Genomic DNA, 230,686 nt, shown 5'->3' with positions numbered 1-230,686 from the left:
CTTAGAAAACTCAAATATTCTGCGTGCATCTGTACTGGCTGATCCTGCATTTGGTCGTAAGAACACTAAAGACAACACCCCTGCTGTGATCTATCACAAACTTGTTCCAGGTAACAAAGTTGATATTACAGTTGCTGCAAAAGGTGGTGGTTCAGAAAATAAATCTAAACTTGCGATGTTAAATCCATCTGATTCAATCGTAGATTGGGTATTAAAAACTGTACCAACAATGGGTGCAGGCTGGTGTCCGCCTGGTATGCTCGGTATCGGTATTGGTGGTACAGCTGAAAAAGCCATGATGCTTGCGAAAGAAGCATTGATGGAAGAATTGGACATGGATGAATTGCTTCGTCGTGGTCCACAAAGCAAACTTGAAGAACTGCGTATCGAAATCTTCGAAAAAGTAAATGCTTTGGGTATTGGTGCACAAGGTCTTGGTGGTTTAACCACAGTGCTTGATATCAAAATCAAAGATTACCCATGTCATGCTGCGGGCAAACCAGTTGGTATGATTCCAAACTGTGCTGCGACTCGTCACGCACACTTCACATTAGATGGTACAGGCGTTGCAAATATCATTGCGCCAAGCTTATCTGACTACCCTGAAGTGACTTGGGACTCATCATCATCTAAACGTGTTGATCTCGATAACATCACTCAAGAAGAAATGAACACTTGGCAACCAGGTGACACTTTGCTTCTGAACGGTACAATTTATACCGGTCGCGATGCTGCGCATAAACGTATGGTCGATATGTTGAATAAGGGCGAAGAACTCCCTGTCGATCTTAAAGGCAAGTTCATCTACTACGTTGGTCCTGTTGATCCAGTGGGTGACGAAGTTGTCGGTCCTGCAGGTCCAACGACTGCAACACGTATGGACAAGTTCACGCGTCAAGTGCTTGAAGCGACTGGCATGTTCGGTATGATTGGTAAAGCAGACCGTGGTCCTGCTGCTGTTGAAGCCATCAAAGACAATAAAGCGACTTACCTCATGGCTGTTGGTGGCGCTGCATACTTAGTATCAAAAGCAATCCGTGAAGCTGAAGTGGTTGCATTTGCTGACTTGGGTATGGAAGCGATCTACAAGTTTGTTGTAAAAGACATGCCTGTATCGGTTGCGGTTGATGTTAACGGTACATCAATTCACGCAACTGCACCAAAAATCTGGCAAGCGAAAATTGGTAAAATTCCAGTAGTTGACGCTGCTGCACAATAAGTGTTGTATCTGGCTTAATAAAAAAGCACCCTAAATGGGTGCTTTTTTATTAGCTCTTTAAAAATCTAAAATTACCACGTACGCGGATCCCACAATTTAAATGGTGTGGTCAATTGTACGTCTTGTTTTGGATCATAATCAGGCTCATGCAATTTCTGTGCTTTCTTACGAATTTTGCCAGTATTTTGATCTTCTGCGACAAAATTATAGCTATCTGATTTCTGTTCCGTAAAGGCAATTTCATTTACGCCCACCTCTTTTGGCATGATCTGCCAAGGACCTGAGGTGGTATGACGTGTACCAATATTTTCTTCATCATATTTAATAAAATACGACTCACCCGCTTGCACACTAAAATCAACATATTTTGGTTTTTGGAAATGCTGTGCGCCAAGTGGTCGACTGGTACTTAAACGATAGCTTCCCGCAGGAACTTCAATCCAATAATGATGATTATTCAATAAACTTGGAATACGATGCTGATTAATAAAAATGCTTGCTGCCACAATTTCTTGGCGATTCCATTTTGAATCTGGGCGATATAAATAGACGATTGCAGCTTGATCATGCTGAGGTTTGACCACTTGGAAGCGTTGACCTTGCTTTTGATTCACCCAGCTGCCAATAGTGAACATACCAATTTTATGTTGCTCAGCAAAGCCCGGTTTTTTGTCTAGATCAATTGCCTTTAATGTACTGGCTAATTCAGGTTGTTGAATCACGGTCTTTTTACCATGACAGCCTAGCAAAGCCAAACTACTGATGAGTACCATTGCGACTACACGCATGTCTTTCCCTCACTGCGTCTTTATTCTTGTATGCACTTAGTTTTCGATTTTATATTTTTACGTCTAGGCATCCACGCCATAATGATGAGATTAACACTGACACTTATTTTTGGAAATAAAAAAACGTGCGGAAACAGTTCATTTCCGCACGTTTCAGACGAATAGCGATTAAGCAGACTTGCTATTCACCACTTTTAAATCGACTTTTGATACAGCTTCTTTTTCAGCTTTCACCTGACGTTCAGATAAAAATGTAGGTGTTGCTTCACCCTTGATCACAGCTTCATTGACCACGACTGTACCAACATCCGAACGACTTGGAAGGTCGTACATCGTTTCAAGTAAAGAGTTTTCAAGAATTGAACGTAGACCACGTGCACCGGTATTGCGTTCAACTGCTTTTTGAGCGACTGCACGTAAAGCAGACTTTTCAAACACCAAATCCACATCTTCCATATCAAACAAATGTTGATACTGACGTGTAAGCGCATTTTTCGGTTCAGTCAGAATCTGCATCAATGCATCTTCATCAAGTTCATCTAAGGTTGCAATCACCGGCAAACGACCAATGAATTCTGGAATTAAACCAAATTTCACAAGGTCTGTTGCTTCAACTTGACGGAACAAGTCAGACAGCTTTTTGGTTTCATCTTTTTTACGCACTTCTGCGGTAAAGCCGATGCCACCTTTTTCCTGACGTTGTTGCACAATTTTCTCAAGACCTGAGAATGCACCACCACAAATAAACAGGATATTTGAAGTATCAATTTGAATGAATTCTTGCTGCGGGTGCTTACGACCACCTTGCGGTGGAATAGATGCAACCGTACCTTCGATCATTTTTAACAGCGCTTGCTGAACGCCTTCACCTGACACATCACGTGTAATCGATGGGTTTTCAGACTTACGGGTGATCTTGTCGATTTCATCGATATAGATAATCCCTTTTTGCGCTTTTTCAACATCGTAATCGGCTTTTTGTAGTAGCTTTTGTACAATGTTTTCAACGTCTTCACCGACATAACCTGCTTCAGTTAAGGTCGTTGCATCTGCCATCGCAAATGGCACATCTAAAAGACGTGCAAGAGTTTGCGCAAGTAAAGTTTTACCTGAACCTGTCGGACCCACAAGCATGATATTACTTTTAGAAATCTCGATGCCATCTTCGGCTTTTTTACCATTGGTTTGCACTTTTAAGCGCTTGTAATGGTTATAAACTGCAACCGATAAGGTCTTCTTCGCGACATCTTGACCAATGACATATTGATCCAACGCCGCACGAATTTCATGCGGTTTCGGCAAAGGACGATTCGCCCAGTCATTGGTTTCAACTTGTTGACTGGTTTGAACCAAATCTAAGCATACATCGACACATTCATTACAAATGTATGCGTCTTCGCCAGCAATCAGCTTGCCAACTTCAGACTGTGTTTTACCACAGAATGAACAATGCTTTTGTCCTTGAGGATGTTCGGACATAGTCACTCCAATATTACAATCTTAAAACTTATGGACGTTTAGATAAAACTTCGTCCACTAGACCGTATTCTTTTGCTTGCTGAGCAGTCATGAAGTTATCACGATCTGTATCGCGTGCAAGACGTTCGTAATCTTGACCACTATGTTCAGCCATCAAACGATTTAAACGTTCTTTAATAAATAAAATTTCACGTGCATGAATTTCAATGTCAGATGCCTGACCACGGAAACCACCAAGCGGTTGGTGAATCATGACACGGGCATTTTCCAAACAATAGCGTTTGCCTTTAGCGCCCGCATTGAGCAAAAATGCACCCATTGATGCTGCTTGACCCATACAATACGTCACAACATCAGGTTTAATAAATTGCATGGTATCGTAAATGGCCATACCTGCAGTTACAGAACCACCGGGTGAGTTAATATAAAGGTGAATATCTTTATCTGGATTTTCAGCTTCTAAGAACAACATTTGCGCGACAATTAAGTTCGCCATGTTGTCTTCAACTTCACCCGTCATAAAAATGACACGTTCACGTAAAAGACGTGAGTAAATATCAAAAGAACGTTCACCACGAGATGATTGTTCAACCACCATTGGAACTAAAGCGTTTTCAATTGTTGGAACATACATACGTTTATTTATTCCTAAATTTTTTGTGACTTAACCCATAATCACAATATGAGGGATAATTGCTTAAATTGCAAAATATTCGCCTGCCTTTCCATGCTTTTTTTTGCATAAGATTTGTGAAAATCTGCAATGGATTAGAATCTTATAGAGAAAAAAAAGGCGCTTAGCGCGCCTTTTTTCATGAGCTGTGAAGCTTAGCCTTGTTGACGCGCTTGTTGCGTTTTCAATAAGTCTTCATAGCTTACTTTAGTTTCAGTTACTTTAGCAGCAGCTAAGATGTAATCTACAACTTGGTCTTCAAGTACAACAGCTTCAATTTGTTGACGTTGTTTTTCATCGTTTTTGAAGTATTCGATCACTTCGTTTGGATCTTCGTAAGAAGAAGCCATGTCTTCGATGTACGCTTCTACACGTGCAGCATCAACTTCAATTTTCGCTTCAGCAAGAATACGGCTTACAAGTACGCCAAGTTTCACTGATTTTTCTGCTTGTTCTTTGAACAAGTCATCAGGAAGCATGCTTGAATCGAATGCTTTCGCGCCTTGCGCACCAAACTGTTGAGTGAACTGTTGGATCATTTGTTGACGTTGACGGTCAATTTCTTGAGCAAGCATTGCTTCAGGAAGTTCAACTTCGTTTGCAGCAACAAGCGCATCAAAAGTTGCACCTTTTACTTGGTTACGAAGACCGTTTTTCACTTCACGTTCCATATTTTTACGAACGTCAGCTTTAAGTTTTTCAACGCCTTCTTCTTCAGTTACACCGAAGATTTTAAGGAATTCAGCATCAATTTCTGGAAGTTTTTGTTTTTCAACAAGTTTCACAGTAATTTTAAATTGAGCAGCTTTACCAGCAAGGTTTTCAGCTTGGTAGTCTTCAGGGAAAGTAACATCGATTACTTTCTCTTCGCCTTTCTTCATACCAACGATGCCGTCTTCGAAGCCAGGGATCATACGACCAGAACCGAGTACAAGTTTGAAGTCTTCAGCAGCGCCGCCTTCAAATTTCTCGCCATCAACAGTACCTTCGAAGTCGAAAGTCACTTGCATGTCTTTTTTCGCCATGCCTTTAGTTTCAGTCCAACCAGCACGTTGTTTTTGAAGATTTTCAATCATCTTCTCAACGTCTTTGTCGTTTACGTCAGCAGCATTACGTTCAACTTCTAAACCTTCGAACTTAACGTCAACTTCTGGGTAAACTTCAACAGTCGCTTCGAAAACTAAAGCGTCTTCTTTCATTTCAGTTTTTTCGATGTTTGGCATACCAACAGCATTGATTTTTTCTTGTTGGATTGCTTCGAACACTGTGTCACGAATAGTATCGTTCACAACTTCTTGGTAAATACCCGCACCGTATTCACGACGAACAACGTTTACAGGTACTTTACCTGCGCGGAAGCCGTTGATTTTCACAGTTTTAGCAGTGCGCTTCAAACGAGCTTCAAACTGTTCGTTAATACGGCTCGTTGGTACAGATACAGTTAGACGACGGACTACGCCAGAAACTGCTTCAGAAGTTACTTGCATGGCTTCCTCAATATATTAGGTAATAACAGGTTTATAAAATTTGCCACATTATATGACAACATTTCAGGATATACAAAAAATACACGCCACATCGTGTTTTTAAATGGGAATTACTGCTAAAAAGTGTGTTTCTGTACACCTTGCACAACATTTCATTGTTTTATTTACGTGGGTTTGAGTTTTTGAAAGGATGAAGTACAACTTTTCATTTCCCAACTTCTTTTTGATCTTTGTCTTCAAATCATTTTTATAGGGTTATATTTGATGCGTAATCTCTTTCTTATTTAGAACGGATAACTCCAAAAGACATAAGCACCCTATCTTTCAAGACCTCACTTCAGTTTTGCTTATAAATGTGGAAGAAAATGCTTTAAAACTGAGCCTTCGATTCATGAAACCTTAAGCCAAAGACTGGCATCGCTATTCCCAATAAAAATCACACTATTTAATTTTTTTAAAAATATAAATAAAAAACAGAATGATAATTCAAAATAAGCCACTCCAATATCTAGTCATACACTTACAAATTTAAAGTTCATTCACAAAACCAATCATATCAACAAGAATATTTAAATAGGAATCATTATTATTCTCATACTATTTTGTCACCCTTCTTTCTAGGTTTTTTATGACCTTCATTAAAACACGTAAAAAGATCGTTTCATCGGCAATCGCGTCTTCCCTCTCAATCATGGCTGCAAATGCTATGGCTGAAGAAAATGTTGTGAAACTAGATACCATTCATTTAGATGTTGCAGCTGAACAACAAAGTCTTAAAGTAGATCAATCTGCCAATAAAAAATTTGTTGCTCCCCTGCTTGATACACCAAAATCAGTGTCGGTTATTTCAAAACAACTCATTGAAGATACGCAAGTTACAACATTAGCTGATGCTTTACGTACTGTACCTGGGATTACTTTAGGTGCGGGTGAAGGCGGTAATCCAAATGGTGACCGTCCATTTATTCGTGGTTATAACTCTGAAAGCTCAATGTATGTAGACGGCGTTCGTAGCGCAACTTCACAAAACCGTGAAATGTTTGCCATTGAACAAGTTGAAGTCACCAAAGGTTCTGCATCTGCGATGGGTGGTGCGGGTACTACTGGCGGTAGCATCAATATGGTGTCTAAAGTCGCTAAAGCAGGCGATGCTTTAGAAGGTTCTGTTGCGGGTGGTACAGATGCTTATGCACGTGTCACTTTGGATGCCAATAAAGACTTTGGAAATGGTATTGCAGCACGTGTTGCAGTCATGGGCCACACCAATGAAAAAGCTGGACAAAAAGATGGTGCTGAATATAAACGTGCGGGTATTGCACCAAGTATTACTTTCGGTTTAGACACTCCGACGCGCGCGACTTTAGGTTATTACTACTTAAAATCTGATGATATTCCTGATTCAGGCGTTCCTTACTGGAATGGTACAAAAGCTGAAGGTAAACCTTTAGATGTAAAACAAGGTATCTACTACGGTTGGAAAGAGCGTGATTTCCAAAAACAAGAAAATCAAATTGGCACAATCAAATTAGAGCATGATTTAAGCGACGATTTAACTTTAAGCAATGTTGCTCAATATTCTAAATCTAAAAATGATTATATTTGGACTCAACCTGATGACTCCAAAGGAAATATTGAAAATGGCAGTATTGCAAGACGTGCCAATACACGCATTACCGATACTGAAGTCTTCACAGATCAACTTTCTTTGTCAGGTAAATTTAATACAGGTGCGTTGAATCACAGTTTCAATACGGGCGTTGAATACTCACGTCAAGAGTCTGATAAAGGCAGCTATAACCTCACTGACTTAGGTGTAACTACAACTACACTTCCTAACGGCACACCCAATTTAAATGCTAATAATGGTTGTTCTGGTCTTGTTGGTTCAGCTTCTAATTTCTGGTGTACTGATGCCTATAATCCGAGTTCGAATGATCCTTGGTTAGGTTCTATTTCAGCAAATCGTGCTATTACGACCACCACAACTGAAAATACCTCTGTATATTTCTTAGATAATATTGAGATTAATCCTCAGTGGTTGTTAGATCTTGGCACTCGTTGGGATAAGTTTGATACAGAACAGGTTTATAACAAAAACTCAGGTTCAGGTAGCAGCATGATTGCTGCCGGTACGAAAATTAGCTCAGATACTGACTTCTTCTCTTATCAAGCAGGTTTAACTTTTAAGCCGACAGAAAGTAGTGCGATTTATACCAGCTTTGCGACCTCTGCCAACCCAGTCGGTGTAGATGCAGGTGATGGTTCTGAAGGCGTTGCGGAAAACTATAGTAATCTTGATCCTGAAGAAAGTCGTACATTTGAAATTGGTACAAAATGGGATTTACTCCAAGATAGCTTAAGTCTGACCGCTGCTGTATTCCGTACTGAAAAACAAAATGCCCGTGTACAATTAACCACAAACACCTATGCCAATGTAGGTGAAAGTAAAGTCGATGGCTTCGAGCTTGGTTTAAATGGTAATCTCACAGAAAAATGGGGAATTGCTGCCGGATATACTTATTTAGACAGTGAAGCTGTTGATAATGGTAAAAAATGTAGTGGTCGACCAACTGTATGTACAAATGAAGATAGTCCATACAATGGCAATCAAATGCCAAATGTACCAAAACAAAGTGCAACACTTTGGACGACTTATGCATTCACACCAGCTTTAACATTAGGTGCCGGTGCTATTGCGACTGACAAAGTCTATGGTGACCTTGCCAATACTAAATATGTTTCAGGTTATGTACGCTACGATGCAATGGCACGTTACAAAGTAAACAAAAATGTTGATTTACAACTGAATGTAAATAACTTATCGGACGAGCGTTACTTCACTAAAGCTTACTCATCTCACTATGCAACGGAAGCTGAAGGTCGCAATGCAGTATTATCTGTAAACTTTAAATACTAAGTTTAAAAGTTAAATGTCATATTTCAATGATGGCATTTAAACTAAAATAGCCTCTATCTAGGGGCTATTTTTATATAAGCTTAAAATATAGAAACAAACTACACTCAATAGGTATTGCTGTGATTCATCACATTCCAAATGTCTTAAGCAAAGAACAAGTACACTATTTTCGTCAAAAGATGGATGAAGTTGAATGGGTCAATGGCAAGGTGACTGCGGGCACACTTTCAGCAACAGTTAAACAGAACCAACAACTGCCTGAAGATCATCCCCTCACTCATCATTTAAGTACCATTATTTTAGAATCACTCGGTCAGCACCCTTTATTTTTATCTGCTGCCATTCCCCTCGATATCATTCCACCTTTGTTTAATCGTTACGAAAATAATGAAGCCTTTGGTTTTCATGTCGATAATTCAATTCGCCGCATTCGTGGCACTAACGAACGTTTAAGAACCGATTTATCCTGCACTGTTTTTTTGAGTGAACCTGACGAATATGAAGGCGGTGAACTCGTTGTTGAAGATACCTATGGCTATCACGAAGTCAAATTGCCTGCGGGTGATATGATTTTGTATCCATCCACCAGTTTGCATGAAGTGACACCCATTACCTCAGGTTGTCGTACGGCTTCATTCTTTTGGGTACAAAGTATGGTGCGTGATGATGCCGAACGTCATATGCTGTTTAATTTGGATCAAACTATTCAAAACTTACGTATGCAATTAGGCGATCAGCATGCAGAAGTCGTCAAACTGACCAATCTTTATCACAACCTCATGCGAAAGTGGGCTGAAATTTAAGAGCAATCATGCCTGAATTTATGGTTATTTAAGATGAATTCAGGCATTTCAAAGCCATTTAGTACTAAAATAAAATGATAGGTATTGAAAAAAATAAGTGTTTATTAAAATTCAAAGGGAACTTCATTTCACAAATATAAATTTTATGAAAATTTTTATCGTGATGTTCACTTTATAAGAAAATCTTTATTAACATACGACTAAAATCCATAGAAAAAGCAAAAACTTTTCGGTTTATCTGGATTAAACTTTAGGTTATAGGTTAAGCATATAGTGTAACTGGTATATCTAAAGTCCCAATATTTCAAAATATTTTAGATGATCTAATATCAATAATGCGCTATATGAAAACGATTATAGACAAAATCTATTTGTAGCCCAGTGACCGCTTCATCCAAGACCACGGTCAGTCTGGTTACACAAGGAGCTCTCTCATGATGTTGGCTGATCCAAGTAAAAAATACCGTCGCATGTATCAACGTGTGGACTTACCAGACCGTCAATGGCCGAATAATGAAATTAATAAAGCGCCTATCTGGATGAGTACCGACCTACGTGACGGTAACCAAGCGATCTTCGAGCCAATGAACATGGAGCAAAAATTTAAAATGTTCCAAATGTTGGTGAAAATTGGTTTCAAACATATTGAAATTGGTTTCCCATCAGCATCACAAATTGACTTCGACTTTACGCGTAAATTGATCGAAGAAAAACATATTCCAGATGACGTGTATATTGAAGTTTTGGTGCAAGCACGTGACCATTTAATTCAACGTACCTTTGAATCTTTACAAGGCGCAAAACGTGCCATTGTGCATATCTATAATTCGAACTCGCCCACCTTCCGCGAAAAAGTATTGAATGTAGACATTGAAGGTGCAAAACAACTCGCCATTAATGCAGCGACTAAAGTTAAAGAATACGCAGCGAAGCAGCCTGAAACAGAATTCATTTTCCAATATTCTCCAGAATGCTTTACCGCAACTGAGTTAGAAGTCGCAAAAGATGTCTGCGATGCGGTGACTGAAATTTGGGAAGCAAGCCCAACCAATAAAGTGATTTTGAACTTGCCAGCAACGGTTGAAGTTTCAGGTCCACATGTTTATGCCGATCAGATCGAATGGATGCACCGTAATATCGCACGTCGCGATGGTGTCTTGATTTCAGTACATTGTCATAATGACCGTGGTTGCGGTATTGCAGCCTCTGAGCTTGCCATTATGGCAGGCGCGGACCGCGTCGAAGGCTGTGTCTTTGGTAACGGTGAACGTACAGGTAATGTCGACGTTGCTGCAATTGCCTTAAACATGTATACCCAAGGTGTTGCACCAAACTTAGATTTCTCAAACATTAATGAGATTATTGCGACCGTTGAAGAATGCACAGGCTTACCTGTTCATCCACGTCATCCATATGCAGGTGATTTGGTGTTTACGGCATTCTCAGGCTCACACCAAGATGCAATTAAAAAAGGTTTTGAGTTCCAAAAAGATCAAGACATGTGGGATATGCCATATTTACCAATCGACCCGAAAGATTTAGGGCGTGACTATGATGCGGTCATTCGTGTCAATTCTCAGTCAGGTAAAGGTGGTATCGCCTACTTGTTAGAATCGAATTATAACGTCGTTTTACCACGTCGTTTGCAAATTGAATTCTCACAAATTGTGCAAAAACGTACCGATGAACAAGGTACTGAAATTTCTGCCACTGAAATTTGGAAATTGTTTAAAGAGACCTATGTGGACATCAAAGATGCCCATTACTCGAGCAAAAACTATAAACTTTCCGATGAAAATGGCAAGCAAGTGGTTGAGCTTGATATTGAAGTCAATGGAGAAACGCAACGTCTACATGGTGAAGGCAATGGTCCAATTTCAGCCATTTTAGATGCATTACAATTGCCAATTGATGTCTTGAACTATGAAGAACGCAGCATCAGTTCAGGTGCACATGCCAAAGCCTTGGCATTGGTTGAGCTACAAGTCAAAGGCAGCGGTAAATCTGTGTTTGGTGCAGGTGTTCACGACAACATTGTGACATCTTCTATCGAAGCGATTATTGCCTGTACCAACCGTTTGATCGAACAAGGTATTTTAAGTACCGAACAAGTGGTTGCTGCTGCAGTGTAAATTCACTATTAGAATTAGCAATAATTCATAGCATTAAAATGACTTTAGAAGGATACCCGCTAGTGGTATCCTTTTATTATTCATACTAAAGATTTAAGGCGAATCATTCCCGTGTCTTTTCCAGCTGACTCAGTGGGTTTAGTAACCCCACAAAAGTTCCAATTCGAACAGCCGTTAGAGCTTGAATGCGGTCGCATCCTCCCCCGTTATGACATCATGGTTGAAACTTATGGCACCTTAAATGCCGATAAGTCCAATGCAATTTTGATTTGTCACGCCCTTTCTGGTCATCACCATGCTGCAGGCTATCATCATGTCGATGATAAAAAACCCGGTTGGTGGGATTCATGTATTGGTCCCGGCAAAGCCATTGATACATCAAAATTCTTTGTTGTTTCGATTAATAATATTGGTGGTTGTAGCGGCTCAACTGGCCCAACATCACCAAACCCTGAAAATGAAAATCGCCCTTATGGACCTGATTTTCCACTCGTAACTGTACGTGACTGGGTCAAGACGCAAGCATTGCTGTCTGACCGTTTAGGCATTGAGACTTGGGATGCTATCATCGGTGGTTCACTTGGTGGGATGCAAGCTTTGCAATGGTCGGTGGATTATCCTGATCGTTTACGCAAGTGCGTGATCATTGCCAGTGCACCCAAACTTTCCGCACAAAACATTGCCTTTAACGAAGTGGCGCGTCAGTCGATTCTATCCGATCCTGATTTCCACAATGGTCGTTATCTAGAAAATGATAGTTATCCTAAACGTGGCTTAATTTTGGCGCGGATGGTAGGTCATATTACCTATCTGTCTGAGGAAGCCATGAAACAAAAATTTGGTCGTGACTTAAAGTCAGGCAAATTTATGTATGGTTTTGACGTTGAGTTCCAAGTTGAAAGCTATTTACGTTATCAAGGCGAACAATTTAGCCGTAACTTCGACGCCAATACGTATTTGATTATGACCAAAGCACTGGATTATTTCGATCCTTCACGTGAGTTTGACCAATCACTGAAAAAAGCGATGGCAAATACCCAGTGCAAATTCTTGGTGGTGTCATTTACCACCGATTGGCGTTTCACACCTGCACGTTCACAAGAAATTGTCGATGCGTTAATTAGCAGCCATAAACCTGTCAGCTATCTAGATATTGATGCGGAACAAGGACATGACTCGTTCTTATTCCCAATTCCATTGTATGTAAAATCTTTACGTGCATTCTTAGGTGGTGAACAACACCTGAAAGCAACACCGAAGGAGGTCGCATAATGCGTATCGACCAACAACTCGCTGAAAAGTGGATTAAACCCGGTTCGAGCGTACTTGACCTTGGCTGTGGCGATGGTGAACTGCTAGCACAAATGAGTAAAAAGCATGATATTCGTGCTTACGGACTCGAAATTGATCAAGAAAAGATTGCAATTGCGGTCAGTCGCGGGTTAAATATTATCCAACAAGACTTAAACCTCGGTTTAAGCCGCTTTGCCGACCAGTCCTTTGACAATGTGGTTATGGCACAAGCTTTGCAAGCTGTAGATGCGCCCGATGTTTTATTAAGAGATATGGTGCGTGTGGGGAAACAGGCAATCATTACCTTCCCAAACTTTGCCCATTGGAAGACACGTTCTTTCTTGGCATTAAAAGGAAGAATGCCTGTATCTGAAGCTTTGCCGTACATGTGGTATAACACACCGAATATCCACTTATGTACATTTCGGGATTTTGAAGCGCTTTGCGCCGAAAATAACATTAAAATTATTGATCGACTCGCAGTGAATGGGGATCAACAAGATAGTTTACTCAGTAAACATCTTCCAAATTTATTTGGTGAAGTCGCGATCTATCGAGTGAGTGCGCTATGAAAAAATTACTACTCAGTACGACGCTACTAGCGGGACTATTCAGCATGCAAAGTCATGCAGACTATGTGTCACCAAGCGCGTCTGTGTCGAGCCAAGCTGCTCAATATTCTGTTATGGACATCAACAGCCTGATTAAATCTGCCAAAGCGGGTCAACCGGGTGCACAGTTTTATTTAGCGACCAAATATCAATATGGTAAAGATGTCGCTAAAGATGATCGCCAGGCCTTTGCATGGTACAAAGCAGCAGCAGATCAAGGTTTAGCGGTTGCTCAGCTGAATGTCGGTCGTATGCTTGCAGATGGGATTGGCACAAAAAAGGATGAAGTCCTTGCACGTCGTTATTTAGAAAAAGCGGCAAGCCGTGGTGATAACCGTGCCAGCTTTAACCTTGCCATGATGGATGAAAAAAAGAAAAATTATATGAGCGCTTATCAGTGGTATGAACTCTCTACCCGTGATGGCATGCTCGATAATAAAGTCATTACACTGTCTGAAGGTAAGAAAACAGCATTGGCTGCAAACTTAACCCAAGATCAGATTCGTCAAGCGCGTGATCGTGCCGACAAATGGATTCAGGGACTTTAAGTTCTTCTTTCAAAAAAGCACCTTCGGGTGCTTTTTTTATTGCCTATTGGAGCGAAATGATCGTTAAAATAGCCCAATTGATATTAAGACAATGAGTTAAACATGGCGTCTACAGATTGGTTATCACAAGGAACATTGGTTCTAGCAAGCAATAACAAAGGGAAAATTGCGGAGTTTGAAAAGCTTTTTGCTGAATTAAATTTACCGGTAGATGTGGTTGCACAGGGTAAACTCAATATTGAAGACGCCATCGAAGATGGTTTAAGTTTCGTTGAAAATGCCATTATTAAAGCCCGTCACGCATCACGTATTTCAGGCAAACCCGCCATTGCCGATGACTCAGGCATTTGTGTTCCAGTTTTAGCGGGTGCACCCGGCATTTACTCTGCACGTTATGCTGGTGAACATGGTAACGATGCAGCCAACAATGAAAAATTACTTGCCGATTTGAAACCACTGCGTAAAGAAGGCGAAGCTATCGAAGGGATGTTCGTGTGTGTATTGGCTTTGGTTCAACATGCAGATGATCCACTTCCACAAATTTTCCAAGGCATTTGGAAAGGCGAGGTTTTAGAAGCTGCTCGTGGCGAAAATGGTTTTGGCTATGACCCATTGTTCTGGTTGCCTGAACTCGGTATTTCGAGTGCCGAAATGAGTAAAGAAGAGAAAAATAAGATCAGCCATCGTGGTCAAGCAATGAAGTTATTTAAAGCAAGTTTGGCGAAGTAAACATTTAACCCCTCCCTTTTTTAAAGGGAGATTGGGAGGGATTATTGACCTCTCCCTAGCCCTCTCCTAAAAGGAGAGGGAATCTATAATGTAGGCATCATCGTATGCACTAATACGCTATAAACCCCAATCAAAATCGTACTGGCAATCGTGCCTGAAGCGATATATTTTGCCGAGATGCCTGTCCCCTGATAATAGGTTTCAAGCGCAACGATATTGGCAGCAGGTGGCAGTAAAAAGTACATCATCATGACGCTATAGGTCAGTACGTGATGCGGAATAGGTAAAAATGCATAAGCACCAGCTGCTAACAGTAAAGCAAATATAAAACGCCCGCTGATGAGTAATAAACTACGTTTTAAATCGCTTAACTGAATACGGACTTGACTGAGCCACATGCCCAATATGCACATACCTGCAAAGGTCACTAAAAATTTGTTGGCAGCATAGGTCCACTGCACAATAGGCTCAAATTCAAACCGACTCAAATCCCAAAACGATAAAATTGCAGCAATACTCAGCGCAATAACGGGTGGAGATTGCAGCACATTTTTAAGAATAAATGTCCAATGTTGACGTGCTTGACTGACCGCAATCACCGCACTGATATTGCCAAATAATGACCCACCAATATATAGCGCAATAATGGTCGGCATCGCATCAGGACCAAATACCGCCAAAGCAAAAGGCAGGCCCAACCATACACCGTTCAGGTAGCTAAAGCATAGCGCACGCAGTTTATCTTTCGCGAAAAAATAAAATAGGCTAAACAGTACAATTGAACTCAGAATACTAAAACCAATGAGCCAGAGACTGCCCTCTTTATAGAACACCATGTTGTAAATGATGACTAAAGGAATGAGCAACCTTGCCAGAAGTGTAGCGAGCAAAGGACGAATAGATTTTAAATAGTGAACACCCCGATAACCGATTAAAAAGGAAATCAAGGGAAGTAACAGCGCCATAGTCGGACAGTCAGAATAGACAGTAAAGAAATCCTATCACATTCAAAGAGCGTCTTAATATGTCTCTAAATAGAAATATAATCGTCACCCTGCTGTCATATAAGCCTGTTGAGATAAAGCTATTTCAATAAGAGGATAACCACATGGCAGGACTATCAATTTGGCACGTACTGATTTTTGCAATCGTCGTCATTTTATTGTTTGGCACATCCAAACTTAAAAACCTCGGCAAGGATGTAGGTGGCGCGGTTAAAGACTTTAAAAAATCGATGAAAGAAGAAGAACAACAAGCGTCTCAAACTCAGGCAGCGCGCACCATCGATGCCGATGTCAACGTTGCTGAAAACACACTTAAGCACTAAGAGATTGCTATGCTCAATATTGGAATGACTGAGCTCCTGATCTTCGGGATCATTGCACTTTTGGTGCTTGGTCCCGAGAAACTGCCTGAAGCAGTACGCTTTATCGGTAAATGGTACGGCAAAATCAAGCGTACCGTGAGCAACATTCAAAATGATTTTGACCGTGAGCTACGTTTGTCTGAACTGCGTGAGCAAATGCAAACTGAGCTAAAACGCATTCAAGAACTTGAAATGAAAATGCAGATGCAAATGAACGAATTACAACAACCGATTCAATCTGGCGCAACTGAAAAAAAACCAACATTATCTCAGGCTCACTGTTGCTATCACCCGATGACACACCCTTTAAATAGCGTGTACTTGCCACAGTATTTTAATGTGAACGTGCCACAAAACAACCATGTTTATGCCGAACTGAAGGTGGCTATATGAATTCACTTCCCTCAAGCCCAAGTAAAGAACACACTGAACGCATTTCGCTTGAAGAAATGCCGATTACGAAACATTTAATAGTGTTACGCAAACACTTATTTAAAATCGTGGCAGTACTGATTGGCTTATTTTTTTGTTTGCTGCCTTTTGCCAATCATACTTATCAGATGTTATCAGCACCGCTGCGCATGCAGCTTCCTGCAAGTTCAACCATGATTGCGACAGATGTAACGGCAACCTTCATGGCACCCTTTAAGCTGAATTTTTTTATTGCACTGATGATGGCGATGCCCTTTATTTTATATCAACTGTGGGCATTCATTAAACCTGCCCTGCATGAAAAAGAAAAAAGTTTAGCAACGCCACTCCTCATAGGCAGTATTGCTTTATTTTATTTGGGCATAAGCTTTGCCTACTTTGTCGCACTGCCTTCCATTTTACATTTTTTTATCAGTGTTTCACCCGAAACTGTCGCGCCCATGACCGATATCAATAGCTATTTAAGTTTCTGCTTAAAGCTATTTTTGGTGTTTGGGTTTACCTTTGAGATTCCAATTATCACGTTGGTGCTGATTTTAATGGGTCTGGTATCGACACAAACGTTGGTCGAAAAAAGACGCTTTATTATTGTCGGCTGTTTCTTTGTCGCGATGTTCGTTACCCCACCCGATGCCTTATCGATGATCATGCTTGCTGTACCAATGTGGATGCTATTTGAACTTGGCTTATTCGCTGGAAAAATGCTAGAAAAAAGACGTCTTAAAACCCTTTAAAATAATGATAACGATCTAAAAATTATAAAATTTAAGCAGCTTCGGCTGCTTTTTTATGGCTTGGCTCATCCATCAATTCATCTGTCATGCGACTGACATATAAGCTTCACCGCGATGTCATATTACGCAGTTAATTTAGTGCTAACCCAATAACAATCCAGCACCAAGCTAGGAACCAACATGACTGATTTAGAAAACTTTAATGATGATTATGACAGTAACAACTCGGGGAATTCAGCGTTTTATGAATTGTTTAACCAACAGATCACACGCCGTGACTTAATTAAAAAAACTGCGGGTGGCGCAGCTGCTTTAGCTCTTGCTACATCATTAACAGGCTGTAGTGATGATGACAACAATGATGATCAACTAAGCCCAACTAATCCAGATACCCCAGATATCAACGCAAAACCAGAATCATTAGAATTTAAACCCGTTGAAAAACATACCCTTTCTAAATTCTCTGTTCCAGAAGGTTATGATTTTAAAATTTTGCATGCTGTGGGTGACCCACTCCATTCAAGCCTTCCTGTATGGAATGAAAATGATATTCCAAGTGGTATTTCTTATGAGCGCCGTGTCGGTGACAACCACGATGGTATGACCTTCTTTGGGCTTAACGTAGCGAAGCAAAACTACGATGCCAATGCATCGGAGCAAGGCTTATTGGTCATGAACCATGAATATATCCAACGTAGTGATTTACATCCACGTGGCCGTAGCTTTAATGCAGCGACAATCACTGAAGATGAAGCACTGCGAGAAATCCATGCGCATGGTGTCTCGATTATTCATTTACATAAAGATCCAAAAACGCAAGAAATCCGCGTTGATTTAAACTCGCCTTTTAACCGTCGTATTACTGCTGCGACTGAAATCGAGTTTCGCGGTCCTGTGCGTGGACATGCATTAGTGCAAACCGCATTTGATCCAACTTCTATTGTGACACGCGGCACCATCAATAACTGTGGTAATGGTTATACCCCTTGGGGAACCTATCTCACCACCGAAGAAAACTTTAACCAATATCTTGCTCGTCAAAAAGAAGGTGAAAATGCCGACTTACGCGACGAAATGACCGAACATGCGTTATCACGCTATAAAGTATCGAATAAAGCAAGCGGTTATAACTGGCAGAGCATTCAAAACCCATCGCTGGTACAAGCAGATATGTTCAGCCGCTGGAATACGGCAGCGGTGGCTGAAAGTGCAAGCCAAGACTATCGTAATACCATCAATACCTTTGGTTGGATTGTCGAAATCGATCCATTCGACAACCGGAGTAAACCGGTAAAACGTACCGCATTAGGTCGTTTTGCACACGAAGATTGCCGCGTAAGCCGTGCCATTTCTGGCAAGCCACTGGCGTTTTACATGGGTGATGATTCTCAAGGCGAATACATCTATAAATTTATCTCGAACGCGCTCTGGAATCCAAGTGATGTCAATGGTGGCTATGCAGCCGGCGATAAATACATGAACAATGGTCAATTGTATGTGGCGAAATTCGATTTCAACGATGCAACTGGTGAAGCGAAAGGCGAATGGTTAGAGTTATCGATGAATAACCCTAAAATCACAAGCTATGAAAAATACAAATTCCAAGACCAAGCCGATATTCTTGTACATGCGCGTATTGCAGCCGATGCTGCGGATGCAACCAAGATGGATCGACCTGAATGGGTTGCGGTGAATCCCGAAAATGGCGAAGTATATGTCACGCTCACCAATAACTCACAGCGTGGTACAGCTCATCAGATTGATGCCGCCAACCCTCGTCAATACGCAGATGATGACGACAAAAACAATCGTCTAGGCGGCAATATTAATGGACACATTATTCGTTTCCGTGAGGATCAAGATGATGTCACTGCAAAATCATTTACGTGGGATATTTTCTTGTTCGGTGCAGAGTCAGATTCATTGCCGGGCGTGAACTTATCAGGCTTAACAGATAACAATGATTTTTCAAGCCCAGATGGTATGTGGTTCGACCCACGCGGTGTGCTTTGGATTCAAACTGATGATGGTGCGTATACTGACACTACCAACTGTATGATGCTTGCTGCACTGCCTGGTAAGATTGGCGATGGTGGCGTTGCGGTAGCCACTGCAGGCACAGGTTCACAAAAGACACCTGTAGGCAGCAAACTCGATGACAGTCAATTACGTCGTTTCCTTGTCGGTCCAGCCGGTTGTGAAATTACAGGTGTGACCATGACGCCAGATTACAAAGCTATTTTTGTCAATGTGCAGCATCCCGGTGGCACTTGGCCGTCAAACCAATCTCAGCATTTAATCAGTACGGGTATTGGTTCTCGTCCACGTTCTGCAACAGTCGTCATTACCCGTAAAGATGGTGGTGTTATTGCAGGTGAAGCATTAGAAACAAAACAAGCTTAAAATAAAGCTTTAAAATGCCGGCTGCATGTCGGCATTTTTTATTGCTGAACAGGAATCTTCAATTCAATTGTCTGTCCTGCATGTTCACCCTGTTGGCTCTTTTCAAGCCAATGCCATTCATCCTTCGTTAAGCTTAAAAGATTAGAACAACGTGTGCCGTAAAGCGGACTTTGAATAAACGTCGATGACAATAAGTGCTCCATCTCTTTAGAAATTCCTGTATTGGGTAATAAAGTTGGAAGGATTTTGCGTTGATCTTCTAAAATATCCCATGCTGCATGGTGTATATCAGAGTTTGGTATCGTATGCTGCTGCAACATCGGCAGAAATTCTTGAGTAAAGCGTTTACGTAAATGTCGTGTTTTTTCCCAATGCTCGGTCATTAAACCATTCGATACCACATATACACCATGGGCAAGCACTTGTGGCGGCTCTCCGCGATTGCTCATGTATACCGCTTGTGCTTGATCGCCCACAAACAGATTAAAGCCAGCATAATCACATTGTTGTTTTTCTAATGTTTGTGCAAAACGAATGGGAGTTAAATCGGACAATAAGAAATCTTGGATAATATGCCCTCGTGAAGTTGGGTAGGTTTTCTGGTCATGACCATCACGGAAGTTGGTTAATACTGCCCAACGCCCTGTTTCAGTCACACCCATCCATGTACCACCCGATTGCAAATCTTGACCTGCCACAATGGGACTATTATTCCAATGATGTAAAGCAGTTGTCGGTCGATGATAAAACTCATCTCGATTTGAAATCAGACATAGAGGTGTCTGTTCTAACACTTGCCAAGCCAAGGCCACAATACACATATTGCTTGCTCATCCGTCAGGTTTTGATCTTTACACATTGAATGTACAACATTTTTCCACGCTTTCAGCTAAAATCTGTTCAAAACAGAATCACAAGGTACATGAATGCTCACCTATCCAAATATTGATCCCGTCGCAATTGCGCTCGGTCCACTGCAAGTTCATTGGTATGGACTGATGTATTTACTGGCATTTTTATTTGCTTGGGGACTCGCAAGCTATCGTGCGAAAGAGCGCGGTTGGACACCGGATATGGTCTCTGACCTGATTTTCTATGGGGCGTTGGGCGTCATTTTAGGTGGGCGCATTGGTTATGTGTTGTTCTATGGCTTTTCACAATTCCTTGCAGATCCACTTTGGTTATTCCAAATTTGGACAGGCGGCATGAGCTTCCATGGCGGATTCTTGGGTGTCATGGGGGCAATGCTATTCTGGTGTAAAAAATATAAGATGACATGGTTCCAAACCTTGGATTTTATTGCGCCTTGTGTACCAACAGGTCTGATGTTTGGTCGGATTGGTAACTTCATTGGTGGTGAACTTTATGGTCGCCAAGTGACCGATCCCAATTTTGCATTGGGTATGATCTTCCCTACTGATCCATTACAATTGGTGCGTCACCCATCGCAGCTTTATCAAGCACTGCTCGAAGGTTTGATTCTGTTTGTGGTGTTATGGTGGTTTAGTTCAAAACCGCGTCCACGTATGGCAGTTTCAGCAGTGTTCCTGACAGGTTATGGTTTGGCGCGCTTTATGGCCGAATTTTTCCGCGAACCCGACAATGGGCAGTTGTTTATTGGCTGGATGAGTAAAGGTCAATTCTTAAGTTTACCTATGATCTTGATTGGTCTTTGGATGCTTTGGTATGCGTACCAAAAGAAAACCTATGACTGGGGTCCACAAAAAACAAACTAAAATTTTGAAGTGATCGCGAGGCAATAGCCTCGCTTTTTTTCGCTTTAAAATATGCTAAAGTGCCTGATATTCACCTCATCAAAGAAACAAAAATGCTTGAGTTCTGGTTTAATCCACAGATATCGATTTTAAAAAAAATACTTATTTTTGTTGTGGCTGCCCTAGTCACGGCTGCTTTGTATTGGATGGAACCGCTTAAACTTGATGCGATTTTAATGTTTGCGGGTACAGGTATTATTTTTCTAATTTGTCGTTATTGCAAAGTGCATTTCGCAAGTCTACAGCCAACAAGTTTACTCTACCGCTTACTGACTTGGATTCCAATCGCACTGCTTTTGGCGCTTATCTTTATGAATATGAAAGATGGGGAAATTCTGTTGCCGGGTGTGCAAGGGGTTGGTTTTATGACCTTAGCAATTTGCCTATTTTCGCCTTTGTCTTTACTCAATCAAAACACGCAGAACTCAACTAATGCTTAATTTTTGGTATTCCGAGGCTTGTAGCCGTCAATTTAAGCTCATCGTCATTATTGTGACGTGCATGGCGACCTATATCGCATCAACTCAAATTCAATTAGATGTTGTATTGAGCTTGATCAGTATTGGACTCGGCATCTTGATTCATGTTATGCGTCACTTTAGGCTCAAGCTCAAAGCCAATCATCCTTATCGAAATGGTTTTCAATCTTTGAACAACATTATTCCAATTGTGGTTTTAATCACGATGATGGGATATTTTCCAGATGCAAAAAGCCCACTCGACACTTTCGCCTTAGTCATTCAACTAATCGGCTTTATGGCGGTGGGCTTATTTCTGGTCTCTATCTATGAAAAACGTGCCAAACGATTTGAAGCACCTAGAGATGAGGCTTAGTTGTCTGTATCTAAACGGTAGTAGCTATATTTAACATTTTGGTTGCGATATACCGCATAACCACTTTGCTTGAAGTCAGATACCCAAGCATTACCCGAATATGCAGCGATGTGCCCATAACGGTTTTTCTGAGTACGATCAATAATATAGATATCGCCTTTTTTAGGACGATCAAAAGAAAGATTAATTTTTTTATAGCCAATTTGCTGTAAGGTGCTGCCCCAATCTGCTGCTGCGACAGGGTGATTCACAATTTTCGCACCCGCAGACTGTAAGCCTACACGAATACTCTTGGCACATTTTTGTGTACTGGTACTGCGGTTAATACCCTGCAAGAAACTAGTGAATTTAGAGATATCAATACGTTGACCAGTTCCAGAACCAAAACTGGTGTGCGTCGATTTCACCGCATTTTTTTGCGAAGATTTTTTAGGCTTTTGCTCCGATTGGGAACGTACTATGATGTTTGCTTGGACAGGAGCATGAATTTCACTCGTGTTCACGGGTTGATCATAAACCATTCTTTACCAATCGCTCCTCGCCGAATCTTTACGGCATTTATCTATTTCACAGGCTGATCATACTAACTGGATCATTGTAAATATTCACCCTAGAAATGTAAAATTTCTTGTCAAAACTGAAACATATACCTGATATCATATTGTTTTGAATAATAATTCCCAAATCACTGCATTTACAATTTATGTTTTATTACGTAAATAATCGCTCAATTTAGCAGCTAAAAAGCATCCGTTTTGCTTATTTTTACATCAAATTTTAGCCCTTCTTGAGACAAATAAGCTCACCATTGAGCCTCAATTGACAACATTTCACTACATCTTTACATCATTTTTCAGGCCTTATTCTGTTTAGACTAATGCATCCCTTTTAACAACAACCGGCAATCGGAGAAAATAATGAGTCAAGATTTAACGACCGTTTCGAATTTCAACTTAGAACAATATTTAGGGACGTGGTACGAAATTGCACGTTTACCCATGAAACACCAACCTGAAGACAGCACCGATATTTCAGCAGTCTATTCACTGAATGAAAATGGCACAGTACGCGTGCAAAACCGCTGCTTAGATGAAAATAAGCAACTCGATGAATCTATTGGTGAAGCAACGATTGTTGATGCTGAAAATGGCAAGCTTGAAGTCAGTTTCCTACCTGAAGGCTTCCGTTGGATTCCATTCACTAAAGGTGATTATTGGGTGTTAAAAATTGATGCCAACTATCAAACTGTTTTAGTTGGTGAACCAAATCAAAAGTATTTATGGCTTTTGCATCGCTCGCCTAACCTCGATGAAGCAACCAAAGCTGAATATTTAGCATATGCACAATCTATCGGTTACGATCTTACAGATTTAATCCATAGCGTACATACAGGTCATAAAACAGCTTAAATATTTGTTTATTCAAAGCACCCAAATTGGGTGCTTTTTTATTTACGGATATAAGATTGAGTATCGCAAATTTCAGCGCTGCGAAGTCCGAAAAAAAAATGGTATGATGAGCTCAAATTGAAATGACTCAACTTTGTATTGAGCATTTTTAACATATTTTACAGAGAGAACTATGCGCCAATATCTTGACCTTTTACAACATATCCTCGACAACGGCGGTGACAAAGGCGACCGTACTGGGACTGGGACACGTTCGGTTTTTGGTCATCAAATGCGTTTTGATCTTTCAAAAGGTTTTCCTTTATTGACCACTAAAAAAGTGCATTTCCGTTCAATCGTGATTGAACTGTTGTGGTTTTTAAAAGGTGACACCAACGTTCAATATTTAAAAGACCATAAAGTTTCAATTTGGGATGAATGGTCTACTGCGGAACAAACTGCGCGCTTTGGTCGTCCTGAGGGCGAATTAGGGCCAGTTTACGGTCATCAATGGCGTAACTTTGGTGCGACTAAAAACCCAGATAACAGCTTTAACAAAGATGGCTTTGATCAAATTCAATGGCTCATCAATGAAATTAAAACCAATCCGAATTCACGTCGTTTAATCGTGTCAGGTTGGAACCCGAATGAAGCGGGTACGGTTGCTTTGCCACCTTGTCATACCTTGTTCCAATTCTTTGTACATAACGGCAAATTGTCTTGTCAGTTGTATCAACGCAGTGCTGACGTGTTCCTAGGTGTGCCATTTAATATTGCAAGCTATGCGCTATTGACCCACATGATCGCACAAGTCTGTGACTTAGATGTCGGTGACTTTGTCTGGACAGGTGGTGATACGCATTTATATAGCAACCATTTTGAACAAGCCAAATTACAGCTTAGCCGTGAACCCCTCGGTTTATGTCAGTTAAAGTTGAATCCTGAAGTCAAAGATTTATTCGATTTTAAATTTGAAGACATCGAAATTGTCGGCTATGAGTCACATCCGGGCATTAAAGCGCCTGTCGCGGTTTAATTTACCTATTTCTGTATTCTCTCTCCTTTAAGGAGAGGGTTAGGGAGAGGTCAAAACCTCACATTCCCCCGTCTAAAATTAAGAATGATTCAACCTCAATTGTTTAATCCCATGTTCATCCCTCTCAAAAAGCAAAAATTTGGATGAATTCAGGGATGCTTTCAAGGATTTTTCAAAATGGCATTTCAAAACTTAGAAGTGGTACACGTGGTTGCCATGGATCAACAGCGCTGTATTGGTAAAGGCAATGATTTACCGTGGCATATTTCGGCTGACCTGAAACATTTCAAAGAAATCACCCAAGGTGGTGTGGTGGTGATGGGACGTAAGACGTTAGAGTCGATGGGACGAACCTTGCCTAAACGCGTTAATTGGATCATTACCCGTGATCAGCATTGGGCATTTGAAGGTACTAAAGTGGCTTATAGTATTGAGGATGCTCTAACTCAAGCAGTAGCAGATGTTAAAGCCTCAGAAAAACCAGAAACCGTATTCATTATCGGTGGCGGTGAAATCTTTAAACAAACACTGAATATTGCAGACCGTTTAGAACTGACCCATGTTGAACTAGATGTGCAAGGTGATGCTTATTATCCTGCCATTCCTGCTGAGTTCAAAAAAATTGCCTCAGAACAACACATTGACGACAAAACTGGGATTGCTTTCGAGTTCGCAACCTACCGAAAATAAAGCATATAATTTCAAATAAGATCTCGGTATGCAAAACACCAGCAAGGCTTTACCCGCTTGGAGCAATTGGATTCTTACTGTCATTTTCAGCCTATTTGTGCTGATTTCAAGTATTTGGCTCGGTCTTGCTGTTTGGATACAACAGCCCTTAGGAAATATAGGAAGTATCGTCCTGATTGTACTGTGGGCACTATTTTCTTGCTGTGTCTTGGGGCTGTATTTTAGCCGTCATCTTATTTCAAAACCCGCTGATATTCTTCTGTATATTTTTGCATTTTTGTTGGGCTTATTTTGGTATTTTAGCCTAGAAGCTCGGCAAGATCGTGAGTGGAATCCTGAGGTTGCTAAAGTTTTAAGCTACGAAAAACAAGGCAATTTGGTCACCTTGCACAATGTTCGCAATTTTGATTGGAAGGCGAATGGCAGTTACATTGAACGTTGGGAAACGCGTCAGTTTGATCTTGATCAAATTAATGGGGTAAATATTGTGACCTCCTATTGGATGGGGCCACAAATTGCGCATACGTTGGTGAGTTTTGATTTTGCCAATCAAAAACCGCTGACCTTTTCTATTGAAATTCGCAAAGAGAAAACGGAAGATTTTTCTGCGATTGGTGGATTCTTCCGCAAGTTTGAGCTTAGCCTTGTCGCATCAGATGAAAAAGATATTATTTATACGCGCAGTAATACCCGTGGTGAGCAAGTTTATTTTTTCCCCGTCAATATGCCTAAAGCTGAAGCAAAGGCATTATTTGAAGAATATTTACTGAAAGTGGATGAATTAGCGAAGCAGCCAAAGTGGTACAACACCTTAACCAGTAACTGCACGACTTTGGTCTTTGATATGGTGCAAGCTGTGTCTAAACAGCCACTTCCCTTTGACTATCGTTTGATTGCTTCGGGCTATTTGCCTAATTATATGCACGACTTAAATGCCATTGATCCATCGTTAAACATGCAAACATGGTATGCACGTGCGCATGTCAATCCAAAGGTAAAATCATTTCAGCACATGAGCAGCGAGCAATATTCTGAAATAATTCGAAATGGCTTGCCCAAACCGAAGATAGATTAAGCCTAAATGACCGTTTTTATACGTCTATGCAGATACAAATTAAACTGGTCAGCATGCTGTTTTTTTGTTTATATACAAATAACAACAACATGAGAATGCGTGAATCCGATGTTAAAAAAATCAATGTCTATTGCGATCTTGAGTTCTGTAGTCATGCTTGCGGGCTGTGAAACCATGCCAAATAACCAACAATCTGCGCAAAATGCAGAACGTCTACAAAACCGTACTTGGATCGCCACTCAAATTGGCAATACCGAAATTAAAACCGCACCAACTGCACGCAATATTCCAAGCCTACAATTTGATTCAGCATCACAGCGTGTTTCAGGTGCAGATGGCTGTAATCGCATTATGGGCAGCTACCAAGTCGTAGGCGACACACTGACATTAAGTCAAATGGCGGGTACTCAAATGGCTTGCCTCAATAACAACAATATTGATCGAGACTTTAATGTAGCACTCAATAAAGTGACCCATTATCAAGTGTATGCAAAAACCTTAAAACTGCTCGACAAACATGGCAACTTATTGATTCAGCTTGAAACACCTATTCAACCACGTTAATTTCTTTCTATAAAAAAGCCTGATGATTCAGGTTTTTTATATCACTTGATTTCGGTATACAATCAAGAAAGAGACTTTTTAACTCCATAAAGGATAGAGGCATGCAACAAGCACTGTTAGGTGGTGGCTGCTTTTGGTGTACGGAAGCAGTATTTCTACAAATTCAAGGCATTGAGAAAGTCGTAAGCGGCTATGCAGGTGGACATACGACCAATCCCACCTATGACGATATCTGCCGTGGTGATACCAATCATGCAGAAGTGATTTTAATTGACTTCGATGACAGTCAAATCAGTTTTAAACAAATTCTGGATGTGTTCTTTGCCACACACGATCCAACGACATTGAACCGCCAAGGTAACGATGTCGGGACACAGTATCGCTCTGTCATTTATTACTTAAATGAAACTCAGCGCGATGAAGCACAAGTCATGATTGATGAACTCAAAGCAGAAGGCATTAATATTGTGACTGAACTGAGCCCTGCCCCAACGTTCTATCCAGCCGAAGACTATCATCAGAACTTCTTTGCAAAGAATCCCAATCAAGGCTACTGCAACTTTGCAATCCCGCCTAAATTAAATAAGCTACGTAGTAAGTTTGTCGACTTACTTAAATAAAGTCATGACATAAAAAAAGCGACCTCAAGGTCGCTTTTTTTGAAGGAACATCATTAGTCTTTACTAACAAAAGCAATGTCACTGAGTCCGGCTTCACTCGCATGTTTCATCACTTGTCCTACATTATCGTAACGTGTATCACCATCAGCTTGTAATTGAATAGAGGTCTTTTTATCTATTGCCGCTTTCTCTTGAAATATAACATGTAGTTCATCGAAAGTGACCGTGCGATTATCCACAACAATCTCACCACTTTCTTTAATATTTACAGTAACAGATTCAGGAGGCGGTGGATGAATTTCATCCGTCATTTCTGGTAAGTTTAATGGAATTGATGGGTTAGCAACGGTCGCTGTCACCAAAAAGATGATCATCAATACCAACATAATGTCGATCAAGGGAATGAGATTCATCTCATTCATGCCTGTATCGTTGTCTTCACCCAATTGAAAAGCCATTAAGCTTGACCTCCAACCAATTTGTCTTGTGCCACTGTTGCTTGCGCTTTCGGTGCAGATGAATCTTGTTGCAACATCGTGTCGATCAATAAGCTATGTGCATGATCTTGTAATTCGTTGCTTAAGCTACGGTTCACACGAACACAAATGTTATATGCCAATACCGCAGGAATTGCGACTGCTAGACCTAGACCTGTCATAATCAACGCTTCACCGACTGGGGTTGCCACTTGAGCAAGACCTGCTTGACCGCTTTTACCCACAGCAACAAGCGCGTGGAAAATCCCCCACACGGTACCGAATAAACCAACAAACGGCGCAATTGAAGCCAACGTACCTAAAACTGCAACGCCTTTTTCAGCATTGGCTTTTTCAACGGTAATTTGACGTAATAGCGCTTGTTCAGCGACTGCTTTTCGTTGTTCAAATGCCAACGGCGCAAATTTTGATTTCAACTTATTCAATGCATCGGACAACTGCGTGTATGCAATTTCTTTAAGTTGACGAGTGCCGAGTAGACGCAAAACAAAGATCGTCCACGTTGCAATCGACATCGCTAATAAGATGAAATACAGTGATTTACTGACTGCATCAGCGTGTTGCCAATAAACTGAAAAGTTCATCATCGAACTCCTAATGGGTTAGCCGTTATTTACTAATTTGAAAATCGAATGGTTGTTCCACACGTGTTGGATATGCCACGCCATTTTCTACATATTTGGTCAATTGTGCACGTCGAACTGCACCTTCAACCTTACGGTTTACGGCAGAACTACATGACGAGTTTCGTGCGGTTGCGGAAACAACCTTACCTTGTTCATTCGCTGAAATATCAACAGTCATTGAGCAGCTTGATCGAATCTCACCCGGTGCCATAGATACTTTTGGTGAACGCAACCAACTTACACCGCCACCTAATGACACACTTTTTGGTGCAGGAGGCGCTGGTGGAGATGGTGGCGCAACAGGTTCAGGGGGTGCAACTGGCGCTGGTTTTGGCGTCACTTTAGTTTCGGTCACCACCGTTGAAACCACAGGACTCGGGGTTGGTTTTGCTTCAACTTTAGGTGCAACTGGTTTTGGTGTTTCTGCTTTTTTCACCTGTTGAATTTTTTCAACTTTCTTCGGTGGTGGCGGTAATGGTTTATCTACAATTTTAACTTCTTTCGGCTTTGGCGGCTCTTTTTTAGGCTCTGGTGGCTTTGGCTTCGGTGGTAAAGGTTTTGGCGCTTCTTGTAGTTTTACAAAACGAACTTTCATCGGTTGCTTTTCAACAGGCGCAAGCTCAGGTGCTTTCATTTGGCTAACTGCCCATAGCACACCAACATGTCCAAGCAAAACTACCGCTACGATAGAGATGGTTTTCTTTTTCATCTGATTCGGCGGAGTAGGCATTTGGGGCACAGCAACTTGACTCATTAAATCTATTACCTCGATGACATAAACCACTCATTGATTTGAATGATCAATTATGCGCATCGGTTAGCACAATTAAAGTATGCCAATAATAAATGAGAAGTGTTTTCATTTGCAACTACTAATCCCATCTTTCATTGACTTTTTTGTGAATAAAAATTGATAAATAAAAAAAGGCATACTAAAAGTATGCCTTTTTTAAAAATCTTGAGCAAATCTTATTGGAAGACGACTGTTTTATTGCCATCCACAATAATACGGTCTTCTAAATGCCATTTTACTGCCCGTGCCAATACATTACGTTCAACGTCTTGACCCAATTCACGCAATTGCTCAACAGTAAAATCATGATTTACACGTTCAACATCTTGCTCAATAATCGGACCTTGGTCAAGATCAGCAGTCACATAATGCGCTGTTGCACCGATTAACTTCACGCCTTTCTCATGCGCCTGTTTATACGGATTTGCCCCTACAAATGCAGGCAAGAATGAATGGTGAATATTGATCACTTTCATTTGCCATTTTTCCACGAATTCTTCGTCCAAAATTTGCATGTAACGCGCAAGTACCAATAAATCGTTGCCTTGCATCAACTCATCAATTTGCGTGTAAGCTTCACGTTTATTGTCTTTATTTACAGGAACGACTTCAAACGGAATACCGAAGTTCTCTACCGATTCACGTAAAGTTTCATGGTTTGAGACCACTTTAGTGATTTCACAAGGTAAGCCACCACGCGCATGACGCCATAACAATTCAAGCAAAGCGTGATCGACTTTAGACACCAAAATACCAATTTTTTTCACATCACTAACTAAAGCTAAACGCCAGTGCATTTCATAACGCTCAGCCACATTTGCAGCAAATGTCTGTGTCAGGCTTTCTTTACGGCTTTGCAGGTTATCCAGTTCAAACTCAACACGCATGAAGTAACGCCCGCCCTGCGCTTCTGTCGCATATTGATCAAGTGCAGTAATGTTCGCACCTTGATGATATAAGAAGCTTGAAACGGCCTGTACGATGCCTGGCTTGTCTTCACAAGTAATCAATAAACGTGCGGTGTTGGCAGTCGTCATATTCATGTTGGTTAAAGTCACTAATCAGGTAAATGAAAAATTAAGCCGAGTATTCTAACGCGTTTCTGTCGGATTCTGAATAGCGCTTTCATCTTGCAAGTTTTTAATCGATGAAAGACTGGCAAATAATTCCGAACCACCCATACTATTAAGCAAACCTTCATAGGTCTGACGACTCTCACCGCGTAAGTATGCACCTTCCAAGAACACCATTTGACGTAGCGCCTGCCAAACCCATTTTTCTTCCAATGTATTGGAGTCGGTAATATGACCCGACATATACAAGAAGTTGGTCCAGTTTGTCAGCACAATCCACAAGTTAATGATCAATGCTTCAATTTCTGAATCGGTCATTTCCATCAGACCTGCAAGCACAAAAGCTTTGTAAATTTTTTGCCCTTGTTGCATGACTTGACCGGCAAAGCGCGGATACAACTTACGGAAATCCTCGTTATTTTCTACCAAATGATACACATCGCGATGTAAAAAACGATATGCCCATAACTGACTACTTAGGACTTGGAAATAATGAATTTTATCATTGGCATCAAGTTGACGGTCTTCAGGCAAAGCCAGCATATCCAAAGTTTGCTTTTGGTATTGCTCCATCAATTCTTTGATAATTTCATTTTTATTTCGAAAATGATAATACAAGTTGCCAGGGCTCATTCCCAATTCAGCGGCAATATGATTGGTCGTTACTGAACGCTCACCGCGCTCATTGAACAACTGCAAACTGAGCTGCAATATACGTTCTTTGGTTTTTAACGTTTTGGTTTGGGACATCCTAAAATAACCATCCAGTTCACGTATTCACACACATTATAGGCGCTAACACGTAAAGTAACTTGACTAATTAGAGTAATTACTCTAAAAATAATTCATCGATTTTATAAAACATGGTAGTGCTGCATGAACAGTCACACAAAAACAACATCAATGACACCGCATTTTTTCGATCACCAACATTTAACGGATGTACTGGCACATCAAAAACATGCTTATTCACGCTATCCATTGCCGACAGCAAAAGAACGTATTGATCGTTTAGCACGGCTCAAGCGTATCTTAGTTAAGTATCAAGATCAATTTGCCGATGCAATTAATCAAGACTATGGCAACCGTTCCATTGGTGAAACCAAGATTGGTGAATTACTGACGTGTCTTGAACAAATTAAATATTACAGTAAAAACCTCACCGCTTGGATGAAGCCCTCTAAACGTCATATTGGCATTATTCATCAACCTGCAAAAGCATGGGTGCAATATCAGCCTTTGGGCGTGATCGGCATTATGACGCCATGGAATTATCCATTGTTATTGTCTGTCGGACCTTTAATTTGTGCTTTGGCTGCGGGTAACCATGCCATGATTAAAATTTCCAGTGCATCCGCTGCATTTGGTGATGTGCTTGAAAAAGCCTTAGCTGAAGCTTTTCCGAAAGAATTGGTCGCAGTTATTAATGGTGGTGGTGCGGTTTCTGATGCATTCTGTCGTTTACCTTTCGATAAAATGATTTTCACAGGCTCAACCAATGTCGGTAAAACCGTCATGGCGGCTGCAGCTGAAAATCTCGTACCGGTTATTTTGGAATTGGGTGGTAAATCACCTGTACTGGTTCACCCATCAATTGATCTTCGTGATGTCGCAGAACGAATTGCCGTGGGCAAACTCTGGAATGCGGGTCAAACCTGTGTCGCACCTGACTATATGTTCCTACCACGGGGTAAAACCGCTGAATTTATCGGTCATTTTAAAACCTATATTGAAAGCATGTACCCACATTTAGCCCATAATCAGGACTACACTTCAATTGTAAATGACAAACAGTACAATCGCCTGCAAGGCTATTTAGATGATGCCCGTGAAAATGGTGCCAATATTATCGAGATTAATCCGCGCGGTGAAAATGTGGCAGATGTGCGTAAAATTGCGCCAACAGTTGTGACCAATGTGTCGCCTGATGCACAAATTATGCAAAATGAAATCTTTGGTCCGATATTACCGATCATGGAATATGATCAAATTGACGAAGTCATCGAGTTTATTAATAGCCGACCGCGTCCACTTGCTTTATACTATTTCGACTTTGATCAAGCGCGTGCCGATTATGTCGCACAGCGAACACATTCAGGGCACTTTGGGCAAAACACTGTTCTCACCCATGTCGCACAGGACGATTTACCATTTGGTGGCGTTGGTGCATCGGGGATGGGTAAGTATCATGGACCCGAGGGCTTTTTCAGCTTGTCGCATGAACGGTCAGTAATGTCTAATCCTAAGCTGTATAGCTTAAAATACATTCTCCCACCGTTTAATAAGCCGATTCATAAGCTGATTTCGAAGACTCTTCTTCGATAAATGATCAAGGCATGAGCTATCAAACGAGCTCATGTTTCGTTTTAACTGAAATCGCTTGTCTTTTAAGCGCATTTTTGGTATAAAACGCCCCTTGAATGAATTCAATCCGTTTATTTTTGACTGGCCATACAGATTTGCTGTTGGCTGAATCAATGGAGTTACACCATGTCTAAGGTTTGCCAAGTTACCGGCAAGCGTCCAGTCGTTGGTAACAACGTCTCACACGCCAACAACAAAACTAAACGCCGGTTCGAGCCGAACCTGCACCACCACCGTTTCTGGTTAGAAAGCGAAAAACGTTTTGTACGTCTTCGTCTAACTACTAAAGGTATGCGTATTATCGACAAATTGGGTATCGAGAAGGTTGTTGCTGACCTACGTGCTCAAGGTCAAAAGATCTAAGGAGTCTGAACCATGCGTGATAAAATTCGCTTAGTTTCTTCTGCTGGTACTGGTTATTTCTATACCACGACTAAGAACAAACGTACTATGCCGGAAAAAATGGAAATCAAAAAATTTGATCCAAAAATCCGTCAACACGTAATTTTTAAAGAAGCTAAAATTAAATAATTTTAGTTTTCTTGAAAGAACGACCCTCACAGGTCGTTTTTTTTTGCATTTTTTTTATTCAAGTTGCTAAACTTTCAAGACGTTTTGGCATTTTTTGTGCTTATTTCCCATATTCACGCGTTAAAAGGAGTGTTGAGTGCCGCATGATGTTGATCTAATCATATTACTGGCTGTTGGTTTTGGTCTGGCTTTAGTTTTTGGCTATATTGCAGCACGCCTACGTTTACCGCCATTGATCGGATATTTAATTGCCGGTGTCATTATTAGTCCCAATACCCCAGGGATTGTCGGTGATATTCATCTTGCCAATCAGTTAGCTGAACTCGGTGTCATGTTCTTGATGTTTGGCGTTGGCATGCATTTTTCCTTAAATGATTTAATGCAAGTCCGTCGTATTGCCCTGCCGGGTGCAATTTTACAAATTGCAGTTGCGACCTTACTCGGTATTGGTGTGTCCATGCTTTGGGGTTGGGAATTTGGCTCGGCATTGGTGTTCGGTTTAAGTCTTTCCTGTGCCAGTACCGTAGTATTGCTCAAAGCCTTGGCGGATCGGGGCTTACTAGAATCGGTTAACGGTAAAATTGCGGTAGGTTGGCTGCTTGTTGAAGACCTCGTCATGGTTTTGGCTTTAGTGCTTTTACCTGCAACCGCAGTGTTGCTTGGCGGTCAAGCCTTGGCAGGTGCAGCCGATGAAAATATTTGGACAACATTAGGCATTACCTTACTCAAAGTTGCTGGCTTTATTGCCTTTATGCTGATTATTGGTAAACGTCTCGTGCCGATGATCATGCAATTTGTCGCACGTTTAGGCTCTCGTGAACTCTTTACCTTGACTGTGGTCGCAGCAGCCATTTCAATTGCTTTTGGTGCCTATAAAGTCTTTGGCGTGTCGATGGCACTCGGTGCATTCTTCGCAGGTATGGTGGTGAAAGAATCTGATTTTAGTCACCGTGCTGAAGAAGAAACCCTGCCTTTACGTGAAATTTTCTCAATTTTATTCTTTGTTTCGGTCGGCATGCTCTTCGACCCACGTATTTTGGTCGAACAACCACTGCATGTATTGGCTGTCGTGGGCATTATTTTAGTAGGTAAAACCATTGCTGCAATGGCATTGGTGCTGTTCTTCCGTTACCCAATTAATACGGCTTTAACCGTGGGCGCATCACTTGCCCAAATTGGTGAATTCTCCTTTATTTTAGCAACACTCGGTGTGTCCTTACAGTTATTGTCAATTGAAGGACAAAATCTGATTTTAGCCGGCGCTTTAATTTCGATTACGTTAAACTCATTTGTGTTTTCTGCGATTGAACCCGTACAACATTGGATTCGTGAGCGCTCGTCTTTGGCACGTTTGTTAGAGCGTAGTGGTGACCCATTGGCAATGCTGCCAGATGAAGTCTCACAAGACTACCTACGCGATCAAGTGGTGATGATTGGTCATGGTGAAGTCGGTCGTCGTGTCACCAAATCACTCATGGATAAAAACATTAAAGTCGTCATTGCCGAAGAAAATCGTGAAATTGTAGAAAATTTACGAGCAAAAGGCATTGCTGCGGTGTCGGGTGTTGCAACTGAACCGAGTGTACTCATTCAGGCACATATTCAACACGCGCGCCTTTTGGTGATTTCACCGATGGATATTTTAGATATTCATAAAATCGTGGATATTGCGAAAACACTGAATCCCGAAATTCAGGTTTTGGTCTGTGCTGAAAGTAAGGAAGAAGCTGAAGTCATTCGCCGAGATAATATTGGTGCGGTCTACTATGCAAAAGAAGAAATGGCAAAAAATATGAGTCGTCATATTTTGCACCAAATTGAAATCGCACATCAGCATCCAAGCTCACATTAAGCAGCATAAAAAAAAGCGCACTTTACAGTGCGCTTTTTTTATATTTCTCAGGCTATTTAGATCTGAATAATTAACTTAAAAAGCGTGGCTTTTCTTCCACAACTTCAGCTTGCATTTCATTGACTTGTTTTTCAAATAAGCCACACAAAGCTGCCTGAATCATATGCTGTGCAATTACAGGTGCTTGATCGCCAAGCAATGCATTGACATCATCATTGAATTGAATCGTCACCAGTGGCTGTGTTTCTGAACCTGCATTACGTAATGCCAATTCACCACTTTCAAGTTGAACGAGTTCTAAAATCGCATCTTGATTACCAAATAATTCTTTCAACTGTTCAATAGACATAGATCCTCCATGTGAAGCATGGTTACGTAGGCAAGTACATTTAAAGCATTCAGACTGATTAATATCGGGGTAAATTTTTACAATTCAAGTGCAAGCAAAGCTTAGAACTCGACCATTTCATGGCGGAAGCCATCAATCAGGTCGGTAAGTTCACGATGCCACTCACGTAGAATAGCGCTATCGGGCAACCAAGCTTGTGGTGTTTGCGTGACTTTAATAATTAAGTTTGAAGATGTTTCATCTTCAGGCTCAGGTGCACTTGGTTCAGGAGCATACTGACACATGCGATAAGCACGTTTTAACTCAGCAATAAATCCGTCTTTGGCAAGCTGCTGCAAAATGACAATCTCAGGAGAAATCTGCCCTTTTGCCGCCATATGCTCTTCAATTGACTTTAAAGTCGGCTGACTGTCATTCAAACGATAGTAACGCACCAATTCTTGTAAAAACGCCATGACCGCGCCTTGTAAATGAAACACTGCCGCTTCACGATGTGCCTGTGCTTGTTGAATATGCTCAACCTGTTCGGCTTGTTGACATGATAAACGCGCAAAATAAAGTTTTTGATTGGTACGATCTGCATGGTAGCGCGCGACACGAGTCATTAAATTGTCCTAAGAATAAGCACGATGGATAATATCCAAATTAAAACTTGTACATTTTTTTAGCAATCTTGTTTTTAGATAAATTTTAAAAATAACGGAGAGATAGATCAATTAATCAGCAATTAACACACAATCAACCAAATAAGCAATCGCATACGTTGTTTTATTGAAAGAACAGCATGTTGATGATGATGTTCAGGTAAAAATGACCTAAAAAGGTTTTTTGAGCCACAAAAAAGGAGCTTTACGCTCCCTCTTGTATTTATTTTGCTTCAGATGGCGCTGCATCCGTCGGTTTTTCTTCTGCTTGTTTTACACGAATACCATGACCATGCAAACGTAAAGTATTTAAACCTTTAATTGCTTTAATCGCTTCACGACCATGTGGCATTTCAACAAAAGCAAAACCTTTTGATTTTTTTGTCACAGGGTCCATCACCAAAGTACATGAAGCAACTGTGCCATATGCTTGAAATAACTTAAGTAATTCCGCTTCAGGAACGGTACGATCTAAGTTACGAACTAAAATTTTCATCTATTAACCTTAAGAAGATAGGCAAAAAATATCAAAAAGCACACGCCTACTCTACTTTTTGCACAAAACAATTTGTCTCTAGTTTAATCGAGATCAATGCCAAAATCTAAATTAATCGACTTACTTTCAATTAAGGCACTTTTCACCGTCTGCTGACGCGTTTTGTAATGGGTTTCCAAAGTACATAAATTGCGGGTTAAATCATTCATAAAGTAGCTTTCCACTTTACGACCTTGTTCATCGACAGTTTCACGTGCCCAATGATTTAAATTTTGCTTGGTTAAAATCAATTCATTTTGTGCACGCGTCATCGCCACATACAGCACACGACGTTCTTCTTCGACTTCATTAAAGTCACCTTGAGCACGCGCATGTGGATATTGTCCGGGTGTCACATTCGCCACATAACACACTTTTTGCTCGGTCCCTTTGGCAGAGTGAATCGTAATCAGCGTCACCACATCGTTATCAGACTGACGTTCTATTTCTGAAATAGAAACAGGATCGAGCACATAGGCTTCCAAGAATTCACTGAGTTGACCATGCTTGGCAGCCAATTGTTTGACCAGTTCAAAGTCACCTTGGCGACGTGCCCAATCTTTTTTATAATTTTCTGCCAATTGGTTTTCAATGGCTTGTACCGCCAAACTCACGCAAGCTTTGACTTCTGAGCGCAGCACATCCATTTGTTTCATGATGAGCAAGGTTTCAGCCGGAATCCGTCCAAATTGTTCAAGCTTTTCAGCAATTTTATCCATACTCGGTTCAAGCAAAAGTTGCTGTGCCAGTTTACTTGCACCCACATCACCTACACCATTCCACAGTGTTAAGAAACGCATCCACGCAATATCATCGAGTGGATTGGCAATTACACGCAGTAAGCTCATTAAGTCTTTCACATGCGCGGTTTCAAGTAGTTTCATACCGCCAATAAAGCGATACGGCACATTGGCAGCAATACACGCGGCTTCTATATGACGCGCAGCGAAACTTGAACGCACCAAGACCATGTGATCACGCCAAGGACTACCCTCAATATAATGGCGTTCTTTGATATCAATCGCGATCCATTTGGCTTCATCAAATTCGTTCGGAAAAATATGCATTTTCGGTTTAATGCCTTCACCACGATGTGCATCTAAACGTTTGTCATATTTAATCTCGGATTGATCAAGTAACCAATTGGATAAATCTAAAATTTCTTGGGTAGAACGATAATTTTTCTCTAGCTTAAAAATTTCAGCATCAGGCACACGTTCTTTAAAGTGGTGGATATTTTCAAAATCCGCACCACGGAAACCGTAAATGGATTGTGCGTCATCGCCAACACAGAACAAATTAACTTTGTCTTTTAAAGGTTCGAGCAAGGCCCACTGCAGTGGGTTGGTATCCTGCATTTCATCAACGAGCATATGACGACAAATTGAAGCCACATAATCCACTAAGCCATCAGACTCAGCGAGTGCAGCTGCAACAATTGCCAAAATATCATCGTAATCTAAAAAACTACGCGCACGTTTTCGTGTTTCGTATTCTTTCATGATGTCGCCAATGATGTTGATAAATGCCAAATGCTCAGGCATCTGTTTTTCTAAAGCGACACTGAGTTTTTGACGTGTGTTGCGCGCATAGGAATATAGATCACATAGCTCTTTGGGCTTCGGCAAGCTATTCGGATTGTTCTTATCATCTTTACCGCGAATCAGGCGGAACATCATGAGTTGATCATCACGATCAATAATCGAGAATTGTTCTAAACCAAAAGCTTTTGGAATACGGCGCAGCAAATACATACAAAAAGTATGAAATGTTGATGCACGCAACCCTTTAGCTTGATCACCTAAAGCTAACTCCACACGCGCGACAATTTCACTGGCTGCACGGCGGGTAAAGGTCAAAATTTGGATTTGATTGGCAGGTACACCTTGCTCAATTAAGTAAGCGGCACGCGCTACGATGGTCTTGGTTTTGCCACACCCTGCTCCTGCTAAAACCAAGCTATGTTTTGTTTCAGTTGTGGCAGCTTGCTTTTGTTGAGGATTTAATTCATCAATCAGGTTGGCTAAACTCATATTCGATCATCGTGCTAGGGAGATAGACAGTTTAACAGATCAGCTTAAGAAGTCAGACTGTCAAATACGTCCTCTTACTTTTCTCTAGCAATACTATTGTGCATATCTGCTGTTCAAGATGTGGATAAATTTTGAGTTATCCACATCACGGTTTCCAACCGATTTCTGTTGCAGTCAGATCACTAATCAAGGTTTCATCGACTGATTCTGGCATTTTACTTTCATTGTGAGAGGTCGGAATATGTCCTGCCATGAGTTCCGCTTTGGCTTGAGGGAACAGTGGCAGTTGATTCGGATCTGCATAACCTATTGGATAAATTGGCTGTCCTGAGCTTAAATCATATTTATCAGATGCTCCAAATGCATGTAATAACTCATGCACTAAAACCACTTTATTGCGCTCTGAATTTTTCTTTGACGCGAATAAGTTCACTGAGCCAATCCGCCCCTTCTCTAGCGCGGTTGAGTGTTTGAGTACATTAAATTTAGCAGGATCATAAAAATTCAAATACAAAGTCACCGTCGGTGTCAGATCCAAGCTGCGCTGATGCTTCCATGCATAATAACGAAACTTTAAACTCCACAGCATGATGCTGATCACGTTTGCTTGTTCAGGTACTTTTGGAGGTGCTTCAAGCAGTTCACGTCCAAGCTTGAAATAGAAATGAACGGGTGTAGAAGTATATTTACTGGCTTGCAGTTTCAAATATTGCTCTACGCCCGCTAAATCTTGATGAGACAGTTGTTGGATATATTGTGCTGTGATATTTGATCCATCGGCATTGATTGGATGTAACTGCACGAAAATTGGTTTAGACCAATTTTGGTTTTGATCACGATAGGCATTTACAGCAACAATCAGCAAGATGACCAATAAAATGAGGATCCGGACTTTTTTCCACATAATTATTGAAGGCCTTGTTTCTTCATTTTTCTTAAATACATTTGGCTCATTTCTATTTTTGTTTCAAATAAATTTAATGTTTTAATCAAGCCAGACAGTTTCGCTCGACCATAGTTACGTGAATCAAAATCAGGTTTTACTGCACTAATATACTGCCCAACCATACTTAAATTTGCCCAACCATTTTCATCTGCGTTGTCTTTGACCGCTTTATAAATCAGATTGAGTGTTGCGCCATCTAAGCTATCAGGCAAAACGATATTATCTTTTGCAGAGGATGTGATTTTATTTTCAATGACTTTTTCTGAAGTTGCCGTTTTCTTTTGAGAACTGGTGCTGAGTTCTTCATCTTCTTGCTGTTTAATCTCAATATCACTCATTAAGTTTTCAACGTAAATAAACTTATCGCAGGCTTTTTTAAACGCCTCAGGTGTATTTTTACGACCAAAACCATACACAGCTAAGCCATTTTCGCGAATACGTGAGGCTAACGGGGTGAAATCACTATCGCTCGATACAATACAAAAGCCATCTAAAGCACCGGCATAAAGCAAATCCATCGCATCAATAATTAAAATCATATCGGTGGCATCTTTACCCTTGGTATAGGCAAATTGCTGTACAGGCGTAATGGCGTGCGGCAATAACACATCACGCCAACTCTTTAGCGTTTCGCTACTCCAATCGCCATAAATACGTTTCACACTGGCAATACCATATTTCGCAACTTCTTCTAAAACATGTGAAATCGCATTCACAGATGAATTATCTGCATCAATCAAGACTGCGAATTTTTTTGTTTGCATTCAAAGCATCCCCTAGATTTTTTTATTTTTAGATTCTTTTTTCAGGATTCATTTTGACATAAAAAATGCCGACCGAAGTCAGCATTTTTTGATTTTATCGAAGCTTAAGCTTCAACCCATTTCCCATCTTGGTAAACCAAAGACCATTTGGTTTGTTTACCTTCTGCATTTTCAGAACCAATATATTGTGATTGGTTTTTACGGCTGAATTTAACCAAAGTTGGATTACCTTCAGGGTCAACATCTGGCGCTTGCAAAATAAATTGATATTTCGGATCAATCTGTTCCGCCACAGAACGCAGTTCAGCAACCTTCGGTGCACGTGTTTCACGGACTTTCGGGAACTTGCTTGCTGCCAAGAACAGACCCGCTGCACCATCACGAAGAACAAAGAAGTCATCGTGTTTGGTTGAGCGTAAGTGTTCCATTTTAATTGGATCAACACGTGGCGGTGCTGGCTGACCGCTCTTCAATACTTTACGGGTATTGTCACAGCTGTTGCAGGCGAAGTAAGGACCGAAACGACCTGTTTTCAACTGCATTTCGCCATCACACTTGTCACATGGAATGGTTGGACCGTCATAACCTTTGATTTTGAACTCACCTTCTTCGAGTTCATAACCATCACAGTCTGGGTTGTTCCCACAGACATGCAATTTACGACCACCGTCAATCACATAGCTGTCCATTGCGGTTTCACAAATTGGACAACGTTTTTTCGACATCAGGTCAGCGGTTTCTGCTGCTTCATCATCAGACAGCGCAGCTAAAGACTCAACGGGGGTTAAATTAAATGTACCCTTACAACGCTCTTTCGGCGGTAAGTTATAACCAGAACAACCTAAGAATACACCCGTCGTACCCGTACGAATCTGCATTGGTCGGTCACATTCTTTACAATGTACCGCATCGACTTCGACAGGTTGATTACGGCGCATACCGTCTTCACCCTGCGCTTTAGTCAGGCGTTGTTTGAAGTCGCCATAGAAACTATTGAGTAATTCTTTCCAATTACGATCGCCATCTGCAACTTTATCAAGTTGACCTTCCAAATCTGCAGTAAATGCATAATTCATCAGGTTATTGAAGTTTTCATCGAGACGGTCTGTCACGATTTCACCCATCTTCTCGGCAAAGAGACGACGGTTGTCGAGCTTCACATAACCACGATCTTGAATGGTCGAGATAATCGCAGCATAAGTCGATGGACGACCAATGCCTTTCTTCTCAAGTTCTTTGACCAACGATGCTTCAGTGAAACGTGCAGGTGGCTTAGTAAAGTGTTGCGATGGATCAAGTTTCTCGAGTTTGAGTACTTCACCGACTTTTACCGCAGGCAGCAAAATATCGTCATCGGCTTTGTTGGCACCACGCACTTTAGTGAAACCATCAAAGACCAAAGTACGACCTTTGGCTTTCAGCTCAACACCATTGGCATCCACTAAAATCGTTGAAGATAAGTATTCGGCAGGCGTCATTTGACACGCGACAAACTGACGCCAAATCAGGTCATATAAACGCTGTGCATCGCGGTCTACACCTATCAATTGATCGCCTTTCAGACCCACTGTTGATGGACGAATCGCTTCATGGGCTTCTTGCGCACCCGCTTTGTTGCCATATTTATTTGGCTTTGCAGGTAAGTATTTTGTGCCAAATTCAGATTCAATATGACCGCGTACCATGCTGACTGCATCATCACTTAAGAAGGTCGAGTCAGTACGCATATAGGTAATGAAACCTGCTTCATATAAGCGCTGCGCCATGGTCATGGTTTTCTTGACAGAGAAACCGAGACGGGTACTTGCCGCTTGTTGCAAAGTCGATGTGATATATGGCGCGCTTGGATTAACCTTCGTCGGTTTATCTTCACGCACAGACACTTTATATTCAGCATCTTTAATCAGATTTAGAAGCGCATCCGTTTCGGCTTTATTATGCAGCTTAAGCGCTTTACCATTTTGCTTGACTGCTTCTAAACGAATGTCATCTTTTTTAGATTTAGTATCCGCAAACACTTGCCAGTATTCTTCTGGAATGAACTTACGAATTTCACGTTCGCGCTCAACCACCAGTTTTACTGCAACCGATTGCACACGACCTGCTGATAAACCACGGGCAATTTTTTCCCACAGTAAAGGCGAGATCATAAAGCCCACCACGCGGTCTAAGAAGCGACGGGCTTGCTGAGCATTCACTTTATCGATATCAAGGCGTGACGGCTGTTTAAAGGCTTCCTGAATGGCATTTTTAGTAATCTCATTGAAGACCACACGTTGATAACGTGAATCATCCCCGCCAATCACTTCTTTTAAATGCCAAGCAATCGCTTCCCCTTCCCTATCCATATCCGTTGCGAGATAGACTTCATCGACTTGCGATGCCAGTTTTTTCAGTTCAGCAACGACACCTTCTTTACCCGGTAAAACTTCGTATTTGGCTTTCCAGTCATGTTCTGGATCGACACCCATACGGTTAATCAATGCATTTTGCGATTTTTCTGCTTTTTGTTCATCGGTTAACTTGGTACGCGTTGCCGGCTTTTTCTCTGCCGTTTTGCTCGCGCCTGTCGGTAAATCACGTACGTGACCGACAGATGACTTCACGATGTAATCTGGACCTAAGTATTTGTTGATTGTTTTCGCTTTTGCAGGCGACTCCACAATCACTAAGGCACGCTTGCTCCCAGCTGTAGAAGTTTTCGCTGTGCTGCTTTTTGATGTGGATCGAGGAGCGTTCGCCATAATGAATCGTTAATCCTGTTTATCTTTAATATTAAAGTTCAGCCAAAGCGTGTAGGAGTGCTTTGATGTCTTCTAACTGGGTGGCTCTTAAATCGGCTTCTTCATCCCAAAACATTCCCACACAGTTCGCCTGCATATCAATAGCATAAATGCCTTTTAATGCAATGGGAAAATCTTTAAATTTGTCATCGCCGTGTACGATTTCGAACTTTTGGTCAACAATACGGGCACGCATCAGCGGCAAACGCGCCTCTGGAAGTAATACACTATAGTACGCCACCATACTGGCACGGTTTTCCGTTGCCATCGGAATTTTGGTCCAATCAGGGGCAACCACCAATCGTGGATGCAATCCCATTTTTCGTGCTTGATCACGCATCATGCCAATGGCTTTTTCTCTTGGACTTACACGTAAGCCTAAAATAGAGCCCATGACAAAAATCACAATGACAACAGCAACCCAAATTCCTGTATTTTCCATAGTTCAACCTTTATGTTCTATTATTAGAGTTGCATAAGCACAATGTAAAACGCAAGTTTGCGCGACAAAATTAATTTAAGAACATCTCATGACTGTATAAAATTTCGTGACCATTCCAATAAATATAGCCTTTTTCAATCAGCTCTTTCAGCAGCAATCGAATATCAGATTGAGGGAAGAGCTGCTCAAGCAAATCACGTAGCGCATAAATATCTTTCGGCTTATCTGATTTTAACTCACGTAATTTACGTGCCACTTCTAACTGAACCGGATCAATACGTGCAAAGTTTTTAAATAAATCATGCTGTACCGACTGAATCGTTTCAACGTCTTCATCTTTTTGATTTATTGTATTTTTAAGTTCTGTGATGACCTGATCTAGTAACGGTGAATGAGCTGGCGTAACCGCATTTAAATCTAAGCCAATCCATTGTTTCAGGACTTTCTTACGAAAATGAATATGGTTATCCTGACATTTTACCAGTCGCAAATTAATCAGCATGCCCACAAGATGCTGCGCTTGTTCAGGCGTTTGCTGCAAAATATTAGTAATCGAATTTTTTAAACCGTCAATTGTGCTCGGCTTACCACTCATGCTGTCTAAGGCATCACAATATTTTTTCACCAACAATAAATTTGGCTTAGATTTAATCGCTTCAATACTGGGCAGATGTGATTTAGTGGCTAAAGCTGCCCCCTGCTGTCCAGATTCAACTTGAATCAAACTACAACTAATATTGGATGCTTCGAGCATTTTTCTCAGCATTACACTGCTGTCCATGGCAGAAATCAACTCAACATGGGCAGGATGTTCAAGCAGCGCCAATAGTTGCCCCACAATCACGGCATATTCAAATTCTTTATGTGGTGAGGTCGGGGTATCTAAAATCACAATTTGACCACTGGTCACCCAAGCCGAAAATTCTGTTAAATCTGGCAATGAAAATTCAAATTTTCCCGAACAATTAAACACATAAAGCACAGGATAATGCTCAATAATGTCTCGTAAAAGTTTAATATTCGGCGAATTATTTTCGAGGTCGAGCAGAACGACTTTTTGATGCATAGGAAGTTTTGAAAAACCCTGTGAGAAATGAAGAGCGAGAAAAATCCGAGGAAAGGTTAAACAATTTTCGGGTGATCTAAAAGTATTAACGCATGTTATTTTGCAATTTGGTCTGAAATAGACACTGTATTGACTCAAATGCGTTTGGTTGTTTTTCGCGATTTACAAGACAAAAAATGCATAAAGCGGTTGTTTCAAGCAGCTTAATTTGGAAATAACAAGCTGCTTTTAGCACGATATAAAGAAAAGCTGACCGATATAAATCTTAAAAAGGGAGCAGCTTTCCTTTTTTATGTAAATTATTTTTAAATTAATAATGCGGTGGACGATTGGTCATTGGGTCAAATTCAGCAATCCCTTCTGACAAATCTGATGACTCAACACGTTGATATAAAAGCTTCATTTGCTTTTGTAGGTCGGCAATTTCCAAGTTTTGCTTCACCACCTGATCATTCAGCTGTTCAACTAAATCATCTAAAAATGCAATTCGGACTTGCAAATCTTCAATGGGTGCGGAAAATGACGCCTGATCATTTAAATTTTGTTGTTTAGTCATTTAAAGTCCTCATTTGGGATTTCAGGAAACATTATGGCCTATATTACCCTTAGGGATGTCCAACTTGCGTTTGGTGGACCCGCCCTGCTCGACGGCGCGAATTTCAACTTAGAACGTGGCGAGCGAGTGTGTTTGATCGGCCGTAATGGTGAGGGTAAGTCTACCTTACTTAAGCTTATCGAAGGAAGTTTAGTGGCCGATAGCGGTGAGATTTCACTGCAAAATGGCATCACCATTTCGATGCTTGCCCAAGATGTACCCATGGACTCAGGCAAAGTGGCTGATATTGTCGCAGATGGTGTTGGTGAAGCAGCTCAAGTCCTTCGCGATTACCACCTCGCAAGTGATGCATGCGTACTCGGTGATATGGATGCCTGTGAACGTATGGGTAACTTACAACATCAGATGGATCAACTTGATGGCTGGTCGCTTGAAACACGTGTGAACTCCATTTTAGGCAAAATGGGTCTTGACCCTGAAGCTGATCTTGCCGATTTATCAGGTGGTCGTAAGCGTCGTGTACTCCTTGCACGTGCATTGTTGATGCAACCTGATGTGTTACTACTTGATGAACCGACGAACCATTTGGACGTTGAAAGTATTGAATGGTTAGAAAAATTCTTACTCGATCAAAACAATCTGACGTTACTGTTTATTTCGCATGACCGTTCATTTGTGGACAGCATTGCTACGCGTATTGTCGAACTTGATCGTGGTCAATTGCGTAGTTTTGAAGGTAACTATTCACGTTACCTCGAACTTAAAACCATGCAAATGGAAGCTGAAGAAAAGCAAAATGCATTGTTTGATAAAAAACTTGCTGAAGAAGAAGTTTGGATTCGCCAAGGCATTAAAGCACGTCGTACCCGTAATGAAGGTCGTGTCCGCGACTTAAAAGCATTACGTGAAGAATCGAAAGCCCGTCGTGCCCAACAAGGCAAAGTAACGATGGCGACTCAAGATGCCAATCGCTCAGGCAAATTGGTCTTTGATATTGAAAATCTAAGCGTTACTTTTGGTGATAATGCACCGATTATCAAAGACTTCTCGGCACTTGTGTTACGTGGCGATCGTATTGGTTTAGTCGGTGACAACGGTGTCGGTAAAACCACGCTCATTAAAGCCATTTTGGGTGAACTTGAGCATGGCGGTACGGTAAAAACCGGGACTAAGCTTGAAGTCGCGTACTTTGACCAGTTGCGTAATGCACTTGATCTTGATAAATCTGTCAAAGATAACGTATCTGAAGGTTCGGACTTCGTCGATGTGAACGGTGGTCGTCGTCATATCTATAGCTATTTACAAGATTTCTTGTTCTCCCCTGAACGTGCGCGTACACCAGTCAAAGCATTATCTGGTGGTGAACGTAATCGTATTTTACTTGCGAAACTTTTACTTAAACCATCAAATTTAATCGTAATGGATGAGCCAACCAATGACTTGGATATGGTGACGCTTGAACTATTAGAGGAAATGTTGGGTGGCTATAAAGGTACTTTGCTCCTAATCTCGCATGACCGTGCATTTATGGACAACGTGGTGACATCGACTTGGGTCTTTGATGGTAAAGGTCATATCGATGAATACATCGGTGGTTATCAAGACTATCTTGAGCAACGCCCTGATCAAACCGCGGTCGATCAAAAAAGCGATGTAAAAAAAGCCTTGGCAAAAGCAGAAGCAAGCGCTGCTGCAGCTGCACCGAAAAAAGTAAAACTCAGCTATAAAGATCAACGTGCTTTAGAACAATTGCCTTTAGAGATGGAAGCTTTAGAGAAAGAGCAAGCCGAGATTAATGACATTTTGGCAGATGGCTCACTGTTCGTTAAAGACGCTGACAAAGCGATGAAACTTTCAGAACGCCTAGGTGAAATTGACGAGCTTTTACTTGAAAAGTTAGAACGCTGGGAAGAACTTGAAAACTTAACCAAAGACTAAGTTCTTAAGTCCTCTATCCTGTAAGCATCTGTATTCGTACAGGTGCTTTTTTTATTTCGAAATTTTCTCTGCTAAACTGCATAGAATCTTTTCTCCCCAATGTGCGCTATGAGTCATCAACCCGAATTTAAGCCCGGTGAATTTCAATGGTCTTTCCTGCTTCCTCAATACTGGGGAATTTGGATCGGCATTATTTGCTTAATGATGTTGGCGATTCTACCGTGGGCACTGCAATTTCGCTTAGGACAAGCTTTAGGAAATGTATGTTTCAAAGCCCTTAGATCTCGCCGTGAAACAACCTTACGTAATCTTGAGGTCTGTTTTCCAGAATGGTCTGCGGCTGAAGTTGAAGCGAATGCACGTCAGGTCTTTGTCGATCAGATGATTGGGGTATTTGAAACTCTAAACGCATGGTATAGCCCAAAATGGTTTCAAGGTCGTGTCACGATTGAAGGCTTAGAATATGTCGAGCATGCACAAGCACAGAACCAAGGCATTTTATTTCTAGGTACACACTCGACCCTACTTGATGCGGGCGGATATCTATGCGCACAGTACTTTGAACCTGACGTGGTCTATCGTCCGCAAAACAATCCGTTGCTAGATATGCTGATTTATCGTTGCCGAGCGACGATTTATGCCAATCAAATTGACCATGACGATATGCGTGGCTTGGTCCGCAAGCTTAAACAAGGTCATGCCATTTGGTATAGCCCAGATCAAGATTTTGGTCTAAAACAAGGAGTCATGGCACCGTTCTTTGGTGTGCCTGCGGCAACAGTGACCGCACATCGTCGTTTGCTCAAAATGACCAAAGCTGCTGCCATTCCACTTTATTTTTACCGCCATGGCGATATCAAAAATCCGCAATATCACGTTTTAATTGAAGCGCCCGTTGAGCATTTACCGAGTGAAGATGAAATCGATGATGCAACGCGAGTCAATCAAATTATTGAACGCCAGTTACGTATCGCACCGACTCAATATATGTGGTTCCATCGCCGTTTTAAAACGCGCCCTGATGGTTATGAGAATATTTATAAATAACAGAATAGATAGTGTGAATCGCGGATTCATCTCAAATGAATTCACCATAAAATTTAAGCTTAACGAGTAAAAATAGGCATCTAAAATAATTTAACCCGAGTTCTGCATCCTGCAAAACTCGGGTTAGTGAGGTTGTGCTTTCAAATCTTTTTATTCATTCTTTTGCTTTTTTGATGTCCATTTCAGCATCATATCCATGATGTCTCAATTCAGCGTCGTCTTCCTTATGCGAAATTCCCTTCGCGACTCCCTGTGCTGATAAAACAAGAATACGTTTATTCCGACACGCTGGCTATTCGACATCGGACGAAACTTGTGTAAGCATTTTCGTACACTTTTCTTGTTAATATTATGGTGTTTTCGTACCATCCTTATAATCTTGAGCAATTTCATCCGTCACGATTTTCTCTTCCTTCTCAGCCTTTTCAATGCCGTCTTGAATCGCTTCTTGTGCCTCTTTTTCATCTGCATCGGTTTGCTCAAGCTCTTGCTGCACTTGTTCAAACTCTGCGCCAGTTTGCAACACGACATAGACAGGGAAATGATCTGAACCAACATGCGGTAAGCGTTGCATTTTCACTAAAGCAAAATCGGTACTATGGAAGACGTGATCGAGTGACCAACGCAGTAAAGGATAATCCGCATGGAAGGTGTTGACATAATGTCTGCCCACCCGAGGGTCAAGTAAACCACTAATGCGTTGGAATAGTCGTGTGGTTCGCGACCAAGCGACATCATTCAAATCACCCATCACAATACAACTTTCATCCAAATCTTTAATTTGATCACCGACAATTAAAAGCTCGGCATCACGTAAAGTGGAATCTTTGGCTTCAGTTGGACTCGGTGGTTTCGGATGTAAACAATACAGCTGCACAGCATGCCCTGACCGCAGCGTGACTGTCGTGTGAATAGATGGAATTTCATCGCTTAAAATGAATTTCACCTCAGTATCTGTGAGTTCTAACTTGCTATACAGATGCATGCCATACAAATTATCTAAAGGGACAGGCACACGATATGGATAATCTTTTTCAATGACGACAAGTTCATTTTGCCAAGTTTGATCAGTTTCTAAAGTCAGCACCAAATCGGGTTGATGCTTCTCAATCTGTTCAATCAGCAAATGATATTTTTGATTTGGGGTGAGCACATTAGAGACAATCAAAGAAATTTGTTTATCAGGGTCTAACTGTTCTAGACGTACTTTTTTGACCTGCTTTTTCCAAATAAAGGTATAGGGCAAAACCATTTTCAGTTGATACGCCATCGCGGCTAATAATCCAACAAAAATCACTTGTGTAAAGCGATTCCATGGCGCGTCCCAAAAGATGAAAAACAGCAATGTCACAAAGCCAATTACCAAGATTTGTAGCCTTGGAAAGTCAGCGCCACGGAACCACCATTCATCTCGAGGAATCAAGGACCAGAAGCTGAGCCAAATTACCAAGATTGCAATAATCTCAATCCAAATCATAAAACCTCGCTGTTATATTCTAATTTTTTGTTTAATTCATAAATTAATATCAATTTTCCATGTAACATAAACAAGATATATTGCACAATATTAATCGTGTTTCGGTTGTGTAGCGCTTGCAGTTAGCGCACCTTTTGATACACTCAAACCCCCTTTTATTTTTAACGCACCGAGGCAAAATGACATGAAAGTAGGTCTGGTCGGTTGGCGCGGGATGGTTGGTTCCGTCCTTATGCAACGTATGGTTGAAGAGAATGATTTCGCTCATTTTGAGCCATTCTATTTCTCTACCAGTAATGCAGGTGGTCAAGCGCCTGCATTTGGTGGTAAGACTGCTCCAGCACTTATGGATGCATCAGACATTAACAGTCTGAAGCAAATGGATGTCATTATTACCTGTCAAGGTGGTGACTATACCACGGAAGTTTTCCCTAAACTGAAAGCTGAAGCGTGGAAAGGTTACTGGATTGATGCAGCATCGACTTTACGTATGGATGACGAGGCGATCATCGTTCTTGACCCAGTCAACATGCATGTCATTAAAGACGGTTTAGTGAAAGGCACGAAAACTTTCGTGGGCGGTAACTGTACTGTTTCTCTTATGCTCATGGGCTTAGGCGGTCTATTCCAAAACAATTTGGTGGAATGGGCAACTTCAATGACTTATCAAGCAGCATCTGGTGCTGGCGCGCAAAATATGCGTGAACTCATCAATGGTATGGGTTATTTATATAACAATACTAAAGATTTACTTGATGATCCGAAATCTCCAATCTTAGATATCGATTCTAAAATTGCGGCACTACAACGTAGTGAAGGTTTCCCATCTGCAAACTTCGGCGTGCCTTTAGCAGGTTCACTCATTCCGTACATCGATAAACAGCTTGAAAGCGGTCAGTCGAAAGAAGAATGGAAAGGTCAGGTTGAAACCAATAAAATCTTGGGTAATCAACAGATCGTGCCTATCGATGGTCACTGTGTCCGTATCGGTGCAATGCGTTGCCATTCACAAGCTTTGACATTAAAGCTTCGTAAAGATGTGCCTTTGAATGAAATTGAAGACATCATTGCAAGTGCAAATGATTGGTCTAAAGTCGTGCCGAACACACGTGAAGCATCAATGACCGATCTTACTCCTGTTGCAGTTACAGGTACTTTATCTGTACCAGTCGGTCGTCTACGTAAGCTCAACATGGGTAAAGAATACCTTGGCGCGTTCACTGTTGGTGACCAATTGCTTTGGGGTGCTGCTGAGCCATTGCGCCGTATGCTGCGTATCTTAATTGAGTATAAAAATGCTTAATATCAAGCGTTGATACAAAGTAAAAAAAGCCGATCTTTATTGATCGGCTTTTTTATGCCAAGATGGACGAAATATTTTACAAAACATAGACATCCCGATAATCTAGAATTTTCGCTTTGCGATCGTGATTGAGCTTTGACATTAAGATGACTGCATATAACAAATTAAAGATTGCCATTTTAGCCATCATGGCTGCGCCAACGACATTTGCCGTAAATGTTGATCCTGTGCAAGTCCAATCCGCACCGGGTGAACTACTTTATGCCGAAATGCATTTTCGCAAATCGAATGTAAATACTCCAATAGAAGTGAGCTTAGCATCGCTTGATGATCTTGCGTCCATTGGGGCGTCACATCAGCCACCCGGTCATTTAAATTTTTATACCCGTCGTAATAGTAACGGCAGTGGCGTGATTACGATTACCTCATCACGTCCTATCACTGACCGTGAACTCAATATTATTATTAAAATTAAAGAAGGCAATGCGGCACATTTACAGCATGTCCGCACCCCTTTAAAGTCTAAAATCGACTTATTAAAAGCCAGGTTAAGCCCAAATGAACGCCCATTGTCACCTGTTGTGGTGGTCAGTGAAAAAGACATTGCATTATCGTTGCCTGTTAGTACGCAATATAACGTAGCAAAATCAGCCAACACAGTCACTGAAAAACCATTGGCGATTCAACGTATTGCTCCCCCTACACTATCGAGTAGCTCAGTTGCGAGCATCGCTTCACCTCATATTCAGGCAGTTACTCAACCAGCGCCGAATGTGACACCGCCAGCTTTAGCAACACCAAAGCCTAATTCAGCATCACTTGCTGTGCCAATAACAGTTCAGCCAGTAGAACCGATCAAAGCCTTAAGCACAGCAGCTCCTTCAAGTGCTCAGCCGATCGTCCAAACAAAAAAACCAGAAAAATTAGCCGCTGAGCAACAAACAAAATTAGCAGCAAAGCCCGAAAAAACGACAGCTCCAACACCAGTTGCATCTTCTCAAGATGCACTTGTTTCAAAACCAAAACCTGCGATTCAACCGATAGAAAAATCAGAGAATATCGCAACAGAATCTCATGATCCTTTAGTGAAAAAATTTGCAGAAGAACGTGCTGCACAACAACAAAAGCCAGCGGTAGAGACTGCTAAAAAATTAGCGTCTCCCCCATCTATTCCACCTTTGTCAAAGGCTCAAGCAACTTATGTGGTTCAAGCAAATGAATCCCTATGGAAAATTGCAGAACGTGTTGCACAGGCACAAAATAAGCCGGTTAACGAAGTGATGCAAAATATTAAAAAGAACAATGAACATGCTTTTATTGCAGGAGATGCCAATCGCTTACGTAACGGTGCAGCTTTAAATCTTAATGCTGCTGTCCCAACAAAAGAAGCGATTAAAGTCCCTGCTACGGCACTTCATACACAAAAGATCAAACCGACCACAAAGACTAAATATCGTCTGAATCAGGCTGAAATGAGCCTTGTTGCAGAGAATGAACAAGATTCCAAATTACTTTCTGCAAATCAAAACACATTAAAGAATCAATCTTCGAAAGAGTTAGCATTAAAAGTTATGACAGCTCGAGAAAAAACCGTTAAATTACAGAGAAACGTGACTGAAATAGAGTTGGCACTTAATCCAAAGGATCACAGAATTCAATTACTCAATGCACGTTTAGCACGACTGGAACAACAGTTAAAAGCTCAACATGCAGATAAAAAGCCAACTCACTAATGTGACATACAATGATTTATTGGGATGCGTTTATATCATTCGCTGTCCTAAAGGGGTATTAAGATGCTGATTTATTTGATTCCACTGGTGATATTAATCATCGTTTTACTTGTATTAAAAAAACGACAAGATGCTCAAGGCGCAGCGAAAGCGAAACCAACAAGTCGAACAAAAACTACAGCGAGCTCAAGTAAAGCACCGCAAAAAACCAAAGTGGTGGAAGAACCAGTTGCAGTCAAACAAACAGCGACGCCTCTTAGTGCCGATCTGCGTCAAAAAATTGAAGGTCTAATTACAGCGGGTAATTATTTCGCGGCCGAAGCGCAAATTAACCAAGCGTTAAACCGCGATAATTCACAGCATGAATTGTATTTGCTCTTACTTGATATCCATACCAAGCAAAAAGATGATTTTGCGATTTCTCAGCTCATTAATCATATTCGTTCCTTGCAACTTGATGAGGTGTTGGAAAAAGCAAAAGCTCAAAAAGCCGAATATGAAAAATTTCTCCCTTCCAGTAACGATACGATTGGATTCCACTCTGTTGATAATACCACCACAGCGGACGCATTTGCTGAACTAGAAGCACCGCATGTTGCTGATGACACTGCATTTGATGCCCTTCAAGATGAAGCTAAACCCTCAACTAAATCTGTGTTTGAAGCAAAACCCACTCAAAATGATATTCAACCTTTAGAATTCAATTTTGAGCCGTTGTTGACGCAAACTGAAATCCCTGTCGAAAAGCCTGCAACGGAAGCGCTGCATTTTGACTCCAATTTCGACTTTACCCCAAGCTCACCGATTGTTGAATCAGTAGAATCTGCTACACCTGTTGTTGCACCGACCTTAGCATTTGATCTCGAATCTACAGCACCTGCCGAACCTGTTGCAGTCGATAAACCGGAAGAGATTCAGCCTTTAGATTTCTCATTCTCCTTAGACAGTGCGACAACCACTCCGGAAAAAACCGAAGAATCCATTGCGATTGATCTTGATCTAACCAATATCAAACCGATCACCAATGAAGTTGCTCCTACAGCTGCACTAGAAAGTTCAACATTTGATTTCAAACTCGATAGCATCGAGGAAAAAACGGAAACAGCTCCTTCCGCGCTGAGTATTGATGTACCTGAAACAACTGTAATTGCAGTAGATCGAAATGATCCACTCGTGCAATCATTCCCTGAATTGGTTGAGAACGATGAAATCAGCCTAAATCTTTCTCTTGCTGAGCAATATATTAAACTGGGTGCATACAATGCAGCACGTGAATTATTGGCAGAGAAAGAATCAGAATATTCTGCTCTGCAACATGAGCAAGCCAAGCAACTTTTAAATCAAATCGCTTCTTAACGCATTTGGCTTTACACTAAAGCAGTCATGATTTGGCTGCTTTTTTTATGAATACAGATATTGCTTTAATCTATATGGGTGGAACATTTGGCTGTGTCGGTGATCCGCTCGCACCTATGCCCGCTGATGCTTTTATTCCACAATTAAATCATCTACTTGAAAAAAAATATCAGGTTAAATGCTTTCAAGCACCTAAAATCAAGGACAGTAGTGCCTGTCAGGCACAAGATTGGCTTGAATTGGTTTATTTTATTCAAGACCTAATCAAAGAAAATTATCAATATTTTGTCATTATTCATGGTACCGATACGCTTAGTTATGCCAGTGCTGTGTTATCACATTGTCTAGCGCAATCTGCGCATGTCATTCTTACAGGCAGTCAATACCCATTACTCAATACCGGTGGCAATGAACTGCGTGAATTCAGTGATGCGATGGATAATTTAACTTTTGCATTAGAAAAAGTTATAACGTCAGATTCAGGCGTTTATCTAGCTTTTCATCAGCAAGTGATTCATGCACAAACAGCTCTTAAAATTCATACGACTGAACTTGCTGCTTTTGCAGGTCTTGATGCCCAAATCAATATTCAAAAACCGAAACAGGCAAAAAATATTACACTGAATGATATTGAAAAAGCGAAATCATTTAACTGCATGAGTCTGATGATTCAGCCGATAGACATTAATTTACAGATACAAAATTTACAGCAGCTTCTCATCCACCCACCGCATTTTTTATTCTTGCAAGGTTTTGGCACAGGTAATCTTGCAGTGAATGCTGATTTTATTCAGCTCATTGATGAACTTTATGAAAAAGGCTGCGCGACCGTCCTCACTACACAGGTCCCTTTTGGCGGTACAGATCAGCGTTATGCGATTGCGGATTGGGTTAAACACAGCAAAGTTTTGTTAAATGAAAGTCATGGTCATGCCGATCTTTATGCAAAAGCACTAAAAATGTATTTACAATACGATGCAGTTGAACAATGGCATCGTCATTGGTACGAATAATTCAGTTTTGAGGTAGATATGCAGCGTTTTGCAGTGGGTATTGAGTTTTGTGGCATGAACTATCGCGGTTGGCAAACACAACAACCGGGTGTCGCAAGCGTGCAAGAAACCATTGAAAAGGTGCTGTCTACTGTTGCTAACGAGACCATTGTTTTACACGGTGCAGGACGTACCGATGCGGGTGTACATGCGACCAATATGGTCGCGCATTTTGACACAACTGCGGTACGTTCCATTCATGGTTGGCTACGGGGTTGCAACAGTCAGTTACCAAAAGATATTTCGATTCAATGGATTAAAGCGATGGATGATGACTTCCATGCACGCTTTAAAGCCAAGGCACGTCGTTATCGTTATGTGGTTTACAATCACCCTGTTCGTCCTGCGTTACTGCATAAACAAGTTACCCATGCATATTACGACTTGAATGTAGATGCCATGATTGCAGCCGCGAAAAAATTCGAGGGTACACATAACTTTGAAAGTTTCCGCGCAGCATCGTGTCAGTCAAACCAACCTGTGCGCCATGTACGACATTGTCGTTTGATTCCACATGGGCAATATCTCGTATTAGACATTCAAGCAGATGGTTTCTTACACCATATGGTCAGAAACATCATGGGATGCTTGCTTGAAGTGGGTCAAGGTATGTATAGCATTGAATATATTGATGAAATTTTTGCGGCAGAAGATCGTAAAGCGGCAGGTATTACCGCACCGCCAGATGGTTTGTATTTCATTCATGCAGAGTATCCAACAGAATTCGATTTACCGAAAATGCCTTTAGGGCCGCATTGGCTAAATATGCCGGAATAAATTATTAAACAATCCCTCCCAACCTCCCTTTAAAAAAGGGAGGAGCTCCCCTACTTTGAAAAGTAAGATAATAAGAAGTCAAAAAATCCCCCTTTTATAAAGGTGAGAAGCACTGCTTCGCAAGGGAGGGATTCTAGCGCTGCTTCCTTTAACGATATTCCACAGGTGTTTCATTGGTCTAACGCTGCTTCCTTTTACGATATTCTACAGGCGTTTCATTGGTCCAACGCTTAAATGCGCGGTAGAAGGTACTTGGTTCAGAGAACCCAGTTAAATATACAATTCGCTCCACACTTTCCGCTGTACCTGCCAACAAACGCTTAGCTAAACGACAACGATAATCAGAAAGAATTTGTTGGAAACTGGTATTTGCCTCACTGAGCTGCGTTCTTAAACGACGCGGAGTAATATTCAGTTGTGCTGCCACGGTTTCCAATGTGGTTTCACCACTTTCCAAGGTTGAGCCAATGGCACGGCGGACTTCTCCAACCAAATCATAACGTGCGAGTTCCTGCAGTTTCTCAATCGCAAGTTGTTCATGTAATTGAAGTAATTCAGGTTCTGCTTGCCAAAGTGGAAAGTCTAAAATGTTTGGATCGAAATACAGACGTGTTTCTTTTTGCCCTAAACTCACCGGACATTCAAAGACACGAAAATACTCATCATCCGCTGCGCCTTTGGCAAAGTTAAAATCGATGTAAATTGGCTCAAAACGTCCTTCAGTAATAAACTTAAAGAAGCGCAGCACACCTGACATCGCACATTCGGTAAAATGACGATTGACGATATTTTCTGAATAGGGCTGCTCACCATTAGTCAGATAGCAACGATCATCTTCAATCACCAATGTGGCATGAAAAGCATCACTGATCAGACGTTGATAAGCCAAAGCGCGTTTCAGTCCTTCACCAAAATTTGCACTCGAAATAAATAAATGCTCGATCACCTGCCCGCGGTATAACGGCAAATGCTCGCCCAAATGCAATCCAATATCGGGGTCACGACTTACCTCTTCTGCAGCAACCCAAAATGCATACTGCGCGCTCAGTGGTGTACGATCATTCGCCTCCACTTGATTTAAAGCGACTCCTGCTTTAGTTAGTAATTCTTCGGTAGGCAAACCGGCACGACGAATCGCTTGGTAGCCTAAACGTAATACAACCGATGCATCCGTTAGCTGACTCACTCAAAAACCTTCCTTGTATGTGCTTCATTTATACCCAAAAAGATTAATTTTAGATTAACTGCGATTGACCAAACTGACAACAAAAGAAGATAACTATTTAGTTAATTTATTTAAACTGCTACTTCGCTTAATTTACTGACAGATGATCAGTCTAGCGCCCGTTTCGCCTTGTGTTAACCGAAAAAATTGACTATAATTTGCGCCTTTCCAATTTATTCATTCAGGTAGGCTATGGCCAATAAAGAGGAACTCATCGAGTTCGAAGGCGTTGTCACCGAGACGCTTCCTAATACTATGTTCCGTGTACGTTTAGAAAACGGTCATGAAGTGATTGCTCACATCTCTGGTAAAATGCGTAAACACTATATCCGCATTTTGACTGGCGACAGTGTTAAAGTAGAAATGACACCTTACGATTTGACAAAGGGTCGTATCACTTACCGTGCACGCTAAGTTTTAGCGCAAGCTCGTAAGCCACGCCCTTGTCGTGGCTTTTTTGTTTTTAATATTCATCAATGACCGTTTGTCATATTACAACAATCCATTGCACACCGACTCGCTAGAATAAACATAACGTTGTATTGCTTGGAGTCATCTTGTGCGTACTCAATTCTCCTCTTTTAGACTGTTCTTTCTTGTCGCTCTCTCGATTTTTCTTTATGCCTGTAGCACGATGCCGATTAGTCAATTTGACCGTGAGCAATATTTGCAGTCCTTCATCGGTCAAACGAGTCAATCTATTTATAGCAGTCTAGATTTAACTGCAATAGGCTACGAACAGAGCCAAGAACCCGTATTAACAGCGCATCAGCTGACCTATATCATTCAACGATCCGTCATGATTCCACTTTCTGTTGCGCAATCACCTGTCACAGGTACAGGCTCTATTCCGATTCCAAACACGGCTACAGCATCTCAACGTTATGATGTCGAGCTGCAATGTCGAATTGTCTTTCAATTAAAAGATAATATTGCGACCTCTGTTGCTTATACAGGTCGCACTTGCTAAGACCTTAAAAGCATCAAGCATAAAAAAACGCAGCTCATGGCTGCGTTTTTTTATACGGCTGAAATTAGTTTAAAGCAGCAACAACCGCCTGACCCATTTCAACTGTTCCTACTTTGTTCATGCCTTCAGACATAATGTCTGCAGTACGCAAGCCTTGATCAAGTACTTGACCCACTGCATCTTCAATCGCTTTTGCAGCGGCTTCTTCACGGAACGTATAACGTAGCATCATCGCTACTGATAAAATGGTTGCCAATGGATTTGCTAAGTTTTGACCCGCGATATCCGGTGCTGAACCATGGCAAGGCTCATACATCCCTTTACCATTTTCATCCAATGATGCTGAAGGCAACATCCCAATAGAACCCGTTAACATTGCTGCTTCATCAGACAAAATATCACCGAACAAGTTTGACGTTACAATGACATCAAACTGTTTAGGCGCACGTACCAATTGCATTGCCGCATTGTCGACATACATATGCGACAAGTTAATTTCAGGATATTCCGCTTCTTTTAATGCAGTAACCGTTTGTTTCCAAAGCTCAGTTACCTCTAAAACATTGGCTTTATCAACAGAACACACTTTACCGCCACGAAGATTTGCCATTTCAAACGCAACTTTCGCAATACGTTTAATTTCAGATTCTGAATAAACGTCAGTGTTGTAGCCTTGTTTTTCACCATTTTCTAACTCGCGAATACCACGTGGTTGACCGAAGTAAATACCACCCGTTAATTCACGCACGATTAAGATATCTAAACCGGCAACGATTTCAGGTTTTAAGCTTGATGCATCTGCCAATTGCGGATAAAGAATCGCAGGACGTAAGTTTGCAAAAAGGTTAAGTTCGCTACGTAATTTTAACAAACCACGTTCTGGACGAATTGAGCGTTCAATTGCATCCCATTTTGGACCACCCACAGCACCGAGTAAGATCGCATCGGCTTTTTTCGCTTGTTCAGAGGTCACATCTGGATACGGTGAACCATGTGCATCAATAGCCGCACCGCCCAATAAACCTTGTTCCCACGTTAAACCTAAATTAAATTTATCGTTAACAACAGTCAGTACCTGTTCTGCAGCTTTTACAATTTCAGGACCGATGCCGTCACCAGCCAAAATCAAAATTTGTTTAGACATGAGATATTCCATTTTTATGGGTCAGTGTATAAACCAACCGATTTAAATTTTCCGTTCTACAAATTCTGCAATGCCCGTTTGAACATTGTAAGGTTTGCAAAAACGACGAATTGTTTTCTTATTCTGCATAAGATCCACACACAGTGGCTCAGGCGCAGAGGTTTTTAATAAGCTATTCGCTTTGGTATTGCGCTGACGATACATTTTCAAGGTATACGCTTGATTGGCTTGAAAACGATGAAACAGATGCAATACTTCCGCTTTATCTCGACTAATCGGATAAAAACGTACCACCAACTCATGTGGACCCGGTGCTACAGATAAATAAAGTGCATTGGGCTGACTCAGGCTTTTCGCATTTAAACGTACGATATTTGCTTGCTTTGCCTGTTTGTTTAAGCGCCCTGACTTTGCATCAATAATGATGGTTTTATCGAGTCGCTCAAATTCACAATCGTGTGTGCCTGCACAATAAACCAAAGCATTTGACTGCGTTTTCGCATTCTCTTTAACTGCTTTGAGCCGCATGGTATCAACACTTTGACATGCACTCAGCACTAGCGTGATCCCGCTTAGAGCAAACAACGATTTCCAATATTTCGCCATGTTGAATGTTTAACCTAAGTTAAGATGTCCTCGTGCGATCTTATCAAGGGTCAGGTCATCAAGCTATGCCTAAATAATAAGATTTATCCACGAATCTCGTTGAAAACCCAAGGGCGTGATTGCTTGGTTTTTTCTTCATAAGCACGAATATCATCCGCAGCTTGCAAAGTTAAACCAATATCATCTAAACCATTCAATAAACAATGTTTGCGGAATGGATCAACTTCAAATTTGAAGCTTTCGCCACTTGGTGTACGTACTTCTTGTGCTTCCAAATCAATCGTGAGTTGATAGCCTTCCGTCGCGAAACATTCTTTAAAGAGTTGATCGACAATCTCTTCAGACAAGATCACGGGCAACATGCCATTTTTAAAGCTGTTATTAAAGAAAATATCGGCATAGCTTGGCGCGATCACGGTACGAAAACCGTATTCTTCAAGTGCCCATGGCGCATGCTCACGACTTGAACCACAACCAAAGTTGGCACGTGAAATTAGAATTGACGCACCTTGATAACGCGGTTGATTCAATGCGAAATCAGGATTTTTAGGACGTTTTGAGTTATCTAAACCCAAATAACCTTCGTCCAAATAACGCAATTCATCAAATAAGTTTTCGCCAAAACCTGTACGTTTAATGGATTTCAAAAACTGTTTTGGAATAATTAAATCTGTATCGACATTGGCACGGTCTAATGGTGCAACGATACCTTGTTCAACGGTATATTTTTTCATGTTTATTTCTCACTGAATCCGTGACCTCTCCCTAATCCTCTCCTATGAGGAGAGGGAATTTCCTTCTCCCTCTAGGAAAAGGCTAGGATGAGGGCTTAAACTAGAACGTGCGTACGTCAACAAAGTGACCCGCGATTGCAGCCGCTGCTGCCATCGCTGGGCTGACCAAATGGGTACGACCGCCATTGCCTTGACGACCTTCGAAGTTACGGTTTGAGGTCGAGGCACAATGCTCACCTGGTTGTAATTTATCAGCATTCATTGCCAAGCACATTGAACAACCCGGCTCACGCCATTCAAAACCAGCTTCTACTAAAATTTTATCCAAACCTTCAGCTTCAGCTTGCGCTTTCACTAAACCAGAACCCGGAACCACCATGGCTTGTTTAATACTTGGTGCGACTTTTTTGCCTTGTGCAACTTTTGCAGCTTCACGGATATCTTCAATACGTGAGTTCGTACAAGAACCAATAAAGACACGGTCGAGTTGAATATCAGCCAATGCTTGACCCGCATTTAAACCCATATATTGATACGCACGTGTCCAGTCATTACGCTGAACATCATCTTTGGCTTGTTCTAAAGTCGGCACAGCTTGCGTCACAGGAATCACCATCTCAGGCGATGTTCCCCAAGATACTTGTGGCTCAATCTCTTCACCTTGTAGTACAACCACTGTATCAAAGTGCGCGCCTTCATCAGAATGTAAGGTATTCCAATAAGCAACCGCTTGATCCCACTGCTCGCCTTTCGGTGCATATGGACGATCTTTTACATATTCAATGGTCTTCTCATCGACAGCCACCATACCCACACGGGCACCGCCTTCGATTGCCATGTTACAGACCGTCATGCGGCCTTCAATCGACATATCACGGAAGACTTGACCACCGAACTCAATTGCATGACCTGTACCACCAGCCGTACCGATTTTACCAATAATCGCTAAAACCACGTCTTTTGGTGTAACGCCTTGACCTAATTTGCCGTCAACACGTACCAACATGTTTTTCATTTTCTTTTGAACTAAGCATTGGGTTGCCAATACATGTTCAACTTCAGATGTACCAATACCATGTGCTAAACAACCGAATGCACCATGTGTTGCAGTATGTGAATCACCACACACCACCGTCATACCCGGCAACGTTAAACCTTGTTCAGGCCCAACCACATGGGCGATCCCTTGACGTACATCGTTAATGTCAAACTGAACCACATTAAAGGTTTTACAGTTGTCATCTAAGGTTTGTACTTGGATACGCGAGGTATCGTCTTCAATACCCGAAATACCCTCTGAACGTTCTTTTTTAGAGGTTGGAACATTATGGTCAGGTGTTGCCACGTTGGCACTTAAACGCCACGGCTGACGACCTGCCAATTGCAAGCCTTCAAACGCCTGCGGTGAGGTCACTTCATGCAATAAATGACGATCGATATACAGTAAGCTAGAGCCATCATCTCGTTGTTTTACTAGATGGTCATCCCACAATTTGTCATACAACGTTTTTTTTGTTGGGGTTTCTGCTTTTTGGGTTTCGCCTGCCATGTCGATGTACTCCACTGGACTGGGTAAATTCTTTCATTAACTTTGATTATAACCACGTAATCACATAAATCTAATTTATCATTTTTATTAGTTTATAAACTTTTTGGAATGTTGGTCTTCTCGATTTTCTATCGAATATATACGCTATATAGCCTAGAAAATAGCGCTGTTTATTCGTACTGAACATGCTCAATATTTAATTTAAATTAGTAATTTTTACGATAAAAAAGATCAATCCTGATAGGCTCATCGAATATATTGCGAAAACCAATGTATATGAAGCAATCAATTTCAGTGTAATCACGTGATTTGAGATTTACCCTATAAAGATCATTCAAAAAAACATTTAGACAATTTAAATGAGAATTATTATTATTTAATCAAGACAAAGCATCCGCTATTTATTTTTGAGGAAGATCAACATGGCACAAGTTCAAAAATTCGTTGTAAATAATCAACTTATGTTTAAAAAAACATTCAGCTATTACATCATGCACATCAGTATTGCGATGTTGGTCGGTTACTTTGTGACAGGCAGTTGGGCGATGGCGGTGGCATTAAGTTTATTAGAACCGACTGTTCAAGCTTTTGCTTTCTTCTTCCATGAGAAAGTGTGGGAACAAAAAACCAAATCTACCGATCAAAATATTGCAGTTTAATTTTTTGAGCGATGTCGATCTTCTATTAAAAGACCACGACCTTCCTCGGTGGTCTTTTTCGCCTTCTGCATCTCATGTCATGCGCTTTATCGAATGTTTTATTAAGTGGCTCTTTTACCCTTCTTATGATTAGACATTATTTTTAAGATAATCTTGCTTTAAAACCTCTACTTTTCACTATAAGTTTATATTTCATTCAAAAACACAACATTTCCTTTGATTTATTCTTCGAATATAACAACAATAGACTTACGCATAAAAATTCGTTATAGGTGATTAAGATGAATCTCGCAGCCTTTGAAGCTTTTGTAAAAGTCATGGAAACTGGATCGATTTCTTTGGCGGCAGATCAACTTTTTATTACCCAACCTGCCGTGACCAAACGTATTCATAGTTTAGAAGAATATTTTGGTGTGAAATTATTTGAATCTGCGGGACGTGGTGTCCAAGCCACCCATGCGGCACATTCACTTCTGCCAAAAGTTAAAAACTGGTTGAATGAATTGGGTGATATTCACCATACCTTGAGTCATCAACAAGGTCAGGTGCAAGGCAAATTAAAAGTGGGTACAAGCCATCATATTGGTTTACATCATTTACCGAGTCATTTGGCAACGTATGTACAAGACTTCCCCAATGTCACGCTTGACGTGCATTTTGTGGATTCTGAACAAGCGCATGAGCAAGTGATTGCAGGTGATTTAGAGCTCGCATTTTTGACTTTGCCACCGGTGGGTGATGAACGCTTAAACTATGTGACCATTTGGAATGATCCATTGGTATTCGTGGCAGCCCCATTCCATCCTTTGGCACAGCGTAAAAATTTAAAACTTGAAGATTTACTGGCTTATGCAAGCTTGTTACCTTCATCGCAAACCTATACCACGCAAATCACATTAGCTGAATTTGAAAAACAAGGTGTCAAACCGAAAGTGACCATGAGCAATAACCCACTCGAGTCGATTCGTATGTTGGTGTCAATTGGACTGGGTTGGTCGGTGCTGCCTAAAACTTTAGTCAATCAAGAGCTACAACAGCTAGATATTAACCTAGAAATGAGCCGTCAACTGGGCATGGTATGGCATCCAGGTCGTACTCAATCCAAAGCGGCAAAAGCGCTTGTCGAGTTAATGAGCATTCCTAAGCTTTAAATCAAGCATTCAGCGCAAATAAAAAGCCAATCTCTTGATTGGCTTTTAACGTCTATGATTTTGACGCGTTACTGCACTTGGCTTTCGCTGGTTGCATCTTCATGTAGCGCTTCATTCAGTTGATCAACTACAATTGCCCATTCTCCATCCGATGCAATTTTTTCGGCTAGGAATTGATGCTGCGCTTTTGTCCAATACGGCGCATCAAGCAATGCTAAATCTTGATGTAACTGATGCTCACTGATAAATTCTGCGATTGCTGCAGCCGTTGAATCTAAGCCTAATTGTTCAAATAAATGCGTCATACGCGGTCGAACCTGATTCATATTCAATCCCTCAGATTATTTTAGTGATTGGCATGTATTGAGTTTGAAAGCTTAGCATGTGAACTTCAGATACATTGTGAAATTACATTAATATTCACCCTGAAATAGCGCACATAAAAAAGCACAACATTCGTTGTGCTTAACAGTTTTTTCAGATTAGATCGACCAGTCCTGAATATCCCAACCCTGTTCTTTTGCCAAAGTTGCTAAGCGATCATCTGGATTCACCGCAATCGCATGATCGGAATATTCCAATAAGAAACGGTCATTGATTGAATCTGAATACGCCCATGACTCGGTCACGTCTCGACCTGCAAGCCATTGATCTAAACGCGTTAATTTTCCTTGTTGATAACACGGCACATTAATCACTTTACCCGTATATTTTCCATCTACCACTTCAGCATTGGTGGCAATAATTTCAGTGATACCAAATTCACGGAAAATTGGTGCAGTAATAAAGTCCGACGTTGCGGTAATACCCACCAAAGCATGACCTGCGTCTTTATGGCGTTGAATGGCTTTAAAGCCTTCAGGGCGCATTTGTGGACGAATGACTTTTTGCATAAATAATTGATGTAATTGTGTCAAATAATCAGACTCATGCTGCGTTAAAAATTCAAACACAAACTCATTATAGGCAATGGGGTCGAGTTGCCCTGCTTTATAGTCATCATAAAACTTGTTATTCATGGCACGATGACGAATTGGATCGACCAAACCTTCATTGACCAGAAATTCTCCCCATGAATGGTCAGAATCTGTATTTAATAGGGTGTGATCAAGGTCAAACAGTGCCAATTTCATGAAAATACTCGTAAAAACTGAAATTTAAGAAAAAAATTGTAAATCTATCTCCGCTAGTCGATAGAAATTCGTTAAGATCATAGCAATTTTAACATTTTTACACTTTGCTTTTCGTGTTGGATAAAGAAATAACAATCCCCGAGGGTAAAGCTATAAATTAAACAATATTTAGGTAGCCAAATGATCGACTCCGAAGGTTTCCGACCGAATGTCGGGATCATTTTGGCAAACGATGCTGGACAAGTTTTATGGGCAAAGCGCATTGGTCACAATGCATGGCAATTTCCACAAGGAGGCATCCAATATGGAGAAACCCCTGAACAGGCACTCTTTCGTGAGCTAAGAGAAGAAGTTGGCTTATTGCCCGAACATGTCCAAATTATTGCGCAAACCAAAGGGTGGTTGCGCTATCGTTTGCCACATCGATACATTCGTCCGGACTCAGATCCGGTGTGTATCGGACAAAAGCAAAAATGGTTTTTATTGAGGCTGACAGGTTCAGTTCAGAATATTCAATTGAATTTATCTGATCCGCCTGAATTTGATCAATGGCAATGGGTCAGTTATTGGTATCCATTGGGTCAAGTCGTCAACTTTAAACGCGACGTTTACCGTAAAGCGATGGTGGAGTTGTGTCAGCAGCTTCCTCGGCAAAAAAGCTAAAAAAATCGTATAAATATGCAGATTTTTTGGTCATCTATTGTTATAAATAAACTTGAGATTAGCACTTAAAAAACGGAGCAGACCTGATGTCGAATATGCAACTGGAGACTTTAAGACGCATTGTCCAAGAGATTAATGCATCGACCAGTTTGCATGAGTCACTCGATATCATGGTCAATCATGTGGCAGAAGCCATGCATGTGGATGTCTGCTCCATTTATTTGCTCGATGAACGCAATCATCGCTATTTGCTTATGGCATCTAAGGGATTAAACCCAGAAGCGGTGGGACATGTCTCACTGCAACTGGGTGAAGGTCTGGTCGGGCTAGTGGGACAGCGTGAAGAAATTGTCAATTTAGACAATGCGCCAAAGCACGAACGTTTCTTATATTTACCTGAAACAGGCGAAGAAATTTACAACTCCTTCCTTGGCGTTCCGGTCATGTACCGCCGTAAAGTCATGGGCGTTTTGGTTGTTCAAAATAAAGAATCACAAGACTTTAGTGAAGCGGCTGAATCCTTCCTTGTGACTTTATGCGCGCAGCTCTCAGGCGTAATTGCCCATGCACATGCTGTCGGTAACATTGATGTGTTTCGTAAACCCAACAATTTGCCTGCCTATAAGACGTTCCAAGGCGTTTCTGGTTCAGGTGGCATTGCACTCGGTCGTGCTGTCATTCTGTACCCACCTGCCGATTTAGGTGCAGTTCCTGATCGTGAAGCAGATGATATTAGTGAAGAGTTGCAACTCCTCGACACGGCCCTTGATTCTGTACGCGAAGAAATTAAACATTTAGACGATAAAATGCAGCATGCCTTAATGGCAGAAGAACGTGCATTGTTTAGCGTGTTCTTACGCATGTTGGACGAAAATGCCCTCCCCGCAGAAATCAAAGAACAGATTCGTGAAGGCAATTGGGCACAAGGTGCAGTACGTATTGTCATTGATAATCACGTCGCACGCTTCGCGCAAATGGAAGATGATTATCTCAGAGAACGTGTTGCCGATTTAAAAGACCTCGGTCGGCGTATTTTGGCGCGGTTGCAAGTTGAAGATGCCAACCACCGTGAACTCACCGACGAAAGCATTTTAATTGGTGAGGAAATTTCAACTGCCGCTTTAGTTGAACTGCCTGTCGATAAAATTGCAGCCATTGTCACCTCGGAAGGTGCAATGAACTCACACATGGTGATTGTCGCGCGTGCGCTCGGTATTCCAACCGTTGTCGGAGTGACAGAACTGCCGATCAATACGCTCGATGATGTGGAAATGATTGTCGATGCGCATCAAGGTCGCGTCTTTATTAATCCACCACGTCGCCTGCGTACCCGTTATAAAGAAATTCAAAAAGAAGAAGAGCAAATCGCGAAAGATTTACGCCAGTACGAAACCAAAGATGCGATTACCCCTGACGGTGTTGCAGTGCGTTTATTCGTAAATACAGGTTTAATGATTGATGTCGTGCGTGGTGTACAACGCGGTGCCAAAGGTGTGGGTCTGTATCGCTCAGAAATTCCATTTATGCTGCGCGACCGTTTCCCGGGTGAAGAGGAACAAAGGGCGATCTACCGTCAGCAGTTGAGCCACTTTGCCAATAAACCTGTAGTCATGCGTACTTTGGATATTGGTGCGGACAAAGATTTACCTTACTTCTCCATTGAAGAAGATAATTCAGCGCTTGGTTGGCGTGGTATTCGTTTTACCCTCGATCATCCTGAAATTTTCTCATCACAAATTCGCGCAATGCTGAAAGCCAGTATTGGTTTAAATAATCTGCATATTTTACTGCCGATGGTAACCAGTGTCAGTGAAGTCGAAGAAGCACTGTATTTGCTTGAACGCGATTGGGTTGCAGTTCAAGAAGAAGAACAGGTCAAAATTACCAAACCTAAAATCGGGATTATGGTTGAAGTCCCGAGTGTGCTGTATCAAATTGATGAATTTTCAGAATTGGTCGATTTCTTCTCGGTCGGTTCAAACGACTTGACCCAATATTTACTGGCGGTTGACCGTAATAATCCACGTGTCGCAAGTGTCTATTCGCATTTGCATCCTGCCATTTTACGTGCGTTATCGCGCTTGGTTCAGGATTGTCATCGTCATAATAAACCGATCAGCATTTGTGGCGAAATGGCGGGAGATCCTATTTCTGCTATCTTACTTATGGCAATGGGCTTCAATACCCTTTCCATGAGTTCAAGCAATATTTTGCGTGTGCGTAAAGCGATTTGCCATGTCCCGATGAGTGATGCCCAAGAATTACTCGCACATGTGCTCAAACTCGATAACCCGCTTGTGGTTAAAAGTTGGTTAGAGCGCTACTTTAGAACGCATGGTTTAGGCGATATGGTGAAATCTGCAACGCGGATTGTGAGTGCTTAAAAGGATAACGTCCAACACCATCATCATCAGGACATCGCATGGAATTTGTCATCTTCTTTATGGTGGTTGCGGTGGTGTGATATCTGCGTCAAGCAAAGTCTCGCCCATCAAAAAATGGAACATCAGCCCAAAAGTCTTCTTTTCATGCAAGCTCAAACCATTCAGGTATGACCAGTCATCGTTCATCTGAGCGATCTGTAACTCACCCCACACCGCTTATGGGTGTTGAGATCACACGTAAACAATAGCGCTTATTGGGTAAGATAGATCCTTCCGTCATAGCAACACAATATCAACAGATACTTCCAAATCAACAGATGCTTCCAAGCACTATACGCAATACGTCAATTTTTGCTGCAACAGGTTTCGGTGTAGGTACTTTATTTGGCACATCCTCATCGGATGATTTTGAACACTTGGATGCACTTGAACGCATGTCTGAGCATTCAGTATCAAAGCAAAAATTATTTGTTGAGTGATGATTGGAATTCTATGAATTCATCGTTAGAGCATTTTGAGATTAATCCTGCAACAGGATTACCGATGGTAGGAGCTACAGATACTGCTGGTCATACCTATGGAGCTAGTTTATCGAGCTTTGATTCTTTTAATTCGCTGAATTCATCAAGCCTCGATACTTTTTCAAGCTTGGATTCACATTCATCAAGCAGCTTGAATGAATGGTAATAATAAAAGATCAGACATTAAAAAAGAGCGATCTTCATTGGAATATCGCCCTTGTTTATGTTTGCTATAGCCCCGTTTCAGTGCCTTTTTACGGTCTGTAAACACTTGGCTTTGATTGACTTCATGCATATGTTTTGCCACAAAGTTATGCTCAACTAATTTTACGTTTGATTGTTTTTTTGCCATTAAATTTCACCTTTTACAAACAAGACCTGTTGTGATGAGTCCCTCGTTAGGGAAGCTGATCATACGCTTTTCGGTACAATATTCAAGCATATTTTTTAGCTTAAAAGTGCAGGGTCAATACAAAACTGAAACTTAGCAATAGAAACATGATTATTAAGATAATTTAATTTTTTTGTAATGGCATATTGCTTGTTAAATATTCATATTATTTTCCGATAAAAACGAACAAATATTCCCATCGGGAATTAAACAAATTGTCATTGTCATATTTTTATAAAAAGCTTTAATAGAACAAGATCTTGAAGAAATTTAAACACGGTTCATTTAATTTTGAATATTTTCTACAAGGTTGCATAAGTACAACAGGCGGATATGAAGCAAGTGTGATACTTCATGAGGCTAACTTGTACCGAGTTACACAATGTTTAAAGTCAACATCTACTTTGCATTAGATACCTTTTAAAAGAGCTTTGACTTTAGAAAACATCTATAACAATGAATGGAGAACCTCATGAGTAATGACACTAAGAAATGTCCTATGACTCACTTAACAACGGATGCGGGTGCGCCCGTAGTCGACAACCAAAACAGTATGACCGCAGGTGCACGTGGTCCTCTTTTGGCACAAGACTTGTGGCTGAATGAAAAATTAGCCAATTTTGTACGTGAAGTGATTCCTGAACGTCGTATGCATGCTAAAGGTTCAGGTGCGTTTGGCACATTTACCGTCACGCATGACATTACCCAATACACCCGTGCAAAGATCTTTTCGGAAATTGGTAAAAAAACAGAAATGTTTGCACGTTTCTCGACGGTTGCCGGTGAACGTGGTGCAGCTGATGCCGAACGTGATATCCGTGGCTTTGCTTTAAAGTTCTATACCGATGAAGGGGTTTGGGATTTAGTCGGTAATAATACCCCTGTATTCTTTTTACGTGATGCGCGTAAATTCCCTGATTTAAATAAAGCCGTTAAACGCGATCCCAAAACCAATTTACGTAGCGCCACCAATAACTGGGATTTTTGGACATTATTACCAGAAGCACTGCATCAAGTCACAATTGTCATGTCTGACCGTGGTATTCCAGATGGTTACCGTCATATGCATGGTTTTGGTAGCCATACTTTCAGTTTCATTAATGCCAACAACGAACGTTTCTGGGTGAAATTCCATATGCGTACGCAACAAGGCATTAAGAACTTAACTGATGCGGAAGCGGAAGCACTGATTGCTAAAGATCGTGAAAGCTCACAAACAGACTTGTTTGATGCGATTGAACGTGGTGATTTGCCGAAATGGAAAATGTACGTTCAAATCATGCCTGAAATGGATGCAGAAAAAGTACCTTATCACCCATTTGACCTGACGAAAGTATGGCCAAAAGGTGATTATCCACTGATTGAAGTGGGTGAGTTTGAGTTGAATCGTAACCCAGAAAATTACTTCCAAGATGTAGAGCAAGCAGCCTTTGCACCGAGCAATTTAGTTCCGGGTATCAGTTATTCACCTGACCGTATGTTGCAAGCGCGTTTGGTCAACTATGCAGATGCTGCGCGTTACCGTGTTGGTGTGAACCATTCACAAATCCCTGTCAATGCTGCACGCTGCCCTGTCAATTCAAACCGTCGTGATGGTCAAGGTCGAATGGATGGTAACTATGGCGGATTACCACACTATGAGCCGAACAGCTTTCACCAGTGGCAAGAACAGCCACAGTATCGTGAACCGCCTTTAAAAATTACCGGCAATGCTGATTTTTGGGATTTCCGTGAAGATGACAATGACTACTTTAGCCAGCCACGTGCGTTATTCAATCTGATGAATGATCAACAGAAACAAGCGTTATTTAATAACACAGCGGGCGCAATGGGTGATGCACTTGATTTCATCAAGTATCGTCATATCCGTAACTGCTATGCTTGTGAACCTGCCTATGGTGAAGGTGTTGCCAAGGCATTAGGATTAACCGTTCACGATGCGCAAGCTGCACGTGCAACTGACCCTGCACAAGGCAATCCGGGTTTACTTTAATCTTTAAAGTCAGCACATAAAAAACCGCCATGAGGCGGTTTTTTTTATCTTGGATTAAACACGACCTTGCGTTCGTTCCAACCAAATGGCTTTGGTCTGTGGCTTCACAAACAATGTCACAATTTCAGGATGCACCTGTCTAATTTCAGCTTCAATACGATTGACACAGGCTTCAATCTCGTCAGAGGTTAAGTTATCTTTAAACTCTAAACTTAACGATGCAATCACCTGATGCGCACCGATTTGTTCAGTCAAAACACCATTGGCACTAAATACCGCTGCGTCTTGTTGAGCGATCAATAAAACATTTTCCCGCAGTTTAGGGTCAGCTGTTTCACCAAGGAGAAGTCCTTTGGTTTCACGTGCCAATAACACTGCAGAAACAGCAAGCACAATACCGATGAGGACAGATGCAACACCATCGAGCTCAGGAATATTTAAGCGATGCGCAAGGAAAATACCAATCAAGGCAATAAATAAACCGAGCAAGGCTGCTGTATCTTCAAAAAGTACCGTAAATGTTGTGGGATCTTTACTACGGCGAAAAGCCTCGAAATAGCCCTGCTTACCCTTGGTACGTTTAAATGCTTTTAGGGCCACAAACCACGAGGTTCCTTCAACCAAAATCGCAATAACCAGCACAATGTAGTTAATGGTTGGATTCAGGATTTCCTCAGGTTTAATGATATGTTGAATCCCTTGATAAATAGATGCAATCGCACCCAATGCAAAGACCATCAACGCCACAATAAATGCCCAAAAATACAATTCACGCCCATAACCAAAAGGATGCGTTGCATCCGCAGGTTGTTGTGATTTCTTCATGCCGTACAGCAGCAGAATTTCGTTCAGTGTATCGACCACAGAGTGAATCGCTTCACTGAGCATCGCTGAACTATTGGTGATGTATGCCGCCACAAACTTAACCATGGCAATGGCTAAGTTACCAAAGAGCGCTGCATAGACCACGACTTTATTAGACTGAGAGTCAGACATGCTAAAACTGTCCTAAAAATGTGAGATCAATCTGTTTTGATCTTATGTATCAGCATCTTAAAACTTTCTGATTCGCCTTTGTTTTACAAATTGTTGCTCATGCTCATAAATAACCAAAAATGAAAGATAGCGTTCAAATCATTACCCACAAAAAAGAGCCTTTCGGCTCTATCTAGAAATCATGTTGTTATTGAGCAAAATATTGCTCTCGCCATTCTTTCCAAAAGTACATCACGATCCCGAACATCACGATCCCAATACCAAGTACCGCATGTGAGCTAATATGCTCATGATTGAGTGTCGCACCTAAAATCAAAGCAATGATCGGCGTCATAACATTACTCAAAGACACGGTCGATGCAGCAAGACGTCGGATAAGCCAGAAGTAGCAAAGCATGGCCACAATCGACGATAAAATCATAGTAAAACCAAAGCCAAACAGCGCCTGCATACTTGGCATTTGCGTTGGGAAAGATGACCAAATAAATGGAACTAACAGTAGTGAACCTAATGAAGAAATGATTAAAGAGCCTGTCGCTTGAGACATCGGTTTCAGTGGTGCATTAATGTGTTTGACCCAAAAAATAGAACTGATGTACGAGATCATACTAATGATCATCAATACCACACCCCATGGATTGACATTGCTTTCAGCAGAGTCTGCAAAGACAAATGTTAATCCACCAACAGCAACAGCCATCCCAAGCCATTGTAACCAGACCAATTTATGGGTTTTTAAGATCACATGACCAATCAATCCTGCAATCAGTGGTGATAAGCCGAAAATTAACGCCATTAAACCTGAAGTTAAGTAGTTGGCAGCAAGATAGATAAATAGCTGCGCGCCAATCAAGTTCAAGCTTCCCGCCACATAGCTTTTTAATGAAGTGTGATCAAAGGGCAAAGGATTACGCATGAGCGCTAAAATCGCGATAGCCAAAATGGACGCACCCAAGTAACGAATAATCAGCACCCACATCGAATGCACTTCCGCCACGCTCCATACAATTGCTAACGGTGTTGCTGCCCAAATCAGGACCAACAAGGCATAAATACTTGCAGTGACGATCATGGGAGAAGAGTTTGAATTCATAAAAGCTCAACAGTAATTCAAAGAGAGTAAAGACTAAAACGAATGTCCGCCCTGTCATCAACTATGCTGAGGGTGGCAAGGATGCCGCCTGTAATACTGGGGGATATGGACAGCCCCTCAGTATTACAGAAGATTTTTGCCTTGCGAAGCAGTGCTTCTCATCATCTTTGAAAAGTAAGATATACCTACGCAAAGTCGTGAAAACTCACAATGCCAATTGCGGTAATATCTCAGCTATAAAAAAACAGCCATAAAAAAGCAGACCTAAGTTACCCAAGGTCTGCTCTTTTATAAAACAAGATTATTTCACAAGCTTACGAAGATCTTGGCTTAAATCCAAATACTTCTCTGCTTCAAACACTGCTTGCTTACTGATCAATTTTTTCAAATGACGCATTTCTTTAGCGGCATTCACAGTGATACCGCCCACGATCACACTATCTGTCACACCAAACAATACGAATGAAGACTCTTGACGTAGTTCAGGTTTAATTTCACCACGAACATGCCACTCACTTGCTGCCATATCACCGACAAATTGGTAGTTGATATCAAGCTGATCTGTCCAGAACCATGCTGGATTTGGCGTTGGATGCTCAACACCCATCACGTGACGCGCAAAGATGCCTGCTTGAAGATTGGCATTTTCCCAAGTTTCAACACGGCGGTGGTGACCACATGCGCGAAGCTGAGTCGCAACATCACCTGCTGCATAAATGTCAGGGTTTGAAGTTTGGCAGTTTTCGTTCACTTTGATCGCAAGATCGACGTCAAGACCTGCGTCAACGGCAAGCTGTGCATTTGGCACGATACCGATACCGTAAACGACTGCATCAGCACGAAGCTCGATGCCATCACCTAAAGTCACAACAACTTCTTCGCCATCTAATGTGCAATTTTCAATTGATGTTGAAAGACGAACATCCACACCTGCCAATTTTTGCTGTTCAAGCAAGAATTCGCTCAAGATGCGTGGTGATGAACGACCCATCACCATTGGACCCATTTCAATCACAGTCACGTCACATTCTTTAAAACGTGCAGATGATGCAAGCTCAAGACCAATCACACCGCCACCAATCAGGATGATGCGTTGACCTTTTTGCAATACTGGGACAAGGGCTTGTGAATCTTCGAGGTTACGAAGCGTATAAACGTGTTTACCTAACGCATCGAAGTTCGGCAGACGACGTGCTGCACCGCCAGTCGCAAGCAGCAATTTGTCATAAGCAACAAAGTCACCATTTTGAAGTTCAACCGTTTTCGCATCAGCGTTAATTTTTTGTACGCCATTGCCACGGATGGTTTCAACACCAAGATCCGCCAGTTTTTCTTCCGACAGAATTTCGATTTTGGTGTCTTCAGGTTTTAAAATCACATCTTTAGACAGTGGTGGACGCTCATAAGGAAGATGCGTTTCATCACCAATCAGGATGATTTTACCTTCAAATTTGTTGCCACGAAGTTCTAGGATTGCACTTGCACCAGCTTGGCCAGCACCTACAATCACGATGGTTTCGATGTTGCTCATGTCAATTAACCTTTTAAATCTGCAGATACGATGCCGAAGCCTGCGATCCACTCGCTGATATCTTCATAGCAGTGTGTTGTCATGTCGTATTCGCCAATTTCATTTAAGGCAGCAAATGCCGCCATCCATGAGCGAACTTCTTGACCGCCACGACCACCTTCAACACGAATTTCAGCTTCTGTCATGGCTTCCATGGCAGCGAAATCAGCATTTTTAAATTTCTCAAGTAGGTCACGGTCCCATTCAGGATTCAGTGGTACAGCAACCGATTTGTCACCTGCAGCCAGTTTTTGACCCACAGCAATAATCTTCGACTGACGCGCGTTACGTGCTTCAGGTGTTGGGTAACGACCTGCAATCAAGAACTCTTCAACTTCAGGTGGTACTGAACCCATTTGTGGTGTCGGTGGATCATGTGAAAGACCACCTGTACCTAAAACAAGGACACGCTCATTTTCAAGATTTAAGGATTTGATAAATTGACCCACTGCACGTCCCAAAGCGATGGTACGCTTTGTTGTTGGCATCGGTGCAGCAGCGCCATTAATAAATACTGGAATCGTTGGGTAACGATCAAGCTGACCATCACATAAGAAATGTAATGGCTGAGTCACACCATGATCCGCTTGCATACGGTATGAATATGCAACGTCAACACCTTCGTCCAATATACGACGTATCATTGCCAACGCTTTGTCTTCAGGTACATTGATGTGGTCGTTGTCTTTACCGTAGTCCCAATCGCCTGCCGCTTTTGCACGGATACCCACGCAGAAACTTGGCATAAGATCATAGAAGAAACCATTGAAATGGTCAGGACCAAAAGTAATGATCAGGGTTGGGTCGTAAGCTTTTACTTCAGCAGACAAAGTTGCAAATGCATCACGAACTTTTTGTTCTTGCGCTTGGTCTTGCGGTGAAGCAAATTCCATTAAAGGACTGTGCGATGCACAAATGAGTTTAACGGCCATGAGAGACTCCTAAATAGGAAAGCTTTCTTCCTTGAAATAGTCGAAAGCTGAATCCCCCAACTCTCCTTAAAAAAGGAGAGCGTTATCCCCGCTTTGATAAAGACGGGTTTGGGGAGATTTTGAAAGCGGATTTTTATTCGTCAAAGAAACCAGCACGTGGTTGACGTAAACCACGAATGCCTAGACCGCATTCTGCATTGATCAGAACACCAGTCAGTGGACGGTTGTTTTGACGAGATGCCAAGAGTACATATGAACCTGCCATTTCCTCCGGTTCAGGTAAGAAATTCAGTGGCATACCACGGGCAATTTTCTCAGGATCACGTGCATCAAGTAGACCCACATTTTCTTGACCCAATGACGCAGCGCCTTTGATGTTCACGTTCATACCCGATGGTGCAACAGCGTTCACGCGTACTTTAGGCGCAAGTTCGTAAGCAAGTTCTTTCATGATGCCCACACCGGCATGCTTCGATGCTGTATAAACCGGACCGCCACCTGCCGAATAAAGTGCAGAGTTAGACAGCGTGAAAATGATCGAACCTTCAGATTTCACCAATTCATCAAGCGCAGCTTTCGCACCAAGAATTAAAGATTTGGTGTTAATACCCATGATCTCGTCAAAGGCTTTTTCAAGCTGTTCACCTGAGGTATTGACGATATCGGCATAGTGATCCCAAATCCCGGCATTACCCACAAAGCAATCAAGCTTACCAAAACGTTCAACGGTGGCTTGCACGGCACGAACATTGTCCGCATAGCTGGCTACATCACCTTCAATCGCAAGAACTTGACCACCGAAGTGTTCGTTCAAGGCTTCCACTTTTGCTTTTGAACGTTGAAGAACCGCAACTTGTGCACCTTCCTCAATAAAACGTTCAACCAAAGCCCAGCCTAAACCTGAACCACCACCCGTAATCAGTGCAACTTCGCCTTGTAGCCAACCCATGCTTATTCTCCTGCCATCTCTACGAACAATTGACCATCTTCAACAATCACAGGGAAAGTTTTGATTGGATCAGTTGCAGGTAGACATAATGCTTCACCTGTTTTTAAGCAAAAACGTGCTGAATGCAATGGACATTCAACGGTACCATCATCTTCAAGATAGCCTTCAGACATAGATGCATTACCGTGTGAACAACGGTCATTCATGGCAAAAAATTCACCGTTATTGTTAAACACGGCAAGTGCTTCAATACCATTCACACCGCAATCTACTTTTAACGCTTCGCCTTCGTCTAATTCGTCAACTTGGCAAACAAAAATCTTATTCATTAGAAGAACACACTCAAGTTGTGAGAATTGTAAGTCACTTGATCTAAAGTGATTTTACGGTTGAAGATTTGGAAGCCGAGACCACCTTCCACTTTACGAATTTTGTCGTGACGTTTACCGCAGTAAATGGTCACGTCTTTCTCTTTTTGGGTACGGTACAACAGATAAGTCACGTACACATCGTATTCGCCTTCGACTTCAGTCGGCTCAACAATCACGTTAGATACCATGTGCGTGGTACGTGATGGAGGCTCTTCAGCCCAAGCCATACCGGTTTCAAGACGTGCCACACGACGTTCTAACAAATCTTTGGTATCGTTAAACACCCAAGTTGTAGGCGGTTCTACTGAACGACGACGGTCACGCGTTTGCGCATTTGGCGTGGTACGTAGCGTGTAAGAAATATCTTCCGCCAACATATCGAGCCAATCACGGAATTTCCAATCATCAAGGGCTTTGCCTTCACGATATAAAAACTGACTAATTTGATGATGAAGTTCTAAACTGATCTGACTCATTTCATTAGCTCCTTTTCATATTCGTCAGCGGCTTTTTCCACATCTTCCCATTTTTCATGGATCAATAAATCTGCCCAACGGCGGTATAAGCCACGTGCTGCAGTTTCAGAGAAAATGTAATTGGTAATCCCTGGAATATCATCTTCGCGTTTTTTCTCGTTACCCAAGCCCATTTCCATAATGAGTTTGTTTTGACGCGCTTTATAACCACGAAGTACCTTTTGAATTTCAATCCAGTTCTCAGAGTCATCTTGCTCAAGGAAACCAGCAGGACCGAAGGCACGTGTTGCAGAACGTTCAAAGGCTTCTTTCACTTCTTGAGATGCTTCAGCATCCGCAATACAGAATGCCCATACTTCAGTTTTGTTTGGACCACGTGGGTGCCATACGCGAAGTGTTGCTGTACCGTTTAACCAAGACATGGTTGGGAACATATTGTTATGACCCGCAAGACGTAATGCGCGTGTTTCACCCAAACGTTCTTTCACTTCTTCATACGTTTCACGGAAGTAGTTTGCGACTTCACCATCCACCCAAACGTTTGCATCTGGTTTCTCAGTAAAGAAGAAACCTGAACCGTGACCACGTGAACCGTATTGGATCGCGTCTTTCGCTGTTTCCCATACAGGACGTGCTGTTTGTGCAGCACCTAATTTTTTAGATGATTCATCATCTGGTTTTGCACCCAAGACTTGGATGGCAGATGCATGAGAGAACAATGCGTGATATTGGTCAGAAGCAAACTGTTCAGCTGCAAATTTCCAGTTACACTCAATTTCCCATTTGTGTACACCACCGATGATTTCAGTACCACCCGGACGACGATCAACTACGCCATCTAAGTACCATGCGATATCACCCATGTATTCGATTAAATCCGGTGTAGATTCATCCCAGCAGCCGAAGATCAAGCCTTTATAAGACTCAACACGATTGACTTCAACCAGACCCCATTTTTCTTTGCATGCGCCATGTGGGAATGCACGTTCTTCAAGGGGAATGTCTTTCAATGAACCATCAATGCCGTAAGACCAGCCGTGGTATGGGCACGTAAATGCACGCGTATTACCACAGTCTGCAAAACTCACACGCATAGAGCGGTGACGACATTGATTTAAGAATGCTTTAATTGAGCCGTCTTTTTGGCGTGCCACGATAATTGGATCTTCACCCATGTAGGTATTGAAGAAATCGCCGGCTTTAGGAATTTGGCTTTCATGGCAAAGAAACAACCATGTACGACCGAAGACACGTTCAAGTTCTAATTCGTAAATGTCTGGATCAGTATAGATAGATGGCGTGATACGTCCATTTTGTGCATCAACTAAAGCGTCAATTTCGCGCACATCAATTTTTTCACTCATGAAAAGCTCTCCTGTGACCAAGCGGACACAAAGTAAATAGACTCAACTTTTCAACGATGATGGATTTGAAGGCAAATTTCGGGAAATATTTTTTTTGTTTTAATTAATAGATTTCATCAATTACTAACACGATTATTTTGACTATTAAAACATGGCTAAAATGATCTTTTTCATTTAGTTTATGAATACCAAAATAAGCTTCACCGCATACCATTTTATGCTCTATACTGCCAAAAAATCATAGTAATACATTTTTTGGATTACTCATTAGGCTGGTCATATGGAATTACGACATCTTCGCTACTTTATTACCGTCGCTGAAGAATTAAACTTCAGTAAAGCGGCGCTAAAGCTCTATACAGCGCAACCTTCTTTAAGCCAACAAATCAAAGACCTTGAGGAAGATGTAGGCGTCAGACTCCTGCATCGTACCAAACGCAAAGTAGAACTCACCGAAGAAGGTGCTGTATTCCTTGAACAAGCCCGTTTAACCCTCGCACAAGCTGATAAAGCCGTCGCGATGGCACGTCAGGTCTCACAAGCCAAACAACAGATGCTACGCATTGGTTTTGTACCTGTGGCGGAAATGAAAATTTTTCCCTATGTCATTCCAAATTTACGTGTGCAAAATCCTGAGCTTAAAATTGAATTACTCAGTTTAAACAACACTGAACAAATGAAATTACTGAAAAAAGGTGAGTTAGACCTCAGCTTTACTCGTCATAATTTCAACAGTGATGAAATTGAAAGTCAGTTTGTCATTCGTGAGCCATTGATCTTCTTGTTACCGAAAGATCACCCCTTAGCGAAATACGAAAGAATTCCAGTTAAGGCATTGAATGGTATTGATTTTATCATTCCTTCAAGTGAGCAATCACATACCTTACACCATGCCATTTTGGACTTCGCCAAAACCAATAATATTGAATTTAATATCGTGCAAAAAGCCGATAATATTCTCTTTAATATCAACTCAATTGGTATGGGTTTAGGCTGTACCATTTTGCCGGGCTATATTGCACCGCTGACCATGAATAACACGGTGATTCGTCCGCTCGACATCGAGCTGCCTTACCTTGATTTGTATGTGAGCTATCGTAAAGAGAGTACATCTATGGCAGTGAAGAAGTTTTTAGAGTTACTAACACGCGTGTTTTATCTTGATATTAATCGTGACTAAACATTTTGTAATAAATTTTTTATAAGAAAAACACTCAAATTGATCAAAAAATTTGAGTGTTTTTTCATTTTAACGATAAATCTGATTATTTTTTGAACAAACAGTTGTGTAATATTCGTAACCAAAATGGTATTTTTCACGATATTGAGGGTCGTAGAGCCCTACATGTAGTCCCCATATAGGGGTATTATTCATATAAATATATAGACCATTACAACTTAAGTCTAATAAAAATTAACCAATTTTGCGCGCTTATTTAGACATAAAACATCTTGCTATATGTTTGTTTAAACTTAATTTATTAAAGAAATGAGAACAACAATCATTCCTTTTGTTGGCGTTATGCTTTTCGCAAAAAAAGAAGGATGGCATGTGCCATCCTTCTTCAACGACTTCAGTCTTATTTTACGCCATGGACTGCAAGGTAGTTTTTAATCACTGTGTTGAATTCTTCTGATTTCTCCACTTGTGACCAGTGACCACATTGGCTAAAGATGTGCGCATCTGCATTTGGCACAACGTTTAAGATGTCCCATGAACGTGATACAGGAATCACCACATCTTGTGTACCGTGAATTAAAAGCACAGGTACGGTAATGTCTTTCATTTTTTCAAAGTCGAGTGGGAATTCGAAACGGTCACGGTCACGTGCGCCAACCACATCCATCAAACGGTTTGATGCATAGTCATTTGCCGCAGAAGCAAAACGTACTTTGACCAATTCATCCGTAATCAAGTCTTTGTTGACCACAAACATAGACAAGGTTTTCTTGATGCCTTCTTCAGTTAATACTGGGTTGGCATGCGCTTTTAGAGCTGCGGTTTGTTTCGCACCGCCCGTACCCATCGACACGATCCCCAAAATACGTTCTGGATAATCAAGCGCCATTTGGAAAGCAAGCCAACCACCGAGTGAGTTCCCCACTAACCATGTTTTTTCAATGCCTAATGCATCAAGGGTACGAACCGCATGATCGACCCACGCACGAATACCGTACGCAGTATTTGGTGCAACAACAGTTTGACCATAACCAATCGTATCAATCGCGATACAACGTGCTTGCTCACCAATTGAAGGTAGGTTTAACCACCAGTTTGCAGCTGCAGATACACCTGTACCTGAACCATGTAAAAATAGAATTGGGGTACCCTCACCAATTTCATGGTAATGGGTGAGTTCACCTTCTGCTGTTTCAATCCATTTGTCTTCTAAGCCAAAGAATGGATCTGTTTTATAGTCAGGGATTTGAACAGTGCTCATCATAAGTCCTCATACAATCTTTAGCTTGCGTGTCCATCTATCGCTAGAGTTCAACGTCAAGTAACGCAATAAAAATGATCGATTTACACACTTATATTAACGGTTCAAAGCACACTAACTGATACAAATTTGCGATTGCACACTACTTATTATCTATAAATTAAGTTAATGATTTTTATTAAATTTATTGTTTTTATCCAGCATTAATTTTCATCAAAATCATGACACCTAAAACAAAAGAGCGATGGCTCGGCATCGCTCTTTTTGTATAGCCAATTTTAGAATTTATAGGTATAGGTGGTCGCTACACGGTATTCTTGCAAATCAGATTTGTAGTCAAAGTTTGCATCGATATACATCGCTTGGAAACCTAAACCTTTCAGCTTGCCTTGAGGTACGGTGTAGTTCACGACTAAGTTAAGCTCATCTGAATCTTGGTTTTTATCACCTTTCACTTCAGCATCCCAACCTGTGAAGTAAACCGCAGTTGCATTTAAACCTTTTGCACCGAGCTCAGCAAAATCATAGTTATAGCTAATACCTACTGATTTTTCATCTTTTTGCGTGAAAGTTGCTACGCCCCAATTCGCTAAATATGCTGCTGGCACCCAACCGCCTAATGTTGGGAATGCACTATTACCCATCATTTGCTGGTAGTTCAAGCCCACAGTATGCGCGCCATAATTGACTTTGGCACTTGCAGAAATCGCTTGGTTATCAAGATGACCATATAAACGGCTACCCGAATCTGCTGTATCGAAGTAACGTAAATGGCTATCTAACTTGGCTTTTTCACCAAGTTTGGTTTTATAGGCAGTGCCCACATAATGTTGTTGGTAAATATCTTGTACATCTGCAAACCAATAGCCTGCTGAAAGTTCAGGGGTAAATTGATGATCAACACCCGCAATGATCATCCCGTCAGATTCAGCACCATCATCATAATGTGCAGGTGGCGTGAATAAAGTTAAGTCACGGAATTGATTGTCATAACGGTTGTTAATTTTATCGACATAAGCCAAAGTCAATTTGGTATCTTTTAAGTCTTTCGATTCTAACCATGCACCGCTAAAGGTTGTCACCAACTGACGGGTTGGATCGTAAGTGAGTACAGGCGAAATCGGGAGTAACTCACCCACACGAAGCTCAGTTTCAGATACTTTCGCTTTTAAAGTCGCACCAACTTTACCAAATTGATCTTTTGATTTTTTGCCATCGTGTGGCAAAACAAAATCTGGATTCTTGTCACGACCATTCAATTTAAAGGCATGTTGCACCAATAAGTCTGCACCGACTTGAATACCACCACCAATATCATGGTAGCCCGATTTTGCGTCTAAAGTGATACCTTGTGACCATGATCCCCAGTTATTTTGAGGTGCATCTTTAATCTGACGATCTAAATAGAAGTTCTTAAATTTAAGCTGAACCTGACTATCATCCACAAAATCTGCATACGTTGCAGTTGTCCCTGTTGCTGCAGTTGCAGCTAAAATTGCTATCCATAAATTCTGACGGATCATGTTCATCTTCCTTGATAATCAGATTGAGCTATCTCGCTATGATGCTGAATCTCACAGCGAATAGAAATCAGACTACAGTATTAAAAAAGGTCATCATTCCCACTATCTTTGGGGACTTAAGATAAGCCCTTCACATGGCTTTAAGAGTTTTATGTAATAACAAAAATTTGCAGACGTCTTAGGCAAGCGTCTACAAAGCATGAGATTCACACAGTATTTGTTATTTCATTGCAATTAAAAGCGGTGAAATGCGAATGACTTAGCTGTTTTATGTTTAACTCAAATACTCAAAAAAATAACTTGAATAATTAATTAATATATTAAACATATCACATCATACTTTCAACCTATCAAACATCACATTTAAAACTCATTTTTTTTGAATTAAGTATTTGTATTTTATATTTTTATAAAAAATTTAGTCTTTCAAACAAAAAAGACACCTAGATTAAGGTGCCTTTTTTGAGTTCACATAAGTTCACATGAAATTATGCATTCATTTCTTTCGCTTTAGACATGGTCAATGCCAAGTCTTCAATCATATCTTCTTGTCCGCCAACAGTACCACGACGACCAAGTTCCAATAAGATTTCACGCGCAGAAACACCATATTTCGCTTCAGCACGTTTAGCAAACAATAGGAATGACGAGTAAACACCAGCATAACCTAAAGTTGCCGCATCACGATCCGCACGAATTGGATTGTGCATCATTGGAATCACTAAATCTTCAGCAATATCTTGTACTTTAAATAGATCTACACCAGTTTCCATTTGCATACGGTTGGCAACAGCAACGAATAACTCAAGTGGTGTATTCCCTGCGCCTGCGCCTAAACCTGCGGATGCCAAGTCGACACGAATTGCACCTGCTTCGACAGCAGCAACCGTATTGGCAACACCCATACCTAAGTTATGGTGACCATGGAAACCGATTTCGATGTTTGAATCGAAGTGTTGACGTAAAGCACCCACGCGATCTTTCACATCTTGTGGCAACATGTAACCTGCTGAGTCCGTCACATAGATACAGTTAGCACCGTAAGAAACCATCTTTTTCGCTTCTTCAAGCAGACGTTCTGGTGAAGCCATATGTGCCATCATCAAGAAGCCCACAGTGTCCATACCGAGTTTATGTGCAGCAGTAATGTGCTGTTCAGAGCAGTCTGCTTCAGTTGAATGCGTCGCAACACGAATGGTTGATACACCAATTTCGTGTGCCATTTTTAAATGATCAACCGTACCAATGCCTGGGAGTAACAATGCAGTCACTTTGGCATTTTTCATACGTGGCACAACAGCAGACAAGTATTCTTCATCTGTTGCAGCAGCAAAACCGTAGTTCACTGAGTTACCGCCAAGACCATCACCATGTGTCACCTCAATTAAAGGCACACCTGCATCATCTAATGCAGTTGAAATGGCAATCATTTGCTCAACAGTCGTTTGATGGCGCTGCGGATGCATACCATCACGTAGTGTCATATCATTAATAATCACTTTAGACATGGTCTGCTCCTTAAGCTTCAGCAACTTGTGATGCGATTAAACGCTCTGCGAACATTTCTGCAGTACGTGCAGCGGCAGCCGTCATAATGTCGAGGTTACCGGCATATTTTGGTAGGTAGTCACCTAGACCTTCCACTTCAAGGAAGATTGATACACGGTTACCATCAAATACTGGACCGTTCACAAGCTTATAACCTGGTACGTATTTCTGAACTTGTTCAATCATCGCATGCACTGCTTTGGTGATAGCAGCTTGATCAGGCTCACCTTCAACAAGACAGTGAACAGTATCGCGCATGTACACTGGTGGCTCAGCTGGGTTAATGATGATGATGGCCTTACCTTGTTTCGCACCACCGACTTTTTCAATCGCACTCGCTGTGGTACGGGTAAATTCATCGATGTTTTTACGTGTACCAGGACCAATTGATTTCGTTGAAGCAGTCGCGATGATCTCACCATAGTTCACAGGTTGAACACTCGCAATTGCAGCAATCATTGGAATGGTTGCTTGACCACCACAGGTCACCATGTTGACGTTTTGCACTTCACCAGAATCTAGCAAGCTTGCTAAGTTTACTGGTGGTACACAGAATGGACCAATTGCAGCTGGTGTTAAGTCAATCATCAACACGCCAAGTTCGTTCAACTTACGGCTGTTTTCAGCATGTACATATGCAGACGTCGCATCGAATGCAATTTTGATGTCATCTTCAAGTACGTGAGGAAGAAGACCATCCACGCCTTCCGCGGTGGTTTTTAAACCCATTTTCGCAGCACGAGCAAGACCTTCAGATGTTGGGTCAATCCCCACCATCCATACTGGCTCTAGCCATTCGCTACGTTGTAATTTGTAAAGTAAATCTGTACCGATATTCCCTGGACCAATTAAGGCACATTTAATCTTTTTCATGATGTCTCTTCTCAATTATTCAGCAGCAAATACAGCAACTACAGAACCAAAGCCTTCGATTTCTACTTTGAATTCATCACCTGGATGTGCAACAACCATTGGACCTAACGCACCGGTCAATACGATGTCACCTGCAAGGAGTGGACGACCACGGCGAACCATTTCATCCGCCAACCACACCGCTGCATTGAGCGGGTTAGAAAGACATGCTCTACCAACACCTTGAGACACGACTTCATCACCACGCGTCATGACCATTTTGCAGTTTACAAGATCAAGATTTTCAAGTTTGACTGGCTTAGAACCCAAGACGAAACCTGCAGAAGATGCGTTATCAGCCACGGTATCAATCAATGAGATTTTCCAGTTTTCGATACGGCTATCGACCACTTCAATCGCAGGCAATGCATAGTCAGTTGCACTGATAATATCTGCGTAAGTGTGTTTTTCTTGGGTCAAATCTGCTTTAAGCACCAATGCAATTTCAGCTTCAACTTTCGGCTGAATCAAAAGACCTGCAGGGATTGCTTCACCATCGCCAAAAGCCATGTCTGCAAACAACATACCGAAGTCAGGCGAGTCCACACCCAATTGCTTTTGAACAGCAACAGAAGTTAAGCCAATTTTACGACCCACTAAACGACGACCTTCAGCAAGAGCACGTTTCGTATTGGCTTCTTGCACCGCATACGCGATATCTACATCGGCACTTTCACCACCAAGTTGTGGGCGAATGGGCGCAATCGCAGTTTGTGAGCGTTCAGCTTCTCGAAGTGCCAAAGCAACAGATTCAACAACAGCAGAATTCGACATCAATGTTTCCTTAAACTGCAAAAATAAGACGTATGCTGACGCTTTGAAGATGGCTGGAATCATGAAAATGATGCCCTGCGACAGTCCATGTGACTGCTTTTCTCAAAGCAAGCATATAAATAAACAGTCTAAGCATCGGAAAAATGGGAGGTTTATACCAATAGTTATTTTATTTTTATCAATAGCTATTATCTATTAATATTTTTGATTTATTTTAATTAAAAACAAAAGGTTAATAAAAAAATTCAGGCGGATTACACCTAATTCAAGCATAAAGCAGATAGATTAAAATCCATACGACTCAAATCTTAGACTAAAATCTTAGACCAAAGCCCTCAATGCCCAAGCGAATGAATACACCTTGAAGTAATTTCAGATGTATTCATAAAAGCTCAAACAAAATACTGAATTAAATGGCTTGTTTCCATTGAACTTTCGCCATAAGCAATTGATGTAATGCTTGCACATCATGTGCAATTGCTAAGGGTTCGAACTGTGCCAAGGTTTCAACTGTGTGTACACCATAGCTCACACCAATACGCGGCATGTCGATATTGCGCGCCATTTCTAGATCATAAGAGGTATCACCGACCATAATTGCTTCTGATGCCTTAACATGAGTTGCCGCCAAAATCTCAGCTAGCATCAACGGATCAGGTTTCGATTTGGTTTCACTTGCAGCTCGTGTAATCTCAAATATATCTTGGCTTTCTGTTTGCGCTAAAACACGGTCTAAACCTTTACGACTTTTACCCGTTGCCACGGCAAGTTTGACACCTTGCGCTTTTAATTCAGCCAACATCTCCGCAACGCCTGTAAACCACGCATTGTCAGTTGAATTCGCCACGTAGTGATCTGAATAACTTTGCAAAATACCCGCGTGTAACTCAGGTACGTTGGGGAATAAGCGCTTTGCGACTTCAGGCAAACCCAATCCAATAATGCTTTTGGCATCAGCATCGGTTAAAGGCTGATGAAATTGCTTAGCTGCGAACTGTAGACTTGCCACAATCTGACTGACTGAATCAAATAAAGTGCCATCCCAGTCGAAAATAACCAGTTTTACAGGTGAGTTCATCTCAGGTTTTCCTTTATTTGATTCGGTTTAAATCCACCCCAACCCTCCTTTAAAAAAGGAGGGAGAGTTCTATTACAAAATAACTTTTGTTGTGATATCACAACAACTATTAGCTACTCAATGGCGACAAGGATGTCGCCGTTGATCTGTGGCATAGGGACATGCCATCAGATCAACAAAAGGGTTTTGTTACTTTTGACCCGTCAAAAGTAAGACACCGCCTACACGATCAAATTTAGATTGAAAATTACAAAATGCGGCTGTGCTTTACTTTTACCTCTCCCCAGCCCTCTCCTATCAGGAGAGGGAGCTTCCATTATTTTTCAAATTCGGGATAGCAATAGCGATAATTAGATGAGCTTACTTGGACTAATCAACTCGATCATCTATCGCAACTTCCCCTCTCCTGAACGCGTTTAAAGCACTGCTTTAAACGACGTGCAAGAATAGAGACTTTCGCAGCTATGCTACCTAGGGAGAGAATTAATTAGAAATCACTCATCATCTTCTACAGACGTAATAACCTTATCCGCCTTTTGCGCACGAAGCTGCGCAACCAAGCTTTGCATATCTTCAGGCATCGGTGCTTCAATAGGTGCATAACCCGGAATTTCTAAACGCATCGCATGAAGGCACAGACGACGTGGCTTAGGCCCTTTATATGTCGTTTCATGACCGTATTTATCATCACCAATTAAAGGATGACCAATACTCAAACCATGGACACGAATTTGATGGGTACGGCCTGAAAGTGGTGATGCATGCACCAATGTGCCATGCATAAAGCGTTCTTGCACATTCCACTGTGTTTTCGATTCTTTACCATCTTTCGACACGCACACACGACGTTCGCCATTGGCTAATTCATAACGCAATAATGGAGCATTAATAAGTTGCTTGTCTAAACTTACCTGACCTTTAACCACAGCCACATAGGTCTTTTTAATCTTATGTTCGCGTAGTAAGTCTTGGAGTAATTTCAGCGTACTGCGTTTTTTAGAAATCATCACTAGACCTGACGTATCACGGTCAATACGATGAATCAGTTCTAAATACTTTTTGCCACTCGCTGCACGTAAGCCTTCAATTAAGCCATATGCCACACCGCTACCGCCATGCACTGCAATACCTGAAGGTTTATTGACGACCATCAAACCTTCATCTTCATAAACAATACGGCTCAGTAAGCTTTGTGCCACTTTGTCTGACACAGGCGCGTCCGTTTCTTCTTTTATTTCATAACGAATTGGAGCAACCCGAATTTGGTCGCCAATGGCAAGTTTGGTTTCCGCTTTAATACGTTTTTTATTAACACGAACTTGGCCTTCACGGATCAATCGGTAGATGCGGCTTTTTGGCACGCCTTTGAGACGGCTAAACAGAAAATTATCGATTCGCTGTCCATCTTGGTGCTCATCCACTTCAAACCAAGTGACGTTTTGCCATTGTTGCGTAGAATTCATACAGTTACTGAGACCTAAAAATTAACTAAATTTGATTAAAAACTGATCATTTAGGCTATGCTTTACACAAGAAACATAAGCTTAGCCCATAGGCAGATGATGCAAGGTTTGATATAGTCAGCGCACGGAAACCATCGTTTGTGAATAAAGATGGGATTGCTTCAGTTTTTGACTGAGCATGATCATTCAATAAAACATTCACATTTACGCAAAGGTCCCAAAAGAATTATGCCGACGCCGAAGGCTTATTATATCGGCAAAAAAGCAAACTGTTGCGTTTAATTGTACCTCAGGTACATAAATCAGTTTGTCTGAAAAATATGTCGCCAACTTTGTTGGTTTTTAAACGTAAACTGATACACATCAGACTAGTCGCACCCTGAAGACGCGTTCAGGCTACAGCGTTTGATGCATTGGATCTGCACAGTTTGTAAAGATACGACGATAATTCCGTATCAAGACGCTCTATCTATAAAGAAGAGAGGATCTTCGAGCAACGTGACAGTGAAAGTTACACACATCCAATGCACCGCTCGTCCGCCAGTGAAACGTTCAGGTGACTTTAATCGTTTAAGGATTGAAGCCGTATTGCCATCATCAATACGTGAATCAAAACACCGAAGCCCATCTATATAGAGTAGAGGCAGGTAATAAAAGACTCAGAGCACAATGAAGTTCATTGCCGATCTGGGCCATTGATCCGTACTGTATGATGTTCGCTACGTGAATAGCGATTTTTTGTTGTGTATCACTATAAGGTGTTACACCCATGAAACGTATGTTGATTAATGCAACACATGCTGAAGAAATTCGCGTTGCACTCGTCACTGGTCAGCGTCTTTACGATTTTGATTTAGAGAATCGTACCCGTGAACAAAAAAAATCGAACATCTATAAAGGTCACGTCACTCGCGTTGAACCTTCTTTAGAAGCTGTCTTTGTTGAATATGGTGCAGGTCGTCAAGGTTTCTTGTCGATGCGCGAAATTGCAAACAGCTACTACAAAGCAGACCCTCGCCAAACATCTAATATCCGTGAATTGATCACTGAAGGCACTGAGCTTTTGGTTCAAGTGGAAAAAGAAGAACGTGGTAACAAAGGCGCTGCCCTTTCAACGTTTATTTCACTTGCAGGTCGTTATTTGGTTCTTATGCCAAACAACCCAAAAGGTGGCGGTATTAGTCGTCAAATTTCAGGTTCAGTTCGTGAAGAATTGAAAGAAATGTTGGCGTCTTTAAATGTACCTCGCGCAATGAGCGTGATTGTACGTACTGCGGGTATCGGTCGTTCACAAGAAGAACTTCAACTTGACCTGCAACACTTGCTTGATCTTTGGGCGCAAATCCAAACGACTGCAAGTTCTGGTCCATCACCAATGTTGGTTCATCAAGAAGCAGGCGTGGTAACACGTGCGATTCGTGACTATCTACGTGATGATGTTGCAGAAATCTTAATTGATTCTGAGCAAGCCTATAACGAAGCATATAACTTTGTTAAAGCTGTGATGCCGCTTCAATTAGACAAACTCAAAACCTATACGTTGAATGAACCTTTGTTCGCGCATTTCGCGATTGAAAGCCAAATTCAAACTGCTTATGAACGTGAAGTGAAACTTCCTTCAGGCGGCTCAATTGTGATTGACCAAACTGAAGCTTTGGTTTCAATTGACATCAACTCAGCAAAATCAACCCGTGGTCATGACGTAGAAGAAACTGCGCTTAGCACCAACTTAGAAGCTGCTGAAGAAATTGCCCGCCAATTGCGTTTACGTGATATCGGTGGTTTAGTCGTGATCGACTTCATCGATATGACGAAAGATCGCAACCAACGTATGGTAGAAGCGAAACTTCGTGAAGCAACACAAAGCGATCGTGCCCGTATCCAATTCGGTCAATTATCACGCTTTGGCTTAATGGAAATGAGCCGTCAACGCTTACGTCCTTCTCTTGAAGAAGCAACAGGTTATGTCTGCCCACGCTGTCATGGCACAGGTATGGTACGTGACTTACGCTCATTGTCACTTTCGATTATGCGTAAAGTGGAAGAGATTGCACTTCGTGAACGTCATGGTGAAGTTCAAGTTCAAGTGCCTGTTGAAATTGCGGCATTCTTATTGAATGAAAAACGTCACAGCTTGGTTTACCTTGAGCAAACTTCAAGCACGCGTGTGACTGTACTTCCGCATCCACATTTAGAAACACCACATTACGAAATCTCGTATAACCCTGAAGGCTTTGCGCCAACTAGCTATGAACGTACTGAAGCAACACGTTCTAGCGAAAAAGAATTGGGTTATGAGTCTTCTGAGTGGCATTTAGAAGGTGAGCAAAATGTACAAATTGCTGCACCGGCTGCGCCTGCTCAGCAAAGCAATGCGAAACATAACAACAAACGTCGCAACAACAATCCAAATCAAAACCAAGCGCCACAACAGCAAGTCGTACAACAAGCACCTGCTCAAGCGCAAGTGGCTTCAAGCAGCCCATGTGCATGGTTAGAAAACTTGTTTGTACAAAAACAAGCGGCGACTGTAGACCAATCTCGCACTGCAAACAATGCAGCTGCTGCAATTGAGCAAATGGTGAATGGCGGTGCGGTGAGCCGTGGTCAGTTCGGTCAAGTAGCTGCACCTGTTGCACATACTGCTGTTCAACCTGTGGCAGCGCCTGTACAGCACCCTGTTGCTGCACCTGCAAACAATGCGTATCTTGCACCATCAACAGTTGCACATAAGCAAGAACGTGACTATGCAGAGAAATCTGTAGAGCGTGAAGAGAAATCACAGCGCAACAACAAAAAACCACGTAACAACAAGCACAAAGAACCACGTGAGCAACAAACGGTTCAAACTGAAACGGCTGCGCCACAGCATCAAGTTGTTGAAGAAGTGGTTCAGGTTTCTCGTCAAGAACAGCGTCAAGAAGCGCGTGAAAACAAACGTAACGGTCGCCGTCACAACAACGAGTCACAACAGCAACACCATGATGTTCAAAACAATGAACACCAAGCTGTGCCACGTCGTGATCGTCGTAATCAACAGCGTCCTGAACGCCCAACACGACATCGTGATCAAAGCGTGTTGAATGATCAAGCAGCGACTCAACCTGTACAGCAAAATGCTGCTCCAGTTGTTGCAGAAGCGCCTGCTGCAAACGAAAAACCAATTCGTGTTGAATTGGTGGATGTACCGCGTCAAGACGTGCTCAAAACTGCCATGATCATTGATATTGATCAAGCAAACAGTGAAATCGTTGCACTGAACACAGCACCTGCTGCCGTTGCTCCTGAAGTGAAAGCTGCTGCTCCAGCACCAGTGATTGCACCAGAAGTAAAACCTGAAGTTGCTGTGGCTACCCATGTAAAAACAGCTGCTCCTGTTGAACCAACAGCTGCAAAAGAAGACAAGGTGGTTCGTGCAAGTAACGATCCGCGTCAACGTCGTCGTGAACGTCGTGCTGCACAAGCATCACAGCCACAAGTTGTGCAAGTGCCACCATCACAAGTACCGACGTTAGCGCAGTACACAGTCGGTAGCTTGATTCGTCAGGTTTACGGTGAAGATTGTTCAGTACTCATTGAACAGTTTGGTTTACTCCCAACCTTCAACCGTGCATTGCTTAAATTTACTGAGCAATACAATGCAAGCTTGAAAGCAAATGCTGTACCTGCTGAAGAGAAAAAGCCGGTGACGCGTGATGTTCAAGTAACTGTTGCAAAAGTTGAAGCTGAACCTGCACCGGTTTTAGACTTAACACCGCCAAAACCAGTGTCAGACAAACGTGTTGCAAATGACCCGCGTGAGCGTCGTCGCCTAGCAAAATTAGCTGCTGAACAAGCACTTGAGCAAGCGAAACAAGCGCAAGCTGAAACTGCACCTACTGCACATGTAGAAGCGCCTGCTTCGGAAACTGCAGCAGAAGCGACAACATCTACGTCAACGGTTGCTGAATCAGCGCCTGCAAATGTAAGCGAAAATGTTGCACCTGTTGTTCAAGAAGCAGTCATTGAAGCAAACCTCGCTGCTGAAACACCAAAGAAAGCAGCCACAGAGCCTAAAAAGGCAACGGTTGCCGCAACTGATGAAGCTTCAGAAGTGACTGATAATTCAGTAGAAACTGAAGAATCAGATGCAGAGAAAGCAGAGAAATCCCCTGCTCGTCCACGTCGTCCACGTGGTCGTCCTCCGAAGAAAGCCAATACTGCAACCGAATCTTAATTCGCCAAATTGCAGTAATATAAAAAAACCTAGTCATTTCGGTGACTAGGTTTTTTTTGCTAAATTTGGTCAAAATAGGTTGATTGCACTAGCAAGAAACGATTAAAAGATAAATTGCCCATACTTTTAGACACCATGAGCATATTGGATACGAGAATATAAATAGGATTCCCATGAGCCAAAATACACAACATGATTTGATTGGTATTGCTGATGTTGCAGCCAAAATTCCTGCTTTTTTATCAAAAGTGCCGAATTTATTGAGTGGTTTAAAACAGGCTTATTTACGTACCCCCAATTCACCTGCAGGTTTAGGACTGGCTTTTGAAAAAGCTGCTGCACGTCATCCTGAGGGTGTAGCCTTACGTTTCGAAGATCAAAGCTACACCTACGCTGAACTGAATGCATGGGCCAATCAAATTGGGCATTTCTATTTATCACTTGGGGCAAAAAAAGGTGATGTGATTGCCGTCATGGTCGAAAACCGCCCTGAATTGGTTGCAAGTGTGTTGGGCTTAGCCAAAATTGGTGTGACCTCTGCATTAGTCAATACCTCACAGGTGGGTAAAGTCTTAGCCCACAGTATTAACTTGGTGAAACCAATTGCCGTCATCACAGGTGACGAATGCCATCATGCTGTCGATGAAATTCGTGATGATCTGAATGTTGCCGCTGACCGCCTGCATTGGTTTGCCGATCAAAATACGCAGCTTGACCCAGGTCAAGCACCAGAGGGTTTCATTAACCTTGCTGAAGCCTGTGATGCTTTTGCAAAATTCAATGTCGCAACCACGCAAACGGTACAAGGCAAAGATGGTCTGTTTTATATCTACACTTCAGGCACAACAGGCTTACCCAAAGCCGTCATCTTTACCAATAGCCGTTGGACGCTCGCCTATGGCACTTATGGGCATGTACTGAACCTGAATAAAGACGATGTCATGTATTGTACCCTACCGCTCTATCATGCCACAGGCATGGTCGTGTGTTGGTGTGGGGTGATTGCAGGTGCAGGTACACTCGCCATTCGTCGTAAGTTCTCTACATCTTCATTCTGGAAAGATGTGAAAAAATTTGATGCTTCCGCGATTGGTTATGTCGGTGAGCTATGTCGTTATTTGATGGATGCACCTGAATCTGAGCTTGAGAAAGGTCATCGCGTGACCAAAATGATTGGTAACGGCATGCGTCCGAATATCTGGGACAAATTCAAAGCACGTTTTGGTGTTCAGGAAGTGCTTGAACTGTATGCCTCAAGTGAAGGTAATGTCGGTTTTAGTAATGTATTCAACTTTGACAATACCGTTGGTTTTTCACCGACTCCTTATGCCATTATCGAATTTGATAAAGAAAGAAATGAAGTGGTGCGTGATGCCAAGGGTTGGTGTAAAAAAGTTAAAAAAGGTGAAACAGGTTTACTGATTGGTAAAATTACCCATCGCTCGCCTTTTGATGGCTATACCGACCCTGAAAAAAATAAATCGGTGATGATGAAAGATGTTTTTGCCAAAGGTGATGCATTCTTTAATACAGGGGATTTAGTTCGCGATATCGGTTTCCGTCATGCGCAATTTGTCGATCGTTTAGGCGACACTTTCCGTTGGAAAGGTGAAAATGTCTCAACAACTCAAGTTGAAAACATGCTCACGGAATACGATAAAATTGTAGAAGCGGTGGTGTATGGCGTTGAAATTCCAAATACCAATGGTCGTGCCGGTATGGCGGCCATTACTTTAAAGCCGGACACTCAGCTTGATGATACTGATTTGAAAAAAATGGTCGCTTGCTTCAAACAATGCCTACCCGCTTATGCTGTTCCGGTCTTTTTACGTGTACAACAGCAGGTTGAAACCACTGGAACCTTTAAATATCAGAAAAATAAGCTCAAAGAACAAGCCTTTGATCCAAGTCAAACGGATGAACGATTATTGGTGCTGCTCCCAGGTCAAGATGCCTATTGCGATGTCTCTGCTGAGGTTTTTGCCAACATTCATGCCTATGAATATCGTTTCTAAACACTAAAGTTGCCTATTTTTTGTGTACATAAACCCTATTTGTTGGATTTATAATCAAACATAGGCAACTTTGTTATTTTTCACTTGCGCTCGATTCATATCTTGCTACAATACGCTCCATCAAAACAAAGTGGTGTTAAGAAATATTTTATTTCCTTACACTGCACATTTAAGCCCTGCTTAGATGTTGGTTAAGGGCCGTTAGCTCAGTTGGTAGAGCAGTGGACTTTTAATCCATTGGTCCCGCGTTCGAGTCGCGGACGGCCCACCACTTATTTTGAAACCCTAAAGATGGGCCGTTAGCTCAGTTGGTAGAGCAGTGGACTTTTAATCCATTGGTCCCGCGTTCGAGTCGCGGACGGCCCACCATCTTTTAAAAAGCTTCTGACATGAAGCTTTTTTAGCTTTAGCATAAAGCGTTCTTTAGAATGGGCCGTTAGCTCAGTTGGTAGAGCAGTGGACTTTTAATCCATTGGTCCCGCGTTCGAGTCGCGGACGGCCCACCATTCTTTCTTAAGGCTTCTTTCTTCCGGCATGCGAAGAACACGAAACCTGCAAACATTCCGACCAAGACTAAACATCAACTTTGATGTCTTTTGCCATTCTCGAAATTTTGCGATAGCGATGCTGCGAAGTATTATTCTTGTCTTACTGGATTAAGTATTTGATCTGAAAAATTTTAGATGAAAATATTGCCTCGTATTCAAAACTACACGCTTCGCTTGTCTTGCAAAAATTTTAAAATGTTATTTTAAAATTTTCTCAGGGTTGTTAGCTCAGTTGGTAGAGCAGTAGACTCTTAATCTATTGGTCGTGGGTTCGAGCCCCACACAACCCACCATTTTCCTTTTTATATAGCTCTGGCTCTATATCCACACATCCCCTGCTCTTTTTTCAATTTTTAAAAATTACCCGTCTTTGTCGCTATCTTTCTTTAAAACATATGAAACCGTAGGTAGTTTTAAAAGTTTCTCTGCTGGATTTGAACGTCTGGTCTTTTCAACATTCATCACCAAATGCAAGTTATCTTGAATATCATAATAAATATCAACCCCTTCTTTACGATGAACGATGAGTTCCGTCCGCGCAGGATTGACTTCCCAATGATCTTTTCGATAAGTCGCTTTAGCATCCTGAATTTCATTTTTAAACGTGAAAACTTTACCATGCTGTATAATACTGCGATATACCGTACCATCTGCAAGTAGGGTTAAAACAAACTCAGCTGTCCCTGCTGAACAGGGTGCAAAACCATCATTACAGTTCACTTTGGCATAATAACGCCCGACAAAGTCGATCGCATAATCAGCAACAGGTGCAATCGCCATCTGTTCATCGACAGGGAAATTGGAATGCCCTGCCACTTCGGTTAATTTTTTGGAAGATGGCTCAACATTGGCATCCGAAATAGACACACCTTGATCATTCGTTGCGCTAGTGTCTTTCATAGGTTTTTCTACTTCATAATTACACGCCGTGATGCTTATAACACTGAGCCCGAACATGACCATATGAAGCGAATGTCTGATTCTGAAATATACGTTATTTAATTTCATTAATTTCAACCATTGAACACGCCGTTGAATGTTACTTTTATAAAGTTACAGTAAAATTTTTATGTAATTCAATATACTTAAGTCTATGGTAAAGATTCCGTGAATAATAATTAATCTTTACTTACATAAAGTAACGTTTTTTATTGAATGCACTCCTTTAAAAAATGAGGCTTATCTCCATTTAAGTTATATGAATCAAATGTCGATTCACTTATTTAAAGGAGACTTAGATGGCCAATGTTGGTCTGTATCGCTCAAAACGCTCGAACATGATTGCTGGTGTAATGGGTGGTATTGCTGAACGTTTTGGTTGGAATGCGAATTTACTCCGTATCATTTTTGTGGTGATCTCGATCATGAGTGCCGCATTTCCAGGAATTTTGGTGTATCTGGTTTTATGGTTAGTGATGCCTAAGCAACAACGCGTGCTTGAACATGCTGCACACACTTCAAATGCACATTACAACCCGATGCGTACTGTTAATAAAGACCCGTTATAAGGCTACGTACTCTACTTTTTTCCAGTTTATGCTGTGACTTTTCCCCTAAAGTTACAGCTTTTTTTTGCTTAATTTATACTTCCAATCATCTTAACGCGTATATGTAATGAGCGGTTCAATTTTCAGGAGTTCAATTTCGCCATAAAACGTCGCAAAGGCAACATCACTGGCATCTACACCTGTGGCAATACGCACTAAATTTTCAACGGGCGCTAAGCGTGTGGGATCGAATAAAACCCAACCGCCATCCAAATACACTTCAAAAATAGCATGAAAGTCAGGTAGGAATTTTTCAATATCCACGTAGCCCACCACCATACGTGCAGGAATACCAAGAGCACGACACAGCGCAATGCCTAAATGGGCAAAATCACGACACACGCCTGCGCGCTGTACCAACACATCAGTTGAGGTGGTCAACGGATTTGAGCTACCCGATACATAAAAAATATTATGATAAATCCATTCTTCAATCGCTTTAACACGCGCATAGCCCGCTGTCATCCAACCGAAAGAACGCTGCGCCATATCCATCAATGCGTCGGCATCACAATAGCGACTACTGAGTAAATACGGCAATACTTCATCAGGCAAGTCCGTAACATTGAGTTCATTAAAATGCTGCTGTAACTCACGACTCACTTGCGGATGCAATTGGACAATTGCGCTATAGTTCAGTTCAAATCGTTCGCAAGGTTCAACATGCATACGCGTATGTCGATTGTGGTGACATGCATCTTGAAATGCCCGAGAGGATAACGGCAAATTAAAGCTTAATGTTTCATTAATAATGGTTTGATCTGGATGATGTGCGGCGTGTACTAAGAAAATAAATTCGGTGGCTTGGACAATCTTGTAGTGTAATTGGCAATGAATTTTACACGTTGTCATGATAATCCTTGTTGTTATTCATCAATTAAAAATATCACCCAAGATTAAACGAATTTCGATGCAATACCGCATTCAAAATCATTTATCTTTTGTCTGATTTTGCTGAAGTCAGCACCTGATTGCAAAGTGCTTTATGTATCATCTTGGTTTTTATTTCGCTTATTATTTTCAGTAACGCATCCATCGTTTTCCTGATTTTTTAATGCTTTGAAGTGCTTAAAACTTCTGCTAATTTAAACCTTATAAAAATATCCAATAAAAAAAGAAGGCATATGTGTTTTTACGTCTCCATCAACCGATTATATTAAGCCGAAATAAACTTGCAGGATACTTAAGCCTTGCCCTAGTTGGCGGTCTCTGCGCAAAAACCATTGCTATTCTTTTACCAAGCTTCGATTTAGGGGGCGAGCATCAACGTCAATTGTTCGTTGAAATGACCGCAGATATCGTGGTTTATTCAGTATTTTATTTCATATTTATCTTTGTGCCTTTATATATATTCTTCAATATTATAAGAAAATTGAATCAATTTCATTTACTTAGTGTGATCATGACATGTTCGATGACAGGCTTTAGCTACATTTTATTGTTTGAATCACTTCAACATTCTGCAGAAAAATCATCGACATTAGATGTTGAAATTATTTGTTTTGGTTTTGGCGTCATCTTGAGTTTTATCTATTTGTGCGTGAGGAGTTTAGGCAAGCACGCCCCATCTAAACCAAGCATTTCGCGTTAAATCATCCCTGCTAAAATTAGCCCGATGTATTTTGTAGAGAAGCTTTGCCACTCCCCCACAAAATCCTTATAATTAAGCACAATTTTTCTCTAATTTTAAGTGGATGACCATGAGTCGCGCCATATCGCATATTGATACCTTCCAAGGCTTAATTCTTGCCTTACAAACTTACTGGGCTGAACAAGGCTGCGTGATTTTGCAGCCTTACGATATGGAAATGGGTGCAGGGACATTCCACACTGCAACTTTCCTTCGTGCGCTTGGTCCTGAAACTTGGAACGCCGCTTACGTTCAACCGTCACGTCGTCCGAAAGATGGTCGTTATGGTGAAAACCCAAACCGTTTGCAACATTACTACCAATTCCAAGTGGTATTAAAGCCAAACCCAGACAACATTCAACAGTTGTATCTTGACTCGCTAAAAGCAATTGGCATTGACCCACTTGTACACGACATTCGTTTTGTCGAAGACAACTGGGAATCGCCAACACTTGGCGCTTGGGGTCTTGGTTGGGAAGTATGGCTAAACGGTATGGAAGTGACTCAGTTCACTTACTTCCAGCAAGTGGGCGGTGTTGAATGCTACCCTGTGACAGGTGAAATCACGTATGGTCTAGAACGTCTTGCAATGTACTTACAAGGTGTCGACTCTGTTTACGATTTGGTTTGGACAAAAGGTCAGTTCGGTACTGTGACGTATGGCGATGTGTTCCATCAAAATGAAGTGGAACAATCGACCTATAACTTCGAATATGCCAACGTTGAAAAAATGTTTGAATTGTTCGACTTCTACGAAGCTGAAGCAACGCGTTTGATTGACGCTGAACTTCCACTGCCTGCGTATGAGCAAGTGATTAAAGCATCACACAGCTTTAACTTACTTGATGCGCGTGGTGCAATTTCGGTGACTGAACGTCAACGTTATATTCTACGTGTACGTACTTTGGCGCGTGCGATTGCGCAAAGTTATGTGGCTGCACGTGCGAAGCTTGGCTTCCCTATGGCAGAACCTGAGCTACGTGACGAAGTGTTAGCGCAATTAAAAGCACAAGTTGAAGCCGAAGCAAAAGTTGAATCTAAGGAGAGCAAATAATGTCTAAACATACAGTATTGTTCGAATTAGGCTGTGAAGAACTTCCACCAAAAAGCTTAAAAAAATTACGTGATGCTTTACATGCTGAAACAGCAAAAGGCTTAAAAGATGCAGGCTTAACTTTCGATAGCATCGAAGCCTATGCAGCACCACGTCGTCTTGCACTTAAAATTGTCAATGTAGATGGCGCACAAGCAGACACACAAAAACGTTTTGATGGTCCTGCTAAACAAGCTGCGTTTGATGCGGAAGGCAAACCAACACGCGCTCTTGAAGGTTTTATGCGTGGTCAAGGCATTACGGTTGATCAAGTTTCAACGTTCCAAGCGGGTAAAGTTGAAAAAGTTTGCTACTTAAAAGATGTCAAAGGTCAAAGCCTTGATGTGCTTTTACCGCAAATTTTACAAGCAGCTTTAGACAACCTGCCAATCGCTAAACGTATGCGTTCTGCGGCAAGCCGTACTGAATTCGTACGTCCTGTAAAATGGGTGGTATTGCTAAAAGACAATGCTGTCATTGATGCAACGATTCAAGATCATAAAGCAGGTAACGTGACTTATGGTCACCGTTTCCATGCACCTGAAGCGATTACGTTAACGCATGCAGACGAATACTTAAGCAAGCTTAAAGCAGCGCACGTTGTGGCATCTTTTGAAGAACGCCAAGCGATGATTGACCAACAAGTCAAAGCGCTTGCTGATGAAGTCAATGCCATTGCAATCGTGCCTGCGGATCTTCGTGATGAAGTATCTGCCTTGGTTGAATGGCCTGTTGCACTTCGTGCCAGCTTCGAAGAACGTTTCCTTGCTGTACCGCAAGAAGCGTTAATTACCACCATGCAGGACAACCAAAAGTACTTCTGCTTAGTGAACAGCGACAATAAACTTCAACCATACTTCATTACTGTGTCAAACATTGAGTCGAAAGATCCGACACAAATTATTGAAGGTAACGAGAAAGTGGTTCGTCCACGTTTGTCGGATGCTGAATTCTTCTTCCTACAAGATCAAAAGCAACCGCTTGCATCGCGTAAAGAGAAATTGGCAAACATGGTGTTCCAAGCACAATTGGGTACATTGTGGGATAAATCACAACGTATTGCGAAATTGGCTGTTGAACTTGCCAAAATCACAGGTGCTAAAGCGGAAGACGCTGAAAAAGCTGCCCTGCTTGCAAAATGTGACTTAACTTCTGAATTAGTGGGTGAATTCCCTGAACTTCAAGGGATTGCAGGTACTTACTACGCACGTCTTGAAGGCGAAAATGATGAAGTTTCTGAGGCTTTAGGTGAGCAGTATTTACCTAAATTCGCAGGTGACGTTTTACCAAAAACCAAAACAGGTACTGCGGTTGCCCTTGCGGATCGTTTAGATACGTTGACTGGTATTTTTGGTATTGGTCAAGCGCCTACAGGTTCGAAAGACCCGTTTGCACTTCGTCGTTCTGCCATTGGTATTTTGCGTCTTGTGACTGAAAACGAGCTTGATGTTTCAATCGAAGATTTGATCAAACTTGCACTTGCTGCTTATGGCGATGTAATTAAAGATCACGACAAGACTTTGGCGGATGCGGTTGCATTCCTTGAAGGTCGTTACCGTGCGAAATACGAAGACCAAGGCGTTGCAGTTGATGTGATTCAAGCGGTTCAAGCGTTGTCACCAAAATCTCCACTTGATTTTGATAAGCGTGTGAATGCGGTGAATCACTTCCGTGACTTACCTGAAGCTGCCGCTCTTGCTGCTGCCAACAAGCGTGTTGCGAATATTCTTGCCAAAGAAGCTGCACCTGAAGGTGATGTGGTTGAAGCAAACTTAGTTGAAGATGCTGAAAAAGCATTGTTCGCTGAACTTGCGAAAGTTACACCAGTGGTTGAGCCGTTATTTGCTGCGAAAGACTACACTGCTGCATTGTCTGCTTTAGCTGCGCTACGTGCGCCTGTTGATGCGTTCTTTGACAGTGTAATGGTCATGGCTGATGATGCTAACCTAAAAGCAAACCGTTTACGTATGCTTGCTCAGCTTCGTGATTTGTTTACGAAAGTGGCCGATATTTCAGTGTTACAGCACTAAGAAATTTAGCTGATAAAAAAACCCGCTTTAGAGCGGGTTTTTTATTCCACAATAATAAGAATTAAAAATAAATATTTAATTTACATTAATTTTTTCTCATACAAATACTATACAATTCATTTTTTTATTTTGTTTTATTTGGGTATTAGGGATATGAAAAAACTTCTTTTAGCTACAACTTTTTCTATTATTGCGTTAACTCAAGTGGGTTGTTCTGCTGTAATGGCAGCCAAACAACCACCTAAAAAAGATATCTCAGTTATGGCATCAGGCATGCCACGTAGTGCGATTCTTGCTGAAATTGGTGCTCCAATTTCAAGTGAAGTTAAAGCTGGAAAACGTATAGATGTGTTCTCATTCAATCAAGGTTATAGCACGGCTAATCGCGTGAGTCGTACTTTACTCCACGGTTTAGCGGATGTAGCTACCGTTGGTTTATGGGAAATTGTTGCAACCCCTGCTGAAGCTGCTTTCGATGGTAAAAAAACTGCGTTTGAAATCACTTATGATGATAGTGATCGTGTTGAAAAAGTAATTAAACTTCAATAATTTTCAGCATACATTAATAAAAAACCCGCTTTAAAGCGGGTTTTTTATTAATCAATATTGAATTAACCAAATACACCTGTTTTTATTTTATGTTCAGCTTCTGACATTGAATATTTGTATACGACTTCTCCGTCAAACATCACGACCAATTGTTTTTTTGTTCCTGAAGCAGAACTGCCAAACCAATTCACAACGGGAATATAACTGACCGCATCAGCCGAAACATCTACGAATTCATAAGTCCAAATTTCTTTACCATTATCTGTAAATGTCGTTTTATCTGGGGAACCGAAAATCTTTCTAATTTCAGCTTTTGTCGTCTTATTTTCAATAATTTTTTGCTGTACTGTGCTTTCCGTTTCTTTCTTTAACATATGATTACCAGTCGTCATACATCCTGATAAGACTAAAACGGATACAAGGGCTACAGATATTATTTTTTTCATGATTAACTCTTATTAGTTTTTAAGTTACAAATTATAGATTAAATTTAAACCAAATTTCTATATAACTGTGCTTATTTATTTCAATTTTTCTCTAATTAAAATTTCGCTCTTTTGAAATCTTGTTTAACTTGAGAACTCTAGCCATTCACCTAGCAATTCCCTATACTCACCCTAACAACACTCAACAAGAAAGAATCTTATGAAATTGAAAGCTCTACTATTGACGGGTCTTGCAGGTATCGCTCTGACAGCTTGTACATCTGCCCCAACCATTCCACAAGTTGAAGCAGGCGTAATTCAAGCCGTTCAAAACCTTGATGTCTACCCACAAACCACCAACAACAAAGCAAAATTGACCAAATTTGCAGACAAATGCGTGATTGAATTTAGTGGCACAATGCAAGACAGCCGCGTGGTTGAACAATGGGCATTTAAAGGCTTAACCATTATGGATGCAGGCTCTGCGACATTCCTACGTGATGGCACAAGCTCAGCACAAAAATTTGACCTTTACGATGCCGAAGTACAGAAAAACTTCGTTGCACTGCGTAATGCGTTTGCGAAAGAAGCCGTTGCACAATGTGACTAAAGATCTTGCCCTAAGTCTCTAAAAGCTTAGGGCTTTCTTTTACCTAAAATTAAACACTTTCTGTTTTTAAGCCGATTAAACCTTTTAAAACAACCCAAACCATCAGAAAACAGCTCAGCAAATCCTTTGTTTTTACATCATTGCTCGCTACACTCAAAGTCAAACAAGATGGATAAACATCCTTTGAGGTATAGCAATATGACCATTAAAAAAATACTCATTTTAAGCAGCGCCCTGCTTTTCGCTTTGCCAACTTTGGCGCAAAGTGCGGAAACACCATCGCAAACGAAAGCATCAACCCCAATTAAACCCTACGGCGATAATCCGAATATCTTCCATGTATTTGGCTATAAAGCGCAGCAAGGCGTGATCAACGGCGTGGAAAAAGTCGATGAATTGGCAGGAAAAGGCATTTCAAAAGTGAAACCGAGTGTCGATCGTGTTTGGGGCAATACAAAATCAGCGACGTCTGACACCATTCAACAAGTCGACCAAGGCATGCAAAATGTCACCAAGCAAGCCAATCAAAAAATTCAAGACACCAAAGAAGTGATCACAGGCAAATCGACCGAGTCTGCACCAATTGTCTCTCAACCGTTGAGTGAACCTTCAAGTGCAACGCAAAATGTAACACCGCAGCAAAATGCAGGACAAAGTTCTGGTGCAACCAGTTACGCGGTGACTGATTTATAAAAAAAGCCCATGACGGGCTTTTTCTTCTTTCAAATTTTAGTTCACCTGACGAATCGGCTGCCCTGCTTTAAATGCGTCTACATTTTCAAGCATCTGATTCACAATACGTTGCCGCGCATCGCTACTTCCCCATGCATTATGCGGTGTCACAATTAAGTTTGGAATGGATGCATCGAGTAAGACATTGCCTGCGGTTGGTGGTTCAACTGTTAAAACATCGGTGGCTGCACCGGCAATTTGCCCACTTCGTAGTGCATTGACTAAAGCGACTTCATCGACAATACCACCACGCGCGCAGTTAATTAAAAATGCACTCGGTTTCATAGCTTCGAATTCAGCCGTACTCATCAGATGTTTTGTGTCTTCAGTCAAAGGACAATGCAAACTTAAAAAATCAACTTGAGATAAAAGCTCAGCAAATGGCACACGCGAAGCATCACTAGGTCGATTCGGTAGATTGCCCACTAAAACCTTCATCCCAAACGCTTCAGCGAGTTTTGCCACGGCGCGCCCGAGTTCGCCATAGCCAACAATGCCCAAAGTCTTGCCGGCAAGTTCCACAATCGGGGCATCAAGCAAACAAAATTGCGTGGCGTTTTGCCATTTTCCTGCCTGAATGTCTTTTTGATACGACACAAATGAGGTCGCTAAATTCAGCATCAGCATTAAAGTATGCTGTGCGACTGCAGAGGTGCCATACGCCTGACAATTACATACCACAATGCCACGCGCTTTTGCCGCAGTAAGGTCAACATTATTGGTACCTGTAGCCGAGATCAAAATCAATTTAAGGTGTGGGCATTGTTGAATAGTGGCAGCGTCAATCACGACTTTATTGGTCATGATGACATCAACATCACAGACTCGAGCGAGCACGTCCTGAGGATGAGTCGTTGGATATAACTGTAATTGCTCAAAAGCAGCGTGAAGTGCTTTAAAATCTAAGTCATTTTGATTTAAAGACGCATAATCTAAATAAACGGCTTGCACGACTGTCCCCTCATACTTGTTCTCTGATGTGCCATCATTTAAGACAAGTGATGAAGGGTTTTCAATCATTTTTGATTAAATCATGCAGGAAACACTAATCGACAGGTTTATCTAAATCATTACTGAGTGAACGTCGAATTTTATAGACGACATAGACTGTTAAGAACATTAAAAAAATAATAGATGCACTTAAGAAAATCACGACGGGATCCGTACTTTCTGCATGTGCCATCGTCGGTATTGCTAGACTCAGCATCAGACATGCGGTCATCATCTGTATCTGTGTAACTTGCATAAAACATATCTCCTCACTCGCAAAGCCATGAACTACGATATGATTGAAATTTATACCGTTAAGTCCATCTTATGCCAGCAAGGATATATGTCAAGCTATTGTTTTTTAGATATATTTATCGTTAATTAAGTTCAGTCCGCGTCACAAAGTGCGAATTTTTGTCACTCGTCTCGACAAAACGAGCACCGCCAAATTCATCCGTTGTTAAGTTCAATTGTTTATAACTAAACATATAGTGCTGCTCATAGCGTTTCACTAAAATCGGATGCATTCCCACAGACAGCGCGTCCTGTTCTTTCATGAGTTTCATGATATGTCGATCATTCATGACCACTAAATAGCGCTCGTCATTCAGCATAATATTCAGCAAGCCATTGCCTTTGGCATAAATGGGAATTAGAAATTTATGATTGAGCGCAATTGCACCATCGGCATAACTTTCAAGCTTTTGACTAATCACATTAAAGACCAGTCCATGCCCGTGCGCATCAAGAAGTAATTGACGATTTTCTTGCGGTAAATTGACCTGAATACCCAGTTTCATCAAATCATGTTGATCGACTTGTTTATTACGCATTAGCTCACGCAAAATCAACTGCTTTTGGTTCGCATCAAAAAACTGTGCATCGAGTGAGAGATCATTGTGCTTTAAAATTTTTGCCAATGCTCCGCGATGTCTTGGCAATAAATTTTCAATCACTTTGCGATAGTAAAACTTACTGTTCTTTTTGACTCGACGCATTTTTTGGTAGAAATAAGTTGCGTCAAATTCGTGGGTTAAAAAGTCATTTACCAACTCCGAACTTGCCAATACAGCAATAGCATCATGTCCGGTAAAGGGTAAATTCAACACATGATGTTCAGGTAAGACCTGTTTTAACTGCACATAATGCGCATGGTCTTCCGCATAATGCGGATCATAGACAATAATATATTCACGTGCAGCACTCACATCCTCTGCGGTAATACGCATCTGTGTATTATGCTCTGCTTGATAGAACATATTGTAACGCGCGTCATATACGTCATTCGGGTCAATGGAATACTGCGGCACCATCGCCACCACACGTTGCACATCAAGCGCATTGGAGTATTTAATAGCAGCATAGCCACCCATCGAACCACCATAGGCAATACGCGCTTTAAATGGTGCAATCAAATCACGGACAGCAGCTAACATGTTCCACATGGAACCTTGCGGAAACCATGATTTTTGCTTGGGCATAATCCCCAACACATTAAAGTCAAACTTTTGTAGTGACTTCTCTGCATTAATATTCAGACCTTTCGCACGGGTAATTAAATCGCCAAAAGAGAAAATAAGCGCTGAAGATGATCCCGGCAAAAAAATTGCACGTATATGTTCATCTTCAAAAACAATGTGTTTGTCCATAATATACCCGTGTTTGTGAATCAACCCTTTCACAACAATTTTGTGAGTCAAGCATGCAAATTAAGATGTGCTATTTTATAGTTTAGAAAAATTTTAAACAGCATAAAATATGACACATTCCATCCATCCGTCTGCAAAACAGGGATTTAGCGCATCGGCTGAACTCTATCAATGTGTTCGACCGAATTATCCTGAGCAGATTGTGGCATATTTAAAATCGCGGCTAAATTTAAGCCCCAAAGCGCATCTGCTTGATTTGGGCACAGGAACAGGAAAATTCCTGCCCTATTTAAAACAGCTGAGCCATCATATCATTGCAGTAGATCCAATCGCTGAAATGTTAGCTCAACTTAAATTTGCCCATCCCGATATAGAAGCCGTACAAGGCAGTAGTGATCATCTGAGTCTGGCAAATGAAAGCGTTGATGCCGTTTTTTGCGCGCAGTCTTTTCATTGGTTTGCCAATATCAACAGTTTGCAAGAAATTGATCGTGTGCTCAAACCCGACGGCTGTTTGGTTCTTATTTGGAATCAACGCGATACTAATATTGATTGGGTCAAGGCGTTGGCGAATGAAATTGCACCCTTTGAAGGTGATACTCCACGCTACCATACTGGGTTATGGCGTAAAGCTTTTGATGGCCAAGATGTGTTCACACTCACACATGAAACGATCATGCCCTTTGTCCATTCAGGCACAGTTGAAAATGTGGTTGCCAAGCGACTCCTTTCGACCAGTTTTATCGCTAAAATGTCCACCTCAAAGCAACAAGAATTGAAACAACGATTCGAAGCTATTGTGCAAAATTACACAGCAAAAACACCGCAAGATTTGATTGATTTCCCCTATCAGACACATGTCTATATCTTTGCTAAGATGAATCATCTTTCTCACACAATGGACTGACACATGCACACACCTGAATATTTTAAACGTGGTTTACTGGTTGCACTGGTTTCAGGACTAATGGCATGTGACCAAAAAGTCCCGACCGAAAGCAAACCGAGTCAAGACAATGCCGCTGCCGAACAGATCATGAAAGAACTCAAAGGCGAAGGTATTCGTGAATTTGCGAAAACAGCAAACGATACTCATGACATTAATGTGCTGAGTGATTATGAAGATCGTTTTGAAATGATGAGCAGCGAGCTTGAAAACGAATTGGTTAAACTCCAACAAGACGGCGAACTCGATGATGCCTTTGTCCTGCAACGCCAAAAAGATCTGACGTTATCGGCTTTAAATATGCTGAAAGATCTTGAACTCAAAACTGAGCAAGGTCGTTATATTCAAGGGCTGTATTATCATTATTGGGAACAGCAACAACAGCTTTTAGCGAAGGATCAAACGCAAATGGATAAGAAAAGCCAAGCCAGTCAAAGCATGAAAGGTTTAGCACAGTATTTGCAGGCGCAAGAACAGTTAGAGCATTGGCGCACAGAATATCCTAAAGCCAAATAATCATGTTCTCATCAGTAAAAAAGGACGCTTTAGCGCCCTTTTTTATGAACTTAGATTAGCATTTGAATTGCAACACCATGTTGTTGCCATAATACCTGACTCGGACTTTTAAAGCCGAGTCTTTTTCTTGGACGATGATTGATACGGTCTGTTATTTCTGAGATATATTCATCGGTATACTGATTTAAGTCACTTCCTTTTCTAATGTATTGTCTGACTAAGCCGTTGGTATTTTCATTCGTACCTCGTTGCCAAGCGCTATAAGGATCTGCGAAATACCAATCTATTTCTAATGCTTGAGCAGCATATTCATGCAGACTAAATTCCTTACCATTATCTGCGGTAATTGTTTTGAGTTGATGCTTAATTGGCTCAAGTAAACTGATCGTTGTTTGGCAAACTTCTTCTGCTTTGCGTGAGCTACACTTCTTCAACCACAAATAACCTGTCTTGCGATCGACAATTGAGACCAATGATTGCTGATGATTTTTACCCACAATCGTATCTATATCTAGATCACCAAAACGATGACGCTGTTCAATCTCAATCGGTCTATCATGAATGCTTTTACGATTAGCCAGCTGACCACGAGTTTCAGGAGAGCCATATTTCCTCTTTCTTTGATTTCTGAAACGTAGATGATGAAAGAGAGTACCGCCCTTATTCTTATCCTGTCGTATTAAGCGATAAATTGAATGCAGGCTAACTGAAACACGAGATGCAATCTGTTCAGGACTCCATTGAAGTTCAAGATAAAAGATGACATGTGCCCATATTTCATCAGGGATTCTTTTAGGATTGGAGCAATGGCGTCTTCGAGCGAGTTTACTGGCATGCTTAGCGAAATAACCATTTCTAGCTCGATTACGATTGATTTCTCTAGAAATAGTAGAAGGTGAACGATTCAGTCTCCAAGCAATATAACGTTTAGAAAATCCTTCACGTAACAATGTAAAAATCTGATATCTTTCTTCTTGAGTAAGATGGGTATAGTTCATGATGCAACTTTGACTTTGGTCGGTCGGAAGCAAAATGCTAGCTCATCTTGCTTCTTTCCAATAATTTAATCTCTGTTGCACTTCATTTGAGAATCTAAGGAATATAAAAATCTTATTTTTGCTTTAAATAATCGTGTACACCTTGGCCTGCTGCACGTCCTGTAGCAAAACAAGCCGTTAGTAAATAGCCACCAGTGGGCGCATCCCAATCGAGCATTTCCCCACACATAAACACATAGGGATTGGTCTTTAATTGTAGTTGCGTGCTGAGCGCCATTTGTTTTACACCACCGGCACAGCTAATCGCTTCTTCAATTGGGCGAAAGCCTGTCAGGTTTAAACATAGGGCTTTCGCGCGTGCTGCTAAAGCTTGTGGTTGTTGCCATATGGACTTTGCCACCAATTCACGAATGAGCGCGGCTTTCGCGCCATCTAAACCGGCTTTACGCCAGACATTGCTGAGTGACTGCTTTTTACTGGGTTGCAGTTTTTTCGCAAGTTGTTCAACGGTTTGATCTGGAAATAAATCTAAAAACAACCGCATTGGCTGAGCACGTTTCACTTGCTCACGTAAGCCACGCCCTTGTTTATAAATCAAACCACTTTCAAGACCATAATGACTAATCACGATATCACCCATGGTTTTCTCGCCGCCCTCAACCCACGCATCTACACGTTTAAGCGGTTGACCAAACACAGGCTGCATAAACGTCGACCATGGATATTCCACACCGGCATTGCTCGCTTGAAACGGTTCAATCTCATTGGTATCAAGCCATGACTGCCATTTGCCATCACTACCGAGTTTTGACCACGATACCGCACCACATGCCAAGACAATGGCATCGAACGTTTCAGTTCGGGCAGTATTATTTTTAAGATCGCGTAATACCAGTTGATTTGTACTTAAATGCTCAACCTGATGACGATAATGAAACTGAATGCCCTGTGCTGCTAAGCGTGTGAGCCATGCGCGAAGCAACGGTGCTGCCTTCATTTCGGTCGGAAAGACACGACCCGATGATCCAATATACGGCTCAATGCCCAACTCTTGCATCCAATTTTGAACCCAAGTGGCATCCCATTGTTTAATCCAAGGCGCAAGCCAATCGACTTGATCATAACGCTGTACAAATTGCTCAATAGGCTCAGCATGCGAAATATTTAAGCCTGTTTTACCCGCCATTAAGAACTTACGTGCAGCTGAAGGTTTTTGCTCGTAAACATGCACTTCATAGGCAAATTGACTAAGGACTTCTGCAGCCATTAACCCCGCAGGTCCTGCACCGACAATCGCGATTCGTTTACTCATGACTTATTCCGAAGCCACACTATTTTGACCTTGCAAGGGCTGGAAATCATCAAAACGTGTCGCATAACCTTCAGGCTTGCGAATAATCAGCTGTTGACACAATTCGCCACGCTCTAAATACTTAATTTCAAAATGCGTGCGTGCTGAATCTTGCGCAATGACTTCTTTGACATAAGGCAAATTCCACAAATCTTTGACTTGTTGTTCTGCTTCATCAATATATTCAGGAATGTTACTGGCTAGAGTAATCGTGCCGCCCGTTTTTAAACGCGACAATAAAAACTCAAAGAACGGCATATTTGCCCAACGCTGCGCAGGATTATGCGGCTCAGGATTCGGATACAAAATAAAGAACTGCTCGACTTGGGCAGGATATAAGGCATGTACTACCCAAGGTAATGCATCAGCATGTACCGTTTGTAAATTGGTTTGACCTTCAATCGCATGCTGTTTTTGCATCGCGATAAATTTTTCGCGAGTACGTTCAACCGCAATTAATTTTTGCTCAGGGTTATTTTGGCTAAACAACAACGCGTGTTTACCCTTACCTGCTCCAATTTCAACACAAATCGGTTCAGGAGCAATGCTTTTAAAATCACGAGGGGCGTGCATACGCTGCGCTTGAAATTGACGAATCGGCATAATCAGATCAAACTAATGAAAAACCGCACAAGTCTAACAAGTGCGGCTATATTTGCCTAATTGAATCCTTAAATTTTCGTTGGAGTGCTGTCAATGTCGACCACCATCACTTGTCCACGTTGCGCTGAACTGACCACTTGGGAAAATAATCCTTTTCGTCCGTTTTGTTCAGAACGCTGCAAAATGCTCGACTTTGGCGCATGGGCGAATGAAGAATTTAAACTTCCAACCCAAGATGCACCGCAAGCCGATGGCGGTTCGGAAGAAGACCAATATTAATAGTCAACACAATGAAAAAAGGAATCCGAATGGATTCCTTTTTTCATACATTGAATAAGATTAGCCCGCTTTGCTCGCAACAAAGGGATTATGCTTTTTCTCAAAACCAATGGTGCTGATAGGACCGTGACCAGAAATAAACTGTGTTTCATCAGGCAAGCTAAAGCATTCACGTTGAATCGAATCTAACAGTTGTTGATGATCTCCACGCGGGAAATCGGTACGACCAATCGAACCTTTAAACAAAACATCGCCTGTCCACAACAAACCATATTTTTTGTTATAGAACATGACATGTCCTGGGGTATGTCCCGGTGCAAAGCGCACTTCAAATTCTTCATCGCCAAGCTTTAATACTTCCCCACCCTCAAGCCATTCGGTTACTTCAACCTTTTCAGGAATAGGAAAACCATAACGTGCAGAGGCTTCTTGAATCATGTCCAACCAAAATGCATCTTCTTTATGCGGACCAATGACTGGCACGTTCCACAGTTTAGTCAATGCACCCACTGCGCCTGCATGATCCAAATGCCCATGGGTCAGCCACAAAGCTTTGACATTTAAACCAAGCGCTTCAACTTCGGCTTGCAGTTTTTCAGGTTCACCACCCGCATCAATCAAAATCGCATCTTTACTGTCGTCATCCCATAAAATAGAACAGTTTTGCTGAAAAGCAGTCACAGGAACAATTTTGACTTGTAGCATGAGTGATTTAACCCTTAGGCAGAATGAGCCAATGTTTTGGTAAGTGCATCAAGATTAGCTTGAAGTAAATGATTGAGCAATTCTAAATGGTCATCACGGGTATTTAATGCCGGAATATAACTGTACTGTTCACCACCGAGCGATGTAAAAAGCTCAGCATTTTGCAGTGCTAATTCTTCAAGCGTTTCCAAACAATCCGCTGAGAATGCAGGACTCATGACTTGAATCGATTTCACCCCTTCTGCTGCCCATTCGCGAATAGTGGCTTCAGTGTACGGTTTCACCCATTCCTGCTTACCAAACCGTGATTGGAAACTTGTCGTGTATTGATCTTCAGTTAAACCTAAGGCTTCTGCCACTAGTTTTCCTGTGATGCGACAACGATCAGCATAAGGATCACCTTTGTCTGCATAAGGCTGCGGAATACCATGGAAGGACATCAATAACTTTTCAGGCTGACCATGAATGGCTTGATAATCACGCACACTTTGTGCCAAAGACTGAATATAAAGTGGATGCTGATAATAATCACGAATAAACGTTAAACCCGGCAAATTACGCTGTTTCAGCACCCATTTTGACATGGCATCGAAGAGTGGAGCAGTCGAGGTCGCTGAATACTGCGGGAACAATGGCAATAAAATCACATGATCGGCAGGTTGTTCAGACAACTGGTTGAGTACTTGTTGAATGTTCGGATTACCATAGGTCATGGCAGGCACGACATTCAGCTCTAAATGCGGATATTGCGAAGTGAGCTGCGTCTGAACAGATTGAACTTGCTGCAGTAAAATTTCACGCATGGGTGAGTCACTACCCCAGACTTGTGCATACGCATGCGCCACACGCTTCGGACGAAACGGTAAAACAAACAATCTTAAAATGATTTGCCACAAGGGTTTCGGCAGCTCAATGACCCGCTGATCAGAAAGAAATTGCTCCAAAAAGCGACGTACCGCAGGCACTGTAGGCTCATCTGGCGTGCCCAAGTTGGCTAAAACAATGGTGACTTTGGGTTTAGCGTGATTCAGCATTCAGCGTATCCGTTTGGGTATCAACTGCTTTACTTTAACAGCTTTCTTTGGGTACGTAATATGGATTAATACGCTGACTTAAATTGAGTAATACGATCTGCATCGAGTAAATTACTGTCCATCAGCTTTGAGGCTTTATTGGTAATCTGCCAAAGCATGCGCTGACGATCGTCTCGGCCACTTGGCATAATCCAGTCATTTTGACGCATTTGCATTTTCAGGCTATGCAGCGCACGAATATTCATTTGAGCACGCGCCACCGCATGCGCACGCGGCATCTGAATCCGTGCATCCTCTAAACCGACTTCATTCAAATATTCGTTCATACGTTTTGAGAAGAACTCTTCTGGCGTTGGATTAACAAAGGTTGAACCCAATACGCTCAACAACTGTGCCCATGTCAATTGTTTCTGAATTTTAAGCTCTTTGAAATTACCATCTTGATAGGCATGTAAACGGTATTCAAAAGAAAAAACTTCATGCATCGAGACTTTAGGCAAGCTCAAGAAAGGATCCACTTGTCGATTGCCGACTTCAGCTTCAAGCTGTCTATTTTTCGCTTTGAGTTGATCAATTTCATCGTGTAAAGACTGGGAATTTTGTGGACGTACCCAACCGGTTACAGGGTAACGCTCTAACATTTGTGGCATATTCAAACGAACCGCCATTTCTAAATCACGTAGCGTTCGATAGCTAAAGACTTGATCGACATCGGTTTGTAGGAGTTTACGGAATTCTTGGAATTTTTCGCGTAGCTGTGGTGTTGCATCATGCAAAGATGGATCACGCGCTTCAGGATCGCTATGCATAAAGACAATTACTGGTTTTTGCTTAGTCACTGCATAGATGTATTCGAGATGCATATAGCCAACACCCGACACCGATTGTTCACCATACTGGCTGCCAAGCAAAATTACCACATAATCACAGTCATCAATTTGACGACGCGCAAATGCCGTACTAAGTGGGGTTCGCTGTTCTAAGCCCCATGAGAAAAAGCCCATACCGACCAAAGTTTGTGACAGCACGATTCGTTCTGGCTGCATCTCGCTTCCAGAGGTCGTTATAAACACTTGATAACGTTTATCGAGCATGGTGATCCTCTTCTACTGCACACCCATAACCGCCCTAGGCTAGATCTAGCCTGCGCTGTATGTGATGCTTCCCCGATTTATAAGAAAAAATCTTACTATAAAATAATGTCTCTGATTTTTAGTCAGATGACTGATCAACTTCAATATTGGCAACAGACCATGTTAAATCACTCGGTATCATGCGTGATAAAACAGGCTGTAATTGTTCAGCATTTTGACCACTGACAAAGAGTCGAATTTTTAAATCATCCTGACGCTGATATTCAAATAATAACTCATTTTTGATCAAAATACGGGCTGTTTGTCTTGCAACCGCCAATCCTGAGTCAATTAATGTCAGCTTATGACCAAAAATATACTGAATTGACGTTTTTAGAAAGGGGTAATGTGTGCATCCTAAAACCAAGTAATCGGCACCCGCATCGACCACAGGCTGTAAAATCTCAGTTAAAGTCGCAAGGCAAGCCGGGCTCATTTGCTCGCCCGCTTCGACAAAAGGCACGAGATCAAGACAAGTGACTGGAATTACATTGACACTCGCAGGTTCTGCAAAGCGTGTCATCACATCTTTAATGAGTTTACCGCGAAATGTTGCAGGCGTTGCGAGTACAGCAACGGTTTTAGATTGAGTGTTCAATACCGCAGGTTTTAACGCGGGTACTAAGCCAATAATGGGGAAATCTGCGCCATAATGTTCACGCAAATAGTCCAAACTAAATGCAGATGCGGTATTACACGCCACCACTGCCACTTTACAGCCTTGACGGTATAACCATTCAATCGCATGAGCCGTTAAATGCCGAATCTCACGATCTTCACGTGGTCCATACGGCACGTGTTCAGTATCTGCATAATAAATAAAGCGTTCATTCGGTAAATATTTGGCAATTTCCAACGCCACAGATAAGCCACCAACACCCGAGTCAAAAATACCGATCGGCGCATCAATACTCGCCTTTGGCATTTGGTTGGTCATTTCGGAAATGGGATGAATAGCGCTCATAATTGTGCTTGGATTCAGTTGAAAATTATGTTCGACAAAGCTTAAACCTCAGGTGCCTAAATGCAAGTCTAAATCGCCACTTTTCAGGCTTAAAACGGTTTCACCTTGTGCATTTTCACTGAGCTCCCCCATCTCGACCAAATGCAAAAATGCAGCACGTTGAATCACGGCATTAATGCCAAAGCGTACATGGACATAAGGACGTAATTCATCCTTAAATGGACGCATGAAAATCGGATGCTCAGCATCAACAATAATTAAATCTTGCGTGGTGCTTTTCAGTTGTAAATAGGTTTTGCCTTCAATGTCGATCTGATCGACCTGATTCACAAACAACGGTTCGTCTTCAACCTCAATCTCGATCTGTTCAACAGGCGTTTTTAAATAAAATGTGTCGTCTTCTTTCCAAAGCACGGTTGCAAACAGATCAATCATGGCTTGTCGCTTGATCAATTGACCTTCGTGCCACCATTCTCCATTGGCTAAAACCTTTAAATCAATTGTGCCACAATGCTTTGGCTGCCATTGGTCCAAAGGTGGTATTGACCTTTTGTGACTGCCCTGTGCATCCTTTAAGTATTGTGCAATGCTGCTTAAATTTTTATGATCAGCACTCGCTACTTTTTTCGTCGGATTTTTACTGATTGTTGGCTTATCCATAGTAGAAGACCTTAATGACGGAAAAATAATATGTTTCAGCCAATTGGCTAAAACTGGGTTTAAAACTATACTAGCCCACATGACGAAAGACACTAGCATAATTGTGTCTAGGAATTAAGCATACTCATGGCAGCACCCAATCATCCGATTATGGTTGCCACCGAATAGAAATATGAGGAGTCCGACATGGAGCACATCGAACGTGAATCGATGGAGTTTGACGTAGTTATTGTAGGTGCAGGCCCTGCCGGTCTCTCTGCTGCGATTAAAATTCGTCAACTTGCAATTGAAAACAACTTAAATGATTTGTCGGTTTGTGTCGTAGAAAAAGGTTCCGAAGTCGGTGCGCATATTCTGTCGGGTGCAGTCTTAGAGCCTCGTGCAATCAATGAATTATTCCCTGACTGGAAAGAACAAGGTGCACCTTTAAATGTGCCTGTGACCGAAGACAAAACTTACTTCCTGCTTTCGGATGAAAAATCACAAGAAGCGCCACATTGGATGGTGCCAAAAACCATGCACAATGATGGCAACTATGTCATTTCACTCGGTAACGTGGTTCGTTGGTTAGGAACTAAAGCTGAAGAGCTTGAAGTATCCATTTTCCCAGGATTTGCTGCATCAGAAATTCTTTACCATGAAGATGGTTCAGTCAAAGGCATTCAAACTGGTGACATGGGCATTGGTAAAGATGGCGAACCAACCCATAACTTTACCCCAGGTTATGAACTCCATGCGAAATACACCATTTTCGCTGAAGGTTGTCGTGGTCACCTTGGTAAACGCCTGATTCAAAAATTCAATTTAGACAAAGATGCTGACCCACAGCACTACGGTATTGGCATCAAAGAGCTTTGGGAAATTGATCCTGCAAAACATAAACCAGGTTTGGTGATGCACGGTGCAGGTTGGCCTTTAAGTGAAACCGGTTCTTCAGGCGGTTGGTGGTTATACCACGCTGAAAACAACCAAGTGACCTTGGGGATGATTGTCGATTTATCGTATACCAATCCACACATGTATCCATTCATGGAAATGCAACGTTGGAAAACCCATCCTTTAATTAAGCAATACTTGGAAGGTGGTAAACGTATTTCTTATGGTGCGCGTGCAGTGACCAAAGGTGGTTTTAACTCATTGCCTAAATTCACCTTCCCAGGTGGCTCTTTAATTGGTGATGATGCAGGCTTCCTGAACTTCGCCAAAATCAAAGGCTCACACACAGCAATGAAATCGGGCATGCTTTGTGGTGAAGCCGTGTTTGAAGCGATTGCTGCTGGTGTTGAAAAAGGCGGTGATCTTGCTGTTGCGCGTGTGACTGAAGGCGAAGACTTCTTTGTAAAAGAATTGACAGCATATACAGACAAATTTAACAACAGCTGGCTGAAAGAAGAGTTATATAACTCACGTAACTTTGGTCCTGCAATGCACAAGTTTGGTCAATGGATGGGGGGTGCATTCAACTTTATCGATCAAAATGTCTTTAAAGTACCATTCACATTACATGACTTAGTGCCTGACTTTAGTGCACTTAAAACTGTAGATGCTGAAAGCTTCAAGCCAAACTATCCAAAACCAGATGGCAAACTGACCTTTGACCGTTTGTCTTCAGTGTTTGTATCGAATACGGTGCACGAAGAAAACCAACCTGCGCATTTGAAACTGACTGATCCTTCAATTCCAGTTAATGTAAACCTACCAAAATGGGATGAGCCTGCACAGCGCTACTGCCCTGCGGGTGTTTACGAGATCATGGAAGAGAATGACGGTTCAAAACGCTTCCAAATTAATGCTGCAAACTGCGTGCACTGTAAGACTTGTGATATTAAAGATCCATCACAGAACATCACCTGGGTCGTGCCTGAGGGTGCGGGTGGTCCTAATTACCCGAATATGTAATTTGAATTCAACTGAAGGTAATATTTGATTCTCTTCAGATTCAAATCAAAAAAATCCCTGCCAAGTGCAGGGATTTTTTATGAATTAATTCTAGGCTTAGCCTTTCTGCACCAAATAATGGAATTCTTTATTGCCACTGTCATCAAGGACTTCTTCTTGCAGCAATAATTCATGCCCCAAGTGCATACAAAATTTTGGAATATCCCAAGACGTAGAATTGTCCGTCGCAAAAATTTCAACGACATCACCTGACTTCGATTTACGAATGGCTTGATGTAACATCATGACGGGTTCAGGACAACGTAAACCACGTGTATTTAACTGAATGCTTGGCTTAATCTCTTGCTCAGACATGCCCTAACTCAAATGACTAAATCAGCCTTATTTTAACATAACTGACTCAATTTGGACTTTGCAATCCGAGCTTTACATATAGCGCTAAATGAAGCAGATCGCTTTGTTTAAAATTCAAGCATTATCGTTTTATTTAGGCTGAATGCATAAGTCATCGAAACTCCGACGTTAATCAGTGGACAAGCGTATTTTCTACGGTATGATTAAAATTAAATTTTTATGATCAAGAGTGTTTAGGAAACATCATGCACGAGGAATCAGGCCCGTCGTGGGGCATGCGCGGTTTACGAAAATGGTTAGGAACTGCACCAGAAACCCGCGATGAACTGCTAAAACTAGTACAAGATTCACGTCGTTTTTTAGAACCCGATACAGTTGCCATGCTAGAAGGCGTATTAGACCTTCCTGCGACCAAAATTCGTGAAGTGATGACGCCTCGCACGTCAATGATTAGCTTGCAAGAAGATGACCAATTACTGGATATTCTTCATGTTTTAGTTGAATCAGCACATTCACGTTTTCCCGTATTTTCATCAGACCAACCTGATACCGTTGTCGGTATTTTGCTTGCCAAAGACTTATTGCCGTTCTTAACTGAACCGACCAGCAAGGTCGATATTTGTCTGCTCATGCGTCAGCCGTTGTTTGTGCCAGAAAGTGCGCGCTCAGATCAAGTTTTACGTATGCTAAAAAATACGCAAACGCACATTGCAGTTGTGATTGATGAATACGGTTCAACCTCAGGTCTAGTGACACTCGAAGATATTTTGGAAGAAATTGTCGGCGAAATTGAAGATGAACACGACAATGCCGATGAAGAAGCTCAATTCATCGTTCCTGATGAAAATCCAAAAACAGCCAATACTTGGATCGTTCAAGCCTTAACACCGATTGAGCATTTCAATAGCTTACTTGAAACCAACTTCCCCGATGATGAAGTTGAAACCATGGGTGGCTTACTCATGCAAGAAATTGGTTTGGTGAATGATCTGGAAGGTCAAGTGATTGAATTAGAAGACTGGACCTTTACCATTCTCGAGGCAGATGCACGTTCAATCCATCTGATTCGAGCTGTGCGCCAATGAGAGCCTATTTCGATAAACTGCTCAATCCAGCCCAAGGACAAAAACCTGTCGCACTGATTTATCCGCTGCTGATTGCGTTATTTGCTGGGGCAGTGTTTAGTTTTAGCTTAGCGCCCTATCATTATTGGTGGCTCGCGATTTTATCACCGGCATTACTGTACGCATGTTTGCGTCAGCGTAGTCCAAAACAAGCCTTTGCCATTGGTTTGGCGTATGGCATTGGTTTATGGTTTGTCGGTGCATTTTGGCTATATACCTCAATCCATGTCTACGGTGATACCAATGCATTTTTAAGTGTGTTGATGATTCTGATCATGGCTGTGATTATGGGGCTGTTCAGCGCAGTTCAGACCTTTGTTTATCGTCGTTTTTTCCCAGAAACACCGCTCACATTTGCACCGCTTTGGGTATTGTTTGAATGGGCAAAAACGTGGGTATTTACCGGTTTCCCATGGCTCTTTGCAGGGTATGCCTTTACTGAACGCTTTTTAGATGGCTATGCCCCCTTATTTGGGGTATTTGGCGTTTCATTTGTCGTGATTGTATTGGCATGTGCTCTCGTTGAAGTCCTCAATAAACGTATTTTTTGGCTTATTCCATCCGCAGTGCTTGTGCTTGGTGCATGGGGTGCAGCGCAATTTGAATTCGTTGAGCAAAAATCTGAAAAGCCACTTCGTGTTTCCCTCATTCAAGGTAATATTCCGCAAGACCTGAAATGGTTGACCGAATATCAAATGAAAACCTTATTCATTTATGCCAATTTGAGCAAAACTGAATGGGGACGTGATCTGATTGTTTGGCCAGAATCTTCAATTCCGATGTTCCAAACCGACATTCAGCCTTTCCTTGATACGATGCGTGTGCAAGCCAAAAAATCGGGTACTGCTTGGGTTACAGGTATTCCCTATTGGGATCAGCAGGAATCTAAAGCCACAGGTCAAGCGATGTTTTATAACAGCATCATGGCGAGTGGTGATGAATCCAGTGGCTTGTATAAAAAACAACGTTTAGTACCGTTTGGGGAATATATTCCACTCTCTGGTTTATTGCGTTGGGTTTTACCTGCTTTGCAAAATGACCCATCCATGAGTGGATTCTCACGCGGTGATAGCGATCAAAAACCGCTGAACGTGAAAAATCATGCGTTAGGCTCTGCCATTTGTTATGAAGTCGCTTATCCAAATTTAACTCGTCGTAATGCTAGCCAAAGTGATTTCTTAGTGACCGTGTCAAATGATGCATGGTTTACAGGCACGGCTGGACCTTTACAACATTTACAGATGGTACAAATGCGTGCCAAAGAAAATGGACGTTGGTTCATTCGTGCAACCAATACGGGTGTGACCGCCTTTATTGATCATCATGGGCATATTGTGAAACAAGCCCCAATGGACAAAGAAGCAGTGCTACGTGGTGAACTCCCTGCTATGCAAGGACAAACCCTGTATATGCGCTTAAGCGATTGGCCAGTACTCATTGTGTCAGTGTTGTTGTTATTACTTGGTTGGCGCTTCCGTCCACGTAAAGTGAATGTAGCGTTTAAATCAAGACGGTAATATCTCTCAAAGTCCCCCTTTAATCAAAGGGGGATTTAGGGGGATTCAGTTCATCAATCCCTCCTAACCTCCCTTTCTTAAAGGGAGGAATAAAAAGAGGCAATAAAAAACCGAGGTCAATGCCTCGGCTTTTTTTCATCTAAATTTTAAAATTGTGTCGCGATATAAGACAGCATGGCTGCAAATGATAACATCGGCACATAACGATACATGCGTACTATGCTTTGCTCAAATGTAGATGCACCCTCTTGTTGAATATGCAGAATCGTGGCTTTCAGCGCAGACCAAAAACATAGAACAAATAAACTGCTCATCATAGTCAAGGCAAAAAATCCAACCATAATTTGGCTGCTACCTTCGGTGGTCTGCCACACATGCAAAATCGCTTGGCTCAAAGGTAAAATGCTTAACACCAAAAGAACAGATTTCAGCATTGACCAATGAAATTGATGAATTTCATCCGACAAAATCACTGCTTTCATATCTCTCTCCTTGGGTGTAGCACATACCATAAAGATCATTATGAGCAATTTATTTTAAATAGAAAGACTATATTCGTTCATCATTTACAAGAATTGTAATCAATACATATGGGAATAATTCTTATTATAAATCTCATATTGTTATTATTATTTGATATTTTTATTTTTCAGCTACTTAGATTATATTTGATAATTAAGATCTATTATCACTTCACTTCGTATTAAACCAATAAACTGAGTGAAGTGATATATGACTTTAATGTAAATAAATAATGATTCTCAATTAAGGTTTAAAATAAATATCAGCATCCGTACCTTCACCACCTGACTGTCCATCTGCGCCAAATGAATATAAATCAAATGCACGACCTTCAGTACCCGGCATTACATATTGAAGCTCATTATCCCAACTATCTTTCGGATAACCGCCTTTTACATAACCACCTGGCAACCAATTTTTCGCTGAAGCGGGTTGATTAACCAGCGCATCCAAACCGCCTTCTTGCATGGTTGGATATTTGCCGTTGTCGAGTTTATATTGATCCAATGAGCCAGCAATACTTTGCAATTTAATAACTGTCGTATCGACTTTGGCTTTTTCACCACGTCCCATCACATTCGGAACGATTAACGCAGCCAAGACCCCTAAGATGACAATTACGACCATCACTTCAATTAAGGTAAAGCCAGACTGTTTTTTTAATCGGTTGTGTTGCATTGCACATCTCTCATTCATATATGTCTATTGCGGGAGCCATTCCCATATTTCATTATTAGCAAGTTTCGCAGATTTAAATCAATGGTTTGACGACTTAAATCATATTATTCATATTTACAATCGGCAGCATGACCGCAATAACAATGACTAAAACAATGCTCGCCATCAACACCAACATTAACGGTTCAAGCAACGCCAATAAAGTCGAAATTAAGGTCGTCACTTCACGATCTTGCATATCTGATGAGCGTTGCAACATGCGATCCAACTCACCCGATGCCTCGCCACTTTTAATCATTTGTACCATCATCGGTGGAAAATAACCACTGCGCTCCAATTGGCTAGCAAGGTTGCCACCTTCCGTGACTTTTTCAGCAGCAATATTCACAGCATCACGGATGACCCAGTTATTACTCACTGCTGCACCAATTTTCAATGCATCCACCAAAGGCACGCCCGATTGCGTCAAAATGGACAAAGTACTGGCAAAACGAGCCGCATTAATACCGCGTGATAACTTACCAAACAAAGGCAACTTCAGAGTTAAACGGTCAAATGAATAATGCCCCGCTGTAGTTCTTAAAAACCGAACCAAGAGGAAAATACCCAAGCCCGTGCCAATCAGTAAAAATGGCCAAGCCACGCGAATAAAATCACTGGCTTTCATTAATGCAACGGTAATCCACGGCAAGGCATCTTTACTTTGATCAAAGGTTTTCACGATATCCGGTACAACATAGGTCATGAGCCCCATCACAATCGCAAATGCCATCAGCATTAAAATAATTGGATAGACCATCGCACCTTGAATCTTTTTCTGCATGGCAAAACGGTTTTCGGTGTAGTCTGCCAATTGATCTAAAATTAAATCTAAATGACCTGAACGCTCACCAGCTGCAATGGTTGCACCGTACAAATCAGGAAAACGTCCTGACTGTTGTAAGGCACTTGCCAAAGAATGCCCTTCCATGACACGTGAACGTACTGACATGAGTAGGTTCTGCACATGCACTTTTTCACTTTGTTTACCGACGGCACGAATGGCTTCTTCTAAAGGAATACCTGCAGCGACCAACACAGATAATTGACGGGTCATTAAAGCCAAATCATAGGCGGTCATGCTTTTTTTGAACCAACGCGGTTGGTCGTGTTTATCTTTTTTTTCGACAGGATCGACTGATACAGGAATCAGCGCTTTATCCCTTAACTGTTGACGTATTTGACGGGCGGAATCCCCTTCTAATACACCTTTTTGCTGCTTCCCTGAAGCATCAAGTGCAGTAAACTGATATGCAGGCATTGTAATGCTCTAATTTTCCAAAATTTCGCGAAACGCTGTTGCGTCTGACCACCGAAATCATTCATATTCTAAGATATAAAGATTCAAATCACTCTATCATAAGTGAACGTTTATCTCGACGAAATTTCATCAGGACAACTTTCTCGCTCTATGCCAAATTCTATCGACAGTTCAGCTCTCTTATACCGTGTTCGCGTTGCTGTTCCTGTTTATCTATTTGATTGTTTTGACTACCTACTCAGTCAGCAACAATATGAGCAAGCGGAAGTCGGTGCTCGGGTCGCCGTGTCTTTTGGTCGGCAAAATTTAGTCGGCATCATTATGCAAAAGTTGCCGCTTGATGAACCGCTAGACCCACGTTTTAAACTCAAAAATATTAGCGAACTGTTGGATGATCGCGCCATTATTGATGAGACAGTATTGAATTTACTGAAATGGTCAGCCCAATATTATCAATTCCCGATTGGTGAAGTGGTACATAGTGCATTACCGACCTTATTGCGCCAAGGAAAACCCTATAATTTACTGGCGCGTACATGGAAGCTTTTGGATATGAATGCCGAAAGCAAAGTACGCCGTTCGGAAAAACAACAAGATGCTTATAAAGTTTTAAAGCTGCATCCGGTCGGTACAGCGGAAAATATTTTAAATATGGCAGGCATTGAAACCGCGACCTTAAAAGCACTCGCTAAAAAAGAGATTTGTGAATGTGTACTTGAGCCGCAAGATTTTAGCCCGCAAGTGGTACAGATGGCACAAATGCCGCTCAGCGCCAATGAAGAACAAAAACGTGCCATTGCTCAAGTCCTTAAATTTAAAAATAAATATCAAGCTTTTCTGCTCGATGGCTTAACGGGTAGTGGTAAAACTGAAGTGTATTTACAGATCATGGAACAGGTGCTGAAACAAGGCAAGCAAGTCCTTGTTTTAGTCCCTGAAATTGGTCTGACACCGCAAACCATTAGTCGCTTCCAATCACGTTTCCACTGTCATATTGCACTGCTGCATTCAGGTTTAAATGACAGTAAACGCCTACAAGCATGGCAAGCAGCGGAAACAGGTAAAGCATCCATTGTTTTAGGTACGCGTTCTGCTATTTATACGCCAATGCCTCATCTTGGACTGATCATCCTCGATGAGGAACACGATTTGTCCTTTAAACAACAAGAAGGGTTCCGCTATCACGCACGTGATGTGGCATTGTATCGTGCGCATTTACAACAATGTCCTGTAGTGTTAGGTTCTGCCACGCCTAGCATCGATAGTTTTGCTTTGGTCGAAAATGGCAAAATGCAATCGCTTGAATTGAATCAACGTGCAGGTTCGGCACTCATGCCCAAGATCCATATTTTGGATTTGAAAGTTGCGCAAAAGCAGCATGGTATTAGTCTCTTGCTGATTCAAGAAATTCAAAAACGTTTAGAGCGTAAAGAACAAGTCTTAGTCTTTCTAAACCGTCGCGGTTATGCACCGGTACTTATTTGCGATAGTTGTGGTTGGCAAGCTCAGTGTCCACATTGCGATGCGAACTTTACCGTGCATCGTCAGCCTTATCAGCATTTGCATTGCCATCACTGCGGCACCATTCATCGGATGCCGGAGCATTGCCCAAGCTGCAATCACACCGAACTCAAACCACTGGGTATGGGCACAGCCAAAGTCGAAGAACATTTGAATGAACTATTCCCCGATCATGATGTGATTCGAGTCGATCGTGATTCGACCAGTCGGGTCGGCAGCTGGCAAAAAATTTATGACAAAATCCAAAAGAGCGAGCCGGCAATTTTACTGGGCACGCAGATGCTTGCAAAGGGTCACCATTTCCCGTATGTCACCTTGGTCGCAATTTTAGATATTGATTCAGGTTTACTCAGTGTCGACTTTCGAGCAACGGAACGCACCGCACAGTTGATTGTGCAGGTCTCAGGGCGTGCCGGTCGTGGTGAGCGTAAAGGCGATGTCTATTTACAAACCCTACGCCCCGATCATGCATTATTAAATACATTGGTTCAGGAAAATTATCGTACGTTTGCCAAACAAACTTTAAAAGAACGTCAAATTGCGATGATGCCACCGTTTCGATATGCAGCTTTAATTCGCTGTGAATCTAAGCAACAAAACTTAAATACCGACTTCCTGCAAAAACATGCAGCATTGCTACGTCAATATCCCGATTTAGCTTTGGATATTTGGGGACCCATTCCTGCCCCGATGGAACGTAAGGCAGGTCGCTACCAATCCCATATGGTGTTGCTATCTGCGAATCGTGCACGCTTACATTATTATTTAAAAGATTGGTGGCAAAACATGCTGAGCGATAAGCCCTCAACCATGAAATTAACCTTGGATATTGACCCACAAGAGTTAAGCTAATTTAGCAACCGCTTCGCTTATGTCATATTGGATATCTCAATTTTAAGGTAGAACAATGCCGATTTTGCTACAAATAACTTTAGTTTTAGCAATTGCACTGTTATTGGTGCCGCTATGTAAAAGGCTGAATATCCCGAGCACCTTGGGCTATATTTTAACGGGCATCATTGCGGGTTCGGGTTATTTTCAAATAACGAATATGCCTGAGCTACAACTGCAGTTTACCCAAATCAGTATTTTTCTCTTGCTGTTTTGGCTGGGGCTACAGTTACGTCCTGAACGTCTTACTCGCATGAGCCCAACCATCTGGATCATGACAGCGATTTTAAGCAGTGTCTCTACCCTTATTTTTGCAGGCATGATTCATTTTATTTTGGGGCAAAGTTTTCGCGCCAGTTTTGCGATTGGTTTAGCAGCGAGCTTTTCAGCCACGACCTTAGTCATTCAACATTTAAATAAACAAGATCAACTTGCGACCACACATGGACAAAATAGCTATTCCATACTGATGATTCAAGCGTTGCTGAGTATTCCATTTATTGCGCTGATTCCGCTGTTGTCGGGTATTCCATCGACTGAACATGGGGTGGCTTATTTTGCAGTCATATTGGCAACATTTACCGGATTGTTTTTATCAAATCGCTATGTGTTTCAGCCCTTGTATCAATGGATTGCAAAAAGTGGCAGCCATGAACTGCATATTATCGTGGCATTGTTTGTCACTTTAGGCTTATTGCTTTTAATGAGTGTGATTGGTGTGCATGTCTATCTTGCTGCATTATTTGCTGGCGTACTGTTGGCAGATTCTGATTTTAGACCTGCAATTGAGTCGAGCATCAAACCCTTTTTAGGGCTATTCATTGGTTTATGTTTTATTAGTCTTGGACTGTATATCGATCTAAAAGATGTGCTGCAAAACTCACTGTTCATTACGCTTGGCGTTTTGGCACTGTTTAGTGTGAAGTTTGCAATCAGTCTGGCGCTATCACGTTTTTATCAGCAAACATGGCGAAATAGCAGCTTATTGGCAGCGAGCCTTGCACAAGCAGGTGAATTAAGTTTTGTCTTGCTCATGATTGCGACATTTGAAGGCGTGATTGACCGTGCATTGCTTTCGCCTTTACTGCTCATTGTGGTTATTTCCATGTTACTTACGCCAATCATTTACTGGCTGTTAGATCGACAGATTTTGCCACGATTGGATCGCCATAATCATTTACTTGCCACCTTTGATACGGACAGTTCTGCGCATATCAGCACCCCTATTTTATTGATTGGTTTCGGTCGATTTGGGCAAATGATTGCGCGAATCTTACGTCAGCAGCAACAAAGCTTTAGCGTCATGGACAGTACGATTGAAGCAACACATTTACTTGCTCAGTACGATATTCCATTTTATCAAGCAGATGCCACCGAGCCAGATACACTCGTACAAGCAGGCATTCGTTCAACCGATACGGTCATTGTTGCGATTGATGATATTGAAGATTCCATGCTGATTGTGCGACATTTAACGTGGAATTATCCCGATATAAACATTTGGGTACGCGCTCGTGACCGTCATCATGCAGAGCTGTTACAAGATTTAGGTATTCAGCATATTTGGCGAGAAACGTATCATTCTGCTTTGAATCTCACTGAACATGTGCTGTCTCATTTAGGTCTTGAAACCGAACAAGCCAAAACCGCTATTCAACGCTTCCAAGCGCATGATAATGACTTATTAAAAGTACAGCAGTCTTCTTCATCTATAGATCAGGCGAGATCCGATCACAGTGTTTTGGCTGAACTTGCGCATTTATTTGAGCAAGACCAAGTGTTACATCCAATCAAGTCAGATACTCGCGCTTTAACAGATCGTGACCACAATCCTATTGATGTGATAAGAGATGATCTGTCATAACTTGTGTTTTACAATAGTGTCACCATTAAAGCAGGGTTATGGAGAATTTTATGTCTGATTTACGCCAACGTTTTTTTATTGAAGATAGCCCTGTCCGTGGTGAAGTGGTACATCTCGAAGAAGCGTTACAAACCATTATCACGCAACGTGACTACGCGCCTGCAGTTAAAGTACTGCTTGGTGAAATGTTATGTGCAACAGCACTCTTAGCAAGTACGCTTAAAATTAAAGGGCGTATTAGCCTGCAAATTCAGGCATCAGGCAGCTTTAAATGGGCAATGGCTGAATGTAACCACTTGGGCGAAGTGCGTGCCTTAGCGGACTATGAAACTGATCCACGTTTTGATGAAGCAGTTGATAGCAGCACAGTATTTAAAGCACTCGCTAATCCTGTCTTGTTTATTAACATTGAACCTGAGTTTGGTGAACGTTATCAAGGGATTGTGCCTTTAGATAAAGATAACCTTGCCAGCTGTTTAATGCAGTACTATGACTTATCTGCGCAAATTCCAACCCGCATTGTTCTTGCAAGTGATGAGCAACGTGCAGGTGGTTTACTGATTCAATTGTTACCTCGTAACAATGAAGAAGAACAACGCCGTGTCGATGAAGATCTCTGGCCACGTCTAACTGTGTTAACTGAAACGTTAAAAATTGATGAGTTAACCACTTTAGATGCCAACGAAATTTTGTATCGCTTGTACAATGAAGAAGAAGTACGTTTGCCTGAAGCGGAAGTACTGAAATTTGGTTGCACGTGTTCAAAAGAACGTTGTGCCGTTGCATTAGAGCAAGTCGGGATCGAATCGGTTCGTGAAACACTCGAATTTCAAAATCCAATCGAAATGGATTGCCAATTCTGCAACAGTAAATACACATTTACTGCGGAAGAAGCCTTAAGTTTATTTGGCAAACACTTAAGCTAAAATAAGGTTTATCTGTCATAAAAAGCACGCCATTGGGGGTGCTTTTTTTGTTAGCAAAACCGAATATCAGGCATCTAAATACACATTCAAGTCATACGTTATTTTCTAATTCGCAGAATGCTAAAAAATAAAAGCATAATTTTATTCACTTTTTTAAAGGCATCTTATCTTGTGTTTGAATCTGTCATTTTTTGAAACAATAAGGTACAAAACATTACTGTTTCAGTCTGATGAAAGCCTGAATAATAAAATCAAACAACATGATTCTTAAACAACTCCCTGTGATCAGAATCAAACTAGGAATTTTATATTTTAAATAGGCAGGATGCACATATCGAAATTGCATCCCATATTTGCGAAGAATGATTGATTACTTAAACCTGTATGTTTAAGGAGTAAGCCATGACAACCATCCAAATTAGAGAAAATGCATCCAGTTTCACCGCATCCGATGTGATGGATCAGCAATATTTAGATTTAAGCCATTTTGCTGAAGTTTGCGGACAAAGCCCTGAGTGGGTCTTGCAATTGATTGAGCACGGCATTTTACCCGAGCGCTCTGAACCTCAGGTGTCTATGTTTATGGATGAAGATATCTCGCGAGCTCAGCGGGCTTATCGTTTACAACGCGATTTTGATGCTTCTTTTAGCGCTGTCGCGATGATGATTGATCTCATTGATGAAGTACAACAACTCCGTCATCAAGTGAAACAATCGCATTTCAAATAAATATAAACCTCCTAAGTGACCTCATAGCGAGATATCACTTAGGTTTTTCTATTTTTTCATTTTTATAGCGAGAAAAACGGCACTCATGAAGACCAAAGATTGTAATAAAAAAATAAAACACATGTTCCCTGAATATCGGGATTTAATTGTCCAACTTCGCCAAGAAAATCCATATTTTGCGAACTTGTTTGAGGAACATGCCGTATTAGATAAGCAAATTGCACAGTTAGAACTTGATCCGATTAATCATGTTAATGATGATATAGAAGGGATTAAGCGCAAAAAACTGAAGCTTAAAGATGAAATTTATCGACTGTTAAAGAGTTCAGAAGCAGATCCGCTGAGTTAAATTGCAACCAGTATCTGATTCATCAAAAACGACATAGATCGACAGGACTGTTCAAAGCGAAACAGCTTACAGACCTTTGTAATTTAAAATCATAGTGTATTTTCTTGTTATACCATGATGCATAAAAAAGCCCCGTACCCGCTAAAATCTAAACATTAGCAAAGTACAGGGCTTTTCTTTTAGACCACGATTCATATGGAGAGTGCCATATGAATCTTCAAGCCAATATTATGCTTGTTCGATGTCTTTCATAGACAACTTGATACGACCACGGTTGTCAACGTCAGCCACTTGAACTTTAATTTCTTGGCCTTCTTTCAATACATCTGCAACGTTCGCAATGCGTTCGTTTGAGATTTGAGAGATGTGAAGTAAACCATCAGTACCTGGCAAGATGTTCACGAACGCACCAAACTCAACAATACGGATAACTTTACCCATATAGATTGTGCCTGGTTCGATTTCAGCAGTAAGTGCTTGGATTTTCGCAACCGCAGCAGCCGCAGCAGCTTTAGTTTCACCGAATACGCGAACTGTACCGTTATCTTCGATATCGATTGCAGCTTTGGTTTCTTCAGTGATTGCACGAATAGTCGCGCCGCCTTTACCGATCACATCACGGATTTTGTCCGGATTGATGTTAATCACTTGGAATGTCGGTGCGTGCATTGAAATTTCAGGACGAGCGCGTGAAATGACTTGGTTCATCTCATTAAGAATGTGCATACGACCAGCATAAGCTTGGTTCAATGCAGACTCCATGATCTCTTCGGTAATACCTTCGATCTTGATGTCCATTTGAAGCGCAGTAATACCGGTTGCAGAACCTGCTACTTTAAAGTCCATATCGCCCAAGTGATCTTCATCACCTAAGATGTCAGAAAGAACTGCGAAACGCTCGCCTTCTTTCACAAGACCCATCGCAATACCCGCAACTGGCGCTTTAAGTGGAACACCTGCATCCATAAGTGATAGTGAAGCACCACATACAGAAGCCATTGAAGATGAACCGTTTGATTCAGTAATATCAGATACGATACGAATTACGTACGGGAAGCGATCTGCTGGTGGAAGCACCGCTTGAACACCACGACGCGCCAAACGACCGTGACCAATTTCACGACGTTTAGGACCAGATTCACGACCTGTTTCACCTACAGAGTATGCAGGGAAGTTGTAGTGAAGCATGAAGTTATCAGTTTTAGTACCTGCAAGGGTATCAACCATCAACGCATCACGTGTATTACCCAAAGTTGTTGTTACCAACGCTTGAGTTTCACCACGTGTGAACAATGCAGAACCGTGAGCACGATCTAGAACGCCCACTTGTACGTCAATTGCACGTACAGTTTTTGTGTCACGACCATCAATACGTGGTTTACCAGACAAGATATTGTCACGTACGGTACGGTATTTTAAGTCTTCGAATAATTCGTTAACTTCGTCAGAAATGCCAGTTTCGTCATTTTCAGGAACGAATTGAGCCAATGCTTCTTCTTGGAGCGCATCAAGTGCTGCATAACGTTCATGCTTAATAGCAATAGTATATGCTTCAGAGATTTTCGCTTCGAATGCTTCTTTCAATTTACCAAGAAGTTCTTCATTTTTAACTGGAGCAACCCAAGTTGACTCAACTGCACCAGCAGCTGCAGCAAATTCTTTGATCGCTTGGATCGCGATTTGCATTTCGTCATGGCCGAACAATACAGCGCCAAGCATTTGATCTTCTGAAAGTTCTTTCGCTTCAGATTCAACCATCAATACTGCAGACTCTGTACCTGCCACAACAAGATCAAGATCTGACTCTTTCAATTGTTCGTGGTTCGGGTTCAGGATGTATTCACCGTTGATTAAACCAACACGTGCGCCACCGATTGGACCACGGAAAGGTGTACCAGCGATAGACAATGCAGCAGAAGTACCCAGCATTGCAGCAATATCAGCATCCATTGTTTTGTCAGATGAGATGACAGTCGCAGTCACTTGGATTTCGTTGTAGTAACCTTCTGGGAACAACGGACGGATTGGACGGTCAATCAGACGTGAAATTAAAGTTTCAGCTTCAGACTGACGACCTTCACGTTTACCATAACCACCCGGGATACGACCCGCAGCATATTGTTTTTCTTGGTAGTTAACAGTCAATGGGAAGAAGTCTTGACCTGCTTTTGCTTTTGGTTGAGCAACAACAGCAACAAGAACTTGTACGCCACCCATTGTAATCACAACAGTGTTCGCTTGACGTGCAACGCGACCTGTTTCTAATACAACTTGGTGTTGACCAAATTGGAATTCTTTACGAATAATATTAAACATAGACATGTATTTTTGTTTCCCGATTTTATTCTAGTGGAGACCCCTAAGGTTTGGCATTCATCACCCAGTACACTGAGTTTGATTATAAATGACAAAGCTTAGAAGCCGACCTCACCAGAAATAACATACTAATTTTAAACACAAAGAAGGAGCGAAACGTTCGCCCCTTCCACTGGTCTAGTCGACAACTAAACCGACTTTAGTTTTCAGTAATACAGCATTCAAAATGCAATAGTCCGAAAATAAAGTTTAATCGAATTAACGACGTAAACCTAAAGCACCGATCAATGCTACATAACGACCGTGGTCTTTACCATTTAGGTAGTCAAGTAACTTACGACGTTGGTTAACCATACGGATTAGACCGCGACGGCTATGATGGTCGTGTTTGTGCTCTTTAAAGTGAGCTTGCAAATCATTGATTTGAGCAGTCAAAAGCGCTACTTGAACTTCTGGTGAACCAGTGTCGTTTTCAGCGCGTGCGAATTTAGCAATGATCTCTGCGCGATCTGCGTTTGTTAAAGCCATTCGATTTCTCCGAGATGCTTAATATATCTTGATAAAAATCAAAGTAATGAGAATTCAAAACCTTGACTGCCGTGCATCACTACAGCAAGTCGAATATTTTACGTGAATCTCGCTCAAATTGCAAAAACAGATCATCTATTTTGATGTTCACCCATCAGATTTCAGCTTGGAAATAAAACCTCATAAGCACAAAGAATAGATAAAAAAATCCCGAGTCAAACTCGGGATTTTTAGGCGCTGTAGTTTCTTCTCTTATGGTTATATTTTTTTATTTATTATTATGGTTTATTACGCCTTTAGGCGCTTTGTTATGATCACATCATCCTTGTGATTGAACGTCTACTTCCCTATATGCAACAGTTTGACAGATTCGATCAGTACGAATAGAGGTTAATCCCCTCTTTCCGCGTAAGCCGTTTCGTACATAAACTCACGCAAAAATTGCATAACATTACACTTATCATTTTTTATTTACGTTGCAACAGTCTTATCAAGTGAGCACGTTTACATAACTGTTAATTAGAAAATACTGGATTAATCACATCACCAAATAAAAAGCCCTGTAGTCTCTCCCAAAACTACAAGGCTTAGCGGCTGTAAATTTCCTCTTTCACTTACGTCACTGTAAGTTCGCTGCCTTTCGACGTTATTAGAATAATTATGCGATTATGCTCAACATTCCGTGTTGAGTTGTTTATGGCAGTCATCTTCTCAGAAACGACACTAAAGCTCTATCGGCAAATTTCCTGAATCAGTGTAAGCATTTGCCTACAAAGAATTGGCATTAAATACATTCAAAATTGTGACACTGTTCAATAATTTTTTGGGTTAAGCCGCTTTGTCTGGCAGTTTTTACACAAAGTGACTGTGTAAATGCATCACGATTGACTAACAAACTCACTACCTTTTTTGCACGTGTAATAGCGGTATAGATGAGCTCTTTGCTCAGTAAGGTTTTGGCAGCCTGATCTAAAACCACAGCAGTGTGGACAAACTCAGAACCTTGCGATTTATGAATAGTAAGTGCAAATGCTGTTTCTATATTTTTAGGCAAGCGTGTTGCAAGTACCCATTTCTCTAAGCTTGGGAAATATACTTCAAATTGACGTACATCTCCGATTTCGCGCAAGAAGCAAATACCAATATCCCCATTCGACAACCCCAGTTGGTAATCGTTATAGGTCATCATCACAGGGCGACCTTCATACCAATCGCCTTGCTTGAGCTGACCTAAAAGGTTCAATAAGCGCTGTTCCATGTGCATATTGAGTTGAGTTAGACCCAATGCGCCATAGCGAATGGCAGTCAAAATACGATATTGGTCAAAGCATTGTGTAATGGCTTGAACATAGTCATCAAAATTATATTGTGCTCGTCCCTGCTTGAGCAAATGCGCATAATCTTGATAGCCATACATGAGCTTTGCATAATAATCATCAAGTTGTTCCGCACTCGGTTTTTCTTCGCCAAGATATTCAAGTTGTAATTGGTCGACTTTAACCTCTGCGAGATGAATGGGTTGGAGTTGCGTCGCAGAAACCACTTGATCTTCAAATTCAACCAAAACGCTTGCAGGAGTATTCGAACGCTGAATAAACCGCGCCATTGCGCCAATCTTTGCACCTTCGGCAAAGCGACGTGTTTTGAGCAAATTGACATGATTACTTTTAAGCTGTGGTACTTGCTGTAAATCTGCTAACACTGTTCCAACATCAACGGATGCCAACTGATCGGCATCGCCCAATAAAATTAAACGAGCATGTTTGGGTACAGCAGCCAAAAGCATTTGGGATAGATTCAAATCTAACATTGAAGCTTCATCAACCACAATCACATCATAAGGTAAGGGTTGTTTCACATGAAAACGTGGCTGCGCTGTAGTACCAAGCCCAAGTAAACGATGCAAAGTCACCGGCTGTAATTGTTTTAATGTATCTAAATTAAATTGTTGCAATGCCTCACTATGCAGCGCGTTTTGTAAGGCTTCTTTCATACGTTGTGCAGCTTTGCCAGTGGGCGCTGCCATGGCAATCCGAATATTGGGTAAGGCTTGATTCAAAACAGCAATAATATGCGCCAATGTATAGGTCTTGCCCGTCCCCGGTCCACCTGTAATCATGCTCAAACCTTGACTCGTGACCATATCTAAGGCTTGTTTTTGCTGTGGATCAGATAAGAGCTGTTGATGCGCTTCGGTTAATTCAATCGTTGCAATCTGATTGGCACGAATTCTAATAATATGTGTGGCAACTGATTTTTCTAGTGCCCAATAACGATATAGATACAGTAGATGACCATCAAAGATAAAGGGCGCAATCGTGCTGTCTTGCTTTGTATCGGTAACCAAATGATGTAAGCCTGCAATCTGACTCGATTTTGCAACAATGCAACTGTCTCCTTGTTGCATGGCATCTAGCACGTTTTGCATCAATGCCTTTGCAGCATCATCGAATGTTGCGCTACTAAAAGGTGGCTGACATAGATAATCAATCCACGACGCTAAGTGAGACATTGCTTGAAATTGATCATTTTCCACACAGTTATCCTCAAAGTTATCCACAGGATAATTTTTTGTTTCGTTTATATAAAATATTCAACTTAGCAAAATTAAGCTGGTTTAATAGGCGAAAAATAGCCCAAAATAGCATCAAGTTTTTCAATGAACTCAACACTCGGTTGCCAATGATGATTGCCCTGTCCAGCGCATCCATTCATACCACGCAAATACAGATAACTTGCACCGCCCAAATGCTGATGAATATCATAATCTTGCATATTGGCTGTTAAATAACGATGCATTGCCACCAAATACAGAGCCGCCTGTAACCAATAACTAGAATGACTCATATTGTCTTGAATGGCATGGCTAGCATAGTCTTGTTGGTCTTGACCAAGGAAGTTACTTTTATAATCGGCAATATGATATTGCTGACCATCAAAATAAACCAAGTCAATTGAACCCGTTAAGTATCGCGCGGATTTTGCTTCATTAAAATCGCCCATCACAATGCCATATTCAACAAAAAGTGCGTGAATTTGTTTAATTTGAATAGCAGCATCTTGCATGGATAAGAAGAAAGGAAACTCTGACAAATAACTGCCTTTACTCAGTTGTTGCAGACTAAAATCAGCTTGAATAGGTGTAGATACGATTTCACCTAACCAATCTTGCATTAAGTTAAGCAAGATATCTTCATGCATTTCTTCAATAAAAACCATCATCGCCTGTTGTAGCAATGCTTCTACAGAGATTGCTTTTGGTTCAGCATGTGCAATATTGGCAATCTCTTTTTCGAATAGCTGAATAAAGACATCGTCATCTAATTCTTCAAAGTAACGATTAAATTGGGTTAAAAATGCGATGAACTCTGCTTCAGAAAAATCATCAGGATCTTTAAAGAAAGACTGCCATTGCTGTCGGTAAGCGGCATCATGTTTATGCTGACGAATACCTGTCAGCAACTTATAGTTTAGACTCAACAATACTTTTTGAATGGCTAAAATAAGCGATTCACTGTTGAGATGCATGGTGTTGGCAATGCGTTTAAACAGGGTTTGTAAATTCACTGTCGCATCGGCATACACGCCTTTAAACGCACGCTGTAATAAAGATTCTACTTGAAAGGCTTTTTGGAACTTATCTTTGAGCTCTGTCCAAATTTGTGGCGCGGTATTTTTAAAACGGCGACGAATTTCTAAGTTCCAATACGCGCGGTCTTGAAAATCAATATGTTCAAAAATACTATGTAAGAACGTTCCTGCCACTGTGCCTTTCGGGAAATTGACTTTAATCCAATCCAGTGGCTCCACGGTGATGTCATTTTCTAATAGCGTAAGATGAGTCTCATCGGCTGCACTGTCATGATGTTCTGCAAGCGTCACTAAATCATCTTTTAAGGGCGTGGTATACGCCTGATGGTTCGACAGCGCGGTAAAACTGGTTTTAGTACGCGGATAAAATTGCTGATTGGGCAATGGCTGTGCTGAGATTGCATTCGGTACGATTTGTTCTTGCGCGATGATCGCAATAGGCTCACGCGCCAATTCATCCTCTAAACAACTTAAAGGATGTTCAAAAACATCGCTGCCTTGCCCACGCCAAAATGCTAAACCAGAGCTTGATTCGGCATTTTTCTGACTGAGCATGGCATATACACGGTGGCTTGCTCGGGTCAGTGCCACATACCATAAGCGATGGTTTTCCGCGGCATTACGTTCAGCATTTTGTAAAATGGCTTGCTCATGTAAGTCTTTATGATTGACCGCAATCACACGCGATTGCTCTAAAACACTTTCAGAGAGTGTGTCACTTAATGAAAAGTTTAAGTTGCCTTTATTCACATCAAATGCAGCGTCCGCACCCAACAAAAACACCACTTTAAACTCAAGCCCTTTTGAAGCATGAATCGTAAGGAGCTGCACCCCACGATCACCTGAGAGCTTGCGTTCTTTTTCGCTGTCTTTTCCAGAAGGTGCTTGCAACTGACGTAAATACCAGTGATATAGCTTCTGCGCACCCTGATAATATTCACTTTGATGGCTCAAAATTTCCGTTAAGTGCCGTAAATTTACCACCACCCGTTCGTTATCAATACTTTGATTGGCGACGATATTGGTCCAAACGCTAAATAAATTAAGCGCATAGTTCCATGCCGTTAAAAAGCCTTTATCGAACCACATTTCACGAATAGCATCGAAATCACGGATGAATCGGCTTAAGCCTTCCGTATGATTTTGCAACTCAAGTAAGGTTTGAAGATCAAATCCAAGTAATCGCGTAATTAAAGCACGTTTAATTTTCGCTTCATTAAAGGGATCCATAATGGCAGTCAAGACTGCGGCAACATCTTGAGCAACGTGACTTGCAAACACGCTTTGCTTAGACTCTTTAAAGCAGGGAATCTGCATCCGTTGTAAACGTTGTTTGACCTGCTCGAGCGCATAATGTCCAAAGCCAAGCACTGCAATATCATCTTCGCAAAATGCGCGAGTCACACCCTGTTGATCTTGAAAAAATAGTTGATTTTGTTGTGCTTGATTCAGTAAATCACGAATTTTCCATACCACTTGATCCACTTCACTGGCGTCTTCAGTTAATTGCATCCAGCGCAATGGATAAGGATTTGACTCAGAGCCATCCATCAAATTAGGATGTGGACGACTGCCTGCTTCAATCAAGCTATAACGCACGTTTTCCCCAAAGTCCATTTGGCGCTGAAACAGTGCATCCACCACCTCAACCAAAGGTTTCACCGAACGATGGTTCTGAGTCAGCGTATATTGTGTACCTTGTTTTAACAAAACATCTGCATGTGCTTTGTTATAGGTCAGCATATCGCCACCACGGAAACCATAAATCGCTTGTTTCGGGTCTCCGACCATGATCATACAACCCAAATTGACTCGCGCAGCATCACGCCAAATTTTAGCCAGCAAATCATCTTGATCTTGGTTTGTATCTTGGAATTCATCGACCAAAATTAAAGGATAGCGCGACTGTACAAACTGGGCAAAACGACGCCCTTGCTCACCTTGTAAAGCTTCTGCCAAGGTTCGAATTTGCTGAGAAAACGTTGTTTCACCTTGTTTTTGTAATGTTTGTGGCAAACGGTTTTGGACACTCCGAATCAAGTGATAATCCAAATGCTTTTTTAGTTGCTCAAACTTCGCATTTAATGCCACTTTCATTTCGCATAACGCATCAATGGCACGAATCAATCCATTGTTTAAAAAGCGCTGTTGTTCATCTTCAGGACAACTCTTATTAAAGACCTGTGTCGTCGGTTCAAAGTCTGTTTTCTTACGACGTAAATAGCACAGTTGCAGCAAGGTTTTACTACATGCTGCATCAAAGAAACTCATCCCCGCTTGTACTTTAAGCTGCGCAGACCAATGTGGATATTGCTCAGAAATATCCACCAATTTGGTCAAAAAGCTTTTATGAAAATATTTCGGGGTTTCGCTGCAATACTGTTGAATATCGAGCAACGCTTGCGCATCAATGTTCACCAAAGCATTGATGCAATGATTCAGTGGTTCTAAGTCCCAATCGACATGTTTGACTTGTTTAAAGTGAGCAGCACTGAAATTTAAAGCATCACGGACCAAACCAATATAGTGATCCGAAGATTTCAGCATATTTTGCAGATACAACTGATTAATCACATATTGCGGTTGCTGTTGAATCCATTCACGCAGTACATCATGAATCAGCTGCTGAATATACAAATCCTGATCTTCGGTCAGTTCAGCACGTTCAATTTTGCCACTTTCAAAGGCAAATTCACGCAGCAACTTTTGACTAAAGCTGTCTAACGTACCAACAAACAGTTCATCGAGTTGATTTAACACCAAACGTAAGCGACGGCGTGCGTAATCCATACGCGAGCCATAATCGAGCAATACTTTTTTAAATAAAGGATCGGATTCACGTTCAATCTGCGCTTGTATCTCAACAGAATTTAACTGTTGATGCTTTTCAATATACCCTAATGTGTCCTGAACACGTGCCCGTACACGGCTTTTTAGTTCCGCTGTTGCTTTACGGGTAAAGGTCGTCGCAATCACTTGATTTGGATAATAGCAATCCAAGAATATACGTACCATTAAGCTGGAAAGTGTATAGGTTTTGCCCGTTCCGGCAGATGCCTCAATCCAATGCAGACCCTTAAACTGCATGTCTTGAATGGGGTTGGTCGATATTTTTTTAGAAAGATGGGCTGACATATTCATCCTATTATTTCACCCACTCTAAATGATCTTGAATCGGGGCATATAAGCGATATGCAAAGCGAATACAGCTTTGTGTTAAAGCTTGATCGGCATCTTGATCTTGTAATATAAACTGCCAATCTTGATGACGCTGATTAGACTCATCGCTCGTCAAAGGACGTGAACTTTCAAAGCTGTTGTTCCAATCTTCTAGCAATTTAGGCATCTCAGCAATATGTATATTGCCTTGCTCATCTTCAACCCAAGTCCAGTCTTTTTTTAACATCAGTTCGGCCGGTAACACCAATGGCTGCTTCTGCCCCGCTTCCCATGCATTAAACCAATGCTGTAAATATTCTCGTGCTTTAGAGGAAGTCACGCCTGTATAACGCAAGGTTTTATTGCTAAAGATCACAATGCGCTCTAAATCAGCTGTTGATTCATCATTATTGAGGTATGCCAACCACAATAAATACTCAAGCCAGACTTGGGCACGACGACGCTCCGAAGCTGAAGCAGATTGCATACTCAGCCAATACATACTCGCGTTATCTTCAGGCACACTAATATTCAAGACCAAATCGGACTGATAATTCCATGTACGCTGCGTTATCGCAGTCACCGTTTTATCAAGCTGAATCAGTCGCTCGTTTAGCAGTTCTTGCTCTTGTTGGCTGCTGAGCCATGTCGCCTCTTGGGTTTTCCCAACAGGCAATAAATCCGACATCAGTTTTAGCTCAATTTCTTGGTCTTGTTGCATCAAGAAATCACGTACTTGGTATTGTTCTAACTTATTTAAAATGAGAGGTTCTTGCGCTGCGGGCAAATCTGCATAACGCACACTAGAAATACCGACACTTTTTAGGAACAAGCGCGCAGGGAATGTCATGTCACGAATCCATTCCTCGCCCTTCAAAATACGTAAGCTGTCATTTGCAGCAACAGCATAATCGGTATTAATCCAACTCTGACGCTGCGCTTGAGCAGAACGAATATTTTCAGCCACAGCAAACCATTGATCTTGTAAACGTGGTGTTTTGATTTCAGTAAATCCAATGGGGTCAAAAGGCTGCATCGGATGGATGTGGTAAATCTGTTGAATATGCTCAGCGACCTCAATTCCTTGTAGATTTACCAAAGGATCAACATCAGAATCTGGCGTTTTAGACGCACAAATCAGTGCAATATGTTGGACAAGTTCATGCAAAGATGTCGATGGATCACGTGCTTCGCCATCATCGAGATCAAAACCGTTATAGAACAACCAAAGATTCTCTTGTGCGAGTAATAGTGCATCTAAAAATGCACCTTGATCATCGTCTAAACGTGAGCGATCACCTAACTGAGGTTTCAACATACTCATCAAGTCAAACGGCACATTTTGATTCCGACTGGGAAATTTACCCGTATCCAAATTTAACATGACCACCAATTTATAAGGCACGGGGCGAATTTGACCAATTTGACTAAAGGTAATTTGTCCGGTTGGTTCTGCCTGATCAATCTGTACATCTAAGCTGTTTTGTAGTTCTTCAAGCACATATGGCAAAGGCAAACTCAGTTCAACCAGTTCTTGGGTTGCATTCGGGTCATCTTGATCGTGATAATCTGCCAATGTCAGCATACGCATTTGCTTATCGAGTAGTTCAGCAACCGTTTTCAGCGACTCCACACCTGCGGCACGGAATTCATTCAAATCACGATTTAAATATTCTAGCCACACCTTAACAGGTGTACGTACACCCTGTTCATGCGCACTTAGCCAAGTACGACGACTGTCTAAATCCCGATAAATTTCAATCAGTGTTCCAATGAGGGGGAAATCGCTCGGCTGTACTTTGGCAAAGCTTAAAGTCTCGCCAAACATTTGATGTTCAGGAATGGCAATTCCCAAGGCCAAACGGTCTAAGGCATACTTAAAACTAAAGCGATAATCTTGATCATCATCGGTCAGTGTCTGTTGCAAATGTTGCTGATCCAGCCCGCGTTTAAACCCTGCATTTGCTAAAAGCTGTAACATGCGTTCGACCTGCACATAGTCCAATGCGTAGCGCTGTTGCGTAGCATTTAAGCTGAGCCAATCAGTAAAATCTTCAATGCTAAAGCGTCCACGTACCCATTGAATACGCCCTAACACTGCACGCCATGCATTGCTGACATCGAGTCGGGACACGCCTGAAATTTGAATCGGCAAATAAATATTGTTTTTATTGAGACGATTTTGACCAAACTCGCGCTCGCGTGGTGGCGGGGCAAATACACTACGAATCGCAGGTTCTAAATCTTTGAGATTTGGGGTTAAGACCAAAATATCATGTGGATCACGTGGTGCATCTTCGGTACCTTGTGACAACCAAAAAGTAATTTGCTCACGCAGGACTTCAAGCTGTCTAAGCGATGAATGACAAACATGAATTTGTACCGAATGATCATCGGGTTGTAGCAGATATGCATGCCGTTCAGGCTCAACCAAATACAAAATATCCGATTGGATTTTGGCAAGTAAATGCGCTTGGTATTCGTCGACAAAGGCATCTGCCCATAAGCCTTCTTCACCCGAGGACAGTTTAGATAACAAGGAGAAATGATCCCGTGCCTGTTTGCCAAAACGAGTTAACAATGGATGGCGTGATTCGCGATCTTCAGCATCAAAATTCAGCTGACTGGCACGAAATTTATTAATTTCAGCATCATTCGGTTGACGTTTACGGGTCTTTTCAAAACGCTCAATAAAACGTTCTTCACGCTGAAGATCAAATTTTTCCTTCCAATCCGGGTCGACACTATCTGCCCAATATTCTTGGGAAGGGTTAAAGTGGAAAATATAAATATCAATGTATTGCCCAAGACGGCGCAAAAAATCGAGCTGATTGGGAGGAAGTTCAAGTAAAGTAAAGACCACCACTTGTGAGGGCAAATGTTTTAACGCCTCGGCTTGAGTCTCTACACTTTCAATTTTTTCCCAATACAGTTTCTCAATTTCTAAAATTTTGCTGTAGTCGTCTTGGAAAATATGTTGCCATAACCAGCGTTGCCAAGCTTCTAGCTCACGTGCTTGAATTTTTATAAAATCAGAAATTTGAATCTCTTGACCATTTTCATCTTTTGGCGTGTAAATCATTTGCTCGACATCGAGCGGCAGATCTTGTCCCCACGCATCGAGCCAATTGGTCGCGCAAGTACATTGTTTGGGTGGGCAATTGCGGGCACAGTAACCGCGATAATCCATATAATGGCTAAATAGACGCGATACTTGTTCACAGACCCAATACAACATGCTTTGTTTTTTCAGTTGTTTTTCTGCACCATGTTCCAAGCGATCAGCACTGTCATAAATGCGTTTCACAATCGAATACAGCGGATGTCCAGATTTCAGCGGAATTTCATCGGGAAGAATGGTTTTGCGCAACGCCTGAAAAGCCCGCCATTTAATAATAATGCGCGGAATATTGGCTTCACGTACCTGCTCAAGCTCTTTTTGCGTATTCAATACCCACTGATAAGAGGTCCATTGAAAGGCACGAATCCGATGATGAAATTGGGTATTGGCACTGATGCCTTTTTTCTCAGCAATTTTTTGCGTAAGCCATGCTTCGACTGCTGGAGATGGCACAATAAAATGTCGCGTCTGTAACACTGCCAAAGGATGCGTCGCCCTTTGGTTGACAATACGCAGCATGCTATCCAAAAGCACATCAATACGTTGACTTTGAATAACATGAATTGCCATTGCTTCTCCAATCAATAAAACAGCACAGATACTACAAAACAATAAAGATTATTTACTATACTTAAGCATCTGTCTATGCCACTTTTAAAAGACAGCTTAAGCTAAAAATATGCTTTGAAAAAAATAGCTTAAATCTCGACTGATTCAGCCAAATGACAAAATAAAGCCAAGCATCTTAGGTAAATATTTATGAAATTAGACAAAATTCCGGATCAAATTGATCCAAGTTTAGACCTTGAACGCGTTCGTGAAGAATGTCTGGAACTCATTAAAAAGCGTGCCTATTTTTCCGCAGGCGCCGCTGTTATTCCAGTGCCATTCTTAGATGTCGTGATTGATGTCGGCATTTTGTCTCAACTGATGCCCGAGATCAATGCACGCTTTGGGCTAGCACCCGAACAAATGAGTGTCTTTGACCCGAAAACCAAACAAGTACATTGGAATGAATTACGTAAACGCGGTGTCGAATTTTCAGGTTTAGTGGTGGCGCGCACTGCCGTCAAAAAATCGATTAACAATGTCGCCGCCAAAGTCATTACCAAACAAATTACCAAGTTTATTCCACTGGGTGGACAACTTATTGCGGCAAGCTTGGGTTATTTCGTAATGAAAAAAGTGGCTGAAGCACATGTAGAGGAATGCTACCGCACGGCAAAAAGCATTCAACAAAAACAAGTGGCTCAAACGATTTAAGCCACTTTGTTAAACGACATTTAAACTCATCACTTAACTTAAACAGCTCAACAACGCTTATCCGCCTTTGAGCTGTTTAAGAATAGTACGTAAAATTTCAATGCGTGCAGTGTATTTATCATCAGTTGCAATCACATGCCATGGTGCATTTTCAGTGTTGGTACGTGCAAACATGTCTGCCGCTGCTTTTAAATAATCATTCCAACGTTCACGATTGCGCCAATCATCATCGGTAATCTTAAAGCGTTTATGCGCGGTTTCTTCACGGGCTTTAAAACGTGCTGCTTGCTCATCTTTTGAAATCGCCAACCAAAACTTAATGACGACAGTTTCATTTTGGATTAAATCTTGTTCAAAACGATTGATCTCATCATAAGCACGTTGCCATTCAACTGGTGTTGCAAAGCCTTCGATTCGCTCAACCAAAACTCGACCATACCAAGAACGATCAAAGATACAGATATCTTCCGTATTCAGTTTGCTCCAAAAACGCCATAAATAGGGTCGGCGTAATTCATATTTTTCTGGTGCAGCGATGGTATGAATTTCGTATTCGCGAGGATCAAGTTTTTTGACAATGCGTTTAATTGCTCCACCCTTGCCTGCCGCATCCATGCCCTCAAATAAAATTACTACGCGACGTGGATCAGTTCGCAATGCATCTGCGACTTTACGACTGAGTTTTTTAAGTTCAGGCTTGTACTCTGCTTTTTCAAGCTGTTCCTGAGCAGGCTTTTGCAATACCAAAGGGACTTTTTCCTGCTTCCATCTGCCCGAGGCTTTAACAGGATGTACAGGGCAATGTGCCAATGCTTTTAAAATATGCTGCGCAAACTGTTGATCACGCTGTGCTTCATCTTCACCATCAATGATGTACCAATCATCGGTGAAGCGCTGCCTGAGTCGTTGGATTGCGTCGTATTGTTTTTGACTGCGCCAATTTAAACCATGTAACTTATGCCAATGGATTTCACTTGGTTCAATCTCATCAAGCCGTTTTTGCAAGGCTTTCCATGGCAGGTCAAACCAAATTTTAATCACATCGACATGGTTATTTTTCAGGTCTTGTTCAAAAGCCCGCATACGCGCGACATAATCATCGAATAGGCTGTCATCAATCGGATGTGAAGCATGCATAGCAGTGCTAAGTAAATCGCTATACCAACTACCAAACAGCACCTGTATTTGACCCTCAGCTGGAATAAAACGTGCATAAGGTTGCCAAAAGGGTTGCTTGCCATCGAGGACTTGCGGAGGATCAGCTTTCACCAATAAATAACGTGGATCGACCCATTCACGCAGTTGCTTCACTGCTTCGCCTTTACCTGCAAGCTCAATGCCATTGACCAATATCACTAAACTCTTGGCATTCTTTTGCCCACGCGTATCTTTAAGCGCATATTGAGCACTGATCAGGTCAACTGAAAGTTTTTGTTCGTCCATCAGTTTAAATTCTTGGTTTTGCGACTGCATATCCAACTCTTATGATTATTCTTCATGATCAGTATAGACAACATCTAGAACTGACTCATAGCCTGTGCTACGAATTCTAAACGAATGTTTTGCCCGTTTTTCGGACAAATTGACCGACAAATCTTATTCACCCTGTGTATTTGTCATGGCGAGATCGCTTCACAGCCATTAAGATTCAGTCATCCACACATAAGAATTGAAGTGCTCATGTCCAAACTTGCAGTTTTAGATGATTTGTTAGAGCGTTATTATCAGCTGCATTATCATCAGCAACCCGATCTGTTACGTCGTTTGCAAGATGTTCAAGCGTGGCAAAAAACGCGTATGCAGCGCACCCATGCCAAACAATTTGCTGAAAAACAAAATATCCTGATGTCAGAATATTTTTTAAATCGCTTGTATGGTGGACCTGACTTTGATGCTTTAGCAGATCAAATTGCGCGTCTGACCAAATATGCCCATAAAGCGGAAAAACTCATTCCGGACAATGCGATTAAAACGGGTACTTCAGGTGTTGAACTAGCCATTTTAGCGGTGCAACTGGATGAAGAAGTTGCCATGCAATTGCTGCAAGATTTTCATCCTTATGAAGCACTCACTGATGACATGATGCGAGATACCTATTTAAAATTGGATCAAGGTGAGGCACGCCTAAAACAATTGGCATTGCTCGATCAATTGGGTGTCAGTCTCGATAAATATATGCGTTCATTTATGGTGCAAGCCGCTTTTAAAATGTGTAAAGGTGCAGCCAACAAATATAACTTCAATGTGATGTATGATTTTATGCAAGATGGTTTCTTGGCCATGAAACCCTTAAAATCTGCGGAAAAATTTGTGCTTGATTTCACCAAGGTTGAACGTCAAATTATTGAAAAAGTACATTCAGGTGATCCGCAGCCATTTCAATAAATCGATAAGCGTGAAGTTAAATTTGCTTTACCGTATCGTTTGATATGCAATAGCAGACAAGGTGCCTAGTCACCCGCTCTGCTACATTTTATGTATATTATTAATAACAATTGCATCATGAATGCTGAATAAGATCTAAGAATCTGTCATTATGCTGACAATTCAGATTAAACCCATTGATATGTTAGGAGTGACTCCAATGTCGAATGAAAATCAAACGCCTACCCCTACAACTGAGTCGGCACAACATACAGACAAAGTGAGCCCATTCTTAACAGCCCCTCTGCCAACGGGTGCACCGCAAGGTCAGCAACAATCGCTTGAACAACGTATTACCGACACACCTGTTTCAGGTACAGTGCCGAAATACAACTTGCCACGTGGTGCCAATACAGGCAACGTGGGTGCAACCACGCATTTCGGTTATCAAACGGTTAGCAGTGAAGATAAAGCCCAAAAAGTGGCAGAAGTCTTCCATTCTGTTGCGGCAAAATACGACATCATGAATGACTTGATGTCATTTGGTATTCACCGTTTATGGAAACGTTTTGCGATCAATATGTCAGGCGTTCGTCGTGGTCAACACGTGCTTGATATTGCAGGCGGTACAGGTGACTTAGCCAAAGTCTTTAGCCGTGAAGTGGGTCCAACGGGTCATGTGGTGTTGTCTGACATTAACGAATCTATGCTCAATGTCGGTCGTGATCGTTTAATCGATGCAGGCTGTACCAATGTAGACTTTGTATTAGCCAATGCTGAAACATTAGAGCCATTTGCAGACAATAGTTTTGACCTACTGACCATTTCATTTGGTCTACGTAACGTCACAGATAAAGATGCAGCACTTGCTGCTATGTATCGCGTGTTAAAACCAGGCGGTCGTTTATTGGTACTCGAGTTCTCTAAACCTGTATTTGAGCCGTTCTCAAAACTATACGATTTGTACTCATTCACTGCGTTGCCAATTATGGGTAAACTCATTGCCAATGATGCTGAAAGCTATAAATACTTAGCTGAATCGATTCGTATGCACCCAGACCAACGTACTTTAAAAGGTATGATGGAAAATGCGGGCTTCCAAAACTGTGATTACCACAACTTAACTGGTGGGATCGTTGCCGTTCACCGCGGTTTCAAATTGTAAGGTTCTGACAGATGTGGTCAATTCTGGCACTTGGTGCAATTGAACGCGTTATTCATCATGTGATTGACTTGGATGCGATTACCCGCATTCAGCTCAATGCCTTAAGCGGTAAAATGCTCCGTGTGGTGATCGCGTCACCTCAGCTTTCAGTCGATGTGTTTTTTGATGACGGTAAAGTCCGCTTAGAACCAACAGCAACAGGTCATAGCGAGTCGGCATCTATCTTTGAGCAGCGTCCATTTGATGAACCAAGCGTCGATGTGATAGATGCAACGGCAACGCTGAAAGTCACAAATGTCGTTGAGCTGTTCAAATTATTGCTTGCTGATGAAGTGGGAAATATCCCCTTACAAGGCGATTATAAACTATTGCAAGAGATCCAACGGATTATGCAGCAGGCTGAACCTGATTTAGCCGCGCATTTAAGCCCGTGGATTGGTCCTAGCTTAGCGCATGAAATTGCCAAAGTTCAACTTGCACCCAAACATGTTAAGCAGAACTTGCAAAGCCATTTATTCTTTGCAGAAGATGCCTTGAAAGAAGACAGTGGTTTGTTTGCCCCGCGTTGGCAAATGGATGACCTGCATCAAGATACCCGTATTCTCAATCAAAATTTAGATCGTGTTGAAGCCAAAATTCGTCAGCTTCAAACACAGATCGATGCTTCTCACGACTCAACTCAAAACTAGGTAAGCCCCATTATGATTCCGCACGTTTCACGTTTACTCGAACTTTGGCGCATTGCCGCGCACTATAGACTCGACACGTTGTTTCCTGCGGATGAATTACCTGAAAAAGCGCGTCATGCATTAGCACTCATTCGCATGCATCCCGCGGCTTGGTCAAGTAAGGAGCGTAAAAATCCACTGAAGCTAAAAGAAGCTTTAGAGGAAATGGGACCCCTTGCCATTAAGCTCGGTCAGCTTTTATCGACACGTCGTGATTTGATTCCACCTGAAGTTTTACAACAATTGGTCTTATTACAAGATCGGGTAAAACCTTTTGATAATGATGTCGCGCGTATGCGTATTCAGGAATCATTAAAAGCTGATGTAAATACTTTATTTGCACGTTTTGATGCACAACCACTTGCTGCCGCATCCATTGCACAAGTGCATACCGCTGCACTGCATGATGGTCGCGAAGTGGTGGTTAAAGTCACCCGCCCGAATATTCGCAGCCAAATTTTACAAGATTTTGAAATTTTGGCGTGGCTTGGTCATGCGCTTGAAAAACGCATTGAAGCAGCACGTGCCTTACATCTGAATGAGATTATTCAAGACTATCGTCAGATTATTCTGAATGAACTTGATCTCACTCTGGAAGCTGAAAATACGCGTTTAATGCGCCACAATTTCACTGGCTCAAGTATGATGTATGTGCCTGAAATTTATATGGACAGCAAAGATGTCTTAGTTGCTGAACGCATTACGGGTGTACCCATTTCAGATGTGGAGACCTTTGACCGTTTAGGCATGGACCGTGCAGATTTGGCGAAGAAAGGTTTAACCATCTTCTTTACACAAGTCTTCCGCGACAACTTCTTCCATGCGGATATGCATCCTGGCAATGTCTTTGTCGAAACCATTAATCCAAGTAATCCACGTTTCATTGCGCTTGATTGTGCGATTATGGGTGAGCTGTCTAAACATGATCAGATGACTGTTGCACGTATGCTGCTTGCGGTCATGAACAGCGACTTTATGCAGCTGATTCAGATTGTGCATCAAGCGGGTTGGATTCCACCGGGAACAGACCAAGATGCCTTAGCACGTGAAATGCGTCGCACGGTCGGTCCAATGGTATCGAAACCGATGCATGAATTGGATTTTGCGGGCATCTTAATTCAGGTCATGGATATTGCACGTCGTTTCCATTTGGAAATTCCACCGCAACTCATGTTGTTGCTGAAAACATTGGTGCATGTAGAAGGTTTAGGGACAGATTTATATCCTGAACTGGATATTTGGAGTTTGGCAAAACCAATCCTTACCGATTGGATTAAAGCGCAAATGAATCCGCAGAAAAATTTAAAAGAACTCGGACAAAAAATCCCTGATTTACTTTTAGGTGCACAGGATTTACCAACTTTACTCATTGATAGCTTAAATGGCTTGAAAAACCAGTCTGCGTGGCATGCTAAACAATTGAACGAGCTGCAAAGCATGCGTCTACAAATGGAGCATCAGCAGAAACGTAGTTGGATGTTCGGCAGTATCATGGCGATTCTATTAGCGATTGCTGTGGTTGCACCTTGGTATGTGGCTACGTTACTGATTATATTGACCAGTATTCTCGCTATTTGGCGCGTTATGAAATAAATATCATGAATCAAAAAAAGCCTGAATATTCAGGCTTTTTTATATTTCGTCGTTTTGGTGCTTTTTCATATGACCTTGAAGTCACATTTGGATCTTTCCCGCCATTGGGTCTTGTCAAAAGCACTTTAAAATAGCCCTATCTTAAAAAAGCTTGATACCCAATGACTCAAATATTGCAACGACATCCACCTGCCTTGACCATTCGTGCAGGTCATCTTGCCCGCGATTTGATTTTGAAAGAAGGTTTGCAACCTGAACAGGTTGATATTGTGCCCGGTGCTGCTGGTGGCCCTAAAGGGATTGGGATTCAAGGCTTGGACCAAGCTATTTTCGCTGATTTTTTTGAACGTTGCCCGCAGCGACGTACGCTTATTGGCTCGTCTATCGGCAGTTGGCGTTTTGCCAGTATTGCAGCGCATGGTGCTAAACAAGGTACAGAACGCTTAGCCGAACTTTATACCCATTTATCATTTCACAAAAAAATGACACGCCAAGATGTGAGTGATGTCTGCCGCGACATGTTATTGGCTTTAATTGGCGATCGAGCGCCACATGTGGTTAATCACCCCAATTATCATCTTGCGGTTTTATCGGTCAAAGCTCAGCATATGTTCCAAAGTGATAAAGCCTTGCCTTTACTGGCATCCATTGCAGGGATTGTGGGTGCAACCGCTGTGGCACGTAAGCATAGCCGTCATTTTATGCAACGGGTCATTAGCCAGCCAAGTTTAGGTCAACAATTTAAAATACCAGACGATGCATTTCAAACCCATTATCAAGAATTGACTGAAACCAATGTCAGTGCTTGGCTCATGGCTTCAGCCTCCATTCCTGGTGTTATGTCTGCAGTACAGAATATTCCAGATGCCCCACAAGGCAGTTATCGCGATGGTGGCTTAATCGACTACCATATTGATCTACCCTTCCCAAGCAAAGGCATTGTGCTCTATCCACACTTCACCGATTCAATTACACCGGGTTGGTTCGACAAGTTATTTAAACGCACGGCACATCCAGATCATCAAACGCGCACTGTGTTACTTTCGCCATCTTCTGAATATTTACGTAGCTTGCCTTTAGGTCGTCTGCCCGATCGTAAGGACTTTACGTTAAAAGGTTTAGATCAACATCAAAGAATTAAGCTCTGGAAGCAAAGCATTGCGGAAAGTCAGCGCTTAGGTGATGAGTTTTTAGAATTAGTGGAAAAGCAACACTTTGCTGAGGTCATGCAAGCCTTGTAATTGCGTGTGTTGACCTAACTTATTTGTATAATGAAATGAATTATTTGAGCGATTGAAATTTATGCAGAAGTTGTTAGTTGCCCTGCAATATGCATGTTTAGCATTTGGGTTATATGTGGTGTATAGCGTGGCTATGGATTTATATACCCAACAATTCGAAATGATGGAATTGGTGGCAGATGTGGGTACGATTCTCATCTGTATCGACTTAGCAGTGTTCTTATACGTAAACCGTGGTAAGCAAGGCGTGAGCATGCAAGAATATGCTCAGCAACTTGAACAAAAACCGTCAAAGCTCGTTTATGTGACGCGTAAATTGGGTCATTTGGGTATTTTACTGATCATTACCAGTTGGATTGTGCCTAATCTCTAAGTTGAAAAAGATCAGCGTTCATTCGCTGATCTTTTTGATTGATTAGCTTTCACCTAAAAAATTGACTTGTCCGGTTTTGACATCATATACCGCACCAACAATCAGAATTTCGCCACGTTCGACCAAATCGCATAGCACGCTGCTTTGCTGCAAGATATAACGAATATTGTTATGCACATTCATTTGTGTCACTTGCTCAATAAATGCAGCTGTCATTTGCGCAGGTTGCATCATTTTCGCGACGCAATCCACTGATTCATTTAAGGGACCGAGTACATACTGAATATGAGGCATGGCTTTTAAACTTTGTACAGATTGTCCTGCTAAATGTAACTGGCAAGCACTGGTGACTGCACCGCAATCGGTATGTCCTAAGACAATAATGACTTTCGCACCTTTGGCTTGGCAAGCAAATTCAAGCGAACCCAACACTTTCTGCCCTGCAATATTGCCTGCAATACGTAAGCTAAACAAATCACCAATTCCCACATCAAAAATCATTTCTGTCGGTGCACGTGAGTCCATACAGCCCAGTACAGCGGCAATCGGATGCTGACCATCTTCAGCGGTTACACGTAGCTGACGGTAAATATCTCGCTGAAGGCGTTCATTTTTCATAAAACGCGCATTGCCTGCTTTTAACAGTGTCAAAATCTCTTGTGGGGTTAAGCGTTTTTGCAGCGCTGCGGTACTAATATCAATGTCTAAAATAGTTTCTTTGGCATCCATATAATGCGACTTAAATCCGACCAATTTCACCTCAATACCACGCTGCGGTGCGGTTTCTTGTTGAAATTCTTGAATGAGTTGGAAAATATCAGCATCCATATCATCGACTTGAGTCGCATCAATGACTACATGCTCACCACGATGAATATGTGCCAGTGCTGAAATCAATGCAGAACGATTTAAAAAACTCACTTGTGAAGGTAATTCCAAGCGCGTAATCACCCCATGCAAATGATGCTCTCGGTAAATTTTGATGCCTTTGTTAAAATTGCCATATAAAATAAAAGCAGCACTAACAGCTAATCCAATTAAAATACCGACCAATAAATCGGTCACTAAAATGGCAATAATGGTTACAATGAACGGTAAAAATTGTTTCCAACCTTTGGCATATAGCTGTGTGTATAGCTTCGGATGCGTCAGCTTAAAACCAGTTAAAATTAAAATGGCTGCCAAGGCTGCCAGTGGGATCATATTCATCAGCGGCACAAAAAGCAGTACAGCGAGCAATAACAATAGCCCATGAAAAATCGTTGAGTTTTTAGTTTTGGCACCGGCACTGGCATTCACAGAACTACGAACAATGACCGATGTTAATGGCATACCACCAATAGCACCTGAAACCATATTCCCCACCCCTTGCGCCCAAAGTTCACGATTGGGTGGTGATGAACGTTTAGCCGGATCTAATTTGTCCGCCGCTTCCAAATTCAGTAAGGTCTCTAAAGATGCAACAACGGCAAGTGTCATTGCACCCGTATAGATCGCGGGGTTGGTCAATTGCTGCCAATCTGGGAACATAAAGAATTGATTGGGATTCTGCCATATATCAGGAAGTTGAATGAGATGCTGCGCTCTAACCGCCCAATCGGGTGCCATATATTGCAAACCAATATTTAAAAGCACCGCCAACACTACCACGACCAAGGCCGAAGGCAGCAGCCCCGTTTTAAAGCGCGTCTGATCCCAAATCAGCATAAACAGTAAGCTAAATATCCCGATAATACTTGAACCTTTATCCCAAGTGATAGGTTCACCTACACCTTGCATTACATCTTGCCAAGTAAAATGATTGAGACCAAATAAGTACTGGATTTGCCCTAAAATCAAAATGAGACCAATCGCTGCCAAGAGTCCTAAGATGACATTACTTGGAATAAAGTTTGCGAAAAAACCCAGTCGAAATAAACCAAAGGCAATTTGTATCAGTCCAGCAAAAATCACACACAATAAAAAAGCGGCATAATTGCCGCCTAATAGATCCAATTGAACCAAAATGACCGCAGTTAATCCTGCGGCAGGTCCCGCCACACTAATGTGTGAGCCACTGAGAAATCCCACCAGTAGACCACCGACAATACCGGAAATAATGCCAGCGATAATCGGTGCGCCTGATGCTAATGCAATGCCTAAACAGAGTGGTAATGCAACCAGGAAGACCACCATGCCCGAGAGTAAATCTTTAAAATGAATTTTTTTTGAATCAAATGTAAAAGCCATAAGTAAACCGTTATCCAAGTGATAGATATAAAAATTTGTCGTTATGCTGCGTAGTTATAAATAAGAAGTTCAGCTCGCAAATATTGTCGGACAATCCATCTGATTGAAAGTGGGCTTTACTTGTGATTTTGTGTGACTTTTACACTATTTTTATATTTTTTTCGTAGGCAATGCTGTAGCTTTGCTAGGCTGCCGATGCTTCATATTTTAAGCTCAAATAAAAAAACCTCCCAATTGGGAGGTTTTTTTATTTGAGCTTAAAGATTACTTTGAACCTTTAATCCCTGCTTGAAGCAACAATGCACCTAAACCACCAATTTTTTGCTCTTGTGGTTTTTGGTTAGGTTTCTTGCCTTGAGGACGCTCACCTTGCGGACGTGCTTGCTGTGGACGTTTGCCTTGTGGCTTACGTTCACCGCGCGACTCAGTATTTTGCGCAGCAGCTTGGTCACGACGTGGTTGACGTGGCGCTTTTGCAGGTGCAACAGAACCTTCAGGACGCATCGACAAATTCACACGATTACGTTCAGCATCAACGTTCAATACACGCACTTGTACAATTTGACCGGGTTTCACGACTTTATGCGGATCAGAAACAAAGGTATTTGCAAGTTCAGAAATATGCACTAAACCATCTTGATGCACACCAACATCCACGAATGCACCAAAGTTAGTAACATTGGTGACAACGCCTTCTAATGTCAAACCTTCAGTCAATTGCGCTACTTCAGTGATGTCATCACGGAACTTAGCAGTACGGAATTCTGGACGTGGATCGCGACCCGGTTTTTCAAGTTCGCTTAATACATCTTGAATGGTTGGCAAACCGAATTGCTCATCGGCAAACTCTTCAGCTTTCACTTGACGAATAATTTCAGAATTACCAATGATGTCTTTCACAGTTGTTGCTTTTGCTTCAACAATTTTAGACACCAACGCATAAGATTCAGGATGCACAGCAGATGCATCAAGTGGCTCAGAACCGTCTTGAATACGCAAGAAGCCCGCTGCTTGTTCAAAAGTACGCTCGCCTAAACGTGGCACTTTCTTCAAAGATTGTCGGTTGTCGAAACGACCATGCTCTTTACGGAATTCAACAATTTGTTGCGCGATGGATTTGTTCAAACCCGCGATATAACCCAAAATTGCGGCTGATGCTGTATTGACATCCACACCGACTGAGTTCACACAGTCTTCAACCACAGCTTCAAGCGTTTGCGCTAAGCCAGCTTGGTTCACGTCATGTTGATATTGACCTACACCAATCGATTTCGGATCAATCTTCACAAGTTCAGCAAGTGGGTCTTGTAAACGACGGGCAATAGACACTGCACCACGAATGGAAACGTCTAAATCAGGCAATTCTTGAGATGCAAGTTCAGATGCTGAATAAACCGATGCACCTGCTTCTGAAACAGAAACACGGGTCAATTTAAGATCGCTATTCGCAGCCATCATTTCAGCCACTAAGCTTTCAGTTTCGCGGCTTGCTGTACCGTTACCAATCGCGATTAAATCGACGTTGAATTCACGGCATAAACGCGCAAGCTCAGTTAAAGAACCGGCTTTATCATCTTTCGGTGCAAATGGATAAATCGTGCTATGCGCTAAAACATCACCAGATGCATTTACAACAGCCAATTTCACGCCAGTACGGATGCCTGGGTCAACACCCAAAGTGGTACGCGCACCGGCAGGTGCAGAAAGCAACAAATGACGTAAGTTTTCAGCAAAGACTTGCATCGCTTCAGATTCAGCAGCCAAGCGTTTTTCAGTCAATAACGAATGTTCGATGCTTGGGCGAACTTTACCGAGCCAGAACAATTTCGCAGTTTGCTTTAAGAAATCTTGGCGGGCTTGTGGCTGTGCTTGATCTAAATTGTATTCCGTTTCAATACGTGCCAAAGGTGCATCATCTTCACCTTCAACTTTTAGACCCAATACATTTTCTTGACGACCACGAAGCATCGCAAGTAAACGATGTGAAGGTACTTTGTTTAAGCTTTCTGAAAAATCGAAGTAATCACGGAATTTTTTACCGACTTCTTTTTTCTCTTCGCTTGCAACAACGCTTTTTAACGTCGCAGTTTTTGCAAATGTCGCTTTTAATTCAGTGGTGAGTGCAATATTTTGCGCCCATTCATCAATTAAAATATGTTGAATCGCATCAAGTTGGCTTTCAAGATCAGGATAAGCTTCATGGCTAAAACCAGCTAAAGCTTCACTTGGCTCAATTGCTTCAGCAAAGATCTTGTCTGCAATTGGACCTAAGCCTGCTTCACGTGCTTTGAATGATTTACTGGTACGTTTTGGACGGTACGGCGCGTAAATTTCTTCTAAGGCATTTTTAGTTTCAGCTGCATTTACGCGAGCCAATAAATCATCTGATAATTTATCTTGTTCTTTGAGTGACTCAATCACTTTATCACGGCGTTCATACAAGTCACGCAAATACGCTAAACGTGTATCGAGCTGGCGAAGTTGCGTATCGTCTAAGCCCTGCGTTACTTCTTTACGGTAACGTGCAATAAAAGGAACACTGGCACCTTCATCAATAAGTTTGATGGCAGCTTCAACTTGATTTGGACGTACGGCAATCTCTTTTGCCAACTGCTGAACTAAGTCAGTCATCGTGTTTGATCCCACAAGGATAAGTACTGAAAGCCAAGATTATAAAGACCAAGTCCATAAAATCCACAATTGTTTTTATTAATTTAACGCCAGTTTCGTGAACATCGCGACAGATCGCATACAAATCCAGATTAAATCACAAAATCTCACTCAAATTGCGCCATTTTAAAAATGAGAAACTTTTATCGTCTGCATGTATATATTTGGTATCAATGTCTTGATTTTAACTGCAATATTTGTTGCTTTAGAGCATAGTCAATCGATATAAATGAATCGTATACTCAAAGGATCGTTTAGTTGTGTATATGACGACAATAAAGAATAAAGGAGCACCTCATGAGTTTAGTTGTACCAGCTGAAAAAACGGATGCCGTACATACCGAAACCGATCGGGTCGAACGCATTTTGGTTGTCGATGATGATGTTCGTCTGCGCACACTTCTGCAACGCTTTTTAGAAGATAAAGGCTTTGTGGTCAAAACCGCGCACGATGCAACGCAAATGGATCGACTTTTACAGCGGGAACTGTTTTCTCTGATCGTGCTCGACTTTATGTTACCTGTCGAAGATGGCTTGAGTATTTGCCGTCGTTTACGCCAATCCAATATTGATACACCCATCATTATGCTTACCGCGCGTGGTAGCGACTCGGATCGTATTGCAGGCTTAGAAGCAGGTGCCGACGATTACTTGCCAAAACCATTTAATCCGAATGAATTACTCGCTCGTATTCGCGCAGTACTGCGTCGTCAAGTCCGTGAAGTACCGGGTGCACCAAGTCAACAAATGGAAGTGGTCAGCTTTGGTCCATGGTCACTCGATTTATCGACTCGTACTTTGACCCGCGAAGGTCAAGTGGTGACTTTAACCACAGGTGAATTTGCGGTTTTGAAAGCCTTGGTACAACACCCTCGTGAACCATTAACACGTGACAAACTCATGAACCTTGCACGTGGTCGTGAATGGGGTGCGATGGAACGCTCAATTGACGTTCAAGTATCACGTTTACGTCGTCTTGTAGAAGAAAACCCTGCTCGTGCCCGTTATATTCAAACCGTATGGGGTGTTGGTTATGTCTTTGTTCCAGATGGTGCAGAATAAGAATACTCTTTAAGACAATAACTCACAACTTATTGTCCCTAAATGCCATTCGCTGCTGTTTGAGTCAGACTGCATTTTATAGGCTCGTATAAACCAATACGAGTTCAGCGAATGGCAAAGTTTTTGTGTTACTTTTTTAAAAAAGTAACAGAACGAGCTCCTTCAATTGAAGGTACATGCAGTAAGACTCCGCTAAGAAAAACACTGCTTATTTCAATGCGCCTACAGGAAGCTGGTGTGAAACTCGACCCTATCGATCCACAAGAATTTACTGATTTTGTCACCTATTCAGAGAAGAAACGCACACGTACCGAACGCTTCTTAGACAAAATCAAACCACGTTCTGCTGCCATGCGCACGACTGTTCTTGTGGTTTTTGTGGTGTTGTTTAGCCTCTTTATGTCTTTGTGGTTATTTTGGCGGACGCTTTACTTACCTGAAATTCAGCAACATGCGCGTTACTTAGCAGTCGAACTCGAGATCATTAATAATCCACATTTACGTATGTTTCATAATGATCAAGAAGTCGATATTGATCAATTCTTAAAGAACCGTGTGGGTATTGAATATGTGACCGACCCGAAGAAATTCCCGAACGTTAAAGACAAAGTCATTGCGGAATTCTTTACCAATCAAATTGAAGAAAAACTGGCAAAAGAGCTTCTGATTGATCAGGCAACAGTGTATTTCCAATTTAAGCCCAGCCCGCAAATTTGGATTCAAACCCCTGAAATGCATGGCAATTGGGTGCGTGAACCGTTAAAAACCTATGCGAACTATAGCCCTGAACTGATTTTGGCATGGTTACTCGGCACACCCATTATTGCTGGCATTATTATTCTAACCCTGGTACGTCAGCTCAATCGCCCTTTACGTCGTCTACAAGAAGCATCAAACAAATACAGTAAGATGGGTTCTGCACCTTATTTAGATACCAATCATGGTCCACTTGAGATTCGTCAGGTAAACCATGCATTTAATCATATGGTGTATACGCTTGAGCAAACCGAGCGTGAACGTCGCGTGATGCTCGCAGGCATTTCACATGACTTACGTACACCTTTGACCCGTATTCGTCTCAGTGCTGAAATGATGCCGGATGAAGACTTCTTAAAAGAAGGTCTGATTTACGATGTCGAAGATATGGATGCGATTTTGAATCAATTTATCTCGTTTATGCGTGATGGCTCAGATGAAGAACCACAAGACACCGATGTGAATACCTTACTGAAAGAATTGGTAAAACAGTTCCAACCACTTGATATTCGCTTCGATGCTCAACCGATTCCGAAGATCCAAGCGCGCAGCATGTCTTTAAAACGCCTTATTGGCAACTTAATCAATAATGCTAAGCGTTATGGGGCAGAACCCATTGAACTTGCGGCTTATGTACACGACGATCAATTACTGATTAGTGTTGCAGATCATGGTGAAGGCATCCCTGCCGATCAAATCGAAGGCTTGATGCAACCCTTCGTTCGCGGCGATGCGGCACGTACCATTCAAGGCAGCGGTTTAGGCTTAGCCATCGTCAAACGAATCGTAGATATTCATCAAGGTGAGCTGGTCATTCAGAATCGCGTAGAAGGTGGTTTAGAGGCGATTATTTCTCTACCCCTGCATATTGCACCAGAGATGGATCAAGCAGCACCTTCAAAGCTTGAGAAAATCCGCCAAACAATCACCGAGCGCTTTTAAGCATAGATTAATAAATAAACAATTGATTCTGTTGATTTATTATTCATTTTTTATAATTTCATTATATTTCATGTTGTTAAATTACATCACGAAAATTTATACTTTCATTTAGCTAAAAAATTAGACCTTAGCCTAACAGGTATGCAAAATGTTTTTTTTGATCGGTACAATCCGCATCAGTGTTTAAGAATTTAATGAGAATTGAAATGTCTTTAGATCGTATACGTTTGGCTTCCCTCCATGACAAAGTGATCAGTGCTGCAGAAGCTGCTGAGTTCATTAAAGATGGCATGACTGTAGGCATGAGTGGCTTTACGCGTGCAGGCGAGGCAAAGGCAGTTCCTTTAGCTTTAGTGCAACAAGCCAAAGCAAACCCATTAAAAATCACCTTAATTACAGGTGCATCTTTAGGTAACGACTTAGATAAACAGTTAACTGAAGCGGGTGTGTTGGCACGCCGTCTCCCATTCCAAGTAGACAACACACTACGTAAAGCCATTAACAAAGGCGAAGTAATGTTCATCGATCAGCATTTGTCTGAAACCGTTGAACAAATGCGTAACAAACAATTGAAAAAACCAGATGTTGCGATTATTGAAGCAGTTGCAATCACTGAAGATGGCGGCATTATTCCAACAACATCGGTTGGTAACTCTGCAAGCTTTGCAATTTTTGCAGAAAAAGTAATTGTTGAAATCAACACCAACTTAAGCCCTGCTTTTGAAGGCTTACACGATATTTATATCCCAACCTATCGTCCAACACGTCAAGCGATTCCGTTGACTCATGTTGATGAGCGTATTGGTACTCAAGCGATTAACATCGATCCTGCAAAAATCGTAGGCATCGTGTTTAACAATGAATACCATGACTCTCCATCAACTGTGACTGCGCCAGATGATGAAACTCAAGGCATTGCAAACCACTTGATCGCTTTCTTTGAAAAAGAAGTGGCTGAAGACCGTTTGCCTAAAAACTTAGGTCCATTACAAGCAGGTATTGGTTCAATTGCCAATGCGGTATTAACTGGCTTGAAAGATTCAAACTTTGAAGACTTGATCATGTACTCAGAAGTTCTTCAAGACTGTACGTTTGAATTAATTGATGCGGGTAAAATGAAATTTGCGTCAGGTTCTTCAATTACCCTTTCTGCTAAATATGGCGAAAAAGTATTTAACAACCTTGAACACTACAAAGATAAACTTGTACTACGTCCACAAGAAATCTCAAACCATCCTGAAATTGTCCGCCGTTTAGGGATTATCGGCATCAACACTGCGCTTGAATTCGATATCTACGGTAACGTGAACTCCACTCACGTCTGCGGTAGCAAAATGATGAACGGTATTGGTGGTTCAGGTGACTTTGCGCGTAATGCACATATTGCCATCTTCGTGACCAAATCAATTGCCAAAGGCGGTGATATCTCGTCTGTTGTTCCATTTGCGTCTCACGTTGACCATACAGGTCATGATGTCGATGTGTTGGTTACAGAACAAGGTCTTGCTGATTTACGTGGTTTAGCACCGCGTGAGCGTGCACGTGCGATCATTGATAACTGTGCGCACCCAATGTACCGTGATGCGTTAAATGATTACTTCACACGCGCTTGTGAGCGTGGTGGTCAAACGCCTCACCTGCTTCACGAAGCATTAGAATGGCATGCAAACTTTGAAGAAAAAGGTCATATGTTAGCGGGTTAATTCCCCTGATTGGCTTTCGCTTTGAAGTCCATAAAAAAACGCCTTTCGTGGCGTTTTTTTATGCTTTATCATTTTATTCATGATCATCATATTTCTTCTCTTGTCTAATTTACTTGTCATGTTGAGTCTGTTTTATACAAATACAGACTAATAAGCGCCCATCTTTTATACATCCACGACGATCCGTTAAACTTCATAAAACGTAATCTTTTATCTTAATTGTTTATAAATTCATATTTAAAAACATCATGCTATCACCATAAAAAGCATCCTTATTGAGGTATTTAAGTAGATTTCACAGATTTTAAAAATTCGCTAAACGACACTTATTTATGCCAGTTCTTTAATTTAAACTTTAAATTTGGAGTTCCTGCCCTCATTAATTTAAGCAACATAAAATTTCGAGACATCTATGCGCGTTGATATTTGGTCTGATGTGGTTTGCCCATTTTGCTATATTGGGAAAAAACGTTTAGAAGCTGCTGCGACTGAGGCAGGTATTGAACTTGAAGTACATTGGCACAGTTTCCAATTGGATCCTGAAGCACCCGTACGTCAAGAAATCTCTAACTCAGAACGCTTAGCCATTAAATATAATCGTACTGTAGCTGATGTTGAAGATATGCAACGTAATATTGCAGAAATGGCAAAAGCGGAAGGCATTGAATTTAATTGGGAAGGTGCAAACTCAGGCAATACCTTTAACGCACATCGCTTAATTCATTTGGCACAAAGTAAAGGCTTGGGCAATGAAGCAAAAGAAGCTTTATTCTTTAGCTATATGACCCAAGGTTTACCGATTGGTGAACGTGAAACACTTGAAGATGTTGCTGCACGTATTGGTTTAAATCCAGTTGAAGTGGATGATTTACTCGATTCAAATGAATATGCAGATTTCGTTGAATTCGATCAAGAAGTTGCTCGTGATCAACTAAAAGTAACAGGTGTTCCCTTCTTCGTATTTGATCAACGTATTGCACTTGCAGGTGCTCAACCGAAAGAAGTGTTCTTACAGGTTTTTGAAAAAGCAGCTGAAGCACCACAAACAGCAGCGGATGCAGATCAATGTCATGATACATCATGTGATATTGAGCAAAAGTAAAATTTTCGTGTGAAAAATCCTCATCCTCGATGGGGATTTTTTTTGGCTTTCTGTCTAAAAAAATCTAACCTACTTTCAACGTCTTCGGCTCAATATTTTTATTTTCTTCGTCATAACAATACAGCTAAACATGCACAATAAATTAGAGTTTTTATTCTAAGTTATTTATTTTATTAACAAAAAAATAGAATAAATTTTAAACGTTGCCGATTTGATCATTTTATAAAATACCAACTTTGCTATCCTTTTCACATTAAATAGATTGTTATCTCCCCTGTTCAATATATTGAACAATAGCTTTAGAAGGTCATCTTATGAACGCGATTAAATTTGCTTTAGCTGCAACTGTTATGGCTTTTTCTGTGACTGCGACAGCTCAAATTGTTTATATTCCAGAATTCCCTGCAACTAAATCACAAACTGTTCAAGCACCTGCTGTTGATACTGCAAGTACTGAAACTGTAGAAGCAGAGGCTAAAAAAGCGGCTTAATTTTCCGTTTCTCTCCCAAATAGGCTGATTTATTCAGCCTATTTTTTTTGCCAGTTATTTATCGACTAAGTATTCGGTTTTTTTTATGAGCTTATATCTAATCTAAGAGCACTCATCTTATAGTTTAAATGCCTCACTATTTTCATCAACATATTGCAATTTTAGCGATAAAAAATAGTCGCTTTTTATAAAATTTCTTGCCTATAATTCAATCAATAATAATCTTTTAATTATAGCTAATTGAGCATGAATGAACTTCAAGCATTAATCCAAGGCAAAATTCCGCCACATGCGATTCAGATTGAGCATTTAATTCAACTGGCAGAACAATATCCCGATCCCCATTCTGCTGAATATAAATTAATTAATCTTGCGACCAATATTATTTTAGCCTCGGCACTCGAAAAAGCCCTCAAATATTTATAAGAGCCTTTACATGATCAATGCTTTAAAAAAGGCAAAATTAATTCAAGAATTACGCGAGCTTGGTCAGCAACTTGAACAACGGAACTTAAGTTTGTATGACGTTGCACGATGTAAAAAACGTATCGGGGATATTTTTGAATCCTGCAATGAACCTATTTTTAAAAAACAAAATTTAGCGTTCAAAACGCTGACCCAACCCGAGGTCGCTGCTTATGAATTTGTTGCAGACAGCATCTATGCTTTAAGTTTTCGTGGTTTTTTCTTAGACGAATATGATTTAGAAAAAGCACTGTATTTATATCCTGATTCTGGTTGGGCATTTTTGTTCGATCAAAAACGTGGCTGGCAAATCTGGCTGATCCCTGCGCCAAACCGTACCGCTTTAATTAGTGAATGGACGGATATTGAGCAAAGTTATCATTGGCTATTACAAGAACAACGACAGGCATCGTGCTTAAAAACAGATGCAGCACTTAAAGCATCTGCTGTAGTTCTATCCTTAGATGATGCCGAAGTTGAAATATCGAGTGTTTCTCAGCTGAGTACAGATGTAAATATTGAAATATCCTCAGCAGATATTCTTCTTAATACAGAAATCGTTTCTACACAGCCTGACGAAGCAACAAAAGATAAAATCGATGATATTAAAGCTATATCTTTAGATCAAAACCAGAATACTGAAGAGCGGATTTCTAACGATGAAAAGCAGCACATTGTAAAACTATGCCCACCTCAAAATGTGCAATTTGGTACAATTAAAGGCATGATCTCTGAAGATATATGCTTTGAAAATGAAGAGACTTCTCTCTATCGCATTGATCTTGCCCATCTTGAAAACACAGCATTTCATGTAGATGTCTTTCTGAATTTCATTCACGAGGATGACTGGCAAACACGTCCTGTTTATCTGGCTGAACAGCTTAATGCTCGAGGGGAATTTAAGGGTTATATGGTGCTTATTGGGGCACTTGATGCCGAACATGCACAACACACGATTCATGCGTTGAGCCAACAACAAAATCAGTATGTGATCTCAATCAAGCATATTGCATGGGATAAACTAGAAAGCAAATTGAATAGTCTTACATCCTTATTTGAGTGCTATCAATATGACGCTGAACCGCTTTGGCAGCACGCTTCTTATTATCCTTATATGCCCGCGAGTTTATTGAGTACGCAAAAATATATGTTATTTGAGGAAGCAACTGCTAATCGATCAGCGCCAATTTTATTATTACAAGAACGACAAAAGTTACGTTTAATTCACGGTAAAAATCGCTTAGCTTTGCAACCCAATGAATCCTGTTATCCATATTTAATCGTGCAACGGGATAAAACCTTAAGCTGGCAAACAATACATTCTTTAATCAGCAACATGCCTAAACCGATTTCTGTTTATGATCTATATGATGCACTTACACGCCAAGCTACTGATTAATTAGTGTTCTTTTTGTAGCTTTTGCTTGATTTATTCACATGAATATTTAAATACTCCATGTAATCATCATAATAAATGAGACATCATTCGCCGTGAAACATCGACTTTTTATTCATGTCGCTTTGATCAGTGTAAGTAGTACGTGTTTAACGCCCACAGTATATGCTGACATAGCTGCGGATACTGAATCTGAAGTGCTTAGCGAGCATCACTCCAATGATTCAAATATACTTGATCACATTCCACGTTTGATCGATGCCACGCCGACCATCTTACCCGAACAATCTGATCACCCAATTGTACCGCCCACCCAAGAAACAGAAGATCGTTCGTGGACGGATCAGAAACAAAAAAATATTCGGGAATGGACGGATCGTACAGCGTATAAAATTGACAATTGGTTTGGTCAAGCAGACCCTGAGCAACCTGCAAGTGCGACATTGCGCGTCATTTTAGACAGTCGTTGGGATGAATATAATGGCTACGAGATCAAACCTCGCATCCGCGGTCGGATCAAACTGCCCACGCTAGAACAAAAGCTCAGCTTAGTGTTTGGTGATGACAGTCTCGATAATGAACTCGAAGGCAATATCGCGATTACAGATGAAAATCCAGCATCGAATAATGATAAACGGCTCGACACGAAACGTGCACGGGAAGATAACAGCTCCTTTGCCTTACGTTGGTCAGAGTGGTCAGACCGCATTCCTTTTGAAACTGACCTCGACTTAGGTTTACGCTCAGGCGATGATATTTATCTACGCCTAAAAGCCAGCAAAGACTGGGCTCTGCAAAATGACTATTTTTTCCGTGCTGAACAAATTTATCGTTACGGCATAGAAAGTGAACATTATTTGCGTACCAATTTAGAACTCACCCATGCACGTCCGAACCAAGCTTTCATTTCAAATCAACTCAGTTTGACCTATGCCGATCAGCAAACAGATGATTTAACTTGGGACAACTATAGCTTTAGACAGCATCAATTCTTTCAGAATAATCGGTTTAGCTATGGGCTGTATACTGGCGGCTATTTGAATGATGACAAACTGAAATTGAACCGTTGGGGACCTTATGTCTCGTGGCGACAACCTTTCTTAAGAGAGTGGTTCTTTGTTCAGACTGACCTGAATTATTTAAATGATGAACGCTTAGATCGCAGTCATTATGTCGGTGGCTTAGTACGTTTAGAAGCCCGATTCTAACGCCACACAAACTGTCAGCTCTATTTACTCTATGACGTAAAAAAGCTCTCCAATGAGGGCTTTTTTACGTAGCTTTGCTTATTTCAATAACAAACTATTAATGCGTTTGATATAAGCCGCAGGATCTTCTGGCAAACCACCCTCTGCAATCAAGGCTTGATCAAAAATGACATTCGCCAAATCATCAAACTGAGCCGAGCCCTCTAGTTTTTGTACCAAAGGATGTTCTGGATTGATTTCCAAAATTGGCTTCATATCAGGTACAGGTTGACCCGCATCTTTCAGCATACGAATCAATTGTGGCGAAAGCTCGCCCTCACCTGTCACTAAACATGCAGGTGAATCGACCAAACGTGTCGTTACACGCACCTCTTTGGTTTTCTCTTTCAATGCTTCAGAGAGTTGATCGACCACTGGCTTAAACTGTTCAGCAGCCACTTCTAAGGCTTTTTTCTCTTCAGCGTCTTGCAAATCACCTAAATCAACGGCACCCTTTGAGACATTTTGCAGTGGTGTACCATCAAACTCATGCACAAAATTCATTGCCCATTCGTCGACACGCTCACTCATTAACAAGACTTCGATGCCTTTTTTCTTAAAGACTTCAAGCTGAGGTGAGTTTTTCGCTGCATTTAGGCTGTCAGCAGTCACGAAATAAATCGCTTTCTGCCCTTCTTTCATACGTGCTTTGTAGTCAACCAATGATGTTGAGATCTCATCATTATTTGATGTCGCATAACGAAGCAGTTTTAAGATTCGTTCACGGTTGCCAAAGTCTTCACCTAAACCTTCTTTTAGAACTGAACCAAACTCGCTATAGAAGGTTTTAAATTTCTCTTGATCTGCAGCATCTTCCGATTTTGCCAAGCCATCAAGTACCGTTAAAATACGGCGCGTATTGCCTTCACGAATGGTTTTCACATCGCGGCTTTCTTGCAGCAATTCACGACTCACATTCAGTGGTAAATCGGCACTGTCCACGACGCCTTGTACGAAACGGAGATAATTTGGAATCAGATTATCTGCATCATCCATAATAAAGACACGTTTCACATACAGTTTAATGCCCGCTTTTGATTCGCGAGTAAATAAATCATGCGGTGCTTTACTTGGAATATAAAGCAGTTGTGTATATTCAGTGCTGCCCTCTACGCGGTTATGCGCCCAAGCGAGAGGTGCTGCAAAATCATGACTGAGGTTTTTATAAAACTCAGTATATTGCTCATCGGTAATTTCAGACTTGCTGCGGGTCCATAGTGCACTTGCAGAGTTGATCGCTTCCCACTCATCCGTTTTGACATATTGACCGCCTTTAGGCTCTTCGCCTTCAGCAGCTTCATCTTCTTGCCAAACTTCTTTTTGCATTTCAATCGGCAAGCTAATATGGTCTGAATATTTATTAATAATTTGCTTAACTTTATAGCTTTCTAAGTATTCAAGAGCATCTTCACGCAAATGCAAGATAATGTCCGTACCACGGCTTTCTTTGTTGATTTGCTCAACTTCAAATTCACCTGTTCCGGCACTGATCCAACGTACACCTTCGCTCTGCTCCGAACCTGCACGGCGTGATTCAACGGTAATTTTTTCAGCAACAATAAAACCTGAATAGAAACCTACACCAAATTGACCAATCAACTGGGCATCAGATTTTTGATCACCCGTCAGTTTTGACATAAAGTCTTTGGTACCCGATTTGGCAATCGTCCCTAAATTATCAATCGCCTCTTGCTGGCTTAAACCAATACCATTATCTGAAATGGTGAGTGTTTTATTGTCTTTATTAAAATGAACACGCACATGCAAATCTGGATCATTTTCGTAATATTCAGGATGGTTAATCCCTTCAAAACGAAGTTTATCGCAGGCATCCGAAGCATTCGAAATCAGTTCCCGAAGAAAAATTTCAGGGTTGGAATAAAGAGAATGGGTCACTAAATGTAATAACTGTGCCACTTCAGCTTGAAAACTATGTTTTTGTGCGCTTAACTCGCTCATTAATCACTCCTTTCATTTTTAAGAAACAGATGATGACTGTTGTCTATATGAATGGAGTGAGTTGGGCTATTTTCAATGCCTTTGTTTTATTTTTCTTTGATTTTGATCAAAAAATATCAATAGGGTCCATTGCGATAAACGCGATCCAAATGCAAATTCAATTTTTGCTGACGCATTTGATAAACCTGCTCTAGACATTCAAAAGAGTCATTACAGCGGTCTCTAAACTGTAACCATTTGACTTGTTCATCCTGAATCACTGAACGTGTCCCCATTGGTACTAATCGACGTAAAATATTATAAGTTGTCGTCATTTTCACATCAGCATCATTGAGACTGACGTTTTTGCATATAGCTTGTTCCGTCACACTTAGCTGCTTTTTACAATCAAAACTCGCTGCATAACTCTGTACACTAAACACACTCACGAAGATCAAGAGACTTTTGATAAGGTATTGCATTGTCGATCTTCCTGATTTTTTAATTAATGGTCAAATGAATACTACTCTAACCGATTCAATATATTTGAATATTGCTAAATAGCTCAATTTTTATTCGTTATAAATCGTTGTTCTTTTGCAAATAATAAAAAAGCCCCATCATTAGATGAGGCTTCTTCTTTGCTTATTCTTAGAATTTATAGCTATAACCTAGTGTATAAACCATTGGATCAATATCTAGATCAAATTTAGCGAATGTGCCATCTGCATCTGATAATTTCACTTCAGGACTGATTTGTGCATAACGTGCATCAAAATAAACACCCCAGTTCTTAGCATCCGCTGGTTGGAAATTAAAACCTATTTGACCTGCAAAACCATACGACTCACCCACATCTACATCAGTACCAGCCAATTCACCCTTGCTGCGTTCATCCCAAGCAACAAATGCTGTACCACCAACACCAATATATGGTGTAAAGCGTGATGCATTTTTGAAGTGATATTTCGCAGTAATCGTTGGTGGAAGATGCTTAATACGAACAACTTCACCTAAACCAGCTGCTGAAACATCATGGTTAATCGGTGCTGCTAATAAAACTTCAGCAGAGATATTGTCATTAAAGAAGTATTCAACAGATGGAGTAAACGCTAATTCATCTTCAGCTTCGACCTTCAGACCACCTAAATCACCTACTGATGTTGATCCTGTAGGTGATACAACAGAGCCACCGACTTTAACTTGCCATTGACCTGCCATTGCAGAAACTGAAAGCCCCATTAAACCGATAAGCGCGAATTGTTTTAACATTTTAATACCCCTCTGGAATGAATATATAAATAATAAACATGAGTATTTAAATTATGCAATATCATTATATGCATTGAATTGTTATTATTTTATAAGATATTAATATTAAATAATTTTTATTTTAACTTGAGTAATTTGGTGGGTTTTTAAAAACCCACCAAATTGATTAATATTTATTATTATATTTCCAACGATTTTAGTCTGAATTAATATTCACAATTTATTTTAAATGTGACTCAATTTACAATTAAAGTACCATTGCAGCAATCCAACCAAAGATCATTAATGGAATGTTATAGTGAATAAAGGTCGGAACGACACTGTCTTTCATATGATCATGTTGACCATCCATATTCAAACCAGATGTTGGACCCAAGGTTGAATCTGACGCTGGAGAACCTGCATCACCGAGTGCAGCTGCGGTACCAATTAATGCAATAGTTGCGGCAGGACTAAAGCCAAACTGCAAGCAAAGTGGCACATAAATGATGGCTAAAATCGGCACAGTTGAGAATGAAGAACCAATCCCTAAAGTAATCAGTAGACCGATCAACAACATCCAAAATGCAGCTAAACCTTGGCTATTACCAATCCATTCCACAGAGGCTTTGACCAACTCAGGCACTTGATTGGTCGCTTCAATGACAGAAGCAAAACCTTGCGCAGAAATCATGATAAAGCCAACCAATGCCATCATCCGCATACCGCTAATGATCACATCATCTGCTTCTTTCCATTTGAAAATGCCCGCAAAACTTAAGATTGCAACACCCACTAAACCAGCAAGAATCATTGAATCTGAAATGACTTGTACAGAAAGTGTCGCAACCACAGCGATCGCTGCCATAATCAAGGTAAAACGTGCAACTTCAGGCTTTCCGTTTACATCACTTTTAATGTCACCTGAGATACTATGTGCCGCTGCATTGACAGGCACTTCTGCATATTCACGCGGTTTACGATAGCTAATAAACATGGCCACCATTAAACCGATAAACATCCCAAATACAGGAATTGCCATTGCACGAGGAATCATGTCATAGGTAATACTAAAACCATAAGGCTTACCGAAAGTATTGATGTTCTGACCCAAAATATCATTCAGGAAAATAGCACCAAAACCAAAAGGTACCAACATGTATGTACCCACCAAACCGAATGTAAGCACACATGCCACTAAACGACGGTCGAGTTTTAAATGATTAAATACGCTCAATAATGGCGGAATAAGGACTGGAATAAACGCAATATGCACAGGAATCACGTTTTGCGAACATACTGCTGCAAGTGCGACAGTCGCAAAAATGACATATTTGACACGATTTTGGGCTTTAAGGTCGCTGTTGCCTTGAAGTTTATGGATCAGCTTATACGCCAATAAATCAGGTAATCCTGAACGGGCTAAAGCCAACGCAAACGCACCTAATACACCATAAGCCAAAGCAATCTGAGCACCATTCCCCAAACCACTATTAAAGGCTTCGATGGTGCCGTGGATGCCCAAGCCAGCCAATAAACCACCTACGACTGCACCAATAATCAATGCGAATACCACAGGAACACGAGCCAAGGACAGTCCAAACATGACTGCAATGGCGGCAAGAATAGCAAACATAAGAAAATGGCAAGTCTGAAAAAAAAGTTATTTTATCAGAGTTTGTTTTCTATTGAGCTGTTCTTATCTGTTCCTGTAGCGCTTTGATTGTAAACCCACAAAGGGGTATAAAAATTAAGACTGCTTTTGAATAAACTGATGAATCAAATCTGCCACTTTTTGAGGCTGACTTAAGACTGCCCAATGATTAGCATCAAGGGTCACTTGTGAAAAATCTTCCGCCCATTTCGGCACTTCATCAATCAGTTCAGGGCTGACAAAATTATCACGCTTTAACACAATGGCTTGTACTGGACAAATGGCATGGCGTTGACGCGGTTTAAGTAAGCGGGGAATAAAATTAGCACGATATAAATTGACACCATGTTGGCCATCTTGGGCAATCTCATGATTCAATGGCAAGTCTGGCTGTTGCTCAATTTTATTTAAAATTTGTCCCCAACGCTCAGCATTAAAGAAGCGCCATACGGTCGGTGCTAAAAAGGGCAATTGAAAGACCACAATGTACCAAGACTTGGTCAATTGCTTTAAAAATTTGGTTTTATTGTGATTAAACTGATTCCGCATCCAAAATGCTGCATGGTCTAAGCATGGACCTGAAATGGTGCTGTAAGAGAGAATTTTACCGCGAAATTTCGCTTCTGTGACCGATTCCCAAGATTGGATCGATCCCCAATCATGTGCTGCTAAATGAAAGCTTCGATCCCCTAATACCTGTTCAGTGACTTCTTCTAAATCTTGACTTAAGCGTGGCAAAGCATAATCACGAATACGCTTGGGAATAGAGGATTCTCCTGCACCACGGACATCATAGGTCAACACAAAATAATGCTGCGTCAAATGTTCTAGCATCGGTTCCCAAACGGCTTGATGATCGGGATAACCATGTACCAATACCAAAGCGGGATTTTTTTCATCACCAAAGGTTTTTACACATAAGCGTTGCTGATCGCTCGTGCTTACCCATCGTGTTTGTGTATCCATGTTGAGTTCCTTTGTTGTTATTGACGGTTTATTTTGCAATTCGGCAGGATTGATCAATGCCATAGTCATCTTGTTGCTCTAGTATGCATAGCAATACAAGAAAAAAGAATGTCAGTATGAGCCTATTACGTAAAATTCAAAGCCTTCCCTTCGTTTCAAAATTCATGCTGAATCGCTATGCGCCTTATCGTGGTGCGGGCATTGAAATTGATGAAATGAATCTATCCGGTTATCACATTCGTGTCAAAATGCCCTTAACTCGTAAGAACCAAAATATTGTCGGTGTGCATTTTGGCGGTAGTTTGTATTCGATGGTTGACCCATTTTATATGCTACTGCTCATGCATCATTTAGGGCCAAAGTACATTGTGTGGGACCGTGCTGCGACCATTCAATTTCTTGCCCCAGGTCGTGGAACTGTGTATGCCGATGTTCGCATCGATGCAGATGAAGTGAATACAATTATTTCTCTGGCAGCCAACCATGCCCCAGTTTACCGAAATTATTCACTGAATATTTATGATGATTCAGGCGCTCGAATTGCTGAAGTACAGAAAACAGTGTATATCCGACGCAAGCATGCACAAGGTCTCATTAAAAAGTTCGCTTTAGAGAAATAAACGCAAAAATAAAGCGCCCATATGGCGCTTTATTTTCATTTAAACTGTTCTAGACTTAGCGACGATTTTGCTCAACAGCAGCACCCGCACCGCCACCGATCGCACCACCAATGGCTGCACCGGCATTACCACCGAATACGCTTTTACCGACTGCTGAACCAATCGCACCACCAACACCGCTATAAGTCGCACTACGGTTTGAACCGCCTTGTGCTTTACTACCGACTGCAGCACCTGCACCGCCGCCAACAGCTGAACCTACACCACCACCGACACTGTTACCCACACCACCACCGACAGCACCACCAAGTGCAGCTGCACCGATACGTTGTTGGCTCGATGACATACTTTCACAACCGACCATACCCATGGTTGAAAGTGTAACCACTGCTGCCATACCCATTAATTTTTTCATGATTGTTGTCCCTAATATTGACTTTGATTTTAGCTTAAAGCATATCCATGAAAATATTATTGATAACGTGTTACTTCTTGGCGTATTGATGATGAATTTTGTAAAAATGATATCTATTTCAACATTTATCATTGTTGAGGTGATTGAATCTCAATGATATCTTTGGTTGTGGCACCATCTTCAGTCATTAAGGTATGAGTCACTTTTTCTTTATTGCTTTGTTCATGTTCTTGCAATAATAATGTGCGTTTTACCACCGTTTGATCTTTTTTAACTTCTATACCTTCTGCATCAATCGTTTTACTACTTTGCAGTAGTTGACCTTCTTGTTTTAAGGTTTTATTGATTTCAATTTTTGAAGTCGGCACAATCACCCCGCCTTTTTGTAATACAGGAATAGCGAGTTTCTTTTCAGAAAATTGATCGAGATGATCTTCAAACACGACTTCTTTAGCAACAATATCTTTGCCTTTATTGGTCATTTCTAAAATGGTCGCTTCGACATGTCGAATGGGTTTTTGACCCTCAACGCGACGGATCACTTCAGTTTTCAGTACAGGTACAACGGCTTTATCATCGACTACAATGGTATTAGGCATTGGTGCTGCAATAGCACTTAAAGAGATTGAACCGAAAAGTGAAAATGCTAAAACTTGTAATTTGAATGACATGATGACCCCACAGATTGCGCTTATAGAAATTTTGTTATGTTTTTAATATATGAAAAATAAATCATTTTACCTAGCACTTTTTATAACATTAAATATTGAGCTATAAAAAAAGCCACCCGAAGGTGGCTTTTTTAGACTGGTTTAAAGGACTAATTAAAGACCGTTAAACTCATCGCTGAACGCTTGGCTCAATGCTTGGTCAACATCAGAGAAGTCATTGTGAAGCTCAAGCTCTGCAGCTTCTGCTTCTTGACGACGACGCTCTAAGTGATATGCCAAACCTGTACCCGCTGGAATCAAGCGACCCACAACAACGTTCTCTTTCAGACCGCGTAAATCATCTTCTTTACCTGTTACAGCCGCTTCAGTTAACACACGCGTTGTTTCCTGGAACGATGCAGCAGAGATGAACGAGTCAGTAGAAAGCGATGCTTTCGTGATACCCATCAATAGACGTTCAAACTTCGCAGGGAATTTGTTTTGCGCTGCCACTGCTTGGTTTTCTTGAACAACACGGATGTAATCCACTTGTTCGCCTTTGATGAAGCTTGTATCACCACCGTCAGTGATATCAACTTTACGAAGCATTTGACGTACGATCACTTCAATATGCTTGTCGTTGATTTTTACACCTTGCAGACGGTAAACGTCCTGAACTTCGTTCACGATGTAGTTTGTAAGCGCAACTTCGCCTTTCAAACGTAAAATATCGTGTGGGTTCTGTGGACCATCAGAAATAGTTTCACCACGGTTCACATGCTCGCCTTCGAACACGTTAATGGTACGCCATTTCGGAATAAGCTCTTCGTAAATCTCAGAACCATCATCCGGAGTAATCACAAGACGGTTCTTACCTTTAGTTTCTTTACCGAAGCTTACAACACCTGAAATTTCAGCAAGAATTGCATGCTCTTTCGGTTTACGTGCTTCGAATAAATCCGCTACGCGTGGAAGACCACCGGTAATATCACGTGTACGTGAAGATTCTTGTGGTACACGACCGATAACATCACCGACACCAATTGTTTCGCCATTACGGACAGAAAGAATTGTGTTTTGTGGCAAGAAGTAGAACTGTTCACCACCATCAACGGTATCAAGTACAACAGCAGGACGTAAATCTTTACCTGACGCAGGACGTGAAGTCACTGGTAAGATTTCGATTGTAGTCATACCTGTTGCATCATCAGTTTTCGAAGTCACAGTCACGCCATCAGCAATTTGGCTGAAGCGTACTTTACCAGCAACTTCTGTTACCAATGGATGTGTATGCGGATCCCAAGTTGCCACAATACCGCCTGCTGCAACTTCTTCGCCATCTTTTAACAAGATAGACGCACCGTACGGGATTTTGTAGCGTTCGCGTTCGCGACCTAAATCATCCGCAATACCGATCTCGCCTGAACGAGAAGTCGATACCAAGTGACCTTTGGCGTGTTGTACAGTTTTCACATTGTGGAAACGTACAGTACCTTTGTTACGAACTTGGATGCTGTTTGCAGCAGAAGTTCGGCTCGCAGCACCACCAACGTGGAACGTACGCATGGTTAACTGAGTACCTGGCTCACCAATTGATTGAGCAGCCATGACACCAACAGATTCACCTGGGTTCACTTGGTGACCACGTGCAAGGTCACGACCATAACACTTCGCACATACGCCGAATGTAGACGCACAGTTTACAACTGAACGTACTTTAATTTCGTCAATACCGGCATTTTCAATAAATGTAGCAAGTTTCTCGTCAATAAGCGTGTTACGTGGAAGAAGAACTTCGTCCGTACCCACTTTCTTAACGTCTTCAGCAACAACACGACCAAGAACTCGTGCACCAAGGTTTTCGATTACATCGCCACCTTGAATGAACGGCGTCATCACTAGACCGTCAAACGTACCGCAATCTGGTTCAGTAATAACCAAATCTTGCGCAACGTCTACAAGACGACGAGTCAAGTAACCAGAGTTCGCAGTTTTCAATGCGGTATCGGCCAAACCTTTACGCGCACCGTGTGTCGAGATGAAGTACTGAAGTACTGTCAAACCTTCACGGAAGTTCGCTTTAATCGGCGTTTCAATGATCGAACCATCTGGTTTCGCCATCAAACCACGCATACCTGCAAGCTGACGAATCTGAGCTGCCGAACCACGGGCACCCGAGTCAGACATCATATAGATTGAGTTGAATGATTTTTGTTTCTCGTCTTCGCCCTGTTTGTTTTTAACAGTGGTGTAAGACAAGTTGTCCATCATTGCTTTCGCTACTTGGTCGTTTGTACGCGCCCAAATATCGACAACTTTGTTATAACGTTCGCCAGCAGTTACGAAACCTTGTTCGAACTGTTGTTCAATTTCACGTACTTCAGCTTCTGCTTTACCAATAATCGCTTGTTTTTGCGGTGGAATAAGCATGTCTTCCATACCAACCGATACGCCTGAACGTGTCGCTTGACGGAAACCTAAGTACATCAATTGGTCAGCGAAGATAACAGTATCTTTTAGACCTAATTTACGGTAGCAAGAGTTGATGATTTTAGAGATGTTCTTTTTAGTCATCTCAACGTTGATTTGTTGGAAATCCATACCTTCTGGCACAACTTCCCAAAGCAAACAACGACCCGGAGTCGTATCAACAATAATCGTTTGTTGTTCACGGTTTCCGTTTTCATCAATCACAGTTTGGTGTACACGTGCTTTAACGCGAGCGTGTAAATCAACTTGACCTGTTGCAAGTGCACGGTTTACTTCATCAGTATCCGCGAACACCATGCCTTCACCTTTGGCATTGATCGCATCACGAGTGATGTAATACAAGCCCAACACAACGTCCTGAGACGGTACGATGATTGGCTCACCGTTCGCTGGAGACAAGATGTTGTTGGTCGACATCATTAACGCACGAGCTTCTAACTGAGCTTCAAGTGTTAATGGTACGTGTACCGCCATTTGGTCACCGTCGAAGTCGGCGTTGAACGCAGCACATACGAGTGGGTGTAGACGGATCGCTTTACCTTCAATTAGAGTCGGTTCAAATGCTTGAAGACCCAAACGGTGAAGTGTTGGCGCACGGTTCAACATCACTGGATGTTGACGAATCACAGATGCTAGAACGTCCCAAACTTCTGGAGTCTCGCGCTCAACCATTTTCTTCGCAGCTTTAATGGTGGTTGCTTGACCAGATGCTTGTAGTTTCGCAAAGATGAACGGCTTGAATAGTTCAAGTGCCATTTTCTTCGGAAGACCACATTGGTGTAAACGTAAAGTAGGACCTACAGTAATTACTGAACGACCAGAATAATCGACACGTTTACCCAACAAGTTTTGACGGAAACGACCTTGTTTACCTTTGATCATATCTGCCAAAGATTTAAGCGGACGTTTGTTCGAACCTGTAATTGCGCGACCACGACGACCGTTGTCTAACAATGCATCTACAGACTCTTGAAGCATACGTTTTTCATTACGTACGATAATGTCTGGCGCTGCAAGGTCAAGAAGACGTTTTAAACGGTTGTTACGGTTGATCACACGACGGTAAAGGTCGTTCAAATCTGAAGTCGCGAAACGACCACCTTCTAGTGGTACAAGCGGACGAAGATCTGGTGGAAGTACTGGAAGTACAGTCAACACCATCCATTCTGGCTTGTTGTTCGAATCGTTGAATGCTTCCATCAACTTCAAACGTTTCGACGCTTTTTTAAGCTTCGTTTCTGAAGTTGTTACAGGAATTTCTTCACGAAGACGTGCAATTTCAGCTTCAAGATCGATGTCTTTCAACAAATCTTGAATCGCTTCTGCACCCATTTTCGCGCTGAATTCATCACCGTGTTCTTCTAACGCATTGAAGTATTCTTCATCGTTAAGAAGTTGGTATTTCTCAAATGGAGTCATACCAGGATCGGTTACAACGTAAGATTCGAAATACAATACACGTTCGATATCACGTAGCGTCATGTCTAATAATAGACCGATACGGCTAGGAAGTGATTTCAAGAACCAAATGTGCGCAACAGGTGAAGCAAGGTCAATATGACCCATACGCTCACGACGTACTTTCGCAGTTGTTACTTCAACGCCACATTTTTCACAAATGACGCCTTTGTATTTCATACGCTTGTATTTACCACACAAGCATTCGTAATCTTTTACTGGACCAAAGATTTTGGCACAGAATAAACCATCACGTTCAGGCTTGAACGTACGATAGTTAATTGTCTCAGGTTTTTTAACTTCACCATGAGACCATGACTTAATCATTTCTGGTGACGCAAGACCAATACGGATGCGATCAAACTCTACAGGAGCATGACCGTCTGAATCCGTCTTTTTGCGCATGATATCGAGCAAGTCTTTCAATTTTTTTCTCCGTGTGTTGTGGAGATTTTCACTCAACAACTGGGTCACAAATATTGTTTTTTAACTGAATCTAATCCCCCTCAGTCCCCCTTTGTTAAGGGGGAAGCCCCTCTTTTACAAAGAGGGGTTTGGGGAGATTTAATGGAGATTCTTAGTCACCATTTTTCAGTTCAATGTTGATACCTAAAGAACGGATCTCTTTGGTCAATACGTTGAACGATTCAGGCATACCCGGATCCATATAATGGTTTCCATCTACAATGTTTTTGTAGATACGAGTACGACCTTCAACGTCATCCGACTTAACAGTAAGCATTTCTTGAAGAGTATATGCTGCACCGTAAGCTTCAAGTGCCCAGACTTCCATCTCACCGAAACGCTGACCACCGAATTGAGCTTTACCGCCCAATGGCTGTTGCGTTACTAGAGAGTAAGAACCAGTCGAACGAGCATGCATTTTGTCATCAACCAAGTGGTTCAGTTTCAACATGTACATGTAACCTACAGTTACAGGACGGTCGAAACGTTCACCCGTACGGCCATCAAACAATACTGTTTGACCCGTACGTGAAATGCCACCAAGTTCAAGCAATTCTTTAATTTGTGATTCTTCTGCACCATCAAACACAGGCGTAGCAAGTGGAACACCTTTACGCAAGTTTTTAGAAAGTGCCAAGATTTCATCATCAGTTAAGCTATCAAGATCTTCTTGCTCGCCACCAACTTTGTTATAAATCTTGTCTAAGAATTCACGAAGCTCAATAACAGTACGTTGCTCTTGCATCATCTTGTCGATTTTATCGCCAAGACCTTTCGCCGCCATACCTAAGTGAGTTTCAAGAATCTGACCCACGTTCATACGCGATGGTACGCCTAGCGGGTTCAATACGATATCAACAGGTACACCGTTAGCATCATGTGGCATGTCTTCTACAGGTAGGATGTTTGATACAACACCTTTGTTACCGTGACGACCCGCCATTTTATCACCCGGTTGGATGCGACGTTTTACAGCCAAGTAAACTTTAACAACTTTCAATACGCCAGTTGTAAGCTCATCGCCTGTAGAAAGTTTGCGTTTTTTCTCTGCAAATTTCTCATCAATTTCAATGCCTTTCTCTTTTAAGAAGACTTGAATTTGAGTTAAACGTTCAGCAATCGCTTCATCAACAGGCTGGATATCCAACAAGTCAACAAGCTCTAAACCAGACAACACATCTTCTGAAAGTTTGTCACCGCGTTTAGTTGTACCACCACCGTTCGATTCTTGACCTTTCAACAGGCGAACAATACGTTCACGTGCTGCTTCTTCAAAGATTTTGTATTCTTCTTTCAAATCTTTACGGTAAGCATCAAGTTGTGCTTTCTCAATTGCTTGAGCACGTTCGTCTTTTTCAAGACCGTCACGTGTAAACACTTGTACGTCAATAACCGTACCTTTCACACCTGAAGATACACGTAAAGATGAATCTTTCACGTCAGCCGCTTTTTCACCGAAGATTGCGCGAAGCAATTTTTCTTCTGGTGTTAGCTGCGTTTCACCTTTAGGCGTTACTTTACCTACAAGGATGTCACCTGCTGTTACTTCAGCACCGATGTAAACAATACCTGATTCATCAAGTTTAGAAAGTGCAGCTTCACCCACGTTCGGGATATCGGCAGTAATTTCTTCAGCACCCAATTTCGTATCACGTGCAACACATGACAATTCTTGGATATGAATCGAAGTTAAACGATCTTCTTGAAGAACGCGTTCTGATAACAAGATCGAGTCTTCGTAGTTGTAACCATTCCACGTCATGAACGCAACGCGCATGTTTTGACCAAGGGCTAACTCACCGCCATCTGTTGATGGACCATCAGCCAATACATCGCCACGACCTACTTTATCACCCATGTTCACAAGAACTTTTTGGTTGATACACGTATTTTGGTTCGAACGTGTGTATTTGATTAGGTTATAGATATCTACACCTGCTTCACCCGCGATCATTTCTGCTTCGTCAACACGAATAACAACGCGAGATGCGTCTACATATTCAATACGACCACCACGTTTTGCGATCACACATACACCAGAGTCATGTGCTACGTTCGCTTCCATGCCTGTACCAACAAGCGGTTTATCAGCGATTAACGTAGGAACAGCCTGACGTTGCATGTTTGAACCCATCAATGCACGGTTGGCATCATCGTGTTCAAGGAACGGAATTAGTGACGCAGCTACAGACACAACCTGCTGAGCAGATACATCCATATGCGTTACTTTTTCAGGAGGCATACGTACGAAGTCACCTTGGTGACGAACAGATACGAATTCTTCTGTTAAGTTACCATCTTTATCCATTGCAGAATCGGCCTGTGCAATTACAGTACCTACTTCTTCAATTGCAGATAAATATTCAACGTCCATGCTTACGCGGCCGTCAACAACTTTACGATATGGTGTTTCCAAGAAACCGAAGTTGTTGGCTTTTGCATATACAGAAAGTGAGTTGATCAAACCAATGTTTGGACCCTCAGGCGTCTCAATTGGACATACACGACCGTAGTGAGTTTGATGTACGTCACGTACCTCAAAGCCTGCACGTTCACGTGTCAAACCGCCGGGACCAAGCGCCGAAACACGACGTTTATGCGTGATTTCAGATAACGGGTTATTTTGGTCCATGAACTGAGATAACTGGCTTGAACCAAAGAATTCTTTGATTGCAGCAGCAACAGGCTTCGCATTGATTAAATCTTGCGGAGACAAGTTATCAGTTTCAGCTTGTGACAAACGCTCTTTAACAGCACGTTCTACACGAACTAGACCAACACGGAATTGGTTTTCTGTCATTTCACCAACAGAACGAACACGACGGTTACCCAAGTGATCGATATCGTCGACTTCGCCTTTACCGTTACGGATTTCAACCAATGTTTTTAATACATCAGTGATGTCATCGTTCGATAAAATACCTTCAACTTCACGAGACTTCTGATCTGTACCGACTTCGTAAGGACGACCCAAACGACGGTTGAACTTCATACGACCCACTGGAGATAGGTCATAACGTTCTGTAGAGAAGAACAAGTTGTTGAATAGGTTTTCAGCAGCTTCTTTTGTTGGTGGCTCGCCCGGACGCATTACTTTGTAGATTTCTACAAGTGCTTCTTCACGACTAGTCGTTGTATCTGCACGTAGAGAATCTGCAATGAATGAACCACGGTCGATATCATTCGTGAACAGAATGTTAAATTGTTTAACACCGCCTTCTGCAATCTTCACCATGATCTCATGGCTCAATACTGTGTTTGCAGCAATCACATCACCATCTTTTAATGGAATGTCTTCAGCAGTGATACGTTCGTACAAGTACTCATCAGGAACAGGAAGTTTGGTTAAACCAGAAGCTTCCATTTGACGTACGTGACGCGCGTTAATACGTTTACCTTGTTCAACAATTGCTTTGCCATCTTTATCCAAGATGTCAAATTGTGCCATTTCGCCACGCAGACGTTCTGGTACAAGGTCAATTTGATAGCTACCCATATCAAGATATACAGGTACTTTCTCGTAGAACATGTTCAAGATGTTTTCGTTGCTTAAACCAAGCGCACGAAGTACCACAGTCGCTAATAATTTACGACGACGGTCAATACGTACATAGACAAGGTCTTTGGCATCGAATTCGAAATCTAACCATGAACCACGGTAAGGGATGATACGAGCAGAATAAAGGACTTTACCACTTGAGTGAGTTTTACCTTTATCGTGATCGAAGAATACGCCTGGTGAACGGTGTAATTGAGACACAATTACACGCTCAGTACCGTTAATAACGAAGGTACCGTTGTCTGTCATTAATGGCATTTCGCCCATATAGACTTCTTGTTCACGTACATCTTTGATCGATTTCGTTTCGCGATCTTTGAGGATCAAACGAATCTTCACACGCATTGGTGCTGCATAAGTTGAGCCACGAAGAATACATTCGCGAACATCAAACTCAGGCTTACCAAGACTATACTCAACAAATTCTAAAGCAGCATTGCCAGAATAACTTTCTATAGGAAAAACTGAACGAAATGCGGCTTGGAGACCGATATCTTCGCGGTTTTTTGGTGATTTGCCATCTTGCAAGAATGTTCTGTACGAGTCGACTTGAATCGCGAGCAAGTACGGAGCATCCATAATGCTAGGCAATTTACCAAAATTCTTACGGATCCGTTTCTTTTCGGTATATGAGTATGCCATCTGGAGTCCTCGGAAAGTGTAAACCAAGCCCGCCTGCAGAACGGGCTCAGAAGGAATTACGCTGGCCGGATATGGCCACCACTTTTACAAATGCTGCAATTTTTAGTGGTATTAAAACGCTTAACAATATTTTTTAATGAAAAATATTGGTAAGCGTTTGATCTTTATGTTTATTTTTAATTTGATGATTTTTCCATCAGCAAACAAAAATCGAGCCGATAATTGTAACGCAAAAAGGCTGATGACCCAAGAGCCATCAGCCAATTTTTGGAGTCAATTTTTAACAAATCGACTCCCGGCAAAATTACTTAACAGTAATTGTTGCACCAGTAGTTTCAAGTTTAGCTTTAAGTTCTTCAGCTTCTTCTTTAGAAACGCCTTCTTTAAGAATCGCTGGAGCACCTTCAACCATGTCTTTAGCTTCTTTCAAGCCAAGACCAGTTACTTCACGAACTGCTTTAATTACAGCAACTTTGTTCGCGCCGAATGAAGTCAACTCAACGTTGAATTCAGATTGTTCTTCAGCAGCAGCAGCAGCAGGACCAGCAGCAACAGCTACAGCAGCAGCAGAAACGTTGAATTTCTCTTCGAAAGCAGAGATAAGTTCAACAAGTTCAAGAACAGTTTTTTCAGCAACTGCGTTTAGGATTTCTTCGTTTGTTAAAGCCATGAGAGTAACTCCAAATGGGTATTGAATGATGTGTGTGTAAGTTTGAGCTTATGCAGCTTCTGAACCGTTTTTCTCTTGAAGCGCTGTAAGCAAGCGACCCAATTTCGAAATAGGTGCTTGAAGTACATTTGCAAGCATAGTAAGTGCTTTCTCTTGGTTCGGAAGGTTCGCGATAACGCTAACTTCAGCACCTTGATACACTTTGCCATCAAATGCAGCAGCTTTAAGTTCAAATGCTTTATTAGTTTTAGCAAATTCTTCGAACAAACGAGCTGCAGCGCCCATGTCGTCTTCAGAAGTTGAGAAAGCTAAGATTGTTGGGCCAACAAGGCTGTCATTCAAGATATTGAATTGAGTATCTTGAAGAGCGCGTTTCGCCAAAGTGTTACGCACGATACGTGTGTGAACACCTAGTTTACGAGCTTCAACACGTAGAGTAGTTAATTGCTCTACAGTTAAACCTTGGTAGTCAGCAACAACAGCAGCAAATGCAGTAGAAGCAACTTCAGTTACTTCAGCTACGATCTGTTTTTTGCCTTCGATAAGAAGAGCCATTGTAAAACCTCCTAACGGTGATTTATGTGCTTTACAAAGCACACTCCCAGTTCGTGAGTCTATTGCTAGACACACACGCGGAGGATGAACAAAATCACACCACCGCGTCTACGCAGGCTGGAATATTAAGAGCGAAGCATAAAACTCCCCTCGCCTGAGGTCTTTGACGCTGATAAACAAATATTTATCAATTCAAAGTTTGCCTAAGTTTGCAAAATACGACGGAGCGTTTCTTGCGTAACATTTGAAGCAGTGCTTCAAATGTTACTCAGGGCTTTAAAATTCTGTAATAAGTCGAAACTTATTTAGAAACGCTTGCTACATCAACGATCAAACCAGGACCCATAGTTGAGCTCAAAGTGATCTTTTGAATGTAGATACCTTTAGAAGTAGCAGGTTTTGCTTTCTTAAGGTCAGCGATAAGTGCTTCAACGTTTGAACGAACAGCTTCAGCAGTGAAACCTACTTGACCGATCGCAGCATGGATAATACCAGCTTTGTCTACGCGGTAACGTGCTTGACCAGCTTTTGCATTTTTAACTGCAGTTGCTACGTCAGGAGTAACCGTACCCACTTTAGGGTTAGGCATTAAGCCACGTGGACCAAGAATCGTACCCAATTTACCAACTACGCGCATTGCATCTGGAGCAGCAATTACTACGTCGAAGTCAAGGTTACCTGCTTGAATGCTTTCAGCAAGATCGTCAAAACCAACGATGTCCGCGCCTTCAGCTTTAGCAGCTTCAGCAGCAGCGCCTTGAGCGAATACAGCTACACGTACAGTTTTACCAGTACCTGCAGGAAGTGTAGTCGCGCCACGAACAACTTGATCAGATTTACGTGGATCAACACCAAGGTTTACAGCGATATCCAAAGATTCTTTGAATTTCGGCGCAGGAAGGCTTGCAATAACTGCTACAGCTTCTTCCAAAGTGTAAACTTTTTGTGCTTCAACAGCGGCAACAATCGCTTTTTGACGTTTAGTTAATTTAGCCATGTCTTAAAGCTCCACTTCCAAGCCCATAGAACGTGCAGAACCAGCGATGGTACGTACACGCGCGTCTAAATCAGCACCAGTTAAATCTGGTTCTTTAGTAGTCGCAATTTCTTCCAATTGAGCACGAGTCAACTTACCAACTTTAGTTTTGTTTGGTACAGCAGAACCCTTTTGGATACCAGCAGCTTTCTTAAGAAGAATCGCAGCAGGTGGAGTTTTCATGATGAATGTGAACGACTTGTCGTTGTACACAGTAATCACGACTGGAATTGGTAGACCAGCTTCAAGTTTTTGTGTAGCAGCATTGAATTCTTTACAGAAAGCCATGATGTTTACACCACGTTGACCTAGTGCAGGACCAATCGGTGGAGATGGATTCGCTTTACCAGCTGGAACTTGCAGCTTGATATAGCCGTCAATCTTCTTAGCCATTTCAAAATACCTCTGGGTGCAAACGCCGATTAAGGCTCCCCAATGATTCTAAGTAACGATTACCGTTACAACAACAATGCCTGACGCATAAATAAGTCAGGCGTTTTCAACCTACAGTGCTTAAACTGATTTTTCGACTTGACGAAATTCCAGTTCAACCTGAGTAGGTCGGTTAAATACATTAATTGTCAACGTTAAACGTGACTTCTCGTATAGAACTTCTTCCACCACGCCTTTAAAGTCGGTGAATGGACCATCTATAACAAGTAATTCTTCGCCTGGTTCAAACATCGTCTTAGGACGAGGTGCTTCACCAGTATTGCGTACACGTGCAAGAATCGCATCAGCTTCTTTTTGCGTAATTGGTGCCGGTTTTTCAGCCGTGCCACCAATAAAGCCTAAAACTTTTGGACATTCTTTAACAATGTGCCAGGTCTCATCATTCATTTCCATTTCGACTAATACATAGCCTGGAAAGAATTTGCGCTCTGATTTACGCTTTTTACCATCCTTCATTTCCACTACTTCTTCAGTAGGGACAAGGACTTCACCAAAGCTATCGGCTACAGCGCTGCGCTGGATTCGATCATTAAGTGAGCGTAACACCTGTTTTTCATAGCCTGAATAAGCATGAATAATGTACCAACGTTTCATAGCTCTCTTACCCGATAATAAACTTCATTAACCAGCCTAAAATATAATCAAAGCACCACAATAAAATTGCTGCAATGACTACGACTACAAGAACTTGCCAAGATGTGGTCACAGTTTCTTGTTTAGTCGGCCAGGTCACTCGACGTAACTCAGTTCGCGAATCCTTGAGAAGACGAACAAAGCCTTTGCCTTGATGGGTGGCGTATAATAAACCTAAAGCCACAACGATACAAGCCAAAATTACCCCAACGCGAACCCAGATATCATTCGCTGGTGCCCAATATGCTGGCAAATATCCATTCACCATCATGGCTCCAACGAGTAAAATCAAAGCGATAATCCATAGAACTATATCTAATGGAGAACCAGCGTTGACATCTTCAGCAGGATTATTTCTTTGAGGAATTGCCGCTTCGCTTAATGCGTCACGTGTTTTATCATTCGACATTTTTGTACTCGTCGTAGGTTTCGCGACTTATTATATGACCAGTTTTACCAACATCAAGCGTCTTTTATAAAAACTTGGCAGGTCAGGAAATACTCACTCACCCAACATTCGGTTTTAGACACCGACACGCCACCAACTAAACTACAAAAACAAGTTGAGGCCGAAGCCCCAACTTGTCATATTATTTTTTGCGATTATGCAGTAACTTTAGCTACAACACCAGCACCAACAGTACGACCACCTTCACGGATTGCGAAGCGTAAGCCTGCGTCCATTGCGATTGGGTGGATTAATTCTACTGACATTTCTACGTTGTCACCAGGCATAACCATTTCAACGCCTTCTTGAAGAGCGATTGCACCAGTTACGTCAGTTGTACGGAAGTAGAACTGTGGACGATAGCCGTTAAGGAACGGAGTATGACGACCACCTTCTTCTTTAGAAAGTACGTATACTTCTGCGTCGAATTTAGTATGCGGTTTGATCGCACCTGGTTTAGTCAATACTTGACCACGTTGAACGTCTTCACGTTTAGTACCACGTAGAAGAACACCACAGTTCTCGCCTGCACGACCTTCGTCAAGCAATTTACGGAACATTTCAACGCCAGTTACAGTTGTTTTAACTGTATCTTTAATACCAACGATTTCTACTTCTTCGCCTACTTTAACGATACCTGATTCAACACGACCAGTTACCACAGTACCACGACCAGAGATAGAGAATACATCTTCGATTGGCATCAAGAATGCTTTATCGATTGCACGTTCTGGTTCTGGAATGTAAGAGTCAAGTGCTTCAACTAGAGCAACTACTGCTGGCTCGCCGTATTGACCTTGGTCACCGTTAAGTGCAGCTAAAGCTGAACCACGGATGATTGGAGTGTCATCACCTGGGAAGTCATAAGTAGAAAGAAGTTCACGAACTTCCATTTCAACTAGTTCAAGAAGCTCTTCGTCGTCGCAAGTCGCATTTGTTTAAGAATACAACGATGTAAGGTACACCTACCTGACGAGAAAGAAGGATGTGTTCACGAGTCTGTGGCATAGGACCATCAGTCGCAGCACATACAAGGATCGCGCCGTCCATTTGAGCAGCACCAGTAATCATGTTTTTAACATAATCGGCGTGACCCGGGCAGTCTACGTGTGCGTAGTGACGAATAACTGAGTCATACTCAACGTGTGAAGTATTAATTGTAATACCACGTGCTTTTTCTTCAGGTGCAGAGTCAATTGCAGCGTAGTCTTTCGCTTCGCCACCAAAAGTTTTTGCACATACAGTTGCAATTGCAGCTGTTAAAGTTGTTTTACCATGGTCGACGTGACCAATTGTGCCCACGTTAACGTGTGGCTTATTACGTTCAAACTTAGCCTTAGCCATGTTAATACTCCTCGTTTACGTCGAACACAATTCTGAGTAAAACTCAGCTCCGACATGTCGTTAAAAAACCAAACTTCAGATACTTGAAAAGCAGACTAAATAGCCTGCTTTCGGAATCTTGTGCAATCAAAATTGCTAAACTGTAATCTGGAGCTCTTATCGAGATTTGAACTCGAGACCTCTCCCTTACCAAGGGAGTGCTCTACCACTGAGCTATAAGAGCATAATAAGTACTTCAATATGGAGCGGGAGACGAGGGTCGAACTCGCGACATGTAGCTTGGAAGGCTACCGCTCTACCAACTGAGCTACTCCCGCACGATGTTGGTACAATCCACTTCTTGAAGTCTTAAAATTGGTGGTGAGGGAAGGATTCGAACCTTCGAAACTTTCGTAGCGGAGTTACAGTCCGCCCCCTTTGACCGCTCGGGAACCTCACCATTTTACACTTACATCAGTGTCGTTCTTTCAACTCATCTTCAAAACTTCTAAGTGGTGCCGGCACACGGATTCGAACTGTGGACCTACTGATTACAAGTCAGTTGCTCTACCAACTGAGCTATGCCGGCGTTTCTTAGTGTTTCGTACGTTTCGTATCGGAACGGTGTGCAGTTTAGCAAAACTTTGAATCCGTGCAAGTGTTTTTTTCAAAAAAACCCGCAAAAACTCATAAAATCAAACCATTTGATGATAATTCAACCGCTTTGATCACTGCGCGAGCTTTTATTTGGGTTTCATTCCATTCAGATTCAGGATTTGAGTCCGCAACAAGCCCTGCGCCTGCCTGAACATAGACCTTATTTTCACGAATCACACAGGTTCGAATCGCAATCGACATGTCCATTTCACCATGCCAGCCTAAATAACCAACAGCACCACCAAAAATTCCGCGTTTAACTGGCTCAACTTCGTCAATAATTTCCATAGCACGGATTTTTGGCGCACCAGAAAGCGTGCCCGCAGGGAATGTTGCTTTAAATACATCTAGAGCATCGACATCATCGCGGACTTCAGCTTGTACATTTGACACAATATGCATGACATGTGAATAACGTTCGATCACCATACGATCTGTGACTTGCACTTTGCCTATTTTGGCAATACGCCCAACATCATTGCGACCCAAGTCAATCAGCATGAGATGTTCTGCGATCTCTTTTTCATCGGACAATAGATCTTGCTCAAGCGCCAAGTCTTCCTCTTTGGTCTTACCGCGTGGACGCGTCCCTGCAAGCGGACGCACAGTGGCAATACCATTTTCCAGACGCGATAAAATTTCAGGTGAAGAACCGACAATATGAAATGGGGTTTTATTCTCTAAAGTCTGCCCTTGTACTAAGAATAAATACGGCGATGGATTGAGATGGCGCAGTGCACGATAAACCTGTAAGGGCTCACCATCAAAATCAGACACCATACGATGCCCGGGCACGACTTGCATGACATCGCCTGCCCGGATGTATTCTTTGACTTTTTCAATGGAAGCCAAGAAATTATCATGCCCTGTTAAAGACTCAAAATGCGGTGCAGTGTGTTTTTCTGCTTTCAGACTAATCGGCGTGGCTAAGATATTTTCAATTTCATCTAATTGTTCATGTGCTTTTTCATATGCTACTGGATCATTCACATCGGCATGCACAATCAAGAACAAAGTATCTTTTAAGTTATCAAATACAATCACCGTCTTCGACAGCATCATCCATATATCGGGTAATCCCACTGGGTCAGCTTCAGGAACATTTTTAAGGCGTGGCTCGATATAGCGCACTGCATCATAACCAAAGTAACCCACCAAGCCGCCAGTAAAGCTTGGCAATGCAGGTAAGTCTTGTTGTGTGGGCACTTTAAACTGTGCTTGGAAGTCACGAATGTATTGAAATGGATCTGAGCAAGCTTGCTTTTCAATTGAGCCGTCAGCGTGCTGTACCGTTAATTCACCTGCATTGCAGGAAAAGACGGTCGATTCACCAAGTCCAATAATTGAATAACGTGCCCAGTTTTCCCCGCCTTCAACAGATTCAAATAAATAAGCTTGCTTGTGTTGTTTTAAACGGGCAAAAACAGACAGTGGCGTTTCAGTGTCTGCCAAACGTTGGCGATAGACAGGAATCAGGTTGTAGCCTTGTGCAGCAAGGTTTTGGAATTGTGCTTGTGTTGTCATTTCGGTTTCTCTTTAAATTAGGTTGACTCAGTGTGTACATCAAATCGGACTGAGCGACGCCATCGAAAAACCTTACGACTATTCATTTTATTTCCCTAACACCCTAAATTAAGCAAGCAGTTCTCGTAGATCATCCACAATCTGTTGTGGCTGACAGTCTGCTATATTTTCACCATGATTATAGCCATAGCTTACGACAATACAATCGATTCCCGCGCGACGTGCTGCTTCGACATCATTGGATGAATCGCCAATCATCAAGACTTGTTCTTTTGTGACCTGATAATGTTCAACACAATGCAATAACTGACGTGGATGCGGCTTACGTTCGCTAAAACGATCACCACCGATGATATCGGCAAAGTAATGGCTCAGCTTTAATGTCTCTAAAATACCGCGTGCAGGTGCTTCTGGCTTATTGGTCACACAGACCAAGATTTTATTGTGTGCTTTACCCCATTCTAAAAATTCAATAATGCCGTCAAAAGGCTGTGTATCGACACAAGGTTCAGCATTATAAATGTCCAAGAAGGTACTCAGCAGTTGTCGATGTTGCGATTGATCGACACCGCCTGTTAAATGCGTCAGAACACTTTCGCAAAACAGAGATGTCCCTTTGCCTACCCATGTCCGAACCTGAGCTTCAGTAACCAAGGGGAGCTGCAAGACATTCAAACTCATATTCATGGCACGATATAAATCGGAAGCAGAATCTACCAATGTTCCATCAAGATCAAACAGAATAACTTCACGCTGTGCTAACTGTGCAACTGACATCTTTACCCTCTTTATATTTCTGAGCAGCCATAAAAAAGGCATGCTTGAAACATGCCTTGATTGTAACCAATACGCAGCTTATTTAAATAAGACCCAAGCAATAATGGCTAGAATAATCAGCGTAATGAGTGAAACCAAACCGACAGATGCATTTTTTTGTGCTTCTTTGGTTTCTTCTACACGCGACACAGGTTGTTCCACAGCAATTGGCACTGGCTCTGGTTTTACCGCATGAATATCAATACCTTCAGCGATTGGTGCAGGTTTTGGAATACCCACAGCAGTTGGCATGCCGTCACGCGTCAATTGAACGTTTGTATCACGTTCTTTCAGCTCAGGTATACCTTGCTCATTCATTTGCTGTGCTGGGGTTTTATCCGCTTCTTCTACAATTTTCGCAGCCGTTTGTTCAAGCTCAGGCTCAATGTCCAATACTGGCGCAGGGGCAAGCAAACTAAATTTCAAACTGGCAAATTGAACAATATCGCCTTCTTTAAGCGCAACCTCATTCTCGACACGTACATCATTCACAAAGGTACCGTTCGATGAACTCAAATCTTGAATGTAAAGCTGCTGATCTTTAAGAACAAATGCCGCATGTTTACGCGAGATTTCAGCCGCTTTTAATACAACATCTGCATCTTGATGACGACCAATAAGCAGATCACGATCAATCACAATTTCTTGCCCAGTCAAGTCGCCGCTAATGGCCTGAATTTTCCAAGTCATGACTTTTATTTCTCTTCAATCTTTCCAATTATCATAGCATGCCGTAAAAAAATGCCGAATGCCTTAGTTGTTTGGTGTCAAAGTGGTTGTCGTCACCGTATTTCTTGTTTTTTCTACATGCTGCACCGGCTGAATCGGTTGCACTTGTGTCATCGGTTCTATGGCAACTGGTGTCGTGACGACTGTTTGTGAAATTGGCGCCGTCGGTACAGTTTGATAATTTGAACGTTGCGGCAATTTAGAGACAGGAATGCGCTGCTGATACACATCTTCAACATTTTCAGGCAGTTTGGCAAAATTGCCATCTGAATCTAACGCGAGTTGTAAACTATACAGTTGGCTATAACGCTGCTGCGATAATTTACGCACATCATTTTTATCCCCCACGATGGTTGGATGAATAAAAATAAGTAAATTACGTTTTTGACTTGATTTGCCTTCTGATCGGAATAATTTACCCAAGCCTGGAATTGCACCTAAACCGGGAATAGATTGCCGACCATAACTGACGTTATCGGAAATCAAGCCACCTAAAACCACGGTCTGACCATGCTCTGCCAAAATTGACGTCTTAATCGCACGTTTACTGGTCACCAAATCGGATGCTTGACCTTTATTGGCTTTGACATCTGAAACTTCTTGTTCGACCTCTAAACGTACCGTGCCATCTTCACCAATATGTGGAATGACTTTAAGGGTCACACCAACATCTTTACGCTCAATAGTCGTATAAGGATTGGCAACACCCGCTGCACCTGTGGATACCGAACCTGTCACAAAAGGCACATTTTCACCCACGACAATGTAGGCTTCCTCATTATCCATCGTGACGATTGACGGCGTAGACAGTAAATTAGATTTTGTATTTTCTTTTAAGGCTTGGATCATCGCGCCATAGAGTTTGCGTGAGCCGTCTGCACCTTCTTTATAATCCCCTAGAATTAACGATGCACCGCTCCCCACAGCACTTGCAGCGCCTGCGCCACCACCCAAAGCATAACCAGAGGCGATGCTTTTTAAACTCGCCCCAAAATTATCAAAATTGATCAGACCAATACCGCTACTGATGTCGCCTAAAGCCCATTGCACGCCGAGTTGATCTGCATCTGTGCCTTCAACTTCAATAATCGCCGCTTCAATGAGTACTTGCTGACGACGAATATCGAGTTGAGTAATCGCCGATTCAATCTCACGTATTAGCTGAGGATCAGCTTTCACCACAATCGAGTTTTGCGTGTGATCCGCGATAATACTCACGCCATTGCCATTAAAACTACTAATTGAGTTTTGTGTGCTATTGGAATTGCTATTGAGCTGAATACCACTCACGCCTGTACTCGTGCTTGTGTTTTCACTGCTATTATTTTGATTCGAGCTAAAGCTATTATTCAGATTTGAATTTGAACTCGTGCCATCTGAAGATGTCCTGACATTTTGCCCAGACACCAAACCTTGTAAGATTTCTGCTAAATTTTTCGCACTGGCGTATTTTAATCGAAAAACTTTTAAGCCCCCTAAACGATCTGCCGCAGGGACATCGAGCGTTTCAATCATCTGGCGAATACGTTTACGCGTGGCAGGATCACCTTTAATTAAAATGCGATTGGTACGTGTATCTGCAATCACACGCACACGAGCGCCTTTGTTGTCTTTCGCGGCCCCCGTTGAACTCATATTGTCGAGTAAACCGATAATCTCTTCTGCCTGACTCGATTGTAACGAAATGGCTTCAATATCATTTTGACCCGTACCATCCAAATTACGAATGATTGTTTCCAATTGATAAATATTACTGGCACGATCCGACACAATTAAAGAATTGGTTCCGGGTACTGCAGCCAAATGAGCGAACTGTGGCATGAGTGGACGAAGTGCAGGAATCAGGTCATTGGGATTGGTATTTTCAAGCCAAATGACGCGTGTCACAATTTGGTCGCCCGTTGCACGACTTCTGGCATCATAAGGAATGCCCGAACTTTTCACATTGCTATCCGGCACCAATTTCACGGTATTGCCTGATGGGATTGCCACCACGCCGTTGACATTTAACACCCCTAAAAATAAGTCATACACTTCATTTTTATTTAAAGGTTTGTTAGAAATGACCGTTACATTACCGCGTACACGTGGGTCAACTGCAAAATTTTTACCCGTGATATCAGCAACTTCATTAATAAAAGCTGCCAAGTCCGCATCTCTAAGATTGATCTTCCATGTTTGTGCATAGCTTTCCGTACTGACAACCGCCATTAAAGGTGCAGCAACACACAATGCCCAAGCTGATCGATTATTATTAAATAAACTCATAAACTTTGGTTTTTCCCAACCTTATAGGTGATAAGACATCACTTTAAATCCTGTTGTATGGTCATCACTTGATCACCACGTTTAATTTCGAGTTTGACCTGTCCATCACGGCGCGCTTGTTCTAATAACTGCGTTTCCGATTGTCCATTGCCCATCGTTTTACCGTTTAACGATAAAATTCGATCTCCGGGTCTTAAACCTAGACGATTCCTTAATATCGCAGGAGTTCGCGCTGAAACCTCATAACCATTTTCAGATGAACTCACCCCCATGTTTTGCATATATTGTTCACGGTTTTCATTCATTTGCTGAATCGCGCGACCAATTTCCTCTTGTGGTGAATTCGGCTGTTCAGTTTGAGGTGCTTGATTAGATGCTGAACTCGGCTGACTTGAGGGTTGATCTTTGATTGGATACGGCTGATTTAAACCATTTTCCAAGCCTTTAAAGTTCAACTTTTGCATTGCACCTGAAGGCTGTCGAATAATGACATGATCCCAATAGACTTCAGATAGCTCGTAACCTGTATCTCCCAAACGCTCCCCTACACGAAAACGATCCGATATCTCTTTTACTTTAATCACGGCTGATGAAAGACGACTCGGGTTTGAGATCATCACCCCTTGTAGAGTCAGATCTGCAATATCGGCTGTCGCTTGATTTTGTGTTTGTTCTTGAAACAGTGAGAATGAATGGATGTTCGGCACTTGGCTTTGTTGTGAACCGAGTTCCACACGTTCAAATTGCATCGCTTGTAAAGGCGCAACCACAATCCAAAACAGTGCAGCAAGCTTCCAACATAGATAGAGGATAAGTAAAAATAAAGCGATCGGTGCTGTACGATTGATACTATTGAGATCAAGGTTCTTGAGACGATCAAACTTAAGTGGCATTAGTTCATTGCCCCCATTAAGGGTTGACGCGTGCTAATCACGTAGGTATCAAGTCCTGCATTGCCGTCATAAGAAGGGACATTCAACAACATACGTTGAGTCAATTGCACATCGATCATCAAATCAGGATCAAGTTTGATGTTCATCATTCTTTGCTCGCGATTATCGCGTACATCAATAACCAACTGACCACTTTCATCGGTTAATTTTGCTGACAATACAGGGACATTCATTCGCTCTTGGCGCTGAGCAAAGGTATAAAGTAGTTCACCACCTGACCACAGTAAATTGCCATCAGCATGATTAAAACCTTGAGTCTTTTTATATTTGAATTGCATATCTTTAAATTGAATGGGATTGCTCGGCCACTGCCAATCAGCAACTTTCTTTAAGGTCTCAGGCGCGAATTGCCCCTGCATATCTCGCATATAAATTGTTTTATTCATGCTGTAACTTGCAGTACCGGAAAGTTTAGTATTACCACTATGTACATCAACATCAGCGGCTAAACGTAACAAAAGCAACTCTAGAGGTCTTAACTGCCAATTTAAACTACCTCTTAAATTCCCTTTTTGCCAATCCGCACTGCCTTGCCAAACATTGCCACTGACATTATGTAAAAATTGACCATTTTTATAAAATTTTGCAATCAGCCATGCTGCTGGCACTTGCAGTACAACAAAAATAAAAAAAGCAACAATAGCGAGCATCAACCATCTGAAATTTTTGGTTTTATTATTCATCGCATCAAGCCCGACATATTGAATACGCATCCCTTTTTATCGTATTTTCTTTATATCCACATTATGCACACTTTTTCGGCTACGCCAATTCATAGATATAAAAAAACCAAGCATGAATGCTTGGTTTATCAATCGTAGAGTAAATAGTACTCCGAGATGATCAAAATTGTATTAGATTAGAAAATCTTCTAATTTAGCGCCTTTTTCAAGTTCAGCCACTAACCAGCGGGGCTGCTTGCCACGACCTGTCCAAGTATCTGTCGGATTTGCTTTGCTACGGTAGCGTGGTTCAACCGACTTACGTGATGTTTTTTTACGTTTTGTCGCGCCATATTCCAAAAGCTGTTCGATACTTAAACCCACCTTTTCAGCAATGCTCAGTACTTGGGAATATGCGTCTTCAATCTCTTGATCTTTTTTCGAGGCAATCAGGATTTCAGCTTCGGCTTGTAAACGTTTTAACTCTTCAACTGATAAATTCGTAATATCCGGCATAACGCGCTCCAAAAATGACATTATTTGTTTTATACATAACCCAAACATAATATTTAGATTACAAATAATATTCAATCAATATCTTTTATTAAAATACAGGATTAAATACAACACCTACAAAAGATATAACGTTACTATTTAAAGTACATTATTGACCGACTGTTCAAGCTGCTTTATTTTATCTACGATATATTCAGGTATTTTTATTTTTTGCATTGAGGTTTTATCTACGCATACAATGACTGCTTCAGCATTGGCAACAATACTTTTTTGCTCTTCACTATACAGTGTGTACTTCATTCTAAATGCACTGTTTCGAATTTCCTCAACCTTGACCCCAACCTTTAACTGATCAGGGTAAACGACAGGCTTCAAATAATGACATTGATTACTTAAAACAACTGTCAATAAAGGCTCTGATAAAATATCCAATTGATCTAAATACGCTAAACGGGCGCTTTCAATATAACGATGAAATATGACGTTATTGACATGTCCAAAGGCATCCATATCACCCCATGCAATTTTTTGATCATAAACAATCGGATACTGTGTCAATTCAAACATATTTAATCCCTATATTTTAATGTCAATAAAATTCATATTTGATTCAAACACGACATTCAATTGCTGTAATAAAGCATCCTGTCCTTGTAATGCTGATTTCACCCTTAAATAACTCATGCGTACATCTTGTGGATATAAATCCAATAGTTGCTCAGCTTCTAAAGGACGCTGCGTCGCCTGAAGAATATGCCATTTTGCAAAGCTTAAAACAGGCATTGCGGGGTATTTATTTTCCCATTGTGCAATATGCTGTTCAACATCCATATAATCTGGATTTTGCTTGAGTAACTGTTGTTGAAACCACAAATAAAACACATCCTGATTAAACTGCTGTTCCAATAAATGCTCTGCTAATGCTTCATGCTCAGCACTCATTTCAGGGATTTTAAATAATAATTTCAACCACAAAATTTTAACGTCGTAGTCACTTTCTAAAATATGCTCACTTAAATCCCAATAGCGTTTTTTTAAATATTCCAAATCATCGTGAGTGGCTTGATCGAAGGCTGATAATAATTGTTCCAACCAATTCATTTTGGTTTGACGTTCTAAATGACCATATTTCGTCGAGCGTAAATACAACCATGGATAATGCAATGCAAAACTACCCCATAGAATATTTACCCGTTGCTCATAAGCAGTCTTCACCTGATATAACCAAGGCGATAATTCATGTTGATTTAAAAATTCAAGATGGGTGAGCGCTTGATCACCGTGACCTTGTGCTAAATAAATTTCGATACGCTGCACTTCAGCAAGCTCAAATGCCATCGGATTGGATGCATTTAAAGCTGATAAAGCAGTATCAAATTGTTGCTCACCAGTTTTTAGTCGCGCTTGAATCACATCTTTTAATAGCCCTGATTCGCTAAAGGCTTGTTGGATAAAATCGCGCTGATCATGGGCTGCATTGAGTAGCCATACAACGGCTAACTGTTCATAGGGATGTAAGCTAGAGAAACTTAAAACCGTCTCATTTTTACGCTGTTCACGGCTTAAATAACGTTTTAAAGCATACCAAAGCATATGAATGCAGAAACTGACCCAGAACAAGCCACAGCTCAAAAGCCAAATATTGGTTTGCAGTTGGTAATCGCGCCAATATAAGTAGACGTAGCCCATGCTATGTCCATAACTGAAGACACTTAACAGCGCCAGCCCCAACAACGCAACCAATAGATAAGCAACTAAAATGTGTTTCATACTCTATTCACCAATCAAGGTACGCGTGTTCAGCATAGGAAGAGGTGTTGCTGGGATCGCTTTAATACGGATCAGTTGATTGATCCATGTTTTGGTTTTTTGATCAGGCAATTGTTTCAAGACTTCTATAACGGAATCAATTGCTTTGGCAAACACCAAAGGCTGACCTGATTGCAAAGCACTCTGTGCCGTGAGCAAACGTAGCTGTGCTTCCTTCAAAATGACGCTACGCTGCATTAACAACGCACTTGGTTGCTTCACCGATTCCACCTGAATCAGACGCTGCCAAAATGAGCGCGTTTCATGTATTGTCTCTTGATAAGGATGCTGCATTTCCACTGCAATTTCTGCATCCAATTGCTGCATAAAGGCTTTGAGTTTATTGATTTGACCCAATTCATTCGCTATAAACTGCTTGAGCATATTGCGATCTTTGACCACCACGGCTTCCAGACTGTCTTTCAATGCCGCAGACAAATGATAATGGGCTAAGCTCTGTTCCAGTTGATTCAATTTTTCCAAAGCTGTGGCATATTGCTTTTGCTGCAAGGCAAATTCAATCAAATCGAGTTGTTGACGTACCAAAGCTGTATCATCAGCTGTAGAAGCTAAAGTTGTAGTTGTTAAATGATTGGCTGACTCACCATCTTTACTTGCTGTCTTCACCAACGTCATTTGCCGTTTTAAAGCAATCACTTGGTCATTGAGATTGGCATTTTCTTGTTGTAATTGACCGATCTTATTGGTGACATCAAGCTGCTGGGTATGAAGTTCATAAAAATCATAACTTAACTTAATAATCCATAGTAAAGCCAAGATAGAGATGATCCATACCAATTTTTTCATGATGTCCCTTGTATCCGATCTAGATGATGCAAAATCGTTTCTTTTTGCAGGTTTTCAATTTCAACCCAACCTAACGTCAATCCTTGCTCGCGTTGATATGTACTCACAAGTCTGGTCAAACGAGGACCAAGGGTTAAATAATACGCTTTTTCAACTATTTTTGGATATGCATTGACTAAGCTTAACCAATTCAGCCAACTTGCTTCACTGCTAATCAATACAGCAAAGCACTCTGCTTGATTGAGCTGACCCACATACTGCTGAAAAAGAGAAAGCGTATTATTTGGACACCGACGCTTGTATAAAACAAAATTGAGTACCTGAATACCCAACTGTCGAAAATGATCCATCATAAAAACACGCCCTCCCTCACCTCGCCAAAAAGCCAATGTAGATTCAGGCTTGAGTGTTGTAAGTATAGGTAATTCAAGCATGCCTTCAGAGGTTTCAACATCAGGCACAATGCTAGAAATGCCGTATTCAGCCAATGTACGCTGTGTGGCTTTACCGACAGCAATCCATTGTATCTTTGTCAACGCTTGTAAAGTCATTCCCGCTTGCACTAAATAACGCATCCCGACGTGTGCTGCTGTTGGACTCACCACCACAATGACATGTGCTTGTGGCAACTGTTGATATAAACCTTCAAGCATCAGTGAATAAGGTTCTTCAACCAATTCAAGCAAGGGTAATTCAAGTACCTTAATCTTTGCGGCTTTTAAATCATTGCTTAATAAAGCCGCACGATCAGGCGGTCGAGTGTTCAGAAATAACATGAATTTAGAAGCTTACTGATAGAGCGCTTTCAATAAGTCGCCTGCGCCTTGTGATAATAAATCTTGTGCCAAGATCACGCCTAAATGCTCAGCTTCTGCAATATCACCTTTTAAATTGGCTTTGAGTAAGGTCGTTCCATCTGTACTTCCGACACGACCTTCGATCGCAATTTTTCCATCCTGCAAGGTTGCATAACCTGCGATTGGAACTTGGCAACCACCTTCTAAATAAGCATTAAAGGCACGTTCGGCACGGACACATGCATCAGTTTCTGCATGTAATAATGGCAAGATTAAATCGAGTACAGCTTGATCATCGGCACGGCATTCCAGACCGAGTGCGCCTTGACCCACAGCAGGTAAGCTCACCGCAGCATCTAGTGTATGACGAATCCGTTCAGCAAGACCTAAACGTTTTAAGCCCGCACTAGCTAAAATAATCGCGTCATATTGACCTGCATCGAGTTTAGATAAACGTGTACCGACATTGCCACGTAAATCAATAATCTCTAAATCAGGACGTTGTTTTAAAATTTGGCTTTTACGACGTAAACTTGAGGTACCAACCTTTGCACCTTGTGGCAATTCATCAAAATGCGCATAAGTGTTTGATACAAAGGCATCTAAAGGATCTTCTCGCTCACAAATCACAGCAAGACTTAAGCCTGTTGGCAAAGCCATAGGCACATCTTTCATAGAATGTACGGCTAAATCAGCACGACCATCTAATAAAGCAGCTTCAAGCTCTTTTACAAATAGACCTTTGCCACCAATTTTTGCCAAGGGTGTATCTAGAATTTTATCGCCCTGCGTCACAAAAGTAACCAATTCGACCTTCAGATCTGCGTGTAGTGCTTCAAGACGTGCACGGATATGTTCCGCTTGCCAAAGCGCAAGTGGACTTTGTCGAGTCGCAATTTTCAGGGTCTTCATAAATTCAAGTAACAGCCAATTGAGAACAATAGTCTAAACTTAACCTGATCACTTTAAAATGCAAGTGAATTTATGCAAGTTTCCGCTATGCTGCATCGAGGTTAGCCTTATAGACTTAAAATTCGCTCACGTAGAACGGGCAAATGACGACGACTCACCGCTAAGCGTTCTTCAAGTTCACGGCAACGCACTTGATATTGACCAGAACTTACCACTTCTAGACCATCAAGATAACTGACCGCAACCAAAGCATTACGATGAATTCGAATAAATTGGGAACCAAATTCTCGCTCTAAATCTTTCAATGTTTCATCAATTAAAACGCTACCATTTTTATGACGCACCGTGACATATTTCTGATCTGCTAAAAAATAGTAAATATTTTCTACCGGAACCAGTTCCACCCCACGATACGTTTTTGCCGCAATCTGATGGCGGCTATTATTCAGTTCTTGCATATTTTCTTTTTGTTTTAATTGGCTCAGTTGAGCTTGAGTAAGTTTCGTAATATGTTCTAAAACCTGTTCTAAATCCTGTTGCATCACCGGTTTTAGCAAGTACCCTTCAGCATTGGATTTAAATGCATCAAGTGCATGTTGATCATAAGCCGTACAAAAAACGATGGCTGGCATGGGGTCAAGTTGACGCAAATGCTGTGCGCACACCAAGCCATCCATTTCAGGCATTTGAATATCAAGTAAAATAACATCGGGTTCATATTGATGTGCAAGATCAATTGCCTGTTGACCATGGGTTGCTTTTGCGACGACCTCATGCCCCAATTGCGTGACTAAACGTGCTAAACGTTCGATCGCCAAAGGCTCATCATCACAAATTAGGATGTCCATTTATCCTCCTTATGCAGTCAAACTCAGTGACCATTCTTATATTTTGCATGATTTATTTTTATTTATAGCGATATTGCACGACGGTGGTAAACATCCCTTCACCGGCAAATGTACGAAACGTCATGGTCGGACCATAATAAGCCTTTAGACGCTGCTTTACATTTTCAATTGCAATACCATGCCCCTTTTTAAACGTTTTATTATCCTTTGTATATGGGTTTGTTATGACAATATTGGTTTGATTTTGCAATATTTCGATGAGTACACTTATCGTACTCTTAGTTAGAATTTTTTCAACTCCATGGAAAATACTATTTTCGAGCAATGGTTGTAAAGTTAGCAATGGAATTTTAACTGTTGAATACAGTTCTTTGTTTTCCAGTTTCCATTCAACCTTTAAACGATCCCCTAAGCGCATCTGTTCAATATCTAGATAACGCTGACAAAGTTCAATCTCTTCTTTTAAACTGACCAGTTTAAGTTCTTGAAAACTTGCACGAAACAGCCGAGATAAATTCAATAACATTTGCTCTGCTTTATCGGGATCAATACTAATCAAACTGATGACACTATTTAAGCTATTAAATAAAAAATGCGGTTGAATCCGTGCTTGCATCGCTTGGATCCGTGCATTCAATTCACTCAATTGTTGTCTTGACCATTGCTCTCTCAAATAAAGATATCTGAAACAAAATGTGCCTAAAAGCATGCCAAAACTAAGATGCATGCCGACTCGATTAAAAATAAGTTCTGTAGTGAGCAGATGAAAATTAAAATTCACCCCAAAATGCAGCAAAATATTTAAACTGATGGTGGTAATTAAAACAATACTTTGTAGTAGTAAAAAGCCGCACAGCAATGCCCATTGAATGCGCATTTTTTCAAAGTACCTATTGAATATTTCAATAAATGCAGCAAAAGACAACAATACCCAATTGATATACAACATATATTGAATCAAATGCTTAACATCTAAATTTTGCCATGATTGCGCTTCAGCCAGACTTAAAATCAATGCCAAAATATTGCCAGCAACAAATAACTCGAGCAAATACTTCCAATTACCCAATTGACTAAAAAAATAAGAATGCACGGGCTGCCCCATCAGATGAGTAAAAGATTGATCGGATGAGACTTCGGCAATAGCCTTTGAATTTGTTATACTCTTTTTCGTTCTACTGCTTTTGATCTGATTGAGCCGACATGACCACATCTTCTAATTCCTCTCATCCAACACAAGCCCAAACTTCGGGTATGTGGGGCGGTCGTTTTTCTGAAGCGACTGATGCTTTTGTTGCTGAATTTACAGCATCTGTGCAATTTGACCAACGTTTTTATAAACAAGATATTGCAGGTTCAATTGCACATGCAACTATGCTTGCAAAAGTGGGCGTACTGACCACACAAGAACGCGATGACATCATCGCGGGTTTAACCGCAATTCAAGCGGATATTGAGGCAGGTAACTTTGAATGGCGCATTGATTTAGAAGATGTGCATATGAACATTGAGTCGCGTTTGACTCAACGTATTGGCATTACAGGTAAAAAACTGCATACCGGTCGTAGCCGTAATGACCAAGTGGCAACAGACATCCGTTTATATGTCCGCGATGAAATTGATGCTATTTTAAAATTATTAGAAAAATTGCAAAAAGGCATTTTGGGTCTAGCTGCTCAAAATACAGCAACCATTATGCCGGGCTTTACCCATCTTCAAACAGCTCAGCCTGTGACTTTTGGTCACCATTTAATGGCGTGGTTTGAAATGTTAGTACGTGATTCAGAACGTCTTATTGACTGCCGTAAACGTGCCAACCGCATGCCACTCGGTTCTGCTGCGCTTGCAGGTACAACATATCCGATCGACCGCGCATACACTGCTGAATTGCTAGGTTTTGAAGCGGTATGTGAAAACTCACTCGATGCTGTGTCTGACCGTGATTTTGGTATTGAGTTCAATGCTGCTGCATCGCTTATTATGATGCATTTGTCGCGTATGTCAGAAGAGCTGATTCTTTGGACATCTGCGCAGTTTAAATTCGTGAATATTCCGGATCGTTTCTGCACAGGCTCTTCAATCATGCCGCAGAAGAAAAATCCAGATGTACCTGAACTGGTTCGTGGTAAAACCGGTCGTGTTTATGGCGACTTAATGAGCTTATTAACGCTCATGAAAGGTCAACCGTTGGCATATAACAAAGACAACCAAGAAGATAAAGAACCACTCTTTGATGCTATTGATACCGTTCGTGGTTGTGTGATGGCATTTGCAGACATGATTCCTGCCTTGGTTCCAAATATTGAAGTAATGCGTGAAGCAGCACTTCGTGGCTTCTCAACTGCAACTGACCTTGCCGATTACTTGGTGAAAAATGGCGTTGCGTTCCGTGATGCACATGAAATTGTCGGTAAAGCAGTTGCACTTGGTGTGCAAGAATCGAAAGATTTATCTGAGCTTACGCTGGAACAACTTCAACAGTTCTCTGACTTAATTTCTGAAGATGTGTTTGAAAAAGCACTGACTTTAGAAGCATCGGTCAATGCACGTAACCATATTGGTGGTACTGCGCCTGCTCAAGTTGAAGCTGCGATTGCTCGTGCCTACACGCGTTTAGAGAAACTTTACGCTTAAATTTTTAAAGTTTAATTCGGAGTATTGATATGTCTCGACAAGTATTTTGCCGTAAGTATCAGGCTGAAATGGAAGGTTTAGACTTTGCCCCATTTCCGGGTGCAAAAGGTCAAGAATATTTTGACAATGTGTCTAAACAAGCTTGGGGTGAATGGTTAAAACACCAAACCACGTTAATCAATGAAAAACGTTTAAATGTGTTTGAAGCAGAAGCGAAAAAGTTCCTTGAAGAACAACGTGAGAAGTTCTTTAGCAACGATGCAAGCTTAGAAAAAGCCGAAGGTCTAAAGCCTGAGGCGTGATAAAGCGGAGCACTGCTCCGCCACGCCGCAAGAGCTAAAACTATGTTTTAGCTGCGTAAAACAAGCACAAAGTCCGCGTAGGCTTTAATCTAAAAGAATCTCCATTATTGGGGATTCTTTTTTATGCCCTACCTTCTTTTACTGCAAGACAAGCGAACGGCATGGTCGTTCGTTTTCGACCGCAGTATTTGTATCAAAACAAGTAAATGTAAATATTCTCTACATTGCTGCCAACAAAGAACAACATACCGCTACAAGAAGCCACATGACTGACGAAATGATTTGTCTATAATGAGAATCAAGAAGATGGAAACATCTTTGTATAATAGCGATAAATATCCCGATTTAATTCCCAGTTCTTCCCCCAAAGGCTGGGTATTTTTTTGCGTATAATTTTACGAAACACTTTCTATCAGACATAAAAAAAGCCCCTTTTAAGGAGCTTTTTTGCTTTAAGCCAAAATTAAGGCTGTTTTAAATACGGCCAAGCGGCTCTTAAATAAATCATCATTGACCATAACGTCAAAACAACTGCCGTATAAAGTAAAGCATATGCCAACATATCCAATGGTCGCCAGTTCAATAAGAACACGCTAATCGCAATCATTTGAAATGCAGTTTTATATTTACCGACAGTAGACACCGCAACATTCGTGCGCGCACCCAACTCTGCCATCCATTCACGTAATGCAGATACCGTAATTTCACGAGAAATAATCACAATTGCAGCAAATGCCATCGAAATGGTCGGTTGCCATTGCACCAACACAATCAGTGCCGCTGCAACCATTAACTTATCTGCCACAGGGTCAAGAAAACGACCAAATGCTGAGGTCTGATTTAATGATCGTGCCAAGTAGCCGTCAAACCAATCGGTAATTGCAGCCACTACAAAAATTGCAGTTAAAATTAAATGCCGCGTCACATTTGGTGCAGCATCATTGATTCCTACAGCAGGTGGCCAATATGCGACCAACAAAAATACTGGAATTAAGACAATACGCGCCAAGGTCAAGATATTTGGAATATTCAGGATACGACCTGTAGTCATAGACACCGCCAATTGTTCCCCTCATGAACGATGAAAATGCACACTTTTAATGCGCGAAGATCCATCATGAATAGGCTTCACTTTATACGAATTGGCATGTGGTGTCACTAGGCAAACACTGTCACTGTCTGTCTAGCAATCGCAATCAAACGATTTTCAGCATCCCATAGATGGGCATGTTCAGTCGCATAACCGTCTGCAGCATAGTCCGTAAATACTTTATATTTAAACCAATCATGTAAATTTTGTTGGATCGGATGAACATAGGTGACTGTCCAAGTCAAACTGCTTGCGGGTGCCAATTGTTTAAACATCGGTAAGACGCCGGGTGGCCAAATATCAAAAAGTGCCATCAAATCTGCGGTTTCAAAACACCGATTTTCTTGTTTTTCTATATGAAAACGACACCAACCGCCAAAGTCAGGATGATCACTCCCTGTACAAGGTAAGTTCATGTCCGACCATACCACTTCAAAATTGTTATAGCACTCTGGCATGCCATATTGGGCAGGAATCGTAAACATCGTTTCAGGCGCAGCATAATCAGGGGCTTGTGCTTCATGGTTCACGCGAATACTGGATTCACGCGCCACACCAAAACTTGCAATTAAAATACTTTGCACGGCATCGTTCTGCCATAACCGCACTTCAATTGTGGTCACAGACTTACCTTCACGCAGAATCTCAGCAGTTAATCGTGCTTTGCTTTGTTCTATAGGTCCGACAAAGGTGAGACTGGTACTCAGTAGCTGTTTATTTGGATCCGCAATAGCGTAAATCGCTTTTTGCATCATCATGGCTGCGGCTAAGCCACCATACAATGTGCGCCCTTGTAACCATCCTTCAGGAATATCGACCCATTCATTGTGTTCAATTTGTTGATATAACTGCATTAATGACATGAGACTTCTATCCGTATTTGTTATATCCCTATCATTCAACAAAATTGTGCTGCTGTGAATGCTCGGTGACTCACAGGTCATTGAGCATTTTGGCAAATCAATATGTGATGCGATTTTTTATTCATGCAGCACTTTATAGATGGTACGTGCCATGACATCGCCTAAACCCGGCACGACTTTCAAGTCATGTTCAGAAGCCTTAAGTACGCCTTGAATCCCTCCAAAATGAGTCAATAAATCGCGACGGCGTTTGGGACCTAAGCCCGGGATCACTTCTAAAATAGATGAACCACGTTTTTTATCCCGTTTAGCACGATGTTTGGTAATGGCAAAGCGATGCGCTTCATCTCGTACCTGCTGAATCAAATGCAGGGCTTTATGGTCTTCAGGCAATTGGATTTTTGTGCCATCGGTAAAATGCAAGGTCTCTAAGCCCGGTTTACGCCCTTCCCCTTTCGATACCCCGACCATAAAGGCGTCTTGTGCCAGTCCAAGCGCTTCCATCACTTCCATTGCCATGTGCAGCTGACCTTTACCACCATCAATCAGCAGTAAATCAGGTAACATCGCTTTTTTATAACGTCGCGTTAAAGCTTGACGCATCGCAGCATAATCATCGCCACCCGTAATGTCTTGAATAGAGAACTGACGATAATCACGTTTACGAATCCCACCACTGTCAAACACCACACAAGATGCAACTGTTTCTTCGCCCATGGTATGCGAAATATCAAAGCATTCAATCCGATCAATGGGACGCCCGACCACTTGCTCAAGTTGATGGAAACGTTCATTCAATTCAAAGTGATTGGCAAGTTTGCCTTTAATGGCATGTTGAACATTCATCTCTGCCAATTCAAGCCATTCTGCACGGGTTTCACGTACGTTGTTTTTAATTTGAATTTTCTTATCAAAATGCTGTGACAAGGCTTGTTCTAGTAATTTTTGGTCGATCACTGCGACATTGACAATCAATTCACTCGGTACTTCATCCGCCACTTGGAAGTAAAAGTTCGCCATAAAATCATGCAGCATTTGTCCTAAATCATCGCCTTGCATATCAGGAAAATAGCCTTTACCACCGAGCATTTTACCGTTCCGCACATGCATAATTTGTACACAAGTCACGCCTGCATAATGTGCAATCGCGAGAATATCTGCCTCACCTTTAACTTTATAAATGGCTTGTTGTGATTGAACATCACGCAATAGCGCCATCCGATCGCGATAAAACACCGCTTTTTCAAATTCGAGTGCTTCCGCAGCTTGTTCCATTTTTTGAATCAGTTCTTGATTCAGCTCTTTGGTATCACCTTGTAAAAAACGGATGGAATTATTGACATCTTCTTTATAGTCTTCAGGCGAAATTAATCCCACACACGGTGCGGAGCAACGCTTAATTTGATATTGCAAACAAGGGCGTTTACGCTGCGCAAAAAAACTATTTTCACATTGGCGAACGTTAAACAGTTTCTGCAGCACCACCAAGGTATCACGGGCATTGTATGCACTTGGATAGGGTCCAAAAAACTTACCCGCTTGATGTTGTTCTTTACCTCGGCCGGTGGCAATACGTGGATAAGGCTTATCACTCGAGATAAAAATATACACGTAAGATTTATCATCACGCAGCATAATGTTATACGGCGGACGATGCAGCTTAATCAGATTTTGCTCAAGCAATAATGCTTCGGTTTCAGAACGTACCACCAAAGTCTGAATATCATAAATACGTGCGACCAAAGCTTGGGTCTTAGGATGCTCAATGGTTTTGACAAAATAACTCGACACACGGTTTTTCAGGTTTTTGGCTTTGCCCACATACAGCAGTTCGCCGTCTTTGCCATACATACGATACACCCCCGGAAGAGTGGTCATATTGGCTAAGATTTTTTCAATATGGGGACGCGCGTTTTCGTTCACCTGAAGCCTATTCAAATACCGTTATATGCAGATAATGTGATGTTTTGGGGTGAGTTTTCAAGCAATGACACAAAATTACCTCGAAGTTCGTGTCATTGTTATCTTCGCTTTTGCTGTTTTGTACCACTTTAAGCTGCTGTTTAACGATAATTCGATTGTTAAAAGCTATAAATTTCAAGTTTTAACTTTGCTATGCTCAAAGCGTTCAATCTTGAGTTTGCCCCATGACATCATCAGCATCGGATATAAAACATGTTCAAGCACATCTTTCAATGCAACAGCCATCTGAGCGTGATTGCTTAATGGGCAAACCGCGTTTTCATTTTGAACCATGTGAGGTTATGGCATTATTACGTGAACGCATTATTGGGCAGGATGATGCACTGCTTGAGATTGAAAGAATGCTGCATGTGGTCAAAGCAGATTTTTCAAGTCCTGAACGACCGTTGTCTGTCACCCTTATGCTTGGACCAACAGGTGTGGGCAAAACTGAAACCGTGCGCCTGATTGCAGAAGCCATTTATGGTCGTCCCGATGCCTTTTGCCGCATTGATATGAATACTCTCGCGCAAGAACACTATGCGGCAGCCCTGACAGGTGCGCCTCCGGGCTATGTTGGCTCGAAGGAAGGTCATAGCCTGTTTGATGAAACTGCGATTACAGGTTCACATACTCGACCCGGCATTATGCTATTCGATGAGTTAGAAAAAGCCTCCAATGAAGTCATTCGTGGACTCATGAATGTGTTAGATACGGGACGTTTGACGTTAACCGCGGGCACCAAAACCATTGATTTTCGGAATTGCATGATCTTTATGACCAGTAATGTCGGTGCGCAAGCAGCGCAGCAATATTTGGAAAAATTACAATTTTTACCGCAAAAAATGCAAAGCCTGTGCTTAAAAAAGATGCCTACAGCACGAGTTATAGAAAAAGTCTTACAACGCAAATTTGACCCTGAATTTTTAAACCGAATTGATCGGACGCTACATTACCAAGCCGTTCAAGAAGATGCTCTACCTCGTTTAGTCGAGATTGAACTCAACAAACTTAATCAACGTTTAAAACATCAAAAGCGTAGCATTCAACTGACAGATGCTGCAAAAGCATTTTTTTATCAAGGTCATGATATTCGCTACGGCGCACGACATTTAGCCCGCAAAATCCGCACTGAACTTGAGCCGATTCTGGCGATACATTTTCTAAACCATCCTGAACAGCGGCATTTGCTTTTGGACTATATGAATCAACAATGGCAGATTCGATCCTAACTTCTGACCCAGTGACTCTGTCTAATGAGAAAACACCTCGTCTTAAAACATTACCGTTCTATGCTTCGATTTAAGGCTTGGCAAAATGCGTTTTGATCTTTAGGCGATACCAGAATAAATTTGGATTTCCCGTGTTCAATATAGTCGATTTTTAGGCGATCTAAAGATAATGCAGGAGATGCAATCGAGTTCTGCGTCTTACTCACTTTGCTGATATGTTCAAGCGGAATATGCCAGCTCAAAAATAGACTGCGAATATGTAGTTTTTGCTCATGCACGATATATTGAGTATTTAAAAGAGGCCACCAAATGACCGCGATGGTCACAATATAAACCAAGGTATGTACAGGATATTGGAGCAATGTACCTTTCACTTGCATGGTCAACAGTAACTGCAATAACAATCCGGTCATACAGATGATAAAAGCCCATACCCACCAATCTTTTTTAGAACGAAATCGCTGCATGACTTTCCCCTCTTTGTTTCAATGCATTGTAACCATAAATAAGCACATAAATAGTGAAATACATAAAAAATTTAAGGGATTTAAAAATCAACCAATAATAGAACGAAGAAGATGGTTTTTGAATAACTGAAAAGATCCGTTTAATGTTGTTCAGTTTGTTGCATTTTCAGGCTTTTTTTGACTGCATACATTTTACTATCTGCTGCTCGAATCAGACTCGAGCTGTCCATATAACCTGATTTGGCATCCACTTGATGAATACCTATACTTAAACTCACCTGTTGATGCGTCAGATGAAGCTGCTCTAAAATCCGTGGAATTAAACTATGCTCAGCACTGTGTTCAGTACAGTTAGGCAAAACCAATAAAAACTCATCACCCCCATAACGGAAGCAATAGTCTTCATCGCGCGCAAACTGTTTTAATGCTGTTGCCACGGCCTGAATGACTTGATCACCGAACAGATGCCCATATTCATCATTCATTTTTTTAAAGTCGTTAATATCAATAAAAACCAAGGTTAAGGGTTCACCTTTCTGTTCGGCACGATAAATGAGTTCGTTTAAAAGTGGGATCAAATCACGCACATTAAGTAGACCTGTCAATGGATCAATCCGTGACAAGGTTTCCATTTCCTGTGCATGCACCCCTAATGCACTGGCATAGGCTTGTAGTTTTTGTTTGGAGTGATTCACTTCATTAATCAAACTCCAGACATAGGTTTCAAACACCAATGTCATATCAAAGATAAATAGCTTTTCTAGACTCACCAAAATGGCATCTGCCCATGCCTGATCATCTAAACATGTGCGAATATGGTCAAATAAGCGTATTTTCAAATGATGTAAGGCTGCCAAATAAAAGCGCGGCTCTACCCCAATGCGCTTATGTACCAAACCAATGCGCAGACGGTTATTAATATAATTGCTGTCATAACAGCCTGAAAATAAGTCCAAAATATATTGATGTTGCGCCATTTTAAGACGTCTTAACGTATCGGCATCACCAATAATGCTATTAATTTCAGGAATACTGGTTTGAAAACTGTAGAACGCCTCAATCATTTGATCTAAATCCGCTTCAATCAAATACCGTACGCGCGCTAGTTCTTGCAGCTCTGGCGCTGTAAGTCCGAGAAGCTGTTTACGATATTCAATATCAATAATCGAGATCTGCATTTGTTGCATTAATGATTGATCAGTAGGATTCATAGCAAGACTTCTTATTGTTGTGAAAATGATCCAAGCACGTCTTTCAAGTTTTATATCTTAGAACGCTGTTTTCGCTGTTCACAGTAAAATACGATCAATGTCGTTAAATTCACCAAACTTATACAAAACATAAAAATTGAAGGTTCATGATCTAGGCAGCATGTTGGCTTAAAGGCATGAAAAATGAGACTCAATTGACTTATTTGACAGCATCAGCGCGTTTTTCTCACTTGAAAATCTGTCTATTTGCCCCATATAAAAACAGTAAATTGATCAAAAATAATGAATTGAAACAAAATCTTTAGTTCATTGTGCTTTATAAAAACGCGAGCAAAGCACATAACAGGCGAAATATTTTTGGCAAAAATAGATGACCCTTGCGTCACGGCTTGATACAACTTGTTATGTCCTTTTTCGCTATAGTTATCGTAAGATTGGCGAAGCATTCATATGCGCAGGAATCGCGCATAACGCTTCACAACATCAACTTAGAAGTCCTCCAAAATAAAGGAGATCAGGCATGATCCACGCTGGCAATGCCATTACCGTCCAAATGCTTTCGGACGGAATTGCAGAATTCCGCTTTGACTTACAAGGTGAGTCGGTCAACAAATTTAACCGTGCAACAATTGAAGACTTTAAAGCTGCAATTGATGCGGTCAAAAACAACGCTGACATTAAAGGTTTAATCGTCACCTCTGGCAAATCTACGTTTATCGTGGGTGCAGACATTACAGAATTCGGCGCGAACTTCGCACAAGGCGAACAAGCGATTGTAGATTGGGCATTGCCTGTTCACGATATCTTCAATGCGTTTGAAGATTTAGACATCCCTAAAGTTGCTGCAATCAATGGTCAAGCATTGGGTGGCGGTTTTGAAATGTGCCTCGTGTGTGACTATCGTGTGATGTCAGAAGCGGCTGCTGTTGGTCTGCCTGAAATCAAACTGGGTATCTTCCCGGGCTTCGGTGGTACAGTTCGTTTAAGTCGTGTGATCGGTATTGATAACGCGGTTGAATGGATGGCAATGGCAAATCCTAAAAAGCCTGCTGCTGCACTGAAAGACGGTGCTGTAGATGCTGTGGTTGCTGCGGACAAACTTCAAGACGCTGCAATTGACTTGGTGAAACAAGCAATCGCGGGTCGTTTAGATTGGAAAGCAAAACGCCAAGAAAAATTAGACCCTGTGAAGTTAAGCCCAATCGAACAAATGATGGCGTTTAACTCATCTAAAGGTGTGGTGCTTGCGAAAGCCAATCCTGCTCAATACCCTGCGCCAAAATTACTTCTAGACTCATTGCAAGCAGGTGCAAGCCTTCCACGTAATGAAGCATTGAAAGTTGAAGCACAAGGTTTCGCCAAAGCTGCGGTAACTCCACAAGCTGGCGCGTTGATTGGTCTATTCATCAACGATCAAATTGTGAAAAAAACCTCAAAGCGTTATGAAAAAGGTGCACACCCTGTTGAGCAAGCGGCTGTTCTAGGCGCGGGCATCATGGGTGGTGGTATTGCTTACCAAGCGGCAAGCAAAGGCACACCAATCATCATGAAAGATATTGGTAATGCGCAACTTGCTTTGGGTATGAAAGAAGCCAATGGCTTACTGACCAAACAAGTTGAACGTAAAAAAATGACCCCTGCAAAAATGGGTGAAACACTGGCGCGCATCCGTCCAACGTTAAGCTATGACGAATTCAAAGAAGTCGACATTGTCATTGAAGCAGTGACTGAAAATCCAAAAGTGAAAGGCATTGTACTGAAAGAGACTGAATCTAAAGTACGTGAAAACACGATCATTGCGTCTAACACCTCTACGATTTCAATCACGCGTTTGGCTGAAAACCTAGAGCGTCCTGAAAACTTCGTGGGTATGCACTTCTTTAACCCTGTTCACATGATGCCTTTGGTGGAAGTGATCCGTGGTGAGAAGACATCTGCTGAGGCAATCGCGACGACTGTTGTGCTTGCGCAAAAAATGGGTAAAACCCCAATCGTGGTGAACGACTGCCCGGGCTTCCTTGTAAACCGTGTGTTATTCCCTTACTTCGGTGCGTTCGATTTATTGCTTAAAGATGGTGCTGACTTCCAGCAAATCGATAAAGTGATGGAACGCTTCGGCTGGCCAATGGGTCCTGCTTACTTGATGGACGTTGTCGGTATTGATACTGGCGTTCATGGTGCAGAAGTCATGGCGGAAGGTTTCCCTGACCGTATGAAACCGGACTTCAAAGGTTCAATTCAAACCATGTATGAAAACAAACGTCTTGGTCAAAAGAATGACGTTGGTTTCTACAAATACGAATTGGACAAGAAAGGCAAAAAAGCCAAGAAAGTCGATCTAACTGCGTATGAGTTAATTTCATCTGTTGTGACAGGCGAAAAACGTGAATTTGATGCGCAAGAAATCATTGACCGTATGATGCTGGCATTCTGTAATGAAACGGTTCGTTGCCTAGAAGACAACATCGTGGCAACGCCATCTGAAGCAGATATGGCGATGATCATGGGTGTAGGTTTCCCTCCATTCCGTGGTGGTCCTGCACGTTACATCGACCAAACAGGTGTTGCTGAATACGTTGCGCTTTGCGACAAATATGCACATTTAGGTAAAGCTTATGAAGCGCCACAATTGTTGCGTGACATGGCTGCTAACAACAAAAAATTCTACGGTTAAGGAGCAACGTGAATGGCTACTTTAAATCCACGTGACGTTGTCATCGTTGATGGCGTACGTTCAGCAATGGGTAAAACCAAAAACGGTATGTTCCGCAATGTACGTGCTGACAGCTTATCTGCTGAACTTGTACGTGCTTTAGTTGCTCGTAACCAGTTTGATGTCAACGAAGTTGAAGACGTGATCTGGGGCTGTGTGAATCAAACCCTAGAACAAGGGATGAATATTGCGCGTAACATCGCATTGCTTGCTGACCTACCAAAAACGGTTGCAGGTCAAACGGTAAACCGTCTTTGTGGTTCATCTATGCAGTCTATTCATACTGCTGCGGCGCAAATCGCAACCAACCAAGGTGATATCTTCATCATTGGTGGTGTTGAGCATATGGGTCACGTGGGCATGATGCACGGCATCGACCTGAACCCTGAAGCATCTAAGCATTATGCAAAAGCGTCAAACATGATGGGCTTAACCGCTGAAATGCTCGGTCGTATGAACGGTATTACCCGTGAAGAACAAGATGCGTTTGGTGTAGAATCACACCGTCGTGCTTGGGCTGCAACACAAGAAGGTCGTTTCAAAAACGAAATCATTGGCATTGAAGGTCATGACGCAAATGGCTTTAAAATCCTATGCGACGTTGATGAAGTAATTCGTCCTGATTCTAATCTTGAAGCGTTTGCTGCGTTACGTCCTGTCTTCGATCCGAAAGGCGGTACTGTAACTGCGGGTACATCTTCAGCGTTGTCTGATGGTGCTTCTGCAATGTTGCTGATGTCTGCTGAACGTGCGCAAGCCCTAGGTCTTAAGCCACGTGCTGTGATTCGCTCTATGGCGGTTGCAGGTTGTGATGCTGCGATTATGGGTTACGGTCCTGTTCCTGCAACACAAAAAGCACTTAAACGTGCAGGTCTTTCAATTTCTGACATTCAAACGTTTGAGTTGAACGAAGCATTTGCTGCGCAAGGCTTGGCTGTTCTTAAAGGCTTAGGCATTTATGACAAACAAGACATTGTGAACCATAACGGTGGTGCAATTGCGCTTGGTCACCCATTGGGTTGTTCTGGTGCGCGTATCACCACGACGCTTCTGAACGTAATGGAACAACAAGATACACAAATTGGTCTTGCGACAATGTGTATTGGTTTGGGTCAAGGTATTGCAACAATCATCGAACGTGTTTAATTCTTAAATACGTCGATTAAAAAATCCTCGCTTTGTGCGGGGATTTTTTTTACTATGGATTAAAACAAATCCTTATAAAAACTCACCATGTATAAAAAAACTATTTTTCTTTGTTTGTCATTATTATGCTTAACAGGGTGTTCGCCTAACTCCAAAGTTGGAGGCAATGTCAGCGATTTAGTATCTCCGCAATATCGTTACGATTATGAACGAGTTACGCTCATTGAAGACAATGTTGTTGCTTTTGGGAAACTTGCACAGCCTTCTTCAGATCTACCCAGTGATGCTGTTGTTGTGGCAGGTGAAAAATATAGTTATGTCATCACCGAAGGTGCAATGGCATTTCAGTCTTTGTTTAGTCAGCTTGACCCCAAATATATTCGCTTTCACCATGATTTAAGCTTTTACCACCCTTATGGGATAAATAATCAATTCTCAGGCACGATTCGTTTCGACTATGCCCCACCCTCTGGTTTAAGTGCTCAGGAACAAGTACTTTTTAAAAGCTATGGGGTCGCACCGTGTGCATGTGGTACAGGCTCAAAATCATCGGCAAATTCCTTTGAACTTAAACTTTCAGGATTGATCTATCCTGTCGCCAATAATATTAAGCGCCTACAGCCGCTCAGTAAGGCTTATAAAGTCAGTGTTTACCAAACTGAGAAAGTGAAAAAGCGTTTGCCTGACACACCTTTAGCGGAAAAAATTGCATTATTCCCAATTGCACTTGCAGTCGATGTAATTGCTTTACCATTTCAAGGTTTAGGTATTGTTTATCAGCCTTAAATATTTGCGTTCTTATGGCTTGCTTAAAGAATATTCAGTAGAATTATAAGAGTGAGACAGTAATTGAACTGTATTTAATTCTTAAATACTTCTACAAAAAGAATTCCGCTTAATGTGGAGTTTATTTTATAAAACAATTGTTTGTGGTTTAAATCTTAATTTAACCCGAATCGCGGATAAGAAATTAACTTGAAAAATAGAAGGACTAGAGCCATCAGTTGAGTTACCACACAAAACTTAAAACTCTAGTCCCGATGTTTAATAGTACCGAATTATTTTGCTTAATTGATGATTTCTTTCTTAAATTTGAAGCAACCTACTGGAATTTTCTTAAGCAAAGTAATCGTTCCTTAAGAATCAGAACTGCTCATTTAACCATTTCAGAAATCTGTTTTATCGCTATTTGGTACAAATGTTCTCATTTCAATAATTTCAAAGCATTTTTCATTTGGTTAAAAGAAGATAAAAACCATTTATTTAAGTATTTGCCTTGCTATCAAAGGATGATTCATCTGATCAATATGCACCAATTGGCTCTACACGCTTTACATGTGGTGCTGATGAAAGACCAAGGTACACAATATTTATGGATTGATTCAACAACTCTGCCAGTTTGTAAAAATCAACGTATTCAACGCCATAAATCTTTAGCTAAAATTGCATCTCGTGGTAAAAGTTCAATGGGCTGGTTTTATGGCTGTAAATTGCACATTGCAATGAACCAATTTGGTGAAATTGCTTGTTCTGCTTTATCGAATGGACATGTTGCTGACATAAAAATGGTTGAGAGACTCGTTAAAGAGGTGGAAGCAAAGTTGTATGGAGATCGTGGCTATATTAGTCAAGAACTGAAGATTAGATTAAAAGAGCAAGGCATTGATTTAATTACCTATCATCGAAAAAATATGCAGGCTACACAACTTTCTGAGTCAGATAAATATCACTTAAAACAGCGTAATAAGATAGAGACTTTATTCAGTTTGTTGAAAGGTCAGTACAATTTAGTGACAAGCAAAGCACGTAGTGTTCATGGATTTCTAGGAGGGATTTACGCGTCCTTGTGTGCATATCAACTGATCCATAAAAATAAGCCAACAATTCAAATTATGGAGTCATCGGCTTAAACAGGATTCGGGTTAATTTAGTATATTTATTAAGCCTATGCTGTAGGGCATAGGGAAGGTAATCTGTTTGCAAGTATTGTACTCAGAAATGTTAGAAGAATTTCTAGCAGTTCAGGTGATACATTACATACTGCCTGGAACCAAGTACTGAATACAAGGTATAGGGTACTCCACAGAATGTAATCAATGCTTCTCATAGTATATTCCTTTCGTGATCTAAAGACGATGTAGAAGCTTTCTTCTAGAGGGTACGTATTTTGGGTACTTGGGTATGCTCAAGGAACTCTGTTCTTAGAATAGGGCGTTTAAACGAGGATTATCGTCAGCCTTTCCTTGAGTTTTCTAATAATGAGTATTGACCATAATTTTTTTAAAGATCGACAAAAAAAATATCTACATTTTGATTATCCTATTTCATCAGAAAAGATTTATCACTATGTTACGAATCAAGATAATATTAATAAGCATGCGTTCTACCCATTTATTCATTTTGAATTAATTTCTAGAAAAATTAAAAAGAAAGGATTCAAAGTCATCAATGGAGCAAGAAAAATTATCGTTGAAAAGCAAGAACCCAAAATTCGACCTATAAAATATTCAGCCCATATAGATGGTCATATTTATGCTTACTACGCATTTCTCTTATCACCTTTTTATGAAGAAATACTCATACAAAAGCAAATTCAGGATTGCGTTTTAGCATTTAGAAAACTTCCCAACTCTCCAAACAACATTAATTTTGCAAAAAAAGTCTTCGATGAAGTTAAAGAACGTCAAAATTGTTCCGTGATTTGTTTAGATATAAAAAGCTTTTTTGATGAATTAGATCATGAATTATTAAAACAGGCATGGAAAGAAGTTTTAGGCATAGATGCACTGCCAAATGATCATTACAACGTATTTAAATCGATAACCAAATACAGTTATGTTGAAAAAAATTTAGTTTATCAAAATCTAAAACTATCTTTGAATCGTCATCATAAAGATCTTAAACGGCTTTGCACGAGTGAAGAATTTAGAGAAAAAATTAGAAGCAATAAAATAATTTGCAAAAACAATTTACAAAAAGGAATTCCTCAAGGGTCAGCACTAAGTGCCTTTTTATCAAATATTTACATGATGAAATTTGATGAAAAACTAAAGAAAGAAGCGGATAAATTTGATGCTAAGTATTATCGATATTGTGATGATATTTTAATTATTTGTGATAGGGCGAATCAGTATCAATTGCTAAGATACTCTCAAACTCAAATCACAAAAATGAAGCTAACAATACAAGATAAAAAAACTAAAATAGCTGAATTTAAAAATGGAATACGTGTTTCTAAAGATGAACTCCAATATTTAGGGTTTACTTATGATGGTATCAAAATTTTATTACGTGATACTGGATTGGCTAAATACTCTTATAAAGCTAACAAAGCTATCCGAATGACTAATAAGCGCATATTGAAAATTAACCTTTCTAGGATCAATAGAGGGTTAGCCCCTCTTATCCCCCACAAAAAGTATATTTATAGAAGGTTTTCCTTTATCGGACAAAGAAACTACATAAGTTATGCTTTAAGAGCCGCAAAAATCATGAATGAACCAGCAATTAAAAAACAAATTCAGCCCCATTGGCTTAATTTAAAAAGAAAATTGCTTAAATATGATGACTTAAATCAGGATTTTTATGATGCTCTAGTGAAAAAGGAAAACTAAATACACTCTCTTTTTTAAATTTAAAACTTTTAATCAACTACGAAACTGATTCTTAAATTCACACAGCATTTAGAAATCTTATTTCTAGAATCGCTAAATGCTTTACATATAAATGAATGTTATCCCTTTGTAATTTTAGCCCATTATTCAACCAATAAAACTTAACAAATCAATCGGTTAATTTTTATAAGCGTATCATATTGCCCTCAATTCTCTTGTTTCTCCTGATGGGGCTATATATGAACATGCTAAAAACACTTCTAGCAACTGCAATTGTTGCATCTTCTGCTGCTGCAATGGCTGCTGAAACAGCGACTCCTGTAACTGTACTTAAATCACAAGTAAAAACTGTAGCAACTCAAACTGCTCAACAAGCAGCTGCACCTGTTGCTGCTAAAGCTGATGCTGTTGTAGCTAAAGTTACTGAAGAAAAAACTGCTGTTGTGGCTCAAGTTGAAGCTGCAAAAGCTGCTCCTGCTGCAGTGAAAGCAGATGCTGCTGCAAAAGTAGAAACAGTTAAAACTGAAACTGTAACTAAAACTGAAGAAGTAAAAGACGCTGCTGTTGCAAAAGTTGAAGAAACAAAAACAGAAGCTGCTGAACAAGTAGAAGCTGCAAAAGCTGCTCCTGCTGAAGCAACTGTTGAAGCTGCAGCAAAAGCTGAGAAAAAAGGCTGGTTCTCTTGGTTTAAAAAAGCAGCTTAATTCTGCAATTTAAACAAAAAAAAGGATGCCAAATGGCATCCTTTTTTGATGTGTGACTTCAACGAAAGTCACAACAAAATGCATGATTCATCTCAGCATGACTTATGCCATTAGAGCTGATCTTTAATTTGCTGTCGATTGTTGAGCTTAATCTGCTCCATTTGCTGATTCAGCTCCACCATCTCTTTATATAAGGCGTTAAATGGCGCAATCGGGGCATCTTCATAAAACATCACCATATTGTTTTTATTTTGCCATTTGTGTTGTTTTAACAGCGCAAATAATTGATTGGCTTTTTGCAAACTTTGCTTCTCTAAAGCAAAAATTGCATTAGCGGCATCATCATTTAAATTCTCTTTTAAATTATGAATAAGCTGCTGACGATAGCGATTTTTAATATCCAATTGCTTCGCAGTTTGAATTAACAAAGCATCGCGATTTTGGGTTTGTAATTCGTATTCTTTTACAATATCGGCGACGGCTTTCAGCATCGCTTCGGTTTCTTTATAGTTTTGTTTTTGGTCTTTAGCCAAACGTGAAACATCTAAAAAACGATCCCAATGTTGCGCTTTTAAGTCCCGTAAATATTGATTTCGCAGTTCTGCACTGTCACGCATACTGCCCACAATAAAGGCAGCCATTTCAGCATAATCACCTTCTAAACGGTCGTCATCAACCTCAATTTGAATCGGTTTTTGCCAGTCTTTGGCTTGGGTATACAGCGCTTGCGTCTTTTCATTTAAGACCTGTTCATATTCACCCAAGGCTGCCGCATCTTGCTTTTGCACCGAATATTGATAAAACATCCAAGCAAATACCGACACCGTAACCAGTGCTAAAACGATAAAAATACGCGGCATTCATAAACTCCAAATTGACGAGACAAATTGATGCATTTCAACCACTATGCTTATTTTTTAAGCATAAATCAATCATCAAACAGATCAGACGGATTTATGCATAGAAAAAAAGGAAACCGTTTCAGATTTCCTTTTTTCAATGACGCTCAAGCATCAAGTATGAGAAACAGGATTAATTCGCTGGAGGAAAACGCGTATTAAACTGCTCACGACTGATCTGGACATTGGTCGCGTTATGGTCAATGCCAAAATGCTGCAACATGGTATAGACGCCATTACGCGGATCGCTCGATTGCAAACCATCTGCAACAGCAAGCACATAATGCTGTAAGCCAAGCGGTAAACTGCCTAAATCGGGTGCAGGTTGTGGCGGCAGGATATCAACATTTCCAGCAAAGTCAGCATCCACCGTATAGCTTTGAATATCGCGTTCAAGTTTGACCATACGGTGTTGTAAGGCAGTACGCTTCTTAGGTTGTTCTTGAAACGGTAAATAGCCTGTTTCTGCGCGTAATTCAGGTTCAGCCATAACCGTCATGGTCGGCAGCTTGACAGGCTCTATCACGCGCACAGTGTCTGCATAGCTTATCGAACTGAGCCCAAAAGCACTCAGCATGGCAAGTAGCGTAATCTTGGATGTTTTAAGGAGATACATAGATACGTCCCAACATAGAAAAGGGAAAATTTATAGCTCTATTTATGCCTGAAGTTGCGTAATTTTTATACAATAAAACTGTTAATGACGATAAACGGCTTGGTTATCGTGGTGCAGAGTAGCAAACAGATTCAGCGTTTATGCATGCGTACGCTGTTTAAATGAAAGCGTGATAGATACTATTTTGAGGCTTAAAAGAATGAATATAGGCTAAAAACAAAAGATACAGACAAAAAAAATCCCCAAATCATGCTTGAGGATTTTTTTGAATATGGTGGCGAGACCCAGGGTCGAACTGGGGACACACGGATTTTCAATCCGTTGCTCTACCTACTGAGCTATCACGCCGATGCGGTGTATTAAGCCGTATCTCGACACATTAGTCAATCAAAAATATAAAAAAAAGATTTGAGTGCGTAAATTTTAGTCGAAATATGAATTTCATACTGTGTTTGGTCAATCGCTAGACCAAAAAAAATCCCTGATGGGATCAGGGATCGAAACTTTAAATCAGTTTTAAATATGGTGGCGAGACCCAGGGTCGAACTGGGGACACACGGATTTTCAATCCGTTGCTCTACCTACTGAGCTATCACGCCGATGTCGCGTATTAAACAATCTCCGCCCTATGCCGTCAAGCGTGAAAAGTATAATTTATTTCAAATGTTTAATTTTCAAACACATCTTGGCTTATTTGCACATTTTTTAGCAAAAACAGTGGCTTTATTTGGGCTGCAGCGCATTTAAATATGAAAAAAGAAGCGAATACGCTGCTTTGTTTCCAACGAAGACTTAAATTTTCTCAAGATGTGCCAAGCAACGGTGAATTGCGCCACAGCCCGGTTCAAAATGCTTCACCCCTTTTTCTTCTTCCATACGGCAGACTTCACTCACCAGTCGGTCGGCAACCCCGCGCCCACGATTGGCAGGATGCACCACAATATTTTGCAGTAGGCGGCTTTCGCCCTGACCACTGCTCCAGATTGCACCAATGACTTTAGTATTAAATTCGGCGGTATAAAGTGAGGTATACTGTGCTAAGTTTTGCTCTAGTTGTTCAATGGCATCTGTCCCATCACTAAATTCAGGGCTGGTGTCATACAGTCGCTCAAGCTGGCTGCGCACTTCTTCATTTTCTAGGGAAGTATAGGCATGTACGGTGATAGGCATTGATAAACCCTCCTGAGCAATCTAATATGCGGTGACGTCGTCACGGCGAAAATATTTTCTACATCAATCATTTTGACGTATTTGAGGAACGTGTCTATGACAGATCGTATCAGTGAAGTGGTAAGAAATACCAACGAAACCAAAATTCGAGTTCGTTTGAACCTCGATGGTTCTGGTCAAGGCACTTTAAACACTGGTGTTCCATTTTTAGATCATATGATTGATCAAATCAAGCGACATGGTCTGTTTGATATTGATATTCATTGTGATGGCGATTTGGAAATTGACGATCATCATACCGTAGAAGACTGCGGGATCACACTCGGACAGGCATTTGCGCAAGCGCTTGGCGATAAAAAAGGCTTAAAACGCTATGGTCATTTCTATGCACCTTTAGATGAGTCTTTAAGCCGTGTTGTGGTGGATCTCTCTGGTCGTCCGGGCTTGTTTATGGATATTCCATTTACTCGTTCTATGATTGGTCGCTTTGATGTGGATTTATTCTCTGAATTTTTCCAAGGCTTTGTGAACCATTCACTGATGACGCTTCACATTGACAACTTGAAAGGCAAAAATAGCCATCACCAAATCGAAAGCGTGTTTAAAGCATTTGCGCGCGCGCTTCGTATGGCATGTGAAATTGATCCACGTGCTGCGAATACTGTCGCTTCAACCAAAGGAACATTGTAATGACCCGTATTGCCCTTCTTGACTATGGCATGGGAAATCTTCACTCAGCAGCAAAAGCACTCGAACATGTCGGTGCAACCGTTGATGTGACCAATGATCCAAAGTTAATTGCGCAAGCAGATAAAATTGTGTTTCCAGGCGTTGGTGCAATGCGTGACTGTATGCAAGGCATGCATGAAGCAGGCATCGATGATGTTGTGCGTAACGCAGTGTTTAATAAGCCTGTACTTGCCATTTGTGTGGGTATGCAAGCGTTAATGCAACATTCTGAAGAAAATGGCGGTGCAGATGCACTGGGTATTTTTGAAGGTGCAGTGAAACGCTTCCCAGATATGGATGGTTTGAAAGTACCGCATATGGGCTGGAATCAAGTACGTCAAGCTGACCTCAGCCACCCAATGTGGAACAATATTGAACAAGATGCACGTTTCTACTTCGTGCATAGCTTCTATGTTGAACCAAAAGATCCAAGCATTGTGGCTGCAACCTGTGACTATGGTTTAGAGTTCTGTACTGCGATTCATAAAGAAAATTTGTTCGCAACGCAGTTCCACCCAGAAAAAAGTCATACAGCGGGTCTACAACTGCTTAAAAACTTTGTGGAATGGAAAATCTAATTTTCATTTTAGATCAGCATTTTCAAAGTTTCAAAAAAGCTCGCGATATGCGGGCTTTTTTTATAGGTGATTTCCACAGATTTTCTCTGTGGAACGCTTTATGATGACATTGAGCGAAGCGAGACCTAAAAGAATGATGGATGCATTACCGAATACCCTACTACCGAGCAAAGAACAAATTGCGCTATTGCCTGCCTTTCAAAACTTAAATTTAGACAAGATTATCGTCATCCAAAATCTTGCAGAGTGCAAAGCTATTGAAACGGCGCTCAAACAAGCCACACTATTGGGTTTTGACTCAGAATCTAAACCCACTTTTAGCAAAGGTGAAATACAAACCGGTCCACATCTCATTCAATTGGCAACAGTAACAAATGCTTATCTATTTCAAATGAACGCTGAAACATGGCGTTTTTTAACCCCTCTTCTTGCCAATCCTCAGCAACTAAAAGCAGGCTTTGGCTTAAAAAATGATGCACATTTATTTCGTAAGAAAGGCATTGAACTTAACGGCGTCATTGAACTGTCTAAATGTTTTAGCAGCTTTGGTATAAAACACACCATGGGCGTCAAAAATGCCATTGCGCTGTTATTTCAACAACATTTCCCTAAGTCTAAAAAAATCAGTACCTCAAATTGGGCAGCTAAGAATTTAAGCCGAGCACAAATTGAATATGCCGCGGCAGATGCGTATGCCTGTGTCTTAATTTTTAATGAATTATCACGCTTGAATCTATTGCCTGAGCATGTACTTAAGCAGATTGCACAATAAACTAAACTTGGCGCAAAAAATTTAAACCTGATTGCAATTTTTTGAAACATTGACGATTTCATCACAACATTTATGTAACTTTAGGTAAACGAAATATGCGCTAAAATCTAGCTTAAATATCTCCCGAAAATGCGCATTTCGCGTTAGTGACTTAACGTTTTAGAAAGAAAATCCGAATTTATGATGATTTTCATTGCTTGATTGCCCAAAGAGCGTGCCAAAAAATCTAAAAAGCACCAAAATGATATAATTATCTTATTGTTTTTATATACATTTTTTAACATTTATTATTTCCCAAATTAAACTCATAATATTCAAATAGTTTCTTAAATTTTTAGCACTATTCATGCTTTATCTTCGTTTTTCTACATCTGTATATTTTTAAATATTCTGCTAAAACAACATACACAGCATAACAAGCACGCATCAGATCACTGATGTCAAAATAAAGAGGATTCATCTCATGTTTAGTCTATTTAGCGGAAAAATAAGTGGCGTATTCACGCTGATCGCACAGGGCATCAGTAAAGTCGTCGGCTTAATTACTAAAGCCGTCATTACTGTCGTCGATGAAGTGGTTGAAACCGTGTCGGAACTCACCGCACCTTTGACCGAAAAACTCACAGCTTTGCCGGTATTGGGTGATACTATTTCGACCGTACTCGATGTGACAACCGACCTGCTTGGAGATGTCAGCCAAGGTGTACATGCCATTTCAGACAAGCTCATCGCAGGTGACTTACTCGGTGGTGTAGATACAGCATTGAATGGCACAACAGATTTAGTCGGCAGCACCTTAAACGGTGTATCTGATATTTTAGACAGTGTCTTAACGACCACTGCCCCGCTCACAACACCATTGACCCAATTGCCAGTCTTAGGTGATGTCATTGATGCCGTTGGACAAACAGCCTCTAACTTAAGTGGCTTGGTTGCTGAAACTGGAGATTATGTAGCAGGCATTCAACCGCTTGATTTAGTGGGTGATTTACTGAATAACCCAGTCGCAAGTGTGGGCGGTGTGGTACAAGACGTATCTGGCACACTTGACGCTCTGTTAGATGATCTGGCCCCAATCACAGATACAGCCGCAGCATTACCATTGGTAGGTGGTGTGGTCAGCACTGTTGGTTCAACTGTAGGCGCTGTGAATGATGGTCTTTATGATCTAGGTTCACAATTGACTCAAGTTAAACCGCTTGATCTTGACCTGAATATTTCCCTTTATGGTTAAATTTCAAAAAATTCAACACGATTGAAGCATCTATAAAAACAATAAATTGTCTCGCACTCACTCCAACCTGTCTTATGACAGGTTTTTTTCATATGAATGATTCAGTATTTAGATTTAGAAAATAGTGGTTTATTTGTTAAGATGATGCTCATTCAAATTCATTCAACGATTAGGCCAGGAGCGAAAGCATGCTGATCATCCCTGCAATTGACCTGAAAGACGGCAAATGTGTACGTTTAAAACAAGGTCGTATGGAAGACGATACTGTATTTTCAGACGATCCAGTCGCAACTGCACAGCATTGGGTCAATGAAGGCGCACGTCGTTTACATCTGGTCGACTTAAACGGTGCTTTCGCAGGTACGCCTATTCATAAGCCTGTGGTTGAAGCCATTGCCAAAGCTCAGCCGAATCTTCCAATTCAAATCGGTGGTGGTATTCGTTCACTTGAGACAATTCAGCATTATTTAGATGCGGGTGTGTCTTATGTGATTATTGGTACCAAAGCTGTACAGAATCCTGAGTTTGTTGAAGAAGCATGTAAGCAATTCGCAGGTCATATCATTGTCGGTATTGATGCCATGAATGGCATGGTGGCAACGGATGGTTGGGCGAATGTGACTGACGTGAAAGCGACTGAACTGGCAAAACGTTTTGCTGACGCGGGCGTATCAAGCATTGTCTACACAGACATCGCACGTGACGGCATGATGCAAGGTGTCAACATTGAACAAACCGTGAACCTTGCAACCTATTCAGGTTTGCCTGTGATTGCATCAGGTGGTGTCACCAACATCGATGACGTGCATGGCTTAAAAGGTCAACCGGGCATTTTAGGTGCGATTACCGGTCGTGCAATCTACGAAGGCACTTTAAACCTTCGTGAAGCACAAGCCATCTTAGACGCATAATCTAAGCTGCTGTTTTTGCGTTAAAAGAGGTCTTCGGACCTCTTTTTGTTTTCTGATTTTTTGATTAGGTTTTTTTCTCCCATGTCTGCTCAATTCACGAGTACATCTCCCTCTTGGTTTAAGCAAAAATTACCGCAGCTTTCCTTAATCCTGATTACCCTCATTTGGGGAACGACCTTTATTATTGTCAAATATGGCTTAAGTTTTAGCAGTCCAATTTTGTTTGTCGCGATGCGGTTTGCGATGGCAGCGATTGCGGTCAGCTTAATTTCATATCAACACTTAACAGGTATGACCTTAAAGGAGGTGCTTGCAGGTGCAGCCATTGGTGCCGTCATTGCATTAGGCTATGGCACACAAACAGTGGGTATTCAAACCATTAGCAGCAGTGAATCTGCATTCCTAACCGCCTTATATGTACCGCTTGTGCCCATTCTGCTATGGCTATTGTTCCGTAAAAAACCGCATGTGATGACTTGGATTGGCGCAGCATTTGCCTTTATGGGGTTGGTATTTTTAACAGGTAATGGTTTTGGTGCGATTCAACTGAACTTTGGACAAATGTTAACGATTTTAGGTTCGATTGCGATTGCGCTTGAGATTATTTTCATCAGTTATTTTGCACCAAAGGTCAATACGCGACGGGTGACGGTACTGCAATTGATCTTTGCATCCATCTTTTGTTTTTGTATGGCACCGATCCTTGGGGAAACTCATTTACCCGATTTTCATCCGCATCTTCTTATGATTTTGCTCGGTTTAGGCGTGGCAAGTGCTGGTATTCAATTGGTGATGAACTGGGCACAGGAAATGGTCGATCCTTCTCAAGCCGCAATCATTTATGCCGGTGAACCGATTTGGGCGAGTCTGTTTGGTCGTCTTGCCGGTGAGCGCTTACCTGCATTGGCTTTGCTCGGTGGTTTGATGGTGGTATTGGGTGTAATTGTCAGTGAGTGGAAACCGAAGTTTTTAAAGCGAAAAACTGAAGATAAGGTGGCTGAATAAAATCCCTCCAAACCTCCCTTTAACAAAGGGAGGCTTTTACTCTCCCTTTGAAAAAGGGGGGAGATAGGGGGATTCAAAATCAATTGCTATACATCGGCAAGTTATCATTTAAGCGCATAATGCCTTTAATGGCACGATAAACAATCCATACCCACGCCACAAAAATCACCGCAATACAGAAGACTGAAGCACCCAATGCCACACCCGCAAAGAGGTCAGGATTTTGGCCCGTAAAGAATAAAAATAGGAATGGTAAAAATGCGATGATGTTCCAAATCAGATACCACCAAAAGGTGCGAATTTGCCACGTAAAATGACTTTCAAAAATAGAGCCATGCACATCGCTGCGTTTAATGTAGTTAATAACCAATGCAATGACGGCAAGCAAGCCACCAGTAAAAATCGCGATGATATAAAGCACATATAAAATTAAAGTTAAGGTGCGATTGGGGTCTTTATCAATAGAATAATTCATGTACGCTCCTATTAGTTCACCTTAAAATTGAAAAGGGTTTAAAGGTGAAATTAACCCTATAATAAGTATGATATTAAAGGCTATAGTACAAAAATATATCTGACGGAACGGTTGTTTTTGTGTTTTATGTCGCAGTTTTTGCTGAGCCAACCATGCCGCAGGCCAACCACCTAAAAACGATAATAGATGTAAGGTGTTTTCTGGCACACGGCGGTTACCGAGTTGTGCAGCCTCTTTATCTTGGGCATAAAACCAATAACTCATGGCATTCATAATACTGATGAACAGTAACACCATACCATTCAGTAAACCGCCTAAGGTAAATGCCGCTAAGAACAGGATATACACCACACAGAGTATTTGCATCGGTTGTAGCTTGGCTTTTTGCTGCGCATAGCTCGGTTTCTTTTTGTGCGCTGTTTTGGTTTGTGATGCTTTCAGATACATCACCTGCTGTGCTTTATAACGACCACGTTCATCTAAAATCACGGTGTAATCTAAGGCACAGCCTACAATTGGACGCGGACCTTGCTTTGCAAAGTCCTTAATATGCAGAAATACGCGATCTTTCGCCTGATCATTCGGTTGAATAAAGCCATAGCCTTTGTCATCAAACCATTCCACCAAACGTCCCTGATCGCGCATCTTCCCTATCCTTATATTTTTAAAATTGAATTGATTAAGCTGTGACGAATTTTAAACGCTCAATCAACATATTACGCATCTCGATTGGATTTTTTTGCAAAATATCATCGCCCGTACGACCCAATTGAGCATTACGCTGTGCCACTTGTAAACGCATCATCCAAAAACGCCCTGCTGCCATCGCCAAATATAACTCTAGGCATGATTTTTCGTCCGCAGTTAAAGGACGTACAGTTTCATAGGCATTAAGGAAGGCAACAGCCTTTTGCTCATTTAAAGTGACATCAGGATATTCGGTGCAGAAGTCATTTAAGGTAATGGCAATATCAAATAACAATTCATCATGGTTCATCTCATAAAAATCGAGAATGCCATTGAGTTGATCACCATCAAATAAGGTATTGTCACGGAATAAATCGGAATGGATAAAACCACGAGGACGATCATGATAAACAGCCGTTAATGCTTCATATAAGCCCAATAATTTGCTGAGCAGAGCTTTATCAGCATCGTTCAAACTTGGTTTAATTTCTTGCGCCACGCCATACCAATAAGCATGGTCACGTACGAAATTACGTTCAAGTTTAAAGTCCTGTAATGCGACATGCATTTTTGCTTGTGCCACGGCAATTGCTTCAGCTTGCGCTAGGGTCGATGGCATGGGATGGTCTCCCATCATGCGCGGTGCGATTTGCGCAGGCTTATTTTTAATACTGTGAATGGCTTTACCTGAATGTGACAAAGGTACAGGCACAGCCACGCCTGCCTCACCTAAACGCTCTAGCACAGGGACGAGTTCCCCTGCGGCTTGCTCGTCCATATCTTCAAAAACAGTCAGGACATATTGTGCATCTTCACAGACTAAAAAGTAGTTGGTATTTTGAATACCGCCTTGAATGGGAATCAGATCAATCGCCTTTAAACCATAGGGCGCTGCAAAATCCTGAACTTCCTTTAAAGACAAAGTGGTATAAACCGACATAGAAAACCTGCGAAAAAACTTACATAATTTTGCTAGAATACCGTTTCCATCTGCCAAGGTGTAGCGCTTGCGTGGGTGAGTTTCATAATCGGCTGTAATAATTGGAAAAATTTATGCTAGCTAAACGTATTATTCCTTGCCTCGACGTTGACAATGGTCGTGTGGTGAAGGGTGTTCAATTCCTTGATATTCGTGATGCAGGTGACCCGGTTGAGGTTGCACGTCGTTATAACGAACAAGGTGCCGATGAAATTACGTTCCTTGATATTACCGCTACACATCATGGACGCGACACGACTTACCGCACTGTAGAGCGTATGGCTGAATCAGTCTTCGTACCGTTAACAGTCGGTGGTGGTGTCCGTAAAGTTGAGGATATTCGCCTACTTTTAAACGCCGGTGCAGACAAAGTTTCGATTAACTCGGCTGCCATTTATAACCCTGAATTCGTGCAAGAAGCGTCGCAACGTTTTGGTGCGCAGTGTATCGTGGTTGCGATTGATGCCAAAAAAACCGGTGAGAATAAATGGGAAATTTTCACCCACGGCGGTCGTAAAGAAACAGGTATTGATGCGATTGAGTGGGCAGTCAAAATGGCAGACTTCGGTGCAGGTGAATTGCTTGTCACTTCGATGGATGCCGATGGTACCAAAGCAGGTTATGACCTAGCGCTGATGCGTGCCATCAATGACCGCGTGACCATTCCAACGATTGCTTCAGGTGGTGTAGGTAACTTACAACACTTAGCAGATGGGATTATACAAGGTGGTGCAGATGCGGTGTTGGCTGCATCAATCTTCCACTTTGGTCAGCATACCATTCCAGAAGCGAAAAAATACTTAGCCGAACAAGGTATTGAAATGCGTCTTTAATTAAAGACCGTTTTCAAAAGAGAGTGCTTTGGCACTCTTTTTTTTGCAAAAATTAAGGATAAAAAAAAGGAGTCTTTCGACTCCCTATCAAAACCAAGAAAAAATAACAGCGCTTGGTATGCAATAGCTTTTAAACCCTGTGATGACTACAATCGAGAAATGACTAAATATTCACGACCTATGCAATATAGGATAAAAAATAACCATAATATTGACAATAATCCGTATTTCTTTGACAAATCACGACAAAGTGACTTTAAGCTGCGTTTATATGTCTATTTTAGAAAGCTTTTTAGTATCGTCATTGATCCATTTTGCAGGGAAAATCTGATCCGCCCAGCGTGTTAAACGGGTTGATAACGCTTGTGGTAAAGCTATGCCCAAAGGATTCGATTCTTGTAAGGCTGGAGAGGAAATAATGCGTGTCCCCAATACATAATCAAACCACGGTTTAGTCACGCACCAATTAGCATCCTGATGACTATTCATATGATGATCATAATGCCATGGGATTTTTTTCATTGCCCATTCTGGCTCTAAATGCGCCCGACGATGGATATAATAATAGTTACAAGCACTATAAAGTGTGGCTAAAGTCATACCCTTTGAAATAGGATAAAAGCCAACTCCAAACACTGTCGCAACAACTACAAGCGAGCCAATTTCATTCCGCGTTCGCCAATTCTTGATCCCTTCTACATACCCATGATCAGAAAACCCTACTTTTCGGACAATACGATGATGTTCCCAATGTGAACGCATACTGGTCGGCACAGGACTAAACCGTGTTTTCCCCTGACGATGCACACCATGTAACACATATTTATGTGCAAACCATTCAAAACCGTTGGCAACAATAAGCCCTGCAATAAAACCCTTTAACATGGATTGATCCTTTCATGACTTATTTCACTATAAGCAATGCACAAGACTAGATCTTGACCAAAAAAATCAATATGATTGACAAAATACGACAAAATAAAAGAATCATAAATGTACGTGAGCAATGACCATGTCGGTTCTATTTATGGTGGTTTAGGACAATTATTACTGACCTATTATCAGCATCAAAATTTAGTTCCTCCTCAAAAATTATTAGATATTCAAGATCTTGAACGCTTTGATTTTATGATTTGGCGGGAGTTACTGACGAGTCTTCATCAACAATTACAACGTCCTGCTCTAGGGCTTGAGATTGCCGCATTGGTTGAACCCAAACATTTGGGCATTTTGGCTTATTTGGTATTGTCTTGTGAAACGCTTGCTGATGCACTCAGGCGATATCATGATTATCATCGTTTAGTCTATGACGGTATACCGCTACAGATTAACGTTGATGGTGAATTATTATCGATCGCATGGGATAAAGTCCCTTATAACCTAGGTGCACAAATTACGGATGAAATCGCGATTGCCCTCATGATGGAGTTTTTAAAATCGATTTTAGATATTGAAAATATTCGCCTGCATGAAGTGCATTTTGAGCATTCAGTCACCAAGAATGTGATGCTATATGAGCAGTATTTTCGCTGTAAAGTCCGTTTTGGTCAGGCAAAAACACAAGTTTTAATGGCCGTATCGGAACTGAATCGACCTTTAAAAAAAGGCGATCAAACCTTACAGCACATCCTCAAGCAACAAGCTGAAGCCCTGCTAGAAAAATTACCCAATACCAATCCCGCTGACTATCGTTTACAACAAACCATTTTAGCTGGGCTACAAAACAATAGTTTTCAAATCGAACACGTGGCGCAAAAAATGAATATGTCGGTACGTCAGTTACAGCGGCATTTACAGCAGCAAGGTAAAACCTATCAACAACGGATGCAAGAAATCCGCTGTATGATGGCCACCGAATACTTGAAAGATCCGCATTTAAGCTTACAAGAGATTGCCTTATTACTGGGCTATTCAGAGCAAAGTGCATTTCAGCGTGCTTTTAAGCAATGGACCAAAATGACACCTCAGCAGTGGAAAAATGAAAAAGGTCCCGTATCTTAAGACGATTTAAAATTAAAAAATTACTAATGACCAAACGTATTTAAAACACCATCAAAAAAGCTCACCATAATGTGAGCTTTTTTATAATTTAGAGCATTCTTTTAGCGCTTTTATAGAAATGGATTTTCAATTTCGTCCGCATCCTCACGCTCTAACTTTTCTTGTAATTCACTGGCTTCTAACTGTT

At 41.4% G+C, this 230,686-nt stretch carries 208 protein-coding genes, 10 tRNA genes and 2 pseudogenes (2 of these 220 cut by a window edge); 99 read left to right on the top strand and 121 right to left on the bottom strand.

Annotation, left to right across the window (positions count from 1 at the left end; all coding sequences use genetic code 11):
• On the top strand, positions 1-1,219 hold the 3' portion of the coding sequence (locus GFH30_RS02120) for a fumarate hydratase (protein WP_153370676.1). The gene continues 308 nt to the left of window position 1, outside the view; the window shows 1,219 of its 1,527 coding nt (coding positions 309-1,527); the start codon falls outside the window, past its left edge; its stop codon occupies positions 1,217-1,219.
• A gap of 71 nt (positions 1,220-1,290) precedes the next feature.
• Here GFH30_RS02120 and GFH30_RS02115 read toward each other — a convergent pair whose 3' ends face one another.
• The 4 genes from GFH30_RS02115 to tig form a co-directional block, all read right to left on the bottom strand.
• Positions 1,291-2,007, bottom strand: coding sequence for a DUF2846 domain-containing protein (locus GFH30_RS02115; RefSeq protein WP_153370675.1), 717 nt, complete (start codon positions 2,005-2,007; stop codon positions 1,291-1,293).
• A 168-nt stretch (positions 2,008-2,175) separates the two neighbouring features.
• The gene (gene clpX, locus GFH30_RS02110; protein ID WP_153370674.1) at positions 2,176-3,486 is read right to left on the bottom strand and encodes an ATP-dependent protease ATP-binding subunit ClpX; all 1,311 of its coding nucleotides are present in this window, start codon (positions 3,484-3,486) and stop codon (positions 2,176-2,178) included.
• Between the two features lie 28 nt (positions 3,487-3,514).
• Positions 3,515-4,120 carry an ATP-dependent Clp endopeptidase proteolytic subunit ClpP gene (gene clpP, locus GFH30_RS02105; RefSeq protein ID WP_153370673.1) on the bottom strand — a complete coding sequence of 202 codons (606 nt, stop codon included), beginning with the start codon at positions 4,118-4,120 and terminating at the stop codon, positions 3,515-3,517.
• A gap of 194 nt (positions 4,121-4,314) precedes the next feature.
• Positions 4,315-5,646: a trigger factor gene (gene tig / locus GFH30_RS02100; protein ID WP_153370672.1), complete on the bottom strand. Its 1,332-nt coding sequence runs from the start codon at positions 5,644-5,646 to the stop codon at positions 4,315-4,317.
• Positions 5,647-6,274: 628 nt separating this feature from the next.
• Between tig and GFH30_RS02095 the strand changes: the two genes are divergently transcribed.
• The 7 genes from GFH30_RS02095 to rdgB all read left to right on the top strand — a co-directional run bounded on the left by GFH30_RS02095 (position 6,275) and on the right by rdgB (position 14,679).
• On the top strand, positions 6,275-8,563 hold the full coding sequence (locus GFH30_RS02095) for a TonB-dependent receptor (protein ID WP_153370671.1): 2,289 nt from the start codon (positions 6,275-6,277) through the stop codon (positions 8,561-8,563).
• A 119-nt stretch (positions 8,564-8,682) separates the two neighbouring features.
• Positions 8,683-9,366: a Fe2+-dependent dioxygenase gene (locus GFH30_RS02090; RefSeq protein ID WP_153370670.1), complete on the top strand. Its 684-nt coding sequence runs from the start codon at positions 8,683-8,685 to the stop codon at positions 9,364-9,366.
• A 434-nt stretch (positions 9,367-9,800) separates the two neighbouring features.
• Positions 9,801-11,498 carry a 2-isopropylmalate synthase gene (gene leuA, locus GFH30_RS02085; protein WP_153370669.1) on the top strand — a complete coding sequence of 566 codons (1,698 nt, stop codon included), beginning with the start codon at positions 9,801-9,803 and terminating at the stop codon, positions 11,496-11,498.
• 111 nt (positions 11,499-11,609) lie between these two features.
• Positions 11,610-12,770, top strand: a complete 1,161-nt coding sequence (metX, locus tag GFH30_RS02080) for a homoserine O-succinyltransferase MetX (RefSeq protein ID WP_153370668.1) — start codon at positions 11,610-11,612, stop codon at positions 12,768-12,770.
• The gene (metW, locus tag GFH30_RS02075; protein WP_153370667.1) at positions 12,770-13,363 is read left to right on the top strand and encodes a methionine biosynthesis protein MetW; all 594 of its coding nucleotides are present in this window, start codon (positions 12,770-12,772) and stop codon (positions 13,361-13,363) included. The genes metX and metW overlap by 1 nt, the downstream gene beginning before the upstream one ends.
• A complete protein-coding gene (locus GFH30_RS02070) occupies positions 13,360-13,950 on the top strand; it encodes a tetratricopeptide repeat protein (RefSeq protein WP_153370666.1) in 591 nt (196 codons plus the stop codon). Before metW ends, GFH30_RS02070 begins: the two co-directional genes overlap by 4 nt.
• 102 nt (positions 13,951-14,052) lie before the next feature.
• Positions 14,053-14,679, top strand: a complete 627-nt coding sequence (gene rdgB, locus GFH30_RS02065) for an RdgB/HAM1 family non-canonical purine NTP pyrophosphatase (protein WP_153370665.1) — start codon at positions 14,053-14,055, stop codon at positions 14,677-14,679.
• A gap of 83 nt (positions 14,680-14,762) precedes the next feature.
• Here rdgB and GFH30_RS02060 read toward each other — a convergent pair whose 3' ends face one another.
• A complete protein-coding gene (locus GFH30_RS02060) occupies positions 14,763-15,644 on the bottom strand; it encodes an AEC family transporter (RefSeq protein WP_153370664.1) in 882 nt (293 codons plus the stop codon).
• Between the two features lie 143 nt (positions 15,645-15,787).
• Between GFH30_RS02060 and tatA the strand changes: the two genes are divergently transcribed.
• From tatA to GFH30_RS02040, 4 genes are all read left to right on the top strand, one after another.
• Positions 15,788-16,006, top strand: coding sequence for a Sec-independent protein translocase subunit TatA (gene tatA / locus GFH30_RS02055; RefSeq protein ID WP_153370663.1), 219 nt, complete (start codon positions 15,788-15,790; stop codon positions 16,004-16,006).
• A 9-nt stretch (positions 16,007-16,015) separates the two neighbouring features.
• A complete protein-coding gene (gene tatB, locus GFH30_RS02050) occupies positions 16,016-16,438 on the top strand; it encodes a Sec-independent protein translocase protein TatB (protein ID WP_153370662.1) in 423 nt (140 codons plus the stop codon).
• Positions 16,435-17,211 carry a twin-arginine translocase subunit TatC gene (gene tatC, locus GFH30_RS02045; protein ID WP_153370661.1) on the top strand — a complete coding sequence of 259 codons (777 nt, stop codon included), beginning with the start codon at positions 16,435-16,437 and terminating at the stop codon, positions 17,209-17,211. Before tatB ends, tatC begins: the two co-directional genes overlap by 4 nt.
• Before the next feature lie 180 nt (positions 17,212-17,391).
• The gene (locus tag GFH30_RS02040; protein ID WP_153370660.1) at positions 17,392-19,614 is read left to right on the top strand and encodes a PhoX family protein; all 2,223 of its coding nucleotides are present in this window, start codon (positions 17,392-17,394) and stop codon (positions 19,612-19,614) included.
• A 38-nt stretch (positions 19,615-19,652) separates the two neighbouring features.
• Here the strand turns inward: GFH30_RS02040 and GFH30_RS02035 are convergent, their stop codons facing one another.
• A complete protein-coding gene (locus GFH30_RS02035) occupies positions 19,653-20,435 on the bottom strand; it encodes an NRDE family protein (RefSeq protein WP_153370659.1) in 783 nt (260 codons plus the stop codon).
• Positions 20,436-20,540: 105 nt separating this feature from the next.
• Here GFH30_RS02035 and lgt point away from each other — a divergent pair, with 105 nt between their 5' ends.
• The 3 genes from lgt (at position 20,541) to GFH30_RS02020 (ending at position 22,223) form a co-directional block, all read left to right on the top strand.
• Entirely contained in the window at positions 20,541-21,350 is an 810-nt protein-coding gene (gene lgt / locus GFH30_RS02030; protein ID WP_153370658.1) for a prolipoprotein diacylglyceryl transferase, read from the top strand.
• A 92-nt stretch (positions 21,351-21,442) separates the two neighbouring features.
• Positions 21,443-21,829, top strand: coding sequence for a hypothetical protein (locus GFH30_RS02025; protein ID WP_153373333.1), 387 nt, complete (start codon positions 21,443-21,445; stop codon positions 21,827-21,829).
• Between the two features lie 61 nt (positions 21,830-21,890).
• A complete protein-coding gene (locus GFH30_RS02020) occupies positions 21,891-22,223 on the top strand; it encodes a hypothetical protein (RefSeq protein WP_227551542.1) in 333 nt (110 codons plus the stop codon).
• Here the strand turns inward: GFH30_RS02020 and GFH30_RS02015 are convergent.
• A complete protein-coding gene (locus GFH30_RS02015; protein ID WP_153370656.1) occupies positions 22,220-22,744 on the bottom strand; it encodes a CHAP domain-containing protein in 525 nt (174 codons plus the stop codon). The genes GFH30_RS02020 and GFH30_RS02015 overlap by 4 nt on opposite strands.
• Positions 22,745-23,140: 396 nt before the next feature.
• On the opposite strand from GFH30_RS02015, the gene GFH30_RS02010 reads away from it, so the two are divergent.
• From GFH30_RS02010 to msrA, 6 genes are all read left to right on the top strand, one after another.
• The gene (locus GFH30_RS02010; protein WP_153370655.1) at positions 23,141-23,632 is read left to right on the top strand and encodes a lipocalin family protein; all 492 of its coding nucleotides are present in this window, start codon (positions 23,141-23,143) and stop codon (positions 23,630-23,632) included.
• 172 nt (positions 23,633-23,804) lie between these two features.
• Entirely contained in the window at positions 23,805-24,647 is an 843-nt protein-coding gene (thyA, locus tag GFH30_RS02005) for a thymidylate synthase (protein WP_153370654.1), read from the top strand.
• A gap of 177 nt (positions 24,648-24,824) precedes the next feature.
• The gene (locus tag GFH30_RS02000; RefSeq protein ID WP_153370653.1) at positions 24,825-25,337 is read left to right on the top strand and encodes a dihydrofolate reductase; all 513 of its coding nucleotides are present in this window, start codon (positions 24,825-24,827) and stop codon (positions 25,335-25,337) included.
• Positions 25,338-25,365: 28 nt separating this feature from the next.
• Entirely contained in the window at positions 25,366-26,412 is a 1,047-nt protein-coding gene (locus GFH30_RS01995; RefSeq protein ID WP_153370652.1) for an Lnb N-terminal periplasmic domain-containing protein, read from the top strand.
• A gap of 108 nt (positions 26,413-26,520) precedes the next feature.
• Entirely contained in the window at positions 26,521-26,976 is a 456-nt protein-coding gene (locus tag GFH30_RS01990; protein WP_153373331.1) for an META domain-containing protein, read from the top strand.
• 101 nt (positions 26,977-27,077) lie between these two features.
• Positions 27,078-27,596 (top strand): peptide-methionine (S)-S-oxide reductase MsrA, encoded by a 519-nt coding sequence (msrA, locus tag GFH30_RS01985; RefSeq protein WP_153370651.1) that lies wholly within the window; start codon positions 27,078-27,080, stop codon positions 27,594-27,596.
• A gap of 53 nt (positions 27,597-27,649) precedes the next feature.
• Here msrA and GFH30_RS01980 read toward each other — a convergent pair whose 3' ends face one another.
• The 5 genes from GFH30_RS01980 to GFH30_RS01960 all read right to left on the bottom strand — a co-directional run bounded on the left by GFH30_RS01980 (position 27,650) and on the right by GFH30_RS01960 (position 31,335).
• Positions 27,650-28,054 carry an ExbD/TolR family protein gene (locus GFH30_RS01980; protein ID WP_153370650.1) on the bottom strand — a complete coding sequence of 135 codons (405 nt, stop codon included), beginning with the start codon at positions 28,052-28,054 and terminating at the stop codon, positions 27,650-27,652.
• Positions 28,054-28,677: a MotA/TolQ/ExbB proton channel family protein gene (locus tag GFH30_RS01975; protein ID WP_153370649.1), complete on the bottom strand. Its 624-nt coding sequence runs from the start codon at positions 28,675-28,677 to the stop codon at positions 28,054-28,056. Before GFH30_RS01975 ends, GFH30_RS01980 begins: the two co-directional genes overlap by 1 nt.
• Before the next feature lie 25 nt (positions 28,678-28,702).
• Positions 28,703-29,473 carry an energy transducer TonB gene (locus GFH30_RS01970; protein WP_153370648.1) on the bottom strand — a complete coding sequence of 257 codons (771 nt, stop codon included), beginning with the start codon at positions 29,471-29,473 and terminating at the stop codon, positions 28,703-28,705.
• A gap of 215 nt (positions 29,474-29,688) precedes the next feature.
• Positions 29,689-30,555 carry a formyltetrahydrofolate deformylase gene (gene purU, locus GFH30_RS01965; RefSeq protein ID WP_153370647.1) on the bottom strand — a complete coding sequence of 289 codons (867 nt, stop codon included), beginning with the start codon at positions 30,553-30,555 and terminating at the stop codon, positions 29,689-29,691.
• A 48-nt stretch (positions 30,556-30,603) separates the two neighbouring features.
• A complete protein-coding gene (locus GFH30_RS01960; protein ID WP_153370646.1) occupies positions 30,604-31,335 on the bottom strand; it encodes a TetR/AcrR family transcriptional regulator in 732 nt (243 codons plus the stop codon).
• 126 nt (positions 31,336-31,461) lie between these two features.
• On the opposite strand from GFH30_RS01960, the gene GFH30_RS01955 reads away from it, so the two are divergent.
• The 4 genes from GFH30_RS01955 to GFH30_RS01940 all read left to right on the top strand — a co-directional run bounded on the left by GFH30_RS01955 (position 31,462) and on the right by GFH30_RS01940 (position 35,332).
• The gene (locus GFH30_RS01955; protein ID WP_153370645.1) at positions 31,462-32,910 is read left to right on the top strand and encodes a coniferyl aldehyde dehydrogenase; all 1,449 of its coding nucleotides are present in this window, start codon (positions 31,462-31,464) and stop codon (positions 32,908-32,910) included.
• A gap of 165 nt (positions 32,911-33,075) precedes the next feature.
• On the top strand, positions 33,076-33,312 hold the full coding sequence (gene rpmB / locus GFH30_RS01950) for a 50S ribosomal protein L28 (protein WP_000048256.1): 237 nt from the start codon (positions 33,076-33,078) through the stop codon (positions 33,310-33,312).
• A gap of 12 nt (positions 33,313-33,324) precedes the next feature.
• Positions 33,325-33,480, top strand: coding sequence for a 50S ribosomal protein L33 (rpmG, locus tag GFH30_RS01945; RefSeq protein ID WP_001205031.1), 156 nt, complete (start codon positions 33,325-33,327; stop codon positions 33,478-33,480).
• Between the two features lie 136 nt (positions 33,481-33,616).
• Positions 33,617-35,332 (top strand): cation:proton antiporter, encoded by a 1,716-nt coding sequence (locus GFH30_RS01940; RefSeq protein WP_153370644.1) that lies wholly within the window; start codon positions 33,617-33,619, stop codon positions 35,330-35,332.
• Positions 35,333-35,402: 70 nt separating this feature from the next.
• Here GFH30_RS01940 and GFH30_RS01935 read toward each other — a convergent pair whose 3' ends face one another.
• The 10 genes from GFH30_RS01935 to GFH30_RS01890 form a co-directional block, all read right to left on the bottom strand.
• A complete protein-coding gene (locus GFH30_RS01935) occupies positions 35,403-35,681 on the bottom strand; it encodes a hypothetical protein (RefSeq protein ID WP_153370642.1) in 279 nt (92 codons plus the stop codon).
• A 101-nt stretch (positions 35,682-35,782) separates the two neighbouring features.
• Positions 35,783-36,286: a DUF6586 family protein gene (locus GFH30_RS01930; protein ID WP_153370640.1), complete on the bottom strand. Its 504-nt coding sequence runs from the start codon at positions 36,284-36,286 to the stop codon at positions 35,783-35,785.
• Between the two features lie 262 nt (positions 36,287-36,548).
• Positions 36,549-36,821 (bottom strand): RNA recognition motif domain-containing protein, encoded by a 273-nt coding sequence (locus GFH30_RS01925; RefSeq protein ID WP_153370638.1) that lies wholly within the window; start codon positions 36,819-36,821, stop codon positions 36,549-36,551.
• Between the two features lie 83 nt (positions 36,822-36,904).
• The gene (locus GFH30_RS01920; protein WP_153370636.1) at positions 36,905-38,893 is read right to left on the bottom strand and encodes an ATP-dependent helicase; all 1,989 of its coding nucleotides are present in this window, start codon (positions 38,891-38,893) and stop codon (positions 36,905-36,907) included.
• A gap of 145 nt (positions 38,894-39,038) precedes the next feature.
• Entirely contained in the window at positions 39,039-39,797 is a 759-nt protein-coding gene (locus GFH30_RS01915; protein WP_153370635.1) for a hypothetical protein, read from the bottom strand.
• Between the two features lie 2 nt (positions 39,798-39,799).
• Positions 39,800-40,603 carry an NYN domain-containing protein gene (locus GFH30_RS01910; RefSeq protein ID WP_153370633.1) on the bottom strand — a complete coding sequence of 268 codons (804 nt, stop codon included), beginning with the start codon at positions 40,601-40,603 and terminating at the stop codon, positions 39,800-39,802.
• 104 nt (positions 40,604-40,707) lie between these two features.
• Entirely contained in the window at positions 40,708-43,347 is a 2,640-nt protein-coding gene (gene topA, locus GFH30_RS01905) for a type I DNA topoisomerase (protein WP_153370631.1), read from the bottom strand.
• 31 nt (positions 43,348-43,378) lie between these two features.
• Entirely contained in the window at positions 43,379-43,828 is a 450-nt protein-coding gene (locus tag GFH30_RS01900) for an ammonium transporter (protein WP_153370629.1), read from the bottom strand.
• A 70-nt stretch (positions 43,829-43,898) separates the two neighbouring features.
• The gene (locus GFH30_RS01895; RefSeq protein WP_153370627.1) at positions 43,899-44,894 is read right to left on the bottom strand and encodes a hypothetical protein; all 996 of its coding nucleotides are present in this window, start codon (positions 44,892-44,894) and stop codon (positions 43,899-43,901) included.
• A gap of 310 nt (positions 44,895-45,204) precedes the next feature.
• Positions 45,205-45,450, bottom strand: coding sequence for a SlyX family protein (locus GFH30_RS01890; protein ID WP_153370625.1), 246 nt, complete (start codon positions 45,448-45,450; stop codon positions 45,205-45,207).
• A gap of 33 nt (positions 45,451-45,483) precedes the next feature.
• On the opposite strand from GFH30_RS01890, the gene GFH30_RS01885 reads away from it, so the two are divergent.
• Positions 45,484-47,388 carry an ATP-binding cassette domain-containing protein gene (locus GFH30_RS01885; RefSeq protein ID WP_153370623.1) on the top strand — a complete coding sequence of 635 codons (1,905 nt, stop codon included), beginning with the start codon at positions 45,484-45,486 and terminating at the stop codon, positions 47,386-47,388.
• A 108-nt stretch (positions 47,389-47,496) separates the two neighbouring features.
• Positions 47,497-48,435: an LpxL/LpxP family acyltransferase gene (locus GFH30_RS01880; RefSeq protein WP_153370621.1), complete on the top strand. Its 939-nt coding sequence runs from the start codon at positions 47,497-47,499 to the stop codon at positions 48,433-48,435.
• A gap of 349 nt (positions 48,436-48,784) precedes the next feature.
• Here the strand turns inward: GFH30_RS01880 and GFH30_RS01875 are convergent, their stop codons facing one another.
• Positions 48,785-49,912: an endonuclease/exonuclease/phosphatase family protein gene (locus tag GFH30_RS01875; protein WP_153370619.1), complete on the bottom strand. Its 1,128-nt coding sequence runs from the start codon at positions 49,910-49,912 to the stop codon at positions 48,785-48,787.
• A 184-nt stretch (positions 49,913-50,096) separates the two neighbouring features.
• Between GFH30_RS01875 and asd the strand changes: the two genes are divergently transcribed.
• The 5 genes from asd (at position 50,097) to truA (ending at position 56,133) form a co-directional block, all read left to right on the top strand.
• Positions 50,097-51,215, top strand: coding sequence for an aspartate-semialdehyde dehydrogenase (gene asd / locus GFH30_RS01870; RefSeq protein WP_153370617.1), 1,119 nt, complete (start codon positions 50,097-50,099; stop codon positions 51,213-51,215).
• Between the two features lie 146 nt (positions 51,216-51,361).
• Positions 51,362-52,948: a FimV/HubP-related protein gene (locus tag GFH30_RS01865; RefSeq protein ID WP_153370615.1), complete on the top strand. Its 1,587-nt coding sequence runs from the start codon at positions 51,362-51,364 to the stop codon at positions 52,946-52,948.
• A 63-nt stretch (positions 52,949-53,011) separates the two neighbouring features.
• Complete coding sequence (locus GFH30_RS01860) at positions 53,012-54,304, top strand: type IV pilus assembly protein FimV (protein ID WP_153370613.1); 1,293 nt, start codon at positions 53,012-53,014, stop codon at positions 54,302-54,304.
• Between the two features lie 47 nt (positions 54,305-54,351).
• A complete protein-coding gene (locus tag GFH30_RS01855; RefSeq protein ID WP_153370611.1) occupies positions 54,352-55,317 on the top strand; it encodes an asparaginase domain-containing protein in 966 nt (321 codons plus the stop codon).
• 18 nt (positions 55,318-55,335) lie between these two features.
• Positions 55,336-56,133 carry a tRNA pseudouridine(38-40) synthase TruA gene (gene truA / locus GFH30_RS01850; RefSeq protein ID WP_153370609.1) on the top strand — a complete coding sequence of 266 codons (798 nt, stop codon included), beginning with the start codon at positions 55,336-55,338 and terminating at the stop codon, positions 56,131-56,133.
• Positions 56,134-56,311: 178 nt separating this feature from the next.
• Here the strand turns inward: truA and GFH30_RS01845 are convergent, their stop codons facing one another.
• Entirely contained in the window at positions 56,312-57,319 is a 1,008-nt protein-coding gene (locus GFH30_RS01845) for an AraC family transcriptional regulator (protein WP_153370607.1), read from the bottom strand.
• Positions 57,320-57,550: 231 nt separating this feature from the next.
• Between GFH30_RS01845 and infA the strand changes: the two genes are divergently transcribed.
• Together infA and GFH30_RS01835 are read left to right on the top strand one after the other, a co-directional pair.
• Positions 57,551-57,772 carry a translation initiation factor IF-1 gene (gene infA / locus GFH30_RS01840; RefSeq protein ID WP_001284370.1) on the top strand — a complete coding sequence of 74 codons (222 nt, stop codon included), beginning with the start codon at positions 57,551-57,553 and terminating at the stop codon, positions 57,770-57,772.
• Positions 57,773-57,917: 145 nt separating this feature from the next.
• On the top strand, positions 57,918-58,328 hold the full coding sequence (locus tag GFH30_RS01835; protein WP_153370605.1) for a hypothetical protein: 411 nt from the start codon (positions 57,918-57,920) through the stop codon (positions 58,326-58,328).
• A 64-nt stretch (positions 58,329-58,392) separates the two neighbouring features.
• Here GFH30_RS01835 and leuB read toward each other — a convergent pair whose 3' ends face one another.
• From leuB to leuC, 4 genes are all read right to left on the bottom strand, one after another.
• Positions 58,393-59,472, bottom strand: coding sequence for a 3-isopropylmalate dehydrogenase (leuB, locus tag GFH30_RS01830; RefSeq protein WP_153370603.1), 1,080 nt, complete (start codon positions 59,470-59,472; stop codon positions 58,393-58,395).
• Between the two features lie 42 nt (positions 59,473-59,514).
• Entirely contained in the window at positions 59,515-60,078 is a 564-nt protein-coding gene (locus tag GFH30_RS01825) for a hypothetical protein (protein ID WP_153370601.1), read from the bottom strand.
• 83 nt (positions 60,079-60,161) lie between these two features.
• Entirely contained in the window at positions 60,162-60,812 is a 651-nt protein-coding gene (gene leuD, locus GFH30_RS01820; RefSeq protein ID WP_153370599.1) for a 3-isopropylmalate dehydratase small subunit, read from the bottom strand.
• A 100-nt stretch (positions 60,813-60,912) separates the two neighbouring features.
• A complete protein-coding gene (gene leuC / locus GFH30_RS01815; RefSeq protein WP_153370597.1) occupies positions 60,913-62,361 on the bottom strand; it encodes a 3-isopropylmalate dehydratase large subunit in 1,449 nt (482 codons plus the stop codon).
• Positions 62,362-62,783: 422 nt separating this feature from the next.
• Here leuC and GFH30_RS01810 point away from each other — a divergent pair, with 422 nt between their 5' ends.
• Both GFH30_RS01810 and GFH30_RS01805 read left to right on the top strand, forming a co-directional pair.
• Positions 62,784-63,020, top strand: coding sequence for a DUF2061 domain-containing protein (locus GFH30_RS01810; protein WP_153370595.1), 237 nt, complete (start codon positions 62,784-62,786; stop codon positions 63,018-63,020).
• Between the two features lie 281 nt (positions 63,021-63,301).
• A complete protein-coding gene (locus tag GFH30_RS01805; RefSeq protein WP_153370593.1) occupies positions 63,302-64,171 on the top strand; it encodes a LysR family transcriptional regulator in 870 nt (289 codons plus the stop codon).
• A 68-nt stretch (positions 64,172-64,239) separates the two neighbouring features.
• On the opposite strand, the gene GFH30_RS01800 is transcribed toward GFH30_RS01805, so the two are convergent.
• Positions 64,240-64,497 (bottom strand): DUF2789 family protein, encoded by a 258-nt coding sequence (locus GFH30_RS01800; RefSeq protein ID WP_153370591.1) that lies wholly within the window; start codon positions 64,495-64,497, stop codon positions 64,240-64,242.
• A 156-nt stretch (positions 64,498-64,653) separates the two neighbouring features.
• Positions 64,654-65,304: an HAD family hydrolase gene (locus GFH30_RS01795; protein ID WP_153370590.1), complete on the bottom strand. Its 651-nt coding sequence runs from the start codon at positions 65,302-65,304 to the stop codon at positions 64,654-64,656.
• Between the two features lie 180 nt (positions 65,305-65,484).
• On the opposite strand from GFH30_RS01795, the gene GFH30_RS01790 reads away from it, so the two are divergent.
• From GFH30_RS01790 to GFH30_RS01775, 4 genes are all read left to right on the top strand, one after another.
• Positions 65,485-65,967: an RNA pyrophosphohydrolase gene (locus GFH30_RS01790; protein WP_153370588.1), complete on the top strand. Its 483-nt coding sequence runs from the start codon at positions 65,485-65,487 to the stop codon at positions 65,965-65,967.
• An 86-nt stretch (positions 65,968-66,053) separates the two neighbouring features.
• Positions 66,054-68,351 (top strand): phosphoenolpyruvate--protein phosphotransferase, encoded by a 2,298-nt coding sequence (gene ptsP, locus GFH30_RS01785; protein ID WP_153370586.1) that lies wholly within the window; start codon positions 66,054-66,056, stop codon positions 68,349-68,351.
• Positions 68,352-68,668: 317 nt separating this feature from the next.
• Positions 68,669-68,830: a hypothetical protein gene (locus tag GFH30_RS01780; protein ID WP_153370584.1), complete on the top strand. Its 162-nt coding sequence runs from the start codon at positions 68,669-68,671 to the stop codon at positions 68,828-68,830.
• 13 nt (positions 68,831-68,843) lie between these two features.
• A complete protein-coding gene (locus GFH30_RS01775; protein ID WP_153370582.1) occupies positions 68,844-69,038 on the top strand; it encodes a hypothetical protein in 195 nt (64 codons plus the stop codon).
• On the opposite strand, the gene GFH30_RS01770 is transcribed toward GFH30_RS01775, so the two are convergent.
• Positions 69,015-69,224: a DUF7230 family protein gene (locus tag GFH30_RS01770; protein WP_153370580.1), complete on the bottom strand. Its 210-nt coding sequence runs from the start codon at positions 69,222-69,224 to the stop codon at positions 69,015-69,017. The genes GFH30_RS01775 and GFH30_RS01770 overlap by 24 nt on opposite strands.
• 511 nt (positions 69,225-69,735) lie before the next feature.
• Here GFH30_RS01770 and GFH30_RS01765 point away from each other — a divergent pair.
• The gene (locus GFH30_RS01765; RefSeq protein WP_153370578.1) at positions 69,736-71,256 is read left to right on the top strand and encodes a catalase; all 1,521 of its coding nucleotides are present in this window, start codon (positions 69,736-69,738) and stop codon (positions 71,254-71,256) included.
• 54 nt (positions 71,257-71,310) lie between these two features.
• On the opposite strand, the gene GFH30_RS01760 is transcribed toward GFH30_RS01765, so the two are convergent.
• The 8 genes from GFH30_RS01760 to hcaE form a co-directional block, all read right to left on the bottom strand.
• Positions 71,311-72,252, bottom strand: coding sequence for a cation diffusion facilitator family transporter (locus GFH30_RS01760; protein WP_153370576.1), 942 nt, complete (start codon positions 72,250-72,252; stop codon positions 71,311-71,313).
• Between the two features lie 187 nt (positions 72,253-72,439).
• Complete coding sequence (locus tag GFH30_RS01755) at positions 72,440-73,345, bottom strand: DMT family transporter (RefSeq protein ID WP_153370574.1); 906 nt, start codon at positions 73,343-73,345, stop codon at positions 72,440-72,442.
• Between the two features lie 301 nt (positions 73,346-73,646).
• The gene (gene hcaD, locus GFH30_RS01750) at positions 73,647-74,876 is read right to left on the bottom strand and encodes a 3-phenylpropionate/cinnamic acid dioxygenase ferredoxin--NAD(+) reductase subunit (protein ID WP_153370572.1); all 1,230 of its coding nucleotides are present in this window, start codon (positions 74,874-74,876) and stop codon (positions 73,647-73,649) included.
• Between the two features lie 5 nt (positions 74,877-74,881).
• Positions 74,882-75,847, bottom strand: a complete 966-nt coding sequence (locus tag GFH30_RS01745; protein WP_153370570.1) for a 3-carboxyethylcatechol 2,3-dioxygenase — start codon at positions 75,845-75,847, stop codon at positions 74,882-74,884.
• A gap of 133 nt (positions 75,848-75,980) precedes the next feature.
• Positions 75,981-76,796, bottom strand: a complete 816-nt coding sequence (hcaB, locus tag GFH30_RS01740; RefSeq protein WP_153370568.1) for a 3-phenylpropionate-dihydrodiol/cinnamic acid-dihydrodiol dehydrogenase — start codon at positions 76,794-76,796, stop codon at positions 75,981-75,983.
• Positions 76,797-76,798: 2 nt separating this feature from the next.
• Positions 76,799-77,125, bottom strand: coding sequence for a 3-phenylpropionate/cinnamic acid dioxygenase ferredoxin subunit (hcaC, locus tag GFH30_RS01735; RefSeq protein ID WP_153370566.1), 327 nt, complete (start codon positions 77,123-77,125; stop codon positions 76,799-76,801).
• Positions 77,125-77,643 carry a 3-phenylpropionate/cinnamic acid dioxygenase subunit beta gene (gene hcaF, locus GFH30_RS01730; RefSeq protein ID WP_153370564.1) on the bottom strand — a complete coding sequence of 173 codons (519 nt, stop codon included), beginning with the start codon at positions 77,641-77,643 and terminating at the stop codon, positions 77,125-77,127. The genes hcaC and hcaF overlap by 1 nt, the downstream gene beginning before the upstream one ends.
• The gene (gene hcaE / locus GFH30_RS01725; protein WP_153370562.1) at positions 77,640-79,007 is read right to left on the bottom strand and encodes a 3-phenylpropionate/cinnamic acid dioxygenase subunit alpha; all 1,368 of its coding nucleotides are present in this window, start codon (positions 79,005-79,007) and stop codon (positions 77,640-77,642) included. Before hcaE ends, hcaF begins: the two co-directional genes overlap by 4 nt.
• 280 nt (positions 79,008-79,287) lie before the next feature.
• On the opposite strand from hcaE, the gene hcaR reads away from it, so the two are divergent.
• Positions 79,288-80,187, top strand: coding sequence for a DNA-binding transcriptional regulator HcaR (hcaR, locus tag GFH30_RS01720; protein ID WP_153370560.1), 900 nt, complete (start codon positions 79,288-79,290; stop codon positions 80,185-80,187).
• A gap of 400 nt (positions 80,188-80,587) precedes the next feature.
• On the opposite strand, the gene GFH30_RS01715 is transcribed toward hcaR, so the two are convergent.
• From GFH30_RS01715 to GFH30_RS01685, 7 genes are all read right to left on the bottom strand, one after another.
• The gene (locus GFH30_RS01715) at positions 80,588-81,448 is read right to left on the bottom strand and encodes an alpha/beta fold hydrolase (RefSeq protein WP_153373329.1); all 861 of its coding nucleotides are present in this window, start codon (positions 81,446-81,448) and stop codon (positions 80,588-80,590) included.
• Positions 81,449-81,726: 278 nt separating this feature from the next.
• Positions 81,727-82,971: an OprD family outer membrane porin gene (locus GFH30_RS01710; protein ID WP_153370558.1), complete on the bottom strand. Its 1,245-nt coding sequence runs from the start codon at positions 82,969-82,971 to the stop codon at positions 81,727-81,729.
• 488 nt (positions 82,972-83,459) lie between these two features.
• Positions 83,460-84,479 carry a 4-hydroxy-2-oxovalerate aldolase gene (gene dmpG / locus GFH30_RS01705; RefSeq protein ID WP_153370556.1) on the bottom strand — a complete coding sequence of 340 codons (1,020 nt, stop codon included), beginning with the start codon at positions 84,477-84,479 and terminating at the stop codon, positions 83,460-83,462.
• Positions 84,480-84,489: 10 nt separating this feature from the next.
• On the bottom strand, positions 84,490-85,392 hold the full coding sequence (locus GFH30_RS01700) for an acetaldehyde dehydrogenase (acetylating) (RefSeq protein WP_153370554.1): 903 nt from the start codon (positions 85,390-85,392) through the stop codon (positions 84,490-84,492).
• A 15-nt stretch (positions 85,393-85,407) separates the two neighbouring features.
• Complete coding sequence (locus GFH30_RS01695; protein WP_153370552.1) at positions 85,408-86,205, bottom strand: 2-keto-4-pentenoate hydratase; 798 nt, start codon at positions 86,203-86,205, stop codon at positions 85,408-85,410.
• Positions 86,206-86,614: 409 nt separating this feature from the next.
• Positions 86,615-87,283: an HAD-IA family hydrolase gene (locus GFH30_RS01690; RefSeq protein WP_153370550.1), complete on the bottom strand. Its 669-nt coding sequence runs from the start codon at positions 87,281-87,283 to the stop codon at positions 86,615-86,617.
• A gap of 494 nt (positions 87,284-87,777) precedes the next feature.
• On the bottom strand, positions 87,778-88,746 hold the full coding sequence (locus GFH30_RS01685; RefSeq protein WP_153370548.1) for an RluA family pseudouridine synthase: 969 nt from the start codon (positions 88,744-88,746) through the stop codon (positions 87,778-87,780).
• Positions 88,747-89,515: 769 nt separating this feature from the next.
• Here GFH30_RS01685 and GFH30_RS01680 point away from each other — a divergent pair.
• From GFH30_RS01680 to GFH30_RS01655, 6 genes are all read left to right on the top strand, one after another.
• On the top strand, positions 89,516-92,962 hold the full coding sequence (locus tag GFH30_RS01680; RefSeq protein ID WP_153370546.1) for an Rne/Rng family ribonuclease: 3,447 nt from the start codon (positions 89,516-89,518) through the stop codon (positions 92,960-92,962).
• A 173-nt stretch (positions 92,963-93,135) separates the two neighbouring features.
• On the top strand, positions 93,136-94,977 hold the full coding sequence (locus GFH30_RS01675; RefSeq protein ID WP_153370544.1) for a long-chain-acyl-CoA synthetase: 1,842 nt from the start codon (positions 93,136-93,138) through the stop codon (positions 94,975-94,977).
• Between the two features lie 195 nt (positions 94,978-95,172).
• Positions 95,173-95,248, top strand: a tRNA-Lys gene (locus tag GFH30_RS01670).
• 22 nt (positions 95,249-95,270) lie between these two features.
• Positions 95,271-95,346 (top strand) — tRNA-Lys (locus GFH30_RS01665).
• 61 nt (positions 95,347-95,407) lie between these two features.
• Positions 95,408-95,483: transfer RNA gene (locus tag GFH30_RS01660), tRNA-Lys, on the top strand.
• Positions 95,484-95,742: 259 nt separating this feature from the next.
• Positions 95,743-95,818, top strand: a tRNA-Lys gene (locus GFH30_RS01655).
• 67 nt (positions 95,819-95,885) lie between these two features.
• Here GFH30_RS01655 and GFH30_RS01650 read toward each other — a convergent pair.
• Positions 95,886-96,425 carry a hypothetical protein gene (locus GFH30_RS01650; RefSeq protein WP_153370542.1) on the bottom strand — a complete coding sequence of 180 codons (540 nt, stop codon included), beginning with the start codon at positions 96,423-96,425 and terminating at the stop codon, positions 95,886-95,888.
• Positions 96,426-96,763: 338 nt separating this feature from the next.
• On the opposite strand from GFH30_RS01650, the gene GFH30_RS01645 reads away from it, so the two are divergent.
• A complete protein-coding gene (locus tag GFH30_RS01645) occupies positions 96,764-97,033 on the top strand; it encodes a PspC domain-containing protein (protein ID WP_153370540.1) in 270 nt (89 codons plus the stop codon).
• A 90-nt stretch (positions 97,034-97,123) separates the two neighbouring features.
• Here the strand turns inward: GFH30_RS01645 and GFH30_RS01640 are convergent, their stop codons facing one another.
• The gene (locus tag GFH30_RS01640) at positions 97,124-97,924 is read right to left on the bottom strand and encodes a transglutaminase-like domain-containing protein (protein ID WP_153370538.1); all 801 of its coding nucleotides are present in this window, start codon (positions 97,922-97,924) and stop codon (positions 97,124-97,126) included.
• A gap of 274 nt (positions 97,925-98,198) precedes the next feature.
• Here GFH30_RS01640 and GFH30_RS01635 point away from each other — a divergent pair, with 274 nt between their 5' ends.
• From GFH30_RS01635 to GFH30_RS01620, 4 genes are all read left to right on the top strand, one after another.
• Complete coding sequence (locus GFH30_RS01635; RefSeq protein ID WP_153370536.1) at positions 98,199-98,663, top strand: hypothetical protein; 465 nt, start codon at positions 98,199-98,201, stop codon at positions 98,661-98,663.
• Positions 98,664-98,772: 109 nt separating this feature from the next.
• Entirely contained in the window at positions 98,773-99,756 is a 984-nt protein-coding gene (gene glyQ / locus GFH30_RS01630) for a glycine--tRNA ligase subunit alpha (RefSeq protein ID WP_153370534.1), read from the top strand.
• Positions 99,756-101,825 carry a glycine--tRNA ligase subunit beta gene (glyS, locus tag GFH30_RS01625; RefSeq protein ID WP_153370532.1) on the top strand — a complete coding sequence of 690 codons (2,070 nt, stop codon included), beginning with the start codon at positions 99,756-99,758 and terminating at the stop codon, positions 101,823-101,825. The genes glyQ and glyS overlap by 1 nt, the downstream gene beginning before the upstream one ends.
• A 153-nt stretch (positions 101,826-101,978) precedes the next feature.
• Complete coding sequence (locus GFH30_RS01620) at positions 101,979-102,374, top strand: hypothetical protein (RefSeq protein WP_153370530.1); 396 nt, start codon at positions 101,979-101,981, stop codon at positions 102,372-102,374.
• A 62-nt stretch (positions 102,375-102,436) separates the two neighbouring features.
• Here the strand turns inward: GFH30_RS01620 and GFH30_RS01615 are convergent, their stop codons facing one another.
• Positions 102,437-102,820 carry a hypothetical protein gene (locus GFH30_RS01615; RefSeq protein WP_153370528.1) on the bottom strand — a complete coding sequence of 128 codons (384 nt, stop codon included), beginning with the start codon at positions 102,818-102,820 and terminating at the stop codon, positions 102,437-102,439.
• A gap of 199 nt (positions 102,821-103,019) precedes the next feature.
• Between GFH30_RS01615 and GFH30_RS01610 the strand changes: the two genes are divergently transcribed.
• Positions 103,020-103,409, top strand: a complete 390-nt coding sequence (locus tag GFH30_RS01610) for a hypothetical protein (protein ID WP_153370527.1) — start codon at positions 103,020-103,022, stop codon at positions 103,407-103,409.
• 198 nt (positions 103,410-103,607) lie between these two features.
• Entirely contained in the window at positions 103,608-104,102 is a 495-nt protein-coding gene (locus GFH30_RS01605; protein WP_153370525.1) for a hypothetical protein, read from the top strand.
• A gap of 36 nt (positions 104,103-104,138) precedes the next feature.
• Here the strand turns inward: GFH30_RS01605 and GFH30_RS01600 are convergent, their stop codons facing one another.
• The 3 genes from GFH30_RS01600 to GFH30_RS01590 form a co-directional block, all read right to left on the bottom strand.
• Positions 104,139-105,092 carry a 2-hydroxyacid dehydrogenase gene (locus GFH30_RS01600; protein WP_153370523.1) on the bottom strand — a complete coding sequence of 318 codons (954 nt, stop codon included), beginning with the start codon at positions 105,090-105,092 and terminating at the stop codon, positions 104,139-104,141.
• Positions 105,093-105,186: 94 nt separating this feature from the next.
• Positions 105,187-105,387: a hypothetical protein gene (locus GFH30_RS01595; protein ID WP_153370521.1), complete on the bottom strand. Its 201-nt coding sequence runs from the start codon at positions 105,385-105,387 to the stop codon at positions 105,187-105,189.
• Positions 105,388-105,508: 121 nt separating this feature from the next.
• Positions 105,509-106,780, bottom strand: a complete 1,272-nt coding sequence (locus tag GFH30_RS01590) for a hypothetical protein (protein WP_153370519.1) — start codon at positions 106,778-106,780, stop codon at positions 105,509-105,511.
• A 109-nt stretch (positions 106,781-106,889) separates the two neighbouring features.
• Here GFH30_RS01590 and GFH30_RS01585 point away from each other — a divergent pair, with 109 nt between their 5' ends.
• Together GFH30_RS01585 and GFH30_RS01580 are read left to right on the top strand one after the other, a co-directional pair.
• On the top strand, positions 106,890-107,687 hold the full coding sequence (locus GFH30_RS01585; protein ID WP_153370517.1) for a class I SAM-dependent methyltransferase: 798 nt from the start codon (positions 106,890-106,892) through the stop codon (positions 107,685-107,687).
• A gap of 3 nt (positions 107,688-107,690) precedes the next feature.
• On the top strand, positions 107,691-108,242 hold the full coding sequence (locus tag GFH30_RS01580) for a hypothetical protein (RefSeq protein ID WP_153370515.1): 552 nt from the start codon (positions 107,691-107,693) through the stop codon (positions 108,240-108,242).
• A gap of 50 nt (positions 108,243-108,292) precedes the next feature.
• Here the strand turns inward: GFH30_RS01580 and GFH30_RS01575 are convergent, their stop codons facing one another.
• The 3 genes from GFH30_RS01575 to GFH30_RS01565 all read right to left on the bottom strand — a co-directional run bounded on the left by GFH30_RS01575 (position 108,293) and on the right by GFH30_RS01565 (position 111,200).
• Positions 108,293-109,240, bottom strand: coding sequence for an IS30 family transposase (locus tag GFH30_RS01575; protein WP_153370513.1), 948 nt, complete (start codon positions 109,238-109,240; stop codon positions 108,293-108,295).
• A gap of 112 nt (positions 109,241-109,352) precedes the next feature.
• Positions 109,353-110,552: a TIGR03862 family flavoprotein gene (locus tag GFH30_RS01570; protein ID WP_153370511.1), complete on the bottom strand. Its 1,200-nt coding sequence runs from the start codon at positions 110,550-110,552 to the stop codon at positions 109,353-109,355.
• 3 nt (positions 110,553-110,555) lie between these two features.
• Positions 110,556-111,200, bottom strand: a complete 645-nt coding sequence (locus GFH30_RS01565) for a class I SAM-dependent methyltransferase (RefSeq protein ID WP_171500984.1) — start codon at positions 111,198-111,200, stop codon at positions 110,556-110,558.
• 87 nt (positions 111,201-111,287) lie between these two features.
• Here GFH30_RS01565 and GFH30_RS01560 point away from each other — a divergent pair, with 87 nt between their 5' ends.
• The gene (locus GFH30_RS01560; protein WP_153370507.1) at positions 111,288-111,473 is read left to right on the top strand and encodes a DNA gyrase inhibitor YacG; all 186 of its coding nucleotides are present in this window, start codon (positions 111,288-111,290) and stop codon (positions 111,471-111,473) included.
• A 60-nt stretch (positions 111,474-111,533) separates the two neighbouring features.
• Here GFH30_RS01560 and GFH30_RS01555 read toward each other — a convergent pair whose 3' ends face one another.
• From GFH30_RS01555 to GFH30_RS01535, 5 genes are all read right to left on the bottom strand, one after another.
• The gene (locus GFH30_RS01555) at positions 111,534-112,178 is read right to left on the bottom strand and encodes an MBL fold metallo-hydrolase (protein WP_153370505.1); all 645 of its coding nucleotides are present in this window, start codon (positions 112,176-112,178) and stop codon (positions 111,534-111,536) included.
• A 14-nt stretch (positions 112,179-112,192) separates the two neighbouring features.
• Positions 112,193-113,212, bottom strand: coding sequence for a ferrochelatase (gene hemH / locus GFH30_RS01550; protein ID WP_153370503.1), 1,020 nt, complete (start codon positions 113,210-113,212; stop codon positions 112,193-112,195).
• A gap of 65 nt (positions 113,213-113,277) precedes the next feature.
• Positions 113,278-114,306: a DUF4062 domain-containing protein gene (locus GFH30_RS01545; protein WP_153370502.1), complete on the bottom strand. Its 1,029-nt coding sequence runs from the start codon at positions 114,304-114,306 to the stop codon at positions 113,278-113,280.
• A 118-nt stretch (positions 114,307-114,424) separates the two neighbouring features.
• On the bottom strand, positions 114,425-115,309 hold the full coding sequence (gene murI, locus GFH30_RS01540; protein WP_153370500.1) for a glutamate racemase: 885 nt from the start codon (positions 115,307-115,309) through the stop codon (positions 114,425-114,427).
• 48 nt (positions 115,310-115,357) lie between these two features.
• Positions 115,358-115,969: a DUF1285 domain-containing protein gene (locus GFH30_RS01535; RefSeq protein WP_153370499.1), complete on the bottom strand. Its 612-nt coding sequence runs from the start codon at positions 115,967-115,969 to the stop codon at positions 115,358-115,360.
• Between the two features lie 186 nt (positions 115,970-116,155).
• Between GFH30_RS01535 and GFH30_RS01530 the strand changes: the two genes are divergently transcribed.
• Positions 116,156-117,868 (top strand): electron transfer flavoprotein-ubiquinone oxidoreductase, encoded by a 1,713-nt coding sequence (locus tag GFH30_RS01530; protein WP_153370497.1) that lies wholly within the window; start codon positions 116,156-116,158, stop codon positions 117,866-117,868.
• A 96-nt stretch (positions 117,869-117,964) separates the two neighbouring features.
• Here the strand turns inward: GFH30_RS01530 and tusA are convergent, their stop codons facing one another.
• Complete coding sequence (tusA, locus tag GFH30_RS01525) at positions 117,965-118,222, bottom strand: sulfurtransferase TusA (RefSeq protein WP_153370495.1); 258 nt, start codon at positions 118,220-118,222, stop codon at positions 117,965-117,967.
• A 245-nt stretch (positions 118,223-118,467) separates the two neighbouring features.
• Here tusA and GFH30_RS01520 point away from each other — a divergent pair, with 245 nt between their 5' ends.
• Both GFH30_RS01520 and lnt read left to right on the top strand, forming a co-directional pair.
• Positions 118,468-119,307, top strand: a complete 840-nt coding sequence (locus GFH30_RS01520; protein ID WP_153370493.1) for an HlyC/CorC family transporter — start codon at positions 118,468-118,470, stop codon at positions 119,305-119,307.
• Complete coding sequence (gene lnt / locus GFH30_RS01515) at positions 119,304-120,863, top strand: apolipoprotein N-acyltransferase (protein WP_153370491.1); 1,560 nt, start codon at positions 119,304-119,306, stop codon at positions 120,861-120,863. The genes GFH30_RS01520 and lnt overlap by 4 nt, the downstream gene beginning before the upstream one ends.
• Before the next feature lie 146 nt (positions 120,864-121,009).
• Here the strand turns inward: lnt and GFH30_RS01510 are convergent, their stop codons facing one another.
• The 3 genes from GFH30_RS01510 to gspF form a co-directional block, all read right to left on the bottom strand.
• Entirely contained in the window at positions 121,010-121,345 is a 336-nt protein-coding gene (locus GFH30_RS01510) for a hypothetical protein (RefSeq protein WP_153370489.1), read from the bottom strand.
• Between the two features lie 283 nt (positions 121,346-121,628).
• Positions 121,629-122,063: a type II secretion system major pseudopilin GspG gene (gene gspG, locus GFH30_RS01505; RefSeq protein WP_153370487.1), complete on the bottom strand. Its 435-nt coding sequence runs from the start codon at positions 122,061-122,063 to the stop codon at positions 121,629-121,631.
• A gap of 94 nt (positions 122,064-122,157) precedes the next feature.
• Positions 122,158-123,363 (bottom strand): type II secretion system inner membrane protein GspF, encoded by a 1,206-nt coding sequence (gene gspF, locus GFH30_RS01500; protein ID WP_153370485.1) that lies wholly within the window; start codon positions 123,361-123,363, stop codon positions 122,158-122,160.
• A gap of 150 nt (positions 123,364-123,513) precedes the next feature.
• Here gspF and GFH30_RS01495 point away from each other — a divergent pair, with 150 nt between their 5' ends.
• From GFH30_RS01495 to GFH30_RS01475, 5 genes are all read left to right on the top strand, one after another.
• Entirely contained in the window at positions 123,514-125,736 is a 2,223-nt protein-coding gene (locus GFH30_RS01495; RefSeq protein ID WP_153373327.1) for a primosomal protein N', read from the top strand.
• 55 nt (positions 125,737-125,791) lie between these two features.
• Entirely contained in the window at positions 125,792-127,639 is a 1,848-nt protein-coding gene (locus tag GFH30_RS01490; protein ID WP_153370484.1) for a cation:proton antiporter domain-containing protein, read from the top strand.
• A gap of 50 nt (positions 127,640-127,689) precedes the next feature.
• Positions 127,690-128,565, top strand: a complete 876-nt coding sequence (gene hslO / locus GFH30_RS01485; protein ID WP_153370482.1) for an Hsp33 family molecular chaperone HslO — start codon at positions 127,690-127,692, stop codon at positions 128,563-128,565.
• Between the two features lie 402 nt (positions 128,566-128,967).
• Positions 128,968-129,294: a chaperone modulator CbpM gene (locus GFH30_RS01480; protein WP_153370480.1), complete on the top strand. Its 327-nt coding sequence runs from the start codon at positions 128,968-128,970 to the stop codon at positions 129,292-129,294.
• A gap of 85 nt (positions 129,295-129,379) precedes the next feature.
• A complete protein-coding gene (locus GFH30_RS01475; RefSeq protein ID WP_153370478.1) occupies positions 129,380-129,643 on the top strand; it encodes a YdcH family protein in 264 nt (87 codons plus the stop codon).
• A 228-nt stretch (positions 129,644-129,871) separates the two neighbouring features.
• On the opposite strand, the gene pnp is transcribed toward GFH30_RS01475, so the two are convergent.
• From pnp to GFH30_RS01450, 5 genes are all read right to left on the bottom strand, one after another.
• Positions 129,872-131,959 (bottom strand): polyribonucleotide nucleotidyltransferase, encoded by a 2,088-nt coding sequence (gene pnp, locus GFH30_RS01470; RefSeq protein ID WP_171500986.1) that lies wholly within the window; start codon positions 131,957-131,959, stop codon positions 129,872-129,874.
• A gap of 258 nt (positions 131,960-132,217) precedes the next feature.
• Positions 132,218-132,487, bottom strand: a complete 270-nt coding sequence (gene rpsO, locus GFH30_RS01465; protein ID WP_153370474.1) for a 30S ribosomal protein S15 — start codon at positions 132,485-132,487, stop codon at positions 132,218-132,220.
• A 784-nt stretch (positions 132,488-133,271) separates the two neighbouring features.
• The gene (recD, locus tag GFH30_RS01460; protein WP_153370472.1) at positions 133,272-135,023 is read right to left on the bottom strand and encodes an exodeoxyribonuclease V subunit alpha; all 1,752 of its coding nucleotides are present in this window, start codon (positions 135,021-135,023) and stop codon (positions 133,272-133,274) included.
• A gap of 71 nt (positions 135,024-135,094) precedes the next feature.
• A complete protein-coding gene (locus GFH30_RS01455) occupies positions 135,095-139,219 on the bottom strand; it encodes a UvrD-helicase domain-containing protein (protein ID WP_153370470.1) in 4,125 nt (1,374 codons plus the stop codon).
• Positions 139,220-139,223: 4 nt separating this feature from the next.
• Positions 139,224-142,928: an exodeoxyribonuclease V subunit gamma gene (locus tag GFH30_RS01450; protein WP_153370468.1), complete on the bottom strand. Its 3,705-nt coding sequence runs from the start codon at positions 142,926-142,928 to the stop codon at positions 139,224-139,226.
• Between the two features lie 189 nt (positions 142,929-143,117).
• On the opposite strand from GFH30_RS01450, the gene GFH30_RS01445 reads away from it, so the two are divergent.
• Entirely contained in the window at positions 143,118-143,621 is a 504-nt protein-coding gene (locus GFH30_RS01445; protein WP_153370466.1) for a hypothetical protein, read from the top strand.
• Between the two features lie 57 nt (positions 143,622-143,678).
• Here the strand turns inward: GFH30_RS01445 and pap are convergent, their stop codons facing one another.
• Positions 143,679-145,094, bottom strand: a complete 1,416-nt coding sequence (gene pap / locus GFH30_RS01440) for a polyphosphate:AMP phosphotransferase (RefSeq protein WP_153370464.1) — start codon at positions 145,092-145,094, stop codon at positions 143,679-143,681.
• A gap of 207 nt (positions 145,095-145,301) precedes the next feature.
• Here pap and GFH30_RS01435 point away from each other — a divergent pair, with 207 nt between their 5' ends.
• The 6 genes from GFH30_RS01435 to GFH30_RS01410 all read left to right on the top strand — a co-directional run bounded on the left by GFH30_RS01435 (position 145,302) and on the right by GFH30_RS01410 (position 151,085).
• Complete coding sequence (locus GFH30_RS01435) at positions 145,302-146,006, top strand: FFLEELY motif protein (RefSeq protein WP_153370462.1); 705 nt, start codon at positions 145,302-145,304, stop codon at positions 146,004-146,006.
• A gap of 199 nt (positions 146,007-146,205) precedes the next feature.
• Positions 146,206-147,150, top strand: a complete 945-nt coding sequence (gene ubiE / locus GFH30_RS01430) for a bifunctional demethylmenaquinone methyltransferase/2-methoxy-6-polyprenyl-1,4-benzoquinol methylase UbiE (protein ID WP_153373325.1) — start codon at positions 146,206-146,208, stop codon at positions 147,148-147,150.
• An 11-nt stretch (positions 147,151-147,161) separates the two neighbouring features.
• Complete coding sequence (locus GFH30_RS01425) at positions 147,162-147,839, top strand: ubiquinone biosynthesis accessory factor UbiJ (protein ID WP_153370460.1); 678 nt, start codon at positions 147,162-147,164, stop codon at positions 147,837-147,839.
• Between the two features lie 12 nt (positions 147,840-147,851).
• On the top strand, positions 147,852-149,471 hold the full coding sequence (locus GFH30_RS01420; RefSeq protein WP_153370458.1) for an ABC1 kinase family protein: 1,620 nt from the start codon (positions 147,852-147,854) through the stop codon (positions 149,469-149,471).
• Positions 149,472-149,632: 161 nt separating this feature from the next.
• Positions 149,633-150,712 carry a patatin-like phospholipase family protein gene (locus GFH30_RS01415; RefSeq protein ID WP_153370456.1) on the top strand — a complete coding sequence of 360 codons (1,080 nt, stop codon included), beginning with the start codon at positions 149,633-149,635 and terminating at the stop codon, positions 150,710-150,712.
• A gap of 61 nt (positions 150,713-150,773) precedes the next feature.
• Positions 150,774-151,085, top strand: coding sequence for a hypothetical protein (locus tag GFH30_RS01410; RefSeq protein WP_153370454.1), 312 nt, complete (start codon positions 150,774-150,776; stop codon positions 151,083-151,085).
• Between the two features lie 42 nt (positions 151,086-151,127).
• Here GFH30_RS01410 and GFH30_RS01405 read toward each other — a convergent pair whose 3' ends face one another.
• A complete protein-coding gene (locus GFH30_RS01405; RefSeq protein ID WP_153370452.1) occupies positions 151,128-153,314 on the bottom strand; it encodes a SulP family inorganic anion transporter in 2,187 nt (728 codons plus the stop codon).
• Between the two features lie 264 nt (positions 153,315-153,578).
• The gene (locus tag GFH30_RS01400) at positions 153,579-155,945 is read right to left on the bottom strand and encodes a Tex family protein (protein WP_153370450.1); all 2,367 of its coding nucleotides are present in this window, start codon (positions 155,943-155,945) and stop codon (positions 153,579-153,581) included.
• 336 nt (positions 155,946-156,281) lie between these two features.
• Between GFH30_RS01400 and ompR the strand changes: the two genes are divergently transcribed.
• The 8 genes and pseudogenes from ompR to GFH30_RS01365 form a co-directional block, all read left to right on the top strand.
• Positions 156,282-157,046, top strand: a complete 765-nt coding sequence (gene ompR / locus GFH30_RS01395) for an osmolarity response regulator transcription factor OmpR (protein WP_067728073.1) — start codon at positions 156,282-156,284, stop codon at positions 157,044-157,046.
• Positions 157,047-157,283: 237 nt separating this feature from the next.
• Positions 157,284-158,744: an ATP-binding protein gene (locus GFH30_RS01390; protein WP_153370448.1), complete on the top strand. Its 1,461-nt coding sequence runs from the start codon at positions 157,284-157,286 to the stop codon at positions 158,742-158,744.
• Between the two features lie 206 nt (positions 158,745-158,950).
• Positions 158,951-160,447 (top strand): acetyl-CoA hydrolase/transferase family protein, encoded by a 1,497-nt coding sequence (locus GFH30_RS01385; protein ID WP_153370446.1) that lies wholly within the window; start codon positions 158,951-158,953, stop codon positions 160,445-160,447.
• 412 nt (positions 160,448-160,859) lie between these two features.
• The gene (locus tag GFH30_RS01380; protein WP_153370444.1) at positions 160,860-161,549 is read left to right on the top strand and encodes a DsbA family oxidoreductase; all 690 of its coding nucleotides are present in this window, start codon (positions 160,860-160,862) and stop codon (positions 161,547-161,549) included.
• A 314-nt stretch (positions 161,550-161,863) separates the two neighbouring features.
• Positions 161,864-162,040: a hypothetical protein gene (locus GFH30_RS13270; RefSeq protein ID WP_171500980.1), complete on the top strand. Its 177-nt coding sequence runs from the start codon at positions 161,864-161,866 to the stop codon at positions 162,038-162,040.
• 246 nt (positions 162,041-162,286) lie between these two features.
• Positions 162,287-162,466 (top strand): hypothetical protein, encoded by a 180-nt coding sequence (locus tag GFH30_RS01375; RefSeq protein WP_153370442.1) that lies wholly within the window; start codon positions 162,287-162,289, stop codon positions 162,464-162,466.
• Positions 162,467-162,476: 10 nt separating this feature from the next.
• Positions 162,477-163,904, top strand: a complete 1,428-nt coding sequence (locus GFH30_RS01370; RefSeq protein WP_153370440.1) for a hypothetical protein — start codon at positions 162,477-162,479, stop codon at positions 163,902-163,904.
• 218 nt (positions 163,905-164,122) lie between these two features.
• Positions 164,123-165,109: pseudogene (locus GFH30_RS01365) on the top strand (hypothetical protein); the annotation flags it as partial.
• Between the two features lie 78 nt (positions 165,110-165,187).
• Here GFH30_RS01365 and htpG read toward each other — a convergent pair.
• From htpG to GFH30_RS01340, 5 genes are all read right to left on the bottom strand, one after another.
• A complete protein-coding gene (gene htpG, locus GFH30_RS01360) occupies positions 165,188-167,107 on the bottom strand; it encodes a molecular chaperone HtpG (protein WP_153370438.1) in 1,920 nt (639 codons plus the stop codon).
• Between the two features lie 116 nt (positions 167,108-167,223).
• Positions 167,224-167,568, bottom strand: coding sequence for a lysozyme inhibitor LprI family protein (locus GFH30_RS01355; RefSeq protein WP_153370436.1), 345 nt, complete (start codon positions 167,566-167,568; stop codon positions 167,224-167,226).
• Positions 167,569-167,737: 169 nt separating this feature from the next.
• Positions 167,738-168,358, bottom strand: coding sequence for an OmpW/AlkL family protein (locus GFH30_RS01350; protein ID WP_153370434.1), 621 nt, complete (start codon positions 168,356-168,358; stop codon positions 167,738-167,740).
• A 247-nt stretch (positions 168,359-168,605) separates the two neighbouring features.
• Entirely contained in the window at positions 168,606-169,973 is a 1,368-nt protein-coding gene (locus GFH30_RS01345; protein WP_153370432.1) for a Na+/H+ antiporter family protein, read from the bottom strand.
• Between the two features lie 114 nt (positions 169,974-170,087).
• Positions 170,088-170,957 (bottom strand): alpha/beta fold hydrolase, encoded by an 870-nt coding sequence (locus GFH30_RS01340; RefSeq protein ID WP_153370430.1) that lies wholly within the window; start codon positions 170,955-170,957, stop codon positions 170,088-170,090.
• Between the two features lie 116 nt (positions 170,958-171,073).
• Here GFH30_RS01340 and GFH30_RS01335 point away from each other — a divergent pair, with 116 nt between their 5' ends.
• On the top strand, positions 171,074-171,577 hold the full coding sequence (locus GFH30_RS01335; protein WP_196779985.1) for a DUF4442 domain-containing protein: 504 nt from the start codon (positions 171,074-171,076) through the stop codon (positions 171,575-171,577).
• 55 nt (positions 171,578-171,632) lie between these two features.
• Here GFH30_RS01335 and GFH30_RS01330 read toward each other — a convergent pair whose 3' ends face one another.
• The 29 genes and pseudogenes from GFH30_RS01330 to GFH30_RS01190 all read right to left on the bottom strand — a co-directional run bounded on the left by GFH30_RS01330 (position 171,633) and on the right by GFH30_RS01190 (position 200,885).
• Positions 171,633-171,992 (bottom strand): DNA transfer protein p32, encoded by a 360-nt coding sequence (locus GFH30_RS01330; RefSeq protein ID WP_153370426.1) that lies wholly within the window; start codon positions 171,990-171,992, stop codon positions 171,633-171,635.
• Between the two features lie 128 nt (positions 171,993-172,120).
• Complete coding sequence (locus GFH30_RS01325; RefSeq protein WP_153370424.1) at positions 172,121-172,663, bottom strand: hypothetical protein; 543 nt, start codon at positions 172,661-172,663, stop codon at positions 172,121-172,123.
• Between the two features lie 153 nt (positions 172,664-172,816).
• The gene (gene rpoC, locus GFH30_RS01320; protein ID WP_153370422.1) at positions 172,817-177,016 is read right to left on the bottom strand and encodes a DNA-directed RNA polymerase subunit beta'; all 4,200 of its coding nucleotides are present in this window, start codon (positions 177,014-177,016) and stop codon (positions 172,817-172,819) included.
• A 151-nt stretch (positions 177,017-177,167) separates the two neighbouring features.
• The gene (gene rpoB, locus GFH30_RS01315) at positions 177,168-181,256 is read right to left on the bottom strand and encodes a DNA-directed RNA polymerase subunit beta (protein WP_153370420.1); all 4,089 of its coding nucleotides are present in this window, start codon (positions 181,254-181,256) and stop codon (positions 177,168-177,170) included.
• Positions 181,257-181,560: 304 nt separating this feature from the next.
• Entirely contained in the window at positions 181,561-181,926 is a 366-nt protein-coding gene (gene rplL, locus GFH30_RS01310; RefSeq protein WP_153370417.1) for a 50S ribosomal protein L7/L12, read from the bottom strand.
• A 48-nt stretch (positions 181,927-181,974) separates the two neighbouring features.
• Positions 181,975-182,481: a 50S ribosomal protein L10 gene (rplJ, locus tag GFH30_RS01305; protein WP_153370415.1), complete on the bottom strand. Its 507-nt coding sequence runs from the start codon at positions 182,479-182,481 to the stop codon at positions 181,975-181,977.
• Between the two features lie 301 nt (positions 182,482-182,782).
• Positions 182,783-183,478 (bottom strand): 50S ribosomal protein L1, encoded by a 696-nt coding sequence (gene rplA, locus GFH30_RS01300; RefSeq protein ID WP_153370413.1) that lies wholly within the window; start codon positions 183,476-183,478, stop codon positions 182,783-182,785.
• A 3-nt stretch (positions 183,479-183,481) separates the two neighbouring features.
• The gene (rplK, locus tag GFH30_RS01295; RefSeq protein ID WP_004813566.1) at positions 183,482-183,910 is read right to left on the bottom strand and encodes a 50S ribosomal protein L11; all 429 of its coding nucleotides are present in this window, start codon (positions 183,908-183,910) and stop codon (positions 183,482-183,484) included.
• 120 nt (positions 183,911-184,030) lie between these two features.
• Positions 184,031-184,564 (bottom strand): transcription termination/antitermination protein NusG, encoded by a 534-nt coding sequence (gene nusG, locus GFH30_RS01290; protein ID WP_005006980.1) that lies wholly within the window; start codon positions 184,562-184,564, stop codon positions 184,031-184,033.
• Between the two features lie 7 nt (positions 184,565-184,571).
• Positions 184,572-185,012: a preprotein translocase subunit SecE gene (gene secE, locus GFH30_RS01285; protein WP_153370411.1), complete on the bottom strand. Its 441-nt coding sequence runs from the start codon at positions 185,010-185,012 to the stop codon at positions 184,572-184,574.
• 194 nt (positions 185,013-185,206) lie between these two features.
• Positions 185,207-186,395 (bottom strand): annotated as a pseudogene (gene tuf / locus GFH30_RS13390) (elongation factor Tu).
• Positions 186,396-186,543: 148 nt separating this feature from the next.
• A tRNA-Thr gene (locus GFH30_RS01275) sits at positions 186,544-186,618 on the bottom strand.
• An 18-nt stretch (positions 186,619-186,636) separates the two neighbouring features.
• Positions 186,637-186,712, bottom strand: a tRNA-Gly gene (locus tag GFH30_RS01270).
• A 38-nt stretch (positions 186,713-186,750) separates the two neighbouring features.
• Positions 186,751-186,834 (bottom strand) — tRNA-Tyr (locus GFH30_RS01265).
• A gap of 53 nt (positions 186,835-186,887) precedes the next feature.
• Positions 186,888-186,963: transfer RNA gene (locus GFH30_RS01260), tRNA-Thr, on the bottom strand.
• Between the two features lie 98 nt (positions 186,964-187,061).
• Entirely contained in the window at positions 187,062-188,555 is a 1,494-nt protein-coding gene (gene trpE, locus GFH30_RS01255) for an anthranilate synthase component I (RefSeq protein ID WP_153370409.1), read from the bottom strand.
• A 108-nt stretch (positions 188,556-188,663) separates the two neighbouring features.
• Positions 188,664-189,332 (bottom strand): phosphoglycolate phosphatase, encoded by a 669-nt coding sequence (locus GFH30_RS01250; protein ID WP_153370407.1) that lies wholly within the window; start codon positions 189,330-189,332, stop codon positions 188,664-188,666.
• Positions 189,333-189,410: 78 nt separating this feature from the next.
• Positions 189,411-190,061: an FHA domain-containing protein gene (locus GFH30_RS01245; RefSeq protein ID WP_153370405.1), complete on the bottom strand. Its 651-nt coding sequence runs from the start codon at positions 190,059-190,061 to the stop codon at positions 189,411-189,413.
• 63 nt (positions 190,062-190,124) lie between these two features.
• Positions 190,125-192,368 carry a type II secretion system secretin GspD gene (gene gspD, locus GFH30_RS01240; RefSeq protein WP_153370403.1) on the bottom strand — a complete coding sequence of 748 codons (2,244 nt, stop codon included), beginning with the start codon at positions 192,366-192,368 and terminating at the stop codon, positions 190,125-190,127.
• 38 nt (positions 192,369-192,406) lie between these two features.
• Positions 192,407-193,261, bottom strand: coding sequence for a type II secretion system protein N (locus GFH30_RS01235; protein ID WP_153370400.1), 855 nt, complete (start codon positions 193,259-193,261; stop codon positions 192,407-192,409).
• Complete coding sequence (gspN, locus tag GFH30_RS01230; protein ID WP_153373323.1) at positions 193,261-194,004, bottom strand: type II secretion system protein N; 744 nt, start codon at positions 194,002-194,004, stop codon at positions 193,261-193,263. Before gspN ends, GFH30_RS01235 begins: the two co-directional genes overlap by 1 nt.
• 171 nt (positions 194,005-194,175) lie before the next feature.
• Positions 194,176-194,499 (bottom strand): H-NS histone family protein, encoded by a 324-nt coding sequence (locus GFH30_RS01225; RefSeq protein ID WP_153370398.1) that lies wholly within the window; start codon positions 194,497-194,499, stop codon positions 194,176-194,178.
• Between the two features lie 138 nt (positions 194,500-194,637).
• Positions 194,638-195,066, bottom strand: coding sequence for an acyl-CoA thioesterase (locus GFH30_RS01220; protein ID WP_153370396.1), 429 nt, complete (start codon positions 195,064-195,066; stop codon positions 194,638-194,640).
• A gap of 9 nt (positions 195,067-195,075) precedes the next feature.
• On the bottom strand, positions 195,076-196,269 hold the full coding sequence (locus GFH30_RS01215; protein WP_153370394.1) for a heme biosynthesis protein HemY: 1,194 nt from the start codon (positions 196,267-196,269) through the stop codon (positions 195,076-195,078).
• Between the two features lie 3 nt (positions 196,270-196,272).
• Positions 196,273-197,115 (bottom strand): hypothetical protein, encoded by an 843-nt coding sequence (locus GFH30_RS01210; RefSeq protein ID WP_153370392.1) that lies wholly within the window; start codon positions 197,113-197,115, stop codon positions 196,273-196,275.
• Positions 197,112-197,891, bottom strand: a complete 780-nt coding sequence (locus GFH30_RS01205) for a uroporphyrinogen-III synthase (RefSeq protein WP_153370390.1) — start codon at positions 197,889-197,891, stop codon at positions 197,112-197,114. The genes GFH30_RS01210 and GFH30_RS01205 overlap by 4 nt, the downstream gene beginning before the upstream one ends.
• Before the next feature lie 12 nt (positions 197,892-197,903).
• Positions 197,904-198,824: a hydroxymethylbilane synthase gene (gene hemC / locus GFH30_RS01200; RefSeq protein ID WP_153370388.1), complete on the bottom strand. Its 921-nt coding sequence runs from the start codon at positions 198,822-198,824 to the stop codon at positions 197,904-197,906.
• A gap of 107 nt (positions 198,825-198,931) precedes the next feature.
• Positions 198,932-199,672, bottom strand: a complete 741-nt coding sequence (locus GFH30_RS01195) for a LytR/AlgR family response regulator transcription factor (protein ID WP_153370387.1) — start codon at positions 199,670-199,672, stop codon at positions 198,932-198,934.
• 58 nt (positions 199,673-199,730) lie between these two features.
• A complete protein-coding gene (locus GFH30_RS01190) occupies positions 199,731-200,885 on the bottom strand; it encodes a sensor histidine kinase (RefSeq protein WP_153370385.1) in 1,155 nt (384 codons plus the stop codon).
• On the opposite strand from GFH30_RS01190, the gene argH reads away from it, so the two are divergent.
• Positions 200,876-202,306 carry an argininosuccinate lyase gene (gene argH / locus GFH30_RS01185; protein ID WP_153370382.1) on the top strand — a complete coding sequence of 477 codons (1,431 nt, stop codon included), beginning with the start codon at positions 200,876-200,878 and terminating at the stop codon, positions 202,304-202,306. The genes GFH30_RS01190 and argH overlap by 10 nt on opposite strands.
• Before the next feature lie 29 nt (positions 202,307-202,335).
• Positions 202,336-202,608, top strand: a complete 273-nt coding sequence (locus GFH30_RS01180; RefSeq protein WP_153370381.1) for an oxidative damage protection protein — start codon at positions 202,336-202,338, stop codon at positions 202,606-202,608.
• Between the two features lie 463 nt (positions 202,609-203,071).
• On the opposite strand, the gene pgsA is transcribed toward GFH30_RS01180, so the two are convergent.
• The 3 genes from pgsA to uvrC all read right to left on the bottom strand — a co-directional run bounded on the left by pgsA (position 203,072) and on the right by uvrC (position 206,484).
• Positions 203,072-203,659: a CDP-diacylglycerol--glycerol-3-phosphate 3-phosphatidyltransferase gene (gene pgsA, locus GFH30_RS01175; RefSeq protein ID WP_153370379.1), complete on the bottom strand. Its 588-nt coding sequence runs from the start codon at positions 203,657-203,659 to the stop codon at positions 203,072-203,074.
• A gap of 107 nt (positions 203,660-203,766) precedes the next feature.
• Positions 203,767-204,561 carry a thioesterase family protein gene (locus GFH30_RS01170; protein ID WP_153370377.1) on the bottom strand — a complete coding sequence of 265 codons (795 nt, stop codon included), beginning with the start codon at positions 204,559-204,561 and terminating at the stop codon, positions 203,767-203,769.
• Between the two features lie 117 nt (positions 204,562-204,678).
• On the bottom strand, positions 204,679-206,484 hold the full coding sequence (gene uvrC / locus GFH30_RS01165) for an excinuclease ABC subunit UvrC (RefSeq protein ID WP_153370375.1): 1,806 nt from the start codon (positions 206,482-206,484) through the stop codon (positions 204,679-204,681).
• Positions 206,485-206,756: 272 nt separating this feature from the next.
• On the opposite strand from uvrC, the gene GFH30_RS01160 reads away from it, so the two are divergent.
• Entirely contained in the window at positions 206,757-207,755 is a 999-nt protein-coding gene (locus GFH30_RS01160; RefSeq protein WP_227551533.1) for an AAA family ATPase, read from the top strand.
• Between the two features lie 50 nt (positions 207,756-207,805).
• Here GFH30_RS01160 and GFH30_RS01155 read toward each other — a convergent pair whose 3' ends face one another.
• Both GFH30_RS01155 and GFH30_RS01150 read right to left on the bottom strand, forming a co-directional pair.
• Positions 207,806-208,222: a PH domain-containing protein gene (locus GFH30_RS01155; protein ID WP_153370371.1), complete on the bottom strand. Its 417-nt coding sequence runs from the start codon at positions 208,220-208,222 to the stop codon at positions 207,806-207,808.
• A 140-nt stretch (positions 208,223-208,362) separates the two neighbouring features.
• On the bottom strand, positions 208,363-209,433 hold the full coding sequence (locus GFH30_RS01150) for a GGDEF domain-containing protein (protein ID WP_153370369.1): 1,071 nt from the start codon (positions 209,431-209,433) through the stop codon (positions 208,363-208,365).
• Positions 209,434-209,953: 520 nt separating this feature from the next.
• On the opposite strand from GFH30_RS01150, the gene fadB reads away from it, so the two are divergent.
• From fadB to GFH30_RS01120, 6 genes are all read left to right on the top strand, one after another.
• A complete protein-coding gene (fadB, locus tag GFH30_RS01145) occupies positions 209,954-212,107 on the top strand; it encodes a fatty acid oxidation complex subunit alpha FadB (protein ID WP_153370367.1) in 2,154 nt (717 codons plus the stop codon).
• Positions 212,108-212,119: 12 nt separating this feature from the next.
• Positions 212,120-213,292 carry an acetyl-CoA C-acyltransferase FadA gene (fadA, locus tag GFH30_RS01140; RefSeq protein ID WP_153370366.1) on the top strand — a complete coding sequence of 391 codons (1,173 nt, stop codon included), beginning with the start codon at positions 212,120-212,122 and terminating at the stop codon, positions 213,290-213,292.
• A gap of 114 nt (positions 213,293-213,406) precedes the next feature.
• A complete protein-coding gene (locus tag GFH30_RS01135) occupies positions 213,407-214,078 on the top strand; it encodes a YidX family protein (protein ID WP_153370364.1) in 672 nt (223 codons plus the stop codon).
• Between the two features lie 254 nt (positions 214,079-214,332).
• Positions 214,333-215,202 carry an IS982 family transposase gene (locus GFH30_RS01130; protein WP_153370362.1) on the top strand — a complete coding sequence of 290 codons (870 nt, stop codon included), beginning with the start codon at positions 214,333-214,335 and terminating at the stop codon, positions 215,200-215,202.
• Positions 215,203-215,550: 348 nt separating this feature from the next.
• Positions 215,551-216,906 carry an antiviral reverse transcriptase Drt2 gene (drt2, locus tag GFH30_RS01125; RefSeq protein ID WP_153370360.1) on the top strand — a complete coding sequence of 452 codons (1,356 nt, stop codon included), beginning with the start codon at positions 215,551-215,553 and terminating at the stop codon, positions 216,904-216,906.
• A 239-nt stretch (positions 216,907-217,145) separates the two neighbouring features.
• Positions 217,146-217,610 carry a hypothetical protein gene (locus GFH30_RS01120; protein WP_153370359.1) on the top strand — a complete coding sequence of 155 codons (465 nt, stop codon included), beginning with the start codon at positions 217,146-217,148 and terminating at the stop codon, positions 217,608-217,610.
• Between the two features lie 110 nt (positions 217,611-217,720).
• Here the strand turns inward: GFH30_RS01120 and GFH30_RS01115 are convergent, their stop codons facing one another.
• From GFH30_RS01115 to GFH30_RS01095, 5 genes are all read right to left on the bottom strand, one after another.
• Entirely contained in the window at positions 217,721-218,470 is a 750-nt protein-coding gene (locus GFH30_RS01115) for a hypothetical protein (protein ID WP_153370357.1), read from the bottom strand.
• A gap of 172 nt (positions 218,471-218,642) precedes the next feature.
• On the bottom strand, positions 218,643-219,125 hold the full coding sequence (locus tag GFH30_RS01110; protein ID WP_153370355.1) for a hypothetical protein: 483 nt from the start codon (positions 219,123-219,125) through the stop codon (positions 218,643-218,645).
• 272 nt (positions 219,126-219,397) lie between these two features.
• Positions 219,398-219,473: transfer RNA gene (locus tag GFH30_RS01105), tRNA-Phe, on the bottom strand.
• Between the two features lie 175 nt (positions 219,474-219,648).
• Positions 219,649-219,724, bottom strand: a tRNA-Phe gene (locus GFH30_RS01100).
• Positions 219,725-219,917: 193 nt separating this feature from the next.
• On the bottom strand, positions 219,918-220,295 hold the full coding sequence (locus GFH30_RS01095) for a GNAT family N-acetyltransferase (protein WP_067727972.1): 378 nt from the start codon (positions 220,293-220,295) through the stop codon (positions 219,918-219,920).
• Between the two features lie 96 nt (positions 220,296-220,391).
• Between GFH30_RS01095 and hisB the strand changes: the two genes are divergently transcribed.
• From hisB to GFH30_RS01065, 6 genes are all read left to right on the top strand, one after another.
• A complete protein-coding gene (hisB, locus tag GFH30_RS01090; RefSeq protein WP_067727969.1) occupies positions 220,392-220,985 on the top strand; it encodes an imidazoleglycerol-phosphate dehydratase HisB in 594 nt (197 codons plus the stop codon).
• Positions 220,985-221,602 (top strand): imidazole glycerol phosphate synthase subunit HisH, encoded by a 618-nt coding sequence (gene hisH / locus GFH30_RS01085; RefSeq protein ID WP_153370353.1) that lies wholly within the window; start codon positions 220,985-220,987, stop codon positions 221,600-221,602. Before hisB ends, hisH begins: the two co-directional genes overlap by 1 nt.
• Positions 221,603-221,738: 136 nt before the next feature.
• Complete coding sequence (locus tag GFH30_RS01080; protein ID WP_153373322.1) at positions 221,739-222,374, top strand: 3'-5' exonuclease; 636 nt, start codon at positions 221,739-221,741, stop codon at positions 222,372-222,374.
• Between the two features lie 463 nt (positions 222,375-222,837).
• A complete protein-coding gene (locus GFH30_RS01075) occupies positions 222,838-223,608 on the top strand; it encodes a hypothetical protein (RefSeq protein ID WP_153370351.1) in 771 nt (256 codons plus the stop codon).
• Positions 223,609-223,796: 188 nt separating this feature from the next.
• Positions 223,797-224,519 carry a 1-(5-phosphoribosyl)-5-[(5-phosphoribosylamino)methylideneamino]imidazole-4-carboxamide isomerase gene (gene hisA / locus GFH30_RS01070; RefSeq protein WP_153370349.1) on the top strand — a complete coding sequence of 241 codons (723 nt, stop codon included), beginning with the start codon at positions 223,797-223,799 and terminating at the stop codon, positions 224,517-224,519.
• 81 nt (positions 224,520-224,600) lie between these two features.
• A complete protein-coding gene (locus GFH30_RS01065) occupies positions 224,601-225,524 on the top strand; it encodes a DMT family transporter (RefSeq protein WP_153370348.1) in 924 nt (307 codons plus the stop codon).
• 79 nt (positions 225,525-225,603) lie between these two features.
• Here the strand turns inward: GFH30_RS01065 and GFH30_RS01060 are convergent, their stop codons facing one another.
• Genes GFH30_RS01060 through GFH30_RS01050 form a run of 3 tightly spaced genes read right to left on the bottom strand, consistent with a single transcriptional unit; the run spans position 225,604 to position 227,626 of the window.
• Positions 225,604-225,999 carry a DUF4870 family protein gene (locus GFH30_RS01060; RefSeq protein ID WP_153370346.1) on the bottom strand — a complete coding sequence of 132 codons (396 nt, stop codon included), beginning with the start codon at positions 225,997-225,999 and terminating at the stop codon, positions 225,604-225,606.
• 21 nt (positions 226,000-226,020) lie between these two features.
• On the bottom strand, positions 226,021-226,644 hold the full coding sequence (locus GFH30_RS01055; protein ID WP_153370344.1) for a DUF1294 domain-containing protein: 624 nt from the start codon (positions 226,642-226,644) through the stop codon (positions 226,021-226,023).
• Positions 226,645-226,678: 34 nt separating this feature from the next.
• Positions 226,679-227,626 (bottom strand): homoserine kinase, encoded by a 948-nt coding sequence (locus tag GFH30_RS01050; protein WP_153370342.1) that lies wholly within the window; start codon positions 227,624-227,626, stop codon positions 226,679-226,681.
• Between the two features lie 113 nt (positions 227,627-227,739).
• On the opposite strand from GFH30_RS01050, the gene hisF reads away from it, so the two are divergent.
• Complete coding sequence (gene hisF / locus GFH30_RS01045) at positions 227,740-228,498, top strand: imidazole glycerol phosphate synthase subunit HisF (protein ID WP_067727956.1); 759 nt, start codon at positions 227,740-227,742, stop codon at positions 228,496-228,498.
• A 267-nt stretch (positions 228,499-228,765) separates the two neighbouring features.
• Here hisF and GFH30_RS01040 read toward each other — a convergent pair whose 3' ends face one another.
• Positions 228,766-229,383, bottom strand: coding sequence for a hypothetical protein (locus GFH30_RS01040; RefSeq protein ID WP_153370340.1), 618 nt, complete (start codon positions 229,381-229,383; stop codon positions 228,766-228,768).
• Between the two features lie 108 nt (positions 229,384-229,491).
• Here GFH30_RS01040 and GFH30_RS01035 point away from each other — a divergent pair, with 108 nt between their 5' ends.
• Positions 229,492-230,499: an AraC family transcriptional regulator gene (locus GFH30_RS01035; protein ID WP_153370338.1), complete on the top strand. Its 1,008-nt coding sequence runs from the start codon at positions 229,492-229,494 to the stop codon at positions 230,497-230,499.
• A gap of 110 nt (positions 230,500-230,609) precedes the next feature.
• On the opposite strand, the gene GFH30_RS01030 is transcribed toward GFH30_RS01035, so the two are convergent.
• Positions 230,610-230,686, bottom strand: the end of a protein-coding gene (locus tag GFH30_RS01030) for a hypothetical protein (protein WP_153370336.1). The gene runs 166 nt beyond the window's last position; only the last 77 of its 243 coding nucleotides appear in the window; the start codon falls outside the window, past its right edge; it ends in the stop codon at positions 230,610-230,612.

It is taken from the genome of Acinetobacter wanghuae (assembly GCF_009557235.1).
Taxonomy (GTDB): Bacteria; Pseudomonadota; Gammaproteobacteria; order Pseudomonadales; family Moraxellaceae; genus Acinetobacter; species Acinetobacter wanghuae.
The sequence above is the reverse complement of the archived record's forward strand: the minus strand, read 5'-3'. Positions and strand labels throughout refer to the sequence as shown.

Bases quoted from the DNA above. Each gene is read 5' to 3' on its own strand.
- GFH30_RS02115 (WP_153370675.1), bottom strand. From the start codon at position 2,007: ATGCGTGTAGTCGCAATGGTACTCATCAGTAGTTTGGCTTTGCTAGGC.
- clpX (WP_153370674.1), bottom strand. From the start codon at position 3,486: ATGTCCGAACATCCTCAAGGACAAAAGCATTGTTCATTCTGTGGTAAA.
- clpP (WP_153370673.1), bottom strand. From the start codon at position 4,120: ATGTATGTTCCAACAATTGAAAACGCTTTAGTTCCAATGGTGGTTGAA.
- tig (WP_153370672.1), bottom strand. From the start codon at position 5,646: ATGCAAGTAACTTCTGAAGCAGTTTCTGGCGTAGTCCGTCGTCTAACT.
- GFH30_RS02095 (WP_153370671.1), top strand. From the start codon at position 6,275: ATGACCTTCATTAAAACACGTAAAAAGATCGTTTCATCGGCAATCGCG.
- leuA (WP_153370669.1), top strand. From the start codon at position 9,801: ATGATGTTGGCTGATCCAAGTAAAAAATACCGTCGCATGTATCAACGT.
- metW (WP_153370667.1), top strand. From the start codon at position 12,770: ATGCGTATCGACCAACAACTCGCTGAAAAGTGGATTAAACCCGGTTCG.
- GFH30_RS02070 (WP_153370666.1), top strand. From the start codon at position 13,360: ATGAAAAAATTACTACTCAGTACGACGCTACTAGCGGGACTATTCAGC.
- rdgB (WP_153370665.1), top strand. From the start codon at position 14,053: ATGGCGTCTACAGATTGGTTATCACAAGGAACATTGGTTCTAGCAAGC.
- GFH30_RS02060 (WP_153370664.1), bottom strand. From the start codon at position 15,644: ATGGCGCTGTTACTTCCCTTGATTTCCTTTTTAATCGGTTATCGGGGT.
- tatA (WP_153370663.1), top strand. From the start codon at position 15,788: ATGGCAGGACTATCAATTTGGCACGTACTGATTTTTGCAATCGTCGTC.
- tatB (WP_153370662.1), top strand. From the start codon at position 16,016: ATGCTCAATATTGGAATGACTGAGCTCCTGATCTTCGGGATCATTGCA.
- tatC (WP_153370661.1), top strand. From the start codon at position 16,435: ATGAATTCACTTCCCTCAAGCCCAAGTAAAGAACACACTGAACGCATT.
- GFH30_RS02040 (WP_153370660.1), top strand. From the start codon at position 17,392: ATGACTGATTTAGAAAACTTTAATGATGATTATGACAGTAACAACTCG.
- GFH30_RS02035 (WP_153370659.1), bottom strand. From the start codon at position 20,435: ATGTGTATTGTGGCCTTGGCTTGGCAAGTGTTAGAACAGACACCTCTA.
- lgt (WP_153370658.1), top strand. From the start codon at position 20,541: ATGCTCACCTATCCAAATATTGATCCCGTCGCAATTGCGCTCGGTCCA.
- GFH30_RS02025 (WP_153373333.1), top strand. From the start codon at position 21,443: ATGCTTGAGTTCTGGTTTAATCCACAGATATCGATTTTAAAAAAAATA.
- GFH30_RS02020 (WP_227551542.1), top strand. From the start codon at position 21,891: ATGGCGACCTATATCGCATCAACTCAAATTCAATTAGATGTTGTATTG.
- GFH30_RS02015 (WP_153370656.1), bottom strand. From the start codon at position 22,744: ATGGTTTATGATCAACCCGTGAACACGAGTGAAATTCATGCTCCTGTC.
- GFH30_RS02010 (WP_153370655.1), top strand. From the start codon at position 23,141: ATGAGTCAAGATTTAACGACCGTTTCGAATTTCAACTTAGAACAATAT.
- thyA (WP_153370654.1), top strand. From the start codon at position 23,805: ATGCGCCAATATCTTGACCTTTTACAACATATCCTCGACAACGGCGGT.
- GFH30_RS02000 (WP_153370653.1), top strand. From the start codon at position 24,825: ATGGCATTTCAAAACTTAGAAGTGGTACACGTGGTTGCCATGGATCAA.
- GFH30_RS01995 (WP_153370652.1), top strand. From the start codon at position 25,366: ATGCAAAACACCAGCAAGGCTTTACCCGCTTGGAGCAATTGGATTCTT.
- GFH30_RS01990 (WP_153373331.1), top strand. From the start codon at position 26,521: ATGTTAAAAAAATCAATGTCTATTGCGATCTTGAGTTCTGTAGTCATG.
- msrA (WP_153370651.1), top strand. From the start codon at position 27,078: ATGCAACAAGCACTGTTAGGTGGTGGCTGCTTTTGGTGTACGGAAGCA.
- GFH30_RS01980 (WP_153370650.1), bottom strand. From the start codon at position 28,054: ATGGCTTTTCAATTGGGTGAAGACAACGATACAGGCATGAATGAGATG.
- GFH30_RS01975 (WP_153370649.1), bottom strand. From the start codon at position 28,677: ATGAACTTTTCAGTTTATTGGCAACACGCTGATGCAGTCAGTAAATCA.
- GFH30_RS01970 (WP_153370648.1), bottom strand. From the start codon at position 29,473: ATGAGTCAAGTTGCTGTGCCCCAAATGCCTACTCCGCCGAATCAGATG.
- purU (WP_153370647.1), bottom strand. From the start codon at position 30,555: ATGAATATGACGACTGCCAACACCGCACGTTTATTGATTACTTGTGAA.
- GFH30_RS01960 (WP_153370646.1), bottom strand. From the start codon at position 31,335: ATGTCCCAAACCAAAACGTTAAAAACCAAAGAACGTATATTGCAGCTC.
- GFH30_RS01955 (WP_153370645.1), top strand. From the start codon at position 31,462: ATGAACAGTCACACAAAAACAACATCAATGACACCGCATTTTTTCGAT.
- rpmB (WP_000048256.1), top strand. From the start codon at position 33,076: ATGTCTAAGGTTTGCCAAGTTACCGGCAAGCGTCCAGTCGTTGGTAAC.
- rpmG (WP_001205031.1), top strand. From the start codon at position 33,325: ATGCGTGATAAAATTCGCTTAGTTTCTTCTGCTGGTACTGGTTATTTC.
- GFH30_RS01935 (WP_153370642.1), bottom strand. From the start codon at position 35,681: ATGTCTATTGAACAGTTGAAAGAATTATTTGGTAATCAAGATGCGATT.
- GFH30_RS01930 (WP_153370640.1), bottom strand. From the start codon at position 36,286: ATGACTCGTGTCGCGCGCTACCATGCAGATCGTACCAATCAAAAACTT.
- GFH30_RS01925 (WP_153370638.1), bottom strand. From the start codon at position 36,821: ATGAAAATTTTAGTTCGTAACTTAGATCGTACCGTTCCTGAAGCGGAA.
- GFH30_RS01920 (WP_153370636.1), bottom strand. From the start codon at position 38,893: ATGAGTTTAGCCAACCTGATTGATGAATTAAATCCTCAACAAAAGCAA.
- GFH30_RS01915 (WP_153370635.1), bottom strand. From the start codon at position 39,797: ATGTGGAAAAAAGTCCGGATCCTCATTTTATTGGTCATCTTGCTGATT.
- GFH30_RS01910 (WP_153370633.1), bottom strand. From the start codon at position 40,603: ATGCAAACAAAAAAATTCGCAGTCTTGATTGATGCAGATAATTCATCT.
- topA (WP_153370631.1), bottom strand. From the start codon at position 43,347: ATGGCGAACGCTCCTCGATCCACATCAAAAAGCAGCACAGCGAAAACT.
- GFH30_RS01900 (WP_153370629.1), bottom strand. From the start codon at position 43,828: ATGGAAAATACAGGAATTTGGGTTGCTGTTGTCATTGTGATTTTTGTC.
- GFH30_RS01895 (WP_153370627.1), bottom strand. From the start codon at position 44,894: ATGCATCAAAAAGTCGTTCTGCTCGACCTCGAAAATAATTCGCCGAAT.
- GFH30_RS01890 (WP_153370625.1), bottom strand. From the start codon at position 45,450: ATGACTAAACAACAAAATTTAAATGATCAGGCGTCATTTTCCGCACCC.
- GFH30_RS01885 (WP_153370623.1), top strand. From the start codon at position 45,484: ATGGCCTATATTACCCTTAGGGATGTCCAACTTGCGTTTGGTGGACCC.
- GFH30_RS01880 (WP_153370621.1), top strand. From the start codon at position 47,497: ATGAGTCATCAACCCGAATTTAAGCCCGGTGAATTTCAATGGTCTTTC.
- GFH30_RS01875 (WP_153370619.1), bottom strand. From the start codon at position 49,912: ATGATTTGGATTGAGATTATTGCAATCTTGGTAATTTGGCTCAGCTTC.
- asd (WP_153370617.1), top strand. From the start codon at position 50,097: ATGAAAGTAGGTCTGGTCGGTTGGCGCGGGATGGTTGGTTCCGTCCTT.
- GFH30_RS01865 (WP_153370615.1), top strand. From the start codon at position 51,362: ATGACTGCATATAACAAATTAAAGATTGCCATTTTAGCCATCATGGCT.
- GFH30_RS01860 (WP_153370613.1), top strand. From the start codon at position 53,012: ATGCTGATTTATTTGATTCCACTGGTGATATTAATCATCGTTTTACTT.
- GFH30_RS01855 (WP_153370611.1), top strand. From the start codon at position 54,352: ATGAATACAGATATTGCTTTAATCTATATGGGTGGAACATTTGGCTGT.
- truA (WP_153370609.1), top strand. From the start codon at position 55,336: ATGCAGCGTTTTGCAGTGGGTATTGAGTTTTGTGGCATGAACTATCGC.
- infA (WP_001284370.1), top strand. From the start codon at position 57,551: ATGGCCAATAAAGAGGAACTCATCGAGTTCGAAGGCGTTGTCACCGAG.
- leuB (WP_153370603.1), bottom strand. From the start codon at position 59,472: ATGTCTAAACAAATTTTGATTTTGGCTGGTGACGGCATCGGTCCTGAA.
- GFH30_RS01825 (WP_153370601.1), bottom strand. From the start codon at position 60,078: ATGGCGAAATATTGGAAATCGTTGTTTGCTCTAAGCGGGATCACGCTA.
- leuD (WP_153370599.1), bottom strand. From the start codon at position 60,812: ATGAAAAAATATACCGTTGAACAAGGTATCGTTGCACCATTAGACCGT.
- leuC (WP_153370597.1), bottom strand. From the start codon at position 62,361: ATGGCAGGCGAAACCCAAAAAGCAGAAACCCCAACAAAAAAAACGTTG.
- GFH30_RS01810 (WP_153370595.1), top strand. From the start codon at position 62,784: ATGGCACAAGTTCAAAAATTCGTTGTAAATAATCAACTTATGTTTAAA.
- GFH30_RS01805 (WP_153370593.1), top strand. From the start codon at position 63,302: ATGAATCTCGCAGCCTTTGAAGCTTTTGTAAAAGTCATGGAAACTGGA.
- GFH30_RS01800 (WP_153370591.1), bottom strand. From the start codon at position 64,497: ATGAATCAGGTTCGACCGCGTATGACGCATTTATTTGAACAATTAGGC.
- GFH30_RS01795 (WP_153370590.1), bottom strand. From the start codon at position 65,304: ATGAAATTGGCACTGTTTGACCTTGATCACACCCTATTAAATACAGAT.
- GFH30_RS01790 (WP_153370588.1), top strand. From the start codon at position 65,485: ATGATCGACTCCGAAGGTTTCCGACCGAATGTCGGGATCATTTTGGCA.
- ptsP (WP_153370586.1), top strand. From the start codon at position 66,054: ATGTCGAATATGCAACTGGAGACTTTAAGACGCATTGTCCAAGAGATT.
- GFH30_RS01780 (WP_153370584.1), top strand. From the start codon at position 68,669: ATGCTTCCAAGCACTATACGCAATACGTCAATTTTTGCTGCAACAGGT.
- GFH30_RS01775 (WP_153370582.1), top strand. From the start codon at position 68,844: ATGAATTCATCGTTAGAGCATTTTGAGATTAATCCTGCAACAGGATTA.
- GFH30_RS01770 (WP_153370580.1), bottom strand. From the start codon at position 69,224: ATGGCAAAAAAACAATCAAACGTAAAATTAGTTGAGCATAACTTTGTG.
- GFH30_RS01765 (WP_153370578.1), top strand. From the start codon at position 69,736: ATGAGTAATGACACTAAGAAATGTCCTATGACTCACTTAACAACGGAT.
- GFH30_RS01760 (WP_153370576.1), bottom strand. From the start codon at position 72,252: ATGTCTGACTCTCAGTCTAATAAAGTCGTGGTCTATGCAGCGCTCTTT.
- GFH30_RS01755 (WP_153370574.1), bottom strand. From the start codon at position 73,345: ATGAATTCAAACTCTTCTCCCATGATCGTCACTGCAAGTATTTATGCC.
- hcaD (WP_153370572.1), bottom strand. From the start codon at position 74,876: ATGAGCAACATCGAAACCATCGTGATTGTAGGTGCTGGCCAAGCTGGT.
- GFH30_RS01745 (WP_153370570.1), bottom strand. From the start codon at position 75,847: ATGGCCGTTAAACTCATTTGTGCATCGCACAGTCCTTTAATGGAATTT.
- hcaB (WP_153370568.1), bottom strand. From the start codon at position 76,796: ATGGGTTGGCTACAAGGCGAAGTTGCACTGATTACGGGTGGTGGTTCA.
- hcaC (WP_153370566.1), bottom strand. From the start codon at position 77,125: ATGAATAAGATTTTTGTTTGCCAAGTTGACGAATTAGACGAAGGCGAA.
- hcaF (WP_153370564.1), bottom strand. From the start codon at position 77,643: ATGAGTCAGATCAGTTTAGAACTTCATCATCAAATTAGTCAGTTTTTA.
- hcaE (WP_153370562.1), bottom strand. From the start codon at position 79,007: ATGAGTGAAAAAATTGATGTGCGCGAAATTGACGCTTTAGTTGATGCA.
- hcaR (WP_153370560.1), top strand. From the start codon at position 79,288: ATGGAATTACGACATCTTCGCTACTTTATTACCGTCGCTGAAGAATTA.
- GFH30_RS01715 (WP_153373329.1), bottom strand. From the start codon at position 81,448: ATGAGCACTGTTCAAATCCCTGACTATAAAACAGATCCATTCTTTGGC.
- GFH30_RS01710 (WP_153370558.1), bottom strand. From the start codon at position 82,971: ATGATCCGTCAGAATTTATGGATAGCAATTTTAGCTGCAACTGCAGCA.
- dmpG (WP_153370556.1), bottom strand. From the start codon at position 84,479: ATGTCTAAAGTGATTATTAATGATATGACACTACGTGATGGTATGCAT.
- GFH30_RS01700 (WP_153370554.1), bottom strand. From the start codon at position 85,392: ATGAAAAAGATTAAATGTGCCTTAATTGGTCCAGGGAATATCGGTACA.
- GFH30_RS01695 (WP_153370552.1), bottom strand. From the start codon at position 86,205: ATGTCGAATTCTGCTGTTGTTGAATCTGTTGCTTTGGCACTTCGAGAA.
- GFH30_RS01690 (WP_153370550.1), bottom strand. From the start codon at position 87,283: ATGAACTCACCTGTAAAACTGGTTATTTTCGACTGGGATGGCACTTTA.
- GFH30_RS01685 (WP_153370548.1), bottom strand. From the start codon at position 88,746: ATGAATTCTACGCAACAATGGCAAAACGTCACTTGGTTTGAAGTGGAT.
- GFH30_RS01680 (WP_153370546.1), top strand. From the start codon at position 89,516: ATGAAACGTATGTTGATTAATGCAACACATGCTGAAGAAATTCGCGTT.
- GFH30_RS01675 (WP_153370544.1), top strand. From the start codon at position 93,136: ATGAGCCAAAATACACAACATGATTTGATTGGTATTGCTGATGTTGCA.
- GFH30_RS01650 (WP_153370542.1), bottom strand. From the start codon at position 96,425: ATGAAAGACACTAGCGCAACGAATGATCAAGGTGTGTCTATTTCGGAT.
- GFH30_RS01645 (WP_153370540.1), top strand. From the start codon at position 96,764: ATGGCCAATGTTGGTCTGTATCGCTCAAAACGCTCGAACATGATTGCT.
- GFH30_RS01640 (WP_153370538.1), bottom strand. From the start codon at position 97,924: ATGACAACGTGTAAAATTCATTGCCAATTACACTACAAGATTGTCCAA.
- glyQ (WP_153370534.1), top strand. From the start codon at position 98,773: ATGAGTCGCGCCATATCGCATATTGATACCTTCCAAGGCTTAATTCTT.
- glyS (WP_153370532.1), top strand. From the start codon at position 99,756: ATGTCTAAACATACAGTATTGTTCGAATTAGGCTGTGAAGAACTTCCA.
- GFH30_RS01620 (WP_153370530.1), top strand. From the start codon at position 101,979: ATGAAAAAACTTCTTTTAGCTACAACTTTTTCTATTATTGCGTTAACT.
- GFH30_RS01615 (WP_153370528.1), bottom strand. From the start codon at position 102,820: ATGAAAAAAATAATATCTGTAGCCCTTGTATCCGTTTTAGTCTTATCA.
- GFH30_RS01610 (WP_153370527.1), top strand. From the start codon at position 103,020: ATGAAATTGAAAGCTCTACTATTGACGGGTCTTGCAGGTATCGCTCTG.
- GFH30_RS01605 (WP_153370525.1), top strand. From the start codon at position 103,608: ATGACCATTAAAAAAATACTCATTTTAAGCAGCGCCCTGCTTTTCGCT.
- GFH30_RS01595 (WP_153370521.1), bottom strand. From the start codon at position 105,387: ATGCAAGTTACACAGATACAGATGATGACCGCATGTCTGATGCTGAGT.
- GFH30_RS01590 (WP_153370519.1), bottom strand. From the start codon at position 106,780: ATGGACAAACACATTGTTTTTGAAGATGAACATATACGTGCAATTTTT.
- GFH30_RS01585 (WP_153370517.1), top strand. From the start codon at position 106,890: ATGACACATTCCATCCATCCGTCTGCAAAACAGGGATTTAGCGCATCG.
- GFH30_RS01580 (WP_153370515.1), top strand. From the start codon at position 107,691: ATGCACACACCTGAATATTTTAAACGTGGTTTACTGGTTGCACTGGTT.
- GFH30_RS01575 (WP_153370513.1), bottom strand. From the start codon at position 109,240: ATGAACTATACCCATCTTACTCAAGAAGAAAGATATCAGATTTTTACA.
- GFH30_RS01570 (WP_153370511.1), bottom strand. From the start codon at position 110,552: ATGAGTAAACGAATCGCGATTGTCGGTGCAGGACCTGCGGGGTTAATG.
- GFH30_RS01560 (WP_153370507.1), top strand. From the start codon at position 111,288: ATGTCGACCACCATCACTTGTCCACGTTGCGCTGAACTGACCACTTGG.
- GFH30_RS01555 (WP_153370505.1), bottom strand. From the start codon at position 112,178: ATGCTACAAGTCAAAATTGTTCCTGTGACTGCTTTTCAGCAAAACTGT.
- hemH (WP_153370503.1), bottom strand. From the start codon at position 113,212: ATGCTGAATCACGCTAAACCCAAAGTCACCATTGTTTTAGCCAACTTG.
- GFH30_RS01545 (WP_153370502.1), bottom strand. From the start codon at position 114,306: ATGCTCGATAAACGTTATCAAGTGTTTATAACGACCTCTGGAAGCGAG.
- murI (WP_153370500.1), bottom strand. From the start codon at position 115,309: ATGAGCGCTATTCATCCCATTTCCGAAATGACCAACCAAATGCCAAAG.
- GFH30_RS01535 (WP_153370499.1), bottom strand. From the start codon at position 115,969: ATGGATAAGCCAACAATCAGTAAAAATCCGACGAAAAAAGTAGCGAGT.
- GFH30_RS01530 (WP_153370497.1), top strand. From the start codon at position 116,156: ATGGAGCACATCGAACGTGAATCGATGGAGTTTGACGTAGTTATTGTA.
- tusA (WP_153370495.1), bottom strand. From the start codon at position 118,222: ATGTCTGAGCAAGAGATTAAGCCAAGCATTCAGTTAAATACACGTGGT.
- GFH30_RS01520 (WP_153370493.1), top strand. From the start codon at position 118,468: ATGCACGAGGAATCAGGCCCGTCGTGGGGCATGCGCGGTTTACGAAAA.
- lnt (WP_153370491.1), top strand. From the start codon at position 119,304: ATGAGAGCCTATTTCGATAAACTGCTCAATCCAGCCCAAGGACAAAAA.
- GFH30_RS01510 (WP_153370489.1), bottom strand. From the start codon at position 121,345: ATGAAAGCAGTGATTTTGTCGGATGAAATTCATCAATTTCATTGGTCA.
- gspG (WP_153370487.1), bottom strand. From the start codon at position 122,063: ATGCAACACAACCGATTAAAAAAACAGTCTGGCTTTACCTTAATTGAA.
- gspF (WP_153370485.1), bottom strand. From the start codon at position 123,363: ATGCCTGCATATCAGTTTACTGCACTTGATGCTTCAGGGAAGCAGCAA.
- GFH30_RS01495 (WP_153373327.1), top strand. From the start codon at position 123,514: ATGCCAAATTCTATCGACAGTTCAGCTCTCTTATACCGTGTTCGCGTT.
- GFH30_RS01490 (WP_153370484.1), top strand. From the start codon at position 125,792: ATGCCGATTTTGCTACAAATAACTTTAGTTTTAGCAATTGCACTGTTA.
- hslO (WP_153370482.1), top strand. From the start codon at position 127,690: ATGTCTGATTTACGCCAACGTTTTTTTATTGAAGATAGCCCTGTCCGT.
- GFH30_RS01480 (WP_153370480.1), top strand. From the start codon at position 128,968: ATGACAACCATCCAAATTAGAGAAAATGCATCCAGTTTCACCGCATCC.
- GFH30_RS01475 (WP_153370478.1), top strand. From the start codon at position 129,380: ATGAAGACCAAAGATTGTAATAAAAAAATAAAACACATGTTCCCTGAA.
- pnp (WP_171500986.1), bottom strand. From the start codon at position 131,959: ATGTTTAATATTATTCGTAAAGAATTCCAATTTGGTCAACACCAAGTT.
- rpsO (WP_153370474.1), bottom strand. From the start codon at position 132,487: ATGGCTTTAACAAACGCAGATCGCGCAGAGATCATTGCTAAATTCGCA.
- GFH30_RS01455 (WP_153370470.1), bottom strand. From the start codon at position 139,219: ATGAATATGTCAGCCCATCTTTCTAAAAAAATATCGACCAACCCCATT.
- GFH30_RS01450 (WP_153370468.1), bottom strand. From the start codon at position 142,928: ATGGCAATTCATGTTATTCAAAGTCAACGTATTGATGTGCTTTTGGAT.
- GFH30_RS01445 (WP_153370466.1), top strand. From the start codon at position 143,118: ATGAAATTAGACAAAATTCCGGATCAAATTGATCCAAGTTTAGACCTT.
- pap (WP_153370464.1), bottom strand. From the start codon at position 145,094: ATGCAGTCGCAAAACCAAGAATTTAAACTGATGGACGAACAAAAACTT.
- GFH30_RS01435 (WP_153370462.1), top strand. From the start codon at position 145,302: ATGTCCAAACTTGCAGTTTTAGATGATTTGTTAGAGCGTTATTATCAG.
- ubiE (WP_153373325.1), top strand. From the start codon at position 146,206: ATGTCGAATGAAAATCAAACGCCTACCCCTACAACTGAGTCGGCACAA.
- GFH30_RS01425 (WP_153370460.1), top strand. From the start codon at position 147,162: ATGTGGTCAATTCTGGCACTTGGTGCAATTGAACGCGTTATTCATCAT.
- GFH30_RS01420 (WP_153370458.1), top strand. From the start codon at position 147,852: ATGATTCCGCACGTTTCACGTTTACTCGAACTTTGGCGCATTGCCGCG.
- GFH30_RS01415 (WP_153370456.1), top strand. From the start codon at position 149,633: ATGACTCAAATATTGCAACGACATCCACCTGCCTTGACCATTCGTGCA.
- GFH30_RS01410 (WP_153370454.1), top strand. From the start codon at position 150,774: ATGCAGAAGTTGTTAGTTGCCCTGCAATATGCATGTTTAGCATTTGGG.
- GFH30_RS01405 (WP_153370452.1), bottom strand. From the start codon at position 153,314: ATGGCTTTTACATTTGATTCAAAAAAAATTCATTTTAAAGATTTACTC.
- GFH30_RS01400 (WP_153370450.1), bottom strand. From the start codon at position 155,945: ATGACTGACTTAGTTCAGCAGTTGGCAAAAGAGATTGCCGTACGTCCA.
- ompR (WP_067728073.1), top strand. From the start codon at position 156,282: ATGAGTTTAGTTGTACCAGCTGAAAAAACGGATGCCGTACATACCGAA.
- GFH30_RS01385 (WP_153370446.1), top strand. From the start codon at position 158,951: ATGTCTTTAGATCGTATACGTTTGGCTTCCCTCCATGACAAAGTGATC.
- GFH30_RS01380 (WP_153370444.1), top strand. From the start codon at position 160,860: ATGCGCGTTGATATTTGGTCTGATGTGGTTTGCCCATTTTGCTATATT.
- GFH30_RS13270 (WP_171500980.1), top strand. From the start codon at position 161,864: ATGAACGCGATTAAATTTGCTTTAGCTGCAACTGTTATGGCTTTTTCT.
- GFH30_RS01375 (WP_153370442.1), top strand. From the start codon at position 162,287: ATGAATGAACTTCAAGCATTAATCCAAGGCAAAATTCCGCCACATGCG.
- GFH30_RS01370 (WP_153370440.1), top strand. From the start codon at position 162,477: ATGATCAATGCTTTAAAAAAGGCAAAATTAATTCAAGAATTACGCGAG.
- htpG (WP_153370438.1), bottom strand. From the start codon at position 167,107: ATGAGCGAGTTAAGCGCACAAAAACATAGTTTTCAAGCTGAAGTGGCA.
- GFH30_RS01355 (WP_153370436.1), bottom strand. From the start codon at position 167,568: ATGCAATACCTTATCAAAAGTCTCTTGATCTTCGTGAGTGTGTTTAGT.
- GFH30_RS01350 (WP_153370434.1), bottom strand. From the start codon at position 168,358: ATGTTAAAACAATTCGCGCTTATCGGTTTAATGGGGCTTTCAGTTTCT.
- GFH30_RS01345 (WP_153370432.1), bottom strand. From the start codon at position 169,973: ATGTTTGCTATTCTTGCCGCCATTGCAGTCATGTTTGGACTGTCCTTG.
- GFH30_RS01340 (WP_153370430.1), bottom strand. From the start codon at position 170,957: ATGGATACACAAACACGATGGGTAAGCACGAGCGATCAGCAACGCTTA.
- GFH30_RS01335 (WP_196779985.1), top strand. From the start codon at position 171,074: ATGAGCCTATTACGTAAAATTCAAAGCCTTCCCTTCGTTTCAAAATTC.
- GFH30_RS01330 (WP_153370426.1), bottom strand. From the start codon at position 171,992: ATGAAAAAATTAATGGGTATGGCAGCAGTGGTTACACTTTCAACCATG.
- GFH30_RS01325 (WP_153370424.1), bottom strand. From the start codon at position 172,663: ATGTCATTCAAATTACAAGTTTTAGCATTTTCACTTTTCGGTTCAATC.
- rpoB (WP_153370420.1), bottom strand. From the start codon at position 181,256: ATGGCATACTCATATACCGAAAAGAAACGGATCCGTAAGAATTTTGGT.
- rplL (WP_153370417.1), bottom strand. From the start codon at position 181,926: ATGGCTTTAACAAACGAAGAAATCCTAAACGCAGTTGCTGAAAAAACT.
- rplJ (WP_153370415.1), bottom strand. From the start codon at position 182,481: ATGGCTCTTCTTATCGAAGGCAAAAAACAGATCGTAGCTGAAGTAACT.
- rplA (WP_153370413.1), bottom strand. From the start codon at position 183,478: ATGGCTAAATTAACTAAACGTCAAAAAGCGATTGTTGCCGCTGTTGAA.
- rplK (WP_004813566.1), bottom strand. From the start codon at position 183,910: ATGGCTAAGAAGATTGACGGCTATATCAAGCTGCAAGTTCCAGCTGGT.
- nusG (WP_005006980.1), bottom strand. From the start codon at position 184,564: ATGAAACGTTGGTACATTATTCATGCTTATTCAGGCTATGAAAAACAG.
- secE (WP_153370411.1), bottom strand. From the start codon at position 185,012: ATGTCGAATGATAAAACACGTGACGCATTAAGCGAAGCGGCAATTCCT.
- trpE (WP_153370409.1), bottom strand. From the start codon at position 188,555: ATGACAACACAAGCACAATTCCAAAACCTTGCTGCACAAGGCTACAAC.
- GFH30_RS01250 (WP_153370407.1), bottom strand. From the start codon at position 189,332: ATGTCAGTTGCACAGTTAGCACAGCGTGAAGTTATTCTGTTTGATCTT.
- GFH30_RS01245 (WP_153370405.1), bottom strand. From the start codon at position 190,061: ATGACTTGGAAAATTCAGGCCATTAGCGGCGACTTGACTGGGCAAGAA.
- gspD (WP_153370403.1), bottom strand. From the start codon at position 192,368: ATGAGTTTATTTAATAATAATCGATCAGCTTGGGCATTGTGTGTTGCT.
- GFH30_RS01235 (WP_153370400.1), bottom strand. From the start codon at position 193,261: ATGCCACTTAAGTTTGATCGTCTCAAGAACCTTGATCTCAATAGTATC.
- gspN (WP_153373323.1), bottom strand. From the start codon at position 194,004: ATGAATAATAAAACCAAAAATTTCAGATGGTTGATGCTCGCTATTGTT.
- GFH30_RS01225 (WP_153370398.1), bottom strand. From the start codon at position 194,499: ATGCCGGATATTACGAATTTATCAGTTGAAGAGTTAAAACGTTTACAA.
- GFH30_RS01220 (WP_153370396.1), bottom strand. From the start codon at position 195,066: ATGTTTGAATTGACACAGTATCCGATTGTTTATGATCAAAAAATTGCA.
- GFH30_RS01215 (WP_153370394.1), bottom strand. From the start codon at position 196,269: ATGAAACACATTTTAGTTGCTTATCTATTGGTTGCGTTGTTGGGGCTG.
- GFH30_RS01210 (WP_153370392.1), bottom strand. From the start codon at position 197,115: ATGAAAAAATTGGTATGGATCATCTCTATCTTGGCTTTACTATGGATT.
- GFH30_RS01205 (WP_153370390.1), bottom strand. From the start codon at position 197,891: ATGTTATTTCTGAACACTCGACCGCCTGATCGTGCGGCTTTATTAAGC.
- hemC (WP_153370388.1), bottom strand. From the start codon at position 198,824: ATGAAGACCCTGAAAATTGCGACTCGACAAAGTCCACTTGCGCTTTGG.
- GFH30_RS01195 (WP_153370387.1), bottom strand. From the start codon at position 199,672: ATGGACATCCTAATTTGTGATGATGAGCCTTTGGCGATCGAACGTTTA.
- argH (WP_153370382.1), top strand. From the start codon at position 200,876: ATGACCACATCTTCTAATTCCTCTCATCCAACACAAGCCCAAACTTCG.
- GFH30_RS01190 (WP_153370385.1), bottom strand. From the start codon at position 200,885: ATGTGGTCATGTCGGCTCAATCAGATCAAAAGCAGTAGAACGAAAAAG.
- GFH30_RS01180 (WP_153370381.1), top strand. From the start codon at position 202,336: ATGTCTCGACAAGTATTTTGCCGTAAGTATCAGGCTGAAATGGAAGGT.
- pgsA (WP_153370379.1), bottom strand. From the start codon at position 203,659: ATGACTACAGGTCGTATCCTGAATATTCCAAATATCTTGACCTTGGCG.
- GFH30_RS01170 (WP_153370377.1), bottom strand. From the start codon at position 204,561: ATGTCATTAATGCAGTTATATCAACAAATTGAACACAATGAATGGGTC.
- GFH30_RS01160 (WP_227551533.1), top strand. From the start codon at position 206,757: ATGCAACAGCCATCTGAGCGTGATTGCTTAATGGGCAAACCGCGTTTT.
- GFH30_RS01155 (WP_153370371.1), bottom strand. From the start codon at position 208,222: ATGCAGCGATTTCGTTCTAAAAAAGATTGGTGGGTATGGGCTTTTATC.
- GFH30_RS01150 (WP_153370369.1), bottom strand. From the start codon at position 209,433: ATGAATCCTACTGATCAATCATTAATGCAACAAATGCAGATCTCGATT.
- fadB (WP_153370367.1), top strand. From the start codon at position 209,954: ATGATCCACGCTGGCAATGCCATTACCGTCCAAATGCTTTCGGACGGA.
- fadA (WP_153370366.1), top strand. From the start codon at position 212,120: ATGGCTACTTTAAATCCACGTGACGTTGTCATCGTTGATGGCGTACGT.
- GFH30_RS01130 (WP_153370362.1), top strand. From the start codon at position 214,333: ATGTTTAATAGTACCGAATTATTTTGCTTAATTGATGATTTCTTTCTT.
- drt2 (WP_153370360.1), top strand. From the start codon at position 215,551: ATGAGTATTGACCATAATTTTTTTAAAGATCGACAAAAAAAATATCTA.
- GFH30_RS01120 (WP_153370359.1), top strand. From the start codon at position 217,146: ATGAACATGCTAAAAACACTTCTAGCAACTGCAATTGTTGCATCTTCT.
- GFH30_RS01115 (WP_153370357.1), bottom strand. From the start codon at position 218,470: ATGCCGCGTATTTTTATCGTTTTAGCACTGGTTACGGTGTCGGTATTT.
- GFH30_RS01110 (WP_153370355.1), bottom strand. From the start codon at position 219,125: ATGTATCTCCTTAAAACATCCAAGATTACGCTACTTGCCATGCTGAGT.
- GFH30_RS01095 (WP_067727972.1), bottom strand. From the start codon at position 220,295: ATGCCTATCACCGTACATGCCTATACTTCCCTAGAAAATGAAGAAGTG.
- hisB (WP_067727969.1), top strand. From the start codon at position 220,392: ATGACAGATCGTATCAGTGAAGTGGTAAGAAATACCAACGAAACCAAA.
- hisH (WP_153370353.1), top strand. From the start codon at position 220,985: ATGACCCGTATTGCCCTTCTTGACTATGGCATGGGAAATCTTCACTCA.
- GFH30_RS01080 (WP_153373322.1), top strand. From the start codon at position 221,739: ATGGATGCATTACCGAATACCCTACTACCGAGCAAAGAACAAATTGCG.
- GFH30_RS01075 (WP_153370351.1), top strand. From the start codon at position 222,838: ATGTTTAGTCTATTTAGCGGAAAAATAAGTGGCGTATTCACGCTGATC.
- hisA (WP_153370349.1), top strand. From the start codon at position 223,797: ATGCTGATCATCCCTGCAATTGACCTGAAAGACGGCAAATGTGTACGT.
- GFH30_RS01065 (WP_153370348.1), top strand. From the start codon at position 224,601: ATGTCTGCTCAATTCACGAGTACATCTCCCTCTTGGTTTAAGCAAAAA.
- GFH30_RS01060 (WP_153370346.1), bottom strand. From the start codon at position 225,999: ATGAATTATTCTATTGATAAAGACCCCAATCGCACCTTAACTTTAATT.
- GFH30_RS01055 (WP_153370344.1), bottom strand. From the start codon at position 226,644: ATGCGCGATCAGGGACGTTTGGTGGAATGGTTTGATGACAAAGGCTAT.
- GFH30_RS01050 (WP_153370342.1), bottom strand. From the start codon at position 227,626: ATGTCGGTTTATACCACTTTGTCTTTAAAGGAAGTTCAGGATTTTGCA.
- hisF (WP_067727956.1), top strand. From the start codon at position 227,740: ATGCTAGCTAAACGTATTATTCCTTGCCTCGACGTTGACAATGGTCGT.
- GFH30_RS01040 (WP_153370340.1), bottom strand. From the start codon at position 229,383: ATGTTAAAGGGTTTTATTGCAGGGCTTATTGTTGCCAACGGTTTTGAA.
- GFH30_RS01035 (WP_153370338.1), top strand. From the start codon at position 229,492: ATGTACGTGAGCAATGACCATGTCGGTTCTATTTATGGTGGTTTAGGA.